Origin of the sequence: Streptomyces aurantiacus, assembly GCF_027107535.1 — a bacterium.
Lineage (GTDB): Bacteria > Actinomycetota > Actinomycetes > Streptomycetales > Streptomycetaceae > Streptomyces.
This window is the reverse complement of record NZ_CP114283.1, coordinates 5,484,733-5,713,092: the sequence shown is the minus strand read 5'-3', so window position 1 is coordinate 5,713,092 and position 228,360 is coordinate 5,484,733. Positions and strand designations below refer to the sequence as shown.

The following is a 228,360-nucleotide window of genomic DNA, read 5'->3' as shown; positions in this document are numbered from 1 at the left end:
GCCTGGCCGCGGAGATCCAGCACCAGCTGCTGCCCTCGGCCCCCTGCTGCGAGGCGCCCCAGTTCACCCTCGCCGCCGGGCTGGTACCGGCCGACGACATCGGGGGCGACACCTACGACTACACCCTCGACCGCGACACCCTGCACCTGTCCATCACCGACGCCATGGGCCACGACACGAACTCCGCACTGCTGGCCACCCTGCTGGTCGGCGCCCTGCGGCGCTCCCGCCGCAGCGGCTGTGACGCCCTCAGACAGGCCCGCCACGCCCACCAGGCACTGCTGGACCACAACCGCGGCCTGGCCACCGGACAGCTGCTGTGCGTCGACCTCGACACCGGCCTGTGCGAACTCGTCAACGCCGGCCACCCCCGGCCCCTACGACTGCGCAACGGCACCGTCGAAGAGATCAGCCTCACCGCGAACCTGCCCTTCGGCGTGGCGGCGCCCACCACCTACCGCCTGCAGGAGCTGCAACTGCGCCCCGACGACCGCCTGATCCTGCTCACCGACGGCATGCAGGAACGCGCCGCCGCCGACGTCGACCTCGCCTCCATCATTCACGAGACCGGCGCGCTGCATCCCCGCGAAGCCGTCCGGGGCCTGACCGCCGCGGTGCTCGACGCCTGCCGCGGCACCCTCAGCGACGACGCCACGGTCCTGATACTGGACTGGCACGGCAACCGCCGTCCCTCTCCCGAAACCAGACCCACCGACCGAAGCAGTCCCGGAGGATCGCCCGGGAGCGGTCGGTGACGGTGAACCTGCGCTCGGTCGGCGGCCGTCGGGAGTTCCGGCTCGCATTGCGAGAGCTGCCCGGGGGCTCTCCGGAGAACGGCCCCCGGGCAGGGTGGCCGGTCGTGCCCGGAGTTCACCGCTGGGGGAGTCAGGCAACCGAGGTCATCGGTTCACGTATGCGATGCCCTCAGTCAGGGGACCGAGGGTCGCGTTCCCGCGGGATCGGTGCTTGCCGGGTTCGTCAGGATCGCGCTCGCGACGACGTTGAAGAGATGGTCTGCGCGGGGGGCCAGCGAGGGTTGGTCGCCGAGCCACGCCAGCGCCGCGATCAGCGCGAACAGATCTGTGCCGTCGATGTCGCTCCGCGCCGCGCCCACGGCCTGGGCACGGGCGAGGAGTCGCGCACCGGCTGCGCGCAGGGTGACGCACGAAGCATGGAGCGCGGACTCGGTGTCATCGATGGCGGCCGCCATCAGCACGGTCACGCCCCGGTACTCGGTTGTCCACGCGACACAGTCGCGCAGCCACGAAACTAGGGCGTCCTCGGGCGAGTACGACGTCTCGAGTTCGCCCGCCCGCGCCGTGAGTTCACCGAAGCTCGTGTGGAGCAGGGCCTCGAGCAGCGCCTCACGCGTGGGGAAATGGCGCAGCAGCGTCGCGAGCCCGACCTCGGCCCTGCGCGCGATGTCGCGCAGTGATACGTCGACGCCCTCTTCGGTGATGGCGGTGCCCGCGACGGCGAGCACGTGGTCGCGGTTCTTCCTGGCGTCGGCCCGCATCTGCCCCTCTTGACTGTCCGGATCAGTGGTCCATATATTCGGATCAGTGAACCACTTATGTGGAGCGCTGATCCGAATAAGGCTATCCCGCGATGCGGGCAGGAGAGAACGATGCCGACACACACGATGAGAGCGATCCGGCTCCATGAGCACGGCGGCCCCGAGGTTCTGCGATACGACGAGGTGCCGATCCCCGAACCGGGGCCGGGTGAGGTGCTCGTTCGCGTGCACGCGGTGGGTGTCAATCCTCCGGACCGGTACCTGCGCGGTGGGCTGACGAGGATGCCGGGGGAGACGGAGTCGACGGTCGGCCTTCCGGTGATTCCCGGGACGGATGTGTCGGGTGTCGTCGAGGCCGTCGCTGCGGACGTGGACCGTCTCGACGTCGGTGACGAAGTGTTCGGTCTTCTGCGTTTTCCCAGCTTCGACGGCAGCGCATACGCCGAGTACGTGGCCGCGCCCGCGTCGGACCTCGCACGCAAGCCGGCCGGCATCGACCACGCGCACGCAGCTGGAGCGCCCATGGCCGGACTGACGGCCTGGCAGTTCCTCTACGAGGTCGGGCACGATCACCCTTCGCCCTTCCAGGAGGCGCGGCATCGCCCGACGGCACTCGACGCCGACACGACGGTGCTGGTCAACGGCGCCGCCGGCGGCGTGGGGCACCTCGCGCTGCAGCTGGCGAAACGGAAGGGCGCACGTGTCATCGCGGTGGCATCAGGCGCACATGAACCGTTCTTGCGCGAGCTCGGCGCCGACCGGTTCATCGACTACACCAGGAGTCGTCCCGAAGAGCTCGTGCGTGACGTCGACCTCGTTCTCGACACTGTCGGCGGCCCGGACAGCCGGCGCTTCCTGCGCACGCTCAAGCGCGGCGGTGCCCAGTTCCCCGTGCTCCCCGGGGAATTCGACGCGGAAGAGACCGCGAAGCTCGGCGTCACGGTGTCGAGTGCTCAGGTCCGCTCGAACGGCGCGCAGCTGGCCGAACTGGGGCGCCTGCTCGACGCGGGCACGGTTCGCGTCGCGATAGACAGTACGTTTCCGCTCGCGGACGCCCGGGCAGCGCACGAACGCGCCGCCCGAGGGCATGTCCAAGGCAAGATCGTGCTCACGGTCCCCCAGGAGCGAGCCGTTTCATAGCCGCAGCCGGCGCTCGGCAGTGCACCAGATCCCATCACCGGACTCATCTCCCTTTGGGCGCACAGTGACCGAATGGCGCCTTGTTCACACCTGGGCGCTCCAGCCACTGTGGCGGGGCACGAAGACCGATGACCGACCACCATCGGAGATCTCATGCTGCGGGTGCACTTCACCAGTGACGATCTTGCCCGGGTGCGTGTTGCGACGGGGCCCGACCCCTTGTGGGAGCTCACCAACAGCTTCCAGAGTCTGGCTGCCGGAGCCCGCGGTGTCCCCGGGCTCGCCGCATGGCGGCGCCAGGTGCGCGTGGGGCTGCCTCCGGCCTGCGCGCCGCTGGCCGTGCTGCTGCCTCCGCGCGGCTACTCACCCGACTTCCTCACCCCCGATCTCCGCGGGGTCTCCGAGTTCGAGAGCGCGCTCGACACCGTACTCGGCACCTCCCGCGACCGCCTGAGAACGGACCTGTCCACACTTGCCGCCGAACGGCAGAGGCCACTCCCCGCCGGGGCCCGCGCGTTGGCCGAGGGGAAGACCGGGGCGCTGCGCGGACTCGGTGCCGCCCTGCGTGCGTACCACCGGCACGCCCTCGTGCCGGTGTGGGCGCACCTGCGGGCTCATGTGGAGGCGGACCTCGCGCTGCGGGCCCGGGCCATGATGGAGGGCGGCGCGGAGGGGCTGTTGTCGGGCTTCAAACCCGTACTCCGTTGGCAGTCACCCGTATTGGAAGCCGACTACCCGGTCGAGCGGGAGATCCGTCTCGGCGGTCGCGGGCTACAGCTGCAACCGACCTTCTTCTGCTTCCGCACCCCCGTCACACTTGCCGACAGCGATCTGACGCCGACACTCGCCTACCCCCTGCAGCACGCGCTCGGAGAGCCTGCTCCCGCAGGTTCCCCCGAGTCGCTCGGCGCCCTCATCGGGCGGACACGCGCCGCCATGCTGGAAGCCGTCGTGACCGGCCGCACCACGAGCGAGCTGGCCGGACGGTGCGGCATCTCAAGGCCCGCCGCCAGCCAGCACACCGCCGTCCTGCGCGAGGCCGGTCTGCTGTTGAGCGTGCGTCGCGGCAAGCTCGTGCTGCACACCATCACTCCCGCCGGGCTGGCCCTCCTGAAGAGCGTGCCGGGGCAACGCCGCACCGACCAGCCTGATCGTCGCGACGCTTAAGCCACAACTTCACCGTGTGGCGGCCCGGCACCCGCGCTGACAGCCTGACGGGGCATCACAGCGCGGGTCGGCACACCACGGGCCAGGGGGAACACCGTTGCGAGCAAGCGTCATCAGCATCGCCACCGTCACAGCGGCCGCACTGGCCGGGGCCATCGCCGTCGGCACGACGGTCGTGGGTCCGGCCGCCGACTCCGGCCGACCGGTGGCCGGGTCCTCGTCCGTCGGCCCGGCACGTGAACTGACCGACGCCGAACGAAGTCGTGTCGAGCAGGCTGAACAGCGGCTCATCAGACAGTGCATGACACAAGCCGGCTTCCGCTACTGGGTTCTCGCGCCGCTCAGCCCGCGGGAACTGCGCGCCTTTGCGCACCCGTTCGTGCTCAACGACGTCTCCTGGGCGCGCGAACACGGGTACGGCGGACTGATCCAGCGGAAGTTCTTCACTCTCAAGAAGCGCGACCCCAACCTCGCCTACCGCAACCGCCTGTCCCGTGCGGAACGCACCCGATACCTCACCGCCCTCAGCGGCGGCCCGGACACCCCGGTCCGCTCCGTTCGGCTGCCGGCCGGCGGCTCCATCCGCAGCGCGGTCGGCGGCTGCGAGCACGAGGCCCGCAAGAAGCTGTACGGCGACCCCGGGACCTACTTCCACGCCAACAAGATCGCCACCAACCTCACAGCGCTGTACGTGCCGAAGCTCGTACGCGACAAGCGCTTCACCACCGCGCTCGGGGTGTGGTCCGACTGCATGCGCCGCACCACCGGGCGTGCGTACGCCGACCCCGAAGCAGTACAGGCCGATCTGCCGAAGCGCACCGAAGGGCTGAGCGGCGCCGAGAAGCACGCCGCCGAGGTGGAACTGGCCGTGGCGGAGAGCACCTGTGCTCGGAGATCCGCACTGGCCAGGACGCTGGAGAAGCTGGACCGCGAGTACGGAGCCCCGGTGCGCAGGCGCTACTCCAAGGAGATCTCCACCAGCGCCCGGATGCAGTGGGCAGCTCTGGCGGCGGCCAACCGGAGCAGCTCGTCCTCGAACTGACCGACTGTCCATCCGTATCAATCGCACAATCAAGGAGAAGTCATGCGGAAGATTCGTGCTGCCCTGGCAGCGGTCGGACTGGCCGTCGCCCTTGGCACCGCACTCCCGGCCACGGCCCAGGCCGACTCGGCCGGCGCCCAGGGACCCAACTGCGACGCCCAGTACAACGCTCACCGGGAGGACGGCAACATGCGTGCCTACCTCCTCACCGACTGCAGCAGCCTGCTCGGCACGGCCTCGGGCAACGATGCCAACTGGGGTGACAACACCGGGCCCTTCACCTCCGCGGACGACAACTTCGCCTGGTCCGTGCTGAACACCGGTACGTACTCGGGCGGCGTCAACAACGTCCAGTTCTACGACCTCACGAACTCGCGAGGCGGCACGGGCTGTCTGGCGCGCGGGGAGCTGTACGTCGACGACCTGAGGGACAACACCTTCAGCAACGGGGTGCGCGCCTCGAACGCCATCAGCTCCCACCGCTGGACGTCCGGCTGCTCCAACCGCTGGACCTGATCGCACCCGCACCGACCCCGGCCCGCCGCATGGATGTGCGGTGGGCCGGGGTGTGCCACCGCCGACGCGGCGTCACCGCGTGACCTCGTCGGCGCTTCAGGATTCGGACACGCTGTCGGAGGCCGCCGGCTCCGGCGTCAGCCATTCCTCGAGGTGTTCGGCGTTGCGCAGTTCGCTCTCCACTCGCTGACGTTCCGACGCGGTGAGCTGGATCAGCGACAGCTCCCGGGTCCGCACATCGATCTCGTCCTGCTCGTCCAATGCGGTCGCGAGCTCGATGAGTGTCGCGAGCGCCAGCGCCCGGTCGACGGCCTGAGCCTTTGGCCCGTGCCTGCGCAGTGCCGATGTGACCGCCCGGAAAGCGGCACGGTCGTCGTTCTTGAACTCGCGGAAGACCCGGGCGTTGTCGAGAGCCTTCTCCAGGCCGTGCAGCTTCTTGGAGCCGCCGTACTCCAGCTCCGCGGGTTCGTCCCGCTGGATGAAGATCAGTGAGTTGCCGGACGGGTCGAGGAGGGTGAATCGGGTCTGCCCGGGGCGGAAACGCGTGATGCGTGGATACCCGGCCGCCAGCACCTTGCCGTAGGCGGTCCGCATGGCCTGGGTGAACGCGGCGTGGTACGGCGCGACCGTGTCGACCATGACCAGGCAGCCGCCACCGTCGTTCCGGCTCGGGTTGTATCCCTGGGGCGGTTTGCCGAAATGCACCTCGAAGCCGCTCCAGCGCAGAGCGAGGTAGAGGTACGGCTTCGTCTGCTGGTAAGTCACCTCGAAACCGAGGGCCTGGTAGAACTCCAGCGTCCCCTCCACCGTCGAGCACGGCAGCAGGGGCACCGTCGTCTCATTCGCGTACGTCGTCTCCGTCAAGGTTTCCGGCAACAGCTCTCCCACTGTTCTCAGGCTTCCGTGTGCCCGGTCCGCCTGCGCGTAGCGGTGCGATCGGACCTCGACCGTATGCCCCCGAACCCGCTCTAGTCAAAGTTTTCTAGTGGCGGGGGAGGGAGGCGGTGGGCGGCAGGGCGGGCGGCGGAGTCAGTGGCGTGCGAACTGGACGCGTGTGGGCTGCACGGCTTCCGCCCGCAGTGCGATCCCGTTGACGGTGAGTTGCTCTCCGTAGATGTCGGTGATCCTGATCGTGCCGCCACATCCACCGCCGTCGGCAGCGAGGAAGTAGTTGTAGTCGGTGCGCGTCAGCTGGCGCCAGCCGCTGCCGGTGCGGACCTCCAGGCGCGCGAGCGGATTGCGATGGCCGATCGCCTGTATGGCGCACCAGTAGGGGCTGGATCCGGTCTTGTAGCGGATGGAGATCGTGTCGGACGTGCTGGGGCTCAACAGGCTCCAGGTGATCGCGATCCTGCCGGTCGAGGGAGTGGCCAGTTTGGCGAAGGCCTGTTCGCTGAGGTCGAGTTGTCCGGGTGCGCAGGGCGACGGGCATTCGTTGGTGATCCGGACCGTGACGGAGGCGCCGTTGGCGGCGCGGACGAGCACGTGTGCGCCGCAGGCCTTGGACGTCTGGTAGTCGGTGGTGTTCATGGCCGCGATCATGAGGTCGTCGCTCGGGCCGTACGAGCAGGCGCCGTCGCCAGTCCCGGCGTCGTAGAGGGTGGCGACCCCTTGGTAGGTGACGTTCGGTCGTATCCGTCCGGCCAGGGATGTCGTGGCGGGAGTCGTCCGCGGGGAACTGGTGGCCGAAGCCCGCGCCTTCGGCTTGGCCGAGCCGGCCGTGGCGGTCGGAGACGACGCGGACGGGGATGCCTTGGGCGGCTTCTTGCTCGGGGGTGCCGGCGGGAGGGTCTTTTGGGAGCCGGCGACCGGGGTGGCCGTGGTGCGCTTGGTCTCGGCCTTGCGGTCGGGCTGCAGTGCCATGACCACGCAGACGAGAAGCCCCGTGGCCGCCAGCGCCGCGGCACCGCCCGTCATCAGCCTGCGTCTGCGCTTGTGACGCCGGGCTGCCTGCCTTGTTTCGTGCATGGTCATCCGTTCGGAAGAGCGTGTCGGTGTGGCGTTGCTCAGTGGTCGCCGGAGACGAGAAGGTTGCCGCCGATCTTCAGCAGAACTGAGCGACTTGGTCGAGGCTCTGGTTTTCCATGGCCACTGTCCTTGGTGTCGTCGGCGGGAACAAGGTGGTTCGTGCGGTTCGTGTGCTTCGTGGTACTGCTGGAAGGCTGTGGCCGGCGGGAGCGGGCAGGCGGCGGAGGCGATGCCTGGCGCTGCGTCGCCGACGGCAGTCGAGGCACCTGCGGGGCGGGTGCGGCCGACAGCGCGGCCGACGCGGGAGCCGGTGAATCGGACCGAGCTTTGTCGTCGGCACGGACGTAACCTTTCGGCCAGGAGATCGATACGTCCGGGCGACCGGTGAACCGTCCGGGCACCGGACCCCTTGTCCTTGCCTTCCGAGACGGGTTGTCGATGCGTTTACATCCAGGTGAGCCCGAGGCGGTCGGCTGGCGGGTGGTGACCGTCCTCGACGCCGTCCGACAGCTGTGCGCTGTCTCCCCCGACGTCAGTGGACGTCCGCGGGTGATCGCGATCGACGGGCGGGGTGGAGCCGGAAAGACGACCCTTGCCGAGCGGCTGGGCAAGGTGGTGCCCCACTCCGCCATCGTGCACACCGACGACATCGCCTGGAACCATGCCTGCTTCGACTGGGGCGCCGCACTCGTCGAGAACGTTCTGCAGCCCCTGCATCGGGGCGAGGCGGTGGACTTCCGCCCCGATGCCTGGATCGCCCACGACCGGCCCGGATCGATCACCGTCCCTGGCGGCGCCGACATCGTCTGGATCGAGGGCACCGGCGTCATCCGTGAAGAACTGGCCCCGTGGTGGGACGCCTCGGTGTGGATGCAGGGTGACCTTGCCGAGCAGGAGCGCTTGTTGACGGTACGCGACGGTGACCGCCCCGAGCAGCGGGAGCACGTGGCGAACTGGCTGCTGGAGGAACTGCCGTTCATGCTGCGAGAACAGCCGTGGGCCCGAGCCGACATGATCGTCGCCGGCCCTCCGCGGATCGACCACGACCCGGACTCCGAGTTGGTCGTGGCTCCGCCGACCAGGCCCTGACGGTGCGACCGTCAGGTGTGTCCCGACCGCGCTGAGGAGTCTCCGGGAAGGACGCGAACCGGCCCCGGGAGCGCGGTTGTTGTCGCGACCTGGCCTCGGCATGATGGATGCAGTACGCCGATGCTCGCCCCCGCTCATCACTTCTGCGAGGGAGCCTGGCCGGAATCCATGTCGCGATATGACGTTAGTCTTCTACTCGCGCCGCTGCCTGTGTGGCACGGAGACGTTCGAGAGGACCGGGACGGAAGCATGTCGGGAGAGATGTCGCCCACCGGGAAGCGCTCCGGCCCCGGCTCGGCCCCCGAGCTGCGAGCCTCGCACGCCGACCGGGACCGGGTGGTGGATGTGCTGCGTATCGCGGCGGGGGACGGCCTGCTCGACGCGGACGAGCTGGACGAGCGCCTGGAAGTTGCCCTGTCGGCGCGAACCCTGAGTGAACTGGCCCCGCTCACCGCTGACCTGCCGCCCGTTCCGGCTGCGGCCGGTGTGGCCGGAGCCGAGGTCAAGGACGTGGTGCGGATCGAGCAGATCCACAGCGGCGCGATCGAGCGTGTGGGGCGCTGGGTGGTACCGCGGAGGCTGGAGCTCGCCGTGACGTTCTGCGAGGTGACGCTGGACTTCACCGACGCAGTGATCACGCACGACACCTTGCGGATCGACGTGGGCATGACGGGGAAGACCCTGACGCTGATCACCAGGCCGGGCGTCGTGATCGATACCGATGGTCTGCAGTTGGCGCACTGCAGGATCAAGCACCGTCAAGGTCCGATGCATCCTGAAACGCCGGTCACTCTGCGAGTGGAGCTGGTAGGTCGGAAGCTGCATGGCCGAGTGGTGGTACGGCCCCCGCGCCGGACGTTCGGGCAGTGGCTGCTGCGCGGCGGTCCCACGTCCCGCTCGGCGGGCGCTTGACCGCGCGACGCGGTCCGCACCGGCGCCATCTCGAACTCGCCGGACGGGCGGACCGGCCCCCCGCGGCCGCTGACGCGAACTGCCTGCGGAGGAGCCGAACCACGCCCGTCCCGAGGGTCATTTCGTCTGCCGGCGAGCCCGCTTCACCTCGCGGTCGAGAGCCCAGGCGTCGGCGACCGGCCCGAGGTGGCCGAGCTTGTCGGGGTTGATCACCGAGCGGATGGTCCGGATCTGCCCGTCGAGCACATCGAGAGCCAGGATGTGCAGCACCTTGTCGTCCCGGTCACGGAATACCGCTCCGGGCTGGCCGTTGATCTCCCGCGGCTCGAAGGTCACGTCGACCTGGGCCATCCTGGGGAAGACGGAGGCGAGCAGCCGGGCCACGTTCTCGGCCCCGACGACGGCCCTGGCCAACTGCGGGGCCTTGCCGCCGCCGTCTCCGACCATCGACACGTCGGCGGCCAGCAGCTCCCGCAGGCCGACGACATCGCCTTCGCGGAGAGCGTCGAAGAAGCGTGCCGCCAGCTCCTGCCGTTCCTGGCGGTCCGCTTCGAACCGTGGCCGTCCGGCCCGCATGTGCCGCCGCGCCCGTACCAGCAGCTGCCGGCACGCCGCCTCCGACCGCCCCACCGCCGCGGCGACCTCGTCGAAGCCGAAGCCGAACACCTCCCGCAGTACGAACACCGACCGCTCCAGCGGGCTGAGCCGCTCCAGGAGCAACAGGGCCGCCATCGACACCGAGTCGGCCAGTTCCGCCGCACGTGCCGGATCCTGATAGGGGTCGGTGAGCAGCGGCTCGGGGAACCACGGCCCGACGTACTCCTCCCGCCTCACCCGTGCGGAGCGCAGTACGTCGATCGAGATCCGGGTGACCGTGGTCGACAGGAAGGCCTTGATGGATGTCGGGAGGGTCGCCGAGCCGTCGAAGCGCAACCAGGTCTCCTGCACCGCGTCCTCGGCCTCGGCCACGCTGCCCAGAATCCGGTAGGCGATCGAGAACAGCAGCGGCCGTAGCTCCTCGAACTCCTCGACCTTGCTCACGCCGACTCTCCCCTGTGGTTTCCCGTCCGGCCGTACGCGTCGGCGCGGGCATCGTCTCTTTTGGTGATCATCCGGTCCGTCGGCCGCGCAGAACAAGGCCACAAGGCCCGGGGGGCCCGACAACCGTGGCCGGGCTCACGCCGGTTGGGGGGCTGCCTTTCAGTGGATCTGCCCGGTCTCGTAGGCGCCGGCCGGCTGTCGGGTGATGATGTTCAGCCGGTTCGCCGTGTTCATGAAGGCCACCAGGATCACCAGGGCGGTGAGTTGCTCCTCGTCGTAGTGCTCGGTGGCACGCGCCCAGACCTCGTCGCCGACCCCGCCGGCCGCGTCCGCGACCCGGGTCCCCTGCTCGGCCAGCTCCAGCGCGACGCGTTCGGCCTCGGTGTAGACCGTGGCCTCCCGCCACGCCGCCACCAGGTTCAGCCGCACGGAGGTCTCCCCGGCAGCGGCGGCGTCCTTGGTGTGCATGTCGATGCACGCGGCGCAGCCGTTGATCTGGCTCACGCGCAGCGCCACCAGCTCCTGCGTCGCGGTCGGCAAAGGGGATTCCTTGAGTGCCTTGCCCGCCGCCATGAAGTGCTTGAAGGCCCTGCTGGGGTTCGGGCCGGCGAAGTAGTTCAGTCGCGCGTCCATCGTGTGCTCCTCGGTGGTCGTCGGTGGCTACACCTCTGAGACGAGGTGACCCGGCTCCCTGTGACACGGGGGCGTGTGACCCACGTCTCTCCGCCGGCGGGGTCGTTGGGAGATCCACGGACGAAACAGCTTCCCGGTCACAAGGGGCGCGGGCGATCGTCGAGCAAGGAGCGTCTGATGATCCGTTTCGCCTCGCAGCCTTCAACCGCGGGAAGTGGACCAGAATCGAGATGCCCGAACATGCAGACCGTTCGAGGTCATCCGGAGGTCACCCCATTCGGGCGGTCCGGGGCGGCGATTGCGAGTTCTGGCCTTGTCGGTGAAGGTGAGGGCGCGTGTGGCTGAAGAACAGGAACCCGTTCACTTCAGATAGCGGCGCGCGGCATCGAGGAATGCCCGCCGACTGGGGCTGATATGTGCCCACACCTTCTCGTCCTGTGGTGTTCCCGGGTCGTCGGGGCCCTCTCTGAACAGTTTCTGTACAGCGAACGCGACGCCCCGGGCAGCGCCGTTGACGTCGGAGCTGCACAGCATGTGGATCGTCTTCTGCTTCACCCACACTCTGTCGATGGCCTGCCGTTCCCGCGCATGCCACTGCTCGTCGGTCAGGTTGTGGTGATAGCGGTCCACGGCGACCCGTTCGGCCTCCTGAACCGCGGACAGGAATTCGACGAGGTGGGCGAGGCGTTCCTCCCGGCGCGCCGTCCGGTTCGAGGCGCGTCCTATGGAGTGCTGAGCCACCAACGACATGAGTCCGCCGAGTACAACGCCGATGAGCGGCGAGAGCATTGTCCACACAGCGGACAACTTTGGCACCGGCAGCTTTTGCTTCTCCGGCCTATCCGATATCTCAAGGTGATGACTTTCGGTACGACGACAGCCACTTTCTCAATGGACGCGCCTGCGCCCTCGGTGGGCGCCGTCACCCGTTTCCACGAGCGTCGTGCTGGTTCAGCCGGGGAAGCGCCCCGTCGAGCGCAACTGCCAGCGCCGCTCCGCGTACGCGAGGTCGTCGCGCCACAGGCGGGCGGCCGCGGCCCTCATGAGAGGCCGCAGCACCGGCGCCATCCTGCGGGCCACGGTGAACCCGGGACGGTCCGACGCCGCCACGACGGCCTCCACCACCGTGGTCCGGGGCCTGCCCCGTTCGTCGGGGCCGAGCGGAGTCGCGTGGGTCTCGACCACCGACCCCTGCCCCTCGCCCTCCGTGATGTGCATGACGACCGTGCGCGGCTCGGGCGCGGTGAACACCGCCCGAACCGGCACGACGAGTCGTCCGGCGAGCTTGAAGGAGACGTCGACGGCAAAGCCGTCCAGGTCCGTGGCCGCGCACTCCGTGCCCGCCGCGGGCGTGTCGACGACGGTCAGGTCGACGAAGGAGTACGGATGGAACCACGCCCCGTGCCACGGGTCCAGGCGGTTGGCGACGATGTCCTCCGGCTCGCAACGGCCGACGCCCTCGTAGACGGCCGACACCGCTCCCGCCGGGGCGGGCCTGACCGGTACCACCGGTGCCTCCAGGGGGTGTTCGCCGCCCACGTCGTCCAGGCGCACCCACACGAGGACGCCGTCGTCGTGCGCGGGCAGGGGCTCCCAGCCCGCGAACGCGTCGCCCCGCAGGGCGAGTCCGTGCCAGTGGCAGACGAGGGCGCCGCAACGCACCGGACTGTCCCGGAGCGGGGCGCCCAGATGAGGGCAGATGCCGGGCCCGGCGACCAGCCGGTTCGAGGCGTCGCGCCAGACGACCACTTCCTGTCCGTCGACCGTCCGGGCCAGGGGCCGGTCGTCACGGATGTCCTCGGTGGCGCCTACGACGTACCAGTTGCCGGACGGGCGCGCCTGGGCGCGCTTCAGGGCCTGGGCGATCACCGCGGGGCGGGCCTCACGCCAGGTGGGACGCTGCCGCTCCCACGCCAACGGGTTCTTGCGCAGCGACAGCGGAAATCGTCCGCGTCGAGCGGAACGGTCGGGACTCACGTGATCTCCTCGTGCAGTGGTACCGCGCCGGGCAGGGCCCCGGACGCCGCAGGCCTCGGGACGGGCAGCTCCCGCGAGTCCGGTGACGCCGCCCGGCGAACCGCACGCCCGACCACCTGGGCGGCCACCAGACGCACCAGCCCGTCGACCGCCACCGCGGCACGCCGTCGGCGGGGGACCACTGCGCGGCGGTGGAGCACCCCGTACCCGTCGTCGGCGACAGCGTCCAGGATGCCGCCGTACAGCACGAAGGCCGTGCGGATGCAGGGGCGCGTCACCGGATCGAGCATCGCGATCCCCGGTGCGGCCTCGCGGTAGACGCCGCGGGTGAGGTCCTCGACGGCTTTCAGCGCGTCGGTGATCCTCCGGTCCCGGAGGCCGGTGCGGCGGCTCCAGCACAGCAGCTCCCGGTCGACGCCGTGGGCGCGCAGCAGGTCGGCGGGCAGGTAGACCCGTCCCCGGTCGAGGTCCTCGCCCACGTCACGCAGGAAGTTGGTCAACTGGAAGGCCACGCCCAGGGCGGCCGCGTGCGGGGCCGCCTCCTCGCGGGGGACCACGGTTCCCAGGATCGGCAGCATCTGGAGCCCGATGACCGCCGCGGAACCGTGCATGTACGCACGCAGGTCGTCGTAGGTCGGATAGTCGGTGATCTCCAGGTCGCTGCGCATGGACGCCATGAAGTCGCTGAAGTACTGGTGGTCGATGGCGTACCGCCGGGCCGTGTCGGCCAGTGCGAGCACCACCGGCTCGGGACTGTCACCGTCTCTGAGTCCCTGCGCCAGGCGTGTGTGGAGGCGGTCGAGGTCCGCGGCGCGGCGCCGGGGCGCGATGCCCGGGTCCATGGAGTCGACGATGTCGTCCGCCCAGCGGGCGAAACCGTAGAGGGCGTGGACGGCGGGACGCCGATGGACGGGCAGCAGCCGGGTGGCGAGGAAGTAGGTCCTGCCGTGCCGGGCGTTGAGCCGGCGGCATTGTGTGTAGGCGTCGCGCAGTGCCGGGTCGGTGATGCCCGCCGCGTCGAGTTCACGGACGGTCATCAGTGCGTTCCTTCCGGGGTGGTCGGCGCGGTGCGCCTGCGGTGTGGACCGGGGGCCGCGTGCAGCCCGGTGATCCGGGCCGCGGCGAGCTTGCCGGAGAGCAGGACGGTCGGGACGCCGACGCCCGGTGTGGTGCCGCAGCCCGCGAGTACCGCGTTGTCGGTGCCGCGGACGAGGTTGCGCGGCCGGAAAGGTCCGGTCTGGGCGAAGGTGTGGGCGGCCGAGAAAGGCGTTCCTGCCGCGTGCCCCTGGGCCTGCCAGTCGGCCGGCGTGACGAGTGTCTGCTCCTCGATGGCGTCGGTGATGCCTTCGAATCCGCGCCGCTCCAGCACCCGCAGGACACTGTCGCGGTAGCGCGGTGCGAGATCGGCCCAGGCGGTGGTGTCGGGTCCGATGTCGGTGTTCGGGCACGGCGCGAGGACGTAGTGGAGGTGGCGGCCGGGCGGCGCGAGCGTGGGATCGGTGGCGGTGGGACGGGTGATGAGCAGTGAGGGGTCGCTCATCAGACGGCCGGTGCGGGTGAGTTCGTCGAAGGTGCGGTGCCACGGTGCCCCGAAGGACAGCGTGTGGTGAGCGAGGCGGGGCCAGGTCCGGTCGGTACCGGCGTGCAGGACGACGGCCGACGGTGCGTGCCTGATCCGCAGGGGGCGGCGGGGCGTGTGACCGAGAAGGCCGTAGGCGACCGGCAGGTCAGGGGTGAGGACCACGGCGTCGCACGGAATGCGCTCCTGATCGGTGACGACGGCGGTGACGCGGGAGCCGGAGCGCTCCAGCCGCAGGACGTCCTGTCCGAAGCGCAGGTCCGCTCCCGCGTCCGCGGCGGCGTCCGCCATGGCCTGCGGCAGGGCGTGCATGCCGCCGCGGGGGAAGTACACGCCGGCGACGGTGTCCATGTAGGCGATCACGGCGTACGCGGCGAGGGCCCGGCTCGGCGGGACTCCGGCGTACAGCGACTGGAAGGAGAAGACGCGGCGCAGGCGTTCGTCGCGCAGGTGACGGCCGATCCCCGCGTCCAGGCGCCCGAACCCGCCGAGTGCGGCGAGCCGTGCCAGGTCCGGTGTCAGCAGCTGGAACGGCGAGTCGAAGTTGGTGTCGATGAAGTGCCGCATCTGCGTCCGGTACAGCTGCTCCAGCCAGTGGCGCAGCCGCCGGTATCCCGCGGCCTCCTCGGCGCCGGCGAAGCGCTCGACTTCCGCCTCCATGGCCTCCGCACCGGTGTGTACGTCGATGCTGCTGCCGTCGGCGAACAGGGCCCGGTAGGCCGGGTGGAGGGGGATGAGGTCGACGCGGTCGTGGAGACTCTCGCCGACCGCGGCGAAGGCTTCGTCGGCCAGGTGGGGCATGGTCAGCACGGTGGGGCCGGTGTCGATGCGGTAGCCGGCGCGGTCCAGGCGTCCGGCGCGGCCTCCGGGCAGGGTGTCGCGCTCCACGAGGGTGACCCGACGGCCCGCCCCCAGCAGGTGCAGGGTGGCCGCCAGGCCGGAGAGCCCGGCGCCGACCACCACGACGTGGTCCGTGGGTCCGGGGACGCTTCTGGTCATCGGACGGACCTCTCTGCGCCGGCGGCGAGCAGGAGCGGGACGGGCGTGTCGTCCTGCATGCCGCGTGGTGTGGGTGCGGGCCTGGGCCGAGTGGATGGTCCCGCCGTGGCCTGCAGCAGTTCCCGTAGCCGCAGTCGGCCCTCCGGCTCGAGCGGGGCGGACCGCAGGTGGCGCATGCCCTGGGCGACCAGCCGCTGGGTCCTCGCCTCGACGATGTCACGAGCGCCGGTGTCGACCAGTACGTCACGGACCTCGTCGAGGCGGCTCTCGGACAGGTCGGCGCGGCCGAGGGCCTGCCGCAGCACGGCCAGGCCGTGCCGGTTCCCGGTCGCCTCGGCGCGGGCCTGCGCCAGGGCGACGAGGTAGGTGGGCTTGCCCGCCCGGATGTCGCCGCCCGTGGGTTTGCCGGTGTGCCGGGGGTCGCCGAAGACGTCGTCGAGGTCGTCACGGAGCTGGAAGGCGATGCCGACGCGGCGGCCCGCCGAGCACAGCGCCTCGGTGCGCGCGGGATCCGCTCCGGCGAGGGCGGCTCCGAGCGCCAGCGGGCGCTCCACGGAGTAGAGGGCGCTCTTGAGGCAGGCGGCACGGAGCGCGCGGGCCAGGGAGCGGGACGAGGTGGCCTGGCCGTGGATGTCCAGGTACTGCCCGGCCACCATCTCGGTCCGCATGGCGCTCCACAGGGCGCGTACGGTGGCCGGCGCCGTGTCGATGGTCGCGACGATGTCGTCCGCCCAGGCCAGGGCCAGGTCCCCGGCGAGGATCGCGGCGGCTTCGCCGAAGCGCGGGCCGAGTGAGGGCGCAACGGTGTCGGCGTACTGGGCGGCGACGTCCGCGTGCAGGGCGAGCCGTCCCCGGCGCATCCGCGAGCCGTCCATCACGTCGTCGTGGACCAGGGCGCAGGTCTGGATCAGTTCCAGGGCGGAGCCGACGCGGAGGGCGGCTTCCGCCTCGCTCGGGCCGCCGCCGCAGGCACGCAGCGCCCACCACACGAAACGGGCACGCGTGCGCTTGCCGCCGTTGAGGGTGAAGCGCGCGACGCGTTCGGCGAGGTCCCGGCCGAACGTCGGGTCCAGGGCGGTGGCACGCTCCGCCCGCTCGGCCAGATGCTCTTCGAGGACACGCCCCACGGCCGCGGAGACGTCACTGTCGATGGTGTGCAGATCGTCCACGTCCAGCGGGAACCGCGGCGGCGGATCGCCCGCTGTCGCGTGCCCGGAGTCGGGGTGGCCGCCCCGCAGGCGCGCGAGGTCGTCCGCGCGGGCACGCGGGGGCTCGGGATGAGGGCCGGGCGCCGTCCCGGACACGGCGTGATCCTTGGCCTTGCTGGAGCGCATCCCGGTTCCTCTCGTCGCGTTCGCTTGGGTGTCTGACTGAAACGCTTTCCGTGGCAGAGGCCTCCGCGGATGCGCCGGACGGGCGAGAAAGTGCGCCCGGTTTCCACCGTTGGGCCGGTCGGGCGAGGGCACACCACCGCGCACCGCGGAAAGTGATGCAGAGACGATGCGAGTTGAGGCGCGGGTGGGATTTCTCGCAGGGTGATGGAGCCGAGGCCCTCCGAGACCGATATCCGGCACGCCGGGGGTAGACGACTCCGGCCGAACCACTTCCGCCCCCGCGACACGGAACGGCCATCGCGCCCGCACGAGGAGCAGACACCATGGCTGCACGACAGGTCACAGAGCAGACCCGCGACAGCGTCCCGTTGTGGGCTCCGGCGGAGGAGCCCCTGGCCGACGAGGAACTCGCCGCGAGTTTCGCCGCCGGTGACGAGGCCGGTCTGGCCGCGGCCTACCAGCGGTGGGGCACTCTGGTGCACACACTGGCGCGGCGTTCCCTCGGGGACGTCCGCGAGGCGGAGGACGTCACACAGACGGTGTTCCTCGCCGCCTGGCGGGGCCGCGCCGGATTCGCCCCGGAGCGCGGCGCCCTGGGCGCGTGGCTCGTCGGGATCACCCGCCGGAAGATCGTCGACGCCCTGTCCGCGCGCACACGGCGGGCGGAACTCGTGGTGGCGGCCGGGGCGCGGATGTCCGTCGGGCCCGTCGACGGTGACACCCCGGCCGCCGTGCTCGACCGGGTCGTGGTGGGCCATGAACTCGCCAAGCTGCCCGCCGCCCAGCGCCGCGTACTCACCCTCGCCTTCTACGACGACCTGACCCAGACACAGATCGCCGAAGTCACCGGATGGCCGCTGGGCACGGTCAAGAGCCACGCCAGGCGCGGACTCCACCGGCTGGGGCGCCGCCTCGAGGACGACGGTCTTCAACGGGCATGCTGAGGCGGGCTGCACCGGGCATGCTGAGGCAGGCGAGCCGACCTGATCCGCGCGCTGCCGACGACAACCCGGCCGGCCCTGCATCCGCGCGGCCCTCGCGGAGTGAAGGACCTTCGACAGGCCACCGGCTGCGCGCGCACCTCCGGTGGAACGCGCAGGGAGGGAGCGGTTCGTGCTGGACGCCGAGGTGGCCATCGTGGGCGCGGGAGCCGCGGGACTGTCCCTCGCCCACCGTCTCGCCCACCCCGCTTCCGGATCCCGGAGTGTGACCGCCGTCCTGGTGGACGCCCCACCCGGTCCGCTCCGCCCGCCGAGCCGGACGTGGTGCTTCTGGGAGCAGGGCCCCGGCCCGTACGACGAGGCCCTTACCGCCACGTGGCGGCAGCTCCGGGTCCACACCCCCGACGGCCGTGTGGCCGCGGACGACATCACGCCCCTCACCTACAAAATGCTGCGCTCCGACGACTTCGAGCGCCTCGTCGCCCGCGATCTGGCGCGCAGCGACGACGTCCGTCGACTTGAGGCGACCGTCGAGACCGTGGACGGCATCGCCGACGGAGCCGAGATCCGCGGCCGCACCCGCCAGGGCCGCCCGCTGACGGTGCGCGCCCGCTGGGTCTTCGACTCCAGACCGCTCGGCAGCCTCCCGGCGGCCCGCACCACTTTGCTGCAGCACTTCCACGGCTGGTTCGTCCGGACCGACCGGCCGGTGTTCGATCCCGGCACGGTGGAGCTCATGGACTTCCGGGTCCCGCAGCCGCCGCACGGACTCGCCTTCGGCTACGTCCTGCCCACCGGCCGCCACGAAGCACTCGTGGAGTACACCGAGTTCTCCGGCGCCGTACTGCCCCGCGAGGCCTATGACACCGCCCTGCGCCGCTACGCCGAGGACGTGCTGCGCCTCGGCCACTTCGAGGTCACCTCGACCGAGACCGGCGTGATTCCCATGACCGACGCGCGCTTCGCCCGCCGGTCGGCGCCGTCGGTCTTCCGCATCGGCGCCGCGGGAGGCGCCACCCGGCCGTCCACGGGCTACACCTTCTCCGGCGTGCAACGCCAGACGCGAGCCGTCGCGGACGCCTTGCGCGGGGGCCGCCACCCCATGCCTCCGCCCGCCCACTCGGCGCGCTCGCGTGCGATGGACGCGGTGATGCTGCGGGCCCTGGACGGCGGCCGGGTGGACGGGGCCGCGTTCTTCGCGCGGCTTTTCTCCCAGGTTCCGATGGAACGACTACTCCGCTTCCTCGACGGCACGACCCGCCTCCACGAAGACCTGTCCCTCGGCGTCCACACACCCGTACTGCCCATGCTCCGCTCCGCGGCGGAGTTGTCCTGGCTTCCCCGCCGGCCCTTTCCCGGACCCTGACCCGGCACGAAGGAGACCTGTGCAACCCGACCGAGGAGACCGCATGCCCCTGCTGCGCGACGAGGGCCTGGCCGCCGCGTTCGACCACGCCTCTCGCAGCTACGACACACTGGTTGCCGCCAACCCCGGATACCACGCCCACCTGCGCCGTTCGGCGCGCCGCCTGGGCCTGTCCCACAGCCGTGGCGCCCTTCGTGTACTGGACCTCGGATGCGGCACCGGGGCCTCGACGGCCGCGCTGGCCACGGTTCTTCCCGACGCCGAGATCACCGCCGTGGACGCCTCCGCCGGAATGCTGGAGCGCGCCGCCGGCAAACCGTGGCGCGACGGTGTGACCTTCGTGCAGGCTCCCGCCGAACGCCTGGCGGAGGCAGGCGTGCGGGGACCGTTCGACGCGGTGTTCGCGGCGTACCTCTTCCGTAACGTCGCCGATCCCGACGCCGTGCTCAACGCCGTACGCGAGGCGCTGGCGCCACGGGGACGACTGGCCGTGCACGAGTACACCCTCAGCGGCCGGGCCGCCCACCGCGCGGTGTGGACGGGCGTGTGCCGGGGCCTGGTCCTGCCCGTCGCCACCGCCCTCGGCGACGGCACCCTCTATCGCCACCTGTGGCGCAGCGTCGTGGAGTTCGACACGGCAGGCGACTTCGCCGCCCGGGTTCGTTCCGCCGGATTCCAGGACGTACGGGCGCTGCCCCTGCCGGGTTGGCAGACCGGCATCACGCACACGATCGTCGCCCGCCGACCGGGCACGGCCGGGGAGACGGGGCGATGACCGCGCCCCGGCGGCCGGACGCCGCCCGACGAGGCAGGGACCGGCGGGCCCGCACGATTCTTCCCGCGTCGGGCGCACCCCGCTTCACCGGCGACCGGCCCCCGACGACCGCAGTCGTCGGCGGCGGCATCGCGGGGCTGGCGGCGGCAACGGCCCTGGCCGAACGAGGCGTGCGGGTCACGCTGTACGAACGTGAACCCACCCTCGGCGGACGCCTGGCCGGGTGGCGGACCACCCTTTCCGACGGCAGCGCCGCGACGATGAGCCGCGGCTTCCACGCCTTCTTCCGGCAGTACTACAACCTGCGCGGACTTCTGCGGCGTACCGACCCGCGGCTCGACCGCCTGCGTGGGCTGCCCGACTACCCGCTGTGGCACAGCGGCGGTCTGCGCGACAGCTTCCGGCACGTACCGCGCACACCGCCGTGGAGCGCGCTCGGCTTCGTCGCCCTGAGCCCCACCTTCGGGCTGCGGGATCTCCTGCGCATGAACCCGGTCGCCGCACTGCCTCTCCTCGACGTCCGCGTTCCGGACGTCTACACGCAGCTCGACGGCATCAGCGCCCACGACTTCCTGGAGTCGATCCGCTTCCCCGAAGCCGCGCACCATCTCGCGTTCGAGGTGTTCTCGCGCAGCTTCTTCGCCGATCCCCGCCAACTGTCCGCGGCGGAGATGGTGCTGATGTTCCACATCTACTTCCTGGGCTCCGCGGAAGGGCTGCTCTTCGACGTGCCTTCCGAGCCCTTCCCCACCGCCCTGTGGGACCCCCTCGCCGACTACCTGGGTGGCCATGGCGTCGACCTGCGCACCGACACCCCCGTCCAGACGGTCGAACCCACCTCCGACGGCGGCTTCCTCGTCGCCGCCGATGCGCGGGAACAGCACTACGACACGGCGGTACTCGCCCTGGACTCGGCCGGGTTGAGTTCCCTTGTCGCGCGCTCCCCGCGCCTGGCCGACAGAGCGTGGCGCGAGCGAATCGCCCGGCTGCGTGGTGCGCCGCAGTTCCTCGTGTCGCGTCTGTGGCTGGACCGCCCCGTCGCGGCCGACCGCCCCGGATTCCTGGGCACCAGCGGCTACGGGACCCTCGACAACGTCAGTGTGCTGGAGCGTTTCGAGGGCGAAGCGAGGCGCTGGGCCTCGCGCACCGGTGGATCAGTCGTGGAACTGCACGCCTACGCCCTGCCCGATCATGCGGTCCCCGACGTCGAGCAGAAGCACCTCGTCGAGCAACTGCACCAGGCCTATCCGGAGACCCGTGCGGCGACGGTGGTCGACGAACGCCACGAGTGGCGGGCCGACTGCCCGCTGTTCCCGGTCGGCGGATACGGCGACCGGCCGACCGTACGCACCCCTGACCCCGGGCTGGTGGTGGCCGGTGACCTGGTCCGCACGGGGCTGCCGGTGGCCCTCATGGAGCGCGCGGCCACGAGCGGCTTCCTCGCGGCCAACGCGTTGCTGGCGCGCTGGGGAGTCAGAGGGCAGACCTTGTGGACGGTGCCCGACCGCGGACGCAGCGCGGCGCTGCGGGGGCTCGTGCGCCTCGGCTGATGTCCTGCTGTCAGCCGAAGCGCAGGATGCGCGGGGCGAAGGCACCCTCGGGACCGTCGGCGCGGCCGACCGACCACACCGCCTCCGAGCCCGGCACCGGCGCCAGCCGCAGCACCGAGGAGTTGCCCTCCCCGGGCACCGCCGGTTCACTGTGCTCGGTGAACGACTGTCCGTTCCAGGCAAGGAAGTCCGGCCCGGGGACGAACGGCGGATTGCTGCCCGGCGGGCCCCACTTCTGCGAGCGGGTCACCGAGACCCAGGCCAGCGTGCCGGACGCGGAGGGCGTCAGTGAGGTGACCGAGCCGAAGTCGGTGGGCAGGGTGACCCTGTTCCACGCCTGCCCGTCCCAGCGGACCAGCAGTGGCGGAATCGGCCGGCCCACCGGGCCGCCGACGAACCCTTCCGTGCCACCCGCCCACACCTCCGTCGGCGAGACCGCCAGCACACTGCCCACGGCCGACCGTGGGAACCCGTGCACGATCGTCTGCTGCCATGTCTGCCCGTTCCAGTGCGACACGGCCGCACCGGAGTTGGTGGCGCCCGCGGCCCAGACGTCGTCGGCCGCCAGAATGTGCAGGCCGTACACGGCTCCCGGCGGCACCGGCACGTCCTGCCAGCCGCGGCCGTTCCAACGCAGCAGCGCCTGCGCGCCGTCCCTCGAACCGATCAGCCAGGTCTCACCGCCGCCGGCGACGACCTTGGTCAGCACGACACCGCGCGGCGGCCGGTTCTCCGACCAGGTGGTGCCGTTGAAGCGGAGCAGGTGGGCGCCGCCCGCCGAGTCGCGGCCGACGGCCCAGGCCGAGGTCGGTGAGGCCGCGGCGATGGACAGCAACTCGCCCTGCCAGCCGGCCCCGGGCAGACTCTGGCGCTGCCACGCGGTTCCGTCCCAGCGCAGCATCAGCGGAAAGCCCGGCGCCTCACGGCCGACGGCGTCGGCGCCCACCGCCCACGCCCGGTCCGGCCCGAACGCCACCGCCTCGTTCAGCCCGGCCTGCGGGCGTACCTGCGCCGGGACCGGAACATGCTGCCAGGACGGGTTCTCCGCCGCGGCCGACGCCAGGATGGTCATGATCGTCATGGCGACAGCGAGAGCCACGACGAAAAGTCTGCGTGCCATGGTCAGCCTCCCAGCCGCTCGCTCATCAGGTTTGGTTTCGACCCGTAGATCTCGACGGTCCCGAAGGACAGCAGTGAGAGTCCGGCCTTCGCCAGTGCACGTGGTTTGACGTCGATCGCGTTCGTGCGCACCGGGCCGTACGAGAACGTGGTGCGGGAGCCGTTCACCCGTGCGTACTTCGACTGGAACGCGCGGTCGCTGCGCACCGGCAGCCACAGCGCGCCGTCCGGGCCACGCACCATGGCCTCGGTATGGGTGTCGCCCAGCGGCGGATGGGTCGTGCGCCAGGTGTTTCCGGTCCGGGTCATGAGGTAGGTGCGGGGCACGCCGTCGATGTACTGACTGCCGCCGATCGTGACCCGGCCGGACTGTTCGAGCAGGATCGTGTGCATGTTGCTGTTCGGCGGCAGCGCGACGTTCGCGTCCCGCCACCGCGTGCCGTCCCAGCGCAGGACGGTCGTCCCGGTGCTGGTGTCCGCCCAGGCCCAGGCGTCGGTGGCAGTTCGCGCGGTGATCCCCATCACGAAGTGCACACCGTCGGGCATGGACTGTGTGGTCCAGTCCGACCCGTCGTAGTGCAGCACCTTCAGCCCGGTGTCGTCCTCACCGACCACCCACGCGGCACCCGGCACGGCGGCGAAGTCCTGTTTGGTCCACAGGTTCTGCGGCAGTGGGAGGGCATTCCACCCTCCCGCCGACCGGCGCAGGACCTGTCCCACTCCCACGCGGTCCTGGAAGATCCACACCTCCTCGCCGACGAACTGCACCTTGCCGAGCCAGCCCAGCTCGTCGGCGCCGGGGAAGGTCGTGTCCCGGTGCCACGCCGTGCCGTCCCACCGGTACAGCATCGGCCGCAGCCCGTCGGAGGCGTGCTCGTACCCGGTGGCCCACGCCTCGCCCGGGCCGCGGGCGGCGAGATCGGACACGGTCACCGGCGGGGCCGCCGCCGGCACGGGCAGTGCCGACCAGCTCGGCGTCACAGCCGCGGCCGGCGACACCAACGTGGCACACGCGATCACAAGACAGACAACAACCGCACGGAGACCGTTCACGAGACCCCCTAGAGCGCGAAGGTCGCACAGGCTATTGCGTACACCCACCCGTGAACAGACAGCATTCGGCCGAACACGGCGGGTGTGCCTCCTGCCGGGGGACAGCCGGCCGACGCCTACCCATCCGCCGGGAGGTGCTCGGCGCGAGCGCGGCTTGACCTCAAGTGAAGTAGAGGTCGCACAGTGGGCGTGCCACTGCCGATCTACCGGAAGGAACGGCCATGCGCGCCGTCGTGCTGCACGAGTTCGGACCTGCTGAGAACCTCCGCCATGAGACGGTGCCCGATCCCGTACCGGGGCCGGGCGAGGTCCGCGTCCTCGTACGGGCAGCGGGAGTCCATCAGATCGAGACGGCGATGCGGGAAGGGCTGGACATCGGTCCGCCGCTTCCCCGGCTTCCGGCCATCTTCGGGGGAGAGGTGGCCGGCGTCGTCGAGTCGGTCGGGCCCGATGTGGACGAAGCCTGGATCGGCGCCGACGTGGTGACCTCACACGGCAGTCCGGGTGGCTATGCCGAACTCGCCGTCGCCGAGGTGCCGTCCCTGCACCGGATGCCGCCCGGACTGGGGTACGAGGCCGCCGTCACCATGGTCGTCACCGGCACGACCACCATCGGCCTGCTCGACATAGCGCAACTCACCTCCGGTGACGTGGTCCTGGTCACCTCCGCGGCCGGAGGCATCGGCCGTCTGGTCGTCCAGTTCGCCCGCCGCCTCGGCGCCACGGTCATCGGCGCGGCAGGCGGACCGGCCAAGACGGCGGCCGTGCGAGAGCTGGGAGCCGACGTCGCTGTCGACTACAACCTGCCGGACTGGACCGACACCGTCCGTGAGGCCCTCGGCGGGCGCGGCGTCACGGTCGTTCTGGACGGTGTCGAGGGGGAGAAGGGGCGGGCCGCCTTCGGGCTGCTGGCCGAGGGAGGGCGCTATGTCACCATCGGTGCGGCCTCGCGGGAGGAGTTCCGCCCCGATGAGACGGAACTGAAGGAGCGCGGCGTGCACTTCACCGACGCCCTGGCCCTGCTGTTGCAGAGCCAGGCCGCGGCTGCGAACGAGGCCCGCGCGCTCGCAGCGGCCGCCGACGGAGGTCTGGTGCCCGCCTTCCAGACCTTCCCCCTGTCGCAGGCCGCCGCGGCGCACGCCGCCCTGGAGGCAAGGGAGACAACGGGCAAGGTCATCCTGGTCCCCGACGCCCGAGGGTGAGACACGGCCGGCGTCGGTCCGGCCGAAGCAGCGGACCACGAGGAGGCCTGGCAAACTGACATCGCCCGCCGGTCCATGGCGCCGACGCCGGTGAGCTGCCTGGCTCGCGATGACGTCGGTCTCGTAGTGCTGGCCGCTCAAGTACGGGGTACGCGGAGGGGGCCAAGGTCACGTTGGTTGCTTGCGGTGCGATCTGCAGCGAAAGGTGGCCGCTGTCCCGTGCGGCACGCGCGCGGGGCCACTGAGGGCGGAAGGACAGGCACAGCGCTGTGACGATCGGCGACGCGGTGTTCGCATGGTTGGGAGTGGGAGCACTACTCGCGGCGGTGCTGCCCCGAGTGGTCGCCGGGCGGCCACTGTCGCTGCCGCTGGTGTTCCTGGTGGGTGGCGTCGGTGTGTACCTGCTGCCGCTGCCTCTGCCCGTGATCGATCCGGTGGACGACCGGCTGCTGACAGAGCACGTCACCGAGATCGGCGTGATCATCGCGCTGATGGGCGCCGGCCTTGCGCTCAACCGGCCCGTCGGCCTGCGCCGATGGGCTACGACCTGGCGATTGCTGGGCGTCACGATGCTGGTGAGCGTCGTGGCCACCGCCCTTGTGGCGTGGTGGGTCCTGGACTGGCCTCCGGCCGCCGCGCTCCTGCTGGCCGCCGTCCTCGCGCCGACCGATCCGGTCCTCGCTTCGGAGGTGCGGGTGGGGGAGCCCACCGAGGACGAGCACGACGAGGACGAGGTGCGTTTCGCCCTCACCAGCGAGGCGGGCCTCAACGACGGGCTCGCCTTCCCGCTGACGTACGGAGCTGTCGCGCTGGCCGCTGCCGCGGGCAGCGGCTGGTCGGCAGACTGGCTCGGCACCTGGGCGGTGGAGGACGTCGCCTTCAAGTGCACCGTGGGCGTGTTGGGCGGGTTGCTGGTCGGCCGGCTGCTGGGCTGGCTGTTCTTCCGCCCCCGGTCGTCGGCACTGCGGCTGTCCGAACACCGGGAGGGCTTCGTCGCGCTGGGCGCCACGTTCCTGTCGTACGGGGTGACCGAGCTGGTGGGGGGCTACGGCTTCCTCGCCGTGTTCACCACCGCGTGCGCGATCCGCTCGGCCGAGCGCGCCCACGGCTTCCACAACATCCTGCACGACTTCGTGGAGCAGATCGAGCGCTTGTTCACCGCGGCGTTGCTGTTCCTGCTGGGCGCCTTCATCGCGCTGGGCGGCCTCTCCGAGCTGACCTGGCAGGGCGCCGTCACCGCGCTGGTGCTGCTGCTGGTGGTCCGGCCGCTGGCGGGGTGGGCCGGGCTGCTCGGGGGCCGTCTGCGCGGCGCGGAACGCTGGGTCGTCGCGTGCTACGGCATCCGAGGCATCGGTTCCTTGTACTACCTCGCCTACGCCCTGGGACAGCACGACTTCCCGGTACCGGACCGCGAGCTCTGGGCAGTGGTGACGTTCACGGTGCTGGCCTCGGTGGTGCTGCACGGCGTCACGGCGGGTCCGGTAGTGACCTGGCTCGACCGATTGCGGGCCGGAACGCCCCCGAAACAAGAGAGCACCGACGACGAAAGGGGAGAAGCAGGTGGCACCGGGCGCAGCCCGGCCACGTGATCGTGGCACCGCCGCCAAGGGGAGGGGTGCCCGCCCTGGCCCGGCCCCGCAGCCGAGGACTGGACCGCGAAACCGGCTCGCGGGACCGGACTGCCTCGAACGCCTTCCGTCGCCGCAGCGACGCAGACAACGCCGAGTTCGACGGCCTGTGCGACCAGGGGCGCTTCTACAGCACCGATCGGGTCACCGTGGATCGCAACGCGGTGTTCGACTGCATCGCGTCCGCCCTACCGCCAGCGCCTGGGCATGCCCTGACGGACCGACGAGCACGGTACGGCGGCCGTGACCGCCGTGACCGCCGGCCGTGACCGCCGGCCGTGACCGCCGTGACCGCCGTGACCGCCGGCCGACCGTACGAGCGGCCCGCGGGCGAAGCGCGGCGACGGTGGCCAGGGCTCAGGCATGCAGGGTGGGCCGGTAGACGAGCTCCTGGGTGCGGCCGTCGAGTGTCCGATGCTCGATCAGCTCGAGGTCGAAGTCGGCGGCACCCTGGAAGATCGGGTCCAGCCCGGTCTGACCGGTGATCACCGGGAAGAGCGTCACCTGGACACGGTCCACCAGACCGGCGGCCATCAGCGCCCGGTTCATCGACAGGCTGCCGTGCGAGCGCAACGGCACCTCGGACTCCTCCTTGAGCCGGGCCACGACATCGACGGCGTCGCCGCTCACGAGGGTCGCGTCCGACCAGTCGAGAGGTCCTTCCAGCGTGGTCGACACCACCGTGGCCGGCAGGCTCGTCATCCGGGTGACCCATGGATCACGCACGTCGGACTCCTCGGTGCTCAAGGCCAGCATCCGTGTGAACGCCCGGTACGTGTTGGCCCCGAAGACCATCCGCTGGTCCTCGCCGTACTGGGACAGGCGGTGGTCGAGCAGTTCGGGCCCTTGTTTGCCCCAGTAGCCGGTCCAGTCGCCACTCGCGGCTCCGAAGCCGTCGAGGCTGGAAAAGACATCGAACGTGTAGGTGGCGGTCATGACGCTCTCCTCGTTGCGGTTGCCCGGTTGTGTGAATGCAGACTGCGCACCACGACGAAACTCATCGCGCCCGGACTCCGGACGTGACCAGATTCCGGGCCGTGGTCGCGAGTGACCTGGGGGTTCCGTCCGGCCCGGCTGTCCTGTAGGGGAGGATCTCCGTCATGCTCGAGTACGAAGACCCCGCGACCTGGGGCCCCGAACCGGTCCGCCCCAAGTGGCAGTTGAGGCTGCGCTTCATGGCGACTGCGGTGTGCTTTCCGGTGCTGTGCGCGGTAGGTCTCACCATCATGCTCGCCTTCATCGCCGTGGCCCTGCTGACGGAGGTGATCGCCATGTTCAGTACACGCTACGAGCGCGGTTTCGGGGAGGTGATGGACACGGCACTGACCCGGGTCGCGGGCCTTGGCTCATGGTTCGTGACCTGGCCGGAGCTGCGGCATGAGGGTGATACCGAGTACTACCGGGCCCGGGTCGACAAGGTGGTCGCCCACTGGACGGCTCTGGCCTCGGCGCCACCCGAGCCCAAGAAGACGAGGCCTCCCGTCGAGTGCGAGATATCCGTGTCCGTCTACCGTGGTGTGGGTGGCCGGTACGTCGCCGAGGTGGCCCTGGCCCAGGGCTGGGAGCTGCGCCCGACGGACGTCCGCAAGGAGGTGCGTCTGTGGTGGACGGCCGCCTCCCGCGCTGAGTGAGTCCCTCCTCCCCTTCTCGGCTCCTCCGCAGCCGCCATGGCTTCGAAGCGGGTGTCAGTCCTCCCGCCTAGGGTTCGCCCATGACACCTGAGATGCGGGCCCGGTTATGCCCTTTCCGCGACGAGGCGACAGCCCGGGGCATCCCCGCCGATGACGTCGAGCGGTGGTTGGCCACCGCCCGTCCCTGCGCGACGCTGAGGCGGGACGATGACGGGGACGGGCCGGTCGTGGGGCGGTTCGGCGGTCCGCTGATGCTCCCGGCCGACATCCCGGACCCCTCCCACCCCTTCGTCGCTTCGATCGACCTCGCGGCTCTCCCCGCTGACGCCACGGACCTTCCACTGCCTCCCGACGGTCGCCTGCTCCTGTTCGCCCTTCCTGAGGCCGCCGGCGATTCCGAAACCATGGGCAGCGTGGTGTACGTCCCCGTCGGTACGGCCGTGACGGAGCGGGACAGGGACGCGTGGAACTCCTTCGACTTCGAGGACTACGCAGCGATGTTCAAGGCGTTCCCGCAAGGGCCGTTGAGGGCGACGGCCGACGTTTCGCTGCCCTGGCACCACGCGGTCGAATGCGCAGAGAAGCCGGGGAGCGGGCCGCTCCCCGGGCATCCCCGCTCCGAGGAACTCGTCGCGGCCTGGGGGAGGACCCGTAGCGACATCGCCCCCGAAGGCCCGCTGCAGATCGGGGGATACGCCGACGAGGAGGCCATCTGCACCGACCCGGTGTCCGTCGCCGTGTCCAGGGCAGTGAGGGCGGCGGAGGCGGGCGGGTGGGACGGACCGGTTTCGGCTCACGTCTCGGACTGGGTGCTCCTGGCCGACTGGTATGCCGGTATGGACGTCGAGGGCTGGGAGAGCTCCACCGTCCACTGGGTGATCCAGCGCGAGGACCTGGCCGCGCGGCGCTTCGACCGCGCGTTCACCTCCGTCTTCCACAACCCCTGATCGCACGCGGCTACCGCCCGGTCGGCTTCTCAGCCTGCGGCCGGCCCCCGTCTCGGGCACCCGCTGCCGAGGCCCACACGCCGGTTGTCACCCTCTTGAGCTTGGGTGCTTGACGACCTGCCTGCTACCCGCGCCGGTCGACCCGGCACGGGTAGCAGGACCGCGGAGGCCACGTCACCCGACGGCGGTTCCTTCGAGCTCGACCATCTGGCCGGGGATCGCCAGTCGCGTCACTTCGAGCATCGTGGATGTCGGTGCCACCTCGGCGGCACCCAACCGCGCCGCCAGCCCGCCGTAGTGCTGGAAAAGCAGATCGACGTCGGTCGTGTAGACGTTGAGCCGGACCAGGTTCGCGAGAGACATGCCGGCTTCGCCGAGCACGGCCTCCAGGTTGTCGATGCTCAGCGTCAACTGCGCCGCCATGTCACCGTCGTGCTGGGGCTTGCCGTCACCGCTCATCGCGGTCTGCCCCGAGATGTACAGGGTCCGTGTGTGCCCGGAGACGACCTCCCCCTGGTTGAACCCCAAGTCCACGGACCACGTCACCGGGTTGACTGCCGCGCGTTCCACTGCCACATCAGCTCCATTCGACCAATCGGGAGTACGAACGTCCGTCGGCTCGGTAGCCGCCCCGCTGTGACGTCGTGTCGATGAGCCTCCCAAGAATTCATGACACCCTCCGTCATGTATTCCCGTTAAAGTCCGGGCATGCGTGCCGACCGGTTGATCTCGCTGGTGCTGTTGCTGCGCCGGCACGGTCGGCTGACAGCGGACACGCTGGCCCGCGAGCTGGAGGTGTCCACCCGCACCGTGCTGCGCGACATCGAGGCACTGTCCGCGGCCGGCGTCCCGGTCTACGCGGAACGGGGCAGGCACGGTGGGTTCGCGTTGTTGCCCGGTTTCCAGACCGAGCTCACCGGACTGAACCACGACGAGGCTCTCGCGTTGCTGGCCGCCGGATCGGTGCGCGGCGAGCATGTCTTCGGTCTCGGCTCGGCGCTCGCCTCGGCCATGCGCAAGGTGGTCGACGCGCTACCCGAAGGCCACCGGACCTCCGCCGGCGACGCGGCCCAGCGGTTTCTCGTCGACCCGGAGACCGACCTGCTCTCACGGCGGCTGGTCGACGAGGAGGTGCCCGGTACCACGATGACCGAGGTCAGACGCGCGGTGCTCGCCGGGCACAAGCTGCGCATCCACTACGCGGCCACGGGGCAGCAACCACAGTGGCGCACGGTGGACCCGATCGGCCTGGTCACCGTCCGGGACCGGAGTTACCTGCTGGCCACGAGATCGGGCGCGGACCGCACCTACCGGCTGTCGCGGGTGTTGGCCGCCGAGGAACTCCCCGAAGCGGCACAGCGGCCCAACCGGGTCGATCTGGACCGGATCTGGCGGGAACGCTCCGCCCGGTTTCTGTCCGGCGGTGACCACATGACCGTGCTGGTACGGGTGAATCCGGCGCGGCGGGAGGAACTGCTGGACGCCGCACTGGCTGTCCGCGCGGAAGACCCCGACGCGGACGGCTGGCTGCGGCTGGAGGTTACCTTTCAGGATTCCCGGCATGCCGTATGGGCGCTGTGGCAGCTCGGCATGGACGCGGAAGCCCTGGACCCGACGTCGTTGCGTACCTCCCTGCACGACCGCGCCACGGCGATGGCCACCCGCTACGGAGGCTCGCCCTGGGAGCGGGATGCCGACTCATCCGGCTGACCCGAAACCACACCGATCGGCTCCGCCCTGGGGTGTAGGGCGGAGCCGATGGGGTGGTGTGGGGTCAGGCGTGGCTGCGGCGTCGGTTTCCGGTGATGACCCGGTAGAGGGCGAGGAGGATGATCGAGCCGACGATGGCGGCGATCCAGGTGGAGATCTCGAAGAAGCCGTCGATGGAGTCGACGCCGAAGAGGACCTTGCCGAGCCAGCCGCCCAGGAGGCCGCCGGCGATCCCGATGAGCATCGTGATGATGATGCCGCCCGGGTCCTTGCCCGGCATGAGCGCCTTGGCGATGAGGCCCGCGAGCAGACCGATGAGTATCCAGGCGATGATGCCCATGACTGTGTCTCCCAGCTGGTCGTATAAAGGCTGTGTCAAGGCATCCGGGTTTACCGTGCCGCTGATTTCAAACGCGGCGCAGCGCGCATGTTCGTACGCGACCGGGTACGGGCCAGCGTGCCGTCCGAGCCTCCTGCCCGTCCTGAGCCTCATGCTCGTCGGCGCTGTGGCCCGAACGGGAGAAGGGGGCGGCTGCGGGCCACCCCCTTGTCCTGTCAGCCGCGTCGGCTCACCTCGCGGCCGCCCGGCCGGTCTGCCGAGGCGTCACGGTGAAGGTGCCGCGGGCGTACTCGCAGCAGGTGGTGAGAACGCTGACGTTCCAGGTACCGGTGTCCGCGCCGGTCAGGTCCAGGGCCGCCGTCAGGGTCCGGTTGTCCGCGGAGACCGACAGTGTCGTGGCGGTCAGGGTCTTGCCGCTCCTGCTCAACCGTACGGTGGCATTCGCGGGCAGAGCGGTGCCGGTCACCGTAAGTGTGACTTTGCTGTCGGTGGCCCCGCTGTCCGGGCCGACCGCGGTGACGCCCACCTTGTCCGTGCCGCACAGCGTTGAGGCACAGGCCAGCTTGGCGCTGTATGCGGTGCTGGACGCCTTCTCCGGCAGTCCGAGCACGAACACGCTCGGACTGGCCGCCGAGGACGAACCGCCCACCGAACAGCGGCTGCCGGAGGGAGACGTCGTACAGCCGTTGCTCCAGGCGCTGTTGTAGAGGGCGGGCACCGCTGTCGTGACGGCTCCGGAGGTGTCCGCGATCTCCGCGTCGAAACGGTCGAAACCGGCGGTGGGCAGGACCGCGCACACCGCGGTGTGCGACTCGTCGAGCGTGCCGGTGACGGGCCCGTAGCCGTACGACACGGACGGGACCTTGGTGCACTCCGGCGCAGGACCGTCCGCGGTGGCGATGCGCAGGGCGTCCAGGCGGTACTCGGGCGCAGCCTTCAGCGTGGCGGGAGTCTGCACGAGGACCTGGTGCGTGGTGGATCCGGTGGCCGCGCAGGAGCGGTTGCGGAAGGAGCACTCGGCGGTGCCGTCATCGCCGAAGACCACGATGTTGGCGGTGCCCAGCTTGTCCCGTACATCGAGGTGGACGACGTCCGTGTCCGCGTCGGTGGTGACCTGGTGACAGTTCAGGGTGCCGGGAGCACCGTACGCACCGGGAAGGGACGGGCCGCCGACCTTCGCGACGGGGGCCTTCGCGCAGCCTGCCGAGGAGGCGGTCGAGGTGACGTCACGCCGGGCCAGTGTGTATGTGGCGGCCTGGTCGCTTCCGGTGACGAGCACGGTGTGGGCCTTACCTGGGGTCAGCGGGCAGAGCGTCCAGCCGTCGGTGCCGGCAGCGCGCTCGCAGACCTTCTTGCCGGCGCTGTCCAGCACCGAGAACTTCGCGGCCGCACCGCCGGACGTGGCGGTCAGCTGGAAGACCTCGTTGGCCGTGTGGGCGTCGGCCGGAACACTGAGGCAGTGCGAGAAGAGGCCGTCACCGGTGGTCAAGGTGGCCTTGGCCCCGCCGGCGGTGAAGCTGCCCGCGGGCAGGACGGGGCAGTCGCTCGCGGCGTCGGTGCGGTGCAGGGCGACGGAGTACGGGCCGGTGGCGCCCTCTCCGCCGTCCTCGGCGTGCACCAGCGTCCGGTAGGGAGCCGTACCGGTCAACGCGCAGTTGCCGCCGGACAGTTCGGTCGAACTGCACTGGGGTGTGCCGTCCCGGTCGAGGACCTCCACGTCGGTGTCCACGCCGGAGGTGGAGAGCGGGGTGAGCGCGGCGATCCTGGCACCCTGCGGAGCGTCCAACGTCAGGCAGTCGTACTGCCCGACCGTGCGCAACTCGCCCCTGTGCAGGCCGGTCCCGGTCGCCACACATCCGGCGTCGGAGGCCCGGTCGAGGACGACCAGGCCGGCGCGGGTGCCACGGAACGGGTAGGTGCCGTCGAGGACGGCCGTATAGGTGCCTGGCTCCTTGATCTGGCACGGGTCGGCCTCGTACCGGCACACGCTGAGTCCGGCCTCGTCGTACACCCGGGCCACCCCGACCTCGCGGTCCTCGCTGACGGAGTGCACGGTGTACGGTCCCGCCGAGCCGGCGGTGAAGGTGAAGCACGGGTTGGTGATGTGGTCCTGCTGCTCCAGCGGGCCGTAGGGGCGGGCCGGGGCGGCGGTGCAACCCTGCGGGTCGCTGAGGCGGCGCACCTTCACCGCGAACTCGGCGGGGAAGCCGTTCTCCGCGCGCGAGACGGTGGAGATCACCCGATACGGGCCGTCGCCCGGCAGAACGCAGCTGTCCTCGTCGTTGTCGGGGAACCGCTCACAGATCCGGGCGCCGGTCGCATCGGTGATCCACGCGAGGGAGTCGCCGTAGACCTTGGAGCCGTAGGTGAGCCGGACCCGGTCGCCGCGCTCGCCCTCGAAGGGCTGGCAGTCGACCTCGACCGGGCTCACGGTCGAACGCGTGACCTCCGGCTGGTCCCAGTTCGTGCCGGTGGCGTCCGCGCAACCTCGGGACGAGCCGAGCGGCACCACGGTGACCGACGTGTCCTTGTCCTCCCAGCCGTTGTTGAACACCTTCAGGGTGTAGGTGCCGGCCGCCGGCACCGCGCACATGCCGTTCGTGGAGTACGCATCGCCGTAGCAATCCACCTCGCTGCCGTCGGAGGCCAGGATCTTCCTGGTCACCGTGTTGCCGCCACCGTCCAGGGCCGGGGCCAGATACAGACCCGGCGTCTCGACGGTGACGGAGTAGCAGACGCTCGACTCGGGTGCGATGCGCGCCTTGCCAACGGCTCCGCCCGGATCGCCGAAGGGCGCGAGCGCGAGCGGCGCGCACTCCTCGTCGGCGGCGACTGCGGGGCTCACCCCGGTCAGGGTCAACAGTGAGGCGAACAAGGCGGCGAGAGCGGCGAACACGGCCGGCACCGCGGCCGTCCGCCTGCGTCTCGCAGGCGGGCAGGAGTTGTCGTCCAACATGCAATCCCCTCTGGATCATTGGTCGTTGAGGGGATGGTCGCACAAGGGTACGACATGGCACCCGTGAGTATTCAGCAGTGAAGAAGCCGCTTTCTACCCGGAGTCGGTCCGCCGGGAACGGATGCTCCGAACACACCACAACGCGAAGCCCTCAGGCCCCCGTGTCCGTGACACCCGTGTGGGGCGGCCCATGACGTTGCTCCTGCGTGGCAGCGGGCGTGCGCAGGGCGATCAAGGCCACGTCGTCGTCGTTGTCGCTGGGGCGGACCAGATCCAGCAGGGAGTCGCAGAGGGAGTCCAGAGGACGGTGGGCGAGGGAGGCCGCGTTGCGGCGCAGCCGGTCCAGTCCGTGGTCGATGGAGTGGTGCGGTGATTCCACCAGCCCGTCCGTGTAGAGCAGGAGCGTTGCCCGGGGCGGCAGGACGATGACGGCATCGGGGCGGGGTCTGTCGAGCCCGGTCCCGAGCAGGATGCCGTGAGCTCCGTCGAGGTAGTGAGCCTGACCGTCGTGGCTGACGAGCAGGGGTGGCGGGTGACCGGCATTCGTCCAGCTCAGGCGCCACAGGTTGTCCTCGCCCAGTGTGAGCCTGGCGAGGATCATGGTTGCCATGGGGACTTCGGCTATGTGCATCACGGCCTCGTCCAGCCGGGTGACGACGTCGCTGGGGGCGGCCTGTGGATGGGACCAGGCGAAGGCACGCAGCATGTTGCGGAGCTGCGCCATACCGGCCGCGGCGTCGAGATCGTGTCCGACGACATCGCCGATGGCCAGGGCGTGGGCATGCGTGGCCAGAGCGAAGGCGTCGTACCAGTCACCGCCCACGGAGGACGCGTCCGGAGCGGGCAGGTACCGCGCGGTCATCTCCAGTCCCGGCAAGGAGGGGAGCTGCGGCAGCAGATGGCGTTGCATGGTCTCGGCGACCTTGCGCTGGCGCTGGTACAGGCGGGCGTTGTCCAGGGCCAGGCCCGTCCGGCGGGTGAGGTCCTCCAGCAGCGGCAGGTCGGCAGGCGTGAAGGCGTCATGACGCGGTCCTCGGCCCAGGGTCAGGGCGCCGAGCACGTCACGCAGGCCTCGAATGGGCGCGATGGCAGCGGAGTGCATGCCCGTCGCGGTGAACAGTCGCTGCTGCTCCACTGCGATGCCCGAGTCGGGCGGGCCCTGGTAGGTGGCGGGGCCGGCGAGGGAGGAGGCGGCGCCGCGCAGAGCCCGTGACAGCGGCATCGGCGACTCTGCCGGCACGGGGGGCATGGGGCCTTGCAGGTCTTCCCGCTCGACCAGGATGCCGTCCTTGTGCTCCATCACCAGTACTCGTCGTACTTCGTCGCGTTCGGTGAGGAGGTCGAACACCGCCCAGTCCGCCAGCCGTGGCACGGTCAGGGCCGCCAGCCGGTGCAGTGCCTCGTCCACGTCCAGGGTGGACGTGAGCTGCGTGGTCGTCTCCGCCAGCAGGGCCAGGCGATCGAGTTCCGTCAGCGGTGCGGAGTGTCCGTCACCGCTCTGCTGCGGCTTCTCCTGCTCGTACAGCAGCGCCAGCGCACCCGTGACGCCTTCGCCCATTGTGTAGGGAGTGATCAGCCAGGACAGCTGGACGAGGGTGTCATCTCCGCGGACGAACCATTCGTCGCTGCCGTGCCGGGTGTCCATGGTGAGGAGCGCTTTCCTCATCCGGCAACGGGTGCGGGGCACCGAGTGTCCGTGGCTGTCCCGGTGCAGCAGGTCGTGGGGGTCCTGACCGATCAGCGCCGCTGCCTCTCTGCCGAGCAGGATCTGGGCCGCGCTGTTGGCCGCGACGATGAGGCCGTCGTCGTCCACGACGATGGCGGACGCTGCCAGGGCTTCCAGAACTTTTTCCGGGGGGACCGTGGACAGCGCCTGCTGCCCGGGCATGGGTCTGTCTCCCGTGCCGGAAGCGGCAGTACTGTCCATGGTTCTCCTTGGTCTGGACGCGAATCTGGTGGAGTACCCCGGCAGGACCATTACAAGCACATGAGCCCGCAGTTTTTGCCGACCGTCCACCGGGCGCATTCCGGCGACACCGGCCTCCAGCGCCGACCGCGCCTCGGATGATCCCGGGTGAGCCCCCCATCAAGCCGACGGCCGGTTCTCCGGTCGGGGGACCGTCTGCCTGCTGAGTGCGGCGTGAAGGAGACCGCGAGACGCCCAGCCGAGTGTTGCTTCGCGCTGCCCCACCCGTCTCGCCGGCGTTCGACGCGCTCAGCGTCCCCGGTCCGGGTGGGCGAACGCAAGGCGCCGGAGCCTGTCCGGCGGAGCCGTCCGCTCGGCCGGGAGTGCATGAGCCCTCTTCCAGTGTTCAGCGGCATCGGCTCGGCATCGACGCCCGCCGACTTGCCTATCGGGAAAGCCGAAGATAACTTTCCTGTCAGGAAAGTAGAGCGGGGACGGGAGGGCGAGAGCCGTGAACGCACCGATGGACGCCGAACAGGCGTGGAGAGACCTGCAGCGCATCCGAGTGCCGCAGGAGCGGGTGTACGACGAGGTCGAGCGATCCGCTGCGGGCGGCCCGGGAGCCCTCTGGGGCACCGCCCTGCTCATGTGGATCTTCCTGGCCCTGCTGGGCCTGGACCTGCCCGGATGGGGCGTCGGACTGCTCCTCGCCGCATACGTCGCGCTGCTGGGCGTGCTGGCCGTGCACCACAACCGGCGGAGCCGGGTGCGCCTGCACCACACCCGGTGCACCCGGCGGATGCTCGGCACCTTCGTCGCGGGGGCGATCGTGACCGGCGGGACGACCCTGCTGTCCGGACGCATGGTCGATTCGATGGAGCCGGTGACCGCCAGTCTGATCCAGGCCACGGTCTCGGCGACGGTGTTCGTGCTGTTCGTCGGGCCGACGAGCCGCTGGGCGGCCGGGTCGGTGCGGGGCCGTGAAACTCAGGCGGCGGAGACGGGAGCGGCAGACGCGGGGGCGGGCCGATGAGCGTCCCCGTCGGCTTCGACGAGCTGATCCATCCCGCCACCCGGCTGTCGGTGGTCGCGCTGCTCGCCGCCACCGAATGGGCGGACTTCGCCTTCGTCCGCGACAGCCTCTCGCTCAGCGACTCCGCGCTCTCCAAACAGCTGCACACCTTGGAGGAAGCCGGATATCTGGAGCTCCACAAAGAGGGCGGCGGCCGCAAACGGCGTACCAAGGTACGGCTGACGGGCCACGGCCGCGCGGCCTTCGAGGGCCACGTCGCGGCGCTTCGGGCGATCGTCGAGGGCGCCGGTCTTCCGGCATCGGCCGAAACGCCGCCACCACAGCGGCACAACCCGGTGGCAGGGCGATGACGCCCGGGCTCACACCACCCCAGCCTGCCGTCCGGGCGCGCAGCGTGACGATGACGTACGGCGACATCGACGTCCTTCACGGCGTCGACCTGGACATTCACCGCGGCGAGGTCTTCGCGCTGCTCGGACCCAACGGCGCCGGAAAGACCACCACGGTCGAGATCCTGGAGGGATTCCGGAGGCGTTCCGCCGGCGAGGTGCACGTCCTCGGTGCCGACCCGGAGCGGGGCGACGACGCGTGGCGCGGCCGGATCGGGCTGGTCCTGCAGTCCTGGCGCGACCACCGCCGCTGGCAGGTCGCGGAACTGCTGACGCACTTCGCCACGTACTACCCCGACCCGCGCGACCCGGCCGAACTGCTGGCCCTGGTCGGCCTTGTCGACCAGGCCGGCCGGCAGGTGGACCGGCTGTCGGGCGGCCAACGCCGGCGGCTGGACGTCGCGCTCGGCATCGTCGGCCGTCCCGAACTCCTCTTCCTGGACGAGCCGACCACCGGCTTCGACCCGCAGGCGCGGCACGAGTTCCACGTCCTGGTCGAACGGCTGGCCCGCGACGAGGGCGTCACCGTCCTGCTCACCACCCACGACCTGGTCGAGGCCGAGCGGCTCGCCGACCGGATCGCCATGATGGTCGGTGGCCGGATCCGGGCCTGCGGTACGCCCGCGGAGCTGGCCGGGCGGGCCGCCGCCCGGGCCGAGGTCCGCTGGACGGCCGACGACGGAACGTTTCGCCGCGAACACACCGAGGACCCCTCTCGGCTGGTCTGGGAACTCCACCGGCACGCGGACGGCCCGATCGCCGATCTGGAAGTCCGCCGCCCGACGCTGGAGGACACCTACCTGCACATGGTGCACCGGGAGGCCGACGGCACGGACGAGCAGGGGGACGAGGAGGAACAGGCCGCATGAGAGGGAAACCGACGACGAACGTCTGGCGTGCCGGGCTCCAGCGCGGCGGCATCGAACTACGGCACCTCCTGCGCAACGGCAAGGAGATGTCGGGCCACCTGACCAACGTGGTCGTCGGCCTGCTCATCGCGGCCTACGCCGGCGACAACGTACCCGGCACCCTGACCCCCATGGCCCATCCGGTGCTGGCGGGATTCGCCGCCTACCTGCTGTTCCAGATCGGACTGATCAACCTCCCGCAGATGCTCGTGACCGAGCGGGAGGAGGGCACTCTGCTGCGGCTGCGCGCCACCCCCGGCGGGATACCGGCCTACCTCGTCGCCAAGTGCCTGCTCGTGGTCGTCGTGGCGGTCACCACCCTGGCCCTGCTCCTGGCGGCCGCGGCGCTGCTGGTGGACGGGCCGCTGCCGCACGGACCGGGCGACTGGCTGACACTGCTGTGGGTCACCACATTCGGGCTGCTCGCCGTCGTACCGCTGGGCGCGGCCATCGGAGCGATACTGCCCAATCCCCGCGAGGCACTGGCGTTGATCATGCTGCCGACGATGGGGCTGCTGTTCACCTCCGGGACGGTGTTCCCGCTCACCTCGCTGCCCGTTCCGGTCCAGCACGTGGCCGCGGTGTTTCCGCTCAAATGGATGGCGCAGGGTCTGCGTTCGGCGCTGCTTCCCGACACGGCACGTGCCGCCGAGGCGGCAGGTTCCTGGGAACTGCCGATGGTCGCCCTGGTCCTGGCCGCCTGGGCCGCTCTCGGGTTCCTTCTCGCGGTGCCCCTCCTGCGTCGTGCCGCCCGCCGCGAGTCCGGCTCCCGGCTGTCCGCGCGGCACCACAAGGCGGCGAAGAGTGGTGCGCTGCCCGGGTAGGCAACCTCGTGACGAGCAGGTAACGGCAGGAGCAAGTGCCTGTTCGACTACCACTGTTCGCGGTGCGGCACCTCACTTCCTCGCCGCTGCCGCTCGTCCGCGGCGAGGGTAGTACCGCGAGTCCTGCCGTCGCAGGATGCACTGGCTGAGGCCCTGCCACTGATCGACAGTGAACGCGTCAGGTGGAGCGGCTCGGTCGGACGAGTGCGAAGGATGCTCACCGCCAAGTTCACTCCAGGAGAGGCTGTTTCCCGATGCCCACCACGATGTCCGCCCGCGGTCTGATCGTCGTCACAGGTGCTTCCACGGGTCTGGGAGCAGCGACCGCCCGCGAACTCGCCCGCCAGGACTTCCACGTACTCGCCGGTGTCCGCCGGGACAGCGACGCCGAGGCGATCCGTGCGGCGAACAGCGAACCGGTGATCCTCGACATCACGCAGCCCGAGCACCCGCGGCAACTCGCCCGCCGCATCGCATCCGACCCGGAGGGCCCGCCTCTCCAGGCACTGGGCAACAACGCGGGCCGGCCTTCCACCTTCCGCACCCATCCGCACACCTGGTCGGCCACGGCCCGACCGCCGGCCGCCCACGCCCACGCTCGTGAGACAGGCGGCTGTGGCCGGGTCCCACGGCGAGCATGACCTGTGCCGGTGCAGCGTCTTCCTCTGGCTGCACCGGCACAGGTGTCAGGTGTCAGGGGCGCGGACGCGGGGTCAGACCCTGGTCGAGTCCTTCACCTGTGTCGGATCCGCCGCAGGCCCGGGTACGGACATCGGTTCGGGGCCGCCTTCGCTGAGGCCGTAGCGTCCGTGGAACCGGCGCAGGAAGCCGGGTGCGTACCAGGCCTTCTGCCCGAGGAGGCGCATCGCGGCGGGGACGAGGACTCCGCGTACGGCGATGGCGTCGATGAGGATGGCAAGTCCGCTGCCGAGGCCGAACATCTGCATGAAGCTGAGCTTGGCGGTGCCGAAGGCGAAGAAGCTCACCGCGAGCAGCACGGCGGCCGCGCTGACGATGCGCCCGGTGTGGCCGAGACCGTCGACCACGGCGGACTCGTTGTCCGCTCCCTGGTCGTGAAGTTCCTTGATCCGGCTGGTGACGAAGACCTCGTAGTCCATCGAGAGGCCGAAGGCGATGCAGAACATCAGCACGGCCATCGTCATCTCCATCGGCTGCGGGGTGAAGCCGAGGAAGGAGGAGAGATGGCCGTCGTCGAAGATCCAGGTCATGACGCCGAGGGTGGCCGCCAGGCTGATCAGGTTGAGGACCAGGGCGCGCACCGGCTGCACGATGCTGCCGGTGAACAGGAAGAGCAGCAGGAAGGTGGTGAGGACGATCAGGGCCCCGGCCAGGGGGAGCTTGTCGGCGATGGATTCCTTGGCGTCGACGAGTACGGCGTCATTTCCCCCTACCAGGGGGTTGGCCCCAGGGGGCGGGGTGACCGAGCGCACCTGCTTGACCAGGCTCTCGGCCGCTTCCGACTTCGGTGTCAGGCTGCTCACCACACTGATCCGCTGTGCGTCGGGCCGGCCGAGAGCGGGGTTGGCCGGGCCTGCCGCCGCGGACTGTCCCGGGGTGTGGACGCCGATGCTGGTCTCGACCCGCTCGACGCCCTTGAGTGCGGCCAGTTGGCCCGCGTACGACGCCAGTGGGGCCTTGTCCACGGACTGGCCGATGACGATCTGGAGGGCCGAGTCCTCACTGCCGCCGAAATCCTCTCGCAGCACCTGCGAGACCTGGCGGCTCTCGGCGTCCTTGGGCAGCACGCGTTCGTCCGGCGTGCCGAAGGAGATGTTGAGCAGCGGGCTCGCCGCGAACAGCAGTACGGCCACGACGGGCAGTGCCGTGAGTACGGGCCGCCGCATGACGGTGCGCGCCAGCCGTCCCCACAGAGGTGTGCGGGTGTCGGAGCGCTGCGACTTCGCCCACGGCAGCCGCCCGCTGTTGACCCGGTGCCCCAGAACCTTCAGCAGGGCCGGCATCACGAACAGGGTGCTGAGGGCTGCGATGGCGACCACACCGACTCCGGTGAAGCCCATCGAGCGCAGGAAGTACTGCGGGAACACCAACAGCGCCGCCAGGGCTGCCGCGACGGTCGCGGCGGAGAAGGCGACGGTGCGGCCCGCGGTGTGCACCGTTCGCCGGACGGCGTCGTCCACGCTCACCCCGGCCGAGAGCTGCTCCCGGAAGCGGCTGACCATCAGAAGGGCGTAGTCGATGGCCAGTCCGAGGCCCAGGGCGGTGGTGAGGTTGGTCGCGGTGTCCGCCACATCGGTGATGCTGCCGAACAGGAAGAGCTGGGCGAACGAGCCGATGATGGCGATGACCGCGATGATCAGCGGCAGCAGGGCCGCGACCACGCTGCCGAAGACGATCATGAGCAGTATCAGGGTCAGCGGTATGGCTATCGCTTCGGCGAGGATCAGGTCCTCGACCACCTGGTTCGACAGGTCGGCGCCTACGGCGGCGCCACCGCCGAGCTCGATGGTGAGGGTGTCCTTGTAGGTACCGCTGTACTCGTCGAGGATCTCGATGGAGTTCTTCCGCTCCTCCGTGGTGTCGCCTCTCACGTGGGCGAGCACCAAGGCCTCACGGCCGTCCTCGGAACGCAGGTCGGGGCTGTTCGTCTCCCAGTACGAGACGATGTTGCTGAGCCGCTTGTCCTTCTTGAGGTCGGCGACCAGTTCTTGGCCGCGCTCCTTGGCGGCGGGGGCGTCGATGCGGCCGTCGGGGGCGCCGACCAGCAGGACGAGGTTGGTCTCGCCGCCGAACTTCTCATCGATGACCGCCGCTGCCCGGGTGGACGGGGAAGCCGGGTCGTCGAAGCCGCCTCCCTTCAGTTTGCCGAAGGCGCCCGCGCCCACCACGCCCATGAGGGCCACGGCCAGGGCGGCGACGATCAGGACGAGCCGGGACCGGCGAATCGCCAAGTCGGCCATACGTTCGAACACGGGGTGATCTCCTTCAGGTCCTTCTGGGAAAGGCAACGGGGTGGGCCGGGCGGAAGTCGGCGCAATGCGTCGCAGAGCCCTTCGCCCCGTCAGAGGGGGCGCGGTGTCGCACTCTTCGCCGCCGAGAACGACGCTAGTGAGACAGTCGGCTTTTTGGCAGGAGGAGATTTATCTGACACTGTCAGATTTTCCTGTCAGCCTGCAGTTCTCTGTGTTGCGGCTGTCGGTGTGCAGGGTGGGGGCGGTCCCAGTGGTGGGCGAAGGCATCGGAGGCATGGCGCAACTCCTGCACGAGGCGCTCGAGTTGCGCGTCCTGGGAGTAGCGGGGCATCGCGTCCTTGAGGTCCGCGACGATCGATGCCTCGAAGGCGGCCCGCCCGGCCGCATGCTGGAGTGGATACATCACGTCGAGAGCGGGGCCGTTGCCGAAGATCGCACGGGCGAGACCGCGTTCGCAGGCGGGTGGTCCGGAGGCGTCGCCGAGCAGGACAATCCCGTCCCCGGGTGGCGGGAGCCCGGCGCTGCGGTAGAACTGGTCGCGCTCGGCGAAGGAAAGCTGTAGGGCCTACCATCCCTCGAGCCGGCCGGCTGCTCCGCTCACGACCGATCGTGCCGGTGGGACCAGGAGCCGAGGCAGTGTGCCGCATCATCGGAGACGTACTTCTGTACCCTCACCTCGGCAAATGGAAGGCAGGTCGTGATGTCGACGGACGAGCCGTTGCGGATATCGGTCGACGGTGAGGAGTTCGCGGTCAGTCAGCCGGACGACAGCCCGGGCACCTACCACTTCACCTGGCTGACCGGACCCGACCCCGCGTACGGGTTCATGTCCGCCAGTCACCCACCGACGCAAGCCACCAGGCCCGATCTTGAGGAAGCCGCCCGGGACTTCCTTGCCCAGGTGGACCCCACCACCGGATACATCGAGTAACCGACGGCCCAGGACGACGGCACCACGTACGGACCGGTCTGCTGGAGCAGTTCTGGGCGGCGATGTCCTCCCGGGTGCCCACGACGAGGTTCTTGGTGCACTCGGGGCAGTCGATGGCCTGCCCGGTCAGTCGCGCGAGCAGTACGAGATCGCCCTCGGACCATGCGGACATCTTCACGAACGGAACCGTGAGGGAGCGCTGAGCGCCACCCCGGTTCGGGCACGGAGCCCTGCCAGGGACCACCCGGCAGGTCCTCAGGGCGTATACCGGCCCCGGGACGGTGCGAGCGGGACCATGTCGAGCTGAATACCGGACAGATCGTGGAGCCGTCACAGAGCGCTCGATCGGGGAGGACTGCCTTCCGGAGTGTCCGTCCCGGAGGCGCTGCGTGATCGCCGCAGGTCGCCGTCCACTTGGGCACCCCGCAGTGGTCCGATCAGCTCCGGGGCCTCACCGGCAGGCGGACTCGGCCGGGCAGGGAACCCCCGTCGCCCTCCAGGTCCTCTGAAAGGGTGGAAGGCCGAAGAGGCGACGGAGGGACGAGGGCATGCGCAGGGACGAGGCGTTCACGGCCTTCATGACCGCGCGCTACGGATCGCTGCTGCGTACGGCCCGACTGCTGACCGGCGGTCCACGGGCCGAGGACCTGGCGCAGGAGGCGCTGCTGCGTACGTACCGCGCCTGGCACCGGATCGGCGCGGAGGAGGCCGCCGAGGCCTACACCCGCACCACCATGGTGCGGCTCCTGGTCAAGGACCGGCGCCGGCGTTGGCACGGCGAGGTACCCGCGGCGCACCTCCCCGATCCCGGGACGGACGGGCATGAGGAACAGGTCGCGACCGCCGTGGTGGTCCGCGGACTGCTGCGCGCCGTCCCGCCCGCGCAGCGCGCCGTGCTGGTCCTGCGCTACTACCACCAGCTCACCGAACAGGAGATCGCCGACGTGCTCGGCTGTTCACCCGGCACGGTCAAGAGCCGTGCCGCCCGCGCGCTTTCGGCGCTGCGGGCCGAAGGAGTCATTGCACCGGAGAGGGGGCGTCACCGTGACTGAGGAGGATCGGGTACGGGGTCTGCTCGCCATGGCCGCCGAACCGGAGGGCCCACAGCGTGCACCGGACGAGCAGTTCACCGCCCGGGCCCGGCGGTCACTGCGGAGGCGACGGCTCGCCGTCGGCACGGGCGGGCTGCTGGTGGCGGGCGTGGTGCTCTCAGGGGTGCTGTCGATGAACGGCCTCAACGAGGGGTCCAAGAGGGGCGATCCGCAGCCGGTGGCCTCGGCGGAGTGTGTGCAGGAGGCGGCGCAGAAGATCAGGAAGCGGCAGGGCGAGGGATATCGGCCCGTGTTCGGGACGGTCCGCGAAGGTCGGATCCACGTCGACGACGGAGTGACCCAGAGTTCTGCCTTCCGTTTCGCCACCGAAGGTGAGCTCCTCGCCGGCTCCGGGACCCCGCCGGCCGGCGACCTCACCGTCTGGTATCCGACGGCCGAGGTCCAGCTTCCGGAGCCCGGGCGCCATCTGCTCCTGCTCCAGAACGCCCAACGTCCCGACCGCAGTGGCGGGGAGCTGTTCCACTTCGCCCCCGAGCAGGTACTCCCACTCGACGCCGAAGGCCGCGTACGACTGGAATGCGCGGACGGAAGCGAGGGGTCGGTCACCTCGCAACGCCTGCGCGCCGCGGTGCAGGGGAGCTGATCCCCGCACCGCGACGCGAGGCGTCGAGTCACTCTCCGGACGCGGTCGGATCAGGTACGGAAGTACCAGAACTTCTCACCGGCGCTGTGTTCGGCGATGATCTCGCTGAGCGGCCGGTTGAGCGTGTCCGTCGTGTGGTAGCTCATCTTCGGCAGATAGTCCGACGTGAAGTCGGTGACCATCATGGTGTGGCCCGGCTGCCCCGGGTCGCTGTATCCGAAGATCTCGAACTGCACGACGTCCGCGATCGCGAGACTCGCAGGACCGTCCAACTCGTACACGCGCTCCGACTCGTCGCGCGCGAACCGCTGCCAGTTGGGCGCACCGCCCCAGGTGTAGCTGTGCTCGAGCCACCAGTTGCCCGTGTACCACCACGCCGAGTCGCTCCGGTACCAGCCGAGCACCCGCTCCCAGCCACCGGCGCTGAGGGCCTGCGAGATGAAGTTGGTGCAGTCGTTCTCGTCTCGCTCGTAGGGGACGTTGTCCTCCGGCTCGGGCTCGGCGTACTTCGTGGCGAAGTCCACCATCGCCTGGTAGTCGTACGCGGCCAGGGTGCTGTTCCCGTCACGGGTACTGCGCTTCTTGAGGGCCGGGTCGGTGACCTTCTTCGAACCGTCCGCGGAGCGCAGTTCCCTCGCGGCCTTCTCGGCGGCGGCCAGCTCGGCCGGCTCCAGCTTCTCGGGCGTCGCGAGGTTCGCGGGCCCGTCCTGGGTGTCGATCTTCGCGAGTGCCCAGGTGCCGCCGGAACGTACGTAGGACAGCTTGTGCCGCACGGTGTAGCTGTAGGGCGCGTCCTTGGTGTCGGCGAAGGTGTACTCCGTGTGCTCCTGTACAGCGAGCTGCGCGGTGTTGCCTTTGGTGCGGGTCTCGCCGACCGGAGTGAGCTCGGTCTTGACGGCCGAATAGTGCACGCCCGCGAGCTTGTTGATGCCCTTGAGCTGCTTACGGGCCTCCATGCGGTCGTGCCGTACGGCCGTGAAGGTTTCCGCGACCTGGATGGTCTCGGCCTTGCGGATCGTGGCGGTCGCACCGTCCACCGTCACGGCGTTCTCGCCCGTGAGATAGGTCTGCGCGGTGTCGAGAAGGGCGGATTCCTCGACGGTCGGCGCGGCCTGCGCCGGACTGATGGTGAGCAGCGTGGCGGCCAATCCCGTGACGGTTGCCGCAATCGCAGCCCGTCGCGCCCCTGTATGGATGATCACTGATTCTCCCCGTGTTTCATCTGACTTCCCGTCACGCGGCGCCTGCGTGACGGGAGATGAAGACGTACGTCTCTGACGGACGGGTTCGACGCTAGCGACGCGAGGAGTCTTTTGACACGCGCTCACCAGATGGGGCCGAAAAGTACCGGTGAGGGTTCTGTGTGCCCATTTCCCTCTTGAGGTCACGAGATGCGCACGGAAAGCGCACATGCGCATGGGTGGCGCGAGTTGCCTGTGTTCCGACCGACGAGACCGGCGCGACACGGCGGCGGTGGGCGCGGACCTTGCTCAGCCGTGGGGCACAGCGGCAAGTTCGCACATGCTCTTGTTCGTCACTGTCGAGTACCGCGCAGTTGGCGCGGCAGGAGTGTGTGGCACGGGATGGCCGCTCCGGGCGGGACGGTGAACTCTGCCTCGGCGCGGTGAGGAGTCTCGGCATGCGCCGGGCCCCGGAACATGCGTTCCGGGGCCCGGCAACGTCTGACCGTGACGTCAGGCGGGCGTGATGTTCTCCGCCTGCGGGCCCTTCTGGCCCTGCGTGACGTCGAAGTTCACGACCTGGCCCTCCTGGAGCTCACGGAAGCCGGAGGCGTTGATGTTCGAGTAGTGGGCGAAGACGTCCGGTCCGCCACCCTCCTGCTCGATGAAGCCGAAGCCCTTCTCGGCGTTGAACCACTTGACAGTTCCCTTGGCCATGCTGGTGCCTTCCCAGTCGAATACGGACCCACACCGCGCGGGCCCGGAGGTGATCGCCCTGGTCCTGCACTGCACAGCAAAATGCCCGCACCGGAGCGCGGGCAGGTACTGCGAACCACGACATCTAGTAGTGACGCTACACGGCGAATCGGGCTACGACCAGAGAGCAACGGGCATGATCCGAAACGAGTCACGTGTGCCGCCCGGTGGTCGTCGGAGCAGGGTCATGCCATCCACCGTCCACTGGTGGCGTGATGGCATGTCAGGACCCCGATCGCCGCCGGTCACCTCGGCCTGGGCCAAGACCCTGGCCGAGGTGACCGCGGACTGCCGGCCGAGCACGGCCGGACCCGTGGCGTGCGGCATGCAGCGAGCCGACAGTTGCGCCAGGGGCGTCAGTCCCAGTGACCCGATCGAGGTGACCAAGTCTGCCCGGCTCGCATTTCGAAGGGGGAGTAGAGCCGATGTTCGGGGGCACCCGGATGACCGGAAAGCACAGGGCGCGAAGCGCTCCGACAAGCGGAGCGCCGTCAGCAGATACGCCTACAGTAGGGGAATGTGATGACGAGTTACGGCGGCTCTTCTGCCACTTCCGGATCACGTACCAACGGTCTGGCGGTCGCCAGCCTTGTCTGCGGAATCATCGGAGTCTTCCTCTTCAACGTGATTCTCGGCCCCCTGGCTATTGTTCTGGGTGCCGTAGGCATGCGACAGGCAGGGGTCAAGGGAGGTGGCGGCATGGCGAAGGCCGGCGTCATCCTCGGAGTTGTGGACCTGATCATCTTCGCCGTTCTGCTCACCGTCGCCGCTTCCAACGGCGGTTTCACCTGGTACGTCGGAAGCTGATCGACGAGTGACATCCGTCGTGGCGGATGCCCGAGCAGTAGACTCTCCCGGCATATCCGCGATATGGCGCGCACAACGAATTGCCGCGCTGGAGCAAGCAGGTATCCATCGCATCGGGCACATGTGAACGGCTCGGCTCAGGCCGAGCCGTTCACGGCGTTTTGCGGTTGAGGCAGACGGACTGACTTTCCCACTCGCCTTGCCGCGTCTGGTGGGGCGACCACAACTCCCCGCGCACCAGGGGCCGTCCGGTGATTGTCCTACAGTGGGCGGACCATGCCTGATCTCTTCGGAATCAACCATCTGACTCTGTCGACGACCCACCTCGACCGGCTCGTGCCGTATTACACGGAGCTGTTGGGAGCGGTGCTCGCCTTCGAGCGCAATGCGACCCTCACCGATCCTCGGATCGCGGTCATCGATGTGGGCGAGGACGACCATCTGATGATCGTCGAAACGGCCACCGCCCCCACCACTGAACTCGACCCCCTCGGCAAGGCGGGCTGGGGGCTACGTGTGGGAACCCATGCGCAGCTCTGTGAGGTTCGCGAACAGATCCTCGATGCCGGATGGCCGGCCGGGGAGATCGAGACGCTGCCCACGCAGTGGACGATGACAGTTCGCGATCCCGATGGACGCCCGGTCGACGTCCGGGCCCATCGCCCCCGCACCGGACCGCCGCCACCTGCCGGCTGACGACAACCCCATGCGGCTGTGAGGTCTGCCGTGGCCATGCAGGTGACGCCGGCCCATGTGTCAGGGGGCAGTCGCGCGGCCGGTCTGCGGGGAGATCCTGCCGGCGCACAGGCCGCGGGCTGCCAGCCCTTGTGCGATACGTGGGATCGCCGCACGCGCGTTGGCGGACCAGTCGTGCATGAGGATGATCTGGCCGTTGCCGAGTCGTCCGGCGGCCTGCACGATGGCATCCGTGCCGGCGCCGTTCCAGTCCTGAGAGTCCACGTTCCAGAGGATCTCGGTCAGACCGTACTTGGCCTCGACGGCCTTCACCGTCGAGTTGGTCTCGCCGTACGGCGGCCGGAACAGCTTCGGCGTACCGCCGCCGGCGGACGCGATCGCCTGCTGGGTCCGGGAGATCTCCGAGTCGATCTGCGACTGGTTGAGCTGCGGCAGGTGCGGATGGGTGTAACTGTGGTTGCCGACCCACATGCCGGCATTGACCTGGGCCCGTACCTGGGAGGGGTTGGCGGCGGCGTACTGGCCCTGGTTGAACATCGTGGCCCGCAGCCCGTTCTGGGTCAGCGTGCTGAGCAGGGCCGGTGTGCTGCCGGACGGGCCGTCGTCGAAGGTGAGCCCGACGTATCCGTTGCAGGCGGCGGCTTGCGCCGGGTTGGTGTTGACGGTGAGAGTGCCCGTGGCGACCAGTGCGACGACGGCGAGTGCCGTCGGCAGGGGGCGTGACACGAGACGTGCTCCGGTGGTCATGCCGACACCGTGATGTTGGAGTTGCCGCTGCTCCGGTATCCCTCGGTCGCGAGGATCATGTAGTAGCTGAAGCTGCCGAGACGCATTCCGGCCCGGGCCCAGGCGTCGAAGTGGTTGCCGGTGGTGATGGTGCCGCCGGTCCGCTTCGACTGCCGGACACTCCAGTACTGGTTGAAGGTCTTCGTGCCTTCGACGGACGGGGCGTTGTAGCGCGTTGTCTGGTAGAGGTCGTACGTGCCGCCGTCACTGGTGACAGTGCCCTTGTACGTTCCCGTGGGGCGGTAGGTGCCCCAGTTGTCGACGACGTAGTACTCCACGAGGGGGTTGGACGTCCACCCGTAGAGAGTCAGGTAGGCGTTTCCGGACGGGTTGAAGGAGCCCGAGTAGGTCACGGCCCTGCGTCCGCCGTTGCTCCAGCCCTTGCCGGCGACGAAGTTTCCGGTGTTCCTCCAGTTGGTGCTGTAGCGGCCGCCGGAAGCCAGGTTCATGGAGACCGTGCCCTGCGCGTCCGTCCAGAACGAGTAGTAGTAACCGTTGTTGGTGCCGGTCTGGTTCGTGGTGACGACCGTGTCGGCATGGGCCGTACCGGGCAGAGCCAGCGCGGTCGTGGCACCCAGCAGCATGGCGCAGGTCTGCCTGCGGCTCGGCTGTGCAGGTGTGAGGTTCATGTGCGGGTTTCCTCCCTCATCCACGGGTGGGGTGTGGTCGAACAGTTTTGACCTGCACCCGTCAAGCGTCAAGAGTTTCGGCACCTATTACGAAACATTCGTCAGGGATGGAATCTTCGTACAAGTGAAAGCGCCTGTCCAAAGCTCACATTGATCCGGTGTGCGAGGCCGTATTCATAGCCCTCGCTCATCGGAGATCAATTGTGACGCAGTATGTCTCCGAATGTTTCGAAGAGTTTCCGGAATGGCTTGCAGGCGGGGTTGCGCAGCCGCAAGCTCGGTTGGTCGGAACCTCTGACGGAAGGTGTCAGTGGAGCTCGTCCAGGAAGCCCGAGAGGGTGGCGTGGAGGGTTTCCGGCTCTTGCAGGTGCAGGTCGTGACCGGTCCGGGGAATGCTGACGGCCACGGTGTCGGGTCGCTGCCGGAGCATTTCGTCGATGTCCCGCGAAGGGGTGATGCTCGACCGGGCCAGGACGACCAGGGCCGGACATGTGACCTGTCCCCACTCGTGCCAGGTGGAATGCCGAGCGGTCTCCTCCAGTGAGCGGACCATCACCTCCCGGTCGAAGCGGGGCCACCATCCGCCTCCGCGTTGCTCGAGTCCGGCGGCCCAGCCCTCGCCGACCGCTCCACCGCCGAAGAAGCGGACGGCGGCTTCGTACGACGGGAAGGGGCCGGCCACGAATCGAGCCAAGCGCGGACTTCGGCGGGGGTATCCGGGTTCGCGCCCCCGGGGCCGGCCTCGATCAGTGCAACCGCGTGGATCCGCCCGGGGTGGGCGGCTGCGGTGAGCATGGCTGTGTGGCCACCCAGCGACTGGCCGACCAGGACCGGGCGCTGGAGGTCGAGTTGGTCGAGAACGGCGATGACGTCGGCGACGTAGGCGTTGCGGGAGACATCGAGCGGGTGACGCTCGCTGGCGCCGTGCCCGCGTTGGTCGAGTGCGACAACGTGGTACCGAGGGCTCAGCCTTCACGCCGTCCGGTCCCATTCACCCGAGTGACCGGCCAGCCCGTGCAGCAGCACGACAGGCTGTCTCGGTCCGCCGGAGTCTCTGCACACGAGGCGGACACCTCTCGTGTCACGATGCGCTCGGACCATGTCATACGGGCCCCCGGAGTTCGACCGAAGTGATCATGCCGTACGTGCCTGTGGGGTTCCAGGTGACCACCTCGAAGGCCACGGCCGCCCCGCCGCCCCGGCCGACGGCCCCTCCGCGACCTTGCCGATGAGGTTCTCGACGGGGACGACCTCCCGCGGCAACTCGGGTATCACGCAGGGCTGTTGTGTCATCCCCGAAGGTGACGGGCTGTGCGACCCAGTGGGGAATCACTCCCGGGACACCGCGCCGGAGAGCGGCCGCACCGCCGCCCCGGCGTCGGTACGGACGGTGGCGTCCCGTACGGGATCTACGAGGCGGGGGACCGCCTCGTAGGTTCCATCGTCATGGCCCGCTGCTTGACGGACTGCCCCGCCGGCATCACCCGCCACGTCCACCGCTCTCCCTGCGTCACCATTTCCCGGGTGGGGGTGTCTCCAGCCATGCGCCCACGCGCGGGATGTGGGGCCGGCGCACGTCAGGGCGCGGTCACCTCGGCTGTGACGGCTTCGGGATGGTCCTCGACGTATGCCCTGAGGACGGACTCGAAGCTGTCGTCGGGGCGGAGGCCGAGCGCCCTGGCGCGCGCGTCGTCGAACACTGCGGGCCACGAGCCGACGATGGCCTCGACGACGGGGTCGGGCGCGACGGTCACCAGGTCGGCGACGGCGTCGCCGGCCACCCGGCGCAGTGTGTCCAGCATCTCGGCGACCGTGACCGTCAGCGCCGGCAGGTTGACCGGAAGCGTGCCCTCCAGTCTGCCGGGGCCGCTGCCGCGCTCGGCTTCGGTGATTCGGAGGATGCCCTCGACGGTGCGCCGCGGTGAGGCCAGGGCGACTTGCAGGCCGGGGTCGACCGGGCAGACGGCCGGCAGCCCGGAGAGGGGCTCGCGGACGATGCCGGACAGGAAGCCGGAGGCAGCCGCGTTCGGTGTGCCCGACCGCACCGAGACGGTCATCAGGCGCGCCACGCGTCCGTCGACGAAGCCCCGGCGCGTGTATTCGGCGATCAACTGCTCGCAGACGCGCTTCTGCGCCCCGTAGCTGGACTGCGGGGTGGGGAGCGTGGACTCGCTGATCAGGGGCGGCAGTTGCAGCTCCGGGTCGGAGCCGTAGACCGCGATGCTGCTGGAGAACACCACCCGGGGTGTCGGCCCGCCACCACGCGACTGGGAGCGGGCGGCGTCGAGCAGCGCACGGGTGGTGTCCAGGTTGGCGCTCATGCCGAGGTCGAAGTCGGTCTCGCACTCGGCCGAGACGGCCGACGCGAGATGGATGAGGACGTGCACGGGCTGCGCGAAGATCGTGTCGAGGCGCTCGCTCAGGTCACCCTGGACGACGTCCACCAGCGGGTCTTCCATCACCGGCGCCTCGGGGGGTACGAACCGGTCGGCGAGCACCAGTCGGTCGACGGGCACATCGCACAGGGTCCGCCGCGTGAGCAGGGCATCGGCGACCAGCCTCCCCAGGAAGCCGAATCCACCGGTGATGACGATCCTCATAGGCGTTCCCCTCGGTAGTTTGCGAGCCGGCCGAGCCCTTCCACGTACGGGCCCGGGGGCGTACTCGTAGCCGACCTACCCGTCGCGGCCCGGTCCGTCTCCGCCCTGCGGCGCACTCGATCGGGTCAAGCGCGCTCGACGATCTTTTCTGCGATGTCCACCGCGATCTCGATCGCCCGTGCCGCGAGCGGGGAGTGCGTGCGATGCGCCTGCCACAGCAGGAAGATCTCGCGTGGCGGGAGCCCCGGCTTGAGTTCGTGGACGCACAGCGACGCATCGGAGTCGAGGTTGGCACTGTGGACGGTGAGTTGGGGCACGATCGCCGACCCCATGCCGGCGCGCACCATCGACAGCACGGTCTCGTTGCCCGCCGTGCGGCACACGATGTGCGGCCGCACGCCACGGCGTGCGAGCGCATGTTCCATCCGGGCCTGGTCGCAGATCGGCGGGTGCGCCACCATCGGTGCGCCGTCGAGGTGGGCCGTGCGCACCGGGCCGTCGGGGAAGGTGCCGCGGCGGGCCACCAGCAGGTAGGGATCGTCGAGCAGTTTGCGGTGTTCGACATCGCCGTCGACGCGGCCGTCGAAGAACATCAGGTCGAGTTCGTGGACCTCTGGTTTGTCGGTCTCCTCCTCGAACAGTCTGATGTCGCAGCCGGGGTGCTCGTCCCGCAGCGCGCGGACGATCAGCGGCAGGATCACGTTGGACACGCTCTGGAAGGTGCCGATGTCGATCCGGCCGTCGCCGGCCTTGAACCGGTCGACGGCTGTCGCCATCGCCTGGGCCTTCGCCAGCAGTTCGCGTCCGTGTGCCAGCACCACCGCGCCGAGTGGGGTGATCCGCACCGGTTTCGGTCCGCCCGGCCGGTCGAACACGGCACCGCCGACTGACTTCTCCAAAGCAGCGATCTGCTGACTCACCGTCGACTGGGTGTACCCGAGCCGCGCGGCCGCCCGCCCGAACGAGCCCTCGTCGGCCACGGCGGCCATCGCGGCGAGATGGCGCAGTTCAACATCGGACATGAGACCACCCTAACCAAGACCATCGCTGATGGCGATCGAATCGATCGGAAACCATCGCTTTTGCCGATCGACTGCCGGGTCTAGCGTGACGTTCATGACCGAACCCCTTTCACACGGAGAGAAGCTCGTCGCGATCAACGACGTCGAGCTGTGCATCGAGACCTTCGGAAACCCCGCGAACCCGGCGATCCTGCTCATCGACGGCGCGACCGCCTCGATGCTGTGGTGGGAGACAGAGCTGTGCGAACGGATCGCCCGCGACGGCCGGTTCGTGATCCGCTACGACAACCGGGACACCGGCAGGTCCACCAGTTACCCGCCGGGGCGGCCGGGCTACACGTACACCGACCTGGCCGGGGACGCGCTCGGCATCCTGGACGCCCTTGAGATCGAGCGCGCACACATCGTCTGCCGGTCCATGTCCGGCGGCATCGGGCTGATCATGGGCGTGGACCACCCCGACCGGGTGGAGTCACTGACGTTCGTCTCCACCTCCACGGGCGAGGACGGACTCCCGCCGTCCGCGGACGAGCTCGCCGGCGAAATTCCCGCCGACCCGGACCCCGCCGATCCTGGCGCGGTGGTGGACTTCGTCGTCGCCTCGGCAAAGGCGTGCTCGGGCGGCTCGCCCTACTTCGACGAGAGGGCCACGCGCGCGCTCGTCAAGAGGGACGTGGCCCGCACCCGCGACATCGCGTCCACCCTCGTCAACCACTACGCGATGACCTTCGACGGGTCGTCCCGCGATTTCGCCTCCGTCAAGGCGCCGACCCTGGTGGTGCACGGCGACCACGACCCGGTCTGCGCGCTCCCGCACGGACACGCGCTGCGCGACGCGATCCCCGGCGCGTCGCTGGTGACCCTGGAAGGAGCCGGGCACGACCTGCCGAAACCGCTGTGGGACGTGTTCGTCCCCGCTCTGCTCCGGCACACCGGCGGCCGGCGATGACCCCCTTGCGATCGGCGCTCTGGCTGCCGGTCTTCGACGACCTCTGCGACCCCGCGGTGGTCGCACGTCTGGCTGCCGAGGCGGAGGAGGCCGGCTGGCACGGCGTGTTCGTATGGGACCACCTGCGCTGGCGGGCGCCGGTCCGGCAGGTGGCCGACCCCTGGATCACGCTGGCCGCGATCGCCACCGCCACCGAACGCCTCCGGTTCGGCCCCATGGTCACAGCCCTTGCCCGGCGTCGGCCGACCAAGGTCGCCAGGGAAACCGCCACGCTGGACCGGCTCAGTGGCGGCCGCCTCACGCTCGGCGTCGGTCTCGGCAGCGATCGCTTCGCCGGTGAACTGAGCGCGACCGGCGAAGAACTCGACGACCGACGGCGGGGGCGGATGCTCGACGAGTCACTGGAGATCCTCACCGCCGCGTGGTCCGGTGAGCCGGTGCACCATCACGGCAGCCACTACACCGTCGACGACATCACCTTCCTTCCCAGACCGGTTCAGCGCCCCGGCGTGCCGGTGTGGGCCGCGGGACTTCCCGGCAACGTCAAACCCCTGCGCCGCGCGGCCCGGCACGACGGTTTCGTCCCGGTCAATCTCGAACACCCGGACCAGCTCGCAGGCATCGTCACCACCCTCACCGGTCTCCGCGGGCCAAGGACGACCCCGTACGACATCGCCGTCCCCCTCCCACCCGGCAGTGATCCGGCGCCCTACGCCGAGGCGGGCGCCACGTGGTGGCTGGCGGAGTTCGCACCGGAGACAGTGTCCGTGGACCAGGTGCGAGGCGTACTCCGCGACGGCCCCGTCGCAGTCGACAACGAGAGGATCCGGTGACGGTGATGTCCGACCTGTTCGACTACGACGCGGAACTGTGCCTGCACAACGATCTCTTCCGTACCGCTGCCCGCGTCGGCTCTCGCGACCGTGTCCTCGACATCGGCTGCGGCACGGGCCAGACCACCCGCGAGGCCGCCCGCGCCGCCGTCGACGGTAGCGCGGTAGGCCTCGACCTCTCCGAACCCATGCTCGAACGGGCCCGCCGGCTCAGCGACGACCAAGGACTGACCAACATCACCTTCCGGGAGGCGGACGCCCAGGTCCACGCCTTTCCGCCCGCGCGTTTCGACCTCTGCATCAGCAGGTTCGGAACGATGTTCTTCGCCGACCCCGTCGCCGCTTTCACCAATATCGGGCGCGCGCTGCGGCCTGCGGCGCGCCTGGTGATGCTGGTCTGGCAGGAACGGGACCGCAACGAGTGGGCCACCGCGATCCGCCGGACCCTCACCACCGCATCAGCCGCGCCCCACGGCCCGGACCCGTTCTCACTCGCCGACCCGGCCGTCACGGAGGGCGTGCTGACGGCGGCCGGCTTCGCGGACGTCACCTTCACCGACGTGCACGAGCCCGTCCACTACGGCCCGGACAGCGCCACCGCCTTCGACGCCGTGCTCCGCCTCTGGGAGGTCAGGGAGCTGCTCGCCACCCTCGACACCGCGGCCGCCGAGCAGGGACGCGCGCGGCTGCGCACCACCCTCGACGCCCACACCACCGACGGGGGCGTGTACTTCGACTCGCGTGCCTGGATCGTCACAGCTCACCGCCATCGGTGACCTTGTCCCGGAGATCCGACGCCGACCCCGGCGATCAGGCGTGGGACAGGGCGAACGAGACGAGGAACCCGCTGACGGTGATCAGCCCGATCGCCAGGTGGGCGTCGTCGAAAGCCTCGGGGATCATGGTGTCGGCGATCATGGCGAGGATCGCTCCGGCCGCGACCGCGGTCACGGCGGCGATCACGGCGGGGGAGAAGGAGCCGACCACCGTGTAACCGAGGACGGCCGAGACCGTGGAGGCCGCGGCGATGGCCGCCCAGGTACCGAAGACGTACCCCTTGGTGCGGCCGGCCTTCTTCATCCCCGCCGAACTGGACAGGCCCTCGGGCACGTTGCTGATGAACACCGCGGCCACCGTCACCAGACTGACCGCGCCGCCATTGAGCAGACTCACGCCGATGACGGCGGACTCCGGGACCCCGTCGAGCAGGGCGCCGAGCGCGAGCGCCGTCCCGGACCCGCCCTGCTCGCCCTCCGAGGGCTGCGCCCTCGCCCGCTCGTGACCGGAACGCTTGCGGTGGCGCGCACCCCGGCGGGCCAACCACACGTTGCCCCCGGTGTAGGCCACGGCACCGATGAGGGTGCCGACGACCGCGGGAGCAAGCCCCGCCTGCTCGTACGCCTTCCCCACCAGCTCGAAGGACACCGCAGAGATCAGCACCCCGGCCCCGAACGCCATCACGGTCGCGATGACCTTCTGCGGCACCCGCAGCCCGTATCCCAGAGCGGCGCCGAGCAGCAGCGCCGAGCCCGCCACCAACCCCCACAGTCCCGCCTCCACCACTTCAGCCATGCCGAACCGCCTACCCGCTGAGGAAGTGGATCAACAAGTGACCTACTGCGGCCTCATCGGCGCCCGAAGGACACGCCCGCGTGTCCTTCACACCGCCGACACGCCGCGGCCGACGAGAACGACGGTCGCCCCTGCCCGCGTGGGCCGGGTGATCCGCGGCACCTCCGAAGGTGCGGATGGAGACCTCGGGAAGGAGAGACCGCGCAGGCAGTGGATCATCCCTTCCGACTCTCCGGTACCGTCACGGTATGAGCCATCCGCATCCAGAGTTGCAAGCCGCCCCGCCACTGCCCGAGGGAGGGCTGCGGGTCGTCGCCCTGGGCGGCCTCGGCGAGATCGGCCGCAACATGACCGTCTTCGAGTACGCCGGCAAGCTGCTCGTCGTCGACTGTGGCGTGCTGTTCCCCGAGGAGACCCAGCCCGGCGTGGACGTGATCCTGCCGGACTTCACCTCGATCCGGGAGCGCCTGGACGACATCGTGGCCGTGGTACTCACCCACGGCCACGAGGACCACATCGGCGGCGTCCCGTACCTGCTGCGCGAGCGGTCCGACATTCCCGTCGTCGGCTCGAAGCTGACCCTTGCTTTCCTGGAGGCCAAGCTCAAGGAGCACGGCATCCGGCCACGCACGGTGCGGGTGCGGGAGGGCGACCGGCGCGACTTCGGGCCCTTCAACTGCGAGTTCGTCGCGGTCAACCACTCCATCCCGGACGCCCTGGCGGTCGCGATCCGTACCGGTGCCGGGATGGTCCTGCACACCGGCGACTTCAAGATGGACCAGTTCCCGCTGGACGAGCGCATCACCGACCTGCGCGCCTTCGCCCGCCTCGGGGAGGAGGGCGTCGACCTGTTCCTCACCGACTCCACCAACGCCGAAGTGCCCGGCTTCACCGTCTCCGAGCGCGAGCTGAACCCCGCGATCGAGCAGGTCCTGCGCACCGCGCCGCGACGGGTGATCGTCTCCAGCTTCGCCAGCCATGTGCACCGCATCCAGCAGGTCCTGGACGCCGCCCACCAGCACGGCCGCAAGGTCGCCTTCGTGGGCCGCTCCATGGTCCGCAACATGGGCATCGCCCGCGACCTGGGCTACCTGAAGGTGCCGCGCGGCCTCGTGGTCAGCATGAAGGAGCTGGAGAAGCTCCCCGACCACAAGATCACCCTGGTGTGCACCGGATCCCAGGGCGAGCCGATGGCCGCTCTCTCCCGGATGGCCAACCGCGACCATGTGATCCGCATCGGCAAGGGCGACACCGTCCTGCTCGCCAGCTCCCTGATCCCCGGCAACGAGAACGCCATCTACCGGGTGATCAACGGACTGACCCGGTGGGGCGCCCATGTCGTCCACAAGGGCAATGCCAAAGTGCACGTCTCCGGGCACGCCAGCGCCGGTGAACTCGTCTACTGCTACAACATCGTCAAGCCGCGCAACGTCATGCCGGTGCACGGCGAATGGCGCCATCTGCGGGCCAACGCCGATCTGGCCATCCGTACCGGTGTCGATCCCGAGCGAGTGGTCATCGCCGAGGACGGCGTCGTCGTCGACCTCGTCGACGGGCGCGTGTCGATCACCGGCAAGGTGCCCGCGGGCAACGTCTACGTGGACGGTATGGAGGTCGGCGGGGCCACCGAGGCCTCCCTCAAGGACCGCGTCACCCTCGCGGAGGAAGGCGTGGTCACGGTCGTGGCGATCGTCGACGCCGACACCGGCAGCCTCGCCGAGGCCCCCGACTTCCTGGCCCGCGGGTTCGTCCACGACGACGCCACGTTCGAACCCGTCATCCCGGTGATCGAGAAGACGTTGGCCACCGCGGCCGCCGAGGGCGTCGGCGACGCGCACCAGCTGGAACAGCTCATCGCCCGCGCCGTGGCGAACTGGGCGTTCCGCACCTACCGTCGCAGGCCCCTGATCATCCCCGTCATCATCGACGCCTGACACGCCCCGCACCGGCGCTCGCCTCCCTGCCATGGCCGACGGCAGGGAGGCGCACGGACCTGAGCCCGCAGGGCCGGGCACCGGACGTACACATCGTCGGCATCAGAAAGGCGAACGGATGAGCGCGCGTTTCGAGGAGATCGACTGGCGCCCGACGCCGATGGGCGACATCAGCCTTCGGCGCCGACGGGATCCGGCATCCGGCGACGATGTGTACGAAGTGAAGCTCGGCGACGAGTTCCTGATGTCCAGCCTCTTCACCGCGGGCGAGATCGCCCTGACCCGGCTCGGCCTGGCCGACCTCCCCGACACCCCTCTCGATGTCGCGGTGGGCGGCCTCGGCCTCGGTTACACCGCCCAGGCCGCCCTGGACGACCCACGTGTCCGGTCCCTGGTCGTCATCGACGCACTCGCCGAGGTCATCGAGTGGCACCAGCGCCATCTGGTCCCGCTGGGCGCATCCCTGGCATCGGACCCCCGCTGCCGCCTGGTCCAGGGTGACTTCTTCGCGCTGGTCCAAGACGCCGGCGGTCTGGACCCCCAGGAGCCGGGACGGCGCTTCCACGCCGTCCTGCTGGACGTGGATCATTCGCCACGCCATGTGCTGCATCCACGTCACGCGGCGCTCTACGAGGCCGCCGGCATGCGCGCCCTTGCCGACCGTCTCCTCCCCGACGGCGTCTTCGCCCTCTGGTCCAACGATCCGCCGGACGCACAGTTCAACGCCGTCCTCGCGGGTGTCTTCGCCACGTCGGAAGCTCACGTCGTCGACTTCGACAACCCCCTGCAGGGCGGCACCGCGACCAACACCGTCTACGTGGCACGGAAAGCCGCCGCCACGGACGGGGTACCTGTGTCGTAACAGGTGCCTGAGCCGTAACAGGTGTCGCCCCCTGCATGAGGAGATCTCCGAAGAAGATCACTCAATGGTGCATTGAGGCTGCCTGGGGTACGTCCGGTGGTCAGACTCGGATCATGCGGTGCCGAACATCGGCACGCGCTGCTCCGTGCCACCCGGCCGGAGCCGGGGCGGGTCCTGCCGCAGGGGGACATGCTGTGACACACCACGACGGCCGCAAGCCGGGCCTGACCGAAGGCACGGTGGCCCTGATGGCAGGCCTCGCCGATCTGGCGGTCAGCGGGCTGAGCAGCGCGATGGGCGGCGTCAGCAGTCTGCTGCGTCGCGCGGATCTCGGGGACCTCCTGGCGGACGGCCAGGAGGAGACGAAGGCCCGCGGCCGCCTGCTCCTGGACCGGCACGCGGTCACCGCGCCGGCTCATATGGAGGTCCTCGCCCGCACCGTCACCGCCCGCACCCAGGCGGGAAGCCCCAGTGAGTGAACGGGAAGAGCACGCCTTACTGAAGAAGCGCGTCGACCAAGTCCTCAGCGGATTCGTCACGGCCGAAGCACAGGCGCTGGCCGACATCGATGCCGGACTGGCGCCGGTCGCGGAGCAGCTTCATGCCGCGACCGGGCACGGCAAACGGCTCAGGGCGGCGTTCTGCTACTGGGGCTGGCGCGGGGCAGGGCAGCCCGACAGTGACGCGCTGGTCCGTGCCGCCGGCGCGATCGAACTGGTCCATGCGGCAGCCGCCGTGCACGACGACCTGATCGACCACAGCCGTACCCGGCACGGCAGGCCCACCGGGCACATCGCCCTGCGCGAGGTCCTCACCGATCATGCACGGCCGAAGACCGGGGCCAGAGCCTTGGCCATGCTGGTGGGGGACCTGCTGATGTCGATGGCCGGGCAGCTGTTCACCGACTCCGGCCTCCCCGGCGCCTTCCTGAGCAGAGCCCGGCCTCTGTGGGCGGTCCTGGCCCGCGAACTGGTGGCCGGTGAGTGCCTGGAAATCCTGCGCACCGGAGCCGCGCCGGACCCGGACGCGTCGGTGAAGGTGATCCGCTACAAGACCGCGAAGTACACCGTCGAACACCCTTTGCAGATCGGCGGCCTCCTCGCCGGCGCACCACCGCGACTGCTGGAGTCGTACAGCGACTTCGGCGTGCCGCTGGGCGAGGCGTTCCAGCTGCGCGACGACCTGCTGGGCCTGTTCGGGGATCCTGAACAGACGGGCAAGGACCCGGCCGATGACCTCGCCGGGAACAGGCCGACCGCGCTGATGGCCCACACCCTCACGTCCGCCACCAAGGCGGAACGCGGAGAGCTGCGCCACCTGCTCGGGCAGGCGAACATCAGCGAGCAACAGGTGGAACGGGCCCGGGAGATCGCCCACCGCACCGGCGCCGTCGCCCGCGTCGAGGGCATGATCACCGCACGGCTGCGGGAAGCGCACGACGTCCTGGCCGACGCCGATCTGACTGCCGACGCACGCCGTGCACTGGAGTCCCTGGCGACCGTCTCAGCCACCCGCACCCACTGACCGCCACACCCGCAGGAGGAGCACCATGACCTACACCCGAGCGTCCATGGACGCCCTGCGCACCGAAGGGGACGAACTCGCCGACGCGACGGTGGCGACACTGTTCGAGCGCGGCGAGGTCGGCAAGTTCAACACGCTCATGCGCTACGTCTCCACCGTCGGGCAGGACCTTCCCGAGGGCCTGCCGGACGTCGCCCGCGAGTACCTGAACGAAACCAGCACGCCGCCCGACTGGGTGGACTGGGCCGAGATGGAGAAAGCACGGCTGTTCTTCATCGACAACAACGTGCACATCTCCACCGCGCTGTCCTTCGCATCGATGCCCGCCTGCTACGTCCTGCCCCAGGTGGCCAGGCTGCTGTCGTCCACCCATTCACTCAAGTACCCCTCCAAACGGATGGCCGAGACAGGCCAGTTCACGGTCTACCTCATGCAGCCCGGAGCGTTCGAAGCCGGCAGCCGTTTCATCCCCGCAGCCCAGAAGGTGCGGCTGCTGCACGCCTCCATCCGCCACCACCTCAAGCGGGAGGACCGCTGGGACACCGCCGCCCTGGGCACGCCGATCTGTCAGGAGGACATGATCGGCGGGCAGATGATGTTCTCCATCCAGGTCCTCGACGCCCTGCACCGCCTCGGCATCCACATGAGCAACGAAGGCGCCGAGGCCTACTACTACTCCTGGCGGGTGGTCGGCGCCATCCTCGGCATCGACCAGGAGCACGTCCCCAAGGACCTGCGGGCGGCCCGCGAGTTCTCCGACCTGTACATGACCCGCCACATGGGCCCCAGCGAGGAAGGTGCCCAGCTCACCCGCCAGCTCATCGACCTCTACGAAGAAGTCGTGCCCGGCACCTTCTTCGATCCGATCGTCTCCGCCCTGATCCGCTACCTGATCGGCGACACCTGCGCCGACTGGCTGGAAGTCCCCCGCACCAGCTGGGACACCGTCGTCAAGGCCGCTCCCGCCCTGCTGGGAGTGCTGGAGACCATCGAGGACCGCTCACCCCTGGCGGGCTGGGCCCTGGACCGACTCGGCCACCTGACCAGCGTCCTGGAACTGTCCTCCCTCACCCGCGGCCGCGTCATGCACTACGCCATCCCCGAAGAGCTCAAGAACGACTTCGGAGTCAGCAGCACCATCCCACCCAAGGCCCGCTGGACACCGCCACCGGCAACCATCGGTCGATAGCGACTGCTGCGGACGAGGTCCGGGGGAGCACGCCAGGCTGATCACCCGCTCTTCACAGCCGAAGTGCGACTTATCGATCGCCGTCAATCCGTCGAGCTCGCGCCCGAGCAACCTGGTACACCGAAGGGGACCACCTCCGAACTCCACGTGTGCGCAGGGGAGTTCGGCGCCACACCTGTTCCGTCGGTTACCAGCGCATGGCATGGGGGCGTACAACTGGGGACGCTCCGATCGGGTCGGACTCACTGAACGCGGTACACCGCGCGCAACACCCGACCGACCGAGTCGGGGCGGGGTCGTGCACAGGTGCCGACGAAGGGATCAGCCGGCGGTGGGCAACTGGTGCCACCAGTGACCGCATCCGTTGGCCGGCCCGGTACGCGCAGGCCGCCGCGGGCTCGTCGTCGTCGTTGTCGCTGGACGTTATCCAAGGGGACGCGGCCGGTCAGCTCAGTTTTCGGCAGTACAGCGCGTCCGGTGTCCGTGCCGAGCCCACCCGGCCCGTGTACGCGATTCCCGCCGCGTACTCGTCGTCCGCGCACTGGCCCTTGTAGTGGGTCTGCGCGAAGTCGCCGCCCTTGGCAGCCGAGCCCCGGTTGTCGCCCCGGTCGAACCAGACGGTACGGCTGTTCGTGCCGAGCCTGCCGGCCGGAGCGGCCGCGCACAGGGCGGCGGAGACGGCGGAGCCGCGGACGCTGTATCCGATGAGGAAGTGGCCGTCGGGGCACTGGAGTTTGGTGTACCCGGATGCCCAGTCCTGGCCGGGTCTGACATGCCGCTCGTCGGTGACCACCGCATGCCCGCCGGCCGGGGCCCACAAGGGGCCGGCGGACACGTCCGAGCACAGGCCTCGGTTGCCGGTGTGGCTGAGGCCGAGCAGGCGCTGTCCGTCGGGGCACACGGCTTTTCGGGCGCCGGAGTTCCAGTCCGACAGGGCCCGCATCCGCCGCGACTGGACGAAGTCACCGTGGTCGGGGCTGAGCATCGACCACTGAGCCACGGGCTTCACCGGGCCGGTGCGGCCCTGGGCGGTGACGAGCCTGGTCCAGGCTGCGGACCTCCAGTCGTCACCGTCGTAGAGGCCCATACGGTGGCCCTCGGCGTTCCAGTGAAGCAGGGCCCAGCCGTTGCCCTTGCGGTTCTCGTGCCAGCCGACGAGCGGCCAGTACGCGAAGTCGGCGTCGGTGCGGATCAGATGGTCGACGAAGTTCTCGAACCACGCACGCTGTCTGGGCCCGGTCTCGTCCCGGCCGCCGACTCCGAACTCGCTGATCCAGACAGGCGCCGTGAAGTGCCGGTCCGTCTCGGCGGTCACGAAGAGGGCCTGGCGGTCCAGCACCTTGATGAGCTCGGCTGGGCTGAGGTCGCGGTAGCGGGGGTCGCTGGTCTCGCCCGTACCGCTGGCGCCGCTGTGGTTGGGGCCCGTGTAGTCGTAGAAGTGAGCGGAGTACACGAGCTTGCCGGAATCGACCAAGGTGTGCGAGAGGCGGCGTACGGGCTCCAGGGTGGGGCGTTCGTGAGGGAGACCGTCGACGGGGATGCCGGTCCAGTTGATGCCTTCCACGATGACCAGGAGATCGGGGTCGGCCTCCGTGAGGATGCGGTCACCTACGCGCTGCGAGGCGGCGAACCAGTCGTGGTTGTCGCCGAGCCCCCAGTTGGGATCGTCCAGGACATTGCGGCGCACCTCGTTGTAGAGGTCGGCGCCGACGACGCGCTGGTTGTCCCGGTAGCGGCGGGCCATGAAGAGCCAGTCGGTCTCCCAGGTCCCGGCGGACTGGCTCGCGTTCCAGCGTTCGTTGCCGTCGACCCCGCAGCACCATCGTGTGGTGTTGGTGTGGTTGTTCAGGATCACGGCGAGCCCGGCGGCCGTGAGTTCCCGCACCACGGCGTCGTACACCTGCAGTGGTGTCCTGCCGCGCAGGGAGGGGTTGGCGGCCACGGAATCGTCGGTGACGGGGCGGCTGTCGTGGATCATCTCGTTGGAGAAGGGCAGCCGGATGCTGTTGATTCCGATCTCCTGGAAGCCGGCGATGATCTCGGTCATGGGGGCGCGGTCCAGACCGAGCGGCATCCTGCCGGAGTTCTCTCCCGCGTGGTGGCCGGAGTCCTCGTCCGGGCTTCCCGAGCCGTTCCAGGTGCCGCTGGCCCCGTGCCAGTTGCCGGACCGCAGTTTGAAGCGGTCGCCGTCGGCGTCGACTATCCAGCGCCCCCGGGTGCTGAGTGGCGGCGTCCAGTCCGCCGCGGCTGCGGTGATCCCGGGTCGGACGTCGGCCTCGGGGGCAGGTTGCCGTCCGGTCGCTGCCTCGGCGATGGGCGCCAGGGCCACCACGAGGAGTACGGCGGCCAGTGTGGCCCTGGCCCTGCTGAAGGTTCCGCGCACGGTCACCGTCCCGAGGCATGCATTGTCATGGCATCGTCATCATGGTGGGTCGCGTGGCATTGGTCCAGGCCTACGCCGGGCCCGACGGCAGTCCAACATGACCGCGTTCACTGCGCGGGTCGGCCTCACCGCTGCACAAGGGTGGCGATGATCGTGTGCCATCTTTGGCGGGCCAGCGAAGGATCCTCAGGGCCCGGGACCGGCGGGTGCGGGAACCGGGCGGGGTAGTCGGCAAAGATGAACAAGCGGTCCAGGACCTGTTCGTTCGAGGACCACCTGGCCGCGCGCGCGAGCCAGGCCTGCCGAACCTCCTCGATGCAGGGGCGGTCTGCGTGGCGTAGGCCGACCACAAGTCGACTGGTCCACTCGCGCCAGCTCGGTGAACCACCCGCCGTGCGCACGATGCTCTGCGCTTCGTCGATCAGGGAGAGGGCAACGGTGCTGTCGGCTGCCTGGCACATGACCTTGGCTGCCAGAGCGATCCGCATGGAGAGCGTCTCGCCGAAGCGGTCGGCGTCTTCTAGGACGGCGTCGCAGTCCGCTGGGGTACAACAACCGTTCAGGGCCCTTCGCCATAGTGCGTCTGCTTCGTTTTCCAGAGCAATACGGTGCTGCCCTGTAGTTCGAAGGTAGGCGCCCCTGGTCACCGGACCGACAATTGACTCATTGAGCAGCCCGCGGTCGTAGGCCAGGTCGCTGCTGATACGCAGCCCGGTGGTGGGTTCTCTCAGAGGGTAGTGCGACAGATGTTGTTCCAGTTCGGTGAAGTGCCCAATTCTGTACAGCGTGCGTGCGATCTGATAGCGCAGCAGTTCCGAATCCGGCTGGTCGATGAGCAGTTCGGTCAGGAGTCGTAGCGCGGTCTCTGCCTCGCCACGGTTGCGGTGCTGGTAGGCGAGACGCCTGCGGCAATGCCTGTTGACGTCCGATTTCAGAGGGCTTTCGAGGAACGTCTGGAGGTATGTGAGGCGACGACGGCCCTGGTGCGCGGGACGCCATGCCTCGAACATTCCGGAAACCTGTCCCATCCAGGTCCCGGCTGCCGGTGGGGGAAGCCGCCCAGCGGTCTGGGCGAATCCCGGAAGATTGATGAGGGCTTCGATGAGCCACGTCGCCTCCAGGTCGTGGTCCGAGCACAGTGCGGCGGCTATCTCGAGTACGTCGAGACGACGTTCACTGTCCGTTACCAGGGCGTTGCTGCGGTGGCGCAGGGTCTCAAGCAGTTGTCGGGCCATGGCGGTGCGATCGGCCGGGGCCCAGGCCCCGGGTTCGGCGACGGATTCGTGAGCGATGGCTGCGCGAACGGCGTCGTGCAGCCGGTAAGGGAAGAGCGGGTGCTGGTCGCGGGTGACGAGTGTGCGCCGGCACAGCCGGTTGGCGTCGCCGAGTAGCCCGTGTGTGGCCTGGGTGATGAGGTCTTCGTCAAAGCGGGGAACAAGGCTGGCTGCGCGGGCCAGTTCGCGTTCCTTCTCCGGCAGGTTGGCGAAGACCCGGGTGGCGAGTTCGGGGAGGGGCCCGCCGAACGCGTCAGCCGCGAGTGGCCGGCCGTGTGCGGCGCGAGCGACTGAGAGGGACAGGCTGAGATAGAGAGGCAGACCGTGGGCTCCGCTGCGGATGCTGTTGATGACCTCGGCCGCCAGCACTGGATTGCCTGCTGAGCCAGAGGCGGTCAGCAGATACCTTTCGACGTCGGTGTCGGAGAGGTTGCCCACGAGATGCTGGCGGGGGTCCTGCTGTGATTCGAGGCGCAGCTGCGGCCAGGTCTGCGGGCCTGTCGCGGGCAGCAGTTGGTGCAGATTCGGGGAGTCCCAGTCCAGTCGGTTGCGTGATGTCACCACCCACAGGACGCCGGGAGTGAGGCTCACGATGCGGTTGAACAGGCGTTCCTGAGCGCGGTCCTCGCCTTGGACGTATTCGGCGGCATCGGCGAACACCACGACGAGGGGACGTTTGTCGGGTGGCAGGTTCTCCAGGTCCCAGGACAACAGTCCGGCGAGCGTGGCTGCGACGTAGTCTGACGGGTCCTGTTGCGTCTGGTTCACGATGTGGACGAGCGGCTCGCAGCTGTGCAGGGTGCGGTTGCGCAGCCGGTTTCCCTGAACGGCCTCCACGATGCGGATCCCGGTACGTACCGTCAGCGGGCCGATGCCGAAGCTGGCTCCTGCGTCGCTGAGGGTCTCGTTCAGCGTGTCGGTGATCTGTCCGCGCACATCGAAACCGCCGACAGACAGGTCGGGTAAGAGCGTTCCCGGACGGGCCAGGGACCACCAGGCGGCCAGCCCGAGGTCGAAGGCGGGGAAGCTGCGCCTGCGCCCGGCGACAGCCGCGCGCAGGCGCAACGCGATGTCGGCCGCGTTGACGACCCGGCTTCCGTGGAAGTCGACGCGCACCGAGTGCAGGGCGTCCCCGGACGGTGGATTCTCCAGCCAGTCCCCGGGATCGGACAACGTGCCTCGTGTCCAGGACTCCAGGCGTCGCGACAGCTCTGTCTTGCCGATGCCGCCGATACCGTAGAAGCAGACAACGTTCCGGCGGGCACCGGTGCTCAGGACAGCGGAGCCGTTACGGACGCGGGCAGCGTGCAGACGCAGCGCGGCGGAGAACGCCGTGTACTCGTCCACGCGGTTGGTGAACAGCTCGGTCGCCGAGTACTGCGGTTCGAAGATCCGGTCGAAGTCACCCACAGCCTCTGCCCCCCGCTGCAACCCGGCCCCCGTGACGTGGAGCAGATTCTCACTATGGCTCACCGCCAAGCCAGCAGGGACCGATTCAGCGTATGCGGGGGGCGTGCGCGGTCCGGACCTCGTCGTCGGTGAGCGGCATGTCGAAGGGGCATACCTCTGGGGCGTTTCCACCGGCCAGGGAACTGGATGATTCGCCGACGGCGGTGCGGCCGGAGGGCTCCGCCATCTCCGCGGCCAGCGGGAAACGGACGGCGATCTCCACGTGAGGACGCCGACGCCTGGGGTCAGTTTCCCGGACGCGGGCGGCCAGATCAGTCCCGGTAGTCGATCGGCTTCACGACCAGGGTGCGCAGCGCCTCGTGAGGGCGCGGGTTGCCGTGCCGACCACGCGGGCGCCGGTCATGGTCAGCGCGGCAACCCGTCGGCCGAGCAGGGTGGGATCGAACGGGCGCAGCGTCCGTCGCGCATCACCCGGTGTCCGCTGTCCGTGCCCGGGTCTGGCGCACCGAGGTGAACGCTGCGGAGAGCTGGTCCCGGAGGGGTGCCGCGGAGGGATGTGGGTCGCGGCGCGGTGTGATCGTGAAGATGCCGCGGGTCGGTGGATCGACGAGGCCCACGGTGGTGACGTCGGTCCGGAGCGCGCACGTCAGCACGCCGGGTATCAGTGCGATGGCGTGACCGGTCGCGACCAGGGCCAGCTTGCCGAGCAGGTCGGCCGCGGCGAGGTCGATGCGGGCGGTGACTCCGGAGCGGGCGGCGTGTTGGCGCAGGAGCGCGGCCGAGCCGTCGTTGTCCTCGACCCATGTCTGGTCCGCGAGCGTCTGGATGTGCACGGGGCCGTGCCCGGCCTGCGGATGGCCGACGGGCAGTACGACGACCATGTCGTCCAGCCCGAGGAACTGCCGGTCGACCTGCGGGGCGTGGGGGAGGCCCGGTGGTGCATCGGTGACGACGGCGATGTCCAGATCGCCGGTGATCACGCGGTGGTGCAGTGGTGCGCTGAGGCCGGGCAGCAGGCTCCACCGGATGGATCCGGTCTGCTCCAGCAGACCCCGGACGGCCTCGGGGACGATCCCCGCGGCAAGGGAGGGTGTCGCACCGATCGCCAGTGGCCGATCGAACGTCCCGTCACGAAAGTCTCGTGCGGTGCGAACTGCGCGGTCGGCCTCATCGAGAGTCGCCAGGGCGTGGCGCCGGAACACCTCGCCGGCGGGCGTCGGGCGCACACCGCGCGCGTGGCGTTCCACCAGAGGCACGCCGAGCTGCCGCTCCAGCCCGGCGATCTGCCGGGAGACGGCCGACTGCGTGTGATTGAGCTCGGCGGCGGCCGCCGACAGCGACCCGAGTCGACACACGGTCACGAAGGTCCGCCACACCGTCAGTTCCATGAAGCCAGTATGACCTGCTGCTATGCGGCGGTCGCAGGAGTGCTCTGCAAGATCTGCGCTTGTCGCAGGGGTCGTGGTGCATCACGGTGGCAGGCATGACCACACCGCACACGGTCGCCGTCCTCGGTCTGGGAAGCATGGGCGCCGCCCTCGCGACACGACTCACCACGCAGGACCGGGACGTCGTCGGCTGGACACGCTCCGGGCGCACATCGGAGGCCTTCGACACGACGAGCGATCCGAACGACGCCGTGGCGAAGGCCGACGTCGTGCTCCTGGCGCTGTTCGACGGCCCGGCCTGCCGACAGGTCCTCGACACCGTCCGGGACTCGCTGCGAGCGGACACCATCGTGCTGAACACCAGCACCATCGCCCCTGCCGAAGCGGCGCGGCTGGCCCGGCGACTCGGTCCGTCCTACATCCACGCACCTGTACTCGGCTCCGTGCCCGCCGTCGCGGCGGGCGCACTGCAGATTCTCGCCGCCGGAGGCCAGGACGCGCTCGATCGAGCCCGGCCGGTTCTGGAGACACTCGGCACCGTGCGGCTCGTCGACGGCGCCGCCACGGCCGCCGCGCTCAAGTTGATCGCCAACAACAGCCTCGCCGGTGCCGTCCTCGCGCTGCGTGACGCGCTGCGGCAGGCCGACGCCCTCGGCCTGCCGCGTGCCCAGGCACTGGACGTCCTCGAACTCGGACAGCTCGGCGGCCTCGTGGTCCGCAAACGCCCCTTCCTCGACAGCGAGCCGCCCGTGGGTACGGCCGACTTCACGATCGGTGCGTTGGCCAAGGACATGACGCTGCTGGCCGACGCGTCGGACACGCCTCTGCGCAGCGCCGCCGGTCTGGGTGACACCTCTGCGGGCCCCGGGGCCGACATCGCCGTCGCCGCCACGGATCCCGCCGTGGGGGACGCCGTGCTCGAACCGCTCCGTGCCTACGTCCGCGGCCATGCCACCGGCGATCCCGCCCACTTCCGCGACGCGTTCCTGCCCACCGCGCACATCGAGGGAATCCGGGACGGAGCATTCGTGTCGTGGCCCCTGGACGAATACTGCGCGCTCTTCCCCGGTCGGCCGGCCCCGGACGAACCGACTCGCTCCCGCCGTATCGATGCCGTCGATGTCCACGGCACTGTCGCGACCGCGACCATGACACTCCAGCACGGCGCGGACACCTTCACCGACATTTTCCTGCTGATCCGTTCCGATGGCGGCTGGCGCATCGCCAACAAGGCCTATCACCGGCTCTCTTGAGAGGGCGGGCGCAGGGCCGGCGCGGTGTTCACCAGCTGATGCCGGCCGCCACCGGCAGGTGGTCGCTGCCCGTGGGCGGCAGGGACCACGAGCTCTCCGGCGACACGCCACGGACCAGGATCTGGTCGATCCGCACCATCGGGAACTTCGCCGGCCAGGTGAAGCCGAAGCCATCTCCGGCCGCGACCTGGGTCGAGCGCAGCTGCGAGGTGATGCCGGCGAACGCACGGTCGTCCATGGTGCCGTTCAGGTCGCCGAGCAGTACCACCCGCTCGATCCGCTCGTCGGCGACAGCCTTGCCGAGTGCCCGCGCGCCTCTGTCCCGTGAGTCCGTCGAGAAGCCTTCCCCGGGATTCACCCGTGCGGACCCCAGGTGGGCCACGTACACCGCCAGCGGGCCCTGGTCCGTGGTCACCGTGGTGCGCAGCGCCCGGTTGTAGGTCATCTTGACGGCGAGCGGCTTGGTGTCCCCCAGCGGCCCGTAGTCCATCTCGGTGTCGACGGGCCGGGTGTCGGACAGAGGCAGCTTGCTCCACAACCCGACCGTGCCCTGCACCGTGTGGTACGGATATGCCTTCGCCAGACCCTTCTCGTACACCGTCTTCGCCTGCTGGGTGATCTCCTCCAGGGCCAGCACGTCCGCTCCGGAGGCGGCGAGGTCGCGGGCGGTGCCGGCCGGGTCGCGGTTCTCGGCGCCGACGTTGTGGCTGACCACGGTGAGGTCGCTGCCCGGGTGGGACTTGTCACCGAGCAGGCCGCCGAAGAGGTTCAGCCACACCGCGACCGGCAGCAGCAGCGCGGCCACCGCGGCGGCGGAGCGGCGCCACAGCGCCCCGGCCAGCAGCAGCGGGATGAACAGGCCGAACCACGGCAGGACGGTCTCCGCCAGGCTGCCGAGATTCCCGATCCGGTTCGGGATCTTCGCGTGCAGCAGCATGAACAGGCCCAGCAGCAGGGCCAGCGCCGTGAGCACCGGGCCGCGCTTCCAGAGCTCCGGCCGAGACGCGACGCGGATCGCCCGGCGGATGTCCGCGCGCCGGGTGCCCGGGCCGGAGTCCCCGGCGTCGGAGTCGCGCTGTCCGGTTGCTGCCGTGTCGACCTGTGTCATCGTCCGCTCTCGCTCGCCGCCGGTCACTGCTGCATCCTCGGGTCCTGGGTGGGGTCGGCGTACGTGCGCGGGCAACCGTCATCGACGGCGTCGGGGCGCAGTTCGTAGTGCCAGGGTTCGTTCTCGTAGATCTGGCAGAGCCCGTACCCGGCGCCGTGCCGGGACAGCCACGCCGTCGCATCGGACTCCCCGATGTCGACCGCGTCCCCCGACACATGAGGTGACGTCGCCGCGGTGGCCACCCACCGGGCGGCCTCAGCTTCGGAGCCGTACGTGGAGACCGCCTCGCGCAGAAGCTGCTCCTGGTACTCCGGGGAGCGCCGCCCGCTGTTGACGTAGAACTCGACTCGGTCCTTCTCGGCGTCCGTGGCAGCCTCACGGAGGGCTCCGAGCAGATCTGGATCGAGTCCGGCCACCGCCGCGATCCCGTCGTCGAAGACAGTCACGCCCTCGGGCACGGTACCGCCGGCCTCCACGGGCGCGCTGCCGTGCTCACTGCGAGGAACGTTCGGCGACGGTGCGGACCGGGACTTCGAAGGTGGTGCGGCCGAGAAAGGTGTCGCGGGTGGTGCGTCGGAGGAGTCCGAAGAGTCGTACCACTGGTGGCCAAAGGCTGCGGTGATCGTTGCGAAGACGACTGCCAGGCCGATGAGAAGGAGCCGGTGGATCCGGCGGACCGTTGTTCGTGCCGACGGCGGGGCTTGAGCCATGGGTGCCAGTCAAGGCAGCGCGGTGTTGCCGACACGTATGCGGTTTTGGATATGCCGACGATATGCGGCGACTCGTAGCATCGACAGCATGCGCGTGCTGATCGTCGAGGACGAACCCTATCTGGCAGAAGCCATCCGCGATGGCCTACGCCTGGAGGCGATCGCGGCCGACATCGCAGGTGACGGCGACACCGCTCTGGAACTGCTGGGCATCAACACGTACGACATCGCCGTCCTCGACCGGGACGTTCCGGGACCGTCCGGCGACGAGATCGCCGAACGCATCGTCGCCTCCGGCAGCGGCATGCCGATCCTCATGCTCACTGCGGCCGACCGTCTCGACGACAAGGCCTCCGGGTTCGAGGTCGGAGCCGACGACTACCTCACGAAACCCTTCGCCCTCCGGGAACTCGCGCTCAGGCTCAGAGCACTGGACCGCAGGCGCGCACACCATCGGCCACCGGTGCGGGAGATCGTAGGTCTTCGGCTGGACCCGTTCCGCAGGGAGGTCTACCGGGACGGCCGCTACGTGGCGCTGACGAGGAAGCAGTTCGCCGTGCTCGAGGTTCTCGTCGCCGCAGAAGGCGGTGTCGTCAGCGCCGAGGAGCTCCTCGAACGGGCGTGGGACGAGAACGCCGACCCGTTCACCAATGCCGTGCGCATCACCGTCTCGGCACTGCGCAAACGGCTCGGTGAACCCTGGGTCATCGCCACCGTGCCAGGCGCCGGCTACCGCATCGACACGCAACCGGAGGCAGGACCCGAAGCCGGAGACCGGGCCGGACACGCAGATGAGGAAGTGGGCGGAGCACGTGGATAGGCGGGCGGGGTTGAGCGTGCGCTTCAAGCTCACCCTCAGCTACGCCGGATTCCTCATGCTTGCCGGCGGCCTGCTGCTCGCGGCGGTGTGGGTGTTCCTCCTGCGTTACGTCCCCGATCGCGCGATGCTCAAGAACCCCGACGACAAGCCCACCAATGGTGTTTTTCCCGTCCGGTCCGTCCTCCTGGACGTGTTCGCTCCGAGGGCAGCCGCAGTGCTGGCTTTCCTGCTGGTGTTCGGCCTCGTGGGCGGGTGGATCCTCGCAGGCCGGATGCTCGCCCCGCTGACCCGTATCACGGGCGCCACACGCATGGCCACGAACGGATCACTCTCCCACCGAGTCCGGCTGCCGGGCCGCAAGGACGAGTTCCGTGAACTCGCCGACGCCTTCGACGCGATGCTCGAACGGCTCGAAGCACATGTCGCCGAACAGCAGAGATTCGCCGCCAACGCCTCGCACGAGTTGCGCACTCCACTGGCGATCTCGAAGGCGCTCCTCGACGTGGCCCGCACCGATCCGAACCACGACGCAGGCGAGGTCATCGACCGCCTCCACGCCGTCAACACCCGAGCGATCAACCTCACCGAAGCACTGCTCCTGCTCAGCCGTGCCAACCAGAGGTCCTTCACCCGAGAGCCCGTCGACCTGTCCCTGCTCGTGGAAGAAGCCACCGAGACACTGCTCGCACTCGCGGAGAAGCACGGCGTCACCATCGAGAGCTCGGGCGACATCACCCGCACGACCGGATCGCAGGCGCTCCTGCTGCAGCTGACCACCAACCTCGTGCACAACGCGATCGTCCACAACCTGCCTGACCAGGGCACCGTGTGGGTCACTACCGGCGTCCGTCCCCAGAGTGTGGTGCTCACTGTCGAGAACACCGGCGAGAAGCTCACTCCGGAGTCGGCCTCACGGCTCACCGAACCGTTCCAGCGCGGCACCGAGCGCATACATGCCGATCACGCGGGCGTGGGCCTCGGCCTGGCCATCGTCAAGACCATCACGCAGGCACACGACGGAACGCTCACCCTCACCCCGCGTTCCGTCGGCGGGATCCGTATCTCCGTGGAACTACCCACGACGGCCCCGGCCCTCGACACGTCTCCCGCTTGAGGGACTGCCCGGGACGGTGACGGCATCCTCGTTCAGGCGAACTGCACCGGTCGACCCACGGGCGTCCCGCCCCCGGCCCCTCAGTCGACACAGAATTCGTTGCCCTCGATGTCCAGCATCGGAATGCACGACTCGTTCTCGCCATCGGCGAGCAACGTCCGCACGTGTACCGCGCCGAGCGCGACCAGTCGTGCGCACTCGGCCTCAAGCACGGCGAGGCGCTCATCGCCCACGAGTCCGGTCCCGACCCGCACATCGAGATGCAGCCGGTTCTTGGCGGCCTTCCCTTCGGGAACGCGCTGGAAGTAGAGCCGCGGCCCCACACCGGAGGGATCACTGCAGGCGAACCACGCGTCCTGCTGCTCGGAGGGCAGCGAGCGCTTGTACGCGTCCCAAGTGGCGAACCCCTCCGGTGGCGGCGGTACGACGTACCCCAGCACCTCGCACCAGAAGCGGGCGACACGCTCGGGTTCCGCGCAGTCGAAGGTGACTTGGAACTTCTTGATCGATGCCATCCGCCCACCGTAGGGGCAGGATCTTCCTCCGCTGTCCGGCGGAACCAGATTTCGGGGCAGAACGCGGGATTCCGACCAGCTATGTTGTGCACTTTCTTGACGACGGTAGGAGATCAGCCTAAGTTCGCCGGTGTCCTTCCCCCGGTCAAGGGAGACCGCGATGCCCCCGTCCCCCGTCGCATCACCGTCCACGGCCAGCGAACGAAACCGGCAACTGCGCCGGGTCGCCCTCTCCGGCCTGCTCGGCACCGCCGTCGAGTTCTACGACTTCCTCGTGTACGGAACCGTCGCCGCCCTGGTCTTCGGCGAACTGTTCTTCCCGGGCGCCGATCCCGCCGTCGGTACCATCGCCGCGTTCGGCACCTTCGCCGCCGGCTACGTCGCCCGCCCCCTCGGCGGCGTCCTCTTCGGCCACTTCGGCGACCGGCTCGGCCGCAAGTCGATGCTGCTGCTCACCATGGGCCTGATGGGCGCCGCCAGCTTCCTCATCGGTCTGCTGCCCACCTACGACACCATCGGCGTCTGGGCGCCGGTGCTGCTGATCATCCTGCGCGTCGTGCAGGGCATCGCCATCGGCGGTGAGTGGGGCGGTGCCACCCTGATGGTCGTCGAGCACGCCGGAGAACGAAGGCGTGGCCTGTGGTCCAGCTTCACGCAGATGGGAGCTCCGCTCGGCTCCCTGATCTCCGCCGGTGTCGTCGCTCTCGTCGTCATGCTGCCCGAGGACGAGTTCGCGGCGTGGGGCTGGCGCGTGCCGTTCCTGCTGAGCGTGGTGCTGCTCGGCGTCGGTCTCTTCGTACGGCTCAGGGTCGTCGAAAGCCCCCTCTTCGCCGAGGTGAAGAAGGAACACGCCGAGTCGCGGCTGCCGATCCTCGACGTGCTGCGGCATCCGCGCCCCGTGCTGCTGGCATGCTGCGTGGGCATCGGCGCCTTCACCGCCCAGTCACTCCTGACCAGCTACCTGATCTCGTACGCCACCGGCATCGGATACGCCCGCCCCCAGGTGCTCACCGCCCTCGCGGTCTCCGCCGCCGTCGCCCTGGTCGTGCTGCCCTGCGCCTCCGCCCTCTCCGACCGGGTCGGCCGCCGCCCGGTCGTCCTCGCCGGCGCCCTAGCCTCGGCTGCGCTCGCCTTCCCGGTCCTCGCGCTGGTCGACTCGAAGTCGCCGGGCCTGCTGATCCTCGCCGTCGTCCTCGGCCACGGTGTCGCCCAGTCCATGATGTACGGCCCCCTCGGCGCCCTGTTCAGCGAGATGTTCGGCACCCGGGTGCGCTACACCGGCGCTTCCCTCGGCTACCAGGGCGCCACCCTCATCGGCGCCGGCTTCTCCCCGATGATTGCCGGAAGCCTGGTGGCCGGAAGCGGCAACGGCACGCCCGTCGCACTGCTGCTCTGCGGCGGTTCCCTCATCACCGCGCTGACCGTCTGCTTCGTACGCGAGACCAGCAGGACGTCACTCGCCGAAGCCCGCGAACACCCCACCGCCCCCCACACCCAGGAGATCTCCGTATGACGACCGGCGCCCGTGTCCGCACCACGCCTCGTACGGCCCGTCGTACCGCCTGCGCCGCGGCGCTGCTGCTCGCCGTCACCGCGCTGCCCGCCTCGTCGGTGGCGGCCGCCGCGGACACCAGCCACATCGAGGGCCGGCTCGCCTCCGGCGCGACCTACATGATGGACGTGCCCGACTCCTGGAACGGCACCGTCCTGCTCTTCAGCCACGGATACGCGCCCGGTCCGGCCAACCCCGCCCAGGACGCCCCGGACAGCGCCACGAAGGCACTCCTGCTCCAGAAGGGGTACGCGCTCATAGGCTCGTCGTACGCCACGACGGGCTGGGCGGTGACCGACGCCGTGCCCGACCAGCTCGCCACGCTGTCCGTCTTCACCGACCGCTTCGGCACGGCCGGCCGCACCATCGCGTGGGGCAGGTCGTACGGCGGCCTGGTCACCACCGCCATCGCCGAGCGGCACCCGGAGCGGATCGACGGTTCGCTGTCCCTGTGCGGCCTCGTGCAGGGCGGTGTCGCCAACTGGAACAACACCCTCGACCCCGTCTTCGCCCTCAAGGCGCTTCTCGCGCCCGGCTCCGACGTACCACTGACCGATCTGCCGGACCAGGCGGCGGCCACCAGGGCGGCGAGCGCCCTGACGTCCGTCGTCGACTCGGCCCAGTCGACGCCCGAAGGTCGGGCCAGGATCGCGCTCGCCGCGGCGCTGCACAACATCCCGGTCTGGAACCAGCCGGCCCAGACCCGGCCCGCCGCGACCGACTGGGACGCACAACAGGCCAACCAGTACGACGCGGTCAAGGGCCTGCTGCAGATCGCCGCCTTCAACCGGCGCCAGGAGGCCGAGGCCCGGGCGGGCGGCAACATGTCCTGGAACACCGGCGTCGACTACGCGAAGCTGCTCGGCCGGTCCTCGGTCCGCAAGGAGGTCACCGAGCTGTACAAGAAGGCCGGCCTCTCGCTGAAGACCGACATCGCCACCCTCAACCGCGCCCCGCGCGTCAGTGCCGACCCGGACGCCGTCGCGTGGATGAGCAGCACCAGCTCCTTCACCGGCAAACTGGCCAAGCCGCAGCTCTCCGTCCACACCATCGGCGACGCCCTCGTGCCCGTCCAGACCGAGAGCGCCCAGCGCAGGGCGACCACCGCCGCCGGGTCGGCGTCCCTGCTGCGCCAGGCGTACGTCGACAACGCCGGGCACTGCACCTTCAGTTCCGCCGAGCAGCTCGCCGCCCTGCACACGCTGGAGGACCGCATCAGCACAGGAAGGTGGCGGGGAACCGACCCCAAGTCCCTCAACTCCCGTGCCACGGCGGCCGATTCCACGACCCCTGCCCGCTACGTCGCGTACCGACCCACCCCTTACCTGCGGCCCTACGACCTTGCCCACCCCGCCGACGGCCAGTGACGCGGCACGCCCGCCCGCCGCGTCGTCGGCGGGCGGCCGTACGCTTGCCACCGTGGCGGACGACGACATTCTGTACAGCCCGGACAGCTCGGACACCGGCAGACCGGAGAGCGACGGCTCGGACGCTCCACAGCTGCGCCCCCAGTCCCTCATGCTCGCCTTCTTCGGCAACCACGTGCTGGAGGAGGGGGATCTGTGTGTCTACTCGGGCAGCATCATCGACGTCCTCGGCCGCGTCGGCGTCGGCGAGCACGCAGTGCGCTCCACCCTGACCCGCATGGCCAACCGGGGCCTGCTGCGGCGCCGGCGGGAGGGCCGCAGGATGTACTTCGGCCTCACCCCGCAGGTGACCCGTGTCCTGGAGGACGGCCGCACGCGTATCTGGAAGCAGGGCGCGGTCGACGACGACTGGGACGGCACCTGGACACAGCTGGCCTTCTCGCTCCCCGACTCCTGGAAACGCCAGCGCCACGACCTGCGCTCACGGCTCGCCTGGTCCGGGTTCGGCGCGCTGTACAGCGGGCTGTGGATCGCCCCGGGGGACGTCGACGTCTCCGCCGTCGTCGCGGAGCTCGGACTCACCGACCATGTCAAGATCTTCCACGCCCGCGCGGACGCGGCCACCGACATCGGACTGATGATCCGCGACACCTGGGACCTGGGGAGCATCGCGGCCCGCTACGTCACCTTCGACAAACGCTGGGCCGCCCACCTGGACGCGGGGGCCGCGGACGACCCGATCGGGATCCGGCTGCGACTGGTCAGCGAATGGCTCGGCACCATCCGTGCGGACCCCAGACTGCCCGCTCAGCACCTTCCCCCCGACTGGCCGGCCCGCGCCGCCCAGCTGACCTTCCGGCGCATCGCGCAACAGACCGAGGCGCCCGCGCTGCGCATGGCCCGCGAACTGCTGGACACCGTCCCGCCGCGGTAGGCAGGGCGCCGCCGCGACCGTCGAGGCGGTCACGGTCTTCGGGGACGCGAGCGCCGGGGCCACCCGACACCGGGACGGGACATCAAGCCCGGAGTACACCCGGGTTGCGGATTGGCGACGGCCCGTTTGGAGGCATGCGTTCCGCACGACCGTACGGACATGCCACCACTCGCCGACAAGCGGTCCTTCGACTGGAAAGACGCGCTCATCTCGGGCTGCATCCTTCTGCTCGTGCTCGTGGCGGATGCGGTGGCCGTGGCCGCAGTGGTCATCGTGCTCGCGGTCCGGGCGTTGGGTTGGTTGGACGCCGGCCTCGTTCCAGAGGCAGGTCCGCCGCCCGCGGACTGGACACCGGTACTGGGCTTCGGCGGCCTGGCACTGGTGATCGCCGCGACGGGCGTCGTCATGCTGCGGCTCGAGCAACGAGTGGTGGGCGTGGTCCAGTTGGTGATCGGCGTCGCCCTGGCGGGCAACGCGCTGCGGTTCTGGCCCTGACCCAGGGGGTGGCCAGTGGCCCCGGCGGGCCACGGCATTTCATGACGGCGCCGCGATCAGCTCTCCGGAGTCTGCTGCAGCTCGGCGAGGGTCAGTACCTTCCCGCCGATTCCCCAGCCGCCGTCGGTGACCTCCTCGACCAGAACGAGGGTGGTGGCCCGGGCGCGCTCGCCGTAGATGTCGGCGTAGAGCTCGGTGGTCCGGGTGATGATCTCTTCCTTCTGCTTCTCGGTGAGGGTGTCGGCGGGGACCTTGAAGTTCGCGAACGGCATGAGGGTTCTCTCCGGTGCGTTGTGGGGTGTGCTGCCTGCGGTGGGCAGGGGGGTCAGATGATGCCGCCGTTGGCCCGGATGACCTGGCCGTTGATCCAGTGGCCGGCAGGCGACACGAGGAACGCGACGGTCTCGGCAATGTCGGTCGGCGTGCCGAGCCGTTCCAGTGGCGGCTGGGCGGCCAGCCCGGCGACCGTCTCCTCGTCCTTGCCGTCGAGGAACAGGTCGGTGGCGGTGGGGCCGGGCGCGACGGCGTTCACGGTCACGTCCCGGCCGCGCAACTCCCGGGCCAGGATGAGCGTCACCGCCTCGACCGCGCCCTTGCTCGCGCTGTAGGCGCCGTAGCCGGGGAACGCCAGGCCCACCACGGACGTGGAGAACGTGACGATCGCCCCGCCCCGGCGCACCGTGCGGGCCGCCTGCTGGGCGACGACGAAGGTGCCGCGGATGTTGGTGCGGTGCAGCGCGTCCAGATCCGTCAGGTCCAGGTCGGCGATGAGCGCCGTATGGGCGCGGCCGGCCGCGTGGACGACGACGTCGACACCGCCGTACTCCGACGCGGCGGTGTCGAACAGTGCCGCCACCGCCTGCTCGTCGGCGACGTCGGCGCGTACGGCGATGGCCCGGCTGCCGGCAGCAATGACCTCTTCGACGACGGACTCGGCCTGGTGCCGGTCGTTCGCGTAGCCGACCACGACCGCGAAGCCGTCGGCGGCCAGCCGGGTCGCGCTCTGGCGGCCGATGCCCCGGGAGCCGCCGGTGACGACGGCGACGCGCGGACGGCCAGGGCCGTGGTCGGATGTGCTGTGGCTTGCCACGGGATTCGAGGTGTGCATGGGGACTCCGGGTGCGAGGAACGAGTGGAGGAGACGGCGGGCCCCGATCCGTCGGTGCGGCCCGCCGTGCCCACCACGTTCGTCCGATGCGGGGCAACCAGCCAGGGCTCTGCGCACCCTGGGGTTGCCGTCCCCTGGCTCCGCCGCCGCGAGCTGAGTGATGATGAGTGGGTGAACCTTGCCGAACTCGCCGCGTTCCTGAGGTCCCGGCGCGACCGCGTGCGGCCCTCCGATGTCGGATTGCCCACCGGGCCGCGCCGCCGGGTCCCCGGTCTGCGGCGCGAGGAGGTCGCCCAGCTGGCCGGCCTGTCGGCGGACTACTACACGGAGCTCGAACGCGGAGGCGACGTCCAGCCCTCGGCACAGGTGCTGGCCGCGCTGGCACGAGCCCTGCGCCTCGGAGGCGACGAACGCGACCACCTGTTCCACCTCGCCGACCGGCCCGTCCCCTCTGTGGCCCATGCCCCGAACGCGCATGCGCAGCCGGCCCTCCTCGGCCTCCTCGACCGGCTCACCACGACGCCCGCGCAGATCATCACCGACCTGCACGAGACCCTCGTGCAGAACGAGCTCGCGGCCGCACTGGTCGGCCGCGCGTCCGAGCGCCGCGGGGCGGCGAGGAGCTTCCTCCACCGCTGGTTCACCGACCCCGCCTCCCGCACGCTGTACCCGGCTGAGGACCACCCGCAGCACTCCCGGGCCTTCGTGGCCGACCTCCGGGCCGTCGCCGCCCGGCGCGGCAGCGACCCGGAAGTCGCCGGAACGGTGGCCGATCTACGCAGGCGCAGTGACGAGTTCGCCGCCTTGTGGGACACGCGCGATGTCGCCCTGCGGCGGACCGACCACAAACGCATCGTCCACTCGACGCTCGGCGTCATAGAACTCGACTGCCACAGTCTGTTCAGCGAGGACGGACGCCAGCGCCTGCTGTGGTTCAGCGCCCCACCCGGTACCGAGGGTGCCGCCCAACTGGAGCTGCTCCGGGTCATCGGAACGCAGGACATGTCCGCCGGCGAGAGCACGTTCCGGTAGAGGGCCGTCGAGCGCCCGACACGGCGGAGGACCGGGCCGCCGAGCGACCGCTCGCCCTGCGCACAGCTGCTCGGCACGGTCACACCGAGGGCCTCTCCCCGGCCTAGGCCACCTGGTCGAGCGGCCGGAGGAATCGGCGCTCGTACCGCTTGATGCACCGAGTGCTCCGAGCCAGCTCGAACGCCGCCAGGCATTCCGGATCGGACATGCTGTCCGTGCGGTACTGCTCGTACGTGGCGAGGCTGGGGAACGAGAAGAGGGCGTACGCGATGTCGCTGTCGCCCTCACTCGGCAGGAAGTAGCCGTGGTGCGTTCCGCCGAATCGGTTGACGAGCCCGATCCAGCGCCGACCGTATTCCTCGAAGTCCGCGAGCTTGTCGGCGTCGATCTCGTACGTGAGATGAATGGTGATCATGTCTGCATTGTCGCCGGGGGCGGGTGGCGGCCCTGCCCGACCCCGGCCCGGACCTCCGGGGCGCAAGCCACCGCGGACGTGCGCACCATCGCGCCGGTGACCACGCCGGTTCCGACGGACATGCTGAGCCGGCATCAGCCCGGCTCAGCAACGCCGACGGCTGCGCGCCTCCGCTACCGGAGCTCGGCAGGCACCTTGAAGTGCACCTCTTTGCAGGGCGGGATCTTCCCGTTGAACATCCTCAAGGTCACCACAGAACCCACCCCGTCCTTCGGCGGCGTCGGATTCTCCAGGGCCAGGGAGTCTCCGGGGCGGAACGTGACCTTCACCCTGCCTCCGTCATGAGGGAAATACAGCTCCTTCGGGAGCAGGCCCTTGTTGCGCGACTTCGCGCAGGTGAATCCATTCCCGGGTTTGCCTATGATCACGTGGATGCCTTCGGCGCGCAGGTGCTCGGCCAGCTTCTCCTGCTGGTCCCCGCTCGTCACGGATTCGCCCATGGTGAGCGTGACGCTGCCGTCCGGGTTTCGCTCGATGGCGTAGGCCGAGGATCCGCCCGTCGCTGACGGCAGGGCGACCGCCACGCCTGCCGCGACGGCGCACGCAGCGACGGTGACCAGGGCGCGCCGCGGTGTGACCCTGCGGCGGGGTGCGGGCTCAGGCCGCTCGTCGGCCCTGAGGGTGATCTCGTGCTTGAGTTCGTCCAGGAGACGGTCTTCGAAGGTCTTGGTGCTCATGCTTCTCCCCCTGCGTAGGTGAGGCCTGCCTGATCGGTCGTCGACGGTGCCGTAGACCCTGAGGTGCGGGACGCGGCCGACGTGCGGGAGGCAGCCGGTTTCCGGCCGGTCCCCGCGTCGGCGGCCGCGGGGCGCAGCGCCCTGCGTGCCCTGTGCAGCCGCACCCGGGCGGTGACCCGGCGTATCCCCAGCGCCTCGGCGGCCTCGGCGACGGTGAGCTGGTCGACGGCGACGAGTTCGATCACCGCGCGCTCACCGTCGGCAAGGCCGTCGAGGGCGGTCAGGGCTCGGCGCCCCGCCTGCTCGGCGTCGAGCTTCTCCTCCAGCCGGTCGATGTCGTCGCCGTCCAGCAGCCGTCGGCCGGCGACCCGGCTGCCGAGCACGTTCTGGCGCGCACTTCGCCGGGCCTCCGCCGCCACCACGTTGCGCGCGATGCCGTACAGCCACGCCGTCTCGGTCCCGAGCTCGGGACGATAGGCACGGGCCGAGTCGATCACGGAGAGGAAGGTCTCGGCGGTCAGATCCGCGACGGTGTGCGGGTCGGCGACCCGCCGGGCCATGAACCGTGTGACGGCGTCGACATGGCGGCGATAGAAGATCTCGAACGCCGCGGGATCGTACATTCCTCCCGGCGGACCGCCCCGGCTTGTCCTGTCCGGTTCCAAGGTGCGCACCTCTCGTCGTCGGTCGTGCTGTCACTCCTACTTGGTCCGGCGCAGGGAAAGCGTTACAGGACCGGCTCGACGGGTGGTGTTCGTGGGGTACTTGTCAGTTGTCTGAGCGTGGTCCTGACCAAGTGGTCGGCGTGCACGGCGATCCACAGGGCGTGGAGACGAATCCTGACCAGAAGCGAGAAGCGCTCCCGGTCCTTGCGGCAGCTCAGTACTCAGTAGGGGCCGAGCAGCGTCATCGGCACGGTCATCACTACGAGCGCAGGAGGGAGTTGCTGCTGGGGCATGAGACCGAGGCCGACGACGGGTCTGCCGTCTGCGCGGTTCCGGAGCCGCTGTGCGCGGCTCTGGCGCGTGCGGGAAGGAACCGGCTCCGAACGACGCCTGTCGCGTGGGCCGAGAATGTCTCCGAACCGGACGACAACATCGCGTGGGCCAGTGTCGTGGACTTCCTTGGTCGCCTGCTCGGCGCCTTCCGGGAAGGGCGCGTCGCCGCCCGCCGGAGAGTCGGGCCGACCTGCGGAACGAGGGCACCGACCGGGTGGGTGGGCGCCACGTCACGCCAGGGAGAGGACACCGCCTGGCCGCAGGGCCAGGCGGTCGTGACCACAGGTCAGCAGGCCTCGTGCAGCACGCGGGCCGCACCACTGGCCTCGACATCGGCGCGGGCCTGCTGCTCGTGCTCCTGACGGGCGGTTTCCAGAAGGCGATGCCACGACGTCACGGTCGGACGGCGGCGCAGGAGTGCTCGGCGTTCGCGCTCGGTCGTCCCGCCCCAGACGCCGTGCTCGATGCGGTTGTCCAGAGCGTAGGCCAGGCATTCCGTGCGTACGACGCAGCCGTTGCACACGATCTTCGCGCGATTCTGCGCGGCGCCCTCGACGAACAGCTCTTCCGGCTCGGCACTCTTGCACAGTCCGCGCTCGCTCCAGGCGGTTTCCGATATCACCTCGGTGCCGTCCTCTCCCCAGATCCGGCCTGCTGCCAAGCATTGGCTACATATGGCAGGCATCTGACAGTACGGCAGCGGAACCCGGCGCGTTCAGCAGCAGACTGATCTGCACACCTTCGAGTGGCCCGGGCTTGCCACGGGGGAGACAAGGCGCTAGCGATCGAACGGGGGTGCGAGGGCGAGTCTTTGCCGTGCGCGGCGACCGGCGAGCGCGTTCGGGTCCCGGGGCCGGCTTACGGAGCCAAGCATTCCTGTGAATGTCAGGGGGTGGACAGCGTTCTGGCGGACGGCGGTCATGTCCGGGCCGGCGCGCGAACGGCAGGCCCGCCTCGGCCCTGCGGCCCTCCCGCGCGGACCAGGCCGGTCTCGTAGGCGATCACGACGATCCCGGCCCAGTCCCACGCTTCCATTCCGGCCGGCCTCTCGTCGTTGGCCGTTCGCAGACACTTGCGGCTACGGCGATCGCAGCAGACGGGGCGGCGTGCCGGATTTCCTTGCCCAGAACACGCCGTTGACCTGGGAGTACCAGAAATCCCTCGACCTGGTTATTGACGTGCTACTGACAAACTGGCCTGATGTTATGGGAGCGCTCCCACCTACTCGGGGAAGGGATCATCATGCGCAACACCCGGCACGTGTCGTTCTTACGCATTCTGCTGGCCACACTTCTGCTGGCTCTCGGCATGGCACTCGCACCGCCGGCCGCATCGGCCTCCGCGGCGGCCCCGGTACGCGTCATGCCGCTGGGTGACTCGATCACCGGCTCGCCGGGCTGTTGGAGGGCCCTGCTGTGGAACCGGCTGCAGAGCACCGGCTACACGAACACCGACTTCGTCGGCACCCTCGGTCATCAGGGCTGCGCCCAGGCGCACGACGGCGACAACGAAGGCCACGGTGGCGAGTTGGTGACCAACGTGGCGGATCAGAACCTGCTCCCCGCCCGGCTCTCGGCGACGCGTCCAGACATCGTTGTCATGCACTTCGGCACGAACGACGTGTGGAGCAGCATCGCCCCCGACCGCATCCTCGCCGCCTACACCACACTGGTGCAGCAGATGCGGGCGTCCAACCCGGACATGAAGATCCTCGTCGCGCAGCTCATCCCGATGAATCCCACCAACTGCACCGGCTGCACCCAGCGGGTCGTCGACTTCAACGCACGGATCCCCGACTGGGCCCGGGCGGCGAACACCAGCCGCTCTCCCGTGGCAGTCGTCGATCAGTGGACGGGCTTCAGCACAGCCGCCGACACCTATGACGGCGTGCACCCTTCCGCCACCGGTGACGAGAAGATCGCCGCCCGCTGGTACCCGGCCCTGACCGCGGCCCTCGACCAGAGCGGGCCCGGCGACCCCGGTGACCCGGGTGGCGAAGACCCTGCCTGCGTGGCCACCTTCCGGGCCGTCTCGTCCTGGCAGGGCGGCCACCAGGGCGAGGTGACGGTGACCAACGCCTCCGCCTCCCGTGTCTCGGGCTGGACCGCGACCGTCGTGCCGCCCGAGGGTGTACGGCTCACCCAGATCTGGAACGGCAGCCTCACCACGGCCGCCGACGGCAGGGCCACTGTCACCAACGTGGCGTGGAACGCCACCCTGGCCCCTGGCGCGAGCGCCGTCTTCGGCTACATCGCCACCAGCCCGGCCTCGGCCGGCACCCCCGCGGCCACCGTCACCTGCACGGCACGGGCCACCGCCTCCTGAACGCCTCGGCCCCCCCACCTCCTGGAGTCGCCATGAGATCCCGCACCCGCACCACTTTGCGCGTGGCAGCCGTCGTGGCCGCCCTTCTGGGCCTCCTCGTCCCCCTGCTCGGCTTCAGCACCCCGGCCCAGGCCGCGCCCACCGGCTTCCGCGTCCAGAACGGCCGACTGCTGGAGGCCTCCGGGAACGACTTCGTGATGCGTGGCGTCAACCACGCCCACACCTGGTACCCCGACCGCATCAGCTCCTTCGCCCACATCAAGGCCAAGGGGGCCAACACCGTCCGCGTGGTCCTCGCCAGCGGTGACCGCTGGACCCGCAACGACACCGCCGACGTGGCGAACGTCGTCTCCCAGTGCAAGCAGAACCGGCTCATCTGCGTGCTGGAGGTCCACGACACCACGGGCTACGGCGAGCAGAGCGGCGCGGCCACCCTCGCACGCGCGGCCGACTACTGGATCAGCGTGAAGAGTGCCCTGACCGGCCAGGAGAACCACGTCATCGTCAACATCGGCAACGAGCCGTACGGAAACTCCAACTACACGGCGTGGACGGCCGACACCAAGGCCGCCATCCAGAAGCTGCGCAACGGCGGGTTCAACCACACGATCATGGTGGACGCGCCCAACTGGGGCCAGGACTGGGCGTTCACCATGCGGGACAACGCGGCCTCGGTGTTCGCCGCCGACCCGGACCGCAACACGGTCTTCTCCGTCCACATGTACGGCGTCTTCAACACGGCAGCGAAGGTCAACGACTACCTGAACCGATTCGTTGCCGCGAAACTCCCCATCGTGGTGGGCGAGTTCGGTCACGACCACTCCGACGGCAACCCTGACGAGGATGCCATCCTGGCCACCACGCAGCAGTTGGGCCTCGGTCATCTCGGCTGGTCGTGGAGCGGCAACAGCAGCGACGTCGGATACCTGGACATGGTCACCGGCTTCGACCCCAACCAGCTCACCAGCTGGGGCCGGCGCCTCTTCGACGGCGCGAACGGCATCGCCGCCACTTCCAAGGAGGCCGCGATCTACTCCGGCGGCGGAGGAGGGGACACCACACCCCCGACCGCTCCGGGAACACCGACCGCCTCGGACGTGACCTCGTCGTCGGCCAGACTGACCTGGGCAGCCGCCACCGACGCGACCGGGGTCACGGGCTATGACGTGGTGCGGACCGGCGGCGCGGAGACCGTCGTGACCTCCGCGACCGGCACCTCCGTCACCCTCACCGGACTCGCACCGGCGACGTCCTACACCTGGGCCGTCTACGCCCGCGACGCCGCCGGCAACCGATCGCCGCGCTCCGGCACGGTGACGGTCACGACGTCCTCCGGCGGCTCCTCGGCGTCCTGCGGCATCGGCTACAAGGTGACGAGCCAGTGGGCGGGCGGCTTCCAGGGCGAGATCGTGATCCGTAACACCGGCACCTCGGCGATCAACGGCTGGACGCTGCGCTGGACCTTTCCCGACAGCCAGCGCATCAGCAACCTCTGGGGTGGAACGGCGACGCAGAGCGGCGCCGAGGCCACCGTGACCTCCGTGTCGTACACGGCGGCGATCCCCGCGGCGGGCTCGGTCACCCTCGGCTTCACGGCTTCCCGGGGGACGACGAACCCAAGTCCCACCGCTTTCACCCTCAACACGGCGAACTGCTCCGTGGCCTGACCACTGAGCCGGGAAGGTGGCGCGTGCAGCCGACGGACGCCGCGTCCCCGGGAACAGCCGGGTCCCCGTGGCGGCCGCCGGTGCCCGCCTGGAGCAGCGGATCGATACTGCCCTGCGGCAGGAGTGCGAGATCAGCCACACGATGTTCGAGGTCCTCATCAGGCTCTGCCGGCAGCCGGAGACGGGGGTCTCGCAGCGCCGGCTCGCCGACGACCTCACGCTCACCAGCGGCGGCGTCACCCGCCTGGTCGACCGAACGGAGCAGGCCGCTCTGGTCCGGCGTACGCCGTCACCCGGCTCGGGGCCGGCCCGCCGGCCCCGAGCGCCGAGGTCCCTCGCATGTCTGCGCCGTGACGAGGAAAGATGGGGTGTTGAGCGTCGGACCGAGCCATGCGGAGGAACGGACATGCAGCATGAACGAGCGGGTCGGCCAGCCGATCCGGAAGACCTCGTCGACATCGCGCGGCTTGTCACCGCGTACTACTCGCTGCACCCCGACCCGGCCGATCCGGCGCAGCGCGTGGCGTTCGGTACGTCGGGGCACCGTGGATCGTCCCTGAACACGGCGTTCAACGAGGACCACATCGCCGCGACCAGCCAGGCGATCTGCGAGTACCGCAGCGGGCAGGGCACCGACGGGCCCCTCTTCCTCGGCGCCGACACGCACGCCCTGTCCGAGCCCGCCCGCGTCACCGCGCTGGAGGTGTTCGCCGCCAACGACGTGAGCGTGCTCATCGATGCCGCCGACGGCTACACGCCCACCCCGGCGGTCTCGCACGCCATCCTCGCCCACAACCGCGGCCGCACGACCGGCCTCGCGGACGGGGTGGTCGTCACCCCCTCGCACAATCCGCCCGCGGACGGCGGCTTCAAGTACAACCCACCCAACGGCGGTCCCGCCGGCTCCGACGCGACCTCCTGGATCCAGGACCGCGCCAACGAGATCATCGCGGCGGGACTCAAGGACGTACGCCGCATCCCGCACGCCCGGGCTCTCAGCGCCCCCGGCACCGGCCGTCACGACTTCCTCGGGAGCTATGTCGCCGACCTGCCCGCCGTCCTGGACCTGGACGCCATCCGCTCCGCCGGCGTGCGCATCGGCGCCGACCCGCTCGGCGGGGCCTCTGTCGCCTACTGGGGCCGGATCGCCGAGCAGCACCGGCTCGACCTGACCGTGGTCAACCCGCTCGCCGACCCCACCTGGCGTTTCATGACGCTGGACTGGGACGGCAAGATCCGCATGGACTGCTCGTCGCCGTACGCGATGGCCTCCCTCATCGAGCAGCGCGACCGCTTCCAGATCGCCACGGGCAATGACGCCGACGCCGACCGGCACGGCATCGTCACCCCGGACGGGGGTCTGATGAACCCCAACCACTACCTGGCCGCCGCCATCGCCTACCTGTACGCGCACCGCGAGCAGTGGTCCCCCCGCACCGGCATCGGCAAGACGCTGGTGTCGTCCTCCATGATCGACCGTGTCGCCGCCGACCTCGGCCGGCGACTCGTCGAGGTGCCCGTCGGCTTCAAGTGGTTCGTGGACGGGCTGGTCGACGGCTCGCTCGGGTTCGGCGGCGAGGAATCGGCAGGCGCCTCCTTCCTGCGTCACGACGGCTCGGTATGGACCACCGACAAGGACGGCATCATCCTGGCGCTGCTCGCCTCCGAGATCACCGCCGTCACCGGGAAGACCCCCTCCGAGCACTACGCGGCCCTGACCTCACGCTTCGGCGATCCGGCATACGCCCGCATCGACGCCCCGGCGACCCGCGAGGAGAAGGCGCTGCTCGCCAAGCTCTCGCCCGCGCAGGTCACCGCGGACACGCTGGCTGGCGAGGCGGTCACCGGTGTCCTCACCGAGGCCCCCGGCAACGGCGCGGCCATCGGGGGCATCAAGGTGACCACCGAGAACGCCTGGTTCGCGGCCCGCCCTTCGGGCACCGAGGACGTCTACAAGATCTACGCCGAGTCGTTCCAGGGGCCCGACCACCTGCGGCGGGTCCAGGAAGAGGCCAAGGACGTGGTGACGGCGGCCCTCGGCGGCTGACCGCTTGGACGCGAGCGGGATTCGGGCGACGGCCGGGATGCAGGCGACGGTGAAGCGGAAGGCGCCCGGACTCCCGACCGGCGTCACCTGCCGCTTCTCGCGCAAGGGACCGGGCGCCCGGGGTGAAGAAGGGTGGGACCGGAACCGGGGCCGCTGCCGTGCATCTCGGCGGGCGGCCCCGGGCGGCGTACTCCGGATCACCCCCGGGCCCTGCGCGGCCCCTATGCACACAGCCGCCGATCCGCCCCGGTTCGCCGCCGTCGCTCAACGTCTTGGAAGCACGGGTGTCGACCGGCCGCGACCTGCGTGCCACCTGGCCGGACGCTCAGTGACGTCGTACCTGAGGGTTCACGATTCCTTGAATTCAGGATTCGATGTACTGTCGTGCCGTGCTGACTCTCGCTGCCGACATCGAGGTGCTGGCGCGGTTCGGCCGCGCGCTCGCCGACCCGATCCGCTGCCGCATCCTTCTCGCCCTGAGTGAGGCCCCGGCCTATCCCGCCGCTCTCGCGGACACCCTGCAGATCTCCCGCACCCGGCTGTCCAACCACCTCGCGTGTCTGCGCGACTGCGGACTGGTCGTCACCGTCCCCGACGGCCGCCGCACCCGCTACGAGCTCGCCGACGAGCGACTCGGACACGCTCTGGACGACTTGCGCAACGCGGTGGTCGCCGTCGACGCGGACCGCAACTGCCCCGACGCCGCAGAGAAGGGGTGCTGCTGAGTGGCCGCGGCATCCCTCGGTCCCAGCCCGATCCGGCGTGACGAACTGACCCGACGCATACGCCTGTTGGTCGCAGCGACCATCACCTACAACGTCGTCGAGGCGATCGTCGCCATCACCGCGGGCACCATCGCCTCCTCCACCGCGCTGGTCGGCTTCGGCCTCGACTCCGTGATCGAGGTCTCCTCCGCCGCGGCGGTCGCCTGGCAGTTCTCAGCCGGTGACCACGCGGTGCGCGAAGCCCGGGAGAAGCGGACGCTGCGGATCATCGCCGTCTCCTTCTTCGCCCTCGCGCTCTACGTCACCATCGACTCCGTACGCGCGCTGACGGGCGGCGCCGGTGAAGCCGGTCAATCGGTGACCGGCATCGTCCTCGCCGCCCTCTCGCTGGCCGTGATGCCCTTCCTGTCCGCCGCCCAACGCAGGGCGGGGCGTGAACTCGGCTCGGCCTCCGCCGTCGCCGACTCCAAGCAGACCCTGCTCTGCACCTACCTCTCCGCGATCCTCCTCATCGGCCTGCTCGCCAACCTGCTGTTCGGCTGGTCCTGGGCCGACCCGGTCGCAGCTCTCGCCATCGCCGCCATCGCCGCCAAGGAGGGGCGCGACGCGTGGCAGGGCAAGGGCTGCTGCGCCCCATCCGTCGGCCACGCATCTGTCCACGACGCAGCGGACACCTGTGGTTGCGCCGCGGGCTGCACCTGCTGCTGACCCGACCGCCCACGGCAGGCCCGCAGGACCGGTACAGGCGACGAACCCTGTGCCGAGCACCATCCGCGGACCGTCACGACCCACCCCGGACAGCCCTGCTCGACATGTCGACGTCAGCTCGTGCGGGGCCAGTTGTGGACCGCCGAGCACGGATCCCGTCGTCCCGCCCCGGGCTTTGGCCACCGCCACCCTCCACGGGCATCGGCCGCCGACGCGACGAGCGCACCAACTGCCTCCGGAGCGTGGCGAGATCACGCAGATGGAACGACACCCGGTCATCCTTTTGTCATTTCCATGCCGGGTGAGCTAAACATTCCTCGACTCACCTTGACCAGTGAGTTCTTGGCGGCACATCAGCCTGAGGGGAAAACACTCAGTGACAACGTCACATCATGACTCGCCCGACCAGGGCAACAGACCGACGCGCCGGTTCGGGCGCCGGTCCGGTTCGCCGGCACGCGCAGGCCTTACGCGTCTGAGGATCGTCGGGGCCGCGCTGACCGCTCTCGTCGTCGCCGGGACAGGTTCCCAGGCGATGGCAGTCCAGACGACCGGCGCGTCCCGGACGAATCCGGCGGTTTCGCGGGAGGAAGCTCCGCCGGTGCCCTCGCTCGCCTGGTCCGACTGTCAGGGCGGCTTCGAGTGCGCGAGCGCAGAGGTGCCGCTCGACTACCGTGACCCGCAGGGCCGCACCATCACCCTGGCGGTGATCCGCAAGAAGGCTGCGGACCAGACGAAGCGCAAGGGCACCCTCTTCATGCAGCCCGGCGGCCCCGGCAACTCCGGGGTGGACTTCGTCCGCGGCAACTACGCGAACCTGCCGGCCGCACTGCGCGACTCGTTCGACGTCTTCGGCTACGACGTCCGCGGCGTCGGACGCAGCTCACCGCTCCAGTGCTTCGACGACCAGCGGTACACCAAGGCCGTCACCGACGCCAAGGGTGCCCCGGGCCCGGACGCGTTCGGCCCGGCCGTGCGCGAGGCCGCGGAGTTCAACCAGGCCTGTCTGGACAACTCGGGCGACCTGCTGCCGTACGTGGGCACCGAGTACGTCGCCCGCGACATCGACCTGCTGCGCCAGGCGCTGGGCGAGGACCAACTCACCTACTACGGCCGGTCGTTCGGCTCGTACATCGGTACCGTCTACGCCGCCATGTTCCCGAAGCGGGTGCGTGCCCTGGCCCTCGACGGCGCGTACGACCCGGAGCGCTACGCCAACCAGCCGTACGCCTACGACAAGTCCCAGTACCTGGCCCTGGACGGCGCGATGAGCCGCTTCCTCGACTGGTGCAAGGCCGACCAGGCCACCTGCGGGTTCGGTGACGGCGACCCCCGGGCCGCGTTCGAGAAGCTCAAGCGCGACCTGGACGCCAACCCCGTGCCGACCGCCAACGGCGGCCAGGCGAACGGCTACACCCTCGTGTATCGCCTGATGTTCAACATCAACTCGGGCAAGGTCATCTGGCCCTCGTTCGGCGAGGCCCTGCGCAAGGCCCAGCAGCGTGACACCAGCTCCTTCCTGCTCCGGCCGCCGTCCCCGGCCAGCTTCGACTTCCTGGGCCCGAACGTGGTCGTCGAGTGCGTGGACAAGGACTACCCGCGCGACCAGCGCCGGCTCGAGCGGAACGTCAAGTCCTTCGCCGAGGCGGCGCCGCTGCTCGGCCCGGCCATGGCCTTCGGACCGCCGACCTACGACCACCAGCACGCCACGGCCTGCGCCCAGTGGCCCGTCGAGCGGGTCAGCCGCTACGACGGTTCCTTCCGGGCGAAGGGCTCGGCGCCCATCCTCGTCGTCGGCACCACCGGCGACCCGGACACCCCCTACCAGGACGCGGTGGCCCTGTCCCGTCAGCTCCAGAACGGCAGGCTGCTCACGTTCCAGGCCGAGGGGCACACCGCCTTCGGCCGCAGTGCCTGCGCGACGGACGCCGTGACGGGCTACCTGGTGGACCTGAAGGTCCCCGCCTCGGGCACGACCTGCGCCGATGAGGCCCAGCCGCCGTCCACGACGCCCAAGGTGGCCCCGCCCGGCACGACGCTCGAAGAACTGCGCAACGGCGTCAACGAACGCATCGACCGCATCGGGACAGCCTCCCTGCGCTGACCCACCCGCACCAACGGCATCTGAGGCGCCGGGCCCTTCGAGGCCCGGCGCCTTCGTCGACTCCCGACCGTGTCGTGTGCTGGGGCTGACCCCACCACCGGCCCGGCAGCCCACCCCATCGCGACGGAGGCCACGCCGCCGACATCCTGGAACGGCAGGGCGGCGGGACGGGGGCAGGACCGTATGAGTGACCCGCGCTTCCGCCACAGCCGCGCAGGGACGACACATACCAGCAGGGGGCCGAACGACCATGCACTCACGCATCATCCTGCCCGCCGCCCTCACGGCGTCCGCCGTGCTCACCCTGACCGGGCTTGCCGCGCCCGCGAGCGGTACCTCCGCAGGGAGGACCGACGCGTCGGCGGAAGGGCTGTGGCAGATGGACGGATACGGCACCGCGGTCGCCGTTAGTGGGCGCCGCATGACGACGTACGACACCACGGCGGTCAGCTGTCTGCCGGGCAGCCTGAAGGGAGAACAGCAAGGGCGCACCGGTCCGGACGGCAGCCGCCGCTTCCTTGTCCACGGGGGAGCGGTCCGCGTCACGGTCACTCCGCGGACGAGCGGCAGTGCACGTCTGCACATCGCCTCCAGCACCGGAACCCGCACCCTGCACCGCATCGCCGCGCTCCCCACCGCGTGTGCGAAGGAGCCGACCGCCGATCCGCGGGCGGTCTTCGAGGTCTTCTGGCAGACCTACGCCGAGAACTACCCCTTCTTCGCAGCCAAGCACATCGACTGGGAAAAGGTCCGCGACCGCTTCCGGCCGCGGCTCGGCAAGGACTCCGGCGACGACGAACTCTTCGCCGTCCTGCGGGAGATGATCGAGCCCCTCCATGACGCGCACACCGGCCTGTCCGACGGAAAGGACCGGGAGTACGGCGGACTGCGTCCCGACACCCCACCGCACGGCCCCGAGGACCTGGCCCGGATCGACACGGCGGTCGGCAGGGCCGTCGGCGTGCCGCTGCGGCAGTACGCGAACGGGGCGCTGTCGTTCGCCCGGCTCCCGGAGGGCACCGGATACCTGCGCATCACCCGCTTCGTGGGCTACACGGCCGAGGCGTCGTATGCGAAGTGGGAGGCGGAACTGGAGGCCGCACTCGCCAGGATCCCGTGGAGGAGTCTGACCGGTCTCGTCCTGGACGTACGGGTGAACGGCGGCGGGGCCGACCCGCTGGGCCTGCGCATCGCCTCACGGCTGACGGACCGTCCGTACACCGCGTACTCCAAGTACGCCCGCAACGACCCCACGGACCCCACCCGGTTCACCCGGGGACAGCCGATCACCGTACGCCCGCACCACGGGCCGCGCTTCGACGGACCGGTCGCCGTCCTCACCGGCCCGATGTCGGTCAGCGCCGCCGAGACCTTCACCCAGGCGCTGATGGCACGCACCCCGGCACCGGTGCGGATCGGACAGAACACCCAGGGTGTCTTCTCCGACACCATGGAACGGGCGCTGCCGAACGGCTGGACCTTCACCCTGCCCAACGAGGAGTTCCGGAGGGCCGAGGGCACCACCTTCGACGGCCCGGGTATCCCTCCGCACCACCGCACCCCGGTCTTCACCGAGGAGGAACTCGCACAGGGCCACGACAGCGCGCTGAAGAAGGCACGCGAACTGCTGAGGCGCGGCCGCACCGGCTGACCGCAGGGCAAGCCTGTCGAAAAGCCACAACTACCGCCACTCGTACGGTAATTGATGCATTCACACGCACGTTCGTTTCACAAGGAACCGTTCCGTGGCCCCTCCCGTCTCCAAGGTCGAAGCGGCACTTCGACGCGGGACGCCTCGAAGTGTCATCACGCGCATGGATGTCTATGGAAGGACTCCGGGAACGGTGTTAGTGAGTCACAGCAGGAAGAGCATCGGCCGGGTCGCAGGGGGCGCGCTGGCAGTGGCGCTCTTCGGCCTCACGGGATGCTCCAGCAGTACGGACTCGGGCGCGGACAAGGAGTCGGCGAGCAACTCGCCCGCTGCCGACGCGGACAAGCCGGCGGACGAGAAGGAGAAGGACGCGTCGTCGAATGGCACGGCCGCCGACCAGTCCACGGCCGAAGGAGCGGTCGCCGGTTGGGTCACCGCGGTGATCAAGGGTGAGCCGAAGGAGGCCTGCCTTCTGATGGGGGAGGCGGCCACCGACTCGTCGCCCGCGCGACACGGCGACGAGGCGACGTGCGGCGGCGACACACCCGAGGCCAAGCGGATCGAGAAGAGCATCGGGCAGTTCCGCACGTCGTTCACGCCCGAGCCGCCCACGGACGACCCGAAGGTCGAAGTCACCCAGCCCGCGGCCAAGGGTGACGAGGTGGCGGTCCCCGCCGACAAGATCACCGTCGACGGACAGACCCTCGAAAAGATCATCTTGTCCCACTCCACCGGCGTGAAGTCGGAGCAGCTGGACGTCAAGGTGCACTCCACCAGGATGGACGACGTCTGGTACGTGACCAATCTCGACTTCGACATCGGGTAGGGAGTCGCACCGCCGACGCGGCGCCTGACCGACCGAAGGCGTGTCGTTGCTGTTCGTGGTCCGGTACGGGGCTCGTACCCCTGTGCCGGCCGCGAGCCGCACCGACGTCGTGGCCGAGCTCGGGGCATGTCCGCCGAGACGTTCAGGCGCGGACGATCTCCACTCCGGCGGCGGCGAACGGCTCGACCACTGCGTCGGGAGCATCCTTGTCGGTCACCAGCACATGGACGTCCTCCAGCGGGCAGATCCGCGCGAACGTCCGCCTGCCCAGCTTGGAGGAGTCGGCGACCACGACAACCTGCTGAGCACGCCGCGCCAGCGCCCGGTTGATGCTGGCCTCACCCTCATGATGGGCACTCGCGCCGTGCGCGACGTCGATCGCGTCGACTCCGATGAAGACATGATCCAGCGTGATCTCGGCGATCACTTCGGTGGCCAGCGGTCCGATCAGCTCGTACGAGGCCGGTCGCGCCACTCCGCCCGTGACGACGAGCTTCACATGGCGGCGGACGACCAGTTCGTTGGCGATGTTCAGGGCGTTGGTGACGACCGTCAGTGACGGCTCGCCGCCGCCCTCGGAGCCGAGGTCGCTGCGCGTCGCGAGCGCCCGCGCGACCTCGGTGGTCGTCGTGCCGCCGTTGAGGCCCACCACCGCGCCGGCCTTGACCAGACCGGCCGCCGCGTGCGCGATCCGCTCCTTCTCGGGGGCGTGGCGGGCCGCCTTGTACCGCAGTGGGAGGTCGTACGCGATCGCGTTGATCACCGCGCCGCCATGGGTGCGGGTGACCATCTGCTGCCGAGCCAGCTCGTCGAGGTCCCGCCGGATCGTGGCGGCGGACACCGAGAGTTCGGCCGCGGCGGCCTCGACTTCGATACGTCCGTCGCGGGTCAGCAGGTCCAGCAGAGCGCTCCACCTGACCTGCGGTGCCGCCATCTCAGTCGCTCCCTGTGCGTGGTGCGGGCGCCCATGAATGCACGGACGGAGACGCGTGCATCGACGCACGCCGCCTGTTTAAGTACTTTATCGTCTCGAAAACAACAACTTCCCGCAGGAGCTTCCACGATTTCCGTCACGCGTGAGAGGCGACCTCACGGCGCTTCGTAGGCCTGTGGACCAGCGCGCCGTCCGCGCTGTCCGCGCCGTCGGCACGCGGGCCCGCACGCACGGGCCGTGGGCCGGTCAGTCGGCTGCGGCGGTGAGTTCCCGCAAGACCGCCTGCCCGGCCGCCCGGTGTTCGGCGGCCTGCGACGGGTTCGTTTCGTCGAGCACGGTGGCGATCCCCTCATGAGCCAGCGCCTCCGCGTGCCGGTTTCCCAGCCTCGGGGCCAGCTCCAGTGCCTGCCGGTGCAGTCGAAGGGCCTCTTGGGGGAGGCCCGCCAGCCGGCAGGTCTCGCCGTAACCGTCGAGGAAATGGATCTTCCAGTGTTCCTCGAACACCTCGTCGAGGAGGGCGAACGCCTCCTGGTGGCTGGCCAGTGCCTCCTCGTACCGGCCCATCTGCCGCAGCGCGACGCCCCGGCAGTTGAGGCACCACGCCTGGTTGTTGAGGTGTCCGTCCTCCCGGGCCAGCTCCAGAGCCTCGTGCAGGTGCTCCGCCGCCTCGTCGGGTCGCTCGTGGGCGATGGCCACGCCGAGCGTGATCCGGGCCGTCAGCGCGGGTGGCCACGCGGGGTCGGTGTGCGGGATGCCCAGTACCTCCCTCGCCAGCTGTGCCGCCTCCTCCCGATGTCCCAGCTGCAGGATCGCCCAGGCCTCCGAGGCGGCGGCGTGGGCCGCGCCCGCCGGACAACCGGCTTGTTCGTACAATTTCCCGGCCAGGCGGAAGAGTTCGAGCGGTTCCTCGACGTGTCCCGCGTCCCATCTCAGGTAGCCGCGGCGCAGGGTCAGCTCGGCTTCGGCTCGTATGTCGCCCGCTTGGGACACCCGGAGTCCCGCCGCCTCGTACGCGGCTTCGGCCTCCGGCATACGGCCCGCGTTGTACCGGGCGAAGCCCAGATCGCTGTACGCCTCGGCCAGTTGCAGCGGATCGTCCAACCGCTCGGCGGCCGACAGTGAGCGCTCGAAGAGGTAGTTGAGATGCGTCGTGCCGCAGCGACGCGCGAAGTACGAGCGCAGAAAGCGGGGCAGCTCGCACACGTGCAGGTCGGCCCCGACGGCGGCCGCCGTCTCGAAGACGGCCATCAGGTTCCCGTACTCGGTGACGAGCCAGGCGAAAGCGGCGTTCTTGTCCGCGAACCGCGGCAGTTCGGCCGGAGGCAGGCCGACGGAGGTCGGCCTGCCCGGTGCCAGGAACGGCATCGCGGCGTCGGCGGCGGCCGCCGCGTGCACGTAGTAGTCCAGCACCCGGCCCAGTGCCCGCTCCCGCTCGGCCGCCGGGTCCTGCTCGGCCGAGGCCCGGCGCGCGTGCTGGTGCACGAGGTCGTGCAGCCGGTAACGGCCGGCCGCCGGCTGCTCGACGAGGTGAGCGTCGAGGAGGTCTTCCAGCAGGGCCTGGGCGCTGCGCAGCGGCACGTCGGCCAGCGCCGCCACCACGTACTCGTCGAAGGACTCCCCGGGCAGCAGGCCCAGCATCCGGAACAGCCGTGCCCCGGCCCGGTCGAGCTGCCGGACCGACATCGCGAACGCGGTGTCGAACTCGCTCGCACCCTCGGCCATCCGCTCGACGAGGACGCCCACGGTCCAGCCGGGCCGGTGCCGCAGCCGGGCCGCGGCCAGCCGCAGCGCCAGTGGCAGATGGCCGCACAGCCGCAGAACCTCGGAGGCGGCCTGCGGATCACGGGCCAGCCTGCTGTCGGGGCCGCCGAGGTCTCCGCTGGCACGGGCCAGCAGCTGGGCGCTCTCGTCCGGGCTCAGTACGTCGAGTGAGACGGGAGGCACCTCGTCCAGACCGAGGAGCCGGTTGCGGCTGGTGATCAGAACGACGGAAGGGCCTGCGCCGGGCAGCAGCGGGCGAACCTGGTCGGCGTCGGCGGCGTTGTCGATGACCACGACGACTCTGCGGCGGGCCAGTTCCGACCGCCAGCAGGCGGCCAGCTGCTCCAGACTTTCCTGCGGGACCTTCTCGGACGGTACGTCGAGCGCGGAGAGCAGCATCCGCAGCGCCGAATCGGGGTCGAGAGGGGGCCGGCCTTCGGTGAACCCGTGCAGGTCCACATACAGCTGGGCGTCCGGGAAGTCGGCGGCGAGCCGGTGCGCGGCGTGGACCGCCAGACAGGTCTTGCCGACGCCGGCCATGCCGTCGACGGAGACCGCCCGATGGCTCTCGACAGCGGCGAACACGGCGGCGAGCCGTTCCTCGCGTCCGGTGAAGTCGGGTGCGTCGCGAGGCAGGTCGTTGCGGGGCGTGGGCCGGCCCTGACGGCTGCTCTTCGGAGGCGCCGGCAGGGGGTTCGAGATCCGCTCCCACAGCGGGCGCAGCGGGCGGGGATCGCGCTTGACGAGGCGGCAGAGGGCGACGACCGCGGGCCAGGGCGGCACGGTCTGCCCGTTGAGATAGCGCGAAAGGGAGGAGGAGCTGAGTCCGGTGTCCCGGGCGAGAGCCCGTACACCGAGCCCGGACAGTTCCTGGAGCAGGCGCAGCCGGGTGGCCAGCGCCTCCTGCGGATCGTCCCTCTCCATGCGTTCCTGTACGTCCACCGTGTCCCCCACCTCTTCGTCCCGCCCCGGCAGAAGTCTCCCGGGCCAAGTCGCCGCTGGTCAAGGGCGTTTCAGCTGTCCCACGGTGTCCCATCGTCATGGTCGTGGCCGGCCGGCCGGGCTGTTATGGAGTCACGCCCCGACGGAACGGGGCACCGACGAAGGAGCAGAACCAATGCAGTCCCGCATGCAGAACCCCGCTGTCGTACTGTCCGACGCGATGCAGCCCATCCAGCAGCTCCTCAAGGCCGTCCACTCCGGTGGGGTGGACGCGCGGACGCTGGAACTGGTGCACCTGCGGGTCAGCCAGATCAACGGCTGCAGTGCCTGCGTCGACGGCGGCGCCAAGACGGCCCGCAAGGCCGGCGTCAGCGATGAGCAGCTGGCCACGGTGGTCGCGTGGCGGGAGACCCCGTACTTCACCGCGGAAGAGCGGGCGGCCCTCGAGCTGGCCGAGGCGGCGACGCGGCTGGCCGACCGCCCCGACCCGGTGAGCGACGAGGTCTGGGACACGGCCGCCACCTACTTCGACGAGAAGCAACTGGCCGCGATCATCCTGATGGTCGGCGTCACCAACCTGTTCAACCGTCTCAACGCCACCACCCGCCAGATCGCCGGCGCCTGGGGCTGACCACGCCCGCGCCGGTGGAGTCGTCGACTTCATCGCCGCCCGGCTGCCGGGCATGTCGAGCCACCCGTCGACCCACACACCAGAAGGAACAGGACGATGACGAACGCACAGAAGCAGGCGAAGACCACCACCACGAAGAGCAGGACGTCCGAGGGGTTCACGGACGAGGAGCGATCCGCGATGAAGGAGCGCGCTCAGGAGCTGAGGACGTCCGCACGCCGCGCGTCGCGCGCCGACAAGGCCGCGCAGGAGGAGAGCGCCGTCCTCGCGAAGATCGCCGAGATGCAGGAACCGGACCGGACCATGGCGGAGCGCGTCCACGCCGTCGTCAAGGCCGGCGCACCACACCTCGCACCGAAGCTCTGGTACGGGATGCCCGCGTACACCAAGGACGGCAAGGTCGTCTGCTTCTTCCAGTGCGCGCAGAAGTTCAACGCGCGGTACGCGACGCTCGGCTTCAGCGACACCGCGAACCTCGACGACGACGCCATGTGGCCGACCTCCTACGCCCTGACGAAGCTGACCGCGGCCGACGAGGCAAGGATCGGCGCACTCGTGCAGCAGGCAGCGAGCTGAGACCCGAGGCCAGTGACGTGCAGCGCGGCGGACCCGGTGACGCGGCCGGGTCGGCCGCACGGCTGTGGGACGAGACGTGCGACCCGGAAGGAAGGGGCGGTCGGGTGGACGTCTTCGAGTGCGAGGCCGGGGCGGTGAGCCGCCGACGCCGTGTCGCTGTCCGCCGCGGAGGCGGTCCTCGGGGCTCGCCTAGAATTCTGGTGATCATGCTCGGGGGTTGGGACGGGGGCGTGGTGATCAGAAGGGGTCGGAGTTGAACGGCGAGCAGGCGGCCTTCGGGGCGTTGCTGCGGGACATGCGGATGTCCGCGTCACTGACCATCGAGGGCCTGGCGGAGGCGTCGGGCGTGAGCGTGCGGGGCATCGGGGACCTGGAGCGGGGGCGGCGGGCGGCTCCGCAGCGGCGGACCGTCGCCGCGCTCGCGGACGGTCTGGGGCTGGGTGACGCGCAGCGCGAGCGACTGCTGACGGCCGCCCGCGCCGGACGCAGTCCGGCATACAGCCCCGTGGGGGTACGGGCCCTGCCGCGTGGCATCGACGACTTCGTGGGCCGGGAGCGGGAGTTGGAGCGCCTGGCGGAGTTCGCCCGGCGCACGGCCGCTCGGCACGGAGGCACAGGCGAAAGCGGTAGCGGAATCGGCGAGGGGAGTCCTGGGGTTCCGCCCGAGGGCAGCTCCGGGGCTCCCCTCGGCGACGACTGCGGGACGGTGCGGCAGGGCCCGGTTGTTCGCCCCGCCTCGGAAGGGCCGGCCGGTCAGGGGCGCGGAGTCGCCCAGCCGGTGGTCGTGGCGGTGTCCGGAGCGCCGGGTACGGGCAAGACCACACTTGCTCTGCACGCCGTGCGGGAGTTCGCCGACCTGTTCCCGGACGGGCAACTGGTGGTGGACCTGCGGGGCATGGACGACGTCCCGCCGCAGCCGGCCGAACTGATGCTCGGCGTGCTCCGGGCACTCCAGGTCGCCGACCGGGACCTCGCCAGGACCGGTCCTGGGGGGCACCCCGGGTTGTATCGCCAACTGCTGGCCGACCGGCGATACTTGCTGGTGCTGGACAACGCCCGCGACGAGGCCCAGGTGCGTCCCCTGCTGCCGGGCAGCGGCGCATGCATGGTGGTGGTGACCAGTCGCCGCATGCTCACTGGTTTGGAGAGCGTGCACCGCCTTCCGCTGGGGGAACTCGGCGTGGGGGAGTCCGCCGCGTTCCTGACCGCGCTCGTCGGAACGGAACGCGCCGTCGCCGACCCGGCCGCTCTCTCCGACGTGGCCCGGCGCTGTGGTCATCTGCCGTTGGCTCTGCGGGTGGCGGGCAACTGGCTGGCCACCCGTACCGGTTGGACCGTCAGCCGACTGGCCGATCGTCTCGCGCTGGAGGAGCGTCGGCTGGACGCCCTGGCTGCCGGTGACGTACGGGTGGCGGCCGCTTTCGACCTGTCGTACCGCCAGCTCACCCCGGTGGCCGCCCGGCTCTTCCGCCGCCTCGCTCTGGTGCCGGGCCCCGACACCGGCGTCGCGTGCGCGGCGCAGTTGACGGGGCAGCAGGTGTTCGACGCGGAGGACACGCTGGAAGAGCTGGTCGAGGCCGGGCTGCTCGGCGCCGACCAGGACCGCTACCGGCTCCACGACCTGCTCCGGCTGTACGCCCGGACCCGTCTGGAGGCCGAAGAGAGCGTCCAGGACACGGCCCTGGCCCGTGCGGCACTGCATCGCTGGCTGCTGGACACGGCGATCATCGCCGGCCGCTGGTTCGAGCCCGACCACGGTGCCCCGCCCGAAGGCTGGCAGGGCGTGGTGGACCTGTCCACCGCCGACCGGGCCCGTGAGTGGCTGCAGGCCGAGGGCGCCAACTGGCTGGGCGCCCTGCGCGCGGCCGCGGCGGCCGGTGATCATGCCACGGTGGTGGAGGTGGCCGAGGCCCTGCACTGGTTCTCCGACCAGTGGATCTTCTGGGGGCACTGGCCCGAGGTGTTCGACACGGCGGTCCGCTCCGCCCAGGCCCTGGGAGGCGCCGTCGTCGAGGCGACCCAGCTCAACTACCACGCCTGGGCCCTGTTGCTGTGCGAAGGCAGGCCCGGGGACAGTCTGGTCCGTTCCGCCCAGGCACTTCAGGTGGCCGAGCGGGCCGGCGACCTGACCCAGCGGGCATGGGCCCACAGCTACACGTCGTGGGCCCACACACTGCTCGGCGACTACCCGCAGGCTCTCGATGCCTCCCGCGAGGTCGCCCGGTTGTTCGAGGCGGTCGGTGACCTCCACGGCACGCTCCAGGGCAAGGCCGGTTACGGCATCATCCTGCTGCGTGCGGGCCGGACCGAGGAAGCCCTCGCCTCCGACCTGGACACGCTCGCCTTCCTGGACGAGACAGGCGACCGCATGGAGCCGCACATCGCCGCCATGGGCCGGCTCAACCTGCATGCGGGCATCGGCCTCGCGTACAGCGTCATGGAGCGGTGGGAGGAGTCCGTCGCTCATCTGCAGACCGCCATCGACCTCAGCATCGCCGCCCGCAACACGGCCATGCTGTCTCGTTGCCTGATCCGCCTGGGCGAGTCCCTGCTGTCCGCCGGACGCCCGGAGGAGGCACGGCAGGCCTTTGTCCACTGTGTCTCTCTCGGCCTCGACGCCGACCCGCAACGCGTCGCCGAGGCACGCGAGCGGCTCGCTGCCCTGAACGCTGGTTGAGAGGCGACGGGGTTTCTCTGCTCCGCACGCTAGTGCCTCCTCGGGGTGCCTCTCGATTCCCTGAGCGCATCGAACTGTTCCCAGCGTGCACAACGGCGGACCGTGGCCGACCCGGCAGACTTTCTGCCTGCTTTGTGCCTGGAGGCCCTGACCTGCCTCTGATTGGCTTCTCTCAGCGGGAACCCGGGCCGCGACGATGCTGCCCGGCCCGGCCGCGGGGTCCTTGGGCCCCCGGACCGGGCGTCCACGCGTGACGAGGCACCGGTGAGCACCTCCCGGCGGCGCAAGCCGCCGGCCCCGGTCCGTGTGCGCCGCGGATCCGAAATCCCGTGACGAACGACAGCCCACAGCGCTTCGCGCACGGATTCGTGCCGCACGAGGCCCTGCGCCGGAGTCCGGCCCTTGGCGCCGGATGAGCCGGCGCACCGACGAAACACTGGAGATGCACCATGCCCCACTCCGACGAGCCGGTTCAGCCCGTCCAACCGGTCCTGGAGCCCGCGGCGGCCGCCTTTGCCGAGGCGACCGCCAATCCGCCGTACCTGTTCGACCTGACTCCGGCGGAGGGACGAAAGGCCGTCGACGAGGTGCAGTCGGGCGAGATCGACAAGCCCGCGGTCGACGAGGAGTGGATCACCGTTCCGGGCGGTCCGACGGGCAGCGTCCGAGCGCGCATCGTCAAGCCCGCCGGGGCGGCCGGCACGCTGCCGGTGATCCTCTACATCCACGGCGCGGGCTGGGTGTTCGGCAACGCCCACACCCACGACCGTCTGGTGCGCGAGCTGGCCGTCGGCGCGGAGGCGGCCGTGGTCTTCCCCGAGTACGACCTGTCGCCCGAGGCCCGCTACCCGGTTGCCGTCGAGCAGAACTACGCGGTCGCGCAGTGGATCGTCCAGCAGGGCGCGGCCAAGGGCCTGGACGGGACGCGGCTGGCCGTGGTCGGTGACTCCGTCGGCGGCAACATGAGTGCCGCGCTGACCCTGATGGCCAAGGAGCGCGGTGACGTACCGCTGGTGCAGCAGGTGCTGTTCTACCCGGTCACGGACGCGAGTTTCGACACCGGCTCCTACCACCAGTTCGCCACCGGCTACTTCCTGCGCCGGGACGGCATGCAGTGGTTCTGGGACCAGTACACGACCGATGAGGCCGATCGCGCGCAGATCACCGCCTCCCCGTTGCGCGCCACCACCGAGCAGCTCACCGGTCTGCCCCCGGCCCTGGTCGTCACCGGTGAGGCGGACGTGCTGCGCGACGAGGGCGAGGCGTACGCCGACAAACTGCGTGAGGCCGGCGTTCCGGTGACCGCCGTGCGCTTCCAGGGCATCATCCACGACTTCGTCATGCTCAACGCGCTGCGCGAGACCCATGCCGCCGAGGCTGCCATCACCCTGGCCGTCGGCACCCTGCGCACTGCCCTGCACACCGTCTGATCCAGGAGAGAACCCACACATGAGCACTTCCACTCCGACCGTCGTCCTGGTCCACGGCGCCTTCGCCGACGCGACCAGCTGGTCCGGCGTCATCACCGAGCTGCAGAGCCACGGCATACCGGTGATCGCCCCGCCCAACCCGCTGCGCGGGCTCGCCGCCGATGCCGCCCATGTCGCCTCCGTGGCCGCGCAGATCGACGGCCCCGTCGTGCTGGTCGGCCACTCCTACGGCGGCGCACTGATCACCGTGGCGGGTACCACCGACAACGTCGTCGGACTGGTCTACGTCGCGGCCTACGTCCTCGAGGAGGGCGAGAGCCTCGGTGAACTGCAGGGCCGATTCCCCGACTCGCCGCTGGTCAGCAACCTGAAGGAGTGGACGTACCCCGTAGGGGGCGGCGACTCGGCAACGGAGGTGACCATCACCGCGGACGCCTTCCCGTCGGTCTTCGCCGCGGACGTGCCGCACGAGGTCACGAAGGTCCTGGCGGTCGCCCAGCGCCCGCTCGCGGCAGGTGCCTTCACGGAGACGGCCTCCGCCGCCGCGTGGCAGACCAAGCCGTCCTGGGCGCTGGTGGCCGGCGCGGACCAGGCGATCAATCCCGAGGTCGAGCGGTTCGGCGCGAAGCGTGCCGGGGCGACCGTCGTCGAGCTGGAGGGCGCCTCGCACGCGGTCGCCGTCTCCCAGCCCAAGGCGGTCGCCGACCTGATCCGCGACGCGGTGCGCGCGGTGAGCTGACCGCCGAGGCGGACGAACGCGCGGGCGAACTCCCTTGCCCGGCCGCCGAGTCCGCACGGTCCCGAACGCCGACGGCCTGTCCGGGGCCGGGCCACCAGGAGGCGACTCCGCCTGGTGGCCCGGCCCCGTTCGGCGTTCGAGCTGTCGTGGATGCCGAAGTCCTCCGGCGTGCCGACCGACTCCTTCTGCCACCTGTCGCGTCTCCACGCCGTCGCGCACATCTCTTCCGTACTGATCGGTGCAGATGTGTTACGGTTCAATTCGGTACCGAGCGGTACTGAAATAGGCGGAGGTCGGTTCGTGGGACAGTTTGATGACAAGACCGCAGTCATTACCGGCGGCAGTGCCGGGATCGGCCTGGCAACCGCCGTCCGGTTCGCTGCCGAGGGCGCGCACGTGTTCATCACCGGCCGGCGCAAGACCGAGTTGGACGCGGCCGTGGAGATCATCGGCGCGGCGGGAGCCACCGCTGTGGTGGGGGACATCTCCGACCCGACCGACCTGGATCACCTGTACGACGCGGTCCGCGCACGGGGCCGGGGCCTGGACGTGGTCTTCGCGAACGCGGCGAGCGCGTCGTTCGCGACCCTGGAGCAGACCACCGAGCAGCACTTCCACCAGATCTTCGACGTCAACGTGCTCGGCACGCTGCTCACCGTGCAGAAGGCACTGCCCCTGCTCAACGACGGCGCATCGGTGATCCTCAACTCCTCGGTCCGCGCAGGGGACGGAGTCGTGGCCTTCGGCACGTACGCGGCTTCCAAGGCGGCGATCCGGTCCTACGCCCGGACCTGGGCCAACGAGCTCAAGGACCGCAACGTCCGGGTCAACGCGATCTCCCCAGGCACGATCGACACTCCTGGACTCGATGCGGTCGTCACTACCGGGAGCGCACCCGTCGCCAAGGACCAGTTCGCCGCAGGCATTCCGCTCGACCGGATAGGGCACCCGGACGAGGTCGCCAACGTGGTGGCCTTCCTCGCTTCGGAACAGAGCAGCTTCATCCTCGGAGCCAACCTGTACATCGACGGCGGCGAGACCCAGATCTAGCACCGGGACATCCAGGTCCGCACGCAATATTCGGCACCGTCGCAGCAAGCGCTGTCCTATAGTTCTGCGCCGGCCATCGGCATTCGGAAAGGCGCTCGCATGTACGACACCGTCGACCTCATCGCCGAGACCTATGCGCTCGGCGCGGGGCCTTGGACGATGGCACCCGTCACGCGTGGTGCGTTGGGCCGGATCTGGAAGCTGTCAGGGGACGGCTCCTCCTGGGCGGTGAAGGAACTGCTCTTCGGCTGCGACGAGGAGCAGGTTTCCCGGGAGGCCGCCCTGCGGCAGGCTGCGGAGGACCTGGGCATAGCGTCGCCGCGGCTCATTCCCACTCGCGACGGAGCACACGTATCGCAGCCGACCCCCTCTCGGGGAGGTTCCTTCGTCAAGCTGTACGACTGGATCGACGGCAGCCCCGCGGACGTGTCCGATCCGGACATCCTGGACTGGTTCGGCAAGACCATGGGGCTGCTCCACACGGCGGGGCGGGGTACGGGTGAGACGCCGGACTCCTGGTACGAGGAGTGCCCCGGGGACGATCAGTGGAAAGAGCTGCACGAGAAGGTCCGGCAGGCCGGGGTGCCGTGGTCGGACGCGCTGGGCCGGTTCATCGCCACTACCGCGGCAGAGCTGACGCGCTGGGTGACCTTGTCCGACCCCGCCGATCTGGTGACGTCACATCTCGACCTGCAGCCCCAGAACGTGTTGGTCGGGACGAACGGGCCGGTCCTCCTCGACTGGGACAACGCCGGACCCGTTTCGGCGGAACGCGAGCTGGCACGCGCCGTGTACGTATGGTCCGGCCGGAATCGAGCGAACCCTGATGCCGCCCGGCGACTGGTCCGCGCCTATCGAAGCGCCGGAGGCCGCGCCGCCGTCGAAGGTCCGCAGTCGTTCTCGATGCTTTTCGCGACAGACCTCAACTACGTCCGCGTACAGACCGAGTGCGCCATCGATCCGACCGTGACCGCCGCACAACGCGAGTTCGCGAGCGGCCAGGTCGTCGCCTGTCTGCGCAGCCTGCCGGATCTGGCGGTCATCTCCCGGTTGGCTGCGGCAGTGAAGGGGCTTTGAGGGATGGGGATTTGAGGGTCGCCTGTGATCCGGGCGAGTCAGCCCGACGACTTCGTGGGGCATACCTCATGCGCGGCTTCGGCCCGCACGGTCCGGGCAGGCTTGGCGACGGAGCGGGAGAAGAGCGCGGAGACCGCTACCGCCGTGAGCACGATCATGAGGGACGGCCTCAACCCGACGTGCTCACCGACGAGTCCGAGGAGCGGCGGCCCGACGAGGAACGCGGTGTAGCCCATGGTCGCGACGGCGCTGACGCGGCGAGCCGAGTCGGCCGGGTCGTCGCCGGCGGCGGAGAGCGCGACGGGAAACCCGAGGGACGCGCCGAGTCCCCACAGGACCACGCCGAAGGCGCCGAGAGCGATGTGGGGTGCCAGGGAGACCGTCCCGATCCCGACGACCGCGAGTCCGGCGCTGGCGAGCATGACGGGGGTACGGCCGTACCGGTCGAGGAGGAAGCCGCCGCTGAAGCGTCCGACGGCCATCGCCGCTCCGAAGAGGGCGTAGATCAGCGCGCCGACGGTGGCGGACAGGGCGAAGCCGTCGACGACGATCAGTGGCAGCCAGTCGTTCGCGGATCCCTCGGCGAGGGCCATGCCGAGGACGATGACCCCGATGCCCACCGTGCGGGGCTCGCGCCATATGGCGCGGGGCGAGGAGCCGGTGGGACCGGGCACGGCCGTAGTGTCCCCGGGGTGCGGGTCCGTGCGACCCGTCGCGGCCGGCAGGTTCGCCACGAGCCAGTACGAGGCTCCGGCGGACAGGACGGCGACGGTCGTGAGGTGTGTGACGACCGGGACGGACAGCAGGCCGGCGGCGAGACCTATCAGGCCGCCGACGCAGGTTCCGAGGCTGTAGGAGCCGTGCAGTCCAGGGACGACGGTTCGGCCCATCGCGGCCTCCACGGCGACCCCCTCGACGTTCAGGGCGATCTCTCCCGACCCCATCCCGCAGCCGAAGAACGCCAGGCCCGCCGCGACCAGCCAGCCTGTCCCTGCCAGCGTTCCGAGGGCCACGACGGCCACGCCCGTGACCACGGCGGCCATGCCCCACAGAATGACGAAGCGGGCGCCGTTTCGCGCGACGAGCTGCCCGCCGAGTGCGATGCCGATCATGGAGCCCACCGACAGGCCCGCGATGATGAAGCCCATCTCGGCGGTACTCGCTCCCGTGGCATCCCGGATCGCCGGTGTCCGGGAGACCCACGTGGAGATGCACAGCCCGGTGACGAGGAACGCGACGAGCAGAGCCGCCCGTCGGCGGGCCGGGCCAGGGTCCTTGGGCATACGTGGTCTCCCGCGAGTCGGTTGCGTACGGTGTGGGGTGCGCTCCAAGTGCCGTCCGCGCGACCGTGGGACCGGACCTCGCGCTGCGGACCGGTCAGCTCGGCAGGGGGCCGACCAGCCGGTGGACGGCCTGACGGACCCGGTCGAGGTCGAACGGCTCGGTCGAGATGTGGCTGTGCAGGACGAGGCCCTCCAGCAGCGCGTCGATCATGGGCGCCAGCTCCGCTGGAAAGTGCCGTTCGAGGGAGGTGCGCGAGCGGAGCATCCAGTGCTGGATGAGCTCGCGGTAGCGGGGATCGCGCACGGCGAGGGCGTACAGCTCGGCCACCAGGACCATGTCGCGCTCGTGACCGTCGCCCTGGGTGACGACGATGCGTACCACTCCCTCGCGGGGATCGGTCCCGGGCGGCAGCGTCGCGAGGATCTGGTCGAAGCGGGAGTGCATGGTGTCGGCGAGGTGGGCGAACGCGGCGAGGAGCATGTCGTCGCGGGTGGGGAAGTGATAGGTCATCGATCCCAGGGGAACGTCGGCGGCCTGGGCGATGGACCGGTACGTCGCGCCCGGGGTGCCGTGCTCGGCGATCACGTCGAGCACGGCCTCGACGATGCGCTCGCGTCGCCCGGGGTCCGTGCGGCGGGTACGGGTCACAACACCCTCGCGAGCGAGTCGAGCGATCCCAGCGGATCCGGCCCCGTGGGGATGAGGACCGCGCTCGTCGCCCCCGCGGCGGACAGTTCGTCGAGGCGGGTGCGGACCTGCGTCGGTGTGCCGGCGAGCGCGAGGCGGGCGACCCACTCGTCGGGCATCCGGCGTACGAACTCCTCGCGGCTCGCGCACTGCGAGCGCAGCGCCGCGAACTCCTCGCCGAAGGGGAGCGGCCGCAGGTGCGGTGCCCAGTCGGGCTCGCCGATCCACTCCAGTGCCGGACGCACCTGAGCGAGGGCGGCTGCCTCGTCGTCGTGCACGTGGGCGACGTTGTACGTGACGACGCGGTGCGGGCGGACGGCCGCGATCCGCGTGATGGCTTCGCGGACGTACTCGGGGGTGCAGGGCTCGGCGAGCACCGTGCCGTCGGCGACCCGTCCCGAGAGGGCCAGCGAGCGGGGGCCGCGGACACCGGCGAGGAGGGGCGGGGGCGTCGTCGGCACGGCCGAAGCATCCAACTGTGCTGCTGCCAGGCGTACATGGTCACCGGATGCCGAGGTGTCGACGGCATGCCCGCGCAGGAGTGCCGACACCGCTTCCAGCTGTTCCTCCAGCAGGCGCAACGGGCGAGGCGTTCGTGCGCCGACCGACTGCATCCAGTCCGGCATGCCGTGACCGATCCCGACGTCGACGCGCCCCGGGAAGAGCTGCGCGAGTGTCGCGATCTCCATGGCGGCGAAGGCCGCGTTGCGTACCGCCGAGGGCAACACCCCGATGCCCACGCGCAGTCGGGTCGTGGTGGCGAGGACGGCGGCTGCCTGCGCGATTCCGCCCCGGAAGCCGAGGTCCTCCACGACCCACAGCTCGTCGAAACCGAGCGCGTCGGCGCGACGTGCGAACGCCAGCACCTCCTCGGGGCCGATGTCACGGGGCAGCATCACGCCGACAGCCAGGGGGAGGATCATGAACAGAGGCTATCAGAACGTTCGTATATCAAATTGTGGCCGCCGCTGGCCGCTGAGGTCCTCTCTCTGGCCGCACGGGTCAGTTCCCGCGGATCACCGCGTGCGTAGGTTCCACACATCGCCTGTTGCGTCAGGGAAAGGGAGGCGGACTGGTGAGTGAGAACCAGTACGACACATGCGTCATCGGGGCGGGGCCCGCGGGGCTCGCGGTCGCGAGGGCACTCGCCGAGCGGGAGTTGCCGTACACGCACATCGAGCGGCACACGGGACCGGGAGGTCTCTGGGACATCGACAATCCCGGCAGCCCCATGTACGAGTCGGCCCACTTCATCTCCAGCAGGACACTCTCCGGGTTCGGCGGCTATCCGATGCCGGACCACTTCGCGGACTACCCGCCACACCGCCAGATCCTGTCCTACCTGACGTCGTTCGCCGAGGCGTACGGACTCAGGGACCGGATCGAGTTCGGCACCGAGGTCCGAGACGTGGAGAAGAACCACGACGGCACCTGGACCGTCACCCGGGCCGACGGGCGGGCGAGCGTGCACGGGCAGGTCGTCGTGTGCACGGGATCGCAGTGGCACCCCAACATCCCTGACCTGCCCGGCGACTTCACCGGCGAGATCCGCCACACCGTCACCTACCGCGGCAGTGACGAACTGCGCGGCAAGCGGGTGCTGGTGGTCGGCGCGGGGAACTCCGGCCTCGACATCGCCTGCGACGCGGCACGCTCCGCGGACCACGCGGCGATCAGCATGCGGCGCGGCTACTGGTTCATTCCGAAGCACCTGTTCGGGCGGCCGGTGGACACCATCGCGGACGGCGGCCCTCACCTGCCGATGTGGCTGCAGCAGGCGGTGTTCGGCGGACTGCTCCGGCTCGTCAACGGCGATCCGCGCCGGCTCGGTCTGCAAAAGCCCGACCACAAGCTGTTCGAGACCCACCCCGCCATCAACTCGATGCTGATCCACCACCTGCAGCACGGGGACGTCACGGCGAAGCCCGCCATCGCCCGCACCGAGGGCCGCACGGTGCACTTCGCCGACGGCACCCGCGACGACTTCGACCTCATCCTGCTGGCCACGGGATACCTGCACAGGGTTCCCGCCGCCCAGAAGTACTTCGGCGACGAGCAGCACCCCGACCTGTACCTGTCGGCGTTCTCCCGTGAGCACGACGGCCTGTTCGGCGTCGGCTTCGTGGAGACGAACTCCGGGGCGTACCAACTCTTCGACTCACAGGCCCAGTTGATTGCCTCGTTCGTCCAGGACACGCAGGACGGCCGGCCCACCGCGGAGCGGTTCGCCCGCATGATCCGCAGCGACCGGCCGGACCTGACCGGCGGGCTGAAGTTCGTCGACTCCCCCCGCCACACCGGATACGTCCACAGCGAGGCCTTCGTGAAGTACCTGAACAAGGTCGCGTCCGGCATGGGCTGGCGCACCGCCGGCCGGCCACCCCGGACGGCGTCCGTGCGGCCGGAAGCGGTGGCGTCATGACGTACGACTTCCGGGACAAGGTCATCCTGGTGACCGGCGGTGCCGGCGGCATCGGGAGCGCCATGTGCCACCGGTTCGCCTCCGGCGGCGCGCGCGTCGTCGTGGTCGACATCGACGACGTGCGGGCGAAGCGGACCGCCGCCGACCTGCCCGGCAGCGGGCACGTCGGAGTGGGCTGCGACCTGCTCGACCGCGCCGCGGTGGAGCGGACGCTCGACGGCGTCGGCGCCACCCACGGCCGCATCGACGTACTGGTCAACAACGTCGGCATGACCAGCGCGGAGCGCTTCGACGTACGCAGCGTGGAGAGCATCGAGCAGGAGATCGATCTCAACCTGCTCTCCCCGCTGGTCACCACCCGGATCGCCATCCCCCTGCTGCGGGCGTCCGGCGATCCCCGGGTGGTCACCACGGTGTCCCTCGGCGGGATCTTCCCGCTGGGGGAGACCCCGATCTACACCGCGTCCAAGTTCGGGCTGCGCGGCGCGATGCTCGCCATCGGGCTCGACCTGCGGAACAAGGGCATCAAGGCAGGTTCCGTGCTGCCGTCGGCGACCGACACGCGGATGCTGCGCCAGGAGGCCGTGGACGGCGGGAACTCCATGCAGTTCCAGGACCCGCCGCAACAGCCCGCCGACGTCGTCAAGGCGGTCGTGAGCCTGCTGGACAAGCCCCGTCTGGAGGCCTACGTCCGGCCCGGCGAGTCCCGCCTGGTGCGGTTCGCGATGCTGGCGCCGAACCTGCTGCCCAGACTCTTCCCGCTGTTCCGCAAACGCGGAGAGCGGGGCCAGGCCCGCTACCTGGACGATCTGCGCGACAGAGGACTGGCCCGTCGGGTCGACGGCCGGTGGGAACTGGTGGAGGAAGCATGAGCGGGACGAGCACGGACACACGGGAGACGCTGCGTGTCGTGAACCCGACGACCGGTGAGCTGATCACCACGGTGCCCGCCGCGAGCGCGGACGACGTCGCCCGGGCGGCTGAGCAGGCACACCGGGTGTTCGAGAGCGGTGTCTGGTCCGGGCGGCCGCCGCGGGAGCGTGCCGCGGTGCTGCTGCGCCTGGCCGACCTGATGGAGCGTGACGCCGAGTTCCTGGCCGGGCTGGACAGCGAGGACGCGGGCAAACCGATCACGGAGTGCCGTACGGGCGACGTGCCGGGGGCGATCGAGTCGATCCGCTGGTTCGCGGAGGCGGCCGACAAGGTCTTCGGACGCGTCGCCCCCACCGGTCACGACAGCCTGGGGCTCGTGAGCCGCGAGCCGGTGGGAGTGGCCGCCGCCATCCTGCCCTGGAACTACCCCCTGGCGATGGCAGCCTGGAAGGTGGGCCCGGCCCTCGTGGCGGGCAACTGCCTGCTGCTGAAACCGGCGGAGGCGACTCCACGCTCCACCCTGCACCTGGCGGCCCTGGCCACCGAAGCGGGCCTGCCCGACGGTGTGCTGACTGTCCTCCCCGGCCTGGGACCCGTCACCGGAACCGCACTCGCCCGGGACCCGCTGGTGCGCGCCCTGTCGTTCACCGGCTCCACGGCCACCGGGCGCCGGGTCCTGGCCGCGGCGGCGGAGACCAACTTCAAGCGTGTCTCCCTGGAGATGGGCGGCAAGAGTCCGCAGGTCCTGATGGCCGACGCCCTCGCCTACGGGGACGACCTCATCGACAACATGATCGAGGCCGCGTTCCTGACGATGGGCCAGAACTGCACGGCCGGCTCCCGCGTCCTGGTCCACCACAGCATCGCCGAGGAGGTGCTGCACCGGTTCACGACCGCCGCGAAGGGCCTGGTCATCGGCGACCCGGCCGACCCGCGCACCCAGGTGGGGCCCCTCATCACCACCACCGCCCTCGACCGCGTCTCGGCGGCGGTGGAGGCGGCCCGCTCGGCGGGAGCGCACATCCACACCGGAGGGCTGCCGCCCGGCCTGCCGGAGCACGGCGCCTACTACCCGCCCACCGTCATCAGCCGCGTCCCCGCGGGCAGCGACGTGCTCACCAAAGAGCTGTTCGGACCAGTCGTCACCGTCGAGACCTTCGAGTCCGAGGACGAGGCGGTACGGAGGGCGAACGCCACCGAGTACGGACTCGCCGCATCGGTGTGGACCCGCGACCTCGACACCGCGGTCCGGCTGGCGCGCGCGATCGAAGCCGGAGTGGTCTCCGTCAACTCCTACAGCGAAGGCGACATCACCACTCCCTTCGGCGGCTGGAAGCAGTCCGGGTTCGGCGGCGTCGAGAAATCAATGGACGCCTTCGCGCAGTGGACCAGGGAGAAGACGATCTGGATCCACACCCGCTGACCGGGCTACGGGCGCCCGGCGTCAGATGCCGGCGCGCCCGGCCTGTTCCGTGGTTTCGCCGCGGAGCCGTGCCGGCGCCACTCCGTGCCAGCGCTGCACGGCACGCCGCAGGGCCCGCCCGTCGGAGAATCCGGCCTGCCGGGCTACGTCACGCAGGGTCAACTCCGGTCGGCGCAGCAGCTGTTCGACCCGCTCGCGGCGTACTCCGTCGACGACCGCTTCGTACGTGGTGCCCGACTCGGCGAGACGGCGGCGCAGGGTGCGTTCGCTGGAGGAGTGCCGACGGGCCTGTTCGACGAAGGGCGGTACGTCGGGCAGGCTCTGCGCGATCGAGACCTCCAGTACCTCCAGCAGTTCCTGCTGGTCGCGACGAGAGGTCAGCTGTTCGTCCAGGAGCGCCATCACCGCGGCGAAGGTGACGGGGTCCCGTCCCGGCATCGTCCGGCGGGCCCAGGCGGCGGGGAACACCATGCGGTTCTGCACGGCGCCGAAACGCACGGGGCAGCGGAACAACTCCTCGAACGACCGGGTGTCGCGGGGCGTATGGAGGGCGAACTCGACGCTCTGCGGGGCGAATTCGTCCCCCGAGCTCAGTCGGGTGAGGCAGACGACGCTGGCGAACGCCTCCTCGGCGAGGAAGACCGCCACGGCGGGATCGAGGGCGGGGTCGGGCAGTTCGGCCCGCACCACGTAGCCCGCTGCCTCCTCCTCGGCCGACCAGACGACCATGGCTCCGGACAGGTTCTGGAACCGTACCCCCGCTTCGATGGCGTCCCGCAGCGTGTCGGCAGCCATCTGGGCGAAGCCGAGGAGGCCCCAGGCGGTGAGGTGCTGGGCGGCGCCCACGCGCAGGCCCAGGTGTGCGTCGCCGGTGAGTTCCACCGCACGGCGGATGACGGCGCTGCCCTGCCGGTAGGAGACCCGGAGCGCCGCGGAACGCATCACCGTCTCGTCCAGTCCCACCTCGTTGAGAAGGGGCCGGAGGTCGACGTCGTACTCGTCGGCGACCAGAGCGAGGTATCGCAGGATGTTCGGCGAGATGGTCGCCGAGGTGCTGCGACTCGTTCCCGGAGAACGCTCGGGGGCGGGACTGTGGGACATGGCGTTCCTACCGAGAGGCGAGTTTCCGGAGAACCAGGGAGGAGACCGGCGTGGGCAGAGCGCGCAGCGTGCGCACCAGCGCCGCTGTTTGCCAGGGGAAGTACGCCTGCGCCGGTTCCCTCTCCAGGGCACGCACGACGTACCGGGCCGCACGCTCCTGGCTGATCTCGAAAGGTTTGGGCAGGCCGTCCCCGCTGATGCGCTCGGTGGCGACGAAGCCGGGGTGGACCGAGGTGAACCGGATTCCTCTGGGCGCCAGTTCGACGCGCGCGGAGTCGATGAGTGTGCGCGCGGCCGCTTTCGCCGCAGAGTAGGGCCCCTGGCGGGGGATGCCCATGAGCCCTGCCAGGGAGTTGGTGTGGGCGATCAGGCCTCCGCCTGTCTGGCTGCCCATCTGCGCGATGAGAGGGACGAGGTAGTTGACGACCACGTCGTAGTTGAGCGCCATGATCCGCGAGACGTCCGCCACGCCCACCTGGTCCATGGACATGTCCGGACCCTGCCCGGCGTTGAGCAGCGCGACATCCATGGACCCGTACTCCGCCACGCCGGCCGTCACCACGTCGGCGGCTGCCCGCGGGTCGAGGGCGTCGGCGGCGACGACCAGGCAGTCGCTGCCCCGGGCCCGTACGCTGTCGGCGACGGCGGTCAGTTCGGGTGCGCGCCGTGCCGTGAGGACGAGCCGGTTGCCCCCGTGCGCGAGGTGCCGCGCGACCTCCGCGCCGATGCCCGACGAGGCACCGACGATCAGGATCGTCCGGTCGGTGATGCGCGCCATGGTGCCCCTTTGTCCTTGTCGGAAGAGCCGGTGGTCGTAGGTGTCACAGGGAGCAGCCGCGTGGCGTGTGCGTGGCCCTGGCGGAGGCCGGTTCGCGCCTCATGTGCTGGCTCCACGCTCGCGGGGCGTGGGCGGGGCCGCTCCGGCGCCCGGGCTGCGGCGCCTGGCCATGGCCGCCACCCGCGGAATCGCGAAGTGCATGAGCCGCGGGAACACTCCCGCGACCCGCTGGAAGCGTCCGGCGAGTGCCGGGTGAACGACCTCGACGGGCTTCTTCACGATCGCGTCGACGATCACCGAGGCGACCGCTTCGGGGGTGAGCGGCTTCTCGGCGAAGGTGATCACCGAGCTGGGGTCGGCCATCTCCTGCTCCAGCATCGGCGTCCGGGTGCCGGGCGGATGGATGATGCTGAAGGTGACCGGTCCGTCCCGCTCCTCGATGGCGACGCTGTGGTGGAAGGCGCGCAGCCCGTGCTTGGTCGCGCCGTAACTGGTGTAGCCGATCAGCGGCATGAACGAACTCATGCTGCAGATGGTGATGATGTGCCCGTGTCCCTGTGCGCGCATCCGGGGCAGCGCGGCCATCATCCCCGTCATCGGGCCGATCAGGTTGACCTCCACCATGTGGCGGTGCTGGGCCATCGACAGCTGCCGTGCGTAGCCCGTGTGGATGATCCCGGCGTTGTTGATGAGGACCTCGACGGGCCCGAGCCGCGAGGCGGCGGTGTCGAAGGCAGCCTCCCAGGCGTCCTCGTCGCGGATGTCGAGTTCCACGGCGAGAGCCGCGGAACCGAGCCGGCCGGCGAGCCGGATGGCCCCCGCCACGTCGATGTCGGCGAGGACGACCCGGTGTCCGCGCCGAACCGCCTCGCGCGCGGTCGCGGCACCGATCCCGCCGGCCGCGCCGGTCACCATGACGACGCTCACCGTCGCCTCCCGCCGTGCGCGCTGTCGTCGTGGACGGGAAGGGGGGCGTCCGTCCGCTGTCCGTGCATGGAGACTCCAGAAGAAGTGAGCCGAAGGACGAGGTCCGAGATCAGGACGGCAGGACGTACGCCTCCAGCCGCGAGGAGTTGAGCTGTGCCGCCCGCACCGGATCGTCGGTCGACACGGTCGCCGCGTACAGGGTGTCGCCCCTGGGGCCGGCGACCAGACAGCTCAGCGTCCGTTGGCTGGTGGGGACGCGGTCGAGGATGGTGCCTCCGGGGCCGACGCGCACACACTCGCCGCGCAGCGCGTTGGCCACCCAGGCCGTGCCGTCCCTGCCGGGCGCGATGCCGTCCGGGGCGATGGGGCTGCTGGAGCGCTCGGCGATCGCCCGGTGGTCCAGGAGAGCGGAGACGCGCCGGGTGACATGGCCGATCGGGCCGGCGTTGTTGAGGGCCTTCCACAACCAGGGCGGGATCAGGGGAGCCCAGGGGCGTGGGCGGCCCAGGCGCCCGTCCGGCAGGACCGGCAGCGCCGTGAGCCGCATCGCGAGGGTCTCGGCGACCAGCAGGGTCTGCCCGTCGTCGGTGAGGAACAGGCCGTTGGGGAAGACCAGCGGTTCGCTGAGGCCGAGCAGTTCGCCGGTCGGCGCGTAGCAGGCGATCGGCGTCCTGGGCACACCCGGCGGCGCGTAGAGCATCGAGTTGGGCTTCTCCCTGACGAAGCCGTGGTAGTCGAATCCGAAGTTTCCGACGTAGGCCCGGCCCTGCTGGTCGACGAACATGTCGTTGGCGTTGCCGTCGGCGATGTCCTGGAGGTCCGCGTGCACGACGAGGGAGCCGTCCGGCTCCCGCCGGTAGACGCAGCGTCCCTCCATCGAGACGACCAGCATGCGGCCGTCGGGCAGAAAGCCGAGGCCGGCGGCCCGGCCGGGCACCTCCACGACCGTCTCGGGCTGTCCGACGGTGTCCCAGCGGTGCACCGTCCCGTGGGCGAGATCGCAGAACCAGAGCGCGTCGCCGTGCCAGCGCAGACATTCCAGAATGCCGAATCCGTCCAGAACAACCGTGGCCTTCGGCCGCACTCCTGCCTCCTGAGGGTGGGTGCTCGTGGGGTGCCGATCGCCGTTACGGTCGCTCACCGCCCAGAAGTAAGTCAAGCGTCCAGGACGCTTGACTTACTTCTCCCGGCGTCCCCATTCTGGGCTGACGACGGATGCCTGCCCCCGGCGACGGCCGGCGAGCGCAGCCGGCAGGTGAGGAGAGGAGAAGGCGTGCCCCGTATGGCGGCGAGCGACCGGAGGGCCGAGCTCCTCGAAGCGGCGATCCGGGTCATGGCACGGGACGGGGTGGCCAAGGCCACCACGCGCGCGATCGTCAACGAAGCCGGTATGACCCTCGGAGCCTTCCACTACTGCTTCGACTCCAGGGCGCACCTCCTCGAACTCGTCACGGAGACCCTCACGGAGCGGTACGTCGCCGAGGTGCGAGGCCTGTTCGCGCCGCACAAGGAGATCCGCGACAGCGTTCTCGACAGCCTCCACGCCTTCTGGAAGGGCTTCGAGGCCAACCCCGGCGAGCACCAGATCAGTTACGAGCTCACGCAGTACGGGCTGCGCAACGACGGTTTCGAGGCCGTGGCGAGGAGGCAGTACGAGATCTCCCTGGGGGCCTTCACCTCGTTGCTCGAACTGGCCGCCGAGAACGCGGACATCGAGTGGGCGGTGCCCGTGCCGGTGCTGGCCCGGTACGTGCAGTCGGTGATCGACGGCCTCAACATGAGCTGGCTCGTCGACCGCAACAGCGACGACAGTCAGGCGGCGCTGGAACTGCTCGCCGACCACCTTCTTCTGCACGCCCGCCCTCGGGCCTCCTGACCTGCGCTCGGCTTCCTGGGCGGCCATGACCTCATCGCCGGGCTCGAAGGCCCACCGCACCGGTCGGTGACTCGAATATTGGATCCCCTGTGCCCTTTGAGCGTTGATACGGTCCGGGCCATGGCAGAAGCACAGGGATCACCGAGCAACCCCGTCACCGCGGAAGACGTCGAGCTGGCCGTCCGCCTGGCGGTCGCCACCCTGAGCGGGGCTGACGCGCCGGACTGGAGTGTCAGGGCCGGTTCCCTGGAATGGGACTGCTGGGAGACCGTCGAGCACCTCGCCGACGACCTTTTCGCCTACGCCGTCCAGCTCGGCCCCGCGAATCCGCCGCAGGACACCCACGTTCCGTTCGCGTGGAGTCGCCACAGGCCGGAAGGCCCGGCGAACTCCGTCTTCGCGGACCGCGAAGCCGGGGGAGCGGGCCTGCTGCAAGTACTGGACGCCAGTGGCGCCCTGCTGACCGCGATCGTCCGCACCACGTCGCCCACGGCGCGGGCGCACCACATTTTCGGCCGAGCAGACGCAGAAGGCTTCGCCGCGATGGGCGTCGTGGAGACCCTGGTGCACACCCACGACGTCGCCGAGGGCCTCGGCATCAGCTGGACGCCGCCCGCTGACCTGTGCGACCGCGTCCTCGTCCGGCTCTTCCCCGACGCCCCCACCGACACCGACCGGTGGCCGACGCTTCTCTGGGCCACCGGTCGCGCGGAACTCCCGGGCCGACCGCGTCTCACCAAGTGGCGCTGGTACGGCACGCCGCGTACCGACGGCGGACCTCAGTAGATCTTGACCTGGGTCTTTGAGGCTTATGCGCGACCGCGTCCGTCCTTGATCCCGGGGACGGGAACGAGCACGGTCTCCGGCATGACAAGCTGTGCTTCCCACTGCCCGAACCCAGGAGGCCACCATGGCTGCAGAGTCTGCACCGCAAGAAGGTTCGGAGTCGGCTGACACCGAGAACCCTGTCCCCACGACCGACGACGACGGTCAGTCGGACATGAAGCGCAAGTTCCGGGAGGCTCTGGAGCGCAAGCGCGGCAAGCAGGCGGACGCCACTCTCGCAGCGAACTCGGACGGATCGAAGATCCGTGGTGCTCACGGCCCGGCCGCGAGTCAGCGGTCGTTCAGGCGCAAGAGCGGAGGCTGAGCCCGCGGGCGCCCGCCGCGTCCCGGCAGGACGTGTGCCGCCTGCCGGAACGCGCGTACGCGGCTCGGAATCTGAGTCCGAGCCCGCCGCCCGGCCCTGGAAACGGCGGAGCCGGCGCGCGGTGGTGCGGTACCGGGCCGGCTCGGCCTACGACGCCGGGCGCGCTGCGCGCACCGAGGCTGTGTACGCCTCCAGGGCGGACCGCGGCTCACGCCCCAACAGGCCGCGCAGCGCGTTGCGTTCGATGCCCGCACCGTCCAGGAATCCGGCCGCGATCGCCGAGTACGTCCCCACCAGCATCGGCACCTGGTAGGGCAGCGCCGCTCCAGAAGCGGTGATCGCCTCCCGGGTCCGGGCGAGTGAGCCGGGGGAGTAGGACCCCTCTGTCGCGGCCGCCAGGTCCGCGCCGCCGATCGCCTCCTCGCCGACGAGCTCGTACGTGCGGCCCGCATGCTGCCGTGGCGCGCTCGCCACGTGGGCGGCCACCTCCGCGAGATCCGCGCGGGCGACGGCCGCCAAGCGTCCGTCGCCGAGCGGCGCGGTGATCGCCCCGTCGGAGCCCGGGGCGGCGATGGCGGCGAGGAATTCCGCGTACAGGCCGTTGCGCAGGATGGTCCACTCCAAGGTGCTGCGCTGGAGCCTGCGCTCGGTCCAGCGGTGGGCGAGCGCGTAGGCGAGGTGGTCGCCGTCGCCGCTCACACTGGTGTAGACGACGTGCCGTACACCGGCCTTCTCGGCCGCTGACACGGCCGCGTCGTGACGGGCGATGACCACGTCGTCCTCGCCGTACCCCGCAGAGATCAGCAACAGCGTGTCCACGTCGGTGAAGTCGAGCGCTGCCGGGTCGTCGAAGTCGACTCGCCGCTCGTCCGCGGACCGCGGCGTGCGGGTGCCGAGCACCACGTCGTCCCGGGCTGCCAGCCGCTGGGCGACGAGCTGTCCGAGTGCCCCGGCGGCACCGGTGACCAGAATCATGGGAAGTCCCTCCTGAGCTGTGTGGTTCCATCCTCAGCAGAGCAACTCGATCGCATAAGGAGGCACTTTCATGTCAGCAGGGCACACGGCGGTAACCGGCCCGGCGAAAGTCCAGGTGGCTGCCGATCCCGTGATCACCTGTGAGACACCGCAGGACGAGTGCGGTGTCCGGGACGTGCTGGACCGGCTCGGCGACAAGTGGTCCGTCTACGTCGTCGTCGAACTCGCTTCCGGTGTCCGCCGTTTCAAGGAGCTCCAGCGCGCCATCCCCGGCCCGATATCGCAGCGCATGCTCACTCTCACCGTCCGCCGACTGGAGCGCGACGGCCTGGTCAGGCGCACGGTGTATCCCACCGTTCCGCCTCAGGTCGAGTACGAACTGACCGAGATGGGACACAGCCTCACCCACCTCGTGAAGGCACTCGCAGACTGGTCGATCGCCCATCGTCCGGCCATCGCCGCCTCCCACGCGGCATGGGACTCGAGCCGGGCGGCGTCGCCACGTACGCCGTGACATCGTGGGGGTCATGACCATCGAAGTGCGCCCCGCGTCGGTGTTCGAGGACGTCCGTACGGTGCTGGGCCCGAAGTCGCCCGGTGCGAATGTCTGCTGGTGCCTGAGCTACCGGATTCCGTCCAAGCTCAACAACGAGCTTCGGGGGCCCGCCCGAGGGGAGTACGTCGCCGGGCTGTGCCGTACGGGGCCCCCTCCGGGGGTGATCGCCCACGACGGCGGCGAGCCGGTCGGCTGGGCCGCCGTTGCTCCACGCTCGGACACCTCCTTCGCGCGCAACCGCAAGATCCCGCACGTCGACGATCTGCCGGTCTGGTCGCTGTGGTGCATCCGCGTACGCCCCGGGCACCGGAAGCAGGGAATCTCGCACCAGCTCATCGCCGGCGCCGTCGAGTTCGCCCGCGACCACGGTGCACCGGTGATCGAGGCATACCCCCTGGACAACGGTGACGCCAAGGTCGACCTGACGATGGCGTACGCAGGGCTCCGGAAGAACTTCGAACGCGCGGGATTCGTCCATGTCGCCGACACCACCTCGGTGCTGGCCGGTCATCCCCGGATTCTGATGCGCCTCGACCTGCGCTGACGGATCAACCCTTGGATCTCGGTGTCCGGAGCCACCCACCGACGCCCGCGTCCTGGGCCGTCGTACTACAGCGCGGGGCCGGCCCCACCTCGGCCTCGGTCTCCGACCGGCTCGGTGGACTGCTCGGCGGCATCACGCGTTCCGGCGCTGACCAGCCCTGTCTCGTAGGCGACGATGACGGCTTGGACCCGGTCCCGGAGCCCGAGCTTGGCGAGGATGCGCGCGACGTGCGTCTTGACGGTCGCCTCGGCCAGGTGGAGGTGGGCGGCCAGTTCGGCGTTGCTCAACCCCCGGGCCAGCAGGCCGAGCACCTCCAGTTCACGCGGGGTGAGCGAGACGAGATCGCGGTGCAGGGCGGCGGACCCTCGGCCGCGCCGGGTGCTGTGCCGATGTTCGCCTCCGGTGCTGAACCGTGGTTCGCCTCCGGCGCCGTGTCCTTGTTCGCCTCCGGCGCTGCGTCCTTGTTCGCTTCCGGCGCTGCGTCGATGTTCGCCTCCGGCAAAACGCTCCACGAGGCGGCGGGTGATCGCGGGTGCGAGGAGGGCGTCGCCGGTACGGACCGTACGGACGGCCGCGGTCAGATGCTCGGGGGTGACGTCCTTGAGGAGGAAGCCGCTGGCCCCGGCGGACAACGCCGCGTAGACGTACCGGTCGAGGTCGAAGGTCGTCAGGATGATGACGCGGGGATTGTCCTGGGCCCCGGTGAGGATGCGGCGGGTGGCTTCCAGCCCGTCCATCTCGGGCATCCGGACATCCATCAGCACCACGTCGGGGCGTGTGCGGCCGGCTGCTTCGACCGCTTCGGATCCGTTGGTCGCCTCGGCCACCACGTCGATGCCGTCGGCGCCGAGAATCAACCGGAATCCGGTGCGGACAAGGGTCTGGTCGTCGGCGAGGAGCACACGCAGTGGCTCGGTCACGGTGTCTCCAGGGGAATCAGGGCTTCGACACGGTAGCCGCCGGTCAGCCGCCGGCCGGCGTTCAGGGTTCCGTCGTAGACGGCCAGGCGCTCACGCAGGCCGATCAGACCCCGGCCGCTTCCGACGGACGCGCCCGGGTGCCCGCCGGTGTCGGTGACCTCCACCCGCAGCCGCTGCGGTCCGTAGTCGACGGTCACGCCGGCGCTGGCGCCGGAGGCGTGCTTCACGGTGTTGGTCAGGGCCTCCTGCACCACCCGGTAGGCGGCGAGTTCGAGGCCGGGCGGGAGGGGACGCGGCGGGCCGGTCACGGTCAGGGCGACGGGCAGTCCGGTGTCCCGGACGCGTCCGACCAGCGCTTCCAGCTGGCCCAGGCCGGGCTGCGGAGCCAGCTCCGCCGCCGGGTCGGCCAGGCCCCCACTCCCGCTCGTCGCGTCGTCCTCGTCGGACATGGTGAGCAGTCCCATGACGTGGCGCAGCTCGGTCATCGCGGCCCGCCCGCCGGCCTCGACGGCGAGCAGCGCCTCGCCGGCCAGCTCGGGGGAGGTCTTCATGATCTTACGAGCGGCGCCCGCCTGAATGATCATCACGCTGACGTTGTGCGTGACGACGTCGTGCAGTTCGCGGGCGATCCTGGCCCGCTCGTGCTCCACGGCCCGGCGCAGGGCTTCGGCCTGTTCGCGTTCCAGGGCGGAGAGCCGGGTGCGGCCCTCGTCGGTCCGGAGTTTCCAGGTACGCAGGCCGACGGCGGCCCCGGCCATCGGGACCAGGATCAGCAGGGCTATGTACTCGTTGGGGACGATCGGTGTCACCGAGTTCCCCGACGTGCCGATCAGGACGACCGACACCGGCAGCGCCGCGAGGGTCGCCACCCGGTACGGGCTGTAGACGGCGGCGCTGTAGACGGCGATGACGAACGCGTAGAAGGTCAGCCGCAGGACACTCTGCGGTGTCGCCAGCGTCGCGGCCGTCACCACGCACAGCACGGCGAGCGGGTAGCGGCGACGCAGTACCAGGGCGCCCGAGGCGATGGCCGCGAGGCCGACCATGAAGGCCAGGCCGCGGGTACCGGACGGGCGCGGCATGACGTACTGGACGCCGGGTGCGATCTCGCGCACCACGACGACATCGGCGTTGTCGATGCCGTAGTAGACGGTGGCGACCCCGAGGGCCAGTGCCACCAGCACGTCGAACTGCCAGGCGCGCCGGGTGGGCCGCAGCGGTGGACCGCTCGGAAGCCTGGCGTCACGGAGCGTCCGGCGGGCGGCTTCCCGCAGCCGCGCCGGCGTCGTACGTCCGTCCATCACCGGTTCATTGTCTCCGCAGGGCGGACCCGCGGAATCCGACCCAGTGGTCGTTTCCACCGTGCCGGATACATCACCCGCCTACATCGCAGGGATGACGTCTGCGGAGATCGTCCCAGCGCGGTACGGCAATGGGTTCTTGCGAGCGACGCGCGCGGACCCGGCCCGCTCCTAGCGTTCACGCAGCCGACCGCCCGTACCCAAGGAGCCGCTCATGACCACGCCGGTGATCGAACTGCGCGAGGTGAGCCGTCGATTCGACGACGGCCCGCCCGCTCTGCACGGGGCGTCGCTGACCGTGCGGCCCGGGGAGGCCGTCGCGGTCCTCGGCCCTTCCGGCAGTGGCAAATCCACACTGCTCAATCTGATCGCGGGCCTGGACCGCCCCGACACGGGGACCGTCACCGTGGACGGGGTGCGGGTGGACCAGCTGGGCGAAGCAAAATCGGCGCTGTACCGGCGGTCGAGGATCGGCATGGTCTTCCAGTTCTTCAACCTGCTCGACGATCTGACCGTGACCGACAACGTCGTCCTGCCCGCGCGTCTCGCGGGCATGGCACGTGGCGAGGCGGACCGCCGGGCGGCGGGACTCCTGGAGTTGCTGGGCATCGGCCGGCACGCCCGCTCCCACCCGGGGCGGCTTTCCGGCGGCGAGCGGCAACGCGTCGCGGTGGCGCGGGCGTTGATGAACAGACCGGCGCTGCTCCTGGCCGACGAGCCGACCGGCGCCCTGGACACGACCGCCGGACAGGACGTCAGCGGGCTGCTCACCGACCTCAACGCCGAAGGTCAGACCATCGTCGTGGTCACCCATGACCTGGCGCTGGCCCGGTCCTGCACGAACCGTACGGTCCACATCGCCGACGGCCGGATCACCGAGGACGACCGGTCGCGGACCGTGGTCTCGGAGACCGCCCGATGAGCGCCCTCGGCAGGGTGGTGACCTCGGGGGTGAGACGACGCCGGGTACAGACGCTGGTGATCGGGCTCGCCACGATGATGGCGGTGGCTGCCTCCGTCCTCGGCGGTTCGCTGCTCGTGGTGTCCGGCGCGCCCTTCGAAGGCGCCTTCGCCGAGCAGCACGGCGCCCATCTGTCCGTGCAGTACGACGCCGACAAGGTGAGTGCCGGGCAGCTGACGGAGTCCGAGGACGCCGAGGGAGTGAGCGGTGCGGCCGGGCCGTTCCGCACGGCGACGGTGACCCCGCGATCCGAGGGGGCGGGCCCCGCCTGGCCGATGACCGTGGTCGGCCGGGGCGATCCCGGCCGGGACGTGGACGAGGTGGCACTGCTCGAGGGGCGGTGGCCCGCGCGCTCCGGCGAGACCGTGCTGTCCGCCGACTCCGCACTCATCCCGACCATGGGCATGAAGGTCGCCTTTCCCGACCTGCCCGGCGGGCCGACGCTGACGGTGGTCGGGGTGGCCCGCTCGGTCACGCGTACCGCTGACGCCTGGGTGGTGCCGTCACAGATGGCGGCGCTCACCGCAGCCGGCAGTGGCGGCTACCAGATGCTCTACCGCTTCACCGACGCGGGCACCGCCGCGCACATCACCGCGGGCGGCAAGGCCGTGTCGGAAGGTGTCCCGCCGGGAGCGGCCGCAGGCGAACAGTCATGGCTGACCGTCAAGAAGAGCGCCGAGCGAGACACCGCCGTCTACGTTCCGTTCCTCATCGCGTTCGGCGCGCTGGGGCTGGTCATGTCGGTGCTCATCGTCGGCAACGTCGTCGCGTCGGCGGTCGGCACGGGAACGCGCCGCATCGGGATCCTCAAGTCCGTCGGCTTCACCCCGGCCCAGGTCGTACGGGCCCATGTGGGCCAGGCGCTGATCCCGGCGGCCGTCGGCACGGTCCTCGGTGTCCTCGCCGGCCACCTGCTCGCCGTCCCCGTACTGGCCGAGACCGAAGAGGTCTACGGCACTTCGTCCCTTGGCATCGCCCCTTGGGTCGACCTGACGGTGATCGCCGGGGTGCTCGGTCTGGTGGCGGCGACCGCGTGCGCGAGTGCCTGGCGGGCCGGCCGGCTGCGTACGGTCGACGCGCTCGCCGTCGGGCGTGCCGGCTCGGCGGGGCGCGGCCGTCGGGCGGCCCGTCTGGCCGGACGGCTGCCGGTGCCGCAGCCGGTCGCCCTGGGGCTGGCCCGGCCCTTCGCGCGGCCCGCCCGCACGCTGGCCATGGGAACGGCGATTCTCTTCGGCGCCATCGCCGTCACGTTCACCGTGGGAATGGCCGCCTCGCTCGGCCAGGTGATGAAGGCCAAGGCCCACGCCGCCGCCGATGTCGTGGTGCCCGCGCCCATGCCGGACTTCGGACCCCCACACCCGGACCCCGACTTCGAGAAGCGGTCCAGGCCCGATCCCGCCGCGGTCGCCGCAGTCGTCAGGGCCGCCGACGGAACCAGGAAGTACTACAGCGCCGCGAGGGTACGGGCGACCGTGTCCGGCCCGACCGACACCGTGGACGTGATCGCCTTCGACGGCGACGCCTCCTGGGGCGGCTACACCATGGTCTCGGGCCGCTGGCTCGACAGGCCCGGCGAAGCAGTGGTCCCGTCCCCCTTCCTCGCCGCAACCGGTACCCGCCTCGGCGACACCGTCACCCTCGGCGGGCCGGCCGATCCGGTCACGGTCCGGATCGTCGGCGAGGTCCTCGACCCCCGTAACGACGGCATGCAGGTCTTCACCGACTCCGCGACCCTCAGGGCCGCACATTCCGACCTGACGGAGACCAGCCATCACATCGCAGTCACCTCAGGCACCGACGTGACCTCCTACGTCGACACGTTGAACGAGGTTCTCGCACCGCTGGGGGTCACCGCTCGGGCCGGCGGGCCCGACGCAGGCAGCGACATGGTCGCCACGCTCAACGCGCTGTCCGCGACCCTCACGCTGATGCTCGTCGCCGTCGCCGCGCTCGGCGTGCTGAACGGCGTGCTGCTCGACACCCGCGAGCGCGTCCGGGAGATCGGTGTTCACAAGGCACTCGGCATGACACCCGGTCAGACCGTCGCGATGGTCCTCACCTCGGTCGTCGTGACCGGCCTGGTCGCGGGCCTGCTGGGCGTGCCGCTCGGCGTGGCTCTGCACGGCTGGGTCCTTCCTGCCATGGGCGACAGCGTGGGGCTGCGCCTGCCCGAGTCCGTCATCGCCGTCTACCACTGGCCCGAAGTGCTGCCGCTCGCACTCGGCGGCCTGTTCATCGCCGCCCTGGGCGCACTCCTGCCCGCCGGCTGGGCCGCCAGGTCGCGGACCGTCGTTGCCCTTCGCACCGAATAGTCTTTTCCTGAGCCGCGCCTCGCCAGGACGGCCGGGCCGGTCGGCGGGGGATACCGTCGGCGCATGGACGGTGATCCTCGAGGATGGCGCCAGTGCCTGCTGGCCGGAGCGGTGTTCGCGGTGTGCATGGCCGGCACCACACTGCCGACCCCCCTGTACGGCCTCTATCAGGAGAAGTTCGGGTTCTCCGAGCTGACGGTGACCGTCGTGTACGCCGTCTACGCCTTCGGGGTCATCGGCGTGCTGCTGCTGGCCGGCAACGCCTCGGACGCGGTGGGCAGACGGCCGGTGTTGCTGTGGGGCCTCGGATTCGCAGCGGCGAGCGCCGTCTGCTTCCTGTGTGCCACCGGGCTGGGCTGGCTCTACGGAGGCCGGCTGTTGTCGGGGTTGTCCGCCGGTCTGTTCACCGGTGCCGCCACGGTGTACGTGATGGAGTTGGCACCGTCCGGGGGTGTCTCCCGGGCCACGTTCGTGGCGACCGCCGCCAACATGGGAGGGCTGGGCTGCGGTCCGCTGCTCGCCGGACTTCTCGCGCAGTACGCCGTCTCACCGTTGTACCTGCCGTTCGCCGTTCACCTCGTGCTGGTGGCCGGCTCGGTGGCCGCTCTGCTGTGGCTGCCGGAGACCGTACGCGAGCGGCGGCCGCTCCGCACGGTACGGCCGCAGCGGCCGGGGCTGCCCCCTCAGGTGCGGGCGGTCTTCGGACCTGCGGCGATGGCCTCGTTCGTGGGGTTCGCGCTGTTCGGGGTGTTCACGTCGGTGAGCCCGGCGTTCCTCGCGCAGTCGCTGGACGTGGACAACCACGCCGTGAGCGGGCTCGTCGTCGCGCTCGCCTTCTTCGCCTCGACCGCGGGGCAACTGGCGGTCGGCCGGGTCGGGGTGGACCGGTCGCTGCCGCTGGGCTGCGCCGGGCTCTTCGCGGGACTGGCGCTGCTGGCGGGCGCGATCCTGTGGGAACTGCTGCCGCTGGTGGTGCTGAGCGCGATCGTCGGCGGATGCGGGCAGGGGCTGGCGTTTCGCGGGGCGCTGTCCGCCGTGGCCGGGGCGTCTCCCGCCGACCATCGCGCGTCGGTGATCTCGACACTGTTCGTGGTGGCCTACGCGGGCATCTCGGTGCCGGTGATCGGTGTGGGCGTACTGACGGGCCCGATCGGCCTGGAGAAGGCGGGGCTGGTGTTCATCGCCTGCATGGCCGTCCTGGTCTCGACCGCGGCCGTCCACCTGCTCCGGCGGTCGGCACGAGCGAGTACGTGAGTGAGGACACCGTAGCCCCGCGGCACCGATCGGAGCGCGCCACCTGCTTTTGCCGATGGCCGAACGCCACGGGGTTCCACCTGTGTTCAGCGTCCCCAGGAGGTACACCCCGACGATCCGTCGGCGAACTCGAAGCAGGCCCGCGCGTCGGACGCCCGCTCGATTCCGATCATCAGGGTGTAGAGGACATGGTTCGGTACGGTGACCTGCCGTGACTGCTGCCGCTCGTCCGCGGTCTCGACCCGCACCCGGTCCCCGGGCCGCGGTTCGACGATCCGGCCCCACGCCGCCCGGCACGTGGAACTGACGCGCAGTTCCACGATTCGCCCGGCGATCTCCCGTTGCGCCCGTGTGCCCGCATCCGTCCAGCAGTCCGTGTCCTGCTGTTCGGAGTTGCGGCCCGTGCAGCTCTCCCCCCGGCACGGCCCCGTGCTCAGCCGCGGCGCCGCCTCTTCCTGCCCGCCGCCGCGCGACCACGCCCAGGTTCCCGTGCCGAGTGCGGCGGCCAGCACGGCCCCCGCCGCGGCGACGGCGGTGGCGTTGCGGTGCGGGATGCGTTTCCGCGGCCCGAACGGTGGTGGCGCGTCCGCCGGGATGTCCTCCTTGGTCTCGCTGCCGGCCTCCACCTGGGCGTTCACCGCGGTCTCGGGCACCGTCCCCGCACCGGTCGGGGCGTCGCGCGCGTCCCTTCCGCTCCAGGCCCGGTCGGCGAGCCGCCACAGCGCCAGCAACCGTGCCGGATCCGCCCCGCTGAGCTTCGCGAGCGCCTCCACCGCGTCGCGCGGCGGCAGCGTCTTGCCGTTGAGATAGCGCTCCCACGACGACTTGCTGTACACGGTCCTGGCTGCCAGCGCTGCGAAGCTCAGACCGGTGCTGTCCTTGGCCTCCCGCAGCCGTTCCAGGAGGTGGCGGACCTCGGGTGCGGTCGGCTCCGATGTGCCCTTCGGGAGTGGCCGGGCGCTCTCAGTCACCCGGTTTCCTGAGCGCTAGCCAGGTCTTCGGGCCGACGATGCCGTCGTCGTCGAGGTGACGGGACCGCTGGAACCGCTGCACCGCGGCCCTGGTGTTGGGCCCGAACGACGCGTCGACGCCTTTCGGGTCGAAGCCGTGCCTCTTGACCAGGCACTGCACCTCCGCGACCGCCTCGACGGTCGTTCCCACGCCGTACTCGTCGGTCACGGTCGTGCTGTGCCCGGCGTACAGGAGGCCGTCGCGCACCGTGAAGTGACAGGGGAACGTCCGCGCGGAGTAGGTGGAAGTCGGAACGGCCGTGCTCCTGGCCTCCTTGCGCGGCTCTGCCGACGGCTCCTCCCACGGCTGTGCGGCCGACAGGGCCGCCGCAGCGAGCACCAGCACGAGGGCCACCGCGGCGGCCAGCGGGCCCCTGCGGAGGGGCCGCCCGGAGGGCCTCCGTTCGGACGGCGATGCCGTGCCTCGAGTGTGGACGGGCCCTTGCGTCTGCTCGTGCGCCGGGTCTGCTTCGTCCGCCCGCGGTTCCGTTTGTTGCTGCGGATGCTCCTGCGGACCCGGTGCTGCGGGCTCCGGCACGACGGCGGAACTGGCCACCTCCCACAGCGCCGTCAGGTTGATCCGGTCACCGCCGCACACGTCCGCCATGGTCTCGACGGCCTGCCGGGGCGGCACGACCTTGCCGTTGAGGTAACGCTCCCAGGACGACTTGCTGTAGGCGGTCCTGCTCGCCAGTGCGGCCAGACTCAGCCCGCTGTGGTCCTTCAACTGCCGGAGCTGCACCACGAGTTGCCGGACCCGAGGATCCAGCGCCTCGGGCAGCGCCTTCCAACGCGACATGCCAACCCCTTATTCGCACCCCTGTGTGTGCATCGCACCTCTGTGTGCGCCGCAGCGTGGCTAAGCGTACGGAGATATGGCCGTCCGGGCACAGGTTCCACATCTCTCGTGCCGCTCGCCCTCACGGCGCCCTCACATCCCGCCGCCGTTTCGTCCCACGTGACGTCCCAGCAGCTCAGGGCGACAGGCATCCCGCGTTGTCCCAACCGGCCCTGGTCCTGTGGCCTGTTGCGATCACGGCCCTCCACCATGGCTGTCGTTGGGACGGACGGCGCGGCTTGCCGGCGTCGTCCGCCGCACACGACCGATGTTCAGATCGACCACATCTACCCCGGGGGTCTTCCATGACACTCACCGCAGCTCGCAGGCGCACCGCGATCACGCTCGCCTCCCTCACCCTGCTGGGCGGTACGGCCACCGGCGGCGTCGCTGTCGCCGCCGAGGCGGGCGCCACCGCGGCCGCCGCCTACCCGTGCGACGTGACCATGAGCTCCAGCGGCCGGCTCTCCGCCGGCTACTACAACGGCACCACCGTGCAGCCCTCCACCTCGCAGGTGACCGCCGCCGGCAAGGAGGCCCAGTGCCTCCTGCAGTACCAGGGCTACAACCCGGGGACGATCGACGGCATCTTCGGCCGCAACTCCACGGCAGCGGCGAAGAGGTTCCAGGGTGTCGTCAACGACGCGTGCAACATCAACCTGGACGAGGACGGGAAGGTCGGTCCGCAGACCTGGCCCCACCTGCGTCGGCTCTCCTGCTGATCCAGAGGTGACCTGGTGGTTCCCTCCTCGCAGGTGACCGCCGGCAAGGAAGCGCAGTGCCTCGTCCGGCTCCGGGGCTGAGGCCCGGGGACGATGGACTGCGTCTGGTGGTATCCGCGCCGCACGAGCTGCTGACCTCACCGGTCCCCACGGGGGTGGGGCGGCTGTCTCCAGGATCTCAGTGGTCCTGGAGACAGCCGCCGGTCCCGGCACGCCTCGCGCCCTCACGGTGTCGGCGCGGTGGTGCTGTACTCGCAAACGCTCCATGGCCGGCGACGACAGCGAAGTACCGCCGGACCACTGGATCCTGGCGTTCGAAGCCGATCAGTGGTGGCGGAGCCTGCTGAACTCCTCGATCAGTACGGGATACTGCTCTCCGCCGTGTCCTGCGGCGATCGCCCGGTCGGCCATGGTCTTGAGCAACTTCGGCAGTTCGGTGTTCACTCCCACTGCCTCGCTCTCCTCGATCAGGTGCTCCATCGCCCGTGCGTCGGTCTCCAGAGCGGACACCTCGGCCGGGAAGACCCCCTTGTCGATCTGCTCGGCGTATCCGGGCAGCCATCCGGCGACGCCGGTGGCCATCTGCCGCGCGAACGGTGCATACGTCGAGGCGTCGACGCCGGCCGTCCTGAGCATGGCCGTGCCCTGGAGCCACGCGTTGAGGATGCTCCACATCATGGCCAGGCCGGCCACGTCGTACAGCGACGCGAGCCCGTGATCGGCTCCCAGGTAGGTGAGGGTGCCGAGCGCGGCGAGTGCCGGCTCGTGCTCCTCGAAGTCCGCCTGGGGCCCGCTGTGCAGAATCACCGCCTCGGCGGTGCCGATGGCCGGCGGGACGGCCATGACGGCGCCGTCCAGGTAGCGGGCACCACGCTGCCCGGCCCATCGGGCAGCTTCCCTGGCCTGGGCCGAGCTTCCCGAGGTCAGATTGATCAGCGTCGTGCCGCCCCACTCGGCATCGTCCGCGCCGAACAGCTCGTACAGCGCCGGGTAGTCGGTGACACAGACGACGGTCAGCGGACCCGCCTTGAGCGCGTCACCGACGGTCGGCGCCAACCGCGCCCCATCGGCGACCAGTTGGTCGGCTTTGGAGGACGTGCGATTCCATACGGTGGTGGGATGCCCGGCCTTGAGGAACGCGCCGGCGAGTGCCTGCCCCATCAGGCCGAGCCCGATGACGGTCACGGGTGTTTCGGTGCTGTTGTCCATGACAGCATCGTCAACGTTGATACCGGTGTGAAGGTCAAGCGAGGTCGCGATGCGGATCGGGGAACTGAGTCGTCGGACGGGAGTCCACACTCATCAGTTGCGCTACTACGGGGCTCAGGGGCTGCTGGAGGCGGGCCGCGGCGCCAACGGATATCGCGAGTACGACGAGAACGCGGTACTGCGGGTGAAGCAGATCCGGCACCTGCTCGGCGCCGGTCTGTCTTCCGAGGACATCGCGTACCTGCTGCCCTGTGCGCTCGGAGAGGCGCCGGAGCTGCTCGGGTGTCCCGAGTTGCTGGCCGCGATGCGGTCCCGGTTGCAGCGGCTTGACGACCAGATGGCCGCTCTCGCCCAGTCCCGCGACGCTCTTGCCGGTTACATCGAGGCGGCCGCGCGAACCGGTGGCGAGAGTTATCCGCCCTTCGACGGCACCGACCCGGAGCTGCTCCCCGCCTGAGGAGCCGCGGTGTCGGCCCCGGTCCGAGCGGCGCCGACGCAACGGGCGCAAGGCCGTCCCGCTCGTCCCACGGGGGCGGGGGTGGTGCTGTCAACTGGGCCGTCCGGGAACCGCCCGGGTCAGGGACAACGCCGGTCAGGGCGTGCGGCGGACCGCTGCGGGACCCCGGCGATGCCCTCCCGCCGCGGCCGCGGCGGGAGGGGTGGGCCACACCCCAGCCCGGTCATCCACTGCCGGGGCGGCTGCCGTTGGCGCGCCGGGAGCCGCCGCGTTCCGACGCCGTACCGGACACGGATACGGCGAGGACGGACAACAGGACGAGAGCACAGGCCGGACCCAGCACGGTCCAGGGCGCCAGTTCCACGTACGGCTGGTTCTCCGACAGGAGGCGGCCCCACTCCGGAGTGGGTGGCTGCTCGCCCAGACCGAGGAAGCCGAGGGAGGCCAGGACAAGGACCGTGGTGGGCAGCCGCAGCATGGCGTTGCGCAGGACGGCGGGAAGTACCGCGGGGAGCAGGTGGTGGCGCAGCAGATACCTGCGGCCGGCGCCGAAGGAGATCGACGCGAGCATGTGACCGCTCGCCCTTTCCTGTTCGAGCAGCGCCGCGGCCTGGGCGGCGTACGGGCTCCAGCCGACCACGCACACCGCGCACGCGGCACCCCACACCGATGGCCCGGTCACCGCGGTCGTCAGCAGTCCGGCGAGGACGGCCGGCAGCGTCGACACCACTTCGGTCAGGCCCGCGCCCACCTGGGTCGCCATGCCGATCAGCAGACCGATGACGGTGCTGATCGCCGTGACGGCGAGGGCCACGCCGGCCGTGAGCAGCGCCCCGTGGCCGAGCCGGGCCAGCAGGTCACGGCCGAGGGAGTCCGTGCCCAGCGGGTGAGCGGCGGAGGGAGGCAGGAGCCGGGCGGCCGTGTCCACGTGCAGGGGATCGCGCAGCAGCCCGGCTGTGACCGCGGCGAGCAGGGCGATGGCACAGAACCCGGCGACCCAGCGGGTGGAGCGCCGGCTCGCGAGGGCCGGTGGGTGCAGGGCGGGCAGGGCGCCGTCCCGCAGGGCGGGGCCGAGGAGAAGCCGGCGCAGGGCTTTGATCAGCAGGCCGGCGACGACGCCGAGCAGGACGAGGACCAGCGTCGTCGTCTGCAGGGGCGGGAGATCCTGGGCCACGGCGGCGTCCAGGGCGAGTCGGCCCAGTCCCGGGATGTTGAAGATCTTCTCCACGGCGACCGCGCCGCCGACCAGGGCCACGACGGTCGGCAGGAGCTGGGGGAGTACCCCGGACTGCGCGCGGCGCAGGGCGTGACGGGCGATGCGGGCGGACGAGAACCCGAAGGAACGCCACGTGCGGGCCCACGGTTCGTTGAAGGCGGCGGGCAGCGCCTGGTCGAGCATCCCGCCGATCATTGCCCCGGACGGTACGCCGAGGGCGAGCGCGGGCAGCACCATCGACCGCGGTCCCTCCCAGCCCTGGGAGGGAAACCAGCCCAGCCACACTCCGCACACGGTGGCGAGCAGTGAGGCGAGCGTGAACTTGGGCAGTGAGGCGAGGACTGCGGCCCCGACGCCTGCCCGCCGCCGGTGCAGCCGTCGCCGGGATCCGAGATACAGGGTGCGCCCACAGACCATCGCGGCCACCGCGATCGTGACCACGAGTGCGCCGAGCATCAGCGTGAGGGAGACGGCGAGGGCGGCCGTCACCTGGGGCAGAACGGGTTCGCCGGACACCCAGGAGGTGCCCGCGTCGCCGAGCGGCAGTCCGCCCAACCAGTGTGCGAGGTGGGCGAACGGCCCGTCGTCCAGGTTGAGTTGCTCTCGTACCGCGTTCAACTGCGCGGGCGTCGGGTCCTGGTCGGCGGAGCGGGCGCGCAGGACCGTCAGCGCGGGGTCGCGCCCCGACAGCCAGGGCAGCAGGGCGACGGCCGTGAGGAGCGCGGCCGCGGCGACGACGCGGCCGGCGCCCGCACGCCACTGGACGGGGCGGACATCGGCCCCGCCCGCGGTTTCGCTCATGTGCTGCTACTTCACTCGTGTGTCGACATCGATCAGAGAGCGCTCGCGGGGGTCGAGAATCACACCCTCCACATCGGTGCTGATGCCCTGAACGACCTTCTCGTGGACCAGGGGGACGACGGCGTCGGTGCGCAGGATCTCGGCCTCGGCCCGCATGGTCTTCTGCCGGCGCTTGGCGGTGTCCCCCTCCTCGGCGGCGGACTTGACGGCCTGGTCGACCTTGGGGTCCTTCAGTCCGGCGATGTTGTAGACGCCGTTGCTGGTGTAGTCGCTGGCGAGGTAGGCGACCGCGTCGCCGGTGTCGAGGAGGGTCACACGCGAGAAGACGAGTGCGTCGTACTTGCCCGCGAGGAGATCGGCTTCCATCTGGCTGTACTCGCGCACGTCCTGCTTCACGGTGAACCCGGCCTTCTCCAGCTGCTGTTGGAGGACGCTCGCGGCTTCGGGCAGTTCAGCGCGGTTGGTGATGGCGGCGAGGCGCAGCGTTTTGCCCTTGGCCTTCGACTTGACCTGTGCGGGGCTCGCGGCCTTGGCGCGGTCGGTCACCTCGACGCGGTTGGCGGCCGCCCAGGAGACGGCGGGGCCGAACAGACCCTGGGCGGGGTCGGCGTATCCGCCGAAGACGGAGTCGACGAGGGCGGAGCCGTCCACGGCGGCGCGGGCGGCCGCGCGCAGTGCCCCGTCGGTGAGGAGGCCGCTCTTGGTGTTGAGGATGAGGCTGTCCGTCCGCACGGAGCGCACTTCGTGGCGGGTGTCCTTGTCCAGCAGCTTCGCCTGGGCGGTGGGGATCCACTCGGCGATGTCGACGTCGCCGCCGCGCAGGGCGTTGGCGCGGGCCGTGCCGTCGGCGATCCAGGTGACGTCGATGCCGGATGCCTTGGCCTTGCCGCCCCAGTATCCGTCGAACCGGTCGAGTGTGGCCTTGGTCTTCCCGTTCAGCTTCGTGATCTTGAAGGGGCCGGTGCCGGTGCCGACGGGGTTGGCGGTGCCTTCCTTCGCGTACGCCTTGCTGGAGAGGATGCCCAGCGCGGGACTGGCGAGCCGCAACGGGAGCACCGGGTCGGGGGTCTTCGTGCTGATCGTGACGGTGTCGGCGTCGGTGGCCTTGGCGGTCAGGGTCACGTCGCTGAGGACGCGGGGTTTGGTCGTCGCGTCGCCCGCATTGTCCAGTGCCCGCACGACGGCCTCGGCGTCGACCTCGGCGCCGTCCTGGAACGTGGCCCTGCGCAGCTCGAAGACCCAGGTGGTGGCGTTCTTCTGGGTCCAGGACTTCGCCAGTGCGGGTGCGGCGGTTCCCTCTTCGCTCAGAGCCGTGAGGCCCTCGGCCACGGAGAGCTTGCTCAGCACGGTGGCGTCATTGCTGTACGGAGACAGGGCCTGCGCCGGCGGTATCGCGAGGGCGACCCTCAGGCGCCCGCCCTGTCCCGATTCGGCACCTGCGTTCGAGGTGCCCTCGCCCGACGCGAAACAGCCGGCCAGCAACGGGGTGAGAGCAAGGACCGCGAAGAGGCCGCGGGAGGTGGTGCGCATGGGGTTCCTGTCGTGCGGGAGGCGTGGTCACGCCCCGGCGGGATGAACGCGGTGGCCAGGGCCGTGCCAGTCTATGAGGTAAGGCTTACCAAACTTTCATCGGGTAGGTGAATTCTCAACCAATGAGATCGCTGCGCCCGGAGGACCGCACATCCTCGGACCGCGACAGCCGGCCGGGCCGGGGACGACCACCGCGTGTGGGACGTCCCCGGTAGGCGAGGACGGTGAGCCCAGGCAGGCGCAGCGCGCGGGCAGGTGATGCTCGAGCCCGGACAGCCTGATGCCGGCGATCCGCGGGAACCAGCCGCCCCTTCCCTCCGACTCCTGTGGGGAAGCGAGGAGGTGGCATGGGCGGTCTGGACGTCCGGATGTGTGAAGTCGTCTGCCGCCACGGCCGGATGGAGGCCGTCCGAGACGTCGACCTGGACGTCGCGGCGGGCCGGCGGGTGGCCCTGACAGGCACCAACGGCTCGGGCAAGACCACGTTGCTGCGAGCCGTTCTCGGCCTGCACCGTCAGTACGGCGGCCGGATCCTCGTCGGCGGTCGGGACACGGAGAACGCGGCCGGGTGGGCCTGGCGGCGCCGGGCGTGCGCCTGGATTCCCCAGAAGCCCGCGGCCGGCCGGTTCCCGCTGCTGGCAGGGGAGCTGCTGGCGAGCAGCGGTGCGTGCGCCGAGGCGGTGGAAGCTGCGGAGAGGCTGGGTGTCGGGTCGTTGACGGGACGGGCGCTGCACACACTGTCCGGAGGGCAACTCCAGCGCATGTATCTGGCCCGCGCGGTCGGTTGTGTTGCCGCCGGTGCGGGCCTCCTGCTGGCCGACGAACCCACCGCCGCGCTCGACTTCAGCGGGCAGGAGGAGGCCGCCGACGTCCTGCTGTCCCTGCCCGTGACCGTCATGGTCGTCACGCACGACCGGGCGCTCGCCGACCGCTGCGACCGGGTACTGGAAATGGCCGCAGGCCGGCTGAGGGAGGTCCGGTGAACACCCTCACCGCCGCCGACCTCGCACCCCTGCTTGAACTCGTACCCGTCCAACGCGCGGGCGTCGCACTGCTGTTGGCCGCGATCGGTCTCCCTGTGATCGGTGTCGTGATCGTCGGGCTGGACATCATGCCGGTGCGGTTCGCGATGATGCATGTCGCCCTGCTGGGCATCGCGGTCGGGCTGCTGACCGGGCTCGATCCCATGCTGTGCGCGCTCGTCGCCTGCGCCCTCGCGGGCGCCGGGGTCGCGCCGCTCGCGCGCACCCCGGACGGTCTGTCGGGTGCGATGGGTCTGCTGATGAGTCTGGCGATCGCCGCCGCGCTGCTGCTCCTGTCCGTGTCCGGGGTCAACGCCCAGGGAGCGTTCGCGCTGTTGTGGGGCTCGATCCTGTCCGTGGGCGCCGCCGACCTGTGGCTGCTGGGCGTGCTCGCGGTCGCCGTCCCGGCCCTCTTCTGGTGGCGCCGCCGCGATCTCGCGCTGCTGCTCCACGACCGTGAACTCGCCCTCGCCTCGGGCGTGCGAGTCGACCTGCTCACCCTCCTGCTCCTCGTCCTGGTCGCGGTGTCCGTGGCGGGAGCCATCAAACTGACCGGCGCGCTGCTCGTCGACGCGCTGACCCTGCTGCCCGCACTGGCCGCGCGACGGCTGGGCACCTCCCTGAAGTCCATCACTGCCTGGGCGATGGGCATCGGCGTCGTAGTGAACCTCACCGGGTTCCTGATCGCGCTGAAGCTCGACTGGCCGCCCGGGCCCGTGCTCGTCCTGACGGCCGGGGCCGCGGTCCTCGCCGTCCATCTCATCCCCGAACGGAGAATCAGCTCATGGCGCGCATCCGCGTCCGCATCACCCGTGTCCCTTCCGTCCTCGCACTGAGCCTGAGTACCGCGCTCGCCCTGACCGTCACCGGCTGCGGCGCCGACAAGACCGAGTCGGACGCGGGCACGAGTGGGAAGAAGAACGACGACGCGCCGGTCGTCGTGGCCACCACCAGCTGGGAGGGCGCCTTCGCGAAGGCCGCGGGTGCCAAGGACGTGAAGGTCATCGTCCCGTCGTCCGCCCAGCACGCCCCGGACTACGACCCCAAGCCGTCCGACCTCACCGCCGTCGCGGGCGCCGACTTCGTCCTCTACGCCCCCTTCGAGCCGTACGCCGAGAAGATCAAGGAAGCCGCCGGGTCCGACGCGAAGCTGGTCGAGGTCGACCTCGACAACGACGCCGACAAGGTGAGCGCCGAGGTGGCGCGTCTGGGCAAGCTGTTCGGCACCGGGGACGCGGCCGCGCGATGGGACACCTCCTTCAAGAGCGAGTACGGCACGCTGCAGAAGGAGCTGAAGGTGGCGTGGCCTGGCGGCAAGGCACCGGCGGTCGTCGCCCAGGTGTTCTCCGTCTGGTCGGCGAAGCTGGCAGGCGCCGAGGTGAGCGGCACCTACGGCCCTGAGGCCGTGACGGCCAAGCAGCTGTCCGACCTGGCGAAGAAGAAGCCGGCGTACGTCTTCGACAACGTGCACATGACGACGGGCGAGGTGCTGCCGGACTCGGGGGCGAAGCAGGTGGAGATCGTCAACTACCCGGGCAGGGACCTGGATCTGCTGACCGTCTACAAGAACGCGGCGGAGACGATCGAGAAGGCGATGACCGCGTAGCGAGAGGGACGAGCACGCCGGGAGCGGGGGAGTCCCGCCGAGACGAGTGCGGGGCCGCCGGGAGATGTCCGGCGACCCCGCACTCGTCCGGGTCAGACTGCCTGCGCGGCAGGTTCCGAGCATCGTTCCCGCAGCAGCGCCCGGTCCGGCTTGCCCGCGGGCGTCAACGGCAACTCCGCGACGATCAACAGACGTTCGGGGTGTTTGCGCCGCTCGAGACCGCGCTCGTCCAGATGCGTGGACAGCTCCTGCAAAGTGGGTGCCTCACCGCGCGGCACCACGCAGGCTGCCAGTCGCTCGCCCATCAGCGCGTCCGGCACCCCGACACAGACCACGTCCCGGACGAGCGGGTGGACGGCGAGTTCCATCTCCACCTCGGCCGGGCTGATGTTGGCCCCGCCCCGGATGACGACGTCCTTGAGGCGGCCGACGATCCGCAGGTTGCCGTCACCCTCGATGAGACCGAGGTCCCCGGTGCGTACCCAGCCGTCGGCGGTGCGGTAGCGGGCGTCGAGGCCGGGATCGGCGACGTAGCACAGCGGTGTCATGGGGCCGCGGGCCACGATCTCGCCGACGGAGCCCTGCGGCGCCTCCCGCAGCTCGCGGGTTCCGGGGACGGCGATGCGGATGTCGGCGACGCGCGGGTCGGGATGTCCCGCGAGGACGCCGGGTCCTTCCCCGCGCAGGGGTTCGCCGCCCAGGCCGGTGTGGCAGTTGACGCCGTCCGCCGAGCCGTAGAGGTTCACGACCGGGCAGCCGAAGACCCGGCGGGCCTCTTCGGCCGTGGCCTCGTCGAGCGGTGAGCCGCCGACGATCACGGCCGTCGGGGGAGTGAATGCCGGGGGACGGCCCTCGGCGATCCGGTCCAGCATCATCCGGATCATGGTCGGCACGCCCAGGACGTGCGTCGGCTCGTGCGCGGCGAGTGCGGCAAGGGCCGCCTCGGGAGTGAAGTGGTCCAGCAGGACGAGTGTTCCGCCGTGCCGGGAAAGGGTGACGGCGGTGCCGTTGCTGCCGAACGCGGAGGCCAGGGGGACGAGGAACAGACAGCGTGGCGGCTGCTCGTCGGGTATGAGGGAGGCGAGGAAGTTGCCGCGGCCTCCGGCCAGCGCGTTGTGGGAGTACGCCACCATCTTCGGCTCGGCCTCGGAGCCGGACGAGACCAGGATGCGGGCGGCGGAGTCGGGGTCGGCTCGGGCAGGGCTGAAGGACGTGGGGTCGGTGCGCAGCAGCGAGGAGAGCGCGACCGTGCCTCCGGGGGCGGCACCCGGACCGGCACTGATCACCGTACGCAGGCAGGGCAGTTCACCGGTCAGGGCGAGCAGGTCGGCGGCGTGCTGGTTGCCACGGTGCTCGGTGGCGGCGATGACGGAGACTGCCTCCGCCCGGCGCAAGAGCGAGGCCGCCTCGTGGTGGCCACGGCCGACCGGGAAGGGCAGGGCGACAGCGCCCAGCGCGGCCAGGGCGAGGTCGGCGATGACCGCGTTGCGCCCGTTGGGCAGTTGGATGCCGACGACGTCACCGGCGCGTATGCCGAGCCCGGACAGCCCGGCGGCCAGACATCGCACCTTGCGGTCCAGCGCGGTGTAACAGAGCTTCCCCTTGGCGTCGAGGACCGCGATGCGGTGCGGATCGGCGATCCGGCGGGACCGGTAGAGGCTGTAGAGGTCGAGGTCGGGGCAGGTTCCGTCGACCGCCCAGGCACGGCGCAGCTCTGTGGGCAGCAGATCGTGCAGGTCCACGGTCATGCGAAGCTCCAGGGGGTCGGGACGGCAGGTGCGCCGTGGTCGTCGCGGCTGATCGAGCCGGAGGAGAGGAGATCGGTGAGGTCGGTGACGACCGGGACGGCGAAGAGACCACGCTCGCGCAGCTGCTCCAGAGCCTGATCGGTGGACAGTTCGCGCACGTCGTACGGGATCGCGCCGTGATCGGGAAGGGCGATCCAGCCGTCGGCGGTAGGCAGCGGGCGGCGGAACCCGGCCGGCCGACGCGGGTCGAGTCCTTGCGCGGCCCGGGCACGGCCGGGCGCCGTGAGCACGTCGGCGGCACCGAGCAGGGACGAGTCGACGCGCACCCCGCGGCCGGTGCGCTCACGCAGCAGCAGCCCCGCCAGGATCCCCTCGGTGCCGAGCAGTCCGCCGAGCACGTCGAGCAGTGTCATCAGGGACGGCGCGGGAGGTTCGTCGGCGGGCCGTACGGCCTCGCCCACTCCGGTACGGGCCTGCACCATGAAGTCGGTGCCCATGGGAGCATCCGGCAGCCGCCCGGCCCAGCCGCTGGTGTACGCGTAGACGAGCGCGGGGTGTGCGGCGGCCAGGTGCTCGTGGTCGAGGCCGAGCTGTGCGGCCTTGCCGGGCGCCCAGTTGTGCAGGAACACATCGGCGTCGGCGGCCATCTCCCGCAGACGCTCCCGGCCGGCCGGGGACTTGATGTCCACCTCGACGGCCTTCTTGCCCCGGTTCAGTGCGAGCCATCGCGCCGAGACACCCGAGCAGGCGGGCGGCATACCGCGCAACGGGTCGCCGCCCGGCGGCTCGATCCGGACGACCTCCGCGCCCAGCAGGCCGAGAAGATGCGCGGAGAGGGGGGCCTGAATGCGGCGGCCCGCCTCCAGGACGGTGAACCCGGCCAGCGGCAGACCGTCACTCGCTCCGCCCGGGAGGTGACCGGCGTGGTGCGGGGTCAGTTCCCAGGGTGGCGCGCCGTCGTACTCGGCGGCCCGTTCGACCAGCGACCGCAGCGGGCACACGTCGGCGCTGGAGCTCCCGGCGGCGTGCCGGACCCGCTCCCAGGAATTCACCCGCACCGTCTCGTGCAGTGACTGCGGGAACGCGGCACACGCGGTGGCGTATCGGAACTGGAAGGGCCGCCACCCCTGACGTATCGCCTCTTCGGGAGCGTCGAGGGCGCGCCAGAACGCCGCCCACACGCCGGGGTCGAGTGTCTCCAGCTCGAACACGGTCCCGTCGGCGGAGGTGAAGGGCGGTCCGCCCGGCGCGAGTTCGGCGGCCTCGTCCTCCTCGGCCCCGGAGGCGGCCAGGTACTGCGAGATCGCGAGCAGACCGGCGCGCTCGGCACTCACCTCCACCTGTGCGCCGCGTCCGGCCCCTCGGGCCGAGGCCACGAGGCCGGCCAGCAGGCCCTGCACGGCGAGCACTCCGGTGGCGGTGGCGGCGTAGTCGACGGCGAGGCCGCGCGGGGAGCCGTCGCGTCGACCGTGCACCGCCATGATGCCCGTCGTCGCCTGAGCGGTGGCCTCGTCGGTCGCGGCCCCGCCCCAGGTGGTGCGGGCGGTGACCTCGCCGAGGCCGTCGCCGGTCACGGTGAACGTGCTGCCACAGATCTGGTCGACCTGGGCGCCGAGCAGCCGCAGATGCTCCGCGACGAGTCCGTCCGCCGGACCCGGCGGGCCAGAGCTCTTCAGCCGGAGTCCGTCGAGAGGGCTGCCCGTCCGAGTGATCGCCGGCGTGGCTGGAGTCGCCATGCCTCTCCTTTCCTGACGCACGGGAACCCGGGGGCCCTCGCCCCCGACCTGCTCCACGGAAGAAGCAGTCGGACGGTCGACGGCCGGGGTTCCCGTGCCCTTGGGGAAAGTGAGGAAGAATCCGCATGGAGGAGACCACCGGGGCGCCCAAGTGCCCAGCAGAAACACGGGAGTTGAGGGACAGCGTCGCGGCGTTCGTACGCGACCGGGTGGTGCCCCGTGAGTCGCTGCTGGACGCCGGCGGACCGGAAGCGGCAGCCGTCCTGCGTGCGTTGCAGAAGGCTGCGAGGGCCGAGGGTCTGTGGGCGTTGCCGCTTCCCGTCGAGCTCGGAGGGCAGGGGCTGCCGCTGGGGGCGTACGCGCATGTCGCCGAGGCCGAGGGAGCCAGCGACCACGGACCGGCCGCCCTCGGATCGGCGCCCCTGCTCGACGCGCTGATGCTCTGGCGGCACAGCGCCCCGGACGTCCGCGACCCCTACGCCGAGCGCCTGGTCGCAGGAGAGATACGGGCCTGCTACGCCATGACCGAGCCCGAGACGCCGGGCACCGACCCCTTCCTGACCGGCACACGTGCGGTGTCGGCCGAAGGCGGAGGCTGGCGGGTGAGCGGGCGGAAGTGGTTCATCAGTGGGGCGGCCGACGCCGACCTCGTCACGGTCCTCGCCCGCACCGACGGCGAACCGCCCCACCGCGAAGGGCTGTCGCTGTTCCTGGTACCCACCTCGGCATCCGGCTTCCGTGTGGTGCGTGAACTGCCCGTGTTCGGGACCGGCGGACAGTGGGAGATCGCTCTGGACGAGGTCCTGGTCCACGGGGACCACCTGATCGGCGACCGCGGCAAGGCTCTCGACATCGCGGGAGAACGGCTCCAACTCGGCCGTACCCTGCGCTGCTTGCGCTGGCTGGGTCAGGCACGCCGCGCCTTCGACCTGATGCGCGGGCGTGCCATGACCCGAACCCGCTCCCGGGGCCCGCTCGGCGAACTGCAACTCGTCCAGCAGCACGTCTTCGAGTCACTGCTCGCCCTGCGGACAACCCGCCCGCTCGTGTACGAAGCCGTTGCCCGCCTCGACGCGGGGCTCGACGCACATGTGGAGGTCGGACTGGCCAAGGTGGCAGCCGCCCGCACCCTCCAGCAGGTGGCCGACGCGGCGATCCAGGTCCACGGAGCAGCGGGTCTCGGCCCGGACACCGCGCTGCCCTCCCTGTTCCGCACCGGCAGGGCCGCCCGCATTCTCGACGGCCCGGACGAACTCCACATCACGTCGGTCGCGCGCCGGGTCCTGCGCACCCCCTAGCTTCAAGATCTCGGCGCCCGGGCCGGGCGGCCCGGCCAACTGCCCACGAACCGAAGAAAGTTCGGGTAGCGGCCGAGCTCACACACTGTCCGGCGGGGTGGCCGCTTCTGGTCGAGTGCTGCGTCGGCGAGCGACGGCACATGGCGGCACTGCCGGCGGAGCGCTCAGGCGTCGTGCGGGTCGACGAGGCTCGTGAGCGCGGCGAGTGCGTACGCGAGGAAGAAGTCGCCCCAGATCAGCTGGTGGTGCGTCGCTGTTCCGGAGGCGAGGTCGTAACAGCCGTTCACGAGGCGGCCGTCCGGCGTGACATGGGTGCGGACCAGTTCGTCGAGCAGGGCGACGGCGTGGGCGCGGTGTCCGAGCTTGAGCAGGGCCACCGCGGTGATGGCGGCGGCGGAGGTGTCGAGAGGACCGTCGGGGTGTGCCTCGTCGGCCGGAGGCACCACAGGCTCCGGGAGCAAGCGGCTCACGGCGTGACGGAGATCGCCCGGGTCGAGATGGCGCGTGGCGTCGGCGACGGCCAGGAGCAACCAGGCGCGGCCCCGGCTCCAACCCGGCGGCGGATCGTCGCAGGGAACCCAGCCCACAGACCGCTCGTACCGCCAGGACCAGCGGAAGGGGACCTCGCCCGCGCAGAGTTCCAGATGCCGGCGCAGATGGGACTCGGCCGCCCGGGGGTCCACCGAGGCCAGCAGCGGCACCATGCCCGGAACCCCGTCGACGCGCGCCAGAAGGCGAGGCCCGCCGAACGCCGAGCCCCAGGGAACCACCCCGAGTTCGGAGTCGTACGCGTCCCGGCAGGCCTCGGCGGCCCGCAGGCGCAGAGAGGCGGCCTCAGGCGCATCGGCGAGAGCTGTCCCGTACCAGAGGATCAGTCCGCGTGTGGACGTGTCGGTGTCCACCCAGTCGGCGAGCCGACCCGTGAACCGCAGGGCCGCCTCGCGATCGGCCTCCTGCCGGGACTGCCGGGCGCGGAGCCACAGCAGTCCCGTCCAGAAGCCGCCCGTCCACGAGCCTCGCCCGGTCGTCGTCCACCGGCCGCTGCCGGGCTCCGCGAACAGGGGGAAACGGTCGCCGGCTTCGGCCAGGGTGACGGCCACCCGGTCGAGGACGGACTCCAGCGCCGGCCCGGCCCAGTCGGGTACGGCAGACTTGGGGTCCGTCGCCGCACGTGGCGTGCTCATCCCGGTACGACCGGTCGTCGCTCCCGCGCCGCCCAGAGGAGGGCCACCACGCACGCGGCCAGGAACTCTCCCGCGACCAGCAGCCATCCCGCCCCGTAGTGACCGGCCGCAGCCAACAGCCCGAACAGTGGCGGACCGATCGCGAACCCGGCGAAGAAGCCGGCCGAGACCAGTGCCGAGTCCTGTCCGGCCCGGCCGGGAGCCGCACGCTGCATCACCAGCACCATCGAGACCGCGTTCGCCGCGACCGCGAAGACGCCCACGACCACCGCGGCGACCCAGGCCAGCGGATGCGCGTACGCGGAGGCCGCGAGCAGCAGGGCCGAGCCCACCGCCCCGGCCGCGAGGCCGCCCGGCAGCCACACGGCCCGGCCCGGCCGCCCCGCGACCCTGGACCAGCCCAGTCGCCCGGCGATCCCGGCGACGCCCAGCACCGCCACCAGAGCGGCGGCCGCAGTCGGGCCGAGCCCGAGCCGCCGCACGCCGTAGAGGGCGAGATAGGTGTTCACGGAGGCGATGCCGGAGCCCAACAAGAGCGAGTAGACCGCCAGCCAGGCGATCGTGCCCCGGGGTGTCCAGGAGGCGGGTGCGTACTTCGGGGGCGGATCGGCGGGCAGGATCCGTGCCGCCCAGACCGCGGTCACCAGCGCTGTCGCAGCGGCCGCCCACACCGCGCCCCGCCAGCCGACCTCTCCGGCCAGCAGGGCCAGCGGCAATCCGGCGGCGAACGCGCCCAACTGCACGCCCGACTGCTTCGTCCCGGTCACCGGGCCACGACGCTCGGCGGGGACGGCGGCCAGGATCGTCCTGTTCGTGGCGGGGTTCGCCAGCGCCTGTGGCAGCCCGCCCAGTGCGACCGCCACCAGCAGGAACCCGGACCCGGATGCCGTCCCGATCAGTGTGAGCGCCAACGCCGACACCAGTAACAGCGCGACGAGGCAGCGGCGCGGGCCGAACCGGTCCACCAGGCGTCCACCGGCCGGTGAGAGCACGGCGGCCGCGCCGAAGCCGACCGTCGTGGTCAGGCCCAGCACGGTCGGCGACACATCCAGGTCGTCCACGAGTCGCGGGCCGAGGGCGCCGAGCAGGAACAGCTGCATCATCGAGAAGGCCATGGCACATGTCAGCACCGCGGTCATGGCCCCGGTCCCACGCGCCGGTCGGCTTCCGGTCGCGGTCCGGACGTCACGCTGCTCCGCCGGCACCGGCGCCCCTCCTCAACCCCGGGCGGCATTCCCGGGTCTTGGACAGGTGTCGGTCGGAACCCTCCCCGAGTTCCCACGAGTTGTTGTGACGTGGATCACTATGTCAGGGCTGAGTCGGGAACCGGGGGCGTTTCCGTACCCTCCCATGACACATGAGATCGGTACTGCGAGGATGAGGCCGCCATGACTGCTGGGTGGTGTTCTCGCTCGCTCAGGGCCGCTGTGTTCGCGGCCCTCAGCGTGCTGCTCGCTGCCCTGGGCCACGTCATGATGTCGGGGAGCACGGTGCCCTGGTGGGCCATCGCGGCGGCGGCGTCGGTGACCGGCGCCGTGGCCTGGCGACTGGCCGGCCGCGAGCGCGGCCCTGTCGGGGTCGCCTCCGTCACGGTCGTGGCCCAGGCCGTACTCCACGCGTCCTTCTCGTTCGCCCAGGCCGTCGCGCACCCCCGGCCGTCCGGAGACCGGTCCCTCGTCCAGCAGTGGCTGGGCTACCTGACGTGTGGTTCGCCCACGGGGCCGGGCGGGCAACACGGCGCCATGCCGACGTCCATGGACTCCATGGACCATGCCACGGGTGCCATGCACGCCATGGGGCCGATGGATCACATGGAAACCGCGCAGGCCATGGACCACGGCATGGGCGGCATCTCCTCGACCGGCATGCTCGTCGCCCACCTGCTGGCCGCGCTGCTCTGCGGTCTGTGGCTCGCCCGCGGCGAGCGCGCCGCGTTCCGCATCCTGCGGGCGTTCACCGGCTGGCTCGTGGCGCCGCTGCGGCTGATCCTCCGGCTGCCCGCGCCGCCGCACCGTCCACGCCTCCGCGTGCGACGGGACCGTTCACACCACGCACTGCGGCAACTCCTTCTCACGCATGCGATCACTTCTCGGGGACCACCCGCAGGGACCGCTGTCGCCTGACGACAGCCGGTTTCCCGAGGCAGTCCACGGCAACGACAAGCCGTCGGCTCCCGCCTCGGGCATCGGCCGCGCCCCTTCGGCGCACGGCCGCTTCCTGCTTCCCCGGTTCCAGTGCCGCCCGTTGCTCCACGTGTGGCGGCCCGGACACCGGTTCCTGGATTTCCGAGAAGGAGACACTCCCGGTGATCACTTCTACCCTGCCCTCGGCGCGCGAAGATCTGAGAGAGGTCTCGCGCGACGAGTCGATCACGGCCTGGGCGCTGGCCGCCCGCAGTGGCGACCGCGACGCCGTCGATCTCTTCGTCCGATCCCTGCACCGAGACGTCCGCCGCTATGTGACGTTCCTCGGCGCCGACCCGCAGAGCGCCGACGACCTGACCCAGGACACGTTCCTGCGCGCCCTGGGCAGCCTGCACCGGTTCGAAGGCCGTTCCTCGGCGCGTACCTGGCTGCTGTCCATCGCCCGCCGGGCGGTGATCGACAGCATCCGCCACAGCGCCTCCCGCCCGCGCGTTTCGAGTACGGACGACTGGGAGTCGGCCGCGGAACGCACCCAGCAGGTCGGCCTGCCGGGCTTCGACGAGGGCATCGCCCTCGCCCAGTTGCTGGACATGCTCCCGGACGACCGCCGGGAGGCATTCGTCCTCACGCAGATGGTGGGGCTGCCCTACGCGGAGGCGGCTGTCGTCAGTGACTGCCCCGTCGGCACGGTGCGCTCACGAGTCGCCCGCGCCCGCATGTCGTTGATCGCGAGTCTGGCGGACGACGCCGACGGCCCCCGGCCGGCGGCCATAGCCGCCTGACTCACCTCGGTTGCTGCCGCCGGGATCGATCCGCGCGGCAGCAACCCAGGGCGGATCCGGAGACTTTCCCGCACGCGAACGTAGCCTCCCTGCACACCCCTTCGGCTTTGAGGAGTCACCCCAGTGCATCACCCGACGTTGGCACGCAGTCTGCGCCGTCTCGGCGCCCTCACCGCGGCAGCCGTCGCGGCAGCGGTCGTCACAGCGGGTCCGGCCGCCGCCCACGCGGAGGTCGAGGCGGAGGGCGCCCGCGCCCTCGACCAGAACGCGACGCTCACCTTCTCCGCCGCGTCGGAGTCGGATTCGGCAGGTATCACCAAGCTGGAGGTGATCCTGCCCAAGGGAATCACCGCGGAGGACATCACCTACAAGGAGGGCCCCAAGGGCTGGAAGCTCACTCCCACCAGCCGTGGCTACACGGTCTCGGGAACCAAACTTGCTGTCGGTGAGGACGCCGACTACGTCGTCACCGTGCGGCAGTTGCCCGATGTCAAGGAACTGGCTTTCAAGACGCTGCAGAGCTACGACGACGGCCACACGGACCGCTGGATCGAACTGGACGACAGTAAGGAGGAGGGGGACGGCCACGGTCACGGGCACCCCGCGCCCCTGCTGAAGCTGAAGCCCGCCGCTCCGGGAGCGAAACTCGTGAGCCCCAGCCCGACGGAGGAGCCGACGACGGCCGCCCCTTCGACTGACACCGCCTCGGGCGAGCCGGCCACCGGGACGTCGACCCCGGCGGCCGAGTCCGCGGCGGACAGCTCGGACGGGGACGACGGCATGTCCATCGCCGTGCCCCTCGGTATCGGCGCGGCCGTCCTGCTGCTCGGCGTCGGTGCGTGGTGGTTCCGGAGCCGCCGCAGCGGCGCTGTCTGAGACCGCCCGGGGTGGGAGCCGCGCGTCGGCTCCCACCGGTGCGGCGCGGTAGGTGGCCCGGCCTCCGTCGCGGACTGCCGGCCCGGCTTCTTGCACGGGCGGATCAACCCCGGCTTCCGGACGGCTGACGGGGGGCAGACATCCGACGGAGGCGAACTCGATCAGAGAGGAAGACGATGGCGGAACGGGAACCGGAACAGCAAGCCCAGCGGATCGGGGTACCCGCCGAGTCCACCGCGGGCGAGACCAGGGTGGCGGCGACACCGGCCACCGTGGGCCGACTGGTCGCGCTGGGCTACGACGTGGTCGTGGAACCGGGGGCGGGGGAGTCGTCCCGCTTCTCCGACGCGGCCTACGAGCAGGCGGGCGCCCGCCTCGGTGACCCGTGGCCGGCCGAGATCGTACTGAAGGTCAACAGTCCTTCGAGCGAGGAGATCGGCCGGCTGCGCGACGGAGCGACACTGATCGCACTCATCGCCCCCGCGCTGAACCCGGAACTGGTCGAGGAGTTGGCCCGGCGGCCGATCACCGTGCTCGCCATGGACGCCGTCCCGCGCATCTCGCGCGCCCAGTCCCTGGACGTCCTCAGCTCGATGGCGAACATCGCCGGATACCGCGCCGTGGTCGAGGCGGCGCACGCATTCGGCCGATTCTTCACCGGACAGGTGACCGCCGCCGGCAAGGTGCCGCCGGCCAAGGTGCTCGTGGCCGGCGCCGGGGTGGCCGGACTCGCCGCGATCGGCGCGGCGCGCAGTCTCGGCGCCGTGGTCCGCGCCACCGACCCGCGGCCCGAGGTCGCCGAGCAGGTGCGCTCGCTGGGCGGGGAGTTCCTGGAGGTACGGCCCGAACAGGCAGGACGGGAAGTCAGCGGCGACGGATACGCCAAGGCCACCTCGGACGACTACAACCGGCTCGCCGCGCGGCTGTACGCCGACCAGGCCGCCGACGTCGACATCGTCATCACCACCGCGCTCGTCCCGGGCAGACCTGCGCCGAGGCTCATCACCGCCGAGGACGTCGCTCGGATGAAGCCCGGCAGCGTCATCGTCGACATGGCCGCGGCACAGGGCGGCAACGTCGAGGGGACGGTCGCGGGGAGGGCGGTCGTCACCGGCAACGACGTGACGATCATCGGCTACACCGACCTGCCCGGCAGGCTCCCGGCCCAGGCGTCACAGCTGTACGGCACCAACCTCGTCCACCTGATGAAACTGCTCACCCCCGGCAAGGACGGGCGGCTCGTCCTGGACTTCGACGACGTGGTGCAGCGGTCGATGACCGTGGTCCGCGACGGCGAGAAGACCTGGCCACCGCCACCCGTGCAGGTGTCCGCCGCGCCCGCCCCCGCCCCTGCCCAGGGCCCGGAAGCCGGAGTCCCCGGCGCCACGGCGAAGCCCGCCCGCTCCGCGCGGTCCGGGTACGCACTCGTCGGCGCCGGAGCCCTCGCGTTCTTCCTGATGACCGCCTTCTCGCCACCTCAACTGATCGCCCACTTCACGGTCTTCGTCCTGGCGATCGTCATCGGCTTCTACGTCATCGGCCATGTCCACCACGCGCTGCACACCCCGCTGATGTCGGTCACCAACGCGATCTCCGGAATCGTCGTGGTGGGCGCGCTGCTGCAGATCGGGCACGGAAACACCGTGGTGACCGTGCTGTCGTTCGCCGCGATCCTGCTGGCGAGCATCAACGTCTTCGGCGGATTCGCCGTCACCCGCCGCATGCTCGGCATGTTCTCGAGAGGCTGATCAGGGATGACCACCGCCACGGCCGCAGAGGCCGCATACGTCGTCGCCGCGCTGCTGTTCATCCTCAGCCTCGCCGGACTCTCCCAGCACCGGACCTCCCGCTCGGGGGTCGTGTGGGGCATCGCGGGCATGGTCATCGCCCTGGCCGCCACCGTCGGTCTCGCCTCGCGGAGCATCACCACTCCCGGCCTGGTGCTGATCGCCGTAGCGACGGCCGTCGGCGCGGGCATCGGACTGTGGCGTGCCCGGGTCGTCGAGATGACCGGCATGCCGGAACTGATCGCCATCATGCACAGCCTCGTCGGCCTCGCCGCGGCCTTCGTCGGCTGGAACGGCTACCTCGACGTCGCGGCCGGGGGCCACACCGGGCAGGAGATCACCGGCTCGCTGCTGCGCATCCATCACGCCGAGGTGTTCATCGGCGTCTTCATCGGCGCCGTCACCTTCACCGGTTCCGTCGTCGCCTATCTGAAGCTGTCGGCGCGGATCAAGTCCCGCCCGCTCATGCTCCCCGGCAGACATGCCCTCAACCTGGGCGCGCTCGCCGCGTTCGCCGCGCTCACCGTGGCGTTCGTCGCACGCCCTCACATGGGACTGCTCATCGCGGTCACCGTGGTGGCACTGGCCCTCGGCGCACATCTGGTCGCCTCCATCGGCGGCGGCGACATGCCGGTGGTCGTCTCGATGCTCAACAGCTACTCCGGCTGGGCCGCGGCCGCCTCCGGCTTCCTCCTCGCCAACAACCTGCTGATCGTCACCGGGGCACTGGTCGGTTCCTCCGGCGCCTACCTGTCGTACATCATGTGCAAGGCGATGAACCGCTCCTTCCTCTCGGTGATCGCGGGCGGGTTCGGCGGCGAGACGATGGCCGTGAGTGACGACGGTGAGCAAGGAGAGCACCAGGAGATCAGCGCGGAGGAAACCGCCGAACTCCTGCGGGACGCCTCCTCGGTGATCATCACTCCGGGATACGGCATGGCGGTGGCCCAGGCGCAGTACCCCGTCGCGGAGTTGGCGCGCAAGCTGCGCGAGCGCGGCGTCGACGTGCGCTTCGGCATCCACCCGGTCGCCGGCAGGCTGCCCGGTCACATGAACGTGCTGCTGGCCGAGGCCCATGTGCCGTACGACATCGCGCTGGAGATGGACGAGATCAACGACGACTTCGCGGCCACCTCGGTCGTCCTGGTCATCGGTGCCAACGACACCGTCAACCCGTCCGCCGCCGAGGACCCGGCCAGTCCCATCGCCGGGATGCCGGTCCTGCACGTGTGGGAGGCGGCCCAGGTCGTGGTCTTCAAACGCTCCATGGCCACCGGGTACGCGGGCGTACAGAACCCGCTGTTCTTCCGGGAGAACACCCAGATGTTGTTCGGCGACGCCAAGCAACGGGTCGAGGACATCCTGCGCGGCCTCGACGCCCTCGACGCGCCGATGCCGGAGATGGCCGGCACGAGCCGCTGACCCCTAACTCCTGACTCCTGCCCCCTGACCCCCGTTCGCCGGGCACCGCCCGGCGGACGGCCGGATAATTCAGCAGGGTGCGTGCGGGGCGGGACGGTGCGGAAGCCTCCCATGCGGTGGTGATCAGGCCGTGTCCCAGGCCTTCCGCGTAACCGGCGTACGCTGAGGCACTGGATGCCGACCCGGGGGAACGGGCGTGGTGCCGGCGCGAGTCGGACGGCCGAGGGCAGGGGGTCCGCGCCGGACGAGAGGCCGCTGTACCGGGGTAGTCGCCGAGGTCACCGAACGCAGATCGGGCAGTCTTCACGAGTGCCTGGAACAGGGGAAACAGGAGACCGCTGATTCATGGTTGCCCACCGCTCGGACGAAGGGTCGCACGCCCACCCCGTCCCAGGAAGCCAAGATCCGGAGCACGCTTTACCGCCCGCGGCGGAGCACCGCACGTCGAACGGACGCGGTGGCCGTCCGACAGGCCGCCCGGAGCCCGCGGTTCTGCCCCCTTCGCTGGGTGCGTGGCTCGGGCTGGTCGCGGCCCTCGGCGCGCTGGCGGTCGTCGCGCTCGGGGTCCTGTACGCCGACGAGAGCAAGCCGGGCTGGCTGGACGCGCGGATCTGGGCGGCGGTGGAGGGCGTCGGACCGCCGTGGCGGCGCGCCGCCCTGGCCACGGACTTCCTGGGAGAGCCCCTCGGCGCGGCGATGCTGGGCGTGGCCGCCGTGACGGTCTGCCTGCTGCTGCGGCGTCCTCGCGCAGCGGTGCTCGTCGTCGCAGGCCCCGCTCTGACCGTGGGGACGACGACGCTTCTCAAGTCCCTGGTCGGACGCACCATCCACGACGGGAGCCTGTCCTACCCGAGCGGGCACACCGCCTTCCTCACCGCGATCGCCCTCGCGGTGGCGCTGATCGCGACCGGCCGGCTCGGCCTCGGCAGGGCGGCCGGCACCTCACTTGTGCTCACCGCGGCCCTGGTGGCCGGCGCCGCCATGGGCTGGGCGCAGGTCGCGCTGGGCGCGCACTACCCGACCGACACCGTCGGGGGCTGGTGCACCGCTCTGGCGGTGGTACCTGCGACCGCGTGGCTGGTCGACCGGACCGCCGACCGGCTGCTCGACCGGACGGCCGATGCCGGTCGGCGGGCGCGCCGCTGACGTCCCGTCACGCCTGGCGGCGGAACACGGGCTTCACCGGTCGTCCGCCCAGCCAGGGGGCGGGGTCACCGGCGTCCAGTGCCTTCCGGTACACCGCACATGCCTGGGCCACCACGTCGACGGTGTGCTCGATGTCGGCGTCGTCGAGCGCGCTGCTCACCACGAACGACGGGGCCAGCACCCCGCCTGCGAGGAGCCGGCGCAGGAACAGGGTGCGGTACTCCTGCGACGGCTGTCCGTGCTCGTCGAGGGTGGCGAAGACCAGGTTGCTGGCCCGGCCCTTGACGACGACGTGGTCGCCGACGCCCATGGCGGCCGCGGCGTCGCGGACACCGGCGGCCAGCCGCTCGCCGAGGGCGTGCAGCCGCGCGGTGACGCCCTCCTCGACGTAGGTGGTCTGCACGGCCATCGCGGCGGCCAGGGAGTGCGTCTCCGCACCGTGTGTGGTGGACAGCAGGAACACCCGGTCGCCGGGGTGACGCAGCCCGCCCCGCTCCATCAGCTCGCGGCGTCCGGCCAGCGCGGAGACGGCGAACCCGTTGCCCAGCGCCTTGCCGAACGTGGAGAGGTCGGGGACGACGCCGTACAGGCCCTGGGCGCCCGCCTCGGACCAGCGGAGGCCGGTGATCATCTCGTCGAAGACCAGGACGCAGCCGTGCCGGTCGGCCAGTTCGCGCAGGCCGGCGAGGTACCCGGGCGGCGGCTCGGTGTGGGTGGCGGGTTCCAGGATCAGGCAGGCGACCTCGCCCTGGTACCGGGTGAGCAGGTGCTCGGTGGCGGTCAGGTCCCCGTAAGGGAACGCCACGGTCAGCTCGTTGGTCGCCGCCGGAATGCCCGCGGACATCGGCGTGGTGCCGATGAACCAGTCGTCGGTGGAGAAGAACGGATGGTCGGCGCAGAGGGCCACCCGCGGGCGCCCGGTGGCGGCGCGGGCGAGGCGTACCGCGGCGGTGGTGGCGTCGGAGCCGTTCTTCGCGAACTTCACCATCTCGGCGGTCGGCACCGTGGCCAGGAAGCGTTCCGCGGCGTCGACCTCCACGATGGACGGCCGGACGAAGTTGCTGCCACGGTCGAGTTCCCGTCGCACGGCCTCGGTCACGCGTGGGTGGGCGTGACCGAGGCTGACCGACCGCAGGCCGGAGCCGTACTCGATGTAGCGGTTGCCGTCGACGTCCCACACATGGGCACCGCGGCCGTGGCTGATGACCGGAGCCAGGTTTTCGGGGTACTGGTCGTCGCCCTTGGCGTAGGTGTGCGCGCCCCCGGGGATCAGGGCGTGCAGCCGCTCGTTCGCCGTTCGCGAGCGGGGCAGTCGCAACTCTTCGTTGTCCACCGTGTCCTGGGTGCCCACGCCGACTCAGCTCTCCTTCTGTTTCAGGACTTCGGCGAGGCTCGGAGCCTCCCGGTCCCGCGGGGACATCGACGAGACCGGCAGTGGCCAGGGAATGCCGAGTTCCGGGTCGTCGAAGGCGATCGTCACGTCCTCGGCCGGATCGTGCGGGCGGTCGATCCGGTACGAGGTGTCGGCGGTTTCGGTGAGTGCCTGGAAGCCGTGCGCGCACCCCGCCGGGATGTAGAGGGTTGTTTGCGTCTCGTCCGACAGTTCGAAGAAGGCCCGGTTGCGGTAGGTGGGCGAGTCCGTTCGCAGGTCCACGACGACGTCGAAGATCCTCCCGTACGAGCACCGCACCAGCTTGGCCTCCCCGGCTCCGGAGCGCAGGTGCAGGCCGCGCAGCACGCCGCGGACCGAGCGGGACAGGCTGTCCTGGATGAAGGCGTCCGGGTCGAGACCCACCGAGCGCACCACGTCGGCGTCGAAGGTGCGGCAGAAGAAGCCGCGCTCGTCGGCGTACGGCGTCGGCTCGAAGAGGTACGCGCCGGTGATCTCCGGGACGTGGGTGGCTTTCAAGAGGTCTCCCGCAGGGCGTGGGTGCCGTCGTTCGTGTTCGCGGTCGCTGGGAACAGGGCCGCGGTGAGGGCGGTGAACTGGTGCTCCAGGCGCCGGGCGGCGGCCAGATTCCGCTCGGTGAGGGTCCGCCGCAGTTCCGTCGAGTTCCTCTCCAGCGCTCGGAACTGTTCGAGCAGCCGGTCGGCGTCGACCTCACGAGCGGGGTGGCAGTAGGCGTCGAGACCCATCTGTGCCATGAGGGCGTCGCTCTTCGCCGCGTAGCTGAGCGCGAGCGTCGGAGTGCCGGCCTTCAGCGCGCAGACCAGGTTGTGGTAGCGGGTCGCGACCACGGTGTCGGCAGCCGCCGTCTCCTTCATCAGGTCGGCCAGCGAGGCCGCCTCGGCGGCGGTGACCAGCGGCGAGTCCACCGCGTCGAGGATCGCGGCGACCACCGGCGCATCGCACGCGTCACCGGTGAGCAGCCGGACCGGCCTGCCGTCCTCGGCCAGCGCGCGGACGAACCGGGTCGTCCCGTCGAGGTAGCGCCGGTGGATCTCCTCGGCCCGGGCACGGTCGTCGTTGCCTCCGTGGAAGTCCATGACGCCGACGCAGACGTATCCCGGTGAACTCGCGGGCTCGCTCGCCCGCGGTGTCGGCAGGGCGAACGCGAGGTCCGGGTGGACCTCGTCGCCCGCGGTGTCCACGCCCATCGCCCGCATCGCGTCGCGGGACAGGGCGTCCCGGTACGACCGGTAGGCGGCCAGCCGCGCCGACCAGCGCACCAGGGTCCGGGTCGGCCGGTCGGTGATCGCGGCGGCGCCGACGCCGACCAGCGCGACCCGGGTGCCGGAGAGCCGGCCACTCGCGCAGAGCAGGAACAGCGAGTACGGGAAGCCCCACGGCCGCAGCGGCAGCGTGGCCTCCAGGACGCCCATGCCCGGCACGATCACCACGTCGTGCCGGCGTACCCAGGCAGCGGTGCGGAAGACGTCGACGAGTTTGCCAAGACCCTTGCCCGCGATCGCGCCGACACGTGACGCGGTCCGGTACTCCCCGCGGTACCAGTGCAGCCGCGTCGCGGGAATCCGGTACCGGGCCGCGACGACCTCGGGTCCGCCGCACAGCGCGTCCACGACCGCCTCCGGGTGCTCGGCGCGCAGGTATCCGAGTAGGGCCTCCAGCGACCCGTCGTTGCCGAGGTTGCCGGAGCCGAGCAGGCCGAACACCCCGACGCGCACCGGGGTTTCGTCCGCGGACGTCATGCCCGCCTCCCCTCTCGGCCGGCGACCAGGGCGTCGAGGGAGACAGTGAGCTGGGCCGGGTCGACCGGCGCGCGGTCCTCGACCCGCTCGCCGGCGCCCGGCCGGGCCCGGCTGGTCATCCACGCGGCCAGGTGGCGGTAGCAGGCGCGCCGGTCGGCCGAGGACAACGGCGCTCTCCGGATCGCCGAGACGAAACCCCCGACGTACTCGGCGAGCAGCCGGGGCGTCGGGTGCAGCGGGCCCGCCCGGCGCGGGTCGAGGTTGACGCACCGGGAGCGCTTGCTCGGGTTCGCCCGCTCGGCGCGGGTGGGGTGGTCGCGGCGGAAGTACAGCAGCTCCGGCACCTGGTGGAAGGGTCCGTGCAGCCCGATCTCGGCGACGAACGTGCGGTCCGCGTGGTGGTAGCTGTCGTGCGGCTTCACCCGGCGCAGTACGTCGGCCCGCATCACACCGTAGAAATCGTCGCCGCCGGGCTCGAACAGCATGCTGCGGAAGCGCTCGGGCGCGCGCGGCGAGTCGGTGGCGAGCGTGTACTCGTACGGGACCTTCACCTTGCCCTCGCCGTCGATGACCGCCTGGTCGGCGTGCGCGAGGATCACCTCCGGGCGCTCGTCCAACGCCTCGACGCAGCGCCGCAGCAGGTCCCGGGCGTACAGGTCGTCGTGCGAGGCCCACTTGAACAGCTCGCCGCGGCACTGGGTGAACACATAGTTGTGGTTCGGCGCGGCGCCGACGTTCCGGGAAAGCCGGATGTACCGGACGCGCGGGTCCTGCGCGGCGTACTTGCGGCAGATGTCCTCGGTCGCATCGGTCGAGGCGTTGTCGGAGACGACCAGCTCGAAGTCCTCGTAGGTCTGGCCGAGCAGGGCGTCGAGCGACTCGGCCAGGTACTCCTCGCCGTTGTAGACGGGCAGGCCGATGCTCAACCGGGGATGGGCGGTCATGACGTCCTCACTTCGGGGATGGGTTTCTGGTGGCGCTCGCGCAGGGCGGCGCGCAACTGCAGCCACCACGCGGCCGAGCTGCAGACGGTCGCGGCGGCGACGCCCCAGGCCGAGCCGGCCGTGCCGGCCACGGCCGCGCCGCCGAGTCCGCCGGTGACGTAGAAGGCGGAGGCGATCAGCTGGCTGCGCAGGCTGCGCCGAGCCGCGCCCAGCGCGCGCAGTCCGGCCGCCGCGCCGGTGCCGAGGCCCGCCCCCGCGACGCCGAGCGTGACCGGCACGATGAGCTCGGAGGCAGAGCTCCAGACGCTGCCGAGCAGGAATTCGCCGCCGCTGTCCGGTACCAGCAGCAGCGCCCCGCCCCAGAGCAGCGCGGCGACGGCCTGCCCGCCGCCCAGGAGGAGGCAGAACGGGCCGAGGCGGTGCGGGGCCCGCCGGAGCACCCGTGCCGCCTCCGCGACGGTGACCAGCGACAGCCCCATCAGCACAGCCATGAACGGGCCGAGCATGAGCTCGGCGCCGCGGACCACACCCACCGCGCCGAGGCCGACGATCGCGCCGAGCCCGTAGGCTCGCAGCTGGCTCGCGCCGCTGTTGCTGACGTTCTCGACCAGGTACCGGTAGCCGAGGTCGCGGTGCTCGCGAAGCCACTCGCGCGCACCCGTCGGCCGGGGCCGGATGCCGGACTGGAAGCAGCCGTACACCGCGGCCACCGCGGCGGATCCGCCCCACGCGAGCACGAACGCGGAGACGCTGCCCGCGCGGGCAGCCATGAGCATGGCCGGGACGAGCGCGACGCACCACACGAGGTCGTTGACGAACGCCTTCCGCCCGGTGCCGGCGGCGAAGAACGCGAACCGCCACGCGTCCTGGAGCAGCAGCCCCGGCAGCACCACGCCGAGGCAGGCGAACGCCGGCCCCAACCGGCCGCCGACGGCGAGCCCGACCACCAGACAGGCCGCGCCGAGGGCGGTACCGACGCCGAGCGCGGTACCCGACGACCGGACCACCGCGGTGCGCCAGGACGCGTCCGGCACGCCGCTGAACCGCACCACGAGCGGATCGGTGGCCAGTCCACGGGAGACGTTGAGCACCACGCCGTAGGTCACCCAGGCCAGGCTGAACACGCCGAACGCGGTCAGGCCCAGCGAGCGGGCCACGTAGATCCCCACCGCGAAGTTGGACATGCTGGAGGCCGCCTGGTCGGCGAGTCCCCAGGACAGCCGGCCGACGACGGCCCGCCCGGCGGACCGCCGGGCGGGTCCGGCCGATGGCGCCGTCGCCTGCGGATTCTCCCCCTCGGTGGCCATCGGCGTCACGCCTTGATCAGCCCGGCGCCGTGCAGGGCGTCGGCCGCGGCGGCGACGGTGCCGAACGACAGCCCGGACCGCTCGGCGACATCCAGCAGACTGTGCTCGCCGTCCGATTGATTGAGCACCCAGAGCATGGCCATCTGGGCCTGTCTGGTGTCGCTGCGCCCGCCGAGCGCTTCGTACAACCCACGCCGTCCCAGCTGGGGCTCGCCGTGGGGGCTGAGGTTGAGGTACCGCCGGTTGCGGTCCAGGACGGCGAACGCCTCACCACAGACGGCGAGCGTGTCCGCCATCGCCTCCGGGGAGACGAAGTCCAGGTTGTCCGCCGAGGTGTGGTACTCGGGGTATCCGGCGTAGGGGGTGCGGGTGAGTGAGCCCACGCCGAGGTTGAAGCCGGGCGAGCAGAACTGCCGCTCGTCGTAGCCGTACGGGGTGAACTCCGTGACGTGGTGCGGGCGTTCGGAGTCGGCGAGTACGTGCCGCATCACCCGGTCGATCTCCGCGTCGCCGCGTCTGCTCTGTTTGTACGTCAGCTGGCCGGGGTCGCCGGCGCAGGCCAGTACCAGGCCGTGCTTGACCCGCTCGATCCGTTCCGCGTTGCGGGCCAGCCAGGTGATCGCGCCGATGGTGCCGGGCGCGAAGATGAACCGGTAGGTGTAGTACGGCGTCCGCTCGGCCAGCGCCCGGGCCAGGAACGTCGCCACCGCGATGCCGGCCAGGTTGTCGTTGGCCAGCGACGGGTGGCAGACGTGACAGGAGACGATCACCTCGTCGGGGACCTGCCCGGGGACCACGTGCTCGGCGTAGGTGAGGTGGCCGTCGGCGAGTGTGGAGTCGACGCGCACCTCGTACTCGCCGTCCGGCATCGCGTCCAGGGTCTCCTGGGCCAGGCAGAAGCCCCACTCCGGCTTGTAGTAGCTGGTGCGGTACGGCACCCAACTCGGGTGGTCCGGCAGGGTGTGCAGGTGTCCGCGCAGCTCGGCCAGCGGCATGGTCGCCGACACCGGCACGCTGTAACCGAGCACGTGCAGGCTGGACGCGGCGAAGTCGACGACCCGGTTGCCCGCGGCGTCGGCGATGTACGCGTCGCGGATGTTCCACTCCTGCGGCACCGTCCAGTCGAGCACCTGGGTCCCGGTCGGCACCTCGTGCACCTGGAGCGGGATGTACTCGCCGACGATGTCCAGGGTGGCGCGCACGCCGTCCCCCGTGATGCTCCGGCAGAGCGGGTACAGCCGCTCCACCAGGGCGTACATCTCCTCGCTGGGCGCGGTCACCGGCGCCACCGCAGGGTGTCGTCGACGGTGCCGGCGTCGGATGCCGCACGCAGCACGGCGAGGCGGGTGAAGCGCCGCTCGAAGTCCTCCTGGGTCAGCCCGTGTTCGCGGTAGGCGTCGGCGAGTTCGAGTGCGCCCCGCTTCACCGTCCATGCGCAGTCGAAGCCGGGCACCGCGGCGCGGAACCGGGAGAAGTCGACCCGGTACGAGCGCGGATCGGCACCGTTCTCCCCGGTGATCACCACCTTGGAGCCGGACACCGCTTCGGCGACCTGCTCGGCGATCTCGGCGACCGTGACGTTGTTGGTCTCGCTGCCGATGTTGAACGCCCGGTCGTGCACCGCGTCCCGCGGCGCGGCCAGCGCGGCCGTGAAGGCCCGCGCGATGTCGGCGGCGTGCACCAGCGGGCGCCAGGGAGTGCCGTCGGAGAGCACCAGCACCTCTCCGGACAGGAGCGCGTGACCCACCAGGTTGTTCAGCACGATGTCGGCGCGCAGCCGGGGGGAGTAGCCGAAGGCGGTGGCGTTGCGCATGAAGACCGGGCTGAAGTCGCCGTCGGAGAGGGCGTGCAGGTCGTCCTCGACCCGCACCTTGGACTCCGCGTACGGCGTCACCGGGCGCAGCGGGGCGTCCTCGGCCACCAGATCGTCGCCGCCCGACGCGCCGTAGACCGAGCAGGTGGACGCGTACAGGAAGCGTCGTACCCCGGCGTCGCGGGCCAGCCGGGCCAGCCGCACGGACGCGTGGTGGTTGATGTCGTAGGTGAGCTCGGGCGCCAGCGATCCCAGTGGGTCGTTGGACAACGCCGCCAGGTGGATCACGGCGTCCACTCCGGCCACGTGGTCGGCTGTGACGTCGCGCAGGTCCACCCGCGTCCCCGGCGGGTCGGCGGGTGGCGGGCCGAGCACGCAGTCGGCGAACAGGCCGGCGTCAAGGCCGACGACCTCGTGCCCGGCGGCCGCGAGGACCGGGGCCATCACGGTGCCCAGATAGCCCTGGTGTCCGGTCAGCAGTACGCGCAAGGTTCATTCCCCCAGGTCGAGAGTGAGTTTGGTGACGGCGAACGCCTCGGCGTAGCGCGCATGGCATTCGATACCGCGGATCCGGGCCAGCCCGAGAAAGGCCTCCCGGTCGTACCAGGGCCGGTGCCGCTGCGAGGGGTAGTGCTCCTGCAGCAGCGCCACCTTGTGTTCGGCGGTCTCCGGCGACAGCGGCTGATATGCCGTGGGACGGCCGAGATCACCGTCCCACTTGACGATCTCGTAGCCGAGCACGAGATGGTCGCGGAACGCGGTGGTCATCAACTTCGCCAGGCCGCGGTGGTCCTGGTGCGCGTCATCGGTACGCGGGGCCAGTACGAGGTCCGGCTCGGTCTGCCCGCGCAGTTCCTCGACCGCGGCCTTGGCCTCTTCCCAGTGCGCGGGCAGCCGCCCGTCCGGCAGCTTGTGCACGGTCAGTCGCAGGTCGGCGCCCGGGCAGAAAGCGGCGAGCGCGGCCTGCTCCTCCTGCTCGCGCTCGCTGCCGCCGCCGGACAGGACCAGCGCGTCGACGCGTATCCCCGGATGTGCCCGGCACAGCGTCAGCAGAGTGCCGCCGGCGCCGATGGCGATGTCGTCGCAGTGCGCGCCCACCGCGACGATCCGGTCGAGGCGCCCCGCCCCCAGCCGGATCACGCGGTCCTCGCTCCGGCGCCGGCCCGGCTGCCGGTCGCGCTCATGCCGTCCCGTTCCCAGACGGCCCACGGGCGCTCGCCCCGGGCATAGGCGTCGTCGAGTGCGGCCCGCTCCTTCACCGTGTCGGTCGGCTTCCAGAAGCCGCGGTGCTGGTGCGCCAACAGCCGTCCCTGTTTGGCTAGTTGGGCACAGCCGTCGGCCACCAGGTCACCGTTCTCCGGTATGTGGTCGAAGACCTCCTGGCGGAGCACGAAGTAGCCGCCGTTCTCCCACAACGGCATGTCGCTCACCGCGGTGATGCCCCCCACCAGGCCGTCCTCGCCCAGGTCCACACAGTGGAACGAGGACTGCGGCGGCACCACCATCATCGACGCACCGGCGTCACGCCGGGCGAACCGGTCGATCATCTCGGGCAGCGGGGCGTCGGTGAGCACGTCGGCGTAGTTGGCGAGGAACATCTCGTCGCCGTCCAGATGGTGGCGCACCCGGCGCAGCCGTTCCCCGATCGGTGACTCGATACCGGTCTGCACGAACGTGATCGTCCAGGAGGCGATGTCGGTGGACAGCAGCTCGGTCCGCCCGTCGCGCAGGACGAAGTCGTTGGACGTCGTCTCCTCGTAGTTGAGGAAGAAGTCCTTGATGTGGTGGGCCCCGTACCCGAGGCACAGGATGAACTCGGTGTGCCCGAAGTACGCGTAGTAGCGCATGACATGCCAGATCAGCGGACGCGGGCCGACCATCGCCATCGGCTTGGGCATGTCGTCGGAAGCTCCGCTGCGCATACGCAGCCCGTAACCGCCGCAGAACAGAACGACCTTCATGCTGTGACCTTTCACGACGCGATCTCGACAATGCTGAGTTCCGGAATGGGAAAGACCAGGCGGCCGCCCCAGTCGTGCACGAAGGACAGCTGCTCGACGAGCTCGTCCCGCAGGTTCCACGGCAGGACGAGGACGTAGTCGGGTTTGTCGGCGGCTATCTGCTCGGGCGGCAGGATCGGGATGCGGGTGCCCGGGGTGAACCTGCCGTGCTTGTAGGGATTGCGGTCCACCGTGTACGCGAGCAGATCGGGCCGGATGCCGCAGTGGTTGAGCAGGGTGTTGCCCTTGCCCGGGGCGCCGTAGCCGACGACCGTCTCGCCGCGCTCGGCCGCCTCGATGAGGAACCGCAGCAGGTCCCGGCGCACCTTGGCCACGCGGGCGGAGAACTCGGTGTACCCGGACAGCTCCTGCAGCCCGGCGGCCCTCTCCCGGTCCAGCACGTCGGCCACCCGCCGGGACGGCTCACCGGCCATCTCGGCCGGCCGGGCCCACAGCCGGACGGAGCCGCCGTGCGTGGGCAGCAACTCGACGTCCACGAGCGTGAGTCCGCCGCTCGCCAGCGCCCGGATCGCGGACGCGACGGTGTAGTACTGGAAGTGCTCGTGGTAGATCGTGTCGTACTGGTTCTCCTCGATCAGGGTCAGCAGGTGCTGCACCTCGATGGAGACCCAGCCGTCGTCCGCGACCAGGGCGCGCAGCCCCTGGGTGAACCCGACCACGTCGGGGATGTGCGCGTACACGTTGTTGGCCACGACCAGGTCTGCCGTCCCGTGCTCCTTGCGGACGGCGGCGCCCGTGGCCGGGTCCAGGAACTCCGTGAGCGTGGGCACCCCCGCGTCCCGCGCGGCGGCGCCGACGTTCACCGACGGCTCGATGCCCAGGCAGCGGATCCCGCGGTCCACCACGTGCCTCAGCAGGTATCCGTCGTTGCTCGCGACCTCGACCACGAAGGCGTCGGGGCCGAGGTCCACGCGCTCCACGGCGTCGGCGACGAACGTCCGCGCGTGCTCCACCCAGGAGGTAGAGAAGGAGGAGAAGTACGCGTACTCCTTGAACGTCTCCTCCGGAGTGATCAGCGGAGGGATCTGCGCGAGCCAGCAGTCGGTGCAGACCCGCAGGTGCAGCGGGTACGCCGGCTCCGGCTGGTCGAGTTGGTCCGCGGCGAGGAAGCTCTCGCACGGCGGGGTCGCCCCGAGATCGACGACGCCTGCCAGTGCCGCCGAGCCGCAGAGTCGGCATCGTGTCATGTGCTGCCCCCCATTGATTCCGTCCGACCCGCGATCGCGGTCCGGTACTCGTCCATCAGGCGCTCCAGCCCGACGGCCGGGCTGAAGTGCTGTTCGTAGCGGCGCCGGGCCGCGTGGCCCATCCGCGCGTTGCGGGCCGGCTCGGCCGCGATCCCGCGCAGGCAGGACGCGAGCGAGGCGCTCTCGCCCGGCCGGTGCAGCAGCCCGGTCACCCCGTCCTCGACGAGTTCGACGAAGGCGCCGTGACGGGCGGCGACGGCCGGGACCCCCGCCGCCATCGCTTCGGCGACCACCAGGCCGAACGTCTCCAGTGCCGTCGAGGGAGCCACCACGGCGACCGACCGCGTGACGGCCTGCCAGCACTGCTTCGGGTCGTAGAGGCCGACGTAGCGCACGTCGTCCCGGCCCGCCGCCCAGGCGGTCACCTCCCGCTCCAGCGGGCCCGCGCCGGCGAGCACGAGCGGCACGCCCACACCGCCCTCTGCGGCGACCTCGTCCCACGCCGTCATGAGCAGCCGCACGCCTTTGATCTCCGCGAGCCGCCCGAGGAAGAGCACGTGCTCGCCCGTGCCCGTCCGGCGGGCTCCCGGGTCGGGTACGAAGTTGTGTTTCACCGTCAGCAGCTCGGGAGGCATGCCGGACCGCACGAGGACGTCACGCTGCGCAGCGGAGATGCAGAGGAACCGCTCCACGCCGGACCACCACCGCCGCCGGTTGACCGTGAGACTGACCGCGAGCGGCACCGTCGCAAGGCGGGAGTTCCGGTAGCAGCCGTGCCGGACGGCGGGCAGGGACGTCCTCGACCCGACGCACTCGGTGCACGGTCGGCCGTCCCGGTGCAGGGTGCCCGGCGAGCAGACCTGGGTGTAGTTGTGCAGCGTGGCGACGGCGGGGACACCGGCGTCGGCGCAGGCGGCCAGGACCGCGGGCGACAGGAGCGGGAACACGTTGTGGATGTGCACCACGTCCGGCCGGTCGGCGCGCAGCAGGGCGGCGAGCTCCTTGCGGACCGCCGGGTTCCACGGCACGAGAAGCGGTATCGCGGCCTTGCCGGGGAGGGACCGGCCGGCGATGTCGTCGCTGCGCCGTTCGAACACCTCGACCCGGTGGCCGGCCGCGCGCAGCAGCTCGATTTCCTGGTCGACCACCCTGTTCTCCCCGCTCGGCTGCGCCGAGGAGTAGCGGTTGTGCACCACGAGGACGTGCATGCTCAAGGTCACCTCCTGGCCCATCGCGGGATACGTCGTCGGGGGACTGCGTGTGCTGTGAAGGGCGTGGCCGTCAGGAGGGGCGGGACCGCGGCGGGTGTCGCGAGCAGTGAGGCGGCCAGGGCCAGGTGCAGCAGATACGGCGAGGCGTCGCCGAGGCCGGCCTCGGTGTACGACGAGATCGCGACATAACTGATCAGGAAGATCGCGCAGGCCCTCGGCAGCGACGGTGGCCGCAGCAGGGCGACACCGGCCGGCACGATGATGATCATTGCCGCGAGAGTGACGCCGATCAGACCCTGCTCGTGGTAGGCGGCCAGCCAGCTGTTGTCGATCGGCAACCCGCCGAACGACTTGTCGCCCAGGCCCATCCCGAACACCTGCTCCGCCGTCGTCCGGGGCGCCGCCAGCAGGGCGTCCCAGACCTTGGCCCGACCGGTGAGGCTGGTGAAGTACTCCTTGCTCTGTCCGCGCAGGAACCACGCCTGCACCGCGGAGGCGAACCCCACCGTCGCCACCGTGGACACCAGCACCGTCCAGACGAAGAACCGGCGGGCGGCGGCGCTGGTCATGACGAGCGAACCGATCGCCAGCATCAGGCCGACGAGCAGGCCGACCGTGGCCGTCCGGGTGTGGGTCAGCGCGAGCAGGACGAGCGACGGCACGATCACCAGGGCCGCGCTGCCTCCGGTGGTCCGGCGACCCAGTACGAGCAGCACCGTGAGCCCGATGATCACTGCGGCGTACTGTCCGATCTGCGGCGGGGTGAGCGGCCACAGTGCGCCGACGAGCCGGCCGCCGTAGGTCTCGGGCAGGGCCGCGCCCGGTGAGACGAGCAGGCCGGCGGCAGCCGTCCCGAGCGCCGCGAAGTACATCCGGATGTGGTGCCGGACGAACGTCAGGCTGCCGTCCCACCACTGGCTGAGCAGCCACAGCGTGCCGATGAAGAGGCTCAGCCGTGCGCAGCGGAACAGCGCGCCGAACCCGACGCCCAGGTTCGCGCTGGAGATCACGCTAGGCACCAGCAGCAGGGTGAGCAGGAACAGGAAGGCGCCGGCCCGGATGCGCAGCCGGGGGTTGAGGGCGAGTGCCAGCGCGAACGCGGCGGCCAGCGCGCCCATGGTGACCATCTGGATGAGGGAGCGGGGCAGCGGGACGATGGTCTTCGCCCCTGCGGAGCCGAGCGTGTTGAGGCCGAGCAAGGCCCAGACGATCCCGACGGCCTTCGGTGTGCCGGCAGGGCGCGGTTCGGCGCCGGGCCGCGGGTCTGCGGTGTCCGGGCTGCTGGGCAGGGCGCCACGCGTGGGGTTCCCGTCCAACTCAACCACCGGCCTGCGGGGCGAAGGTGCTGCCCGCGTCCTGCCGGTACGCCGTGCCCTGCCACTCCCCGGAGTCGAGCGTCTTGTCCGTGTCGACGGGGACGAAGCTCCACGGCCCGCGGTAGACGTTGTCGTGCCAGCGGTTGTGCTGCTTGTGGGTGATCGCCTCGGCCACCCGCTTGCCCTTGTACGGCGACCACTTGGGATAGGTGCCGTAGTTGGACAGGACCGCCATGCGGCCGCACTTCGTCGTGCACTTGACGACGGACGGGTCGAGGAGGAAGCGGTTGTCGTGGATGTCCACCCGCTGGGTCTTCCACCGGCAGTCGTCGTAGAGCGGTGCGGTGGTGATCGCCGGCCGCTCGCAGCGGTCGGTGTCCTTCACCAGCAACGTGCAGTATCCGGTGGAGGTGTTGGCCGGGCTGTTGCAGAACCGGTCGGCGTTCTCCCACAGAGTGATGCCGTTCCAGTTGTTCTCCAGCACGTTCCGGTAGATCTCGATCTTGTCCGTGCGGGCGCGGATCCGTGGTTCGCCGCCGGCCTCGGAGATGTAGATGGTCGCGTACGGGAAGGGGTCGCCGCGGTCGGCGTACTTGCGGCCCTCGGCCCAGTTGTTCCGCCGGATCGTGTTGTTCCGGACGACCGCGTTGTAGCTGGTCTCGTACATCAGCGCGGCGCCGTCGTTGGCCTCGAGCAGGTTGTTCTCGATGCGGAAGTCGTTGTTGTTGTTGTCCGCCCACAGACCGGCACCGCGGTTGTCGTGCACCCAGTTGCCGCGTATCTCGGCGCCGTTGACGGCCCAGAACTTGATGCCTCCGGTGCAGCCGCAGCCCGGCTTTCGCCGCTCCCAGTCGTCGGTGTTGTTGCCCACGATCTCGTTGCCCTCGACGACCAGTCCGCGGATGGAGTCGCCGGTCTTGTAGGCGTTCATTCCGTACTGTCCGTTGTTGCGCAGACAGTTGGCGCGGACCTGCTGGCGGGCGCCTGCCATCATCCCGGCGCCGGAGTTGTACTGGATCTTCGAGTGCTCGATGACCCATCCGTCGGCCATGTCATGGTTGACGACGCCCTCATCGGGCGGCGCGACGAAATGCTGCACGGTCAGGTGGCTGATGGTGACGTCGCGGGCGGGACCGCTGAACGCGTAGTTGTTCTTCTTGCCGCCGTCGAGCACCGCGCCCGGCGCACCGAGGTAGCGGTTCCCCTTCTTGGCGATGACCTGGGCGTAGCGTTCCGGATCGAGCCTGTGCTTGCCCGGGCGAAGCCAGAACGTGGTGCCCGGGGGACTGCTCTTGGTCTTCTTGGCCAGGTCACCGACCACCCCGGGGTCGACCGTCACTGCGCCCGCCGGTGCCTTTGCCGGCCCGGCCGCGGGTTTGGCGCACACTCGGGCCACGGGCGTGGCGGGCGCCCTGGATGCGGAGGGCGTGCCGGTCGGCTCCGCCCCGGCGTCCGATGTGCTCGTACAGCCGGTCGCCGCCAACAGGATCAGCGCCAGCGGTGTCGCCGGCGACGCCCAGTTCCGCCACTTCGTCACCACGCGTCCCCCTAGCCGCAGAACCTGAGCACGGTGGTGAAGCCCTCCGCGCCGTCGGAGAATCCGGTGCCGACCAGCGTCGTCGAGGGTTCCTTGCGCCCGAATCCGGCGGAGTACCAGCCCAGCGGCGGGTCGGTCTCGCCGCGATGCGCACGCCAGGACAGCTGCTCGGGCAGGTCCAGTACTGCGGAGCGGTCCTCGCCGTCCCGGGTCCAGGTGAGCCGGGCCCGGTTCCCCGCCAGGTCCGCGGTGATCGCCGGGCCGAGGTGGAACGCCAACCGGGAGTTCCGGCGCGGGCCGCGTACCTCGTCGATCACCTTCAGCTCGCGGGTAGCGGCGATCAGTTCGACCCGGCGCCGGTGCACGGAGTCCTGGTATCCGTCGTGCTCGGCACACCAGCGGGCCGTGCCTGTCTCGGAGGCGTCGGACGGGTCCGCGGCCAGGACGCGGCTGCGGGCGTGCCGGGTCCACAGGAACGGGCCGCCGGACAGGGACTGGTCATCGCCGTCCAACTGCAGGGTGTTGTGGCCGAGGGTCGACCGGAAGTACTGCCGCCACTCGGGTTGCCCGTGGTAGCAGTACGTGCCCGGGTCGGCGAGCACGTCGACCCCGTCGTGCCGGACCTCCAGGGACAGTGCGTCCGCGTGGGCGTGCGCGGCGATGGACAGGAAGCCGTGCGGACCACCGTCGCAACGGCACCAGATCTCCTGCGGACCGCGCAGGATGGTGAGCCCGGCGTCGGCGAAGTGGGCCGGCCGCTCCGCGGGGCGGGGCACGGACAGTTCAGTGCGTTTGATGAGCGCGGCCAGCAGCGGGGTGCGCACATCGGTGCCGGTCACCGCCGGCCACCAGGCGAGCCGGCCGAACACGGCGTCCCCGGTGGCCAGCAGCGAGGCCCAGCGGTCGGTGCCCGCACCGTCCACGACCAGACCGTGCCCGTCGTCCGCGTCACCCTGGCGCGGTGGCCGTAGCCGGTTGTCCACGACGGCCGCGAGCGCGTCGGTCATCCGCAGCAGCACCAGCCGGACGGACGCGGGGACCGGCACGTCGGCCGCATCCGCCTCGGCCACCGCGGCCAGGCCGAGCTCCAGCACCAGCCCGTGGTACTCGGTGGCCAGCTCGCGGTTGAGGCCGGAGACGAAGGTGTTGCCGCGCAGGTGCCGCTCCAGCGACCGCAGCGCGCCGGCCCGCCAACGCGCCGAGGAGGGGAACCATCCGAACGCACAGGCCGCGGCGAACTGCCCGGCGGCCTCGGCGATGACGTGGTTGTTCGCCGAGGAACCCCGGCTGGGGAAGGCGGCCAGCCAGCGCTGGTGGTGCCAGATCTGGTTCCGTGCCACCGGGTTGTCCTCGAACAGAGCGGCCGCGCCGGGCCAGCCGTCGAGCAGCCGGCGGATCCACACCCAGGACAGCAGCCGGATGCCCAGCTCGATGCCGCTGATCCAGTGCACTCCGCGCAGCGGCGGGTTGGCCGCCCACCACGACCGCAGGTGCTCGGCCACGCGCTCCGCGTACCGCTCGTCACCGGTGGTCGCGTAGGCGGCCGCGAGCACGGTGAGGTACTGATGCCGGGAAGGCTCCCAGATCTGCTTGATGTCCCCGACCACGTCCTCGTTGCGGTACGGCACGTCGAAGGCGTACCCCCACGGAGCCCGGCGCCCGGTCTTCGGGTCGCACCACCAGTCCGGGTCGACCAGGTCGTCGCGGACCACCCCGAAGAACTCGACGTGCCCGTACATCAGCCGGTCCGCCTCGGCGACGAGACGTTTCGCGGCGTCCGGAGGTAGGGCGGCAGTCGTCCCGGCGGGCAGGACCGCGGTGAACCGGGCGTCGGTCACGATCGGGCAGTCCGGCCGCGCCGACCGCCACCGGCGCCTGCGCACCACGTCGCCGACCCTGCCGCCGACCTCCCGCGGTCCCATCCGGGACAGCCGCCGCAGGTACCAGCCTGGGCTCCCCGAGCTCACCGTCATCGCGTCCTCGCCAACGTCACCGGCGCACCGGCGGCCAGGCCGGCCTGCACGGCGAGGGTGGCCGCCGTGGTGGCGACCAGCGACTCCAGCGGCACCGGCATCGGCCCGTCGGTCCGCACGGCCTTGACGAACGCGGCCAGTTCGGCGTTCTGCCCCTTGTCGCGGGCCTTGGGCAGCCGTGAACTGACCCACCGCTTGCGGCCGTACACCGAAGCGCGGACGAAGTCGTCGAGCCGCAGCACCTTGCCGTCCGCGACCAGGTCCAGCGTCTCCTTGGGGAAGGTGGGCGCGCCGGTGGTGACGTAGCTGATGGTGGCGGTGGACCCGTCCGGGTAACCCAGCACGACCTGCAGGTCCTCGTTGCCGGACGGGGCGACCGCGTACACGGATACCGGGTCGGCCGCGAGCAGCCAGCTCGCCGTGTCGATGAAGTGTCCGCCCTCACCGGCGAACCTGGAGCCCTCGGTGCCCTGTTGGAGGTACCAGCTGCCGTGCTGGAGCTGTCCCGCGTTGACCAGGTAGCGGAGGCTCGCCGGACCGCTCCGGGCGCCGAACCGCTGCCGTGCCTCTTGCAGCAGCGGCGCGAACCGGCGGTTGAAGCCCACCTGCAGCCGGTCGTTGCCGGACTCCTCCACCGCCGCGAGCACACCGGCCAGCTCGTCCTCGGTGAGGGCCAGGGGCTTCTCCACGAACACGGACTTGCCCGCGAGGAGCGCCCTTCGGGTCAGTTCGGCGTGCGAGCTGTGCCGGGTGACCACGAACACCGCGTCGATGGACTTGTCGCCGAGGACGGCGTCGAGATCGGTGGTCGCCTCGGCGAAGCCGAACTTCCGCTGCGCGTTGGCCGCGGACAGCGCCGTCGTGGTGACGACGGTCGACAACTCGACGCCGTCGCGCTGTGACAGGTGCGGCAGCAGCATCGATGTCGCGTAGTTGCCCGCGCCGACGAACGCGAGGCGCACCGGCGCCCGGGCGGCCCGGGTCGGCGAGGACGCCCTGCCGACGGGTCGCTGCACCGCGGGCACGGCCACCGCCGGGGCCGCCGCCCCGGCGGTGTGCTCGGCGGGGCCGGGGTACCGGAACAGCACGGTCACGGCCTTGAGGTCGCCGTCCTTGAGGCGCTGGTACGTCTCGACCGCGTCGTCGAAGTCGGCGACGTGGGAGACCAGGGGCTCCACATCGACGCGGCCGCGGGCGAGGAGGTCGAGGAAGCACGCCAGATTGCGGCGCTCGGTCCAGCGCACGTAGCCGATCGGATAGTCCCGCCCCTCCAGCTCGTACGCCGGGTCGTAGCGCCCGGGGCCGTAGCTGCGGGAGAACCGGACGTCGAGCTCCTTCTCGTAGTACGCGTTCCACGGCAGGTCCAGGCGGCACTTGCCGATGTCGACGACCCGGCCGCGGTCCCGGCTCAGTTGGGCGGCCAGCTCGACGGGCTGGTTGCTGCCGCCGCCGGCGGCCAGGTACACCTGGTCAACGCCGTGACCGCCGGTGAGCTCGGCGACGGCACTCACCACGGCCGCGGACGCCGGATCGCCGCAGGCCGCCGCGCCCAGGCGCTCGGCGAGCTCGCAGCGCGCCGGGTCGGGGTCGACCCCGACGACGTGCACACCCGAGGCGGTGAGGAGCTGCACCACCAACTGCCCGATCAGCCCGAGTCCGATGACCAGGGCCACTTCACCGAGCTGCGACTCACCCTGGCGGACGCCCTGCAGCGCGATCGACCCGACGGTGCCGAAAGCCGCATGCCGGGGCGCGAGGCCGTCCGGCACCGGTGCGTAGAGGTTCTTAGGCACCCAGTTCAGCTCGGCGTGCAACGCGTGCTCGTTGCCGGCGCAGGCCACGAGGTCGCCGACCTTCACATCGTCGATCCCGGCGCCGACCTGCTCGACCACCCCGCACAACGAGTAGCCCAGTGGGGTGTAGGAGTCGAGCTTGCCCATCACCTTGCGGTAGGTGGCGGGCACCCCGTTGGTGGCCACGCTCTGCATGACCTTGGCCACCTGGTCAGGCCGGGAGCGGGCCTTGCCCACCATCGACATGCCTGCCTCGGACACCTTCATGAGCTCGGTCCCGGTGGATATCAGCGAGTAGGCGCTGCGGACCAGCACACCGCCCGGCTTGCACCCCGGCACCGGAACGTCGAGCACCGCCAGCTCGCCGCTCTTGTAGTTCTGTACTACCTGCTTCACCCGAACTCCTCTGATTCCTAAGCCGTCAACCGAGTGCTCTGGCCGGACCCAGAGGTCGCGCCGCGATACCAGTACTCGAGGGTCAGTACGTGCCACAGATGTTTGGAGAAGTCGCGCTGCCCGGCGGCGTCCTCGGCGACCATCCGCGCCAGCGCGTCGCGGCGCAGCAACCCGGAGTTGACGAGCACACCGTCGTGCACCACCTCACGCACCAGCGGCGCCAGGTCCCGGCTCATCCAGGCGCGCAGCGGGGCGCTGAACAGGCCCTTGGGCCGGTACACGATCTCCCGGGGCAGGACCGAGCCGGCCGCCTCCTTGAGGACGGCCTTGCCCTGCCGTCCGACGATCTTGCGGTCGCCGGGCACGGCGAACGCCGCCCTGACCACCTCGACGTCCACGTACGGCACCCGCACCTCGGTCGACGCGGCCATGCTCGACCGGTCCGTGTAGGCGAGGTTCAGGCCCGGCAGGAACATCCGGGCGTCGCCCAGACACATCCGGTTGACGAAGTCGTCGAGGTCGTTGTCCTGGTAGATGTCCGCATGCTCGGTCACCACGTCCTCGACCGTCCCGGCGAGGTCCGGATCGACCAGGGCGAGCAGCTCGTCCTGGTCGTACATGGTGTAGCTGCGCCGGAAGGCGGTCTCCTCCGGCAGTTCGGCGAAGGAGAGGAACCGTTTGGCGAAGCGCACCGACCGGTACCCCCGGCGGGCCGTGGCGACCGGCAGCCGGTCCACGACCGCGGACACGCCTCGCCGCAGGGGCCGCGGGACGCGCTGGTAGCGCAGCGCGAGCACGTTGGCCAGGTGCTTGCGGTACCCGGCGAACAGCTCGTCGGCACCCATCCCCGACAGCATCACCTTGACCCCGGCCTCCCGGGCGGCCTGGCAGATCAGGAAGGTGTTGATCGCGGCGGGGTCGCCGATCGGCTCGTCCAGGTGGTACGTCATCTGCGGCAGCAGGTCGAGCACGTTCGGCGCGATCTCGATCTCGTGCAGGTCGACGCCGAACTGCTCGGCCACCTGCCGCGCGTAGCGCAGGTCGTCCGGCATCGCCTCGAACTTCGCGTCCTCGGCGCGGAACCCGATCGTGTACGCGGAGATCCCGGGCCGGTCGCGGGCCGCCAGCGCGGTCAGGTAACTGGAGTCGAGGCCGCCGGAGAGGAAGGTCGCCACGGGGACGTCGGAGAGCAGGTGACGCCGGGTCGACTCCTCGACGACGGCGGCGACATCCGGCTGCTCGCCGGCCCGGGCGCGGTCCCGGCCCTCGGTGGCCACGTCCCGCAGGTTCCAGTACCGCCCGCGCTCCACCCGTCCGTCGGGCCGGCATCTCAGCCAGCTTCCCGGCGGCAGCTTCTCCGCTTCACGGAACGCGCACCGTGAGTCGGGCACCCAGTAGTACAGCAGCGAGGCCACCAGCGCCGCATGGTCCACCTCCAGCGACCCACCGGTGACAGCGGCGAGCGCCTTGAGCTCGGAGGCGAACACCAGACCCTCGCCGCGCCGGAGCAGGAACAGCGGCTTGATGCCCAACTGGTCGCGGGCGAGCACCAGTTCACCGGTCCGCTCGTCGAAGATCCCGAACGCGAACATGCCGCGCAGCCGGGGCAGGCAGTCCGTTCCCCAGCGCCGCCAGGCCTCCAGCAGCACCTCGGTGTCGGAGGTACCGCGAAAGCGCACACCGCCGGCTGCCAGCTCGGCACGCAACTCGGGCGCGTTGTAGAGCTCGCCGTTGTACGTGAGGACGAGGCCGCCCGAGACCATGGGCTGGGCGCCGGTCTCGGACAGGTCGATGATGGCCAGCCGTCGGTGCCCGAGCTGCACTTCGCCGTCACCGACGGAGTGGCCGTACCTGCCCGAGCCGTCCGGACCGCGGTGGGCGAGGGTGTCGGTGAGCCGGTCGGTCACGGCCTTCCCGTCCGGCCATCGGTACGTGCCTGCGATGCCACACATGTCCTACCGCTCCTCCTGGTCGCTGTCCGGGACCCGTGCGGTCCACATCGGCAGCCGCTCCGACGGCCGCCGGCCCGTGCCGTTCTGCAGGGCCGTCCGCTCGCTCCGGCCGCGCAGCGCGGTGTGCAGCCCGTCCCACAAGGTGCCGTCGGTCCGGTCACGCGGATCGGGGTCGATCAGCACCACACCGACCACCGGGATGTGCTGGTCCGCGAGTTGCCGCGCCACGGTGTGCAGCCATGCGGTGCTGCCGTGCCCGGCCCGTACGACGAGCACGGTCCGGGTGCCCAGGTACTGGAGGTCGGTCCACGCGGTGCCGGGCGCCACCGAGCCGACGCCGAGCCGGCGCTCCTGGTGAGACACGGCCGCGGCCTGCTCGCCGCTGACCACGCTGGGGTCTCCCGGCTTCGGGCGGCGGTCTGCGAGCTGCGGGCCGGGCAGACCATCGATGATCACCACTGAACCCTCCGCAGCCAGAGCCCCGGCGAGGTCCAGGGCGATCACGCTCGTCCTGCGCGCGCAGCCCAGTTCGAGGAGCGACAGCGGTTCCGTGGAGCCACGCACGAGGCGGGCGAGGTGCGCGGTCAGCCGCTCGCGCACCGCCCGGGTCCGTCGGCGCTGCCACAGCCTGCCCGACCTGCGGGGCAGCTCCGTGATCACCGAGGCACCCAGGTTCGCCGCGATGTCCCGGCGCAGTACGGGCCGGTCCGCCACCACGGCACCGACGGCGGCCAGCGCAAGGCCGAGGACGAGCCCGAGGACGAGCCCGATGGCGCCGTTGGTGGCGGCGGTCTTGGGCAGGGAGTGCCGCACCGGGCGCGCAGCGTCGACGATCTGCGTGCCGGCGATGACCTTGGGCGTGCCGGTGCGTGCCTCCGCGGCGCGCTGGTCGAAGTCGATGATCCGCGAGTTGAGTTCCGCCCGGCGGGCGAAGAGCGTCTCGATGCTCGCCGACGCCTTCGGGTCGCTCTCCGCGTCCGGCGACTGGTCTCCGATCTCCTTGTTGACCTCGGCGAGTTCGCTCCGCATGCGGTCACGCTGGTCGAGCAGGGCCTTGGCCTCGGCCTCCGCGATTTCCCGCATGCGCCGCACATGGTCCGCGACGAACGCGTCGGCCAGCGCCTCGGCTCGGGCCACCGCTTGTTCGTCGCTGTCACCTGTCACATCGATCTGCAGCAGGTTGTTGGTCAGGCCGGTGCCCCGGTAGTCCTGCATGAAGTCCTCAGGGTCTTCCGAGGACTTGAGGATCTGCAGTGCCTTGTCGGCGATCCGCGTGGTTCCCAGCACCGCGATGTCGGTGCGGATCAGCGTCCCGGTGTCGTTCGGCTGGTCCTCCGCATGCGCGACCAGCACCTTGGTCATCGCGCTCGGCGGCGGCGGCAGCAGGACCGCCACCGCCACGCCGAGCAGCATTCCCAGGAGGGCCAGCGAGCACCAGAGGCGACGGCGACGGCGCACCGCCACCACCAGCCCTTGCAGGTCGAAGAGCGGAGCGGCCGGTGACGACTCGGGAGTCGCGTTCGAAGTCACGCTGAACCTCCCGTCGCGGGGCCGGTAGCCGCGAGTGCCGGCGTGGCGTGGTCCGCAGGACGGTCGGCGGACCGCGTGGGACGGGCCCGGACCGGACCGGCGACGACGACACCGACGACCTCGTGGCCGGCGTCCGCACACGCACCGGCGATGCCGGCGATCTCCTCCGCGGTCCAGCGGCCCGCACTGAGGACGACCAGGGCACCGGACTCGGCGCCGCGGTCCGGCACCGTCGGCCGGTCCACCGAAACCTCCACCACGCGCAGCTCCGGATCGCTCCGGGTCTCGGCGACGAGGTGTCCGGCGGCCCGGCGGGCGGTCTCGTCGTCGTCCGGTACGACGACCAGCAGTCGCCGGGGGGCCGGCAACTGGTCCCGGAGGCGGGCACACACCCGCCGGTAGCGGATCTGTCTGTCGGCGTCGTCGCCGGACCTCCGCGGGGCCGGTACGTCCCACCGGGTGTCGATGCCGAGGAGCCGGCGGATCCGGGCCCGCGGGCCACGGTCCTCGGGTCGGAGCGCGGACGGCTCATCAGGTACGTCGACGGTGCCGAGGAGTTCCGACCCCAGGGCCGCGGCGATCTCCGGTTCGGTGCGCAGCCGGCGATTCATCCGTGCGGCGGTGAGATGGCCGACGACCGCGAGCAGGAAGAACAGCAGCGCTCCGCCGACGATGAGCTGCGTCCTCGTCGGCGGAGCCTCGCCGGTGGGCCGGGCGGCCGGCCCCATGACGACCAAGCCGGCCTTGTCGGCCGCGGGGTCGGCCTGTTCGAGCTTCGTCATGGCCTCCTCCAGCGAGGTACGAAGCTTCTCGAGCGAGGTGCGTGCCTGGACGCTCTCCACGGTCCGCCCGGGGTCGGCCGCGTCGGCCAGGTCGGTGATGCGCCGGTTGGTCTCCTCGACCTTCTCCCGCAGCGCCTCGGGCCCCTCGACGGCTTCCACATCGGTGCCGCCGCCTGCGATCCGCGCGGCGAACTTGACGAACTGCTGGGCGACCTGGTCGGAGAGCTGCTGCGCGCGCTCCGGGGTGTCGGCCGTACCCGAGATCTTGATGATGTTCCCGTCGGCGGCCTTGGCGGTCACTCGATCCCGCAGGTCGCCGCCGCTGAGGCCCTGCCAGCCGAGTTGGGCGGCCGTGCGGTCGGCCACCGACGAACTGGCCGCGATGTCCACCTGGGTCAGCAACTCGCGCTCTTCCCACTGTCCTGGCAGCAGTACGGATGCCGAGGCCGTGTACCGCGGCGGAAACAGCAGCACCGAGGTGCCCCAGCCGACGAGCGCGCCCACCACGGCGAGGACGGTGAGAAGCCGCCGGCGCCGGCGGAGGATCCGCCCGATGGTGACCAGGCGGATGGTGTCTTCGTTCAACGCCGCGGCCTCTTCCCTGTGCGTATCGTCCTGCCCGCCGACACCGGAGCGTGGTCACCGCAGGCAGCGGTGTAGGCGGCGAGCAGCGACGCCTGCGAGTTCCGCCAGGACAGCTGCCCGCTGATCCGTTCCTGGCCGATCTTGCCCATGCGGGCGCGTTTCTCCGGGTCGTCCAGCAGCAGCGCGATGAGCTTGGCGAACTGTGCCTCGTCGTTGGCGGGTGCGTAGACGGCGGCGTCACCGGCGGAGACCCGTGCTTCCTTCAGGTCGAACGAGACGATCGGCCGGCCCATCGCCATGTACTCCAGGACCTTGTTCATGGTCGACACGTCGTTGAGCGGATTGCGCGGGTCGGGGGAGAGGCACACGTCCGCGGTGGACAGGTACCGCACCAGATCGGCGTCCGGGATGCGCCCGGTGAACTGCACCTGCTCCGCGAGTCCGAGCCGCCGGGACAGCTCCACCATCGCGTCGAAGGCGTCGCCGGCGCCGACGAACACCGCGTGCCAGTCGGTCCGCCCGTACTCGTCGCGCAGCTTCGCGAGGGCCCGCAGGGCGTAGTCGACGCCGTCCTGAGGCCCCATGACGCCGAGGTAGCACAGCAGATGAGGCTTGCCGCGCTTCAACTCCGGTTCGGGCGGCACCGGTTGGAACCGGTCGACCTGGGGCGCGCTGCGCACCACGAAGACGTCCTCCGGCCGCCGGCCGCCGCGGCGCAGCGCGACGTCCCGGTAGCTCTCGTTCGTGGCGAGCACGACGTCCGCGGCCCGGTAGGTCCGCCGTTCCAGCGCGCACACGGCGCGGTAGAGCAGGTCCTCGCCGCGGTCGAACCGGGAGAGGTACAGCTCGGGCACCAGGTCGTGCTGGTCGAAGACGAATCGCGCGCCGCGCCGCTTGAGCCACAGTGCCGGAAGGAACAGCAGGTCGGGCGGGTTGCAGGCATGGACCACGTCGACCGGACCGACCTTCCGGGCCAGCCGGAGGGTATGCCACAACGCCGTTCCGTACTCCCGCAGGTAGCCGGCCGGCCCTCCGGTGGCCGCGCGCAACGGGTAGCGGTGGATCCGCACCCCGTCGATCTCCGCCTCCGACTCCGTGTCCCGTTTTTCCCCGCGGGGGCAGATGACGTGCACCTCCCAGCCCGCGTCGCGCAGTGTCGTGCACTCCTGCCACACCCGCCGGTCGAACGGCACCGACAGGTTCTCCACCAGGATCAGCGCGCGCCGGGTGTGCCGGTCGCCGCTGACCGTGTCATCGAACGATGTGTCACCAAGCAAGGCCCACGTACCCCGGTTCGGTCCGGCGCGCGTCGGCGTCGGGAAGGTGGATGAGGTCGACGATCACTGGTTCGTCGCCGTGGGGCAGCGCCGCGAGGACGGCGGGATCCCTGGTCCCGACCAGGCACACCTCGGCGTGTTCGAGCACCTCGTCGACGGAGTCCGCCATCAGCTGCGCGAGGTGCGGCAGCCGGGTCTCGATGTACTCGCGGTTCGCGCCGATCAGCCGGGAGAGGCTCACGTTGGCGTCGTGGATCCGCAGGTCGTACCCCTTGCCGAAGAGCCTCTCCGCCAGTTCGACGAGCGGGCTCTCGCGGAGGTCGTCGGTGCCGGGTTTGAAGGACAGCCCGAACAGGCCGACCCGCCGCTTGCCGGTGCGCTCGACCAGCTCCACCGCGCGCTGCAGATGGTCGGAGTTGGAGGGCAGCACGTGGGAGAGGATGGGCACCGAGACGTCGGCCCGCTGCGCCGCGTGGACCAGGCTGCGCAGGTCCTTGGGCAGGCAGGAGCCACCGAAGGCGAAGCCGGGCCGCAGGTATGCGGGGCTGATGTTCAGCTTGCGGTCGGCCAGGAACACGTCCATCACCTGGTGCGAGTCCACCCCGAGCGCCTGGTACACCGCGCCCAGCTCGTTCGCGAAGCCGATCTTGAGGCCGTGGAACGCGTTGTCCGCGTACTTGATCGCCTCGGCCGTCGGAACCGGCACCCGGAACACCTCGCCGGGCAATCCGTCGTACAGCGCGGCCACCGCGTCGCCGCTCGCCGTGTCGAGTTCGCCGATGACGGTCTTGGGCGGGTCGAAGAAGTCCCGCACGCTCGTGCCCTCGCGAAGGAACTCCGGATTGACCGCGACCCCGACGTCCACCCCGGCCGTGCCGCCGACGTACTTCTCCAGGATCGGTACCAGCAGGTTCAGGCAGGTGCCCGGGAGCATGGTGGAGCGGAACACGACGGTGTGCCGCCCGCCCCGCTCGGCCAGGGCGGCGCCGATCTCCTCGGTGACCCGCTCCAAGTACGTGGTGCACAGGCTGCCGTTGGCCTCCGACGGCGTGCCCACGCAGACCAGCGACACCTCGCTGCTGATGATCGCTTCGCGGACGTCGTCGGTGGCGCGCAACGCTCCGGTCCCCACGACCTCGGCGATGAGCTCGCCGATGCGTTCCTCGACCACCGGGGCCTTGCCGTCGTTGACCAGGTCGACCTTCACCGGGTTCACGTCCACCCCGACGACCTCGTGGCCCATGCTGGCCAGGCACGCGGCCGACACGCAGCCCACATAACCGAGCCCGAAAACGCTGACTCTCATGACCCGTTTCTCCCCCCAGGCAGGCCTTCGCGGCCTGCGGTCCGCGCGGCGGACGGATGACGACCTCCGCGCATCAGTAGGCGCCCTGTCCGTAGAGAACCGCCCGCAGCGTCTTCCACAAGATCACTGTGTCCAGGGCGAGCGACCAGTCCTCCACGTACCGCAGGTCCAGCCGGACCGCCTCCTCCCACGACAGGTCGCTGCGTCCGCTGATCTGCCACAGGCCGGTGAGCCCGGGCTTGACCAGCAGCCGCCGCCGGATGTCCGGGCCGTACGCGGCGGACTCCTCCGGAAGCGGCGGCCGCGGGCCGACGAGCGACATCGATCCGGTGAGTACGTTGAAAAGCTGCGGGAGTTCGTCGATCGAGTACCGGCGCAGGACCGCTCCCACCCGGGTGACCCGCGGATCCCGGCGGAGCTTGAACAGCAGTCCGGCGCCCTCGTTGAGGTCGGCCAGTTCGGCACGTGCCCTGTCGGCCCCGGCGACCATGGTGCGGAACTTGAGCATGGTGAACTCGCGGCCGTTCTTGCCGATCCTGCGCTGGCGGTAGAACGCCCCGCCCCGGCTGTCCGTCAGGACAAGCAGCCCGACGAACACCATCAGCGGTGCGAACAGCGTCAGCAGGATCGTTGCGCCGATCCGGTCGACGACCCCTTTGACCACCCGGCGGCCGCCGGTGAAGGTCGGCATGCTGACCCGCAGCAGCGGGATTCCGAGCACCGCGTCGACGTGCAGCCGAGGTCCGGCAACCTCCATCAGTACGGGGGCCACGATCATCTCGGCATCGCTGCCTTCGAGGTTCCAGGCCAGCCGCTGCAGCCGGTCCGGTGTCCAGTACGGGTCCGGTGTGACAGCGACGACACGGTAGCCGTCGTGCTCGACGTGTTTGGCGACGTCCGTCAGACGGCCGACGACCGGCACTCCGTCCAGTTGGTCCCCCTCAAGCAGGAGCCCGTCCGTCGTGCACACTCCGTCCACCCGCCAGCCGAGGTGCGGGAACTTGCGGGTTCGGCTGATGAGGTCGCGCACGGTGTCCGGGCTGCCGGCAGCCAGCACCGGTCGCAGACACTGGCCCTCCTTCCGCTGTTTGTGCAGGGAGAGGCGCAGCACATACCGCGCGGTCATGGTGACGAGCGCGATCGCCGGGATCGCGACGAAGATCCAGAGCTTGATGTTGCGCGAGGTCAGGGCGATCCCGCCGAGCGCCAGCACGACGGTCGCCGTGAAGAGTGAGCGTCCGAGCCGGCGGAACTCCTCGGCGCCCTGGCCGAGCACGGCCGGAGCCCATGACCGGCTCACCGCGAGCGACCCCAGCACCAGCAGTTCGGTGCCGAAGGCGAGGATTCCCCACTTCTCGTGCCAGTTGGCCGCGTCCCGGGCTCCGAAGAAGTTGCCGATCGCCGCCACCACCAGGGCGGTTGCCACGGTGTCGCTGATGATCACGGTGCGGCGGTAGCGCTGCTCCCAGTCGATCGCGGGTGGGCTGATTGCCCCGTTCGCCAGACGCCCGCCAGTCGGCGGAAACGTGCTGACTCTGCCCCCTTGCCCCACAGAACCCCCCAGGTCCCCAGTGGTTCGACGTGTTCGCCTCACACTGTTGCTCCCCCCGGGAGGCCCCCGCCTCCCCGCACTGCTTCTCCCCTCGGGAGGCCCCCGCCTCCGCGCGTGACATTCCTGCTGTTTCAGAGGTGCGTGCACAACTCGCCGTGGCAGCAACAGGCTTGCCTGCCCTGCCGACCTCTCGAGGCGCGCGGAAAACCGTCGAATTCTCGGGTGCTCCCCACACCCAAGACCCCCCTCAGGCTTTAAGAACTGATCACCGCGACGACTGGCGTCGGGGACGCGAACTGCTGGCTTTGCGTAGCGCAGGATCTATTGATCATTACTGGTCGCCTAGTGCCCGAACAGCTGAAGCACGGTCAATCTAGACCATCAGGGCCCGTATGGAGAGAGGATGTGTGCAATTTGTGTTCAAGGTTGAGTCAGGACTCACCGACCGGTTTCTGCTGCGGGTTCCGGGTCGCCGCGCTGCTCCAGGAGCCGGCCGGGTTCCGCGGCTGCGGCCTCCGGGCGGAGGTGGATGGGCGGGCTCCAACAGGCCGTCCCCGGCGCCCTGTTCGGCTACGGTTTCCAGCTGTTCGTGCACTACGGCGTGCCACTGCGGGCGCCGGAGGCAGGCGCGGTGAGCGACCCGGACGGCGAGTCGCACGTACGAGATCGTGTGACGTCCGGCTGCACGTCCGGGAGTAGGTGTGACCGCATCAGGGCCGGGCCCGGGACAATCCTGATCGAATTTGCGCCGCTTGTTTGCTGCCCGGCACGGGCAGATCCTGGCTGGAAGGCTCAAAGAAAGGCCTGAACTGCGCGTCAACACCGCAGGAGTCGGTTCCGGTCAGTTCCACGCCCTTTCCGGGGACCTCGTACGTGGAATGCGTGATCATTCTCGAACCCGCCGCGAAAGGCCAGTGACCTGCATCTTCTCTGGCGTACCCGGGCATTGCCGATGGTGCCGAACTGCTCCCCTGGTGCATGACGTGAAACGTTCCAGGACGTGGGGATGCGGTACACCTGCAACTTCGGGGTGTAGTGCGCGGGATGACGCATGTTTGACCCGGAGGGGAGGGACGCGAGAGGCGTCTTCCCGGCCGTGATGCGCATCGGGCAGCTCATCGACCCCCGTCTGCCGGCGTCGCCTGGGCGTACTCGGCGGCTCTCGTGGAGATCGCGGGGGGGGGCCTTGCCCGGTTCGCCGGCGGCGGCGCCGCCGTCAGGGCAGCCGCTACGCGCCGTCGCCGATGTGCAGCCGCGCCTCGGTCGCGCCACGGGCGGAGGCCACCTGCGCGGCCTCCGCTTCCAGCGCTCTGCGGACCGAGGCCGCGAGCGGGCCGAAGGGTGTGACGGTCACGTCGAGCTTGCGGCCGGCGGACTTGGCACGCCAGATGCCGGAGATCTCCGAGCCGACGAGCAGGGCCCCGGGGCCTCCGATGGCGCGCCAGACCTGCTTCTCACGGGCCTTGTCGGGCACCATCAGCGTCCGGTCGCGCGCCTGGAGGAACGGATCGCCCGGTGGCAGCAGCCGTACCAGTTCGCCGCGCCGCGCGGAGACCAAAGAATCCAGGTCGCGACCCGGCAGCCACGCCGTTCTGCCGTCCACCGAGACCTCGACGAGGTCCTGTGGCCATACCTTCTTGACCACGGGTGGCTTGGTTCCCAGGTACTTCGCGACTTCGGCGGGCGTCGCCGGACCGAGGAAGCGCAGATAGGCCTCCACGAGAGCCTCCGTCCCGGTGGCCGACTCCGGTACGGGGAAACGGCGCAGCAGTGGTGAGACGACCGTCCGGCCGCCTTCCGCGCCAATCCGTACCGATCCGAACAGCCCCGCCTGCTGGAACAACAATCCGGAGATGTGCCGGGCGCCGCACGGCTCGCACCAGAAGGTCAGTGAAGGAGGAACGGCCGCGCTGACCGCCGTGCTGACGTCTCCCTTGGCCATCGGCGCGGTCACCACATCACGGAACGCGCGGGCCGCGGCTTCGAAGGCTCCGAGGCCGAGCTTGGCGCCCTCCTTGATCACGGTGGTGTTGATCCGCGCCGTGGCATCCGCGTCGTCCACCGGCCACAGAGCGGTGGCCAGCCGCGGCAGGTCGGCGATCCGGTGCAGATGCGGCCCTCCGCGGAACGACCACACGAGCTCCAGCCCGTCGGCCGTGGCACCCCTCGCGGCCAGTGCCGTACGCGCGGAACCTCTCGGCGTGTCCTGTACGCCGAGGGCCAGCATCGCGGGCGCGGTGAGAGAACGGTCGAAGCCGTGGGCCGCCACCCGGTGGGCCAGCACCTGCTCCCGTGACACTTCGACGCGATGTGTGCCGGTCACCTACTGCCTCCCTCATGCGCGTTGGGCGAACCGTACAGGCCCCGGCCGGCTCGGCGACGGAGTTGGCGGAGGGGGTTCCGGAGCGGCTGCTGAACCGGCCTGGATGGCGCGGGCGGCCGCGCCGGACTCGTACGTGGCGACGTGGAAGACATGGGCGACGGCAGCCCGTGGTACTGGCAAAAGTCGCCCACCCGGACGGCTGGTGACTGCCCATCAGGCCTTCGGGGGCGGAGGTGAGGAAGGCAGCGGTGAGCGCGAGCAGCGGAGGGGGGCGCCGTCGGGGCCGTCGGTGAGCCAGGAGCCGTCGCCCAAGGGCACCAGTTCGTACGGGGTGGTCACTTCGACGGCGATCTCGCCACCGAGCGTGCCCGTGCGGACGTCGATCAGGTGGTGGCGGAACCATTCCTCCTCGTCATGACCCTCACCGCCGAGGGCGACGACGGCCGTGTCCGGGGTCAGGTAACCGCCGCTCCATTCCACGAAGGTTTCGTCAGGGTCGTACCCGAATGCTTCGACGGGCAAAGTGAACAGGACGTCTCCGCTGGGATGGCGGTGGAAGGCGACGTCCGCCTGCCCGTGGTCGACGGTCATGAACTGCTGCCCGTCCGGCGCCAGGTCGATCAGGCAGCGGTCCCGCCACGGGTAGGTCACGAATTCCGGCCTGCCGCCGTGCCCGGCCGCACTCCTGAGAATGACGGAACCGTCCTGGCCCTCGCCGACGTCGAGGTAGACGCTGCCGTCAACCGGGTGCACGTGGTGGCCGGCGCCGTGCCCGGCCGTCTCGAGCTCCTGGCAGGCGAGGACCGCTCCACTGCCGAGATCGTGCGCCACCCACTGGTCCGCGTTTCGACGGCCCGCCATCGCGTCAGGCCGGTAGATCCACGCGGTTCGACCGTCCAGGGAAAGCGCACAGCCGGGCCGGTGGCCATGGAGCCGGCCGGAGTGCGGCTCGAAGGCCGATGCCCACGCCAGGTCACCGGTGCGGGTGAGGCAGACGACGCGGTCCAGCGTCGTATATACGACGCGCTCCAGGTCGGGCCGGACCGCCGACTCCACGACGTCGTCGCCCGGTCGCGGCTGGAACACCGCGACGGGCTCCAGCGGGCCGAGAGTGCCGGGGTGTGTCACGTACGCGTGGATCGACCCGTCCCGGTGACGCGTGATCACTCTCGGCGGAGGCACAGAAGTCATGCGCCGAGGCTAACGACCGGCTCAGATGGCCGACAGCCGGGATCGGTGCAGCCACTGCATCTCAGGGGAGCGGCGGACCTGCCTCGAGTTCAGCGCAGGTCGCAGCGATCAAGTGCAGCACGCATGTGGTTGAGCCCTGCCACCCTCCAGTGGTCCCGGTCGGGCATCTGGTCGGCTTGGCGCCAACGCCAGGCCGAGAACAATGCCCAGTTCAGAGCGCGGCACCGGTGAAGCATGACGGGGTCGGCCCCCTTGTACTGGTTCCCTACTTCTTCGGGCGCATGGGCGAGGTCGAACTCGATCGGGCCGCGGCAGCAGGTGGCGAGGTCGACAAAGAGCGGGCCTTTACGGGTGTTGAGGAGGTTGCCCGGATGCGGCTCGCCGTGCAACAGCTGGTCGCGGGCATTTTCGCTGCTGATCGCGGCGCTCAGTCCACTGAGTGTTTCGCTCAGGAGTTCCCGGTCGGACGCGGGCAACTCGGGGGACCGCTCCCGGTCCTTCACCACGCCGAGTGCCACAGCGACGCGATCGGTGAAGTGCGGAGCATCCAGGTCGACATGGCGCAGGGCGGCATGGTGTCGCAGGAACACATCTGCGTAGTCGGCCGGCGCGATCTCTGATTCCGCTGGTTCGTAGTAGGTCCAGAGCGAGACGGCGAAGGCGTCACGCGAGAACACCCGCGGTTCCACCCGAGGGTCGAGTTCGGCCACCGGAGCGTCAACGTCGGTGAGACGGCGGGCAACCTCTACTTCGAACTCGGAATCAGCCAAGTGCTCCACTGGTGCGACCCGAGCCAAAACGCCGCAAGGTTCCAGGCGTAGCGCGACACGATCCGAGTTGTGGATGACGACCACATCATCGACCTGAAGGCCCAGCTCGGAAGCGGTCGCCCGACCGGCCTCGACTGCGCGACGGAGTTCCGGCGGCTCCATACGTCCTCCCCTCATTCTTGAGTACACATACGCGTCCGAGGACGGCTGCGACGCCCTCGAAGCCTTCGAGAGCGTCGTGTGGCGTCCACATCCGGACGGGGCGACCAGCATCGCAAAGAAGGACTGCACAGGCCCTGGAATTCTCCGGCGCCCTCTGTCGGCCGGGTCGGTCGCCGTGGCCGATGACGGCAGCATCTTGTCCCGCGTCGGGAACGACGTGGGCAGCGCCGCCCTGCCTGGCGTGGGCGGCGAACTGCCTTTGCCCTGGGTAGAGTTCACGCCGTGTGCCCCACACTGGGGGATGCCGTGACGGAGGAGTTCCCGATGTTGAGTGCCAAGATCCGCCGGTCTGCAGCCTGGGGTGGAGTGGTGGCCACCCTGACCGGAGCCTGGGTACTGGGAGGCGCGGGAACGGCGAACGCGGCCGGCTTCCACACGGCGAACGTCCAAGTGAACGTCCGCACAGGTCCGTCGACGTCCCACCGGATCATCCAGGTGCTCCCGGCGCGCTCCGTGGTCAACATCGTGTGTCAGACGGAGGGCGAGCGGGTGACCGGGACGTACGGGACCTCGGCGATCTGGGACAAGCTCAGCAACAACGGATTCGTGTCCGACACGAACGTCAACACAGGCAGCGACGGCTACATCCCGGGCTCGCCGAGATGCTCCGGCTCGCCTTCCTGACCAGCGACAGCCGCGGTGAGCAGACGCGCGCACCGCACATCGAGCGGAGAGGAAGACCTCGGCACCGAGGTCCGCGAGCCGGATCGCCAGGGTTCGCCCGAAGTCGCGGCCGGCGGCTGTGACGACGACGCGGTGGTTGTCGAGTCTCATGGTGTCGCTCCTGGTTCGTGCATCGGTTGTCGCGCTGTGCTGCGGCTCTGTCCGCCCGCCTGCTCCGCTCCGGGTGGGCGGTCGGGCACCGGTACGACCCACTCCTCGCCATACCCAACGCCGATCATCGACCCACCCCCTTCGCGGAGCCGACAGATCACCCGCAGCGGGTGACACAGCGGCGGACGACGCGCGCGAGGCTGAAGCGGCAGGGCCCCGATCGCCGTCGGAGACGTCCCGCCCGTTTCCGTGAGGAGCACGCCATGACCGCACCCCGTGACCCGACACAGCCGTACGACGGACCGCGACCGGCCGCCGGCGAGGCCGCCACCGGCCTTGCAAGCGGCCCCGCGGACGTACTGACACGTCTGGGCCGCTCATGGACCTGGATCCTGGTCTCGGCACTGGTGACACTGGTGCCCGGCGTTCTGATTCTGGTGTGGCCGGACGGGACCCTGCACGTCGTTGCGGTCCTCATCGGCCTGTATCTGCTGACCACCGGGGCGTTCCGGTTCGTGTCCGTCTTCGCGCACAAGGAGCACGGTGAACGGCTCCCGGGACTGTTCGCAGCTGTGCTCTTCGTTCTGGCCGGGGTGCTGTGCCTGCGAAACCCCCTGCAGACCATCGCCGCGCTCTCACTGATCGTCGGCGCCGTCTGGCTCGTGTCAGGCCTGCTGACCCTCTACACCGCCATCACCGCCAAGGACCTGCCGCACCGCGGTGTCGTCCTGACCGTCGCGATTCTCGGCGTTGTCGCGGGGATCGTGGTGCTTGCCCTGCCTTCGGAGTCCGCACGGGCACTGACCCGCTTGCTCGGCCTGTGGCTCGTTCTGCTCGGGCTCGCCGAGACAGCTCTCGCACTCGCCTGGCGGGCAGCGCTCAAAAAGGCGGCCGAAGACCCGGCGTCACGTCTCGGCACCTGACAGGCCGCACCACCCCACACCCGCGGCGGGAACCTCCTCCGCCCCGAGGGGACGGCCGCCCCTCCGGGCAGCCGTCCCCATCACCCCCTCCGGGTGAGGCGCACGGTGCCGCCCGTGCGCACGCTGAGGACGGCACGCGCCACCAGTCGGGCCGATGCCCGCGACGGAGGAGAAGGACATGAGCGCACCCGTGAACCTGGCGTACGACTACCCGATGCTGAGCATCTTCTGGAGCATGCTCCTGTTCTTCCTGTGGATCCTGTGGATCATGCTGCTCTTCCGCGTGGTCACCGACATCTTCCGTGACGACGCGATGAACGGATGGGCGAAGGCAGGCTGGCTGGCACTGACCCTCTTCCTGCCCTACCTGGGCGTACTGGTCTACGTCATCGCCCGGGGCAAGAACATGGGCCGCCGGGAGATCGCAAAGGCCCGGGAGCAGCAGGACGCGTTCCATGCCTATGTGAGGGAGGCCGCCGGAGACGGCCGCCGCAGCAGCGTCGACGAGCTCGCCAAGCTGTCCGAGATCCGAGCCGTCGGCGACATCACGGACGAGGAGTTCCGCAGGGCCAAGGAGCTGGTCCTGAGCGGCCGGGCCCCGACCGGGAACGCAGGCGCCACCAGTACGGCAGCCATGAACGGCGACCGCTGAACGCGTGCCGTACGACACGGAACGAGGGTCGATCATGACCGCCACACACGTACGGCAGGCGGACTCGACGAAACAGCTCCGGTCGGCGGGTCGCACCAGGGCGGGGGCGAGAAGAGAGATGACGATCCCGCCGAGCGGCGGCGGCGTCGGGCGGGCCGGCCCCGGCGACCTGGCGCCCGCCGCCGCGGGAGCGTAGCGGGCTCTCGCGCACACCGGAGCGGTACGTGACCTCGGGATGCTGCTGTCGGTGGCCGCACCGCCGGCAGTGCCCCTGCCGTCCGCCCACGTGGCACGACTCGCACGCAGCCGCCCCGCCCCGGCGCCGGGCCACACCACGGCGGACACGTGTGGCGCCCCGCACCACAAGGAGAAGCCATGAACAGTTACCCTCCGATCGCCGACCATGGGATCGTCGGTGACCTGCAGACCGCGGCACTGATCGCCGCCGACGGCACGGTCGACTGGTGGTGCGCCCCGCGATTCGACTCGCCCAGCATGTTCGCCTCCCTCCTGGACAGCGAGCGAGGCGGTCACTGCCGTCTGACGGTCGACGTCGGCGAGAACGTCACCGTCCGCCAGCTCTACATGCCCGACACCGCCGTCCTGGTGACCCGCTACATGGCGCCCGACGGTGTCGGGGAAGTCGTCGACTTCATGGAGCCGGACCCCTCCACGACCCCGTCCGCCCGGCACCGCCTGGTCCGGGTCGCCCGCGTGGTGCGCGGCAGCCTGCCGTTCGAACTCGAATGCCGGCCGCGCTTCGACTACGGCCGCGCCGAGCACTCTCTCGACCGGCTCGACGACGGATCCGTCGTCTTCTGCGGCCCCGACACCGACCTGCACCTGCAGGCCACCGCCCCCGTCGCTCTCGACGCGGGCGGCAAGGACGTCAGCGCGCACTTCACCCTCCGCGCCGGTGAACAGGCCGCGATCGTCCTCACCAGCCACAGCGCGGACGCCGCCGCTCGTGGTCGCGACCCCGGCGTCCCCCGTCCCGACGTCGACACGGTCACCGCATCCTTCGACGCCTGTCGCGCCTTCTGGCTGAACTGGCTGCGCTCATGCCGCTACCGCGGCCGCTGGCACGACATGGTCATCCGCTCCGCGATCACCCTCAAACTCCTCACCTACGCCCCCACCGGCGCACCGATCGCCGCCGCCACCATGGGCCTGCCCGAACAGATCGGCGGCGAACGCAACTGGGACTACCGCTACACCTGGATCCGCGACGCCTCCCTGTCCGTCCGAGCGCTGATCGACCTCGGCTTCACCGCCGAGGCCCAGGCATTCCGTCGCTGGCTGCGCGATCGCCTCGACGCCGGGGCCACAGCCTCCGGGGAACCACTGCAGATCATGTACCGCATCGACGGCGAACCCCACCTGACGGAGGAGATCCTCGACCACCTCGAGGGATACCGGAACTCCGCACCCGTCCGGGCGGGGAACGCGGCGGCCGACCAGATCCAGCTCGACATCTACGGTGAGGCCGCCTACGCCATCGCCCAGGCGAAGGACATCGGTGGCATACGCGGCTGGAAGGCCCTCGCGAAGCTCCTTGACTGGCTCAGCGACCACTGGGACCGTCCCGACGAGGGAATCTGGGAGACCCGCGGCGGCGGCCACGACTTCACCTACAGCCGTCTCATGACCTGGGTGGCCTTCGACCGGGGCGTCAAGCTCGCCACCGCCCACGCCCGCCCGGCCGATCTCGGCCGCTGGTCCGCGGCGCGCGACGCCGTCTTCGACCAGATCGTCGACCGCGGCTGGAGCGACAAGCGCCGCGCCTTCGTCCAGCACTACGACTCCGACGTGCTCGACGCCTCTCTGCTGCTCATGCCCCGCGTGGGATTCCTCGCCCCGGACGACCCGGACTGGCTCACCACGCTCGACGCCATGGACGAGGAACTCGTCAGCGACAGCCTGGTCTACCGCTACGACCCGGAAGCCTCGCCCGACGGGCTGAAGGGCTCCGAGGGCACCTTCAACCTCTGCAGCTTCCTCTATGTCCAGGCCCTCGCCCGGGCCGGCCGCATAGACCGGGCGCGCTACGCCTTCGACAAGATGCTCACCTACGCCAACCACGTCGGTCTCTTCGCCGAGGAGATCGGGCCCTCCGGCGAGCAGCTCGGCAATTTCCCCCAGGCATTCACTCATCTGGCCCTCATCGACGCGGCCATCGCCCTCGACGAGGAACTCGACCGGGCAGAACCACGGGCCTGCTGATCCTTCCGGTACCTCCGGCAGGACACGAGCAAGGGGAAACCTGGGAGGCGGCATGAGCGAACGGACACCCGAGCCCGGCCCCCGCACCCCTTCGCGCGCCGGCCTGAAGGTTCTGGCCCCGCTCGCCCTCGCGCAGTTCATCTGCAGCTTCGCCGGGTCGAACATGAACGTGATGATCAACGACATCAGTGAGGACCTCGACACGACCGTCCAGGGCGTCCAGATCGTCATCACGATCTTCCTGCTCGTCATGGCCGCGCTGATGATTCCCGGTGGCAAGCTGACCGACATCCTCGGCCGCAAACGCTGCTTCCTCATCGGCCTCACCGTGTACGGGACCGGTGCCGTGCTCAGCGCGGTGTCGCCCGGGCTCGGAGTGCTGATCCTCGGCAACTCCGTCCTCCAGGGCATCGGCACCGCCCTGCTGATTCCGCCGGTCTACATCCTCACCACCCTGCTCTTCACCAGCCTCGACTCGCGCGCCCGCGCCTTCGGCACTGTCATGGCCGCCGGGGGCGTCGGCGCGCCAGCGGGCCCGCTCATCGGCGGTCTCGTCACCGCGGCGATCAGCTGGCGTGCTGCCTTCGTCCTCCAGGCCCTGGTGGTCGCACTGATCATCATCCTGAGCCGCTCGCTCGACGACCCGCTCCCGCCCGACGCGAAGCGGCATTTCGACGTCCGCGGAGCCGTGCTCTCCGCCGCGGGTCTTGTACTGATCGTCGCCGGCATCCTCGCCGCCGACGACAACCTGTGGTTGATGGCTGCTCTGCTGGCGGCCGGAACCCTCGTCCTGGCGGCGTTTCTGCGCTGGGTGCGCGCTGAGGAGAGGGCTGGACGAGAGCCGCTGCTGTCGACGGGCCTGCTCCGCAACCGCACGTCCAACCTCGGCCTGATCACCCAGAACGTCCAGTGGCTGCTGCTGATGGGCACGTCGTTCACTGTCGCGGCGTTCCTGCAGACCGTCCGGGGCTACGACGCCGTCGAAACCGGCGTGATCTTCACAGCGGCCACCCTGGGCCTGCTCGTTACGTCTCTGGCGGCCGCGCGCCTGGCCGCGCGGTGGTCCCAGCGCTCGCTGATCATGGCCGGATTCGTACTGGCCGTCACCGGGATCGGCGTCCTCATCGCCCTTGTCTCCAGCTCCGCCGGACCGTGGGCCTTCGCCCCCGGCCTCCTGCTGATCGGACTCGGTCTCGGCGTGATGCTGACCCCCTCGGTCAATGTCGTCCAGTCCGCGTTCCCCGAAGCGCGCCAGGGCGAGATCTCCGGGCTCTCCCGCGGCGTCTCCAACCTCGGCTCCTCCTTCGGCACCGCGATAGCCGGCACCATCCTCGTCGCCGGTCTGTCGCAGGGCGCCTACGCCGCCGCGATGGGCTTCCTGGCTGCCATCGGACTCGGTGGCCTGGTGGCCGCGGCCCGTCTGCCCTCCACGCTTCCCCCGCCCGCAGCACCCGCCGGTCCTGCCCCGACCCGGCGCCGGGGCAACACCGAGGAGCGTGCGAAGGGAGACGCCGACCGACGCCCGGGCCCGCCGAGACCGTCGTCGCCGTAGAGCGGGACGTCAGGATGCTGGACTTCCCGCATGACGTGACAATGATCCACACCTGCTGTGTGTGCTTGATCGGAGAACCCCATGACGGACCTCAAGTTCGAGCAGAAGCGTTCGCTGTCGCGCACGGAGGCGGCGGACCAGCTCACCGCGCTCGCGGACGCCCTGCGCAAGGGCGGGGACGTCGACCTGGAATTCGGGCACGGGACACTGAGCCTGAAGATCCCCGACGATCTCCGCAGCGAGATCGAGATCGAGGTCGACGACGGAGAGATCGAGCTCGAAATCGAGTTCACCTGGCCGAGCAGGGCGGCCCGGAAGGCGCCCGCGCGCTCTGCCGCAGCCGCCTCCACCACCGGTGCGCCGAAGCGCAGGAGCACGCCCGCCAAGCGGGGTCAGACCGGCGCGGGCACTGCCAAGAACAAGCGCGTCAAACGGGCCGCCACGAAAGCGTCCTGACTCGACAGGGGTGCGGGCTGCGCACCTGTACGCAGCTCAGCCGTGACAGCGATCAGGCCATGGCCAGGTCCGGCCGCGCCGCTTCACCGCACCCCACTCCCGAAGCTGCGACCGGTCACCCCACCGGCCGTGCCGCAAGACCGGTCAAGGCCAGGCAGGAAGGTGTGCGATGTCCAAGATCGTGGCCACAGCGATGCGTGCGGCACCTCAGGCAACGCCTGAGGAACGTACAGCCCTGGGCAGGAAGTCGCGGCGCCGGTCACCACGGTCGTCCCACGCCGTCCACCAGCTCTCCTCCCGTCGGCGGGATCCACTGGCCATCCTGGAAGCCCAGTCCGCTACGAGGCTCCCCGAGCTCGTTCCGATCCGGTACGCCCGGATGCTGGAGTCCCCGTTCCGCTTCTACCGGGGCGCCGCCGCGATCATGGCGTCCGATCTCGCCGACAGTCCCTCCTCGGGGCTCACGGTTCAGCTGTGCGGGGATGCCCACATGCTGAACTTCCGTCTGCTCGCCTCGCCGGAACGCCAGTTGGTGTTCGACATCAACGACTTCGACGAGACGCTGCCGGGCCCCTGGGAATGGGACGTCAAGCGGCTCGCGACGAGTCTCGCCATCGCGGGCCGGGCGAACGGCTTCGACGACGCCGAGCGCGCCCGCGTCGTCAGCTCCACGGTCCGTTCGTACCGCGAAGCAATGATCCGCTTCGCAGACATGCGCAACCTCGACGTCTGGTACGCGAAGATCGACGAGAGCCTCCTCGAGACACTGGCCGCCGACCGCCTCCACAAGCGCGGCCGGAAGAACCTGTTTCGCGCCATGGACAAGGCGCGCACCCGCGACAGCCTGCAAGCCTTCGACAAACTCACCCGGACGACCAAGCACGGGCCCCGCATCGCGGCCGACCCGCCCTTGCTCGTCCCGGCGGCCGACCTGTTGCCGGATGTCGCGCGCACCGCACTGGAGCGCCAGTTCCAGAGCCTGCTCGAACGCTATGCTCGTACGCTCGCATCCGATCGGCGCTCGCTTCTGGCGGATTACCGCCTGGTCGACATCGCCCGGAAGGTCGTCGGAGTGGGCAGTGTCGGCACCCGCTGCTGGATCTTCCTCCTCCTCGGCAGGGACAGCGGAGACCCCCTCTTCCTCCAGGCGAAGGAGGCCGGTGCCTCCGTGCTGTCCTCGCACGTCGGCCCGAGCCGGTTCTCCAACCAGGGGCAGCGGGTCGTCGCCGGCCAGCGGCTGATGCAGGCCTCGAGCGACATCTTCCTCGGCTGGGAACGAGTCGACGGGATCGACGGCAAGCGCCGCGACTTCTATCTCCGCCAGCTGCGCGACTGGAAGGGCATCGCCGTGCCCGAGAGGATGCGGCCGAAGGACATGAAGGCATTCGGCCAGCTGTGCGGGGTCACCCTGGCCCGCGCGCACGCACGCTCCGGCGACCGGATCGCGATCGCCGCCTATCTGGGCAGCGGCGCGGTGTTCGACCGAGCCCTCGCCGCGTTCGCCGAGGCCTACGCCGACCAGAACGAGCGCGACCATCAGACTCTCGTCGACGCGGTGCGCTCGGGGCGGCTGCCCGCGCAGGACCTCAACGAAGCCTGACACCGGGAAAGCAGGCGTCGTACGAGGCCCCTCGGCGCCCTGTCCGGTGCGTCGCGGGAATCCACGGGAATCCACCCGCGGGGCGGAGAAGCGTACGGCGCGCCCGCGCCCCCAGCCAGGCCGCTTACGCCCTGGCTGAACACCCACCCGGACCGGTGAACGCCCACTCGAACCGGTATCGAACCGGTAGGACATCGGGTGGGCGTTCAGGCCGGCAGGCGATGACGTCCTCAGGCCGGGCCTCGGCCGGACGCGGAGTCCACTGCCTTCGTGTGGCGATGGCCCGTTCGCTGAGCAGCCGGGTCGAGGAACTCAAGGACCGCGAGGACCGTGAGCACGGTCAGTGCCAGGCACAAGGTCACCATCGCCGTGGGGCGATCCCACAGCACGATCGTCAGCCCGGCCAGGGCGACGACGCCCCAGTTCAGCCAGGTCCGCAGCCTATGGACGAAAACCCCGACCGGGCCGGGTGACAGCCCCGTGGCAGCCCGGGCGGCGCCCAGAGCGGACCGCCACCCCGCGCGGACACTCAGTGCCCACCGGCTGTGACCGGTGAGCCAGGCCGCGACCGCTGTGAGCACGCCCAGGGTGACCACGGCGCGAACGGTACCGCGCAGGAAGCGGACCAGGGTGTCGTAGACGGAGCCCGCAGCAGCGGAGTTCACGGAGGTCGGCAGCGCGTCCAGGTAGAACGCACGGAACACGGAGAGACCGACCCCGAGCAGACCGACCGTGACGACCACGGCGAGGGCCGCGGTGATCAGCGCCCTGCGCCGACGGAACGCCAGCAGGACACCCGCGGCGGCCATCAACACTGTGACCAGTGGAAGCCAGCCCCCCATCAACTGCAGGAGCTTGAAGCCGTTCTGGACCTTCCCGATCTCCTCGGAGGTCGCCACAGTGAGGTCCGTGTGCAGCTCAGGGATCTTGTCCGCGACGCTCAACCCGTTGTCCACCAGAAGTGCTTTGACGCGCTCGACGACCGGGGCGAGATCCACCGTGACCTTGTCCCCTTCGAGCTGGACGGCGCCGCCTCCGCTCCCGGTGAGCGCCTTGTTGACCGCCTGATGGGCGCCACGGTTCAGTTCACTCCACAGCGTCGCGAAGCCGTCGCTGCTCACGAACTTGGCGGTCACCGACTCCACGAGCCCTCGCAAGCCGCTCATCAGCGGCTCCTCGAGCCGTCCCAGTGCCGCTTCCAGGCGAGGCCGGTCCTCAGGAGTCACCTGTTCCAGCAGCAGGGACACGTCGACGTGGTCCATTACGGCATTCGTGACCCTGGTGGTCACGCTTGCTTGGATGTCCGGGTCCGAGGCCAAGGGCGCCACGGTCGAGACATACCGGTCCGTGTTGCCCACGATGTCGCTGCTCCACACCGCGATCACGCTCAGCGGAGCCAGAAGCGCCGCCAAGGAAATCAACACCACGGCGAGCATCGACCGCGACCGGTGCCTCTTCACACCTGGAGAAGGCGGTTTCTGCTCCGCCACTTGGCTCCGCAGGCGTACCAGTTCGGCTCGCTCGGCCTCCGACAGCGAAGCGGAACGGCCAGTGGCTTCCGAATCGCTCACGTCTGTATCCCTGCTGTAACCCCCGACCGCCTTGGGTTCATCGCTCCAGCTAATCCCCGCCCCGCAGGGTGCGCCACCTGGACGGCACAGGGACGCTCCCGCCGACCCGATCGGCCATGGATGCGGACGATGAGTTCGTCACGAGGTCATGTTCGGGGAGGTGAATGCGCGCGGCGAGGGATCAGAGCTCGCCGTATCGGTGCTCCAGGGCTGCCATGTCCCAGCTCACCGGCGCGCCGTCCTCTTCTGCGTCCGCGTCCTGCCAGGAGAAGGACCCTTGTTCGTCCGTGACGAGCACGTAGTCCAGGACATCCGCGGCAGAGCCGTCGGACAGGGCCTGCGCGGCCCAGTTGAGCAGGGCTCGCAGCGAGGCGTAGTGGGGGAGGTCGACGAACTGTCCACCATCCCCGTGGGCATGCGTACCGATGCACCCGCGCCGGTCGCCCCGTGCCATCTCGACGAAGAGGGAACCCCCTGCACCATCGTGGGCGAGAGGCAACCAGGATGAACGCCAATAGCGCAGTTCCTCGGGAACATCCCGCTGCTGCGACCCCGTCCACCACGCGTAGCCCTTGGCGATCTCGGCTGCGCCGGACAAGCGGTAGTTGCCGGGTAGCAGGAACTCTCCGGAACCGTCATGGCGGCGCAGGGATGCCACCACCTCCTCGGGAAACACGGGCCCGCACCGGCGTTCCGCCGCGCGTACCGTGTCGGAGTCCGCGGCAGGGGGCAACGAGGCGTACGTGCCCGGTGCGTGCTCGGACAACCAGCTCTCGATCATCGACCACGAGCCGTCAATCGTCATGGCACCCATCGTGGCCCGCGAGACCAGTCAGAGACCAGACCGTCGTGACCGCTCCTTCCCGATCATCAGGCTGTTGCCATGGCTGAAGGAGAGAACGGTGCCATGGACTGGGTGGAGGCGTCCTGGGGACCCGCTGATCTGGATGTTGCCCACTGCGCCACCGCGCTTGTCCTGCTGCACGGAGTGCGGCCGCACGGGGGATGACCGACCGCGTCGGTTCACTGCGTCCTGGCAAGCAGGCCGATGTCATCCCGCTCCGCCTGGAGAACATCAACTGCCTCACCGTCGAACGCGACCCGATCGCTGCTGTGGTCACGGCGGCGCATCCCCACAACGTGGACACGGTCCTGATGGCAGGCCCGGTCATGCATCCCTTCACCTGTATCCAAGTCTCCGACACTCGCGGGGCAGTAGTCAGGGCGAGGGCTCCTGTGGGTGGTGAGGTGAGCGTTCGACCGCGTAATAGGCTGCACTGCACTCCCTGGCGCACTTGCCGTATTCCCGCTGGAGGCCGCTCGACCAGCAATGCCAAGGCACGGGCTTGGCTTTGGGGGGCTTGTGAGTAATCGTGAATTTTGGGCGAGTATTGCAATTTTGGTGGCTTTCATTGGCTTTGTGGTGTCGATTTTCGTTGGAAGCTCCGTATTCGTTCTGCTCTTGTTGGTGATACTCGGTGTGAGTACTCCGGTCGTTTGGATCGAGCAGAAGAAGCGCGGTCGCCGCTGAGTTGCCGCAAGCGCGGCCCCCGGTCGGCGCTCCCGCAGTGCGGTCGGTGGAGTCCGATGGTGTGTCAGTGGAGTGGGGTCGCGCTCTGTGCGGGTTACTCGTTGGCCCCGCGGGATGCCTGAGGTGAGGCGCTCTTGGTGGCGATGACCTAGGCGCATCGTGTGCCATTCAGGCTTGCATGTGGCGCCATAATGGTGCCAGAATGCCGTCATGGATCTTGCGCCGTATGTGGAAGCTCTCCGCCGGGAACTTGCGGTGGCCGCCGAGGCCGGTGGGGATGATGCTCGTGAGCTGGCGGAGCGGCTGACGGCTCCTTTGGAGTCGGCAGCCCGGCTGACGTTGCTGAACGTGCTGTCCGCCGCGATGGGCGAGGTCACCCGTGATCTGGCACCCGGTTCGGTTGATGTGCGGCTGCGAGGGATCGAACCCGATTTCGTGGTGACGCTGCCGTCTCGCGGTGATGGCGGTGAGGAGCGGGGCGGGTACGCCGAATCGCTCCGGGTGCCGGTTGCTGCTCCTGCAGCGGGTGAGGGTGAGGAGGGCGGCACTGCCCGCGTCAATCTGCGTCTGCCGGCGCATCTCAAGTCTCGTGCCGAGGAGGCCGCAGCCGGTGAGGGCTTGTCGGTGAACGCGTGGCTGGTGAGAGCGGTGTCGGCGGCAGTCGATGGGGGCGGCCGGTCCCGTGCGGCGGACCAGGTCCACGCTGCCGGGCAGAGCGTTACGGGCTGGGTGCGGTAGCTGCGACTGCGCCGGTGCAGCGTCACCCGCATCGTTTCCCGCGGGCGGGCAGAACCCTAGGAACTGTGAGGACGGGGCGGTCATGCCTTCTTTCGATACTCCCGAACCGATTTCAGCCACCGTGCATGTGGAGGCCGGTGCCGTCCGGTTCATCGCGGGTGACCGCCCTGAGACGGTGGTCGAGGTGCGGCCCCGCGATCCGAAGAAGGAGCCGGATGTCCGGGCGGCCGACCAGTGTGAGGTCACCTGTGCGGGCGGCGCGCTGGCTGTCAGGACGTCCGCCCAGCGTTTTCGCGTGGGCCGTGCCGGCGCTGTGGAGGTGACGGTCGAACTGCCCACGGGCTCGAGGATCGACATGAGTGGCGGTGGGGTCCAGGTGGTGGGTGAGGGCCGGCTCGGTGAGGTCCGGGTGAAGACCTCGTCGGGTGACGTGCGCCTGGAGACGACCGCTCGACTGCAGGTGACTGCGTCGCACGGCTCGGTGACCGTGGACCGTATCGAGGGCACGGCAGAGATCACCACCAGTACCGGCAGTCTGCGCGTGGGCCTGGTGGAGGGCCCCGCCGTGCTGAAGAACTCGCACGGCACGACGACGGTCGGCACCGCGGCCGGAGAACTGCGGGTGAGCGGCGCCGCCGGTGACATCAGCATCGGTCATGCGGAGGGCTCGGTGACTGCCACCACCGCCCACGGGGCCCTGCGGGTGGACGAGGCGGTCCGCGGCATCGTCCGGTTGGAAACCGCCCACGGCGCCATCGATGTCGGCATCCGCGAGGGCACGGCCGCGTATCTCGACGTCAGTTCGAGTTCCGGCCAGGTACGCAACACCCTCACCATGTCGAAGAGTCCGGACAGCAGCGAGGAGACCGTGGAGGTCCGCGCCCGTACCCGGCACGGCAACATCGACATCCGACGCGTCCAGGTCTGAGGGCCTGCCCGTCAACTGGCCTTTTCCTTAGATGGCTTGCACTTCCCCTGCCTGCTCAGCCTGCGGACCGAGCACGCCGGGTGCCCGGCTTGCTTCCCGGCAGTCGGCGCCGGGCGGGCCGTGCCGCGGCAGTCAGGCGTTCAGTGCCTGCTCGGTCGTCGGGTGGCAGGCAACCACCGAGTCGAGGCCGACAATCTGCAGCACACGCATGACGGGCTCTTGGGCTCCTGCGATGCGCAGCCACCCCTGGACGTCCCGCACGTGCCTGTGAGCGGCGACGAAGACGTTGATCCCGCTGGAGTCCATGAACGTCACACCGCTGAGATCCGCAACGACTCGAAGAGGCGGCACCGCGCCTTCCTTGGACGTCAGAGCCCTTCCGAGGGCGTCCTTCACGTCCTGGTCGATCTCGCCCCGCACGGTCACGACACGGATGCCGTCGACCACCGCGCAATCGACCGCGAGCCGGTCTGACCGGTCGGTCTTCTGGTTGTCGGTCACCGTCTCCTCAACTGCGCTCAGGCTCGCCCGGTCAGGGCGTACGCGAAGGTTTCTGCCCCACCCCCATGTCTGGATGCACCCAGACGGCAACGCCGGACAACACCCCTCGTGCGTCGGCTACATGCGGCCGAATCCCTCGGATCACTTCCGGCGGACGAGACCGTCGATGAGGCTGTCCGTGCAGGAAGGGCGCTACTTCCGCCAAGTCTCGGGCTCAGCGGCGCAGCGTGGTCTCCTGGTCCAGACGCGACAGCTTCTCGGGGTTGCGCACGGCGTAGAGCCCGGTGATGAGGCCGTCTTCGATGCGCATCGCCAGAACGGTGTCGATGCCACCGTCGATGTCACCGCCCAGTCGGACGATCAGCGCCAGGTCGCCGTTGACCTGCGTCGGCTGAAGCGACATCGCGCCGGCGATCCTGCCCAGCACGTGGGCCACTTGGGCGGCCCCCAAGACGGGCGCCAGTGCGGCCTGCACGACTCCGCCTCCGTCGGTCAGCAGGACGACGTCCGGCGCGAGGACGTCGAGCAGGCGCTGCAGGTCGCCCGTTTCGACCGCCCGTTGGAACGCCTCGACGGTGCGGCGGGTCTCGGCAGCGGATGCGACCCCGTGTGGTCTGCGCTCGGCGACGTGGGTCCGTGCCCGGTGGGCGATCTGGCGGACCGCGGCGGGGCTCTTGCCGACAGCTTCGGAGATCTCGTCGTGGGCCAGGCCGAACACCTCGCGCAGTACGAAGACCGCTCGCTCCGTCGGGGCGAGGGTCTCCAGCACCAGCAGCACCGCCATCGAGACGCTGTCGGCCAACTCGACGTCCTCGGCCACGTCGGGCGCGGTCAGTAGCGGTTCAGGCAGCCAGGGGCCGAGGTAGGACTCTTTACGTCGACCGAGCGTGCGCAGATGACTCAAAGCCTGCCGGGTGGTGATCCGGACCAGATACGCACGCTGATCCCGCACAGCGTCGATATCGACGCCCGCCCATCGCAGCCAGGTCTCCTGCAGGACATCCTCGGCGTCGGCGGCCGAGCCGAGCATTTCGTAGGCGACGGTGAACAGCAGATTGCGGTGGGCGACGAACACCCGGGTGACCCTGTCCATGAGATCGCCACGACAGATCGGTTCGGATGTGTCCGTTGCACGGTCGCTCATAGTGCGGTCGTTCATCGTCAGCTCCTGCTCGGTCGCTCTCGACTGCGCCGTACACCAGACGCCGGCCCTCACCGACCTGTGACACCTGAGACCAGTGACACACGCCACATCACCGCGCCGTCACAAGGATCAGGCCGTCGGCATCTTGTGTTCGTCCAGTCGGCGGCAAGCAACACCACGAGTGAGGACGACGTCATGGAACCCCGTTTCAACCTGTTCGACAGCCCGACGGCCGCGAAGGTCGCCAAGCGGTTCTACAACACCTCGTTGGCCCTGGAAGGGTCCACGCTTCCGAAGCCCCTGCGGGAACTGGTGCAGTTGCGGGTCGGCCAGATCAACGGCTGCGGCCTCTGCGTCGACGCCCACACCAAGGAGGCCACGGCCGCCGGTGAAACCGCAGTCCGGCTCAGCCTCGTCGCCGCCTGGCGGCACAGCACCGTGTTCACCGAGGCCGAACGGGCTGCGCTGCGGCTCACCGAGGAGGGCACCCGACTCGGCGACCACGGCGTGTCCGACGAGACCTGGGCAGAGGTACGCAAGCACTACGACGACGACCAGGTCGGTGCGCTGGTATGTCTGGTCTCCCTGATCAACGCGGCCACCCGGATGAACGTGATCGTGCACAATCCGGGGGGTTCGTACGAGCCCGGCATGTTCGCCAGTGCGGCGAACTGACCAGCAGGTGAATCGGATGCCCTTCGCGGTCACCCACGACCCGAAGCACGGGAAGGGTTCCTGGCCCACTCCGATGGGGCGTCACCGAGGTTGAGCGAAGCTGTTCCCGCAGTGGGCGGATGTCGTCACCGTCGCGGACTGGATCAATGCCGTCGCACCGTCACAGCCGTAATAGCGGGAGCCCTCAGAGCCCTCACTGGGAGTTGCTCGGTAAGTGTTGGGCTGGACGCGCTGATCTGCCTCTGCCTCTTCGGTAGGGGGAACGGTGGCGGCCGCGCTGGCCTCGGTGGCGTGCTGAGCATCCCGGCGGAACCGTCCGACGTAATGGGTGGTCAGGCGGCGTGGCAGAGCGCCGCGGCGTGACGCGGTGCCGGGACGCAGGTAACGCCGGCGTGGACGGACCGGGTGGCGGGCATGGCGGGGGCGGTCTGGGGTCGGTTCTGTGCGAAGACGACGAGGCGCAGCACCGCGAAGCGTGCGATGCCGGCGAGTGCGGAGGCGGACAGGTAGACGGCCTGTTCGACTACCGCGCCGGGCGTCGCGGTGAGTTGCTGCAGGACGAGCATCGCCAGGCAGGTCATCGTGTAGGCGGCGGCCGCGGACCCGGCCGATTGCACATGCTGGCGCCGGGTCGCCCGCCCGCCTGCGCCGAAAGTGAAGCGGGCGTGCAGCTCGGTTGCCAGGAGCGTGGAAGCGACCGTGACCGCGGCATTGGCCAGCGCCCAGGGAATCCAGGATGCGAGTGCCGCCACGGCAAAGCTGGAAGCGAGCCCCACCCCGCCACCGCACAACACGAAACGGGCGAAGGCAGCGAAGGCGCCGGGTGCCGTCTGTCGCCGGCTCTGCACTGTCTCCATGATCCGCCCCTTTGAATATTCACCGCGACAAACGCGCGCCCTCGCCTCCGAACTGAGAGGTGCGCTTCTGGTGGCACCATCATGGCACACGAGTGGCGCCATGGGGAGTCTAATTGGCGTCGAAGTCTTCGCTGGCGGTGCCAATGTGGAGTTGGGGACGTAAATGCGCAGGTCACCGGACCGTCCGATGTGCTCGGCGAACGGTGTCGTGGCCGATTCTCCGGAACGACGTGGACGTGATGACCTCCGAAGGGAGAGGGCTCTGCTCTACGGCAGGGAGAGAGGGTCGGGGCAGGGCCTCTTTTGGTGCGCAGCTGACGCCCTTGGCTCGCCATGGCTCCGTAGACGCGCCATGGCGGGAGCGTGGAAGTGGGGTGGGGGGCCGGGCAGGGTCTACGGCAGTCAGCTCACGAACTGGCAGGCCGGATGCGCACACCGTCTCCGCTCGCGTGGGGTCACAGGCGTGCGAAACTGCCAACCCTTTGGCAGGGCAGACGGATGTGCCGAACAGAGTTGGAGAACAAGCTCAGATGCGAGAGCTCAGCCGGTGGGCGACCCAGTGGTGGAGGCCGTTTCCCCTGGTGCGCTTGCAGTTGTGGCACTTGGAGGGCGGCCCAACAACACACCCTTCGTCTCCGACGTCTGGTCGGACGACCTCGGGCCAACTGCCGAGCCTGCTGATTGGCTGGCCGGCATGACTGAGCTCGGACCTGTTGCCTGGCCCCCTGCCCCGATCAGGACCGAGAGGCTCGTACTCCGTGAGTCCGAGGCCCGGGACCGCGCGGCATTCATCGAGTTGCTGGCGTCGCCAGAAGTGCACACCTACCTCGGCGGTCCCCGGCCGCGTGACGAGCTTGAGCGCGAGATTCCCGGGGCGCCCGAGCGGTGGCCCGGGAGTTTCGTCGTTGATCTCGACGGGGCGATGATCGGCCAGATCCTGCTCAGGAGAGCAACGAGGGACAGTCGCCCGGCTGCCGCGGGGAAGGCCGATCTCGGTCACCTGTTCCTGCCACGGGCGTGGGGATGCGGGTACGCCGCCGAGGCGTGCGCGGCGGCACTCGACTGGTTCGACGGCGTCCTTCCCGGCGAGGAGGTAATGCTCACCACCCAGACCGCCAACGTCGGCTCAATGCGCCTCGCGTCAAAGCTGGGGTTCACCGAGGTAGAGCGTTTCCAGGCCTGGGACGCCGAGCAGTGGCTCGGGCTGCGGTCCCCGATCAGGCCTGAGTGACGTACAAACTCATCGACACTCGATCGGCTGTTCCGCCCTCGACTGACGCTCAGGCTCATCGCCAAACGGCGTTCGTTGAGAGCTTCGCAGCCGCACCGAAGTGTTCGTCCATCCGTCCAAGTGCGAGTGAGACTGGGGAGATCGTGGACGAGAGATCTGACGCGGCCGGGAAGGGCTTGTGCTGCGCCGCGGCCATCCGGTTGGGCGGAGCCACGCGGGTGTTGGCTGCCCGGGCGGGACTGTCCGACCGCTACGAACTGGTTGCGGCGGGCGTGGGCTGCATTGTGGCCTCCCTTGAGGGGCAGGAACTTGACGACAGCATGGTGAGCGAGGCGTTCGGTGAGAACTGGTCTCTGGACGCCAGATACCCGGCCGAACTGCCGGGCCTGGCCTTCTTCGAGGGCTGGACGAGGTTGGTATTCGTGACGATCGGGCTGACCCGGCCGGGCCAGCGAGAGCTTGATCCCGCGCAAGGGCTGGACTTTGCCCTGGAGGCCGCAGCCGCCTGGCCGTCAGATGCTCATGACGAGTCCTTCACGCGGCTCGCCGACTTCGAGCTGGCGTGCCAGCAGGGGGCGGCGGAGCGAGTGAGGGCGGACGGTCTGCCCGCTCTGTGGAAGCTGGCCGAGGCGCAGTCCGAACCGTACCGCCGGGCGGCTGAACTGCTCGTCGGACAGGGCGGATAGGTCGATGGAAGCGGCGAGCGGGGAACTGGCTCGGCAGTCGGAAGCGTCTGCGACTCCTGGCGCAGCATGTGTGTTCATGCTGGTCACTCCTTGCCCAGGGACGGCCGGGGGCGGTCACACCGAAACGATGCGGGTCGGGTCGCCGCAGGGGCCCGCCGCCTGAACGTCACGCCCCAGGCGGCATGGCCCTGGCGATTCGCACGAAGGCTGGGGACAGCTTGGGCATCGCTCGGCCTCTCTGCGCCGTCACATCCAGGGGCCGGCGATGGCGGTGAGTCTTCGAAACGACCGTTCTGGTTCTCGGTGCCGTCGTGTCCGGCATCAGGCGCGGCCTCGCGGTCCGCGGCTGACCGCCCCGGGCCGCGCACGGCTGTGCTGCGCTCAGCCGGTCAGCCTCTTGGTCGGTTCGCCGCTCGGCTCGGTGCGGCAGCGAGTCAGCGCCCGGCGACCGAGAACGACGGCGATCAGCCCCAACGGGACGGCCGCGACGGCTCCGACGAGCCCATTGCCCGTGCCGGGACCACCACTGGAGGTGGCCAGGTGCAGGACCGCGAGGACCGTACCGGCCAGCCCTGCCGCGATGGCGGACATGGCGCCCGTGCGCGCGTTGCCGCTGCTGATGCGGTCGGCGGCGCGAGCCAGGGCCAGCCAGCCGATGGCCACACCGACCAGTCCTACTCCGAGGGCCAGGTTCGCTCCGGTCCGTCCGTCACCGATGGCTCCGCCCTCGGCGGCCGCTGTCACCACGTCTGCTGCGTACATGCTTCTCTTCTTCCTCTTCGTACAGTGCAGTTCCAAGGCCAAGATGTGACTTGAGCATGTCTGCCGAGCACACCGGCCGTCGTCCCGCAGACGCAGACACTTTGCTCTGCCATCGGTGGCGCAGGCGCCTGCCGCGGATGCGGTAGGCATCACGTGGATACTGCGGGCGCGGTAGTCGACTACTCGTCCCGGAGCGGGACTTGCCGACAGCCACAGCCGGTTAGGGTGCGCGCATGGACGATGGATGGTTTGGCGTCCCGGCCAGGGTCAGAGACTGGGCTATCGCTCTCGGCGCGGCCGCGCTGCTGCTCGGGACAGGGCTGTCCGGAGGATCTCCCGGCAGGGACTCCGACCTGCCCGGCTACGCGCTGCTGGCAGTCGGGGGTCTGGCGCTGGTGGCGCGTCGCCGCGCGCCGACAGCCGTTCTGGCCGTCACCGCGCTGTGTGCGGTGGGGTATCTGGCGGCCGGCTTCGAGGTTCTCTCCGTCCCGTATCTGCTTGCGGTGTACGGCGCGGTACGGGCCGGGTACCGCACCCTCACAGCGGCGGCGTCCGTGACCGCGCTGGTCATGCTTCACCTCACCGCCCTGGTCTTCCATGACGGGCCAGCGGGCGAGGCATTGGCGCAGGCCCGTCATGTCCTCGAAGTCGCTTGGCTGATCGCCGCGTTCGCCGCGGGGGAGGCACTGCGGCAGGCCGAGCAGCGGGCGGATGAAGCAGAGCGCACCCGGGAGGCGACCGCGCAGCGCCGCGCGGATGAGGAGCGGCTGAACATCGCGCGGGAGCTGCACGATTCGCTCACGCACCAGATCTCGATCATCAAGGTGCAGTCGGAAGTCGCTGTCCACGTGGCCCGCAGACGGGGCGAACACGTACCTGAGGCTCTCCTGGCGATCCAGGAGGCCGGACGTGAGGCGACCCGGGAACTGCGCGCCACCCTGGAGGCGTTGCGGGACGACGATGTCACCTCGCCCCGCGGGCTCGACCACATCGCAGAGCTGGTGGAGCAGACGAGCCGGGCCGGCCTTGAGACGACGCTGATGATCGAGGGACAACGCGCCGATGTTCCGGCGGCGGTCGGCCGGACCGCCTATCGGATCGTGCAGGAGTCGTTGACCAATGTCGCCCGGCATGCCTGTGCCGCGACAGCGTCGGTCCGCATCGACTACCGGACCGGCTCGCTGACCATCCGGGTCGATGACGACGGCAAGGCCACGCCGGACACGGTGGCGACGCCCGGCCTCGGACTGCTCGGCATGCGTGAACGCGTCACAGCACTCGGCGGTCGGCTGCGGGCGCAGCCGCGCAGCGAGCACGGGTTCACCGTCCAGGCCGAACTCCCCGTGGAGCGGATCTCATGATCCGTGTCCTGCTGGTCGACGACCAGCCGTTGATCCGCAGCGGATTCCGTGCACTCCTCGACCTCGAAGACGACATCGAGGTGGTGGCGGAGGCCGCTGACGGCGTCGAAGGCCTGGCGCTCACCCGACGGTTCTTGCCGGACATCGTGCTGATCGACATCCAGATGCCGGTCGTCGACGGAATCGAGGCCACACGGCGCATCGCCGCGGATCCGGCCCTGGCCCAGGTGCATGTGGTCATCCTCACCAACTACGGCCTGGACGAGTACGTCCTCGACGCGCTGCGCGCCGGAGCTGCCGGCTTCCTCGTCAAGGACATCGTGCCGGACGACTTTGTGCATGCGGTGCGCGTCGCCGCCCGCGGCGACGCGCTGCTGGCTCCGTCCATCACCCGCAAGTTGATCAACCGGTACGTCAGCCAACCGCTTCCCGCCGTCGCCGGCACCGGCCTCGATGAGCTGACCGGCCGAGAGCGAGAGGCCGTCTCCCTGGTCGCGCACGGCTTGTCCAATGATCAGATCGCCCTCCGCATGGCGATCAGTCCGCTCACCGCGAAGACCCACATCAACCGGGCCATGACCAAACTCCACGCCCGCGACCGCGCCCAACTCGTGGTGATGGCCTACGAGTCTGGTTTGGTGGCACCGCGCGAATCGTGACGTTCCAGGGCAGGGACTCACGTTCAAGAGCAGGGGCAGGTCGTGCGGGTGTTGCCGTGCCGCAGCCCTCGGCCGAGCAGGACGACTATCCGTGCCGACCGGTCAACAGGTCGACGAGGGCCGCGCCCCGGGACGTCCGCCGGACCCACACATGCTGTCCCTGACGTTCGCGGCTGACGAGTCCGGCGGACTCGAGCTGACCGCAGTGGTACGTCATCGTCGCGGGCGTGCAGCTGAGAGTGCTCGCCAGACGCCCCATGGTGGAGGGCCGTACCAGCTCGCGCAGTATCTCGGCCCGTAGGGTGCCGACGACGAGTTGCAGAGAGTCCTTGCGCTCGTCGGGCTCCCGGAACGACGTCCACAGTGTGCTCAGCGCGGGCACCGGGTAGCCGAACCACACGGCGTCGGGGCGGTCGAAGCTGAACACCGATGCGCCGTTGCCGGAGACCATGGGCACCAACACCACAGGCCGGGTGCCGCGTTCGAAGGTCTCCGGGTACGGATCGGGCACGTACAGCGTCTGCTCGGAGAAGCGGACCCTGTGGCCGAGCCCGGCCAGTACCGGCGGGAGGGCGTTGCTGACCGCCGCGATCCCCACCCGCTCGGCCTCCCGCGCCAGTAGCGAGCCGGCCTGGGTCCAGGCAGGCCCGAACGCTTCCCACGCGGCGCGGAGGATGGCCGTGTAGGCGGTGATGAACGCTTTCGGCCGGTCGACGACACTTCGCCACTGCCGGGGGACCGTGCCCGCGAAATCCGCCTCCAGCTCCCGCAGCAGCAGGTGAGGGCTGACCTCTGCCAGCTGTTCGAGCTGGACGGCGAGGTCGGTCTCCCACAGGGGCGCTGTGGGCGTGAGACAGTCGGGCACCATCGAGTACTCGCGGGCGAACAAGGGCCGCAGCACGTCTGTTGCGGTTGCGGGGACCGCCGACCGGATCGTGCGCCTCCAAGGGGGGTGCACTCCCTGTGAACGGCCGCCCAGCGTGTCCGCGACGAGCGACATCAACGTGACACCGGGCTGTGCCACGACAGATACCGGTACCTTCTCCAGCGGCCCGAGACACAGTTTGGAGAACCCGGACATGAACACCCCCGTACACGCACATTGATCAGTCCGCCGAGAAGCCTAGACAACGCGTCTGCCATCAACGTTTCGAGACCGCTGACGTCTGCTGTCGGCCGCGCGTCGCCCAGGTGCCCCGAGCGGACACGTTGACCTGGGCCATCGGCGCGCCCCACCGGCTGTGCGGTGGCACAGTGCTGCGGGCCGCACGGCCGCAGGGCCTGACATGTAGGCGTACGGTCGCAACATCTTCACGAAACCGGGCCGGAAGCCCGACGCCCGCGACGCTGCTCGGTTCGAACGTCGCCTGACGTCCGGCTTGTTCAGAAGGACAGGCAGGACTTGGCCGTGTGTCCTGTCACTGGGTGCCGCGTGGGCTGGAGGGTTGTAGCAGTTGGTCGACGGGAGCGTAGTCGTCGGTGAGTGGTTGGGCACCGTCGATCCAGTCGCTGAGGTCGTCGCCCGTGGTGGTCTTCCAGCCGGGTTGCCGGGCGTTGAGCTCTTCCTGCGTCGCACGTAGATCGACCGGTCGGTCGGAGGCGAGTACCACCAGATTGCCGCCCTCGGCGGTCGCGGTCGGATCGAGGCCGATATCGGCGGGCCGGCCGATGAGGGCCACGTGCTCGAAGATCTCGCCGAGGGTGGCCACCTCGGCCCGTGCGAAGGCCATCTCACCGTGATCGATGAGGTTGGCGACGTACAAACCGTCCTCGTCGAGTACTCGCCGTACGTCGCTCATCGCTTCCGACGTAGTGAGATGCCACGGGACGCTGACGCCTCCGAATGCGTCGCCGACGACAAGGTCACGGCTGTCGGCGTCCAGTCGCCGCAGGCCGAGCCTGCCGTCCTCAACGCGTACGTCGATGCCTGATTCCATCCGCAGGCCGAGCCGGTCGCGGTTGACGCGCACAACCCCGCTGTCGATCTCGGACACCAGGCTGCGCGTCCCGGGCCGCGTGGCCGAGAGGTAGCGGGGAAAGGTGAGACCGCCGCCGCCGAGGTGGTGCGCGACAAGCGGCTCACCCTCGGGAAAGGAGGCGTCGACCACCGACGCGAGGGCGCGCACGTACTCGAATTCCAGGAAGGTCGGGTCGTCGACGTCGACGTAGGAGTGCCTCAAACCGTCCAGGATGAGTGTGCGCCCGCTGTCCCGGTCGGGGTCTGTGACGACCTGTGCGCAGTGGTACTTGGTCTCGGTGTCGCAGTTGCCGGGCGCGACCGCGGTGGCGAGGCCGCCGGCGACGACGACGAGTGTGAGGGCAGGAGTGCCGCTCCACCGGCGTGTTCGCCACTCGACCAGTACCGCGCCGACCACCAGCAGTGCTCCGAGGCCGATCAGAATGCCACTGACCGGCAAGCGCGATACGAGGACGAAACCGGTGAGGACGGTGCCGAAGATGGCGCCGACGGTGCCGACGCCGGACAGCCGGCCGACCACCGTTCCGGTCTCGGCGAGGCTGGTGAGACGCAGCTTGGTCACGATCGGCGTCACCGCGGCGAGCAGCGCCCCCGGCACGAGGATCGTCAGCGATGCGATCAACAGGAGCAGCACGGGAGCCAACTCCGCGGCGGCGCGCAGCACGGCCGGGGTCAGCGCCACCACCGCTCCTGACACTCCGAGCGAAGGGCCGATGAGCCGCCGTGGGTCGACCAGGTCGGCGACACGTCCACCCAGCCAGGAGCCGGCAGCGATCGCGGTGAGCGCGATGCCGATCACCGTCGTGCTGGTCTCAAGGGTGAGACCGAGATAGGGAGCCAGCAGCCGCAGAGCGACGATCTCGACCACCAGGACTGCGGCCGAGGACCCGAACACAAGCACGGCAGCGACACGGGGACCCAGGCCGGAGCTGTGCGTCGCGTCCTCGGCGGCAGGCGAGGAAGACGAATTGGTCACGGGCGTCATCCTCGCACGCGGTTCATCGGCCTGGCAGCATGGCGAAGTTGCTGATTCCCCCGGCCGCCGGCCCTGCTAGCACCTGCCGTCCGACACCAGCAGGCCCTTGTTGGCGCCGGCCGTCCGGCTCACGATGCTCGGCACGCAACTGGCCGTGTCGAGGCTGTAGGAGTAGGGGATGCTGACGGTGGTGTTGGACTGCGGGTTGGGGCCCGCGGGCCGGTTCTCCTGACTGGGCGCGGACCAGGTGACGTTGTCGAAGGTGTTGCCGCTGACCTGCCAGTAGCCGGCCGCATCGGTGTAGAAGGTGCCCAGGACGTCCTTGGAGTCCTCGAAGTAGTTGTTGTCCACCTTGGCGCGGGCTCCGGCGCGGGAGTTGATGCCGGACTCGTTGAGTTTCACGTAGTGGTTGTTGTACATGTGGGCTGTGCCGCCACGCAGCAGGGGTGCGCGGGAGTCGATGTTCTCGTACCGGTTGTGGTGGTAGGTGATGAAGCTGTTCGAGACGTCACTTTCACTCGACCCGACGAGGCCACCGCGGCCGGAGTTGCGCAGGGTGCTGTAGGAGAGGGTGACGTACTGGGTGTTGTCCTTCATGTCGAAGAGACCGTCGTATCCCTCGGACTCGCCGCCCGACGCCTCCAGGGTGGTGTGATCGACCCAGACGTTGCGGACGTTGCGCTCCATGCCGATGGCGTCACCGCCGTTGGAGGTGGGGGAGCCGGACTTCTTGACGTTCCGGACGGTCACGTTCTGGATGATGATGTTGCGGGCTTCACGTATGTGGATGCCCAACTGGTCGAAGACAGCGCCGCTGCCGACTCCGATGATCGTGACGTTGCTGATGCCCTTGAGCTCGATCACGCCGGCGGCGGTGTTGCAGCTGGCGCCCGACACCTTGCTGGTGTTGCCGTGGTTGATGGTGCCCTGCACCTCGATGGTGATCGGGGTGCTGCTGCTGGCCCGGCCGCACAGGGCCGCGTGGATCGCGGTTCCCGTGGTGGCCCGTACCGTCTGACCGCCCGCGCCGCCGGTGGTGCCGCCGTTCTGGGTCGCGTAGCCGCTGGTGCTCCCGGCGGCTGCGGATGCTTCGGGTATCTGCAGAACCGCGCCGGTCGTGGCCGCGACAGCCATCGTGGCCAGCGCCGCATAGAGTCGGAGTGCGACTGGTCGCCTCATTCTTGCCTCCCCATTCGTCTTCGAATGCTGGGTCTGCTGCTACATCGGTGGTCCTTTCGGCAGGCCGTAGGGGCTGCCGACCTATTACTGGGCCGGTCGTCCGCCGGCTCACAAGTGAGTGCGCTGCTCGCTGTGGATCGGGTTGCCGGTTCCGCCCGCGCGAGCTGCGGGCAAGCGCTTTCCATAGGAAGCTAGAACTCTTGCCGTGGACGCGTCAATAGACGCGTACTTGATCATTATTCATGGACGTGAACCCTCGTGAGGGTCGGGGCAAGGTCGGTCGACCCTCGATCGCTGTCGCGCAGACCGCCCGGCGTCGCGTTCTGTGTCCGCCTCGAACTCGGCCGCACCGCAGTCGGTCTGTCGACCTGAGCCCGGTGACTGCTCCTGGGCGGCGAGCCGGCCACGCCTCTGGAGTTCCCTTGTAGGCGGATGGTCCGCGCGGCGCGACGTTGCCCCAGTGGTCGGCCTGGTCCTTGTTGTCGCGAGGGCGTGCACGCTCCGGTCGTCACCGGTGTCCGACATGCCAGTGTGACGGGGATCACTCCGGAGAGAAAACCTGTCGCCGGCGCTCGGCGTCTTGTGGGTGTGAGACGAGTGAGGACAGCGCCGCATGAACTGGACGAGGAGAACCTCGTCCGGCTGGTGGCCAGGGGCGACCGCGGCGCGTTCGAGGAGTTGTACCGGCGTACGTCGCCGTGGATGGCGGTGCGGCTGCGCCGCCGCTGCGCGGACGAGCAGGTCGTCGCCGAGGTCATGCAGGAGACGTACCTGGCGGTGTGGCGCGCGGCTGGTGCGTTCGCCGGGGCGGCGGCAGGCGGGACGGCCGTCGGCTGGCTGTGGACGATCGCGGCACGCCGCCTCGTCGACGCCTTCCGGCGCCGGGCGCACCATGCGGAGCCGCCGCTCGCGGCTGCCCCGCAGCCCGTGGCGCCCGCCGCCGAGGAGGAAGCGCTCGCGGCGAGCGTCGGCGGTGACGTCGGGGACGCGCTGCGGCGCCTCGCGCCGGAACTCAGAGAGGTACTGCAGGCCATGGTGCTCGACGGATTGACGGTTCGGGAGACCGCGGTCCTGCTCGGGCTGCCCGAGGGAACGGTCAAGACCCGTGCCCGCCGGGCCCGGATCGCGATGCGGGAGGCGCTGACATGAGCGTGGAGCACGCGTCGATGCGGATCATCGACGGTTACGCGCGCGGTGACACGGACATCGCCGCCGACGAGGTGTGGGCCCTGGAGGCCCATCTGGAGGCGTGCCGGGTGTGCCGTGACCGGCTTTCGGCCGCCGTCGAGGTGCGGGCGCCCGCCGTGGCGGCGCTGGTCGACACCGTGTGGTCCGACCTCGGACCGCAGCTGGCGGCCACCACCACGATGCCGCACCGACGGCGCTGGGCGGCCCGGTTGTCCAGTTGGCTGACGCCCACGATGACGCCGTGGCTGGCGATGGTCGTGAGCGTGACCCTGCTTGCGCTTCTCTTCGATCTGTTCGGCACGGGCTCCGGTGAGGTGTCCCTGGTGCTGCTGCTCGCCCCGGTTCTGCCCGTGCTCGGCGTCGCGGCGTCCTGGTCACGCGGCCTGGACCCGGCGTACGAACTCACGGTCTCCGCGCCAAGGGCGGGTCTGTACCTGGTGCTGCGGCGCACCACGTCCGTGCTCGCCGTGGCCGTCCCCGCGCTGCTGGTGGGCGGGTGGGCGACGGGGGTGACGGCGGCTCAGTGGCTGCTGCCCTGTCTGGCGTTCACCGCGACGACCCTGGCGCTCGGTGGTGTCGTCGGCGTGCCACGTGCCGCCGCCGCGCTGGTCGCGCTGTGGGCCGTCGTCGTCGTGGCGCCGACCGTCGCCACCAGCCGTACGACCTTCGCCCTTCAGACGAGCGCTCTGCCCGCGTGGGGACTGGTCCTCGCGCTCGGCATCGGTGTCCTGGTCGCCCGCAGGGGCGCGTACTCCGTGCTGGGAGCTCACCGTTGACCACTGGAAACGACCCTCGGAAGGACCATCACATGAAGACCGCGGTGAGCGCGGCCGACCTCGCGCCGACGACATACGCCTGGCAGATCCAGGCCACCGGGCTGCGAGTCAGGGTCGGGCGCAAACGGATGGCGGTCGACGGGCTCGATCTGAAGCTCGGCACCGGCGTACACGGTCTGCTCGGCCCCAACGGAGCGGGCAAGACCACCCTCATCAGGGCTCTGGCCACCGTACTGCGCCCGACTGAAGGAACTTTGGAGCTGCTCGGCCAGTCCGCGGGCGGCATGGGCGAGCACCGTGCGCTGCGCCGGCGGATCGGCTACCTGCCGCAGGAGTTCGGCTACTACAAGCGCTTCACGGTGCGCGAGTTCGTCGAGTACATGGCGTGGCTGAAGGAGGTGCCCAAGGCGGACATCCCCGGGGCGGTCCAGCGGGCCGTGGAGCGGGTCGGCCTGGCGGACCGCGCCGATGAGCGGATGAAGGCCCTGTCGGGCGGCATGGTGCGGCGCGTCGGCATCGCCCAGGCCATTGTCAACGACCCCTCGATCCTGCTGCTGGACGAGCCGACGGTCGGTCTGGACCCGGCGCAGCGGCTTCGATTTCGCGAGCTGCTGCAGGAGTTGGGCGCGGACACCTGCGTGCTCGTCTCGACCCATCTGGTGGAGGATGTCGCCGCCGCGTGCACCGACGTGGTGCTGTTTGCCGAGGGCCGGTTGGTCTTCCAGGGCCCACCGGACGAGCTGGCCTCGGCGGGCGGCCCCGAGCACGTGGGCGACAGCCCGCTGGAGCGCGGCTACTCGGCGATGCTGCAGAACCCCAAGCAGGAAAGGGGGACCTGGTGAACGTCCGTGTCCTGCGTATCGAGCTGAGGCGCTCCGTCGCTCCGTGGGCCGGCGCTGTGGTCCTGACGAGCGCGCTGGCGTTCCTGTATCTGATTCCCGGAGAGTGGTGGCTAGGGGCCACAGCGTGGACGGCCCAGTGGTCGTCCCTGGCGATGTGGACCCGCTCGCTGCTGTTCTACCTGTGGCCGATGGCCGTCGGGCTCGGGGCGCTGCAGGGCCTGCGCGACCACCGCTCGAAGATGTCCGAGTTGCTGACGAGCACACCGAGGCCCGCCTGGCACCGGGCGGCCATGCTTGCGGGCACGTCGGCGATCACGCTGGTCTCGGCCTTCGCGCTCCTCGTCGTCGTGGGCGGGGTCCAGGTGCTCGCCCACACCGAGTACACGCACCCCGGGTGGCTGCCGATCTCACTGGTGGCGGCACTCTTCCTCGTCGCGGGGGCGATGCTGGGCATGGGAGGAGGGCGGGCCCTGCCGTCCGCGCTCACCCCGCCGTTGCTGACCATGGGCGCCCTCGTGTTCACGGCTCTCATGCACATGTCGCTGGGCCGGACGGAGACGGCTCCCAATTCGATGGGGATCACGAGCACGGAGCCGAACCAGCTCTCATTGCTGTCACCGGAGACGGAGGTCCGCGATGTGCTCGAAACGCTCTCCGCGTCCGTGCACGTCGGACAGACGATCTGGCTGCTCGGCATGGCCGCGACAGGCTTCGCTCTGCTGGTCGCCGGAACACTGCGTGCCCGGTTGATCGCCCTGACGCCTGTCCTGGCGGGCGCGGTGATCGCCCTGCTCGTCCTGCCGACCGACCCGCGGCGGATGTATGTCGTCGACGAGGCAGCGGCGGAACTGGTGTGTGACGGGCCGGTGTGTGTGACCAAGATGCACGAGGGACACCTCGCCGACCTCGCGGGCCCCGGCAAGGAGGCGCTGCGCCTGCTGCGCGGCGCCCTGGGGAGCCAGGCGCCGGTCTCGGTCCGGGAGAACGCCGCCGTTCTGCCGGAAGGCTCCACGCCGCAGTGGTCCCGCGAGACCGTGCTCTTCGACTTCGACGACGACATCATCGCCGCCGCCGCGAAGGATAACCAGCTGACCAGGGCCCTGGTCGCCAAAGGCATGGTGCCAGGGTGCACCCCCGTTGGCTGGAGCGGCTTCGGGGGAGACGAATACGCGCAGACCGTCGCGGCGGGCTGGGTCCTCGGAGACCTCAGCATGCTTCCCGGCACGCCGGCAAACATGCGCCGCGTGGTCGACGCCGAGACCCGCCCGGTGTGGAGGGAACTCAAGGCACTCCCGCGGGCCGAACAGCTCACGCGGATCAACGCGATGCGCGCCGCCGCGCTCTCCTGCGAGGGCGACGCGTTCGACGTGCTGAAAGGCGATGCGTCCCGATGAGATGGCTGACGCTGTATGCGCGTTCGCGGCAGGTACCCGCCTCGCTCGCGGCAGTGGTGATCAGCGCGGTGGGGGTGTGGGCACTCACCCGGGACGCCACCGGGGAGCCTGCGGATCTGCGGTTGCCCGCGCTCGTCCTCGCCATGGGGGCGATGGCTGCCTCGATCGGGCTCAGCGGGCAGGACCTCGCGCTGGACCGGACCGCCGCCATCCGCTGGGCACCCCGCAGGGCGGCGCACGTGCTGCTCTGCGGCGTGGTCGTCGGCACGGTGCTGCTGACCGTGCAGACGCTGGGCGGGGATCCGGCCACCATCGCGTTCGTCGTGCGGGACTGCGCGGGCCTGATGGGGCTGGCCGCCCTGGGCGCCGCGCTCTCGGGCGGCCAGTACGCATGGACGCTGCCGTTCGCCTGGGTCGCGTTCTCCTTCTTCGCTCCGCCTGCCACGAGTGTGCCGACACAGGTGGCGACCTGGATGCTGTTGCCGCCCGGCACCACGGCGGGCACCTGGACGGCCCTGGTCCTCACGGTCGTCGGCACCACGGCCTACGCCGTCGCGGGACCGAGGCGGTAGCCGGTCCGGGGCATCGGAGCGGGGCACGGCCGGGACCGTGTGCGGATCCGCCTCGTGCGAGCCGTGGGGACTCGCCGCGGCGCGCACGAGGCCATGGTCAGTCGCGGCGCGGGGCCACCAGCCGGCAGGCGCCGGCGGGCGCGACCGGGCCGGGGGGCGACGCCGAGGACGATTCGCGTGGGTTCGTCGTCCCTGGCCCCGTCACGTCCAAGGCACGGCTTTTCGTGCCGGGCGGCGAGGGCACCCTGATCGCCTTCAGTAAGGCATAGCGCGGCGCGCGCTCCGGCGCCCGCACGCGACGACACCGCGAACACCGTCCGACCGTTGACGCGGGCGTCGACAAGGAGGCGGGTGCCGCCCGGCGCCCGCCTCACCCGCACCGCATCGTCACCGGACAGCCCATGGGGGTGCCCTCCCGACTGCTTCGTTCCCCTGGTGCGGCGCGGAGACGACCGGGAAGGCGGGCTCGTCCCGACGGTTGGACGTGAAGGGTGTGCCGTCCTGCACCCGGACCGCCGGGCAGCCGTCAGGGCTCATTGTCAGTGACGGGTGGCAGGCTGAGTGTTGTGAATGGCGACGAGCAGCTTCTGCGCGGCCGGGTGTACGGCCACGACCATGACGACCCCGACCCGGGCCCACGACGGGACCGGTCGTACGCGGTTCTGGTCGGCGGTCCTCTGGACGGATTGCTCCTGGACGTCACCGACTGGACGCCGGACCGGATCGCGGCCGGCGCCGCCCTGTCCACCGAGCTCGGCCGGTTCGGCGCAGGCGGACATGCCTTGTACGACCCGCGGCCGGGCGACCCGACCCGTTTCGACTGGTCCGGCGACAGCCCCTGAGCCGCCATTCCTGAACCCCATCCGGGCAGCGCCGTCTTCCGAGATCCGGTCCGCCTCCGGAGCGGCCGGGAGCAGATCATCGAGCGTGACCGGGCCCGGCCAGGCCGGCACGCCGGATTCGCCCTGCAAGCGCACGAGCCGATCGGAGTCGTTTTCGTGTGCCTGAGAAAGCGTTGGACGGGGCGATGAACGAGCTTGTAGCTTGCAGTCGAACGTGACACCGCCCGAGGAGGTGAGACCCATGAACGCTGCATCGATGTGGGTGCTCCCCCTTGCCGTCACGGTCGGGCGATTGACGTAGGTGTCGCCGGGAGCGCCTTTCCGTCCAGGCCCTCCCGAAAGGCAACACCTATGCACTCTCCGCAGTTCACCGCCGAGCCGTCGTCGAACGACACGGCCGAGCGGGACTTCACTGTGGGCGACATCCCTGGACTCCGCTCGTCGGCCTCCGGCGCCGACCGCGCACCCCTCGTGTTCGACTTCGACGTGATCATCGCCGGGTGCGGTCCGACTGGCGCGATGCTGGCCGCCGAGCTGCGGCTCCACGATGTGCGGGTACTCGTTCTGGAGAAGGAAACCGAGCCCGTGTCGTTCGTCCGCATCGTCGGGCTGCACATCCGCAGCATCGAACTGATGGCAATGCGCGGACTGCTGGATCGTATTCTCGAACACGGAAGACGGCGTCCGGCCGCCGGATTCTTCGCCGCCATCGACAAACCGGCGCCGCAGGGCCTGGATTCCGCCCACGCCTATCTGCTGGGCATCCCGCAGCCGGTCATCGTTCGCCTGCTCGAAGAGCATGTGATGCAACAGGGTGCGCAGGTCCGGCGTGGTAGTGCGGTGATCGGTTTCGAGCAGGACGACGAGGGCGTGACCGTCGAACTGTCCGACGGCGAACAGCTGCGTGCGCGCTACCTCGTCGGCTGTGACGGTGCGCGCAGTACGGTGCGCAAACTGATCGGCGTCGGCTTCCCCGGTGAGCCCTCGCGCGCCGAGACGCTGATGGGCGAGATGGAAGTCGGCGTTCCGCAGGAGGAAATCGCTGCCAAGATGACCGAAGTCGGCAAGACCGACAAGCGATTCTGGCTCAGGCCCTTCGGCGAAAGGGCATACAGCGTCGTGGTCCCCGCCGCGGGAGTCAGCGACCGCGCGGAACCGCTCACCCTCGAAAACTTCAAACATCAGTTGCGCGCCATCGCCGGAACCGATTTCGGCGTGCATTCCCCGCGCTGGCTGTCCCGCTTCGGAGATGCCACCCGGCTGGCCGAACGCTATCGGATCGGGCGAGTGCTGCTGGCCGGCGATGCGGCACACATTCATCCACCCTTGGGCGGACAGGGCCTCAACCTGGGCGTTCAGGACGCATTCAACCTCGGCTGGAAACTGGCCGCACAGGTCCGCGGCTGGGCGCCGGAAACGCTGCTGGACACCTACCAGGCCGAACGCCGTCCGGTCGCCGAGGACGTGCTGGACAACACCCGCGCCCAGACGGAACTCGCATCCACCGAACCGGGCCCGCAAGCCGTACGCAGACTCCTCACCGAACTGATGGACTTCAACGAGGTGAACCGGCGTCTGATCGAGAAGATCACCGCGATCGGCATCCGCTACGACTTCGGCGAAGGCCCCGACCTGCTCGGCCGCCGCCTCCCCGACATCGAGGTGAAACAGGGCCACCTCTACGGTCTGCTGCATCGCGGCCGCGGACTGCTGCTGGACCGCACAGGCGGCCTGACCGTCGGCGGCTGGTCAGACCGCGTCGATCACCTCGCGGATCCCACCGCGGTACTGGATGTTCCGTGCGTCCTGCTCCGCCCCGACGGCCACGTCGCCTGGATCGGCGACGATCAGCAGGACCTGGACGACCACCTGTCCCGCTGGTTCGGCAAGCCCGCCGGCTGATGCCGCGCGTGAACCGGCTGTAGTGCCCCGCGATGGGCAGGGCGGGGATCTACTTCCACCCGGCCGGGCGCTCGGCGGACGCACGCGTGGGCGTCCTATTTCTCTCTGTTCGGGTCTCGGAAGCGGCCGAGTCCCTTCATGATGGCGTTGAGCGGTGAGCTGCTCGTCTCGGCCGCTTCCGGCACCGGCGGCCGGGACGAAGCGTCACCGCTGGTGAACTCCGCCAATGCGGCCTGCGCTGCTTCGGCCGCCTTCTGGTAGAGATCACAGGATTTGGTCATGGCATCGAGCGCTTCGGCATACTTGATGACCATCCCCTGAGCGTGCACCAACTCCTCGTCCGGGGTCAGCAGGTGCCAGCCCTGGCGCAACTGCGTCAGGGCCTGCTCGGCACCTTCAGGCAGCGGTCGCGGCAGCGTGGCGAACTCCTCGATGAGGTCGAGGAATTCTGCTGGTTCGGAGCCGTCCAGGAAGACACTGTGCACGGTGAAACGCTCCGCGTCGTAGTCCGGGCTCCGCGGCTTCGTGGGCAGGACGACGGCACCGCCGCGCGGCATCCGCACCTTCAGCTCCCGATTGATCGCGAAGTCGGCGATATCAGACTGCGCCGGAGCGGCCCGGTGCTCGACCACCTGGTGCCGCAGGCTCGGTGGCAGGAACGTGGAGACCGGCTGCCGCCCCCGCTCATCAGGCGTCATGGCCTCATGGACCAATACGTGGATGTACCAAGTGTCGCGGGAGCAGTCCCGCAGACGGCGGCGGAGCTCGTCCTCATCCTTCGGCAGGTGGTTCGCCGTACGCAGACGCACTCCAGGCAGCACATCGTCGTCCCAGGCGATGCGGTCACTGTCCGGCCAGAACATGGTGGCCGGCGAGGGCCACTGCGGGTCCCATGCCTGCTCCGCCTCGGCGGCCAGGACCCAGGTGATGCCCGCGCCGTCCGTACGGCGGGCACCGTGCTCGCGCATGGTCAACTGCGCACGCACCGTGACGCCGTCGGCCACGCGCCAGCGGGCCTCGAAGAGCCGGCGGGCTGACGGGCCGGGGTCGGCGGCCTCGTCCCGCGGGTGCAGGACGGTGGAGCGGGCCGCCTCCACGGGGTCGAGGTCCAGGAAGTCGTCGAGGACCCCGGCTGCCTTGAGGGCGATCAGGTTGCGCCGCACGTCCTGCTCGGGTTCGGGCCCGAGATGGCGCCCGCGTGCCAGCCACGCGGTGTCGGGGACTGTTGTCGAAGAGCTGCTGTTCTTAACCATGGAACCGTTCTGTGGGAGATCAAGGCCCGACCAGTATGGTCCTTGCCGTTGAACGTGTCGCGCCGCCCTCCCGGCGCAGGGTGCGAGTGGGTATCTCCTGCACCGCTGCCCGCTGTCCCCGCTTCGGGAACCTGCGGCACGTCCGCCGGATCACGTCGCTGCCCCGCGCCGCATGCTGCGATGTCACTTCTTTCCATGCGGAAATGAACGGCTGAGCCGGTGGGGTGAGCGGGCAGCGGAGAATCTCGGTCGGCGTCGGTGCCCCAACGGGGGAGGCGCCCGGCCAGAGGCGTGGTCTTCCGCGACTCGGGTTGCCAAGTCTGCTCTGGCGCACCGCAGTTCGGGGGGTGACGTCAGTGCAGTGGTAAGGCAGAATCGTCGGATGGATCAGGCCACGGCGGTGGTGTTGGCTTCGGCCGTAGCGGGGTTCTCCAGCGCTGCGGGGGCTGCACTCGGGTCAGTCATGGCCGGGCGTACGACTCGTGAGCAGATCGACCGAACCGCGCAGCGGGAGAAGCTGACGCGGCACGAAGTAGATCTTGAGGAGCGCTTCAGCGGATTCAGGGACAAGGTGAACGAGACCATGGCGGCTCTGCACGACGTCGCTCAGGCTCTGGCCGATGACCAGCCTGTGACCGAGGCGCCCGCCAGAAAGGCGTACGTCGCGGCCTATACGAGTTTCCTCGATGACCTTTGGCCGAGCGGTCACATGGAGGTGATCCAAGCCGCCGGCTCAGTTTGCGGCCATCTCAACAACGGTGTCGCCGCGATAGGCGCATTGGTCAAAACCCCACACGAGGCGAAAGACCCGGATTCGCAGGGCATGCAGCACTGGGGGAGCTGTCTGGGGGATATATCGAATTCCTATCAGGCAACGTCTCGCCTGATGGGCGAGGTACTTCGAAAGTCCTAGCCGCGGAACTCGCTGAGCATCGGATGGAGCTGGTGGTCCGTCTCTGCAGGAGCCCGCAACGGTTGCGTCCCACTGGGGGGCATAACGGAAGCCGTAGATCATGTGACTTTCGGCCTGATGGCTCGTTGGTTCTGCCGTGGGGAAGAGGGATCGAAGCCGTGGATCGTCTCGACCGAACTGTGGGTGGCGCCAGGCTGTGTGGAACGAGACCGGCCTGTGGCACGAACCGCACTTGGCGCTGTGGAAGAAGCCACGGGCGACGAAGAAGCTGGACTGGTCACGGCCAGTGATCGACTCCTCCCGGGTGGGAGCCGCGCGCGGCCCAAGAGCGGGCCCAACCCGGTCGTTCGCCTTTGTGAGCTCTGAGCGCGCCAGGGCATGGAGAGCGGCAGGAGACCCGGGTGCATCCTGAGGAGGCTGCGCCCTTGCAGCCTTTGCGCGTGGGGCGGTATCGGCTGGGTCGCCGGGTCGGCAGCGGGGGACAGGGCACGGTGTACGAGGCGTACGACCCTGAAGGGGCCCGTGTCGCGTTGAAGTTGCTGCACGCTACGGAGGCGGAGGGCTCCGAGGCGGCACGGCGGTTGATCAAAGAGGTGGAGGCCACCCAAAGGGTTTCTGTCGCCTGCACCGCACGACTCATCGAGGCTGTCGTACACGGGCCGCGCCCGCATGTCGTGAGCGAGTTCATCGACGGCCCGACCCTGCGGGCAGCGGTGGACGAGCACGGGCCGTTCCGGGGTGAGGACCTGCACCGGCTGGCGCTCGCCGTGGCCGTCGCGCTGTGCGGGATTCACGATGTACAGGTGGTGCACCGGGATCTCAAACCGGACAACGTCCTTCTGGGGTGCAGCGGGCCTGTCGTCATCGACTTCGGTGTCGCCCGGCTGTTGGACCTCACCGCTACACAGCCGGCCGGGCTTGCGGGGACTCCCGCCTACACGGCTCCTGAGGTGTTCGACGGCGAGCCGGCCGCTCCGAGCGCGGACGTCTTCGCCTGGGGCGCCACCGTGCTGTTCGCTGCGACCGGCCGCGACCCGTTCGGCGGAGAGCACCTGGGGCACACCGTTTCGCTCGTTCGCGGTGGTCGGCATGACCGGTCGATGCTGAGTGAACCGCTGCGTTCCCTGGTGGGTGCCGCTCTGGACGAGGACCCGGTACACCGGCCGAGCGCGATGGGGCTGCTGTACGGTCTCACGTCCCGCCCGGGAGGGCCCTGCGGCCAGGACGGGGAGCTGGCCGTGATGGAGGGCACCCGGCAGGCGCGGCTGTTGCGGCCGGCAGCCGGCTCGAGTGGCCTGCTGTTGCCCCTCGGCGACATCGCCGAGCATGTCTTCGCCGGCCTGAACACTGCGGAACAGGACTCCGCGCGGGAAGTGTTCCTCCGTATGGTCGTCCCGGCGGACGACCGCACCGGCGTGAGCGACACCGTCTGCACTGTCGCCCTTGCGGAGTTGTCGGACGCCGACTCACCGGGCCGCGCGGCATCGGTCCGCGGTGTGCTCACTGCGTTCACCGCGGCAGGATTGCTCAGCTGCGGTGATGGCGAGGTGAGCACGGTGGCAGTCCGTAACTCCGCTCTGGTTGTGGCCTGGCCCAGACTGCGCTCCTGGATCTCCGATGACCGGGAAGGGTTGCGCATGCATCGCCGTTTGGGCGAGGGCGCCCGAGCCTGGCAGGGTCATGGGCGCAAGGACGATGCGCTGGTGCAGGGCACGGAGCTCGAGCGGACTGTCGAGTGGTCGACCACGGCACCGGCTCATATGCGGCTCAGTCCTCTTGAACAGGCCTACCTGGCGACAGCCCAGCGGGTTGGCCGCCGACGGCGCGCCCAGCGCCGGCGGCTGACCGTCACCGCTCTGGCGCTGGCATTTCTCGCGGTGGTCAGCGCCACCGTGGCCTGGAACATCAATACCCTGAGCGAGGAACGCCGCACGCGCTTGAAGCGGGAACAGATTGAGTCCGCAGCCCGCCGTGCCGCGTCGCGTGCCGAGGCCCTGCGCCGCTGGGAACCCGTGACCGCCAGGTTGCTCAATGTGGCGGCCTGGCATATCGCACAGCTCGAGGAGACTCGTTTGGGCCTCCTGGCAGCGGCCACCCAACCGGAGCGGGACGAACGCGTCGTTCCGGCGGGCGCAGCGATGCTGTCGGACGACACGTCCACGATTGCCCATGCGCGGGGTGGAGCCCGCATCATCGTGAGTGATCTCGCCACCGGCAGGGTCAAGGGCACGCTCTCGCTGGGGTCGAAACGGTTCGATTCCATGTTCTCGCGCGCCGTCATGAACCGGGACGGATCCGTGATCGCCCTGCCGACTACAGCCGGAGTCAGGCTTTGGCGGCCATCGTCACGGTCATTCGGCAAAGGGGCCTACGGAACGTCCGAGAGCGATCCCGTGGAGGTGTCCGGCGACGGTGGGACCGTCGCGGTGAGTGAGGGTGGCGAACTGCACGTCTGGGACACCGTGAAGGACCGTAGGACCATCCGCGTCCGAGTGCCATCTGTCGGTCCGTCATTCGTGGCCCTCAGTCCCGACGGTCGGCGGCTCGCGGTCGTCCGGCATGACGCGCTGGAACTGTGGGACACCCGGTCCGGACGACGTATCGGGCAGCCGCTGCTGCAGACCTATGGCGTGGACCTGTTGAAGTTCAGTCCGGACAGTCGCGTGCTGGGCGTGGCCGGCGGAGTCGCCGACGCCGTGGACAGCAGCGGAGACTGGGCCCTCGGGCTGTGGAACGCGCGTACTGGTGCAGTGAAGGACGCGGCCTTCTCATACACCGCGCACGACGTCAGGGGAGTACGGGACATCAAGTTCGCTTTCAGCCCGGACGGGCAATTTCTGGCCATCGCCGAACGTGAAGCGATCTGGATCAAGGACATCGACAGAGAGAGCAACGTAGGGCTGTACGAACTGCCCGTGGTGGACAGGCCCCCGAGCATCAGCTTCGGACGGAACTCGGGCGTCCTGCACTATGTCGCGAGTACGCCTGCCGACCGCGAGCATTCAGCGGTCCGCACCATCGCATGGCGGTCGCACGCTACGCAGTACGGCAATGGACCGCCGCGCAACGCGACATTCAGCGGGGACGGAAGCCGTCTGGCAGTGAGCCGCAAGACCGGACGTGGCGTTTCCCGGCCCTTCGTGGAACTGCATGACACCGTCGACGGCCGGGTGGTGGGAACACCATTCACCTCGGCCAAGGGCGCCAAGGTGTCGGGGATCTCGCTGAGCCGCGACGGCCGAACTCTGGCAGTGACCGTCAAGGGGGTGGTCACTGTCTGGGACACAGAACGGCATCGGGTCCTTGCCGTACTGCATCCAGGTGTCGGGGAGAGCAACAGCTCCTACTATTACGAGTCACCGGTGGGCGTCGTCCTCTCCGCCGACGGCAGGCACGTCGTGACCCATGGGCCCAACTCCCTGCGGCTGTGGGCCGTTTCCAACGGTCGCGTGACCCGCTCGGTCCCGAAGGTCACGGGCCTGCCCGTCGCCTTTGCACCGGACGGCGCCACGGTCATCACCGACGAAGGCGAGATCGTCGACACACGGACTGACATCATCCGCAGACCTTTTGACGGCTCATCCACGAGACGGGTGGCCGTCAGCGCCAACGGACACATCCTGGCAGCCGACGAGGGGGACGAGCGGGTACGTCTGTGGGACCTTGCCCGGCGCCGGTCCATTGGTGTCGTCGCACCGAACTGGGTGAGCCATGGATCGCTGTTCGGTGAACCGCCAGTAGAGATGGCCTTGTCGGCGGACGGTCACACCCTGGTCCTGGCTCCGCAGAGTGGCGACCCGGTGGAGCTGTGGGACACGAGCACCCTACGCAAGATCGGCGATCCGCTCCTTCCGGGTAACCAGCCGTCCCGCCTCGCTTTCAGCGCGGGTACGGGATACCTACTGACCACCTCCGACAGCGGAAGCGACGACGGGAAGACTCCGCTGCTGGAGAGCTACGCCTTGGCGCCTCAGGCGATCGTGTCCCTCCCCTCGTAGCGTGGAGTCCGTGATTGCAGGGGAAGTTGAGGTTCATGGGGTCCAAGCAACGGACGTACACGCCTGAGTTTCGTGAGGGTGCTGTACGCATTGTGATCGAGACGGGCAGGCCGATCCCGGAGGTCGCCGAGGAGCTCGGTGTGCATTCCGGCACGCTGCACAGCTGGGTGTCGCGGTGGCGGCGCAATGGGTCGGCGTCGTCCGACCATCCTGCCGAGCCCGCACCGGGCGGGCGGCTGCGCGAAGCCGAGCGGGCCGAGCTGGAGCGGCTGCGGCGGGATGCGGCGGAGAAGAACAAGCGGATCCGCGAGCTGGAGATGGAGCGTGATGTCCTCAAGCGATGCATGGTCCTCTGGGTGAAGTGACCGAAACGGACCCGGCCGCCCTGGCCGCGTTCATCGGTAACCAGAGGACCGAGCACCACGTCCCGCACCGCCTGGCCTGCCGGGTTCTGGGAGTGTCGGAGTCCTGGTTCTACAAGTGGCGCGACAAGCCCACCACCGCTCGTGAAGTGCGGCGAGGACAGCTGGCCGACGCGATCCGACAGATCTTCGAGAACTCCGGCGGCACCTACGGTTCTCCGAAGGTCTGGCTCCTCCTGATCCGCGCCGGCTGGCGCGTCTCAGTGAACACCGTCGCGCATCTCATGGCCGAACTCGGCCTGGCCGGACGGAAGATCCGTCGACGGGGCGGGCTGACCCGCCCCGGCAAACGGCCCGCGTTCGCGGACTTTGTCCGCCGCGACTTCACCGCCGACGCTCCAGACCAGGTGTGGTGCGGCGACATGACAGAGATCGCCACTGGTGAGAGCAAGCTGTATCTGGCCACCGTCATCGACCTGTTCTCGCGCCGCCTGCTCGGCTACGCGATGGGTGCACGTCACGACGCTGAACTCGTCGTTGCGTCCTTGAACATGGCCGCGGCCACCCGTGGCGGCGACGTCAAGGGCGTCATCTTCCACAGCGACAGGGGCAGCGAATATGTGTCCCGGCGCTTCCGCCGGGCCTGCCGGCGTCTGGGCGTGACGCAGTCCATGGGCCGGGTCGGGTCATGTTTCGACAACGCCGTCAGCGAGGCGTTCAACAGCGTACTCAAGGTCGAGTACGTCCACCGGCACACCTTCGCCACCCGCACCGAGGCCCGGATCAGGATCGCGACCTGGATCACCGGCTTCTACAACACCCGTCGGCTACACAGCGTGTGCGGTTACCGGAGCCCGATCGACTACGAACACGACCACCGAGCCAACTCCGCCTTGGAGCTGGCCGCTTAGAAGATCTCCACAGTCCGAGGGGATTGACAATCGTCAAGGCCGTATGCGCGGAAGCGAGCCGTACGCTGAGTCGGCAGGAGTGGCAGATGCACATCCCGAACATTCCCTACCGGAACATCTGTCCCTGATCCGGGAGAGACCGCCCGCCCCTCTCACAGACGGCGCACCCCTGCCCCCTCAAGCGCCAGCAGTTCGAACAGTGTCGCCCGGAAATGCTCCCGAGCAACTTCGGCCGCGCGCACCGCCTCCCGTACCTCCGCCGGAACCGGACCCGCTGCGACGGCGGGGCGGGCCACCTCGCCCACCACATGGCGACGCAGCGCCTCCGTCGCGCGGGCCATCGCCGCGAACAGCGGGGCCGTCATCCCGTGTTCGTCATCGGCCGACGACACCCACACCCCGTCCAACATCAATCGTGCAGCCGCCTCATCCGTCTCCCGCCGGAGCCTTGTGAACTCCTCGTCGAGGACTGCTGGGTCCACCTGCTCTCCTGCGTCCAGGCGGCTCAGCGCGGCCACGATCGCCTGCATCCAGGCGCTGCCCACCAGACGGAAGCACACGATCCGATCGACCCGCGCCTGTGCGCTTTGCACCGCGCCCAACTCCCGCTCGTGTTCGTACTGCAGGCGTTGCAGCTCGAGAGCGCTGCGTGTCCGCATCTCTTCCAGCCCCAGTTCGTGCAGGCGCAGTTGTTCCTGCAGCCCGGCATTGGCCTCGGCCTGTCGCCGCTGGAGCCGCAAAGGGCCGAACCACCCTACGAGCCCTGTGGCCAGGACGCCGACGAGCGCTCCCGCGAGGGTCGGCAACGCGTTCCCGTCTCCCATCGGGCCATCATGGCGTCTCGTCGGGCATTCCGCCGGTGAGATGGCGGAGCAAGGGCTCTGGATCTCTTGTGGCATCGTGGCGTCTCGTACGACGCGCCTTCTGTCTTGCGGGTGGGTGGCAATTCCCGCACGATCACTCACCGCGGCTGCGAAACCAGCTCGTTCGCCGCACCTCGGCGAACTCGTCCACGGGACTGTGTGTTCCACTCGTCGTAAGACGGGCGGCGTCCAGGTGAGTTACAGCGACATCGCGGATGTTGCCCAGCTCGCGGCCCGCATGGGAATGGCTGCTGCCTCCGTAGCCGACGGCGGCGACTCTCAGTGAGTGCCACGAGCGGTCCGACTGCACGTGAGTCGTCCACCGGTTCAGCACGGAAAGAAGAGGACATGTTCGACTACGTCCACGGACTACGTCCCGAGGAGGCCGCACGCTGGGTCGCGCTGGTCGAGCAGTCACGACCAATCCTCGAGAGCGACGGCATGGAGGCCGTTCAGGCCTTCCTGTACGAGCGCGGCGTGACCGTCATCCAGGCCATCGCAATCACCCGCGAACTGCTGGGGCGCGCGGAGACACCGCTGCGGGTCGCCATCGACATCGTGGGCACGAGCGCAGCTCGGCAGTGAGTTCGGCAAGTCCCACTCGGTGGCCACGGCGGGCCGGCCAGAGCGCGTCGGCGCCTTACCTTGCGCTGCGCGACCTGCTGGATGCCGTCGCACCCAGTGGCACTCTGCTGTTCGCCTCACATTCCGGCCGGACGCAACGAGGCCATGGAGCGGCGCCGGACGCCACACGAGCGCCCGGCGCCGGTCCGGTCACGCCCGAGTGCAGGCAGTCCCGTTGAGGCTGAACCCGCCCGGAGCGGCGAACGCGCCGCCGTAGGTGCCCTGGAACCCGAACGTCTGGCTGCCGCCGGGGGAGATGCTCGCGTTGTGCGTGAGGCCGCTCGCCGTGACCGGTCCCGAGGACGGGGATACGGAGGCGTTCCAGGCACTGGTGATGCTCTGGCCGGAGGGCAGGGTGAAGGCGAGTCGCCAGCCGTCGAGGGGCGCCGAACCGGTGTTGGTGGCGGTGACGTTCGCCGTGAAGCCGCCCTGCCACACGTTCGTGGTGTACGCCACCTCGCAGGCCGTGCCGCCGCCCGGGCCGCCGGGGCCGCCGCCCCCTGCGTTGACGGTCGAGGAGAACGAGTTCACGGTCAGTCCCGTGCCGTTCTGCCAGGGCTCGAAGCCGGCCTGAACACTCGTCAGGTACCAGTTGTTCTGTGCCAGTCCGCGGGTCACCGCCTGCCGGACGAAGTCCATCACGTCGAAGCTCCAGCTGCCGATCGCCGACGGGGCGACGAAGGACAGGACGTCGTTGGCGCCGTTGCTGCCCGACCAGACCTGCCAGGTGCGTCCTCCCACCGTCGCCGTGCCGACCTGGGTGCCGATGGGCTGGATCGGTCCCACCTTGTTGAACCAGATCATGATCTCGGTCCGGTTCACGCCGTCGGTGCGGGGCGCCGGATCCAGCCAGATGTCGTACGAGGCGTTGTACACGGCATCGCCGACGTAGCCGTACGAGATGCTGCTGGGCGCGCTGGAGATGCTCGAGAGCTGCGCGGGGAGAGCGGTGCCCGGCGAGCACTTGGTGTAGTGGCAGCCGTTGAACAGGGAGGGATACGACTTGGGCGCGCCGTTGGTGGGTACGGAACCGTCGGCCCGGGAGACACGGAAGCCGGCGTCAGTGGCGGTGACGCACTGAGGCTCGTTGGTGCCCCAGCGGTTGTTCTGGACGACATAGCGCCCCTGGACGACGGTCGAGCCGAACTGTTCGCAGACGGTCGTGTCGGCCTGGGCGGGCAGCGTGGCGGTGGAGAGTGCGGCGATGGTCGCGAACGCGGTGACGAGCGCGCCCAGCGCGCCGCGTACGGCACGTGGAAGATGCGGTAGCGGTCGCATGGGGACCTCTTTCGGAGCTGCCGGGAGATGGAGGTCGTGCTGGCACTCCCGGGTTCCCCCGTGCTGGGAGCGCTCCCATTTCCGTTCTGCTGGGACTGTAGAAGTACAGTCATGCCCCTGACAACCCTGCGGTGGCCGTGCAATGCAAATGCCTGGGTGCAGCCGTACGCCACGGCGGCGTGCGGGCTGCACCCGCTTTGGCCTCAGACGGTCGGGCGGCGACTTTTGGGCGCCCGGGTGGTAGTAGTCGAGGCCGACCGGTCATGCGAGGAGTGTCGATCCGTGAGTCCCTCCCTGCACCTGGTGAAGGTCACACCGGAGAACGTCGATGCGGTGTGCCGGCTGCGCGTGGGGCCTGGCCAGGAGCGATTCGTCGACCCGGTCGTGACCTCGCTGGCCGAGGCCTACGCGTACGGGGAGGTCGCCTGGCCCCGGGCGATCTGTGACGGGGAGCAGTTGGTCGGGTTCGTCATGGCCGGCTTCGACCCGGCGCACGCGGTGGAGGCGTACCGGAGCTATCTGTGGCGCCTCAACATCGCTGCGGATCATCAGCGCCGGGGATACGGCGGCTTCGCGGTGGCGGCGGTGTGTGCCGAGGCCCGGCGTCGCGGTGAACGGCGGCTGTGGGTGTCGTGGGGGCCGGGTGACGGTGGGCCGGAGCCCTTCTGCACGCGGCTCGGGTTCCGTGTCACCGGCGAGGTGGTCGACGGCGAGATCGTTGCCGAACGGGAGCTGTAGCGAATTCCTCGGGGGTGCCGCCGCCACGGCCCCCGGGCCGGGTCGGGACTCAGGTGGACGAACTGCTCGACGGCAGAGGGAGGTTGCGTCGTCTGGAGCCGTTCACTGCACGCCTCTGTGATCAATACGAGGCTCACATGACCCGCAGTCACACTCGCGCTCGCTAACTCGATCATCGCCTACCTGGCCGTTCTGCCCGCGCACCGCGGCAACGGCTACATCGACGAGATCCTTGCCGAAGGTACCCGCGTCCTCGCCGAGGAAAAGGTTCCGCGCATCCGGGCGTCCACGGATCTCAGCAACACTCCCATGGCGAACGCCTTCCGGCGCGCCGGATACG

204 protein-coding genes and 5 pseudogenes (2 of these 209 cut by a window edge) are annotated in these 228,360 nt (G+C 70.2%); 111 read left to right on the top strand and 98 right to left on the bottom strand.

Going from position 1 to position 228,360, the window contains the following annotated elements:
- Positions 1-755: the 3' portion of a PP2C family protein-serine/threonine phosphatase gene (locus O1Q96_RS27575; protein WP_269250713.1), read on the top strand. It extends 469 nt beyond the left edge of the window; the window shows 755 of its 1,224 coding nt (coding positions 470-1,224); its start codon lies beyond the left edge, outside the window; it ends in the stop codon at positions 753-755.
- A gap of 173 nt (positions 756-928) precedes the next feature.
- Here the strand turns inward: O1Q96_RS27575 and O1Q96_RS27570 are convergent, their stop codons facing one another.
- The gene (locus tag O1Q96_RS27570) at positions 929-1,516 is read right to left on the bottom strand and encodes a TetR/AcrR family transcriptional regulator (protein ID WP_269250712.1); all 588 of its coding nucleotides are present in this window, start codon (positions 1,514-1,516) and stop codon (positions 929-931) included.
- Positions 1,517-1,627: 111 nt separating this feature from the next.
- Here O1Q96_RS27570 and O1Q96_RS27565 point away from each other — a divergent pair, with 111 nt between their 5' ends.
- The 4 genes from O1Q96_RS27565 to O1Q96_RS27550 all read left to right on the top strand — a co-directional run bounded on the left by O1Q96_RS27565 (position 1,628) and on the right by O1Q96_RS27550 (position 5,381).
- Complete coding sequence (locus tag O1Q96_RS27565) at positions 1,628-2,656, top strand: NADP-dependent oxidoreductase (protein ID WP_269250711.1); 1,029 nt, start codon at positions 1,628-1,630, stop codon at positions 2,654-2,656.
- Positions 2,657-2,809: 153 nt separating this feature from the next.
- Positions 2,810-3,823, top strand: a complete 1,014-nt coding sequence (locus tag O1Q96_RS27560; protein ID WP_269250710.1) for an ArsR/SmtB family transcription factor — start codon at positions 2,810-2,812, stop codon at positions 3,821-3,823.
- Positions 3,824-3,920: 97 nt separating this feature from the next.
- On the top strand, positions 3,921-4,865 hold the full coding sequence (locus O1Q96_RS27555) for a hypothetical protein (protein ID WP_269250709.1): 945 nt from the start codon (positions 3,921-3,923) through the stop codon (positions 4,863-4,865).
- A gap of 42 nt (positions 4,866-4,907) precedes the next feature.
- Positions 4,908-5,381: a hypothetical protein gene (locus tag O1Q96_RS27550; protein WP_269250708.1), complete on the top strand. Its 474-nt coding sequence runs from the start codon at positions 4,908-4,910 to the stop codon at positions 5,379-5,381.
- A gap of 96 nt (positions 5,382-5,477) precedes the next feature.
- Here the strand turns inward: O1Q96_RS27550 and O1Q96_RS27545 are convergent, their stop codons facing one another.
- Together O1Q96_RS27545 and O1Q96_RS27540 are read right to left on the bottom strand one after the other, a co-directional pair.
- Entirely contained in the window at positions 5,478-6,257 is a 780-nt protein-coding gene (locus O1Q96_RS27545; RefSeq protein ID WP_269250707.1) for a VOC family protein, read from the bottom strand.
- A gap of 153 nt (positions 6,258-6,410) precedes the next feature.
- Positions 6,411-7,355: an expansin EXLX1 family cellulose-binding protein gene (locus O1Q96_RS27540; protein WP_419586959.1), complete on the bottom strand. Its 945-nt coding sequence runs from the start codon at positions 7,353-7,355 to the stop codon at positions 6,411-6,413.
- A gap of 432 nt (positions 7,356-7,787) precedes the next feature.
- Here O1Q96_RS27540 and O1Q96_RS27535 point away from each other — a divergent pair, with 432 nt between their 5' ends.
- Together O1Q96_RS27535 and O1Q96_RS27530 are read left to right on the top strand one after the other, a co-directional pair.
- The gene (locus O1Q96_RS27535) at positions 7,788-8,438 is read left to right on the top strand and encodes a uridine kinase family protein (RefSeq protein ID WP_269250705.1); all 651 of its coding nucleotides are present in this window, start codon (positions 7,788-7,790) and stop codon (positions 8,436-8,438) included.
- A 249-nt stretch (positions 8,439-8,687) separates the two neighbouring features.
- Positions 8,688-9,350 (top strand): DUF1707 SHOCT-like domain-containing protein, encoded by a 663-nt coding sequence (locus O1Q96_RS27530; RefSeq protein WP_269250704.1) that lies wholly within the window; start codon positions 8,688-8,690, stop codon positions 9,348-9,350.
- A 117-nt stretch (positions 9,351-9,467) separates the two neighbouring features.
- Here O1Q96_RS27530 and O1Q96_RS27525 read toward each other — a convergent pair whose 3' ends face one another.
- The 7 genes from O1Q96_RS27525 to O1Q96_RS27495 form a co-directional block, all read right to left on the bottom strand.
- Positions 9,468-10,391: an RNA polymerase sigma-70 factor gene (locus O1Q96_RS27525; protein WP_269250703.1), complete on the bottom strand. Its 924-nt coding sequence runs from the start codon at positions 10,389-10,391 to the stop codon at positions 9,468-9,470.
- 159 nt (positions 10,392-10,550) lie between these two features.
- Positions 10,551-11,024 (bottom strand): carboxymuconolactone decarboxylase family protein, encoded by a 474-nt coding sequence (locus O1Q96_RS27520; RefSeq protein WP_269250702.1) that lies wholly within the window; start codon positions 11,022-11,024, stop codon positions 10,551-10,553.
- Between the two features lie 360 nt (positions 11,025-11,384).
- Positions 11,385-11,813, bottom strand: a complete 429-nt coding sequence (locus O1Q96_RS27515; protein WP_269250701.1) for a hypothetical protein — start codon at positions 11,811-11,813, stop codon at positions 11,385-11,387.
- Between the two features lie 162 nt (positions 11,814-11,975).
- On the bottom strand, positions 11,976-13,001 hold the full coding sequence (locus tag O1Q96_RS27510) for a Rieske (2Fe-2S) protein (protein ID WP_269250700.1): 1,026 nt from the start codon (positions 12,999-13,001) through the stop codon (positions 11,976-11,978).
- A complete protein-coding gene (locus O1Q96_RS27505; RefSeq protein WP_269250699.1) occupies positions 12,998-14,038 on the bottom strand; it encodes a phytoene/squalene synthase family protein in 1,041 nt (346 codons plus the stop codon). Before O1Q96_RS27505 ends, O1Q96_RS27510 begins: the two co-directional genes overlap by 4 nt.
- A complete protein-coding gene (crtI, locus tag O1Q96_RS27500) occupies positions 14,038-15,579 on the bottom strand; it encodes a phytoene desaturase family protein (protein ID WP_269250698.1) in 1,542 nt (513 codons plus the stop codon). Before crtI ends, O1Q96_RS27505 begins: the two co-directional genes overlap by 1 nt.
- Positions 15,576-16,913, bottom strand: a complete 1,338-nt coding sequence (locus O1Q96_RS27495; protein ID WP_269250697.1) for a polyprenyl synthetase family protein — start codon at positions 16,911-16,913, stop codon at positions 15,576-15,578. Before O1Q96_RS27495 ends, crtI begins: the two co-directional genes overlap by 4 nt.
- 323 nt (positions 16,914-17,236) lie before the next feature.
- Between O1Q96_RS27495 and O1Q96_RS27490 the strand changes: the two genes are divergently transcribed.
- The 4 genes from O1Q96_RS27490 to O1Q96_RS27475 all read left to right on the top strand — a co-directional run bounded on the left by O1Q96_RS27490 (position 17,237) and on the right by O1Q96_RS27475 (position 21,545).
- The gene (locus tag O1Q96_RS27490; protein WP_269250696.1) at positions 17,237-17,857 is read left to right on the top strand and encodes a sigma-70 family RNA polymerase sigma factor; all 621 of its coding nucleotides are present in this window, start codon (positions 17,237-17,239) and stop codon (positions 17,855-17,857) included.
- A 169-nt stretch (positions 17,858-18,026) separates the two neighbouring features.
- The gene (locus O1Q96_RS27485) at positions 18,027-19,220 is read left to right on the top strand and encodes a lycopene cyclase family protein (RefSeq protein ID WP_269250695.1); all 1,194 of its coding nucleotides are present in this window, start codon (positions 18,027-18,029) and stop codon (positions 19,218-19,220) included.
- Between the two features lie 43 nt (positions 19,221-19,263).
- Positions 19,264-19,995 carry a class I SAM-dependent methyltransferase gene (locus O1Q96_RS27480; RefSeq protein WP_269250694.1) on the top strand — a complete coding sequence of 244 codons (732 nt, stop codon included), beginning with the start codon at positions 19,264-19,266 and terminating at the stop codon, positions 19,993-19,995.
- Positions 19,992-21,545, top strand: coding sequence for an FAD-dependent oxidoreductase (locus tag O1Q96_RS27475; RefSeq protein ID WP_269250693.1), 1,554 nt, complete (start codon positions 19,992-19,994; stop codon positions 21,543-21,545). The genes O1Q96_RS27480 and O1Q96_RS27475 overlap by 4 nt, the downstream gene beginning before the upstream one ends.
- 10 nt (positions 21,546-21,555) lie before the next feature.
- Here the strand turns inward: O1Q96_RS27475 and O1Q96_RS27470 are convergent, their stop codons facing one another.
- Complete coding sequence (locus tag O1Q96_RS27470; protein ID WP_269250692.1) at positions 21,556-22,665, bottom strand: beta propeller repeat protein; 1,110 nt, start codon at positions 22,663-22,665, stop codon at positions 21,556-21,558.
- Positions 22,666-22,667: 2 nt separating this feature from the next.
- The gene (locus tag O1Q96_RS27465) at positions 22,668-23,717 is read right to left on the bottom strand and encodes a hypothetical protein (protein ID WP_269250691.1); all 1,050 of its coding nucleotides are present in this window, start codon (positions 23,715-23,717) and stop codon (positions 22,668-22,670) included.
- A gap of 221 nt (positions 23,718-23,938) precedes the next feature.
- Between O1Q96_RS27465 and O1Q96_RS27460 the strand changes: the two genes are divergently transcribed.
- Entirely contained in the window at positions 23,939-24,919 is a 981-nt protein-coding gene (locus O1Q96_RS27460; RefSeq protein ID WP_269250690.1) for a zinc-binding dehydrogenase, read from the top strand.
- Between the two features lie 269 nt (positions 24,920-25,188).
- Positions 25,189-26,508 carry a cation:proton antiporter gene (locus O1Q96_RS27455; protein ID WP_269250689.1) on the top strand — a complete coding sequence of 440 codons (1,320 nt, stop codon included), beginning with the start codon at positions 25,189-25,191 and terminating at the stop codon, positions 26,506-26,508.
- Between the two features lie 396 nt (positions 26,509-26,904).
- Here the strand turns inward: O1Q96_RS27455 and O1Q96_RS27450 are convergent, their stop codons facing one another.
- A complete protein-coding gene (locus O1Q96_RS27450; RefSeq protein ID WP_269250688.1) occupies positions 26,905-27,483 on the bottom strand; it encodes a dihydrofolate reductase family protein in 579 nt (192 codons plus the stop codon).
- A 164-nt stretch (positions 27,484-27,647) separates the two neighbouring features.
- Here O1Q96_RS27450 and O1Q96_RS27445 point away from each other — a divergent pair, with 164 nt between their 5' ends.
- Together O1Q96_RS27445 and O1Q96_RS27440 are read left to right on the top strand one after the other, a co-directional pair.
- Positions 27,648-28,178, top strand: a complete 531-nt coding sequence (locus O1Q96_RS27445; RefSeq protein WP_269250687.1) for a hypothetical protein — start codon at positions 27,648-27,650, stop codon at positions 28,176-28,178.
- An 80-nt stretch (positions 28,179-28,258) separates the two neighbouring features.
- Positions 28,259-29,125, top strand: a complete 867-nt coding sequence (locus O1Q96_RS27440) for a DUF1963 domain-containing protein (protein ID WP_269250686.1) — start codon at positions 28,259-28,261, stop codon at positions 29,123-29,125.
- A gap of 174 nt (positions 29,126-29,299) precedes the next feature.
- Here O1Q96_RS27440 and O1Q96_RS27435 read toward each other — a convergent pair whose 3' ends face one another.
- Positions 29,300-29,695: a RidA family protein gene (locus O1Q96_RS27435; protein WP_269253743.1), complete on the bottom strand. Its 396-nt coding sequence runs from the start codon at positions 29,693-29,695 to the stop codon at positions 29,300-29,302.
- A 138-nt stretch (positions 29,696-29,833) separates the two neighbouring features.
- Here O1Q96_RS27435 and O1Q96_RS27430 point away from each other — a divergent pair, with 138 nt between their 5' ends.
- A complete protein-coding gene (locus O1Q96_RS27430) occupies positions 29,834-30,835 on the top strand; it encodes a helix-turn-helix transcriptional regulator (RefSeq protein WP_269250685.1) in 1,002 nt (333 codons plus the stop codon).
- Positions 30,836-30,899: 64 nt separating this feature from the next.
- On the opposite strand, the gene O1Q96_RS27425 is transcribed toward O1Q96_RS27430, so the two are convergent.
- From O1Q96_RS27425 to O1Q96_RS27415, 3 genes are all read right to left on the bottom strand, one after another.
- Positions 30,900-31,175, bottom strand: coding sequence for a GlsB/YeaQ/YmgE family stress response membrane protein (locus O1Q96_RS27425; protein WP_269253742.1), 276 nt, complete (start codon positions 31,173-31,175; stop codon positions 30,900-30,902).
- A gap of 229 nt (positions 31,176-31,404) precedes the next feature.
- Positions 31,405-34,131 (bottom strand): Tat pathway signal protein, encoded by a 2,727-nt coding sequence (locus tag O1Q96_RS27420; protein WP_269250684.1) that lies wholly within the window; start codon positions 34,129-34,131, stop codon positions 31,405-31,407.
- A 151-nt stretch (positions 34,132-34,282) separates the two neighbouring features.
- Positions 34,283-36,058 (bottom strand): SpoIIE family protein phosphatase, encoded by a 1,776-nt coding sequence (locus tag O1Q96_RS27415; RefSeq protein WP_419586958.1) that lies wholly within the window; start codon positions 36,056-36,058, stop codon positions 34,283-34,285.
- A 490-nt stretch (positions 36,059-36,548) separates the two neighbouring features.
- Between O1Q96_RS27415 and O1Q96_RS27410 the strand changes: the two genes are divergently transcribed.
- The 5 genes from O1Q96_RS27410 (at position 36,549) to O1Q96_RS27390 (ending at position 39,832) form a co-directional block, all read left to right on the top strand.
- A complete protein-coding gene (locus O1Q96_RS27410; RefSeq protein WP_419586957.1) occupies positions 36,549-37,070 on the top strand; it encodes a hypothetical protein in 522 nt (173 codons plus the stop codon).
- On the top strand, positions 37,067-37,420 hold the full coding sequence (locus O1Q96_RS27405; RefSeq protein WP_269250683.1) for a transcriptional regulator: 354 nt from the start codon (positions 37,067-37,069) through the stop codon (positions 37,418-37,420). Before O1Q96_RS27410 ends, O1Q96_RS27405 begins: the two co-directional genes overlap by 4 nt.
- Complete coding sequence (locus O1Q96_RS27400; RefSeq protein WP_419586956.1) at positions 37,417-38,328, top strand: ABC transporter ATP-binding protein; 912 nt, start codon at positions 37,417-37,419, stop codon at positions 38,326-38,328. Before O1Q96_RS27405 ends, O1Q96_RS27400 begins: the two co-directional genes overlap by 4 nt.
- Entirely contained in the window at positions 38,325-39,191 is an 867-nt protein-coding gene (locus O1Q96_RS27395; RefSeq protein ID WP_269250682.1) for an ABC transporter permease, read from the top strand. The genes O1Q96_RS27400 and O1Q96_RS27395 overlap by 4 nt, the downstream gene beginning before the upstream one ends.
- Positions 39,192-39,445: 254 nt before the next feature.
- Positions 39,446-39,832, top strand: coding sequence for an SDR family NAD(P)-dependent oxidoreductase (locus O1Q96_RS27390; protein ID WP_269250681.1), 387 nt, complete (start codon positions 39,446-39,448; stop codon positions 39,830-39,832).
- 72 nt (positions 39,833-39,904) lie between these two features.
- On the opposite strand, the gene O1Q96_RS27385 is transcribed toward O1Q96_RS27390, so the two are convergent.
- Positions 39,905-42,142, bottom strand: coding sequence for an MMPL family transporter (locus O1Q96_RS27385; protein ID WP_269250680.1), 2,238 nt, complete (start codon positions 42,140-42,142; stop codon positions 39,905-39,907).
- A gap of 181 nt (positions 42,143-42,323) precedes the next feature.
- Positions 42,324-42,575, bottom strand: coding sequence for an MmyB family transcriptional regulator (locus tag O1Q96_RS27380; RefSeq protein ID WP_269253738.1), 252 nt, complete (start codon positions 42,573-42,575; stop codon positions 42,324-42,326).
- A gap of 267 nt (positions 42,576-42,842) precedes the next feature.
- Between O1Q96_RS27380 and O1Q96_RS27375 the strand changes: the two genes are divergently transcribed.
- From O1Q96_RS27375 to O1Q96_RS27365, 3 genes are all read left to right on the top strand, one after another.
- Positions 42,843-43,073, top strand: a complete 231-nt coding sequence (locus O1Q96_RS27375; protein WP_269250679.1) for a hypothetical protein — start codon at positions 42,843-42,845, stop codon at positions 43,071-43,073.
- A 548-nt stretch (positions 43,074-43,621) separates the two neighbouring features.
- Positions 43,622-44,125: a SigE family RNA polymerase sigma factor gene (locus O1Q96_RS27370; RefSeq protein ID WP_269250678.1), complete on the top strand. Its 504-nt coding sequence runs from the start codon at positions 43,622-43,624 to the stop codon at positions 44,123-44,125.
- The gene (locus O1Q96_RS27365; protein WP_269250677.1) at positions 44,118-44,768 is read left to right on the top strand and encodes a hypothetical protein; all 651 of its coding nucleotides are present in this window, start codon (positions 44,118-44,120) and stop codon (positions 44,766-44,768) included. The genes O1Q96_RS27370 and O1Q96_RS27365 overlap by 8 nt, the downstream gene beginning before the upstream one ends.
- Before the next feature lie 50 nt (positions 44,769-44,818).
- On the opposite strand, the gene O1Q96_RS27360 is transcribed toward O1Q96_RS27365, so the two are convergent.
- The gene (locus tag O1Q96_RS27360; RefSeq protein ID WP_269250676.1) at positions 44,819-45,916 is read right to left on the bottom strand and encodes an amidase domain-containing protein; all 1,098 of its coding nucleotides are present in this window, start codon (positions 45,914-45,916) and stop codon (positions 44,819-44,821) included.
- A 546-nt stretch (positions 45,917-46,462) separates the two neighbouring features.
- A complete protein-coding gene (locus O1Q96_RS27355; RefSeq protein ID WP_107014587.1) occupies positions 46,463-46,666 on the bottom strand; it encodes a cold-shock protein in 204 nt (67 codons plus the stop codon).
- Between the two features lie 561 nt (positions 46,667-47,227).
- On the opposite strand from O1Q96_RS27355, the gene O1Q96_RS27350 reads away from it, so the two are divergent.
- Together O1Q96_RS27350 and O1Q96_RS27345 are read left to right on the top strand one after the other, a co-directional pair.
- Positions 47,228-47,512: a DUF4190 domain-containing protein gene (locus tag O1Q96_RS27350; protein ID WP_269250675.1), complete on the top strand. Its 285-nt coding sequence runs from the start codon at positions 47,228-47,230 to the stop codon at positions 47,510-47,512.
- 276 nt (positions 47,513-47,788) lie between these two features.
- Entirely contained in the window at positions 47,789-48,208 is a 420-nt protein-coding gene (locus tag O1Q96_RS27345) for a VOC family protein (RefSeq protein ID WP_269250674.1), read from the top strand.
- Positions 48,209-48,268: 60 nt separating this feature from the next.
- Here O1Q96_RS27345 and O1Q96_RS27340 read toward each other — a convergent pair whose 3' ends face one another.
- The 6 genes and pseudogenes from O1Q96_RS27340 to O1Q96_RS27320 form a co-directional block, all read right to left on the bottom strand.
- A complete protein-coding gene (locus tag O1Q96_RS27340) occupies positions 48,269-48,955 on the bottom strand; it encodes a polysaccharide deacetylase family protein (protein ID WP_269250673.1) in 687 nt (228 codons plus the stop codon).
- Positions 48,952-49,623 (bottom strand): glycoside hydrolase family 11 protein, encoded by a 672-nt coding sequence (locus O1Q96_RS27335; RefSeq protein WP_269250672.1) that lies wholly within the window; start codon positions 49,621-49,623, stop codon positions 48,952-48,954. Before O1Q96_RS27335 ends, O1Q96_RS27340 begins: the two co-directional genes overlap by 4 nt.
- A 307-nt stretch (positions 49,624-49,930) precedes the next feature.
- Positions 49,931-50,305 carry an alpha/beta fold hydrolase gene (locus O1Q96_RS44330; RefSeq protein ID WP_331276070.1) on the bottom strand — a complete coding sequence of 125 codons (375 nt, stop codon included), beginning with the start codon at positions 50,303-50,305 and terminating at the stop codon, positions 49,931-49,933.
- 20 nt (positions 50,306-50,325) lie between these two features.
- Positions 50,326-50,592 (bottom strand): annotated as a pseudogene (locus tag O1Q96_RS44325) (alpha/beta fold hydrolase); the annotation flags it as partial.
- Between the two features lie 608 nt (positions 50,593-51,200).
- Positions 51,201-52,223: a D-erythronate dehydrogenase gene (gene denD, locus O1Q96_RS27325; protein ID WP_269250671.1), complete on the bottom strand. Its 1,023-nt coding sequence runs from the start codon at positions 52,221-52,223 to the stop codon at positions 51,201-51,203.
- A gap of 125 nt (positions 52,224-52,348) precedes the next feature.
- Positions 52,349-53,245, bottom strand: coding sequence for a LysR family transcriptional regulator (locus O1Q96_RS27320; RefSeq protein WP_269250670.1), 897 nt, complete (start codon positions 53,243-53,245; stop codon positions 52,349-52,351).
- Between the two features lie 94 nt (positions 53,246-53,339).
- Between O1Q96_RS27320 and O1Q96_RS27315 the strand changes: the two genes are divergently transcribed.
- The 3 genes from O1Q96_RS27315 to O1Q96_RS27305 are packed head-to-tail and all read left to right on the top strand — an operon-like array spanning position 53,340 to position 55,803.
- Positions 53,340-54,194: an alpha/beta fold hydrolase gene (locus O1Q96_RS27315; RefSeq protein WP_269250669.1), complete on the top strand. Its 855-nt coding sequence runs from the start codon at positions 53,340-53,342 to the stop codon at positions 54,192-54,194.
- Positions 54,191-55,027, top strand: coding sequence for an LLM class flavin-dependent oxidoreductase (locus O1Q96_RS27310; protein ID WP_269250668.1), 837 nt, complete (start codon positions 54,191-54,193; stop codon positions 55,025-55,027). Before O1Q96_RS27315 ends, O1Q96_RS27310 begins: the two co-directional genes overlap by 4 nt.
- A 5-nt stretch (positions 55,028-55,032) precedes the next feature.
- On the top strand, positions 55,033-55,803 hold the full coding sequence (locus O1Q96_RS27305) for a class I SAM-dependent methyltransferase (RefSeq protein WP_269253737.1): 771 nt from the start codon (positions 55,033-55,035) through the stop codon (positions 55,801-55,803).
- A gap of 34 nt (positions 55,804-55,837) precedes the next feature.
- Here the strand turns inward: O1Q96_RS27305 and O1Q96_RS27300 are convergent, their stop codons facing one another.
- Complete coding sequence (locus tag O1Q96_RS27300) at positions 55,838-56,599, bottom strand: ZIP family metal transporter (RefSeq protein ID WP_269250667.1); 762 nt, start codon at positions 56,597-56,599, stop codon at positions 55,838-55,840.
- 248 nt (positions 56,600-56,847) lie between these two features.
- Here O1Q96_RS27300 and O1Q96_RS27295 point away from each other — a divergent pair, with 248 nt between their 5' ends.
- From O1Q96_RS27295 to O1Q96_RS27275, 5 genes are all read left to right on the top strand, one after another.
- On the top strand, positions 56,848-58,533 hold the full coding sequence (locus tag O1Q96_RS27295; RefSeq protein WP_269250666.1) for a ribonuclease J: 1,686 nt from the start codon (positions 56,848-56,850) through the stop codon (positions 58,531-58,533).
- A gap of 118 nt (positions 58,534-58,651) precedes the next feature.
- Positions 58,652-59,395 (top strand): polyamine aminopropyltransferase, encoded by a 744-nt coding sequence (locus tag O1Q96_RS27290; protein WP_269250665.1) that lies wholly within the window; start codon positions 58,652-58,654, stop codon positions 59,393-59,395.
- Between the two features lie 194 nt (positions 59,396-59,589).
- Entirely contained in the window at positions 59,590-59,874 is a 285-nt protein-coding gene (locus tag O1Q96_RS27285) for a polyprenyl synthetase (RefSeq protein WP_269250664.1), read from the top strand.
- Positions 59,867-60,919 (top strand): polyprenyl synthetase family protein, encoded by a 1,053-nt coding sequence (locus O1Q96_RS27280; RefSeq protein ID WP_269250663.1) that lies wholly within the window; start codon positions 59,867-59,869, stop codon positions 60,917-60,919. The genes O1Q96_RS27285 and O1Q96_RS27280 overlap by 8 nt, the downstream gene beginning before the upstream one ends.
- A gap of 25 nt (positions 60,920-60,944) precedes the next feature.
- Positions 60,945-62,108, top strand: coding sequence for an oxygenase MpaB family protein (locus O1Q96_RS27275; RefSeq protein WP_269250662.1), 1,164 nt, complete (start codon positions 60,945-60,947; stop codon positions 62,106-62,108).
- A 445-nt stretch (positions 62,109-62,553) separates the two neighbouring features.
- Here O1Q96_RS27275 and O1Q96_RS27270 read toward each other — a convergent pair whose 3' ends face one another.
- The 3 genes from O1Q96_RS27270 to O1Q96_RS27260 all read right to left on the bottom strand — a co-directional run bounded on the left by O1Q96_RS27270 (position 62,554) and on the right by O1Q96_RS27260 (position 68,563).
- A complete protein-coding gene (locus O1Q96_RS27270; RefSeq protein WP_269250661.1) occupies positions 62,554-64,491 on the bottom strand; it encodes a glycoside hydrolase family 5 protein in 1,938 nt (645 codons plus the stop codon).
- A gap of 125 nt (positions 64,492-64,616) precedes the next feature.
- Positions 64,617-67,175, bottom strand: a complete 2,559-nt coding sequence (locus O1Q96_RS27265; protein ID WP_269250660.1) for a hypothetical protein — start codon at positions 67,173-67,175, stop codon at positions 64,617-64,619.
- Between the two features lie 467 nt (positions 67,176-67,642).
- A complete protein-coding gene (locus O1Q96_RS27260; RefSeq protein ID WP_269250659.1) occupies positions 67,643-68,563 on the bottom strand; it encodes a LysR family transcriptional regulator in 921 nt (306 codons plus the stop codon).
- An 86-nt stretch (positions 68,564-68,649) separates the two neighbouring features.
- Between O1Q96_RS27260 and O1Q96_RS27255 the strand changes: the two genes are divergently transcribed.
- Positions 68,650-69,816 (top strand): nuclear transport factor 2 family protein, encoded by a 1,167-nt coding sequence (locus O1Q96_RS27255; protein WP_331276069.1) that lies wholly within the window; start codon positions 68,650-68,652, stop codon positions 69,814-69,816.
- A gap of 28 nt (positions 69,817-69,844) precedes the next feature.
- Here the strand turns inward: O1Q96_RS27255 and O1Q96_RS27250 are convergent, their stop codons facing one another.
- Both O1Q96_RS27250 and O1Q96_RS27245 read right to left on the bottom strand, forming a co-directional pair.
- Positions 69,845-70,924 carry an endonuclease/exonuclease/phosphatase family protein gene (locus tag O1Q96_RS27250; protein WP_269250657.1) on the bottom strand — a complete coding sequence of 360 codons (1,080 nt, stop codon included), beginning with the start codon at positions 70,922-70,924 and terminating at the stop codon, positions 69,845-69,847.
- 23 nt (positions 70,925-70,947) lie between these two features.
- On the bottom strand, positions 70,948-71,634 hold the full coding sequence (locus O1Q96_RS27245; RefSeq protein ID WP_269250656.1) for a M15 family metallopeptidase: 687 nt from the start codon (positions 71,632-71,634) through the stop codon (positions 70,948-70,950).
- Positions 71,635-71,722: 88 nt separating this feature from the next.
- Between O1Q96_RS27245 and O1Q96_RS27240 the strand changes: the two genes are divergently transcribed.
- Together O1Q96_RS27240 and O1Q96_RS27235 are read left to right on the top strand one after the other, a co-directional pair.
- Entirely contained in the window at positions 71,723-72,454 is a 732-nt protein-coding gene (locus tag O1Q96_RS27240; RefSeq protein WP_269250655.1) for a response regulator transcription factor, read from the top strand.
- 10 nt (positions 72,455-72,464) lie between these two features.
- Entirely contained in the window at positions 72,465-73,568 is a 1,104-nt protein-coding gene (locus tag O1Q96_RS27235) for a sensor histidine kinase (protein ID WP_269250654.1), read from the top strand.
- Between the two features lie 80 nt (positions 73,569-73,648).
- Here O1Q96_RS27235 and O1Q96_RS27230 read toward each other — a convergent pair whose 3' ends face one another.
- Positions 73,649-74,083 (bottom strand): VOC family protein, encoded by a 435-nt coding sequence (locus tag O1Q96_RS27230; RefSeq protein WP_269250653.1) that lies wholly within the window; start codon positions 74,081-74,083, stop codon positions 73,649-73,651.
- A gap of 160 nt (positions 74,084-74,243) precedes the next feature.
- Here O1Q96_RS27230 and O1Q96_RS27225 point away from each other — a divergent pair, with 160 nt between their 5' ends.
- The 4 genes from O1Q96_RS27225 to O1Q96_RS27210 all read left to right on the top strand — a co-directional run bounded on the left by O1Q96_RS27225 (position 74,244) and on the right by O1Q96_RS27210 (position 78,431).
- Complete coding sequence (locus O1Q96_RS27225) at positions 74,244-75,596, top strand: MFS transporter (RefSeq protein ID WP_269250652.1); 1,353 nt, start codon at positions 74,244-74,246, stop codon at positions 75,594-75,596.
- Entirely contained in the window at positions 75,593-77,002 is a 1,410-nt protein-coding gene (locus tag O1Q96_RS27220; protein WP_269250651.1) for an alpha/beta hydrolase family protein, read from the top strand. Before O1Q96_RS27225 ends, O1Q96_RS27220 begins: the two co-directional genes overlap by 4 nt.
- Positions 77,003-77,054: 52 nt before the next feature.
- On the top strand, positions 77,055-77,936 hold the full coding sequence (locus tag O1Q96_RS27215) for a PaaX family transcriptional regulator (RefSeq protein WP_419586955.1): 882 nt from the start codon (positions 77,055-77,057) through the stop codon (positions 77,934-77,936).
- A 159-nt stretch (positions 77,937-78,095) separates the two neighbouring features.
- Positions 78,096-78,431 (top strand): inner-membrane translocator, encoded by a 336-nt coding sequence (locus O1Q96_RS27210; protein WP_269250650.1) that lies wholly within the window; start codon positions 78,096-78,098, stop codon positions 78,429-78,431.
- A gap of 56 nt (positions 78,432-78,487) precedes the next feature.
- Here O1Q96_RS27210 and O1Q96_RS27205 read toward each other — a convergent pair whose 3' ends face one another.
- On the bottom strand, positions 78,488-78,703 hold the full coding sequence (locus tag O1Q96_RS27205; RefSeq protein ID WP_269250649.1) for a tautomerase family protein: 216 nt from the start codon (positions 78,701-78,703) through the stop codon (positions 78,488-78,490).
- A gap of 53 nt (positions 78,704-78,756) precedes the next feature.
- Positions 78,757-79,539, bottom strand: a complete 783-nt coding sequence (locus tag O1Q96_RS27200) for an SDR family oxidoreductase (protein WP_269250648.1) — start codon at positions 79,537-79,539, stop codon at positions 78,757-78,759.
- A 171-nt stretch (positions 79,540-79,710) separates the two neighbouring features.
- Between O1Q96_RS27200 and O1Q96_RS27195 the strand changes: the two genes are divergently transcribed.
- The gene (locus O1Q96_RS27195; RefSeq protein WP_269250647.1) at positions 79,711-80,571 is read left to right on the top strand and encodes a helix-turn-helix transcriptional regulator; all 861 of its coding nucleotides are present in this window, start codon (positions 79,711-79,713) and stop codon (positions 80,569-80,571) included.
- A 103-nt stretch (positions 80,572-80,674) separates the two neighbouring features.
- On the opposite strand, the gene O1Q96_RS27190 is transcribed toward O1Q96_RS27195, so the two are convergent.
- From O1Q96_RS27190 to O1Q96_RS27175, 4 genes are all read right to left on the bottom strand, one after another.
- Positions 80,675-80,986, bottom strand: a complete 312-nt coding sequence (locus tag O1Q96_RS27190; protein WP_269250646.1) for an NIPSNAP family protein — start codon at positions 80,984-80,986, stop codon at positions 80,675-80,677.
- A 173-nt stretch (positions 80,987-81,159) separates the two neighbouring features.
- Entirely contained in the window at positions 81,160-81,723 is a 564-nt protein-coding gene (locus tag O1Q96_RS27185; protein ID WP_269250645.1) for a hypothetical protein, read from the bottom strand.
- Positions 81,720-82,346 (bottom strand): RNA polymerase sigma factor, encoded by a 627-nt coding sequence (locus tag O1Q96_RS27180; protein WP_269250644.1) that lies wholly within the window; start codon positions 82,344-82,346, stop codon positions 81,720-81,722. The genes O1Q96_RS27185 and O1Q96_RS27180 overlap by 4 nt, the downstream gene beginning before the upstream one ends.
- Positions 82,347-83,007: 661 nt before the next feature.
- Positions 83,008-83,382, bottom strand: coding sequence for a WhiB family transcriptional regulator (locus O1Q96_RS27175; protein ID WP_269250643.1), 375 nt, complete (start codon positions 83,380-83,382; stop codon positions 83,008-83,010).
- A gap of 581 nt (positions 83,383-83,963) precedes the next feature.
- Between O1Q96_RS27175 and O1Q96_RS27170 the strand changes: the two genes are divergently transcribed.
- The 8 genes from O1Q96_RS27170 to O1Q96_RS27135 all read left to right on the top strand — a co-directional run bounded on the left by O1Q96_RS27170 (position 83,964) and on the right by O1Q96_RS27135 (position 94,774).
- On the top strand, positions 83,964-85,046 hold the full coding sequence (locus O1Q96_RS27170; RefSeq protein WP_269250642.1) for a GDSL-type esterase/lipase family protein: 1,083 nt from the start codon (positions 83,964-83,966) through the stop codon (positions 85,044-85,046).
- Positions 85,047-85,078: 32 nt separating this feature from the next.
- Positions 85,079-86,713 carry a cellulase family glycosylhydrolase gene (locus tag O1Q96_RS27165; RefSeq protein ID WP_269250641.1) on the top strand — a complete coding sequence of 545 codons (1,635 nt, stop codon included), beginning with the start codon at positions 85,079-85,081 and terminating at the stop codon, positions 86,711-86,713.
- A 406-nt stretch (positions 86,714-87,119) separates the two neighbouring features.
- A complete protein-coding gene (gene pgm, locus O1Q96_RS27160) occupies positions 87,120-88,760 on the top strand; it encodes a phosphoglucomutase (alpha-D-glucose-1,6-bisphosphate-dependent) (protein ID WP_331276112.1) in 1,641 nt (546 codons plus the stop codon).
- A gap of 389 nt (positions 88,761-89,149) precedes the next feature.
- Entirely contained in the window at positions 89,150-89,485 is a 336-nt protein-coding gene (locus O1Q96_RS27155; RefSeq protein WP_269250639.1) for an ArsR/SmtB family transcription factor, read from the top strand.
- Positions 89,486-90,193, top strand: a complete 708-nt coding sequence (locus O1Q96_RS27150) for a cation efflux transmembrane domain-containing protein (RefSeq protein WP_269250638.1) — start codon at positions 89,486-89,488, stop codon at positions 90,191-90,193.
- Between the two features lie 535 nt (positions 90,194-90,728).
- A complete protein-coding gene (locus O1Q96_RS27145; protein ID WP_269250637.1) occupies positions 90,729-92,297 on the top strand; it encodes an alpha/beta hydrolase in 1,569 nt (522 codons plus the stop codon).
- A gap of 250 nt (positions 92,298-92,547) precedes the next feature.
- Positions 92,548-93,948, top strand: a complete 1,401-nt coding sequence (locus O1Q96_RS27140) for a S41 family peptidase (RefSeq protein ID WP_269250636.1) — start codon at positions 92,548-92,550, stop codon at positions 93,946-93,948.
- Between the two features lie 199 nt (positions 93,949-94,147).
- On the top strand, positions 94,148-94,774 hold the full coding sequence (locus tag O1Q96_RS27135) for a hypothetical protein (RefSeq protein ID WP_269250635.1): 627 nt from the start codon (positions 94,148-94,150) through the stop codon (positions 94,772-94,774).
- Between the two features lie 142 nt (positions 94,775-94,916).
- Here the strand turns inward: O1Q96_RS27135 and O1Q96_RS27130 are convergent, their stop codons facing one another.
- Together O1Q96_RS27130 and O1Q96_RS27125 are read right to left on the bottom strand one after the other, a co-directional pair.
- Positions 94,917-95,708: a DeoR/GlpR family DNA-binding transcription regulator gene (locus tag O1Q96_RS27130; protein ID WP_269250634.1), complete on the bottom strand. Its 792-nt coding sequence runs from the start codon at positions 95,706-95,708 to the stop codon at positions 94,917-94,919.
- Between the two features lie 246 nt (positions 95,709-95,954).
- Positions 95,955-98,411: an ATP-binding protein gene (locus O1Q96_RS27125; protein WP_269250633.1), complete on the bottom strand. Its 2,457-nt coding sequence runs from the start codon at positions 98,409-98,411 to the stop codon at positions 95,955-95,957.
- Positions 98,412-98,586: 175 nt separating this feature from the next.
- On the opposite strand from O1Q96_RS27125, the gene O1Q96_RS27120 reads away from it, so the two are divergent.
- The 7 genes from O1Q96_RS27120 to O1Q96_RS27090 all read left to right on the top strand — a co-directional run bounded on the left by O1Q96_RS27120 (position 98,587) and on the right by O1Q96_RS27090 (position 106,591).
- Positions 98,587-99,042, top strand: coding sequence for a carboxymuconolactone decarboxylase family protein (locus O1Q96_RS27120; protein WP_217453646.1), 456 nt, complete (start codon positions 98,587-98,589; stop codon positions 99,040-99,042).
- A gap of 96 nt (positions 99,043-99,138) precedes the next feature.
- Positions 99,139-99,618, top strand: a complete 480-nt coding sequence (locus tag O1Q96_RS27115; protein ID WP_269250632.1) for an iron chaperone — start codon at positions 99,139-99,141, stop codon at positions 99,616-99,618.
- A gap of 253 nt (positions 99,619-99,871) precedes the next feature.
- Positions 99,872-102,295, top strand: coding sequence for an ATP-binding protein (locus tag O1Q96_RS27110; protein WP_269250631.1), 2,424 nt, complete (start codon positions 99,872-99,874; stop codon positions 102,293-102,295).
- 449 nt (positions 102,296-102,744) lie between these two features.
- Positions 102,745-103,725, top strand: coding sequence for an alpha/beta hydrolase (locus O1Q96_RS27105; protein WP_269250630.1), 981 nt, complete (start codon positions 102,745-102,747; stop codon positions 103,723-103,725).
- Between the two features lie 19 nt (positions 103,726-103,744).
- Positions 103,745-104,464 (top strand): alpha/beta fold hydrolase, encoded by a 720-nt coding sequence (locus tag O1Q96_RS27100; RefSeq protein WP_269250629.1) that lies wholly within the window; start codon positions 103,745-103,747, stop codon positions 104,462-104,464.
- Positions 104,465-104,764: 300 nt separating this feature from the next.
- A complete protein-coding gene (locus tag O1Q96_RS27095; RefSeq protein WP_269250628.1) occupies positions 104,765-105,514 on the top strand; it encodes an SDR family NAD(P)-dependent oxidoreductase in 750 nt (249 codons plus the stop codon).
- A gap of 99 nt (positions 105,515-105,613) precedes the next feature.
- On the top strand, positions 105,614-106,591 hold the full coding sequence (locus O1Q96_RS27090) for a phosphotransferase enzyme family protein (protein ID WP_269250627.1): 978 nt from the start codon (positions 105,614-105,616) through the stop codon (positions 106,589-106,591).
- Positions 106,592-106,629: 38 nt separating this feature from the next.
- Here O1Q96_RS27090 and O1Q96_RS27085 read toward each other — a convergent pair whose 3' ends face one another.
- Genes O1Q96_RS27085 through O1Q96_RS27075 form a run of 3 tightly spaced genes read right to left on the bottom strand, consistent with a single transcriptional unit; the run spans position 106,630 to position 109,485 of the window.
- Positions 106,630-107,922: an MFS transporter gene (locus tag O1Q96_RS27085; RefSeq protein ID WP_331276068.1), complete on the bottom strand. Its 1,293-nt coding sequence runs from the start codon at positions 107,920-107,922 to the stop codon at positions 106,630-106,632.
- 46 nt (positions 107,923-107,968) lie between these two features.
- Positions 107,969-108,523 (bottom strand): TetR/AcrR family transcriptional regulator, encoded by a 555-nt coding sequence (locus tag O1Q96_RS27080; protein ID WP_269250625.1) that lies wholly within the window; start codon positions 108,521-108,523, stop codon positions 107,969-107,971.
- Positions 108,520-109,485 carry an LLM class flavin-dependent oxidoreductase gene (locus O1Q96_RS27075; protein WP_269250624.1) on the bottom strand — a complete coding sequence of 322 codons (966 nt, stop codon included), beginning with the start codon at positions 109,483-109,485 and terminating at the stop codon, positions 108,520-108,522. Before O1Q96_RS27075 ends, O1Q96_RS27080 begins: the two co-directional genes overlap by 4 nt.
- 152 nt (positions 109,486-109,637) lie before the next feature.
- Here O1Q96_RS27075 and O1Q96_RS27070 point away from each other — a divergent pair, with 152 nt between their 5' ends.
- Genes O1Q96_RS27070 through O1Q96_RS27060 form a run of 3 tightly spaced genes read left to right on the top strand, consistent with a single transcriptional unit; the run spans position 109,638 to position 113,280 of the window.
- Positions 109,638-110,984 (top strand): flavin-containing monooxygenase, encoded by a 1,347-nt coding sequence (locus O1Q96_RS27070; protein WP_269250623.1) that lies wholly within the window; start codon positions 109,638-109,640, stop codon positions 110,982-110,984.
- Positions 110,981-111,856, top strand: a complete 876-nt coding sequence (locus O1Q96_RS27065; protein ID WP_269250622.1) for an SDR family NAD(P)-dependent oxidoreductase — start codon at positions 110,981-110,983, stop codon at positions 111,854-111,856. The genes O1Q96_RS27070 and O1Q96_RS27065 overlap by 4 nt, the downstream gene beginning before the upstream one ends.
- The gene (locus tag O1Q96_RS27060) at positions 111,853-113,280 is read left to right on the top strand and encodes an aldehyde dehydrogenase family protein (RefSeq protein ID WP_269250621.1); all 1,428 of its coding nucleotides are present in this window, start codon (positions 111,853-111,855) and stop codon (positions 113,278-113,280) included. The genes O1Q96_RS27065 and O1Q96_RS27060 overlap by 4 nt, the downstream gene beginning before the upstream one ends.
- Positions 113,281-113,301: 21 nt before the next feature.
- Here the strand turns inward: O1Q96_RS27060 and O1Q96_RS27055 are convergent, their stop codons facing one another.
- The 4 genes from O1Q96_RS27055 to O1Q96_RS27040 all read right to left on the bottom strand — a co-directional run bounded on the left by O1Q96_RS27055 (position 113,302) and on the right by O1Q96_RS27040 (position 117,170).
- Entirely contained in the window at positions 113,302-114,381 is a 1,080-nt protein-coding gene (locus tag O1Q96_RS27055) for an AraC family transcriptional regulator (protein WP_269250620.1), read from the bottom strand.
- Between the two features lie 7 nt (positions 114,382-114,388).
- Positions 114,389-115,159 (bottom strand): SDR family NAD(P)-dependent oxidoreductase, encoded by a 771-nt coding sequence (locus O1Q96_RS27050; protein WP_269250619.1) that lies wholly within the window; start codon positions 115,157-115,159, stop codon positions 114,389-114,391.
- Between the two features lie 99 nt (positions 115,160-115,258).
- Entirely contained in the window at positions 115,259-116,086 is an 828-nt protein-coding gene (locus O1Q96_RS27045; RefSeq protein WP_269250618.1) for an SDR family NAD(P)-dependent oxidoreductase, read from the bottom strand.
- Between the two features lie 109 nt (positions 116,087-116,195).
- On the bottom strand, positions 116,196-117,170 hold the full coding sequence (locus O1Q96_RS27040; RefSeq protein WP_269250617.1) for an SMP-30/gluconolactonase/LRE family protein: 975 nt from the start codon (positions 117,168-117,170) through the stop codon (positions 116,196-116,198).
- A gap of 198 nt (positions 117,171-117,368) precedes the next feature.
- On the opposite strand from O1Q96_RS27040, the gene O1Q96_RS27035 reads away from it, so the two are divergent.
- The 3 genes from O1Q96_RS27035 (at position 117,369) to O1Q96_RS27025 (ending at position 119,112) form a co-directional block, all read left to right on the top strand.
- Positions 117,369-117,962: a TetR/AcrR family transcriptional regulator gene (locus O1Q96_RS27035; protein WP_269253735.1), complete on the top strand. Its 594-nt coding sequence runs from the start codon at positions 117,369-117,371 to the stop codon at positions 117,960-117,962.
- Between the two features lie 120 nt (positions 117,963-118,082).
- Positions 118,083-118,748, top strand: coding sequence for a hypothetical protein (locus O1Q96_RS27030; RefSeq protein ID WP_269250616.1), 666 nt, complete (start codon positions 118,083-118,085; stop codon positions 118,746-118,748).
- Between the two features lie 124 nt (positions 118,749-118,872).
- Positions 118,873-119,112: a DUF5302 domain-containing protein gene (locus O1Q96_RS27025; RefSeq protein WP_217453662.1), complete on the top strand. Its 240-nt coding sequence runs from the start codon at positions 118,873-118,875 to the stop codon at positions 119,110-119,112.
- A 147-nt stretch (positions 119,113-119,259) separates the two neighbouring features.
- Here the strand turns inward: O1Q96_RS27025 and O1Q96_RS27020 are convergent, their stop codons facing one another.
- Positions 119,260-120,087, bottom strand: a complete 828-nt coding sequence (locus tag O1Q96_RS27020; RefSeq protein WP_269250615.1) for an NAD(P)H-binding protein — start codon at positions 120,085-120,087, stop codon at positions 119,260-119,262.
- Positions 120,088-120,157: 70 nt separating this feature from the next.
- Between O1Q96_RS27020 and O1Q96_RS27015 the strand changes: the two genes are divergently transcribed.
- Positions 120,158-120,601 carry a winged helix-turn-helix transcriptional regulator gene (locus O1Q96_RS27015; protein ID WP_269250614.1) on the top strand — a complete coding sequence of 148 codons (444 nt, stop codon included), beginning with the start codon at positions 120,158-120,160 and terminating at the stop codon, positions 120,599-120,601.
- A 13-nt stretch (positions 120,602-120,614) separates the two neighbouring features.
- The gene (locus tag O1Q96_RS27010) at positions 120,615-121,187 is read left to right on the top strand and encodes a GNAT family N-acetyltransferase (RefSeq protein ID WP_269250613.1); all 573 of its coding nucleotides are present in this window, start codon (positions 120,615-120,617) and stop codon (positions 121,185-121,187) included.
- Between the two features lie 65 nt (positions 121,188-121,252).
- On the opposite strand, the gene O1Q96_RS27005 is transcribed toward O1Q96_RS27010, so the two are convergent.
- Both O1Q96_RS27005 and O1Q96_RS27000 read right to left on the bottom strand, forming a co-directional pair.
- Positions 121,253-122,107, bottom strand: coding sequence for a response regulator (locus tag O1Q96_RS27005; protein WP_269250612.1), 855 nt, complete (start codon positions 122,105-122,107; stop codon positions 121,253-121,255).
- Positions 122,104-123,408: a sensor histidine kinase gene (locus O1Q96_RS27000; protein ID WP_269250611.1), complete on the bottom strand. Its 1,305-nt coding sequence runs from the start codon at positions 123,406-123,408 to the stop codon at positions 122,104-122,106. The genes O1Q96_RS27005 and O1Q96_RS27000 overlap by 4 nt, the downstream gene beginning before the upstream one ends.
- Positions 123,409-123,622: 214 nt before the next feature.
- On the opposite strand from O1Q96_RS27000, the gene O1Q96_RS26995 reads away from it, so the two are divergent.
- From O1Q96_RS26995 to O1Q96_RS26985, 3 genes are all read left to right on the top strand, one after another.
- Positions 123,623-124,330, top strand: a complete 708-nt coding sequence (locus O1Q96_RS26995; RefSeq protein ID WP_269250610.1) for an ABC transporter ATP-binding protein — start codon at positions 123,623-123,625, stop codon at positions 124,328-124,330.
- Complete coding sequence (locus tag O1Q96_RS26990) at positions 124,327-126,681, top strand: ABC transporter permease (RefSeq protein WP_269250609.1); 2,355 nt, start codon at positions 124,327-124,329, stop codon at positions 126,679-126,681. The genes O1Q96_RS26995 and O1Q96_RS26990 overlap by 4 nt, the downstream gene beginning before the upstream one ends.
- 63 nt (positions 126,682-126,744) lie before the next feature.
- The gene (locus tag O1Q96_RS26985) at positions 126,745-127,935 is read left to right on the top strand and encodes an MFS transporter (protein WP_269250608.1); all 1,191 of its coding nucleotides are present in this window, start codon (positions 126,745-126,747) and stop codon (positions 127,933-127,935) included.
- Positions 127,936-128,021: 86 nt separating this feature from the next.
- Here the strand turns inward: O1Q96_RS26985 and O1Q96_RS26980 are convergent, their stop codons facing one another.
- Entirely contained in the window at positions 128,022-128,906 is an 885-nt protein-coding gene (locus tag O1Q96_RS26980) for a helix-turn-helix domain-containing protein (protein ID WP_269250607.1), read from the bottom strand.
- Positions 128,899-129,744: a helix-turn-helix domain-containing protein gene (locus tag O1Q96_RS26975; RefSeq protein ID WP_269250606.1), complete on the bottom strand. Its 846-nt coding sequence runs from the start codon at positions 129,742-129,744 to the stop codon at positions 128,899-128,901. Before O1Q96_RS26975 ends, O1Q96_RS26980 begins: the two co-directional genes overlap by 8 nt.
- 344 nt (positions 129,745-130,088) lie before the next feature.
- Between O1Q96_RS26975 and O1Q96_RS26970 the strand changes: the two genes are divergently transcribed.
- Positions 130,089-130,505: a peptidoglycan-binding domain-containing protein gene (locus O1Q96_RS26970; protein WP_269250605.1), complete on the top strand. Its 417-nt coding sequence runs from the start codon at positions 130,089-130,091 to the stop codon at positions 130,503-130,505.
- Positions 130,506-130,829: 324 nt separating this feature from the next.
- On the opposite strand, the gene O1Q96_RS26965 is transcribed toward O1Q96_RS26970, so the two are convergent.
- The gene (locus O1Q96_RS26965) at positions 130,830-131,714 is read right to left on the bottom strand and encodes an NAD(P)-dependent oxidoreductase (RefSeq protein WP_269250604.1); all 885 of its coding nucleotides are present in this window, start codon (positions 131,712-131,714) and stop codon (positions 130,830-130,832) included.
- A 49-nt stretch (positions 131,715-131,763) separates the two neighbouring features.
- Here O1Q96_RS26965 and O1Q96_RS26960 point away from each other — a divergent pair, with 49 nt between their 5' ends.
- On the top strand, positions 131,764-132,171 hold the full coding sequence (locus tag O1Q96_RS26960) for a MerR family transcriptional regulator (protein WP_269250603.1): 408 nt from the start codon (positions 131,764-131,766) through the stop codon (positions 132,169-132,171).
- Between the two features lie 223 nt (positions 132,172-132,394).
- On the opposite strand, the gene O1Q96_RS26955 is transcribed toward O1Q96_RS26960, so the two are convergent.
- Both O1Q96_RS26955 and O1Q96_RS26950 read right to left on the bottom strand, forming a co-directional pair.
- A complete protein-coding gene (locus O1Q96_RS26955; RefSeq protein ID WP_269250602.1) occupies positions 132,395-134,188 on the bottom strand; it encodes an ABC transporter permease subunit in 1,794 nt (597 codons plus the stop codon).
- A 6-nt stretch (positions 134,189-134,194) separates the two neighbouring features.
- Positions 134,195-135,718 carry an ABC transporter substrate-binding protein gene (locus O1Q96_RS26950; protein ID WP_269250601.1) on the bottom strand — a complete coding sequence of 508 codons (1,524 nt, stop codon included), beginning with the start codon at positions 135,716-135,718 and terminating at the stop codon, positions 134,195-134,197.
- A gap of 347 nt (positions 135,719-136,065) precedes the next feature.
- Here O1Q96_RS26950 and O1Q96_RS26945 point away from each other — a divergent pair, with 347 nt between their 5' ends.
- The 3 genes from O1Q96_RS26945 to O1Q96_RS26935 are packed head-to-tail and all read left to right on the top strand — an operon-like array spanning position 136,066 to position 138,346.
- Entirely contained in the window at positions 136,066-136,701 is a 636-nt protein-coding gene (locus tag O1Q96_RS26945) for an ATP-binding cassette domain-containing protein (RefSeq protein ID WP_269250600.1), read from the top strand.
- Positions 136,698-137,576, top strand: a complete 879-nt coding sequence (locus tag O1Q96_RS26940) for a metal ABC transporter permease (protein ID WP_269250599.1) — start codon at positions 136,698-136,700, stop codon at positions 137,574-137,576. The genes O1Q96_RS26945 and O1Q96_RS26940 overlap by 4 nt, the downstream gene beginning before the upstream one ends.
- Positions 137,525-138,346, top strand: coding sequence for a metal ABC transporter solute-binding protein, Zn/Mn family (locus O1Q96_RS26935; protein ID WP_269250598.1), 822 nt, complete (start codon positions 137,525-137,527; stop codon positions 138,344-138,346). The genes O1Q96_RS26940 and O1Q96_RS26935 overlap by 52 nt, the downstream gene beginning before the upstream one ends.
- A 92-nt stretch (positions 138,347-138,438) precedes the next feature.
- On the opposite strand, the gene O1Q96_RS26930 is transcribed toward O1Q96_RS26935, so the two are convergent.
- Both O1Q96_RS26930 and O1Q96_RS26925 read right to left on the bottom strand, forming a co-directional pair.
- The gene (locus tag O1Q96_RS26930; RefSeq protein WP_269250597.1) at positions 138,439-140,094 is read right to left on the bottom strand and encodes an AMP-binding protein; all 1,656 of its coding nucleotides are present in this window, start codon (positions 140,092-140,094) and stop codon (positions 138,439-138,441) included.
- A complete protein-coding gene (locus tag O1Q96_RS26925) occupies positions 140,091-141,830 on the bottom strand; it encodes a CoA transferase (protein WP_269250596.1) in 1,740 nt (579 codons plus the stop codon). Before O1Q96_RS26925 ends, O1Q96_RS26930 begins: the two co-directional genes overlap by 4 nt.
- A 125-nt stretch (positions 141,831-141,955) precedes the next feature.
- Here O1Q96_RS26925 and O1Q96_RS26920 point away from each other — a divergent pair, with 125 nt between their 5' ends.
- On the top strand, positions 141,956-143,128 hold the full coding sequence (locus O1Q96_RS26920) for an acyl-CoA dehydrogenase family protein (RefSeq protein WP_269250595.1): 1,173 nt from the start codon (positions 141,956-141,958) through the stop codon (positions 143,126-143,128).
- Between the two features lie 164 nt (positions 143,129-143,292).
- Here the strand turns inward: O1Q96_RS26920 and O1Q96_RS26915 are convergent, their stop codons facing one another.
- Both O1Q96_RS26915 and O1Q96_RS26910 read right to left on the bottom strand, forming a co-directional pair.
- Positions 143,293-144,312 carry a sugar ABC transporter permease gene (locus O1Q96_RS26915; protein ID WP_269250594.1) on the bottom strand — a complete coding sequence of 340 codons (1,020 nt, stop codon included), beginning with the start codon at positions 144,310-144,312 and terminating at the stop codon, positions 143,293-143,295.
- The gene (locus O1Q96_RS26910) at positions 144,309-145,451 is read right to left on the bottom strand and encodes an MFS transporter (protein ID WP_269250593.1); all 1,143 of its coding nucleotides are present in this window, start codon (positions 145,449-145,451) and stop codon (positions 144,309-144,311) included. The genes O1Q96_RS26915 and O1Q96_RS26910 overlap by 4 nt, the downstream gene beginning before the upstream one ends.
- A gap of 249 nt (positions 145,452-145,700) precedes the next feature.
- On the opposite strand from O1Q96_RS26910, the gene O1Q96_RS26905 reads away from it, so the two are divergent.
- The 6 genes from O1Q96_RS26905 to O1Q96_RS26880 all read left to right on the top strand — a co-directional run bounded on the left by O1Q96_RS26905 (position 145,701) and on the right by O1Q96_RS26880 (position 152,469).
- Positions 145,701-146,435, top strand: a complete 735-nt coding sequence (locus O1Q96_RS26905) for a hypothetical protein (RefSeq protein ID WP_269250592.1) — start codon at positions 145,701-145,703, stop codon at positions 146,433-146,435.
- Positions 146,436-146,617: 182 nt separating this feature from the next.
- The gene (locus O1Q96_RS26900; protein ID WP_269250591.1) at positions 146,618-147,238 is read left to right on the top strand and encodes a sigma-70 family RNA polymerase sigma factor; all 621 of its coding nucleotides are present in this window, start codon (positions 146,618-146,620) and stop codon (positions 147,236-147,238) included.
- 123 nt (positions 147,239-147,361) lie between these two features.
- Positions 147,362-148,114 carry a DUF1775 domain-containing protein gene (locus O1Q96_RS26895; protein ID WP_269250590.1) on the top strand — a complete coding sequence of 251 codons (753 nt, stop codon included), beginning with the start codon at positions 147,362-147,364 and terminating at the stop codon, positions 148,112-148,114.
- Positions 148,115-148,290: 176 nt separating this feature from the next.
- Positions 148,291-149,862 carry a Re/Si-specific NAD(P)(+) transhydrogenase subunit alpha gene (locus tag O1Q96_RS26890; protein ID WP_269250589.1) on the top strand — a complete coding sequence of 524 codons (1,572 nt, stop codon included), beginning with the start codon at positions 148,291-148,293 and terminating at the stop codon, positions 149,860-149,862.
- A 6-nt stretch (positions 149,863-149,868) separates the two neighbouring features.
- On the top strand, positions 149,869-151,323 hold the full coding sequence (pntB, locus tag O1Q96_RS26885; protein ID WP_269250588.1) for a Re/Si-specific NAD(P)(+) transhydrogenase subunit beta: 1,455 nt from the start codon (positions 149,869-149,871) through the stop codon (positions 151,321-151,323).
- A 345-nt stretch (positions 151,324-151,668) separates the two neighbouring features.
- Positions 151,669-152,469, top strand: coding sequence for a phosphatase PAP2 family protein (locus O1Q96_RS26880; RefSeq protein ID WP_269250587.1), 801 nt, complete (start codon positions 151,669-151,671; stop codon positions 152,467-152,469).
- Between the two features lie 7 nt (positions 152,470-152,476).
- On the opposite strand, the gene O1Q96_RS26875 is transcribed toward O1Q96_RS26880, so the two are convergent.
- From O1Q96_RS26875 to O1Q96_RS26760, 24 genes are all read right to left on the bottom strand, one after another.
- Positions 152,477-153,802, bottom strand: a complete 1,326-nt coding sequence (locus O1Q96_RS26875; protein ID WP_269253734.1) for a glutamate-1-semialdehyde 2,1-aminomutase — start codon at positions 153,800-153,802, stop codon at positions 152,477-152,479.
- 24 nt (positions 153,803-153,826) lie between these two features.
- Positions 153,827-154,378: a dTDP-4-dehydrorhamnose 3,5-epimerase gene (gene rfbC, locus O1Q96_RS26870; RefSeq protein WP_269250586.1), complete on the bottom strand. Its 552-nt coding sequence runs from the start codon at positions 154,376-154,378 to the stop codon at positions 153,827-153,829.
- Entirely contained in the window at positions 154,375-155,619 is a 1,245-nt protein-coding gene (locus tag O1Q96_RS26865; RefSeq protein ID WP_269250585.1) for a polysaccharide pyruvyl transferase family protein, read from the bottom strand. The genes rfbC and O1Q96_RS26865 overlap by 4 nt, the downstream gene beginning before the upstream one ends.
- On the bottom strand, positions 155,616-156,563 hold the full coding sequence (locus O1Q96_RS26860; RefSeq protein WP_269250584.1) for a glycosyltransferase family 2 protein: 948 nt from the start codon (positions 156,561-156,563) through the stop codon (positions 155,616-155,618). Before O1Q96_RS26860 ends, O1Q96_RS26865 begins: the two co-directional genes overlap by 4 nt.
- Positions 156,560-157,870, bottom strand: coding sequence for an MATE family efflux transporter (locus O1Q96_RS26855; protein WP_269250583.1), 1,311 nt, complete (start codon positions 157,868-157,870; stop codon positions 156,560-156,562). The genes O1Q96_RS26860 and O1Q96_RS26855 overlap by 4 nt, the downstream gene beginning before the upstream one ends.
- Positions 157,871-157,875: 5 nt before the next feature.
- Entirely contained in the window at positions 157,876-159,159 is a 1,284-nt protein-coding gene (locus tag O1Q96_RS26850) for a DUF4910 domain-containing protein (protein ID WP_269250582.1), read from the bottom strand.
- Positions 159,147-160,172: an NAD-dependent epimerase/dehydratase family protein gene (locus O1Q96_RS26845; protein WP_269250581.1), complete on the bottom strand. Its 1,026-nt coding sequence runs from the start codon at positions 160,170-160,172 to the stop codon at positions 159,147-159,149. Before O1Q96_RS26845 ends, O1Q96_RS26850 begins: the two co-directional genes overlap by 13 nt.
- 3 nt (positions 160,173-160,175) lie before the next feature.
- Positions 160,176-160,823 carry a PIG-L deacetylase family protein gene (locus O1Q96_RS26840; protein WP_269250580.1) on the bottom strand — a complete coding sequence of 216 codons (648 nt, stop codon included), beginning with the start codon at positions 160,821-160,823 and terminating at the stop codon, positions 160,176-160,178.
- On the bottom strand, positions 160,820-161,644 hold the full coding sequence (locus tag O1Q96_RS26835; RefSeq protein WP_269250579.1) for a glycosyltransferase family protein: 825 nt from the start codon (positions 161,642-161,644) through the stop codon (positions 160,820-160,822). The genes O1Q96_RS26840 and O1Q96_RS26835 overlap by 4 nt, the downstream gene beginning before the upstream one ends.
- 11 nt (positions 161,645-161,655) lie before the next feature.
- Positions 161,656-162,891: a class I SAM-dependent methyltransferase gene (locus tag O1Q96_RS26830; protein ID WP_269250578.1), complete on the bottom strand. Its 1,236-nt coding sequence runs from the start codon at positions 162,889-162,891 to the stop codon at positions 161,656-161,658.
- Positions 162,888-164,099: a glycosyltransferase family 4 protein gene (locus O1Q96_RS26825; RefSeq protein WP_269253733.1), complete on the bottom strand. Its 1,212-nt coding sequence runs from the start codon at positions 164,097-164,099 to the stop codon at positions 162,888-162,890. Before O1Q96_RS26825 ends, O1Q96_RS26830 begins: the two co-directional genes overlap by 4 nt.
- Before the next feature lie 8 nt (positions 164,100-164,107).
- Positions 164,108-165,418 (bottom strand): O-antigen ligase domain-containing protein, encoded by a 1,311-nt coding sequence (locus O1Q96_RS26820; protein WP_269250577.1) that lies wholly within the window; start codon positions 165,416-165,418, stop codon positions 164,108-164,110.
- A 1-nt stretch (position 165,419) separates the two neighbouring features.
- Complete coding sequence (locus O1Q96_RS26815) at positions 165,420-166,955, bottom strand: right-handed parallel beta-helix repeat-containing protein (protein WP_419586954.1); 1,536 nt, start codon at positions 166,953-166,955, stop codon at positions 165,420-165,422.
- A gap of 11 nt (positions 166,956-166,966) precedes the next feature.
- Positions 166,967-168,928, bottom strand: a complete 1,962-nt coding sequence (locus O1Q96_RS26810) for an alginate lyase family protein (RefSeq protein ID WP_269250575.1) — start codon at positions 168,926-168,928, stop codon at positions 166,967-166,969.
- Positions 168,925-171,117: a bi-domain-containing oxidoreductase gene (locus O1Q96_RS26805; protein ID WP_269250574.1), complete on the bottom strand. Its 2,193-nt coding sequence runs from the start codon at positions 171,115-171,117 to the stop codon at positions 168,925-168,927. The genes O1Q96_RS26810 and O1Q96_RS26805 overlap by 4 nt, the downstream gene beginning before the upstream one ends.
- Before the next feature lie 17 nt (positions 171,118-171,134).
- The gene (gene asnB / locus O1Q96_RS26800) at positions 171,135-173,069 is read right to left on the bottom strand and encodes an asparagine synthase (glutamine-hydrolyzing) (RefSeq protein ID WP_269250573.1); all 1,935 of its coding nucleotides are present in this window, start codon (positions 173,067-173,069) and stop codon (positions 171,135-171,137) included.
- 3 nt (positions 173,070-173,072) lie between these two features.
- The gene (locus O1Q96_RS26795; RefSeq protein ID WP_269250572.1) at positions 173,073-174,599 is read right to left on the bottom strand and encodes a Wzz/FepE/Etk N-terminal domain-containing protein; all 1,527 of its coding nucleotides are present in this window, start codon (positions 174,597-174,599) and stop codon (positions 173,073-173,075) included.
- Positions 174,596-175,966, bottom strand: coding sequence for a Wzz/FepE/Etk N-terminal domain-containing protein (locus O1Q96_RS26790; protein ID WP_269250571.1), 1,371 nt, complete (start codon positions 175,964-175,966; stop codon positions 174,596-174,598). The genes O1Q96_RS26795 and O1Q96_RS26790 overlap by 4 nt, the downstream gene beginning before the upstream one ends.
- Positions 175,963-177,243, bottom strand: a complete 1,281-nt coding sequence (locus O1Q96_RS26785; RefSeq protein ID WP_269250570.1) for a glycosyltransferase family 4 protein — start codon at positions 177,241-177,243, stop codon at positions 175,963-175,965. The genes O1Q96_RS26790 and O1Q96_RS26785 overlap by 4 nt, the downstream gene beginning before the upstream one ends.
- Positions 177,233-178,549 (bottom strand): nucleotide sugar dehydrogenase, encoded by a 1,317-nt coding sequence (locus O1Q96_RS26780; RefSeq protein WP_269250569.1) that lies wholly within the window; start codon positions 178,547-178,549, stop codon positions 177,233-177,235. The genes O1Q96_RS26785 and O1Q96_RS26780 overlap by 11 nt, the downstream gene beginning before the upstream one ends.
- A 73-nt stretch (positions 178,550-178,622) precedes the next feature.
- On the bottom strand, positions 178,623-180,101 hold the full coding sequence (locus O1Q96_RS26775; RefSeq protein ID WP_269250568.1) for a sugar transferase: 1,479 nt from the start codon (positions 180,099-180,101) through the stop codon (positions 178,623-178,625).
- A gap of 1,228 nt (positions 180,102-181,329) precedes the next feature.
- Positions 181,330-182,424 carry a DNA glycosylase AlkZ-like family protein gene (locus O1Q96_RS26770; RefSeq protein WP_269250567.1) on the bottom strand — a complete coding sequence of 365 codons (1,095 nt, stop codon included), beginning with the start codon at positions 182,422-182,424 and terminating at the stop codon, positions 181,330-181,332.
- 213 nt (positions 182,425-182,637) lie between these two features.
- Entirely contained in the window at positions 182,638-183,615 is a 978-nt protein-coding gene (locus O1Q96_RS26765; RefSeq protein WP_269250566.1) for a hypothetical protein, read from the bottom strand.
- Positions 183,616-183,704: 89 nt separating this feature from the next.
- Entirely contained in the window at positions 183,705-184,547 is an 843-nt protein-coding gene (locus tag O1Q96_RS26760; RefSeq protein WP_269253732.1) for a phosphotransferase, read from the bottom strand.
- A 324-nt stretch (positions 184,548-184,871) separates the two neighbouring features.
- On the opposite strand from O1Q96_RS26760, the gene O1Q96_RS26755 reads away from it, so the two are divergent.
- On the top strand, positions 184,872-185,231 hold the full coding sequence (locus O1Q96_RS26755) for an SH3 domain-containing protein (RefSeq protein WP_269250565.1): 360 nt from the start codon (positions 184,872-184,874) through the stop codon (positions 185,229-185,231).
- A 39-nt stretch (positions 185,232-185,270) separates the two neighbouring features.
- Here O1Q96_RS26755 and O1Q96_RS26750 read toward each other — a convergent pair.
- Positions 185,271-185,381, bottom strand: a pseudogene (locus tag O1Q96_RS26750) (SDR family NAD(P)-dependent oxidoreductase); the annotation flags it as partial.
- A 263-nt stretch (positions 185,382-185,644) separates the two neighbouring features.
- Here O1Q96_RS26750 and O1Q96_RS26745 point away from each other — a divergent pair.
- The 7 genes from O1Q96_RS26745 to O1Q96_RS26715 all read left to right on the top strand — a co-directional run bounded on the left by O1Q96_RS26745 (position 185,645) and on the right by O1Q96_RS26715 (position 192,787).
- Complete coding sequence (locus O1Q96_RS26745) at positions 185,645-186,304, top strand: HdeD family acid-resistance protein (protein WP_269250564.1); 660 nt, start codon at positions 185,645-185,647, stop codon at positions 186,302-186,304.
- A 178-nt stretch (positions 186,305-186,482) separates the two neighbouring features.
- The gene (locus O1Q96_RS26740) at positions 186,483-186,956 is read left to right on the top strand and encodes an SHOCT domain-containing protein (RefSeq protein ID WP_269250563.1); all 474 of its coding nucleotides are present in this window, start codon (positions 186,483-186,485) and stop codon (positions 186,954-186,956) included.
- Positions 186,957-186,990: 34 nt separating this feature from the next.
- The gene (locus O1Q96_RS26735; protein ID WP_269250562.1) at positions 186,991-187,152 is read left to right on the top strand and encodes a hypothetical protein; all 162 of its coding nucleotides are present in this window, start codon (positions 186,991-186,993) and stop codon (positions 187,150-187,152) included.
- A gap of 179 nt (positions 187,153-187,331) precedes the next feature.
- On the top strand, positions 187,332-189,179 hold the full coding sequence (locus tag O1Q96_RS26730) for a glycoside hydrolase family 15 protein (RefSeq protein ID WP_269250561.1): 1,848 nt from the start codon (positions 187,332-187,334) through the stop codon (positions 189,177-189,179).
- 52 nt (positions 189,180-189,231) lie between these two features.
- Complete coding sequence (locus tag O1Q96_RS26725; protein WP_269250560.1) at positions 189,232-190,731, top strand: MFS transporter; 1,500 nt, start codon at positions 189,232-189,234, stop codon at positions 190,729-190,731.
- A gap of 81 nt (positions 190,732-190,812) precedes the next feature.
- Positions 190,813-191,187: an amphi-Trp domain-containing protein gene (locus O1Q96_RS26720; RefSeq protein ID WP_269250559.1), complete on the top strand. Its 375-nt coding sequence runs from the start codon at positions 190,813-190,815 to the stop codon at positions 191,185-191,187.
- Positions 191,188-191,356: 169 nt separating this feature from the next.
- Positions 191,357-192,787 (top strand): DUF2252 domain-containing protein, encoded by a 1,431-nt coding sequence (locus O1Q96_RS26715; protein ID WP_269250558.1) that lies wholly within the window; start codon positions 191,357-191,359, stop codon positions 192,785-192,787.
- Between the two features lie 230 nt (positions 192,788-193,017).
- Here O1Q96_RS26715 and O1Q96_RS26710 read toward each other — a convergent pair whose 3' ends face one another.
- Together O1Q96_RS26710 and O1Q96_RS26705 are read right to left on the bottom strand one after the other, a co-directional pair.
- Positions 193,018-194,211, bottom strand: coding sequence for a hypothetical protein (locus O1Q96_RS26710; protein ID WP_269250557.1), 1,194 nt, complete (start codon positions 194,209-194,211; stop codon positions 193,018-193,020).
- Between the two features lie 328 nt (positions 194,212-194,539).
- Positions 194,540-195,163 (bottom strand): SMI1/KNR4 family protein, encoded by a 624-nt coding sequence (locus tag O1Q96_RS26705; RefSeq protein ID WP_269250556.1) that lies wholly within the window; start codon positions 195,161-195,163, stop codon positions 194,540-194,542.
- A 93-nt stretch (positions 195,164-195,256) separates the two neighbouring features.
- On the opposite strand from O1Q96_RS26705, the pseudogene O1Q96_RS26700 reads away from it, so the two are divergent.
- The 4 genes and pseudogenes from O1Q96_RS26700 to O1Q96_RS26685 form a co-directional block, all read left to right on the top strand.
- Positions 195,257-195,349, top strand: a pseudogene (locus tag O1Q96_RS26700) (aminoglycoside phosphotransferase family protein); the annotation flags it as partial.
- 14 nt (positions 195,350-195,363) lie between these two features.
- A complete protein-coding gene (locus O1Q96_RS26695) occupies positions 195,364-195,729 on the top strand; it encodes a hypothetical protein (RefSeq protein ID WP_269250555.1) in 366 nt (121 codons plus the stop codon).
- A 370-nt stretch (positions 195,730-196,099) separates the two neighbouring features.
- On the top strand, positions 196,100-196,627 hold the full coding sequence (locus O1Q96_RS26690; protein ID WP_269250554.1) for a type II toxin-antitoxin system HicB family antitoxin: 528 nt from the start codon (positions 196,100-196,102) through the stop codon (positions 196,625-196,627).
- An 82-nt stretch (positions 196,628-196,709) separates the two neighbouring features.
- Positions 196,710-197,555, top strand: a complete 846-nt coding sequence (locus tag O1Q96_RS26685) for a DUF4097 family beta strand repeat-containing protein (RefSeq protein WP_269250553.1) — start codon at positions 196,710-196,712, stop codon at positions 197,553-197,555.
- A gap of 132 nt (positions 197,556-197,687) precedes the next feature.
- On the opposite strand, the gene O1Q96_RS26680 is transcribed toward O1Q96_RS26685, so the two are convergent.
- Together O1Q96_RS26680 and O1Q96_RS26675 are read right to left on the bottom strand one after the other, a co-directional pair.
- Complete coding sequence (locus O1Q96_RS26680; protein WP_269250552.1) at positions 197,688-198,056, bottom strand: STAS domain-containing protein; 369 nt, start codon at positions 198,054-198,056, stop codon at positions 197,688-197,690.
- A 214-nt stretch (positions 198,057-198,270) separates the two neighbouring features.
- Positions 198,271-199,200 (bottom strand): RNA polymerase sigma-70 factor, encoded by a 930-nt coding sequence (locus tag O1Q96_RS26675; RefSeq protein ID WP_419587071.1) that lies wholly within the window; start codon positions 199,198-199,200, stop codon positions 198,271-198,273.
- A gap of 195 nt (positions 199,201-199,395) precedes the next feature.
- Here O1Q96_RS26675 and O1Q96_RS26670 point away from each other — a divergent pair, with 195 nt between their 5' ends.
- Complete coding sequence (locus O1Q96_RS26670) at positions 199,396-199,875, top strand: carboxymuconolactone decarboxylase family protein (protein WP_269250551.1); 480 nt, start codon at positions 199,396-199,398, stop codon at positions 199,873-199,875.
- Between the two features lie 332 nt (positions 199,876-200,207).
- On the opposite strand, the gene O1Q96_RS26665 is transcribed toward O1Q96_RS26670, so the two are convergent.
- The gene (locus tag O1Q96_RS26665; RefSeq protein ID WP_269250550.1) at positions 200,208-200,732 is read right to left on the bottom strand and encodes a GtrA domain-containing protein; all 525 of its coding nucleotides are present in this window, start codon (positions 200,730-200,732) and stop codon (positions 200,208-200,210) included.
- A 694-nt stretch (positions 200,733-201,426) separates the two neighbouring features.
- On the opposite strand from O1Q96_RS26665, the gene O1Q96_RS26660 reads away from it, so the two are divergent.
- Together O1Q96_RS26660 and O1Q96_RS26655 are read left to right on the top strand one after the other, a co-directional pair.
- Entirely contained in the window at positions 201,427-201,963 is a 537-nt protein-coding gene (locus O1Q96_RS26660; RefSeq protein ID WP_269250549.1) for a GNAT family N-acetyltransferase, read from the top strand.
- 143 nt (positions 201,964-202,106) lie between these two features.
- Positions 202,107-202,649: a hypothetical protein gene (locus tag O1Q96_RS26655; protein ID WP_269250548.1), complete on the top strand. Its 543-nt coding sequence runs from the start codon at positions 202,107-202,109 to the stop codon at positions 202,647-202,649.
- A gap of 381 nt (positions 202,650-203,030) precedes the next feature.
- Here the strand turns inward: O1Q96_RS26655 and O1Q96_RS26650 are convergent, their stop codons facing one another.
- Positions 203,031-203,411 (bottom strand): DUF6223 family protein, encoded by a 381-nt coding sequence (locus O1Q96_RS26650; RefSeq protein WP_269250547.1) that lies wholly within the window; start codon positions 203,409-203,411, stop codon positions 203,031-203,033.
- A gap of 233 nt (positions 203,412-203,644) precedes the next feature.
- On the opposite strand from O1Q96_RS26650, the gene O1Q96_RS26645 reads away from it, so the two are divergent.
- Together O1Q96_RS26645 and O1Q96_RS26640 are read left to right on the top strand one after the other, a co-directional pair.
- Complete coding sequence (locus O1Q96_RS26645; protein WP_269250546.1) at positions 203,645-204,772, top strand: sensor histidine kinase; 1,128 nt, start codon at positions 203,645-203,647, stop codon at positions 204,770-204,772.
- Positions 204,769-205,431, top strand: coding sequence for a response regulator (locus tag O1Q96_RS26640; protein ID WP_269250545.1), 663 nt, complete (start codon positions 204,769-204,771; stop codon positions 205,429-205,431). Before O1Q96_RS26645 ends, O1Q96_RS26640 begins: the two co-directional genes overlap by 4 nt.
- 85 nt (positions 205,432-205,516) lie before the next feature.
- On the opposite strand, the gene O1Q96_RS26635 is transcribed toward O1Q96_RS26640, so the two are convergent.
- From O1Q96_RS26635 to O1Q96_RS26625, 3 genes and pseudogenes are all read right to left on the bottom strand, one after another.
- Complete coding sequence (locus O1Q96_RS26635; protein ID WP_269250544.1) at positions 205,517-206,332, bottom strand: ArsR/SmtB family transcription factor; 816 nt, start codon at positions 206,330-206,332, stop codon at positions 205,517-205,519.
- 517 nt (positions 206,333-206,849) lie between these two features.
- Entirely contained in the window at positions 206,850-208,385 is a 1,536-nt protein-coding gene (locus O1Q96_RS26630) for a fused MFS/spermidine synthase (protein WP_419586953.1), read from the bottom strand.
- A gap of 78 nt (positions 208,386-208,463) precedes the next feature.
- Positions 208,464-209,564: pseudogene (locus O1Q96_RS26625) on the bottom strand (pectate lyase family protein); the annotation flags it as partial.
- 597 nt (positions 209,565-210,161) lie between these two features.
- On the opposite strand from O1Q96_RS26625, the gene O1Q96_RS26620 reads away from it, so the two are divergent.
- From O1Q96_RS26620 to rox, 7 genes are all read left to right on the top strand, one after another.
- On the top strand, positions 210,162-210,713 hold the full coding sequence (locus O1Q96_RS26620; RefSeq protein WP_269250542.1) for an RNA polymerase sigma factor: 552 nt from the start codon (positions 210,162-210,164) through the stop codon (positions 210,711-210,713).
- Complete coding sequence (locus tag O1Q96_RS26615; RefSeq protein ID WP_269250541.1) at positions 210,710-211,528, top strand: zf-HC2 domain-containing protein; 819 nt, start codon at positions 210,710-210,712, stop codon at positions 211,526-211,528. The genes O1Q96_RS26620 and O1Q96_RS26615 overlap by 4 nt, the downstream gene beginning before the upstream one ends.
- 32 nt (positions 211,529-211,560) lie before the next feature.
- Positions 211,561-212,370 (top strand): ABC transporter ATP-binding protein, encoded by an 810-nt coding sequence (locus O1Q96_RS26610; RefSeq protein WP_269250540.1) that lies wholly within the window; start codon positions 211,561-211,563, stop codon positions 212,368-212,370.
- Positions 212,367-213,764 (top strand): hypothetical protein, encoded by a 1,398-nt coding sequence (locus tag O1Q96_RS26605; RefSeq protein WP_269250539.1) that lies wholly within the window; start codon positions 212,367-212,369, stop codon positions 213,762-213,764. Before O1Q96_RS26610 ends, O1Q96_RS26605 begins: the two co-directional genes overlap by 4 nt.
- Positions 213,761-214,336: a hypothetical protein gene (locus tag O1Q96_RS26600; RefSeq protein ID WP_269250538.1), complete on the top strand. Its 576-nt coding sequence runs from the start codon at positions 213,761-213,763 to the stop codon at positions 214,334-214,336. The genes O1Q96_RS26605 and O1Q96_RS26600 overlap by 4 nt, the downstream gene beginning before the upstream one ends.
- A gap of 566 nt (positions 214,337-214,902) precedes the next feature.
- The gene (locus O1Q96_RS26595; RefSeq protein ID WP_269250537.1) at positions 214,903-215,178 is read left to right on the top strand and encodes a hypothetical protein; all 276 of its coding nucleotides are present in this window, start codon (positions 214,903-214,905) and stop codon (positions 215,176-215,178) included.
- Positions 215,179-215,529: 351 nt separating this feature from the next.
- The gene (gene rox, locus O1Q96_RS26590) at positions 215,530-217,080 is read left to right on the top strand and encodes a rifampin monooxygenase (protein WP_269250536.1); all 1,551 of its coding nucleotides are present in this window, start codon (positions 215,530-215,532) and stop codon (positions 217,078-217,080) included.
- Positions 217,081-217,175: 95 nt separating this feature from the next.
- On the opposite strand, the gene O1Q96_RS26585 is transcribed toward rox, so the two are convergent.
- Positions 217,176-218,333, bottom strand: a complete 1,158-nt coding sequence (locus O1Q96_RS26585; RefSeq protein ID WP_269250535.1) for a hypothetical protein — start codon at positions 218,331-218,333, stop codon at positions 217,176-217,178.
- A gap of 382 nt (positions 218,334-218,715) precedes the next feature.
- On the opposite strand from O1Q96_RS26585, the gene O1Q96_RS26580 reads away from it, so the two are divergent.
- The 4 genes from O1Q96_RS26580 to O1Q96_RS26565 all read left to right on the top strand — a co-directional run bounded on the left by O1Q96_RS26580 (position 218,716) and on the right by O1Q96_RS26565 (position 224,517).
- Positions 218,716-219,246, top strand: coding sequence for a hypothetical protein (locus O1Q96_RS26580; RefSeq protein WP_269250534.1), 531 nt, complete (start codon positions 218,716-218,718; stop codon positions 219,244-219,246).
- Between the two features lie 401 nt (positions 219,247-219,647).
- Positions 219,648-223,244 carry a WD40 repeat domain-containing serine/threonine protein kinase gene (locus O1Q96_RS26575; protein ID WP_331276067.1) on the top strand — a complete coding sequence of 1,199 codons (3,597 nt, stop codon included), beginning with the start codon at positions 219,648-219,650 and terminating at the stop codon, positions 223,242-223,244.
- Between the two features lie 35 nt (positions 223,245-223,279).
- Entirely contained in the window at positions 223,280-223,609 is a 330-nt protein-coding gene (locus O1Q96_RS26570; protein ID WP_269250188.1) for a transposase, read from the top strand.
- On the top strand, positions 223,606-224,517 hold the full coding sequence (locus tag O1Q96_RS26565) for an IS3 family transposase (RefSeq protein ID WP_269250189.1): 912 nt from the start codon (positions 223,606-223,608) through the stop codon (positions 224,515-224,517). Before O1Q96_RS26570 ends, O1Q96_RS26565 begins: the two co-directional genes overlap by 4 nt.
- 152 nt (positions 224,518-224,669) lie before the next feature.
- On the opposite strand, the gene O1Q96_RS26560 is transcribed toward O1Q96_RS26565, so the two are convergent.
- Complete coding sequence (locus tag O1Q96_RS26560) at positions 224,670-225,341, bottom strand: hypothetical protein (protein ID WP_269250533.1); 672 nt, start codon at positions 225,339-225,341, stop codon at positions 224,670-224,672.
- Between the two features lie 387 nt (positions 225,342-225,728).
- Here O1Q96_RS26560 and O1Q96_RS26555 point away from each other — a divergent pair, with 387 nt between their 5' ends.
- On the top strand, positions 225,729-225,965 hold the full coding sequence (locus tag O1Q96_RS26555) for a hypothetical protein (RefSeq protein WP_269250532.1): 237 nt from the start codon (positions 225,729-225,731) through the stop codon (positions 225,963-225,965).
- Between the two features lie 189 nt (positions 225,966-226,154).
- Here the strand turns inward: O1Q96_RS26555 and O1Q96_RS26550 are convergent, their stop codons facing one another.
- Positions 226,155-227,282, bottom strand: coding sequence for a glycoside hydrolase family 12 protein (locus O1Q96_RS26550; RefSeq protein ID WP_269250531.1), 1,128 nt, complete (start codon positions 227,280-227,282; stop codon positions 226,155-226,157).
- Between the two features lie 282 nt (positions 227,283-227,564).
- Here O1Q96_RS26550 and O1Q96_RS26545 point away from each other — a divergent pair, with 282 nt between their 5' ends.
- Positions 227,565-228,020 carry a GNAT family N-acetyltransferase gene (locus O1Q96_RS26545; RefSeq protein WP_269250530.1) on the top strand — a complete coding sequence of 152 codons (456 nt, stop codon included), beginning with the start codon at positions 227,565-227,567 and terminating at the stop codon, positions 228,018-228,020.
- 165 nt (positions 228,021-228,185) lie between these two features.
- Positions 228,186-228,360 (top strand): annotated as a pseudogene (locus O1Q96_RS26540) (GNAT family N-acetyltransferase) (its annotated part continues 38 nt past the right edge of the window); the annotation flags it as partial.

Bases quoted from the DNA above. Each gene is read 5' to 3' on its own strand.
- O1Q96_RS27550 (WP_269250708.1), top strand. From the start codon at position 4,908: ATGCGGAAGATTCGTGCTGCCCTGGCAGCGGTCGGACTGGCCGTCGCC.
- O1Q96_RS27105 (WP_269250630.1), top strand. From the start codon at position 102,745: ATGCCCCACTCCGACGAGCCGGTTCAGCCCGTCCAACCGGTCCTGGAG.
- O1Q96_RS27225 (WP_269250652.1), top strand. From the start codon at position 74,244: ATGCCCCCGTCCCCCGTCGCATCACCGTCCACGGCCAGCGAACGAAAC.
- O1Q96_RS27020 (WP_269250615.1), bottom strand. From the start codon at position 120,087: ATGATTCTGGTCACCGGTGCCGCCGGGGCACTCGGACAGCTCGTCGCC.
- O1Q96_RS27445 (WP_269250687.1), top strand. From the start codon at position 27,648: ATGCTCGAGTACGAAGACCCCGCGACCTGGGGCCCCGAACCGGTCCGC.
- O1Q96_RS27390 (WP_269250681.1), top strand. From the start codon at position 39,446: ATGCCCACCACGATGTCCGCCCGCGGTCTGATCGTCGTCACAGGTGCT.
- O1Q96_RS27565 (WP_269250711.1), top strand. From the start codon at position 1,628: ATGCCGACACACACGATGAGAGCGATCCGGCTCCATGAGCACGGCGGC.
- O1Q96_RS27540 (WP_419586959.1), bottom strand. From the start codon at position 7,355: ATGACCATGCACGAAACAAGGCAGGCAGCCCGGCGTCACAAGCGCAGA.
- O1Q96_RS27505 (WP_269250699.1), bottom strand. From the start codon at position 14,038: ATGACCGTCCGTGAACTCGACGCGGCGGGCATCACCGACCCGGCACTG.
- O1Q96_RS27355 (WP_107014587.1), bottom strand. From the start codon at position 46,666: ATGGCCAAGGGAACTGTCAAGTGGTTCAACGCCGAGAAGGGCTTCGGC.
- O1Q96_RS27375 (WP_269250679.1), top strand. From the start codon at position 42,843: ATGTCGACGGACGAGCCGTTGCGGATATCGGTCGACGGTGAGGAGTTC.
- O1Q96_RS27420 (WP_269250684.1), bottom strand. From the start codon at position 34,131: ATGTTGGACGACAACTCCTGCCCGCCTGCGAGACGCAGGCGGACGGCC.
- O1Q96_RS27290 (WP_269250665.1), top strand. From the start codon at position 58,652: ATGAGCGCGCGTTTCGAGGAGATCGACTGGCGCCCGACGCCGATGGGC.
- O1Q96_RS27120 (WP_217453646.1), top strand. From the start codon at position 98,587: ATGCAGTCCCGCATGCAGAACCCCGCTGTCGTACTGTCCGACGCGATG.
- asnB (WP_269250573.1), bottom strand. From the start codon at position 173,069: ATGTGTGGCATCGCAGGCACGTACCGATGGCCGGACGGGAAGGCCGTG.
- O1Q96_RS27460 (WP_269250690.1), top strand. From the start codon at position 23,939: ATGCGCGCCGTCGTGCTGCACGAGTTCGGACCTGCTGAGAACCTCCGC.
- O1Q96_RS27310 (WP_269250668.1), top strand. From the start codon at position 54,191: ATGACCCCCTTGCGATCGGCGCTCTGGCTGCCGGTCTTCGACGACCTC.
- O1Q96_RS26935 (WP_269250598.1), top strand. From the start codon at position 137,525: ATGGCGCGCATCCGCGTCCGCATCACCCGTGTCCCTTCCGTCCTCGCA.
- O1Q96_RS27060 (WP_269250621.1), top strand. From the start codon at position 111,853: ATGAGCGGGACGAGCACGGACACACGGGAGACGCTGCGTGTCGTGAAC.
- O1Q96_RS27240 (WP_269250655.1), top strand. From the start codon at position 71,723: ATGCGCGTGCTGATCGTCGAGGACGAACCCTATCTGGCAGAAGCCATC.
- O1Q96_RS26865 (WP_269250585.1), bottom strand. From the start codon at position 155,619: ATGACGTCCGCGGACGAAACCCCGGTGCGCGTCGGGGTGTTCGGCCTG.
- O1Q96_RS27140 (WP_269250636.1), top strand. From the start codon at position 92,548: ATGCACTCACGCATCATCCTGCCCGCCGCCCTCACGGCGTCCGCCGTG.
- O1Q96_RS26830 (WP_269250578.1), bottom strand. From the start codon at position 162,891: ATGACACGATGCCGACTCTGCGGCTCGGCGGCACTGGCAGGCGTCGTC.
- O1Q96_RS27370 (WP_269250678.1), top strand. From the start codon at position 43,622: ATGCGCAGGGACGAGGCGTTCACGGCCTTCATGACCGCGCGCTACGGA.
- O1Q96_RS27315 (WP_269250669.1), top strand. From the start codon at position 53,340: ATGACCGAACCCCTTTCACACGGAGAGAAGCTCGTCGCGATCAACGAC.
- O1Q96_RS26580 (WP_269250534.1), top strand. From the start codon at position 218,716: ATGGATCAGGCCACGGCGGTGGTGTTGGCTTCGGCCGTAGCGGGGTTC.
- O1Q96_RS26720 (WP_269250559.1), top strand. From the start codon at position 190,813: ATGACGGACCTCAAGTTCGAGCAGAAGCGTTCGCTGTCGCGCACGGAG.
- O1Q96_RS26890 (WP_269250589.1), top strand. From the start codon at position 148,291: ATGGCGGAACGGGAACCGGAACAGCAAGCCCAGCGGATCGGGGTACCC.
- O1Q96_RS27470 (WP_269250692.1), bottom strand. From the start codon at position 22,665: ATGGCACGCAGACTTTTCGTCGTGGCTCTCGCTGTCGCCATGACGATC.
- O1Q96_RS26995 (WP_269250610.1), top strand. From the start codon at position 123,623: ATGACCACGCCGGTGATCGAACTGCGCGAGGTGAGCCGTCGATTCGAC.
- O1Q96_RS27055 (WP_269250620.1), bottom strand. From the start codon at position 114,381: ATGTCCCACAGTCCCGCCCCCGAGCGTTCTCCGGGAACGAGTCGCAGC.
- O1Q96_RS26665 (WP_269250550.1), bottom strand. From the start codon at position 200,732: ATGGAGACAGTGCAGAGCCGGCGACAGACGGCACCCGGCGCCTTCGCT.
- O1Q96_RS26780 (WP_269250569.1), bottom strand. From the start codon at position 178,549: ATGAGAGTCAGCGTTTTCGGGCTCGGTTATGTGGGCTGCGTGTCGGCC.
- O1Q96_RS27340 (WP_269250673.1), bottom strand. From the start codon at position 48,955: ATGACCACCGGAGCACGTCTCGTGTCACGCCCCCTGCCGACGGCACTC.
- O1Q96_RS26560 (WP_269250533.1), bottom strand. From the start codon at position 225,341: ATGGGAGACGGGAACGCGTTGCCGACCCTCGCGGGAGCGCTCGTCGGC.
- O1Q96_RS26645 (WP_269250546.1), top strand. From the start codon at position 203,645: ATGGACGATGGATGGTTTGGCGTCCCGGCCAGGGTCAGAGACTGGGCT.
- O1Q96_RS26985 (WP_269250608.1), top strand. From the start codon at position 126,745: ATGGACGGTGATCCTCGAGGATGGCGCCAGTGCCTGCTGGCCGGAGCG.
- O1Q96_RS27560 (WP_269250710.1), top strand. From the start codon at position 2,810: ATGCTGCGGGTGCACTTCACCAGTGACGATCTTGCCCGGGTGCGTGTT.
- O1Q96_RS26755 (WP_269250565.1), top strand. From the start codon at position 184,872: ATGTTGAGTGCCAAGATCCGCCGGTCTGCAGCCTGGGGTGGAGTGGTG.
- O1Q96_RS27210 (WP_269250650.1), top strand. From the start codon at position 78,096: ATGCCACCACTCGCCGACAAGCGGTCCTTCGACTGGAAAGACGCGCTC.
- O1Q96_RS27570 (WP_269250712.1), bottom strand. From the start codon at position 1,516: ATGCGGGCCGACGCCAGGAAGAACCGCGACCACGTGCTCGCCGTCGCG.
- O1Q96_RS27520 (WP_269250702.1), bottom strand. From the start codon at position 11,024: ATGGACGCGCGACTGAACTACTTCGCCGGCCCGAACCCCAGCAGGGCC.
- O1Q96_RS26990 (WP_269250609.1), top strand. From the start codon at position 124,327: ATGAGCGCCCTCGGCAGGGTGGTGACCTCGGGGGTGAGACGACGCCGG.
- O1Q96_RS27250 (WP_269250657.1), bottom strand. From the start codon at position 70,924: ATGACACAGGTCGACACGGCAGCAACCGGACAGCGCGACTCCGACGCC.
- O1Q96_RS26825 (WP_269253733.1), bottom strand. From the start codon at position 164,099: ATGCACGTCCTCGTGGTGCACAACCGCTACTCCTCGGCGCAGCCGAGC.
- O1Q96_RS27300 (WP_269250667.1), bottom strand. From the start codon at position 56,599: ATGGCTGAAGTGGTGGAGGCGGGACTGTGGGGGTTGGTGGCGGGCTCG.
- O1Q96_RS27480 (WP_269250694.1), top strand. From the start codon at position 19,264: ATGCCCCTGCTGCGCGACGAGGGCCTGGCCGCCGCGTTCGACCACGCC.
- O1Q96_RS26855 (WP_269250583.1), bottom strand. From the start codon at position 157,870: ATGGCCACCGAGGGGGAGAATCCGCAGGCGACGGCGCCATCGGCCGGA.
- O1Q96_RS27395 (WP_269250682.1), top strand. From the start codon at position 38,325: ATGAGAGGGAAACCGACGACGAACGTCTGGCGTGCCGGGCTCCAGCGC.
- O1Q96_RS26915 (WP_269250594.1), bottom strand. From the start codon at position 144,312: ATGAGCACGCCACGTGCGGCGACGGACCCCAAGTCTGCCGTACCCGAC.
- O1Q96_RS26950 (WP_269250601.1), bottom strand. From the start codon at position 135,718: ATGCGCACCACCTCCCGCGGCCTCTTCGCGGTCCTTGCTCTCACCCCG.
- O1Q96_RS27170 (WP_269250642.1), top strand. From the start codon at position 83,964: ATGCGCAACACCCGGCACGTGTCGTTCTTACGCATTCTGCTGGCCACA.
- O1Q96_RS27440 (WP_269250686.1), top strand. From the start codon at position 28,259: ATGACACCTGAGATGCGGGCCCGGTTATGCCCTTTCCGCGACGAGGCG.
- O1Q96_RS26760 (WP_269253732.1), bottom strand. From the start codon at position 184,547: ATGGAGCCGCCGGAACTCCGTCGCGCAGTCGAGGCCGGTCGGGCGACC.
- O1Q96_RS26695 (WP_269250555.1), top strand. From the start codon at position 195,364: ATGACCGACCGCGTCGGTTCACTGCGTCCTGGCAAGCAGGCCGATGTC.
- O1Q96_RS27000 (WP_269250611.1), bottom strand. From the start codon at position 123,408: ATGGACGGACGTACGACGCCGGCGCGGCTGCGGGAAGCCGCCCGCCGG.
- O1Q96_RS26970 (WP_269250605.1), top strand. From the start codon at position 130,089: ATGACACTCACCGCAGCTCGCAGGCGCACCGCGATCACGCTCGCCTCC.
- O1Q96_RS27495 (WP_269250697.1), bottom strand. From the start codon at position 16,913: ATGCGCTCCAGCAAGGCCAAGGATCACGCCGTGTCCGGGACGGCGCCC.
- O1Q96_RS26730 (WP_269250561.1), top strand. From the start codon at position 187,332: ATGAACAGTTACCCTCCGATCGCCGACCATGGGATCGTCGGTGACCTG.
- rox (WP_269250536.1), top strand. From the start codon at position 215,530: ATGCACTCTCCGCAGTTCACCGCCGAGCCGTCGTCGAACGACACGGCC.
- O1Q96_RS26555 (WP_269250532.1), top strand. From the start codon at position 225,729: ATGTTCGACTACGTCCACGGACTACGTCCCGAGGAGGCCGCACGCTGG.
- O1Q96_RS26600 (WP_269250538.1), top strand. From the start codon at position 213,761: ATGAGATGGCTGACGCTGTATGCGCGTTCGCGGCAGGTACCCGCCTCG.
- O1Q96_RS26960 (WP_269250603.1), top strand. From the start codon at position 131,764: ATGCGGATCGGGGAACTGAGTCGTCGGACGGGAGTCCACACTCATCAG.
- crtI (WP_269250698.1), bottom strand. From the start codon at position 15,579: ATGACCAGAAGCGTCCCCGGACCCACGGACCACGTCGTGGTGGTCGGC.
- O1Q96_RS27075 (WP_269250624.1), bottom strand. From the start codon at position 109,485: ATGATCCTCCCCCTGGCTGTCGGCGTGATGCTGCCCCGTGACATCGGC.
- O1Q96_RS27010 (WP_269250613.1), top strand. From the start codon at position 120,615: ATGACCATCGAAGTGCGCCCCGCGTCGGTGTTCGAGGACGTCCGTACG.
- O1Q96_RS26550 (WP_269250531.1), bottom strand. From the start codon at position 227,282: ATGCGACCGCTACCGCATCTTCCACGTGCCGTACGCGGCGCGCTGGGC.
- O1Q96_RS27190 (WP_269250646.1), bottom strand. From the start codon at position 80,986: ATGATCACCATTCATCTCACGTACGAGATCGACGCCGACAAGCTCGCG.
- O1Q96_RS27430 (WP_269250685.1), top strand. From the start codon at position 29,834: ATGCGTGCCGACCGGTTGATCTCGCTGGTGCTGTTGCTGCGCCGGCAC.
- O1Q96_RS27180 (WP_269250644.1), bottom strand. From the start codon at position 82,346: ATGTACGATCCCGCGGCGTTCGAGATCTTCTATCGCCGCCATGTCGAC.
- O1Q96_RS27050 (WP_269250619.1), bottom strand. From the start codon at position 115,159: ATGGCGCGCATCACCGACCGGACGATCCTGATCGTCGGTGCCTCGTCG.
- O1Q96_RS27260 (WP_269250659.1), bottom strand. From the start codon at position 68,563: ATGGAACTGACGGTGTGGCGGACCTTCGTGACCGTGTGTCGACTCGGG.
- O1Q96_RS27090 (WP_269250627.1), top strand. From the start codon at position 105,614: ATGTACGACACCGTCGACCTCATCGCCGAGACCTATGCGCTCGGCGCG.
- O1Q96_RS27515 (WP_269250701.1), bottom strand. From the start codon at position 11,813: ATGCTCTCGCCGCTCATCGGCGTTGTACTCGGCGGACTCATGTCGTTG.
- O1Q96_RS26725 (WP_269250560.1), top strand. From the start codon at position 189,232: ATGAGCGAACGGACACCCGAGCCCGGCCCCCGCACCCCTTCGCGCGCC.
- O1Q96_RS26585 (WP_269250535.1), bottom strand. From the start codon at position 218,333: ATGGTTAAGAACAGCAGCTCTTCGACAACAGTCCCCGACACCGCGTGG.
- O1Q96_RS27450 (WP_269250688.1), bottom strand. From the start codon at position 27,483: ATGACCGCCACCTACACGTTCGATGTCTTTTCCAGCCTCGACGGCTTC.
- O1Q96_RS27185 (WP_269250645.1), bottom strand. From the start codon at position 81,723: ATGAGCACCAAGACCTTCGAAGACCGTCTCCTGGACGAACTCAAGCAC.
- O1Q96_RS26860 (WP_269250584.1), bottom strand. From the start codon at position 156,563: ATGACCGCCCATCCCCGGTTGAGCATCGGCCTGCCCGTCTACAACGGC.
- O1Q96_RS26670 (WP_269250551.1), top strand. From the start codon at position 199,396: ATGGAACCCCGTTTCAACCTGTTCGACAGCCCGACGGCCGCGAAGGTC.
- O1Q96_RS27220 (WP_269250651.1), top strand. From the start codon at position 75,593: ATGACGACCGGCGCCCGTGTCCGCACCACGCCTCGTACGGCCCGTCGT.
- O1Q96_RS27400 (WP_419586956.1), top strand. From the start codon at position 37,417: ATGACGCCCGGGCTCACACCACCCCAGCCTGCCGTCCGGGCGCGCAGC.
- O1Q96_RS27100 (WP_269250629.1), top strand. From the start codon at position 103,745: ATGAGCACTTCCACTCCGACCGTCGTCCTGGTCCACGGCGCCTTCGCC.
- O1Q96_RS26910 (WP_269250593.1), bottom strand. From the start codon at position 145,451: ATGACCGCGGTGCTGACATGTGCCATGGCCTTCTCGATGATGCAGCTG.
- O1Q96_RS26765 (WP_269250566.1), bottom strand. From the start codon at position 183,615: ATGACTTCTGTGCCTCCGCCGAGAGTGATCACGCGTCACCGGGACGGG.
- O1Q96_RS26660 (WP_269250549.1), top strand. From the start codon at position 201,427: ATGACTGAGCTCGGACCTGTTGCCTGGCCCCCTGCCCCGATCAGGACC.
- O1Q96_RS26975 (WP_269250606.1), bottom strand. From the start codon at position 129,744: ATGTCGCGTTGGAAGGCGCTGCCCGAGGCGCTGGATCCTCGGGTCCGG.
- O1Q96_RS27425 (WP_269253742.1), bottom strand. From the start codon at position 31,175: ATGGGCATCATCGCCTGGATACTCATCGGTCTGCTCGCGGGCCTCATC.
- O1Q96_RS26610 (WP_269250540.1), top strand. From the start codon at position 211,561: ATGAAGACCGCGGTGAGCGCGGCCGACCTCGCGCCGACGACATACGCC.
- O1Q96_RS27130 (WP_269250634.1), bottom strand. From the start codon at position 95,708: ATGGCGGCACCGCAGGTCAGGTGGAGCGCTCTGCTGGACCTGCTGACC.
- O1Q96_RS27490 (WP_269250696.1), top strand. From the start codon at position 17,237: ATGGCTGCACGACAGGTCACAGAGCAGACCCGCGACAGCGTCCCGTTG.
- O1Q96_RS27475 (WP_269250693.1), top strand. From the start codon at position 19,992: ATGACCGCGCCCCGGCGGCCGGACGCCGCCCGACGAGGCAGGGACCGG.
- O1Q96_RS26920 (WP_269250595.1), top strand. From the start codon at position 141,956: ATGGAGGAGACCACCGGGGCGCCCAAGTGCCCAGCAGAAACACGGGAG.
- O1Q96_RS26955 (WP_269250602.1), bottom strand. From the start codon at position 134,188: ATGAGCGAAACCGCGGGCGGGGCCGATGTCCGCCCCGTCCAGTGGCGT.
- O1Q96_RS26925 (WP_269250596.1), bottom strand. From the start codon at position 141,830: ATGGCGACTCCAGCCACGCCGGCGATCACTCGGACGGGCAGCCCTCTC.
- O1Q96_RS27145 (WP_269250637.1), top strand. From the start codon at position 90,729: ATGGCAGTCCAGACGACCGGCGCGTCCCGGACGAATCCGGCGGTTTCG.
- O1Q96_RS27030 (WP_269250616.1), top strand. From the start codon at position 118,083: ATGGCAGAAGCACAGGGATCACCGAGCAACCCCGTCACCGCGGAAGAC.
- O1Q96_RS26965 (WP_269250604.1), bottom strand. From the start codon at position 131,714: ATGGACAACAGCACCGAAACACCCGTGACCGTCATCGGGCTCGGCCTG.
- O1Q96_RS27165 (WP_269250641.1), top strand. From the start codon at position 85,079: ATGAGATCCCGCACCCGCACCACTTTGCGCGTGGCAGCCGTCGTGGCC.
- O1Q96_RS27320 (WP_269250670.1), bottom strand. From the start codon at position 53,245: ATGTCCGATGTTGAACTGCGCCATCTCGCCGCGATGGCCGCCGTGGCC.
- O1Q96_RS26675 (WP_419587071.1), bottom strand. From the start codon at position 199,200: ATGAGCGACCGTGCAACGGACACATCCGAACCGATCTGTCGTGGCGAT.
- denD (WP_269250671.1), bottom strand. From the start codon at position 52,223: ATGAGGATCGTCATCACCGGTGGATTCGGCTTCCTGGGGAGGCTGGTC.
- O1Q96_RS26945 (WP_269250600.1), top strand. From the start codon at position 136,066: ATGGGCGGTCTGGACGTCCGGATGTGTGAAGTCGTCTGCCGCCACGGC.
- O1Q96_RS27415 (WP_419586958.1), bottom strand. From the start codon at position 36,058: ATGGACAGTACTGCCGCTTCCGGCACGGGAGACAGACCCATGCCCGGG.
- O1Q96_RS26705 (WP_269250556.1), bottom strand. From the start codon at position 195,163: ATGACGATTGACGGCTCGTGGTCGATGATCGAGAGCTGGTTGTCCGAG.
- O1Q96_RS27335 (WP_269250672.1), bottom strand. From the start codon at position 49,623: ATGAACCTCACACCTGCACAGCCGAGCCGCAGGCAGACCTGCGCCATG.
- O1Q96_RS26715 (WP_269250558.1), top strand. From the start codon at position 191,357: ATGTCCAAGATCGTGGCCACAGCGATGCGTGCGGCACCTCAGGCAACG.
- O1Q96_RS26570 (WP_269250188.1), top strand. From the start codon at position 223,280: ATGGGGTCCAAGCAACGGACGTACACGCCTGAGTTTCGTGAGGGTGCT.
- O1Q96_RS27295 (WP_269250666.1), top strand. From the start codon at position 56,848: ATGAGCCATCCGCATCCAGAGTTGCAAGCCGCCCCGCCACTGCCCGAG.
- O1Q96_RS27245 (WP_269250656.1), bottom strand. From the start codon at position 71,634: ATGGCTCAAGCCCCGCCGTCGGCACGAACAACGGTCCGCCGGATCCAC.
- pntB (WP_269250588.1), top strand. From the start codon at position 149,869: ATGACCACCGCCACGGCCGCAGAGGCCGCATACGTCGTCGCCGCGCTG.
- O1Q96_RS27530 (WP_269250704.1), top strand. From the start codon at position 8,688: ATGTCGGGAGAGATGTCGCCCACCGGGAAGCGCTCCGGCCCCGGCTCG.
- O1Q96_RS27345 (WP_269250674.1), top strand. From the start codon at position 47,789: ATGCCTGATCTCTTCGGAATCAACCATCTGACTCTGTCGACGACCCAC.
- O1Q96_RS26930 (WP_269250597.1), bottom strand. From the start codon at position 140,094: ATGACCGTGGACCTGCACGATCTGCTGCCCACAGAGCTGCGCCGTGCC.
- O1Q96_RS26905 (WP_269250592.1), top strand. From the start codon at position 145,701: ATGACTGCTGGGTGGTGTTCTCGCTCGCTCAGGGCCGCTGTGTTCGCG.
- O1Q96_RS26810 (WP_269250575.1), bottom strand. From the start codon at position 168,928: ATGACGGTGAGCTCGGGGAGCCCAGGCTGGTACCTGCGGCGGCTGTCC.
- O1Q96_RS27115 (WP_269250632.1), top strand. From the start codon at position 99,139: ATGACGAACGCACAGAAGCAGGCGAAGACCACCACCACGAAGAGCAGG.
- O1Q96_RS26685 (WP_269250553.1), top strand. From the start codon at position 196,710: ATGCCTTCTTTCGATACTCCCGAACCGATTTCAGCCACCGTGCATGTG.
- O1Q96_RS26735 (WP_269250562.1), top strand. From the start codon at position 186,991: ATGACCGCCACACACGTACGGCAGGCGGACTCGACGAAACAGCTCCGG.
- O1Q96_RS26650 (WP_269250547.1), bottom strand. From the start codon at position 203,411: ATGTACGCAGCAGACGTGGTGACAGCGGCCGCCGAGGGCGGAGCCATC.
- O1Q96_RS26740 (WP_269250563.1), top strand. From the start codon at position 186,483: ATGAGCGCACCCGTGAACCTGGCGTACGACTACCCGATGCTGAGCATC.
- O1Q96_RS26880 (WP_269250587.1), top strand. From the start codon at position 151,669: ATGGTTGCCCACCGCTCGGACGAAGGGTCGCACGCCCACCCCGTCCCA.
- O1Q96_RS27350 (WP_269250675.1), top strand. From the start codon at position 47,228: ATGACGAGTTACGGCGGCTCTTCTGCCACTTCCGGATCACGTACCAAC.
- O1Q96_RS27035 (WP_269253735.1), top strand. From the start codon at position 117,369: ATGGCGGCGAGCGACCGGAGGGCCGAGCTCCTCGAAGCGGCGATCCGG.
- pgm (WP_331276112.1), top strand. From the start codon at position 87,120: ATGCAGCATGAACGAGCGGGTCGGCCAGCCGATCCGGAAGACCTCGTC.
- O1Q96_RS27025 (WP_217453662.1), top strand. From the start codon at position 118,873: ATGGCTGCAGAGTCTGCACCGCAAGAAGGTTCGGAGTCGGCTGACACC.
- O1Q96_RS26615 (WP_269250541.1), top strand. From the start codon at position 210,710: ATGAGCGTGGAGCACGCGTCGATGCGGATCATCGACGGTTACGCGCGC.
- O1Q96_RS27015 (WP_269250614.1), top strand. From the start codon at position 120,158: ATGTCAGCAGGGCACACGGCGGTAACCGGCCCGGCGAAAGTCCAGGTG.
- O1Q96_RS27275 (WP_269250662.1), top strand. From the start codon at position 60,945: ATGACCTACACCCGAGCGTCCATGGACGCCCTGCGCACCGAAGGGGAC.
- O1Q96_RS26640 (WP_269250545.1), top strand. From the start codon at position 204,769: ATGATCCGTGTCCTGCTGGTCGACGACCAGCCGTTGATCCGCAGCGGA.
- O1Q96_RS26835 (WP_269250579.1), bottom strand. From the start codon at position 161,644: ATGAAGGTCGTTCTGTTCTGCGGCGGTTACGGGCTGCGTATGCGCAGC.
- O1Q96_RS27405 (WP_269250683.1), top strand. From the start codon at position 37,067: ATGAGCGTCCCCGTCGGCTTCGACGAGCTGATCCATCCCGCCACCCGG.
- O1Q96_RS27065 (WP_269250622.1), top strand. From the start codon at position 110,981: ATGACGTACGACTTCCGGGACAAGGTCATCCTGGTGACCGGCGGTGCC.
- O1Q96_RS27205 (WP_269250649.1), bottom strand. From the start codon at position 78,703: ATGCCGTTCGCGAACTTCAAGGTCCCCGCCGACACCCTCACCGAGAAG.
- O1Q96_RS27305 (WP_269253737.1), top strand. From the start codon at position 55,033: ATGTCCGACCTGTTCGACTACGACGCGGAACTGTGCCTGCACAACGAT.
- O1Q96_RS27230 (WP_269250653.1), bottom strand. From the start codon at position 74,083: ATGGCATCGATCAAGAAGTTCCAAGTCACCTTCGACTGCGCGGAACCC.
- O1Q96_RS26745 (WP_269250564.1), top strand. From the start codon at position 185,645: ATGACCGCACCCCGTGACCCGACACAGCCGTACGACGGACCGCGACCG.
- O1Q96_RS27200 (WP_269250648.1), bottom strand. From the start codon at position 79,539: ATGCACACCTCGAATCCCGTGGCAAGCCACAGCACATCCGACCACGGC.
- O1Q96_RS26690 (WP_269250554.1), top strand. From the start codon at position 196,100: ATGGATCTTGCGCCGTATGTGGAAGCTCTCCGCCGGGAACTTGCGGTG.
- O1Q96_RS27535 (WP_269250705.1), top strand. From the start codon at position 7,788: ATGCGTTTACATCCAGGTGAGCCCGAGGCGGTCGGCTGGCGGGTGGTG.